Source organism: uncultured Pelagimonas sp., from assembly GCF_947498515.1.
Taxonomy (GTDB): domain Bacteria; phylum Pseudomonadota; class Alphaproteobacteria; order Rhodobacterales; family Rhodobacteraceae; genus Pelagimonas.
In genome coordinates this window covers 1-226,226 of record NZ_CANMKO010000007.1, presented here as the reverse complement: position 1 = coordinate 226,226, position 226,226 = coordinate 1, and the positions used below count along the sequence as shown (strand labels likewise).

Annotated in this window: 214 protein-coding genes, 1 tRNA gene and 1 riboswitch (1 of these 216 running past the window's edge); of the genes, 120 read left to right on the top strand and 95 right to left on the bottom strand. The window is 53.8% G+C overall.

Features of this window, described 5'->3' with window-relative positions; genetic code table 11:
* On the top strand, nucleotides 1–284 hold the 3' portion of the coding sequence (locus Q1A43_RS14765; RefSeq protein WP_299936399.1) for a CAP domain-containing protein. It extends 295 nt beyond the left edge of the window; only the last 284 of its 579 coding nucleotides appear in the window; its start codon lies beyond the left edge, outside the window; its stop codon occupies nucleotides 282–284.
* Nucleotides 285–308: 24 nt separating this feature from the next.
* On the opposite strand, the gene Q1A43_RS14760 is transcribed toward Q1A43_RS14765, so the two are convergent.
* The 9 genes from Q1A43_RS14760 to Q1A43_RS14720 all read right to left on the bottom strand — a co-directional run bounded on the left by Q1A43_RS14760 (nucleotide 309) and on the right by Q1A43_RS14720 (nucleotide 10,040).
* The gene (locus Q1A43_RS14760; protein ID WP_299936396.1) at nucleotides 309–806 is read right to left on the bottom strand and encodes a L,D-transpeptidase family protein; all 498 of its coding nucleotides are present in this window, start codon (nucleotides 804–806) and stop codon (nucleotides 309–311) included.
* 66 nt (nucleotides 807–872) lie between these two features.
* Complete coding sequence (locus tag Q1A43_RS14755; protein WP_299936394.1) at nucleotides 873–1,664, bottom strand: ion transporter; 792 nt, start codon at nucleotides 1,662–1,664, stop codon at nucleotides 873–875.
* Between the two features lie 13 nt (nucleotides 1,665–1,677).
* Nucleotides 1,678–2,910, bottom strand: a complete 1,233-nt coding sequence (locus Q1A43_RS14750) for a class I SAM-dependent RNA methyltransferase (protein ID WP_299921892.1) — start codon at nucleotides 2,908–2,910, stop codon at nucleotides 1,678–1,680.
* Between the two features lie 7 nt (nucleotides 2,911–2,917).
* Entirely contained in the window at nucleotides 2,918–3,445 is a 528-nt protein-coding gene (locus Q1A43_RS14745; protein WP_299936392.1) for an AAA family ATPase, read from the bottom strand.
* Nucleotides 3,442–5,277, bottom strand: coding sequence for an ABC transporter ATP-binding protein (locus tag Q1A43_RS14740; protein WP_299936389.1), 1,836 nt, complete (start codon nucleotides 5,275–5,277; stop codon nucleotides 3,442–3,444). The genes Q1A43_RS14745 and Q1A43_RS14740 overlap by 4 nt, the downstream gene beginning before the upstream one ends.
* Nucleotides 5,274–7,151 carry an ABC transporter ATP-binding protein gene (locus Q1A43_RS14735; RefSeq protein ID WP_299936386.1) on the bottom strand — a complete coding sequence of 626 codons (1,878 nt, stop codon included), beginning with the start codon at nucleotides 7,149–7,151 and terminating at the stop codon, nucleotides 5,274–5,276. Before Q1A43_RS14735 ends, Q1A43_RS14740 begins: the two co-directional genes overlap by 4 nt.
* Before the next feature lie 165 nt (nucleotides 7,152–7,316).
* Nucleotides 7,317–8,480 (bottom strand): CCA tRNA nucleotidyltransferase, encoded by a 1,164-nt coding sequence (locus Q1A43_RS14730; RefSeq protein WP_299936384.1) that lies wholly within the window; start codon nucleotides 8,478–8,480, stop codon nucleotides 7,317–7,319.
* Nucleotides 8,477–9,079 (bottom strand): CoA pyrophosphatase, encoded by a 603-nt coding sequence (locus Q1A43_RS14725; RefSeq protein ID WP_299936382.1) that lies wholly within the window; start codon nucleotides 9,077–9,079, stop codon nucleotides 8,477–8,479. The genes Q1A43_RS14730 and Q1A43_RS14725 overlap by 4 nt, the downstream gene beginning before the upstream one ends.
* On the bottom strand, nucleotides 9,066–10,040 hold the full coding sequence (locus Q1A43_RS14720) for an Hsp33 family molecular chaperone HslO (RefSeq protein ID WP_299936381.1): 975 nt from the start codon (nucleotides 10,038–10,040) through the stop codon (nucleotides 9,066–9,068). Before Q1A43_RS14720 ends, Q1A43_RS14725 begins: the two co-directional genes overlap by 14 nt.
* An 80-nt stretch (nucleotides 10,041–10,120) precedes the next feature.
* On the opposite strand from Q1A43_RS14720, the gene Q1A43_RS14715 reads away from it, so the two are divergent.
* Nucleotides 10,121–10,552, top strand: coding sequence for an NUDIX hydrolase (locus tag Q1A43_RS14715; RefSeq protein WP_299936380.1), 432 nt, complete (start codon nucleotides 10,121–10,123; stop codon nucleotides 10,550–10,552).
* On the opposite strand, the gene Q1A43_RS14710 is transcribed toward Q1A43_RS14715, so the two are convergent.
* Complete coding sequence (locus Q1A43_RS14710) at nucleotides 10,549–11,856, bottom strand: SpoIIE family protein phosphatase (RefSeq protein WP_299936378.1); 1,308 nt, start codon at nucleotides 11,854–11,856, stop codon at nucleotides 10,549–10,551. The two genes, Q1A43_RS14715 and Q1A43_RS14710, sit on opposite strands and share 4 nt — an antisense overlap.
* A gap of 132 nt (nucleotides 11,857–11,988) precedes the next feature.
* On the opposite strand from Q1A43_RS14710, the gene Q1A43_RS14705 reads away from it, so the two are divergent.
* Nucleotides 11,989–12,324, top strand: coding sequence for an Hpt domain-containing protein (locus Q1A43_RS14705; protein WP_299921878.1), 336 nt, complete (start codon nucleotides 11,989–11,991; stop codon nucleotides 12,322–12,324).
* A gap of 24 nt (nucleotides 12,325–12,348) precedes the next feature.
* On the opposite strand, the gene ilvA is transcribed toward Q1A43_RS14705, so the two are convergent.
* On the bottom strand, nucleotides 12,349–13,575 hold the full coding sequence (gene ilvA, locus Q1A43_RS14700) for a threonine ammonia-lyase IlvA (protein ID WP_299936376.1): 1,227 nt from the start codon (nucleotides 13,573–13,575) through the stop codon (nucleotides 12,349–12,351).
* Nucleotides 13,576–13,611: 36 nt separating this feature from the next.
* On the bottom strand, nucleotides 13,612–14,373 hold the full coding sequence (locus Q1A43_RS14695) for a hypothetical protein (RefSeq protein ID WP_299921874.1): 762 nt from the start codon (nucleotides 14,371–14,373) through the stop codon (nucleotides 13,612–13,614).
* 126 nt (nucleotides 14,374–14,499) lie between these two features.
* Between Q1A43_RS14695 and Q1A43_RS14690 the strand changes: the two genes are divergently transcribed.
* Both Q1A43_RS14690 and Q1A43_RS14685 read left to right on the top strand, forming a co-directional pair.
* A complete protein-coding gene (locus Q1A43_RS14690) occupies nucleotides 14,500–15,726 on the top strand; it encodes an argininosuccinate synthase (protein WP_299921872.1) in 1,227 nt (408 codons plus the stop codon).
* A gap of 135 nt (nucleotides 15,727–15,861) precedes the next feature.
* Complete coding sequence (locus tag Q1A43_RS14685) at nucleotides 15,862–16,146, top strand: SCP2 sterol-binding domain-containing protein (protein ID WP_299936375.1); 285 nt, start codon at nucleotides 15,862–15,864, stop codon at nucleotides 16,144–16,146.
* Here Q1A43_RS14685 and Q1A43_RS14680 read toward each other — a convergent pair.
* On the bottom strand, nucleotides 16,136–16,831 hold the full coding sequence (locus Q1A43_RS14680) for an HAD family hydrolase (RefSeq protein WP_299936374.1): 696 nt from the start codon (nucleotides 16,829–16,831) through the stop codon (nucleotides 16,136–16,138). The genes Q1A43_RS14685 and Q1A43_RS14680 overlap by 11 nt on opposite strands.
* A complete protein-coding gene (locus Q1A43_RS14675; protein ID WP_299936372.1) occupies nucleotides 16,828–17,724 on the bottom strand; it encodes a D-amino acid aminotransferase in 897 nt (298 codons plus the stop codon). Before Q1A43_RS14675 ends, Q1A43_RS14680 begins: the two co-directional genes overlap by 4 nt.
* 127 nt (nucleotides 17,725–17,851) lie before the next feature.
* Between Q1A43_RS14675 and msrA the strand changes: the two genes are divergently transcribed.
* On the top strand, nucleotides 17,852–18,502 hold the full coding sequence (msrA, locus tag Q1A43_RS14670) for a peptide-methionine (S)-S-oxide reductase MsrA (protein WP_299921865.1): 651 nt from the start codon (nucleotides 17,852–17,854) through the stop codon (nucleotides 18,500–18,502).
* A 16-nt stretch (nucleotides 18,503–18,518) separates the two neighbouring features.
* Here the strand turns inward: msrA and Q1A43_RS14665 are convergent, their stop codons facing one another.
* A complete protein-coding gene (locus Q1A43_RS14665) occupies nucleotides 18,519–19,382 on the bottom strand; it encodes a ribokinase (RefSeq protein ID WP_299936369.1) in 864 nt (287 codons plus the stop codon).
* A gap of 71 nt (nucleotides 19,383–19,453) precedes the next feature.
* Nucleotides 19,454–21,709 carry an NADP-dependent malic enzyme gene (locus tag Q1A43_RS14660; RefSeq protein WP_299921861.1) on the bottom strand — a complete coding sequence of 752 codons (2,256 nt, stop codon included), beginning with the start codon at nucleotides 21,707–21,709 and terminating at the stop codon, nucleotides 19,454–19,456.
* Nucleotides 21,710–21,831: 122 nt separating this feature from the next.
* On the opposite strand from Q1A43_RS14660, the gene mutS reads away from it, so the two are divergent.
* A complete protein-coding gene (mutS, locus tag Q1A43_RS14655) occupies nucleotides 21,832–24,459 on the top strand; it encodes a DNA mismatch repair protein MutS (protein WP_299936529.1) in 2,628 nt (875 codons plus the stop codon).
* Nucleotides 24,460–24,494: 35 nt separating this feature from the next.
* Here mutS and Q1A43_RS14650 read toward each other — a convergent pair whose 3' ends face one another.
* Nucleotides 24,495–25,058: a nucleotide exchange factor GrpE gene (locus Q1A43_RS14650; protein WP_299921860.1), complete on the bottom strand. Its 564-nt coding sequence runs from the start codon at nucleotides 25,056–25,058 to the stop codon at nucleotides 24,495–24,497.
* Between the two features lie 9 nt (nucleotides 25,059–25,067).
* Entirely contained in the window at nucleotides 25,068–26,132 is a 1,065-nt protein-coding gene (hrcA, locus tag Q1A43_RS14645; protein ID WP_299921858.1) for a heat-inducible transcriptional repressor HrcA, read from the bottom strand.
* Nucleotides 26,133–26,235: 103 nt separating this feature from the next.
* Between hrcA and rph the strand changes: the two genes are divergently transcribed.
* From rph to hemW, 3 genes are read left to right on the top strand one after another with little or no spacing between them, the layout of a single operon-like run.
* Nucleotides 26,236–26,949: a ribonuclease PH gene (gene rph / locus Q1A43_RS14640; RefSeq protein ID WP_299921856.1), complete on the top strand. Its 714-nt coding sequence runs from the start codon at nucleotides 26,236–26,238 to the stop codon at nucleotides 26,947–26,949.
* Nucleotides 26,946–27,557, top strand: coding sequence for an RdgB/HAM1 family non-canonical purine NTP pyrophosphatase (gene rdgB, locus Q1A43_RS14635; RefSeq protein ID WP_299936366.1), 612 nt, complete (start codon nucleotides 26,946–26,948; stop codon nucleotides 27,555–27,557). Before rph ends, rdgB begins: the two co-directional genes overlap by 4 nt.
* Entirely contained in the window at nucleotides 27,550–28,707 is a 1,158-nt protein-coding gene (hemW, locus tag Q1A43_RS14630) for a radical SAM family heme chaperone HemW (RefSeq protein WP_299936365.1), read from the top strand. Before rdgB ends, hemW begins: the two co-directional genes overlap by 8 nt.
* A gap of 18 nt (nucleotides 28,708–28,725) precedes the next feature.
* Here the strand turns inward: hemW and Q1A43_RS14625 are convergent, their stop codons facing one another.
* Genes Q1A43_RS14625 through rho form a run of 6 tightly spaced genes read right to left on the bottom strand, consistent with a single transcriptional unit; the run spans nucleotide 28,726 to nucleotide 35,500 of the window.
* Complete coding sequence (locus Q1A43_RS14625; RefSeq protein WP_299936362.1) at nucleotides 28,726–29,622, bottom strand: ParB/RepB/Spo0J family partition protein; 897 nt, start codon at nucleotides 29,620–29,622, stop codon at nucleotides 28,726–28,728.
* A gap of 21 nt (nucleotides 29,623–29,643) precedes the next feature.
* Nucleotides 29,644–30,453 (bottom strand): AAA family ATPase, encoded by an 810-nt coding sequence (locus Q1A43_RS14620; RefSeq protein ID WP_299936359.1) that lies wholly within the window; start codon nucleotides 30,451–30,453, stop codon nucleotides 29,644–29,646.
* Nucleotides 30,446–31,060, bottom strand: a complete 615-nt coding sequence (gene rsmG, locus Q1A43_RS14615) for a 16S rRNA (guanine(527)-N(7))-methyltransferase RsmG (protein ID WP_299936356.1) — start codon at nucleotides 31,058–31,060, stop codon at nucleotides 30,446–30,448. Before rsmG ends, Q1A43_RS14620 begins: the two co-directional genes overlap by 8 nt.
* Complete coding sequence (gene mnmG / locus Q1A43_RS14610; RefSeq protein ID WP_299936353.1) at nucleotides 31,057–32,934, bottom strand: tRNA uridine-5-carboxymethylaminomethyl(34) synthesis enzyme MnmG; 1,878 nt, start codon at nucleotides 32,932–32,934, stop codon at nucleotides 31,057–31,059. Before mnmG ends, rsmG begins: the two co-directional genes overlap by 4 nt.
* 3 nt (nucleotides 32,935–32,937) lie before the next feature.
* Nucleotides 32,938–34,221, bottom strand: a complete 1,284-nt coding sequence (gene mnmE, locus Q1A43_RS14605) for a tRNA uridine-5-carboxymethylaminomethyl(34) synthesis GTPase MnmE (RefSeq protein WP_299936351.1) — start codon at nucleotides 34,219–34,221, stop codon at nucleotides 32,938–32,940.
* A gap of 7 nt (nucleotides 34,222–34,228) precedes the next feature.
* Nucleotides 34,229–35,500, bottom strand: coding sequence for a transcription termination factor Rho (rho, locus tag Q1A43_RS14600; RefSeq protein ID WP_299921844.1), 1,272 nt, complete (start codon nucleotides 35,498–35,500; stop codon nucleotides 34,229–34,231).
* A gap of 525 nt (nucleotides 35,501–36,025) precedes the next feature.
* Here rho and Q1A43_RS14595 point away from each other — a divergent pair.
* Genes Q1A43_RS14595 through dnaQ form a run of 4 tightly spaced genes read left to right on the top strand, consistent with a single transcriptional unit; the run spans nucleotide 36,026 to nucleotide 38,766 of the window.
* Nucleotides 36,026–36,625: a Maf family protein gene (locus tag Q1A43_RS14595; protein ID WP_299936348.1), complete on the top strand. Its 600-nt coding sequence runs from the start codon at nucleotides 36,026–36,028 to the stop codon at nucleotides 36,623–36,625.
* The gene (locus Q1A43_RS14590) at nucleotides 36,622–37,455 is read left to right on the top strand and encodes a shikimate dehydrogenase (protein WP_299936345.1); all 834 of its coding nucleotides are present in this window, start codon (nucleotides 36,622–36,624) and stop codon (nucleotides 37,453–37,455) included. The genes Q1A43_RS14595 and Q1A43_RS14590 overlap by 4 nt, the downstream gene beginning before the upstream one ends.
* On the top strand, nucleotides 37,452–38,045 hold the full coding sequence (gene coaE, locus Q1A43_RS14585) for a dephospho-CoA kinase (RefSeq protein ID WP_299936343.1): 594 nt from the start codon (nucleotides 37,452–37,454) through the stop codon (nucleotides 38,043–38,045). Before Q1A43_RS14590 ends, coaE begins: the two co-directional genes overlap by 4 nt.
* Complete coding sequence (gene dnaQ / locus Q1A43_RS14580; RefSeq protein WP_299936341.1) at nucleotides 38,038–38,766, top strand: DNA polymerase III subunit epsilon; 729 nt, start codon at nucleotides 38,038–38,040, stop codon at nucleotides 38,764–38,766. Before coaE ends, dnaQ begins: the two co-directional genes overlap by 8 nt.
* A gap of 12 nt (nucleotides 38,767–38,778) precedes the next feature.
* Here dnaQ and secB read toward each other — a convergent pair whose 3' ends face one another.
* Together secB and Q1A43_RS14570 are read right to left on the bottom strand one after the other, a co-directional pair.
* Nucleotides 38,779–39,270: a protein-export chaperone SecB gene (secB, locus tag Q1A43_RS14575; RefSeq protein ID WP_299921839.1), complete on the bottom strand. Its 492-nt coding sequence runs from the start codon at nucleotides 39,268–39,270 to the stop codon at nucleotides 38,779–38,781.
* A 55-nt stretch (nucleotides 39,271–39,325) separates the two neighbouring features.
* Nucleotides 39,326–39,838 carry an FxsA family protein gene (locus Q1A43_RS14570; RefSeq protein WP_299936338.1) on the bottom strand — a complete coding sequence of 171 codons (513 nt, stop codon included), beginning with the start codon at nucleotides 39,836–39,838 and terminating at the stop codon, nucleotides 39,326–39,328.
* A 103-nt stretch (nucleotides 39,839–39,941) separates the two neighbouring features.
* On the opposite strand from Q1A43_RS14570, the gene Q1A43_RS14565 reads away from it, so the two are divergent.
* The 3 genes from Q1A43_RS14565 to Q1A43_RS14555 are packed head-to-tail and all read left to right on the top strand — an operon-like array spanning nucleotide 39,942 to nucleotide 42,219.
* On the top strand, nucleotides 39,942–40,598 hold the full coding sequence (locus Q1A43_RS14565; protein ID WP_299936335.1) for a Tim44/TimA family putative adaptor protein: 657 nt from the start codon (nucleotides 39,942–39,944) through the stop codon (nucleotides 40,596–40,598).
* Nucleotides 40,595–41,635 (top strand): MltA domain-containing protein, encoded by a 1,041-nt coding sequence (locus Q1A43_RS14560; RefSeq protein ID WP_299936332.1) that lies wholly within the window; start codon nucleotides 40,595–40,597, stop codon nucleotides 41,633–41,635. Before Q1A43_RS14565 ends, Q1A43_RS14560 begins: the two co-directional genes overlap by 4 nt.
* A complete protein-coding gene (locus tag Q1A43_RS14555; protein WP_299936329.1) occupies nucleotides 41,632–42,219 on the top strand; it encodes a Smr/MutS family protein in 588 nt (195 codons plus the stop codon). Before Q1A43_RS14560 ends, Q1A43_RS14555 begins: the two co-directional genes overlap by 4 nt.
* On the opposite strand, the gene idi is transcribed toward Q1A43_RS14555, so the two are convergent.
* Nucleotides 42,203–42,727, bottom strand: a complete 525-nt coding sequence (gene idi / locus Q1A43_RS14550; RefSeq protein WP_299922052.1) for an isopentenyl-diphosphate delta-isomerase — start codon at nucleotides 42,725–42,727, stop codon at nucleotides 42,203–42,205. The two genes, Q1A43_RS14555 and idi, sit on opposite strands and share 17 nt — an antisense overlap.
* A 192-nt stretch (nucleotides 42,728–42,919) precedes the next feature.
* On the opposite strand from idi, the gene Q1A43_RS14545 reads away from it, so the two are divergent.
* Nucleotides 42,920–43,357 (top strand): c-type cytochrome, encoded by a 438-nt coding sequence (locus Q1A43_RS14545; RefSeq protein ID WP_299921834.1) that lies wholly within the window; start codon nucleotides 42,920–42,922, stop codon nucleotides 43,355–43,357.
* 54 nt (nucleotides 43,358–43,411) lie between these two features.
* On the opposite strand, the gene Q1A43_RS14540 is transcribed toward Q1A43_RS14545, so the two are convergent.
* A complete protein-coding gene (locus Q1A43_RS14540) occupies nucleotides 43,412–44,491 on the bottom strand; it encodes a polysaccharide biosynthesis/export family protein (RefSeq protein ID WP_299921833.1) in 1,080 nt (359 codons plus the stop codon).
* A gap of 139 nt (nucleotides 44,492–44,630) precedes the next feature.
* Between Q1A43_RS14540 and Q1A43_RS14535 the strand changes: the two genes are divergently transcribed.
* The gene (locus Q1A43_RS14535) at nucleotides 44,631–45,491 is read left to right on the top strand and encodes an NAD(P)-dependent oxidoreductase (protein ID WP_299936327.1); all 861 of its coding nucleotides are present in this window, start codon (nucleotides 44,631–44,633) and stop codon (nucleotides 45,489–45,491) included.
* On the top strand, nucleotides 45,488–46,099 hold the full coding sequence (locus Q1A43_RS14530) for a sugar transferase (protein ID WP_299936324.1): 612 nt from the start codon (nucleotides 45,488–45,490) through the stop codon (nucleotides 46,097–46,099). The genes Q1A43_RS14535 and Q1A43_RS14530 overlap by 4 nt, the downstream gene beginning before the upstream one ends.
* Before the next feature lie 6 nt (nucleotides 46,100–46,105).
* Here the strand turns inward: Q1A43_RS14530 and Q1A43_RS14525 are convergent, their stop codons facing one another.
* Both Q1A43_RS14525 and Q1A43_RS14520 read right to left on the bottom strand, forming a co-directional pair.
* Nucleotides 46,106–46,771, bottom strand: coding sequence for a YjbF family lipoprotein (locus Q1A43_RS14525; protein ID WP_299921831.1), 666 nt, complete (start codon nucleotides 46,769–46,771; stop codon nucleotides 46,106–46,108).
* A 2-nt stretch (nucleotides 46,772–46,773) separates the two neighbouring features.
* A complete protein-coding gene (locus Q1A43_RS14520) occupies nucleotides 46,774–48,915 on the bottom strand; it encodes a YjbH domain-containing protein (protein ID WP_299921830.1) in 2,142 nt (713 codons plus the stop codon).
* A gap of 196 nt (nucleotides 48,916–49,111) precedes the next feature.
* Here Q1A43_RS14520 and Q1A43_RS14515 point away from each other — a divergent pair, with 196 nt between their 5' ends.
* The 11 genes from Q1A43_RS14515 (at nucleotide 49,112) to Q1A43_RS14465 (ending at nucleotide 63,974) form a co-directional block, all read left to right on the top strand.
* Nucleotides 49,112–49,945, top strand: coding sequence for a flagellar motor protein MotB (locus Q1A43_RS14515; RefSeq protein WP_299936321.1), 834 nt, complete (start codon nucleotides 49,112–49,114; stop codon nucleotides 49,943–49,945).
* A gap of 117 nt (nucleotides 49,946–50,062) precedes the next feature.
* Nucleotides 50,063–51,370, top strand: coding sequence for a flagellar hook protein FlgE (locus Q1A43_RS14510; protein ID WP_299921828.1), 1,308 nt, complete (start codon nucleotides 50,063–50,065; stop codon nucleotides 51,368–51,370).
* A gap of 35 nt (nucleotides 51,371–51,405) precedes the next feature.
* A complete protein-coding gene (gene flgK, locus Q1A43_RS14505; protein WP_299936318.1) occupies nucleotides 51,406–52,854 on the top strand; it encodes a flagellar hook-associated protein FlgK in 1,449 nt (482 codons plus the stop codon).
* 10 nt (nucleotides 52,855–52,864) lie between these two features.
* A complete protein-coding gene (locus Q1A43_RS14500) occupies nucleotides 52,865–53,863 on the top strand; it encodes a flagellin (RefSeq protein WP_299936315.1) in 999 nt (332 codons plus the stop codon).
* Nucleotides 53,864–53,865: 2 nt separating this feature from the next.
* Nucleotides 53,866–54,966 carry a flagellar basal body P-ring protein FlgI gene (locus tag Q1A43_RS14495; RefSeq protein WP_299936527.1) on the top strand — a complete coding sequence of 367 codons (1,101 nt, stop codon included), beginning with the start codon at nucleotides 53,866–53,868 and terminating at the stop codon, nucleotides 54,964–54,966.
* Between the two features lie 77 nt (nucleotides 54,967–55,043).
* Entirely contained in the window at nucleotides 55,044–55,913 is an 870-nt protein-coding gene (gene motA, locus Q1A43_RS14490; protein ID WP_299921825.1) for a flagellar motor stator protein MotA, read from the top strand.
* Nucleotides 55,910–58,165 (top strand): hypothetical protein, encoded by a 2,256-nt coding sequence (locus Q1A43_RS14485; protein WP_299936312.1) that lies wholly within the window; start codon nucleotides 55,910–55,912, stop codon nucleotides 58,163–58,165. Before motA ends, Q1A43_RS14485 begins: the two co-directional genes overlap by 4 nt.
* Before the next feature lie 1,458 nt (nucleotides 58,166–59,623).
* Complete coding sequence (gene flhA / locus Q1A43_RS14480; RefSeq protein ID WP_299936310.1) at nucleotides 59,624–61,702, top strand: flagellar biosynthesis protein FlhA; 2,079 nt, start codon at nucleotides 59,624–59,626, stop codon at nucleotides 61,700–61,702.
* On the top strand, nucleotides 61,699–62,466 hold the full coding sequence (locus Q1A43_RS14475) for a flagellar biosynthetic protein FliR (RefSeq protein WP_366944268.1): 768 nt from the start codon (nucleotides 61,699–61,701) through the stop codon (nucleotides 62,464–62,466). Before flhA ends, Q1A43_RS14475 begins: the two co-directional genes overlap by 4 nt.
* A 6-nt stretch (nucleotides 62,467–62,472) precedes the next feature.
* A complete protein-coding gene (locus Q1A43_RS14470; RefSeq protein ID WP_299936307.1) occupies nucleotides 62,473–63,564 on the top strand; it encodes a flagellar biosynthesis protein FlhB in 1,092 nt (363 codons plus the stop codon).
* Nucleotides 63,561–63,974: a hypothetical protein gene (locus tag Q1A43_RS14465; protein ID WP_299936304.1), complete on the top strand. Its 414-nt coding sequence runs from the start codon at nucleotides 63,561–63,563 to the stop codon at nucleotides 63,972–63,974. The genes Q1A43_RS14470 and Q1A43_RS14465 overlap by 4 nt, the downstream gene beginning before the upstream one ends.
* A gap of 189 nt (nucleotides 63,975–64,163) precedes the next feature.
* On the opposite strand, the gene Q1A43_RS14460 is transcribed toward Q1A43_RS14465, so the two are convergent.
* From Q1A43_RS14460 to Q1A43_RS14415, 10 genes are all read right to left on the bottom strand, one after another.
* Nucleotides 64,164–64,240, bottom strand: a tRNA-Arg gene (locus tag Q1A43_RS14460).
* Between the two features lie 648 nt (nucleotides 64,241–64,888).
* Nucleotides 64,889–67,306, bottom strand: coding sequence for a DNA topoisomerase (ATP-hydrolyzing) subunit B (gyrB, locus tag Q1A43_RS14455; RefSeq protein ID WP_299921820.1), 2,418 nt, complete (start codon nucleotides 67,304–67,306; stop codon nucleotides 64,889–64,891).
* Between the two features lie 112 nt (nucleotides 67,307–67,418).
* Nucleotides 67,419–67,913, bottom strand: a complete 495-nt coding sequence (locus Q1A43_RS14450; RefSeq protein WP_299936301.1) for a GNAT family N-acetyltransferase — start codon at nucleotides 67,911–67,913, stop codon at nucleotides 67,419–67,421.
* 19 nt (nucleotides 67,914–67,932) lie between these two features.
* Nucleotides 67,933–69,039, bottom strand: a complete 1,107-nt coding sequence (gene recF, locus Q1A43_RS14445; protein ID WP_299936299.1) for a DNA replication/repair protein RecF — start codon at nucleotides 69,037–69,039, stop codon at nucleotides 67,933–67,935.
* A gap of 68 nt (nucleotides 69,040–69,107) precedes the next feature.
* Nucleotides 69,108–70,226: a DNA polymerase III subunit beta gene (gene dnaN, locus Q1A43_RS14440; protein ID WP_299936296.1), complete on the bottom strand. Its 1,119-nt coding sequence runs from the start codon at nucleotides 70,224–70,226 to the stop codon at nucleotides 69,108–69,110.
* Between the two features lie 167 nt (nucleotides 70,227–70,393).
* Complete coding sequence (gene dnaA, locus Q1A43_RS14435) at nucleotides 70,394–71,752, bottom strand: chromosomal replication initiator protein DnaA (protein WP_299936293.1); 1,359 nt, start codon at nucleotides 71,750–71,752, stop codon at nucleotides 70,394–70,396.
* Between the two features lie 480 nt (nucleotides 71,753–72,232).
* Nucleotides 72,233–72,496 carry a 30S ribosomal protein S20 gene (gene rpsT, locus Q1A43_RS14430; RefSeq protein ID WP_299921815.1) on the bottom strand — a complete coding sequence of 88 codons (264 nt, stop codon included), beginning with the start codon at nucleotides 72,494–72,496 and terminating at the stop codon, nucleotides 72,233–72,235.
* A gap of 224 nt (nucleotides 72,497–72,720) precedes the next feature.
* A complete protein-coding gene (locus tag Q1A43_RS14425; RefSeq protein ID WP_299921814.1) occupies nucleotides 72,721–73,497 on the bottom strand; it encodes an enoyl-CoA hydratase in 777 nt (258 codons plus the stop codon).
* Nucleotides 73,498–73,561: 64 nt separating this feature from the next.
* Nucleotides 73,562–74,413 (bottom strand): bifunctional DNA-formamidopyrimidine glycosylase/DNA-(apurinic or apyrimidinic site) lyase, encoded by an 852-nt coding sequence (gene mutM, locus Q1A43_RS14420; protein WP_299936290.1) that lies wholly within the window; start codon nucleotides 74,411–74,413, stop codon nucleotides 73,562–73,564.
* Between the two features lie 60 nt (nucleotides 74,414–74,473).
* Nucleotides 74,474–75,133 (bottom strand): hypothetical protein, encoded by a 660-nt coding sequence (locus tag Q1A43_RS14415; RefSeq protein WP_299936287.1) that lies wholly within the window; start codon nucleotides 75,131–75,133, stop codon nucleotides 74,474–74,476.
* Nucleotides 75,134–75,230: 97 nt separating this feature from the next.
* On the opposite strand from Q1A43_RS14415, the gene ubiE reads away from it, so the two are divergent.
* Both ubiE and ubiB read left to right on the top strand, forming a co-directional pair.
* On the top strand, nucleotides 75,231–75,983 hold the full coding sequence (gene ubiE, locus Q1A43_RS14410) for a bifunctional demethylmenaquinone methyltransferase/2-methoxy-6-polyprenyl-1,4-benzoquinol methylase UbiE (RefSeq protein WP_299936285.1): 753 nt from the start codon (nucleotides 75,231–75,233) through the stop codon (nucleotides 75,981–75,983).
* Nucleotides 75,984–77,516, top strand: a complete 1,533-nt coding sequence (gene ubiB, locus Q1A43_RS14405) for a 2-polyprenylphenol 6-hydroxylase (RefSeq protein ID WP_299936282.1) — start codon at nucleotides 75,984–75,986, stop codon at nucleotides 77,514–77,516.
* 2 nt (nucleotides 77,517–77,518) lie between these two features.
* Here the strand turns inward: ubiB and Q1A43_RS14400 are convergent, their stop codons facing one another.
* Both Q1A43_RS14400 and Q1A43_RS14395 read right to left on the bottom strand, forming a co-directional pair.
* Complete coding sequence (locus Q1A43_RS14400; RefSeq protein ID WP_299921809.1) at nucleotides 77,519–78,208, bottom strand: flagellar hook capping FlgD N-terminal domain-containing protein; 690 nt, start codon at nucleotides 78,206–78,208, stop codon at nucleotides 77,519–77,521.
* A gap of 9 nt (nucleotides 78,209–78,217) precedes the next feature.
* The gene (locus tag Q1A43_RS14395) at nucleotides 78,218–80,716 is read right to left on the bottom strand and encodes a flagellar hook-length control protein FliK (protein WP_299936280.1); all 2,499 of its coding nucleotides are present in this window, start codon (nucleotides 80,714–80,716) and stop codon (nucleotides 78,218–78,220) included.
* Between the two features lie 111 nt (nucleotides 80,717–80,827).
* Here Q1A43_RS14395 and Q1A43_RS14390 point away from each other — a divergent pair, with 111 nt between their 5' ends.
* From Q1A43_RS14390 to Q1A43_RS14360, 7 genes are all read left to right on the top strand, one after another.
* Entirely contained in the window at nucleotides 80,828–81,097 is a 270-nt protein-coding gene (locus Q1A43_RS14390; RefSeq protein WP_299921807.1) for a rod-binding protein, read from the top strand.
* On the top strand, nucleotides 81,090–81,437 hold the full coding sequence (locus Q1A43_RS14385; RefSeq protein WP_299936277.1) for a flagellar protein FlgN: 348 nt from the start codon (nucleotides 81,090–81,092) through the stop codon (nucleotides 81,435–81,437). The genes Q1A43_RS14390 and Q1A43_RS14385 overlap by 8 nt, the downstream gene beginning before the upstream one ends.
* Before the next feature lie 202 nt (nucleotides 81,438–81,639).
* Nucleotides 81,640–82,863, top strand: coding sequence for a flagellin (locus tag Q1A43_RS14380; RefSeq protein WP_299921805.1), 1,224 nt, complete (start codon nucleotides 81,640–81,642; stop codon nucleotides 82,861–82,863).
* A gap of 177 nt (nucleotides 82,864–83,040) precedes the next feature.
* Nucleotides 83,041–84,336, top strand: a complete 1,296-nt coding sequence (locus tag Q1A43_RS14375) for a flagellin (protein WP_299921804.1) — start codon at nucleotides 83,041–83,043, stop codon at nucleotides 84,334–84,336.
* Nucleotides 84,337–84,415: 79 nt separating this feature from the next.
* Nucleotides 84,416–84,793 (top strand): flagellar biosynthesis regulator FlaF, encoded by a 378-nt coding sequence (flaF, locus tag Q1A43_RS14370; protein ID WP_299921803.1) that lies wholly within the window; start codon nucleotides 84,416–84,418, stop codon nucleotides 84,791–84,793.
* Complete coding sequence (flbT, locus tag Q1A43_RS14365) at nucleotides 84,790–85,194, top strand: flagellar biosynthesis repressor FlbT (RefSeq protein WP_299921802.1); 405 nt, start codon at nucleotides 84,790–84,792, stop codon at nucleotides 85,192–85,194. The genes flaF and flbT overlap by 4 nt, the downstream gene beginning before the upstream one ends.
* A complete protein-coding gene (locus Q1A43_RS14360) occupies nucleotides 85,191–86,003 on the top strand; it encodes a DUF1217 domain-containing protein (RefSeq protein WP_299921801.1) in 813 nt (270 codons plus the stop codon). The genes flbT and Q1A43_RS14360 overlap by 4 nt, the downstream gene beginning before the upstream one ends.
* A gap of 48 nt (nucleotides 86,004–86,051) precedes the next feature.
* Here the strand turns inward: Q1A43_RS14360 and Q1A43_RS14355 are convergent, their stop codons facing one another.
* Nucleotides 86,052–87,416 carry a FliI/YscN family ATPase gene (locus tag Q1A43_RS14355; protein WP_299936275.1) on the bottom strand — a complete coding sequence of 455 codons (1,365 nt, stop codon included), beginning with the start codon at nucleotides 87,414–87,416 and terminating at the stop codon, nucleotides 86,052–86,054.
* Nucleotides 87,417–87,502: 86 nt separating this feature from the next.
* Between Q1A43_RS14355 and Q1A43_RS14350 the strand changes: the two genes are divergently transcribed.
* Genes Q1A43_RS14350 through Q1A43_RS14310 form a run of 9 tightly spaced genes read left to right on the top strand, consistent with a single transcriptional unit; the run spans nucleotide 87,503 to nucleotide 92,052 of the window.
* Nucleotides 87,503–87,877, top strand: coding sequence for a FlgB family protein (locus Q1A43_RS14350; protein ID WP_299936272.1), 375 nt, complete (start codon nucleotides 87,503–87,505; stop codon nucleotides 87,875–87,877).
* Between the two features lie 17 nt (nucleotides 87,878–87,894).
* On the top strand, nucleotides 87,895–88,284 hold the full coding sequence (flgC, locus tag Q1A43_RS14345; RefSeq protein ID WP_299921798.1) for a flagellar basal body rod protein FlgC: 390 nt from the start codon (nucleotides 87,895–87,897) through the stop codon (nucleotides 88,282–88,284).
* Nucleotides 88,285–88,309: 25 nt separating this feature from the next.
* The gene (gene fliE / locus Q1A43_RS14340) at nucleotides 88,310–88,603 is read left to right on the top strand and encodes a flagellar hook-basal body complex protein FliE (protein WP_299921797.1); all 294 of its coding nucleotides are present in this window, start codon (nucleotides 88,310–88,312) and stop codon (nucleotides 88,601–88,603) included.
* A gap of 3 nt (nucleotides 88,604–88,606) precedes the next feature.
* On the top strand, nucleotides 88,607–88,876 hold the full coding sequence (locus tag Q1A43_RS14335) for a flagellar biosynthetic protein FliQ (protein WP_299921796.1): 270 nt from the start codon (nucleotides 88,607–88,609) through the stop codon (nucleotides 88,874–88,876).
* A gap of 1 nt (nucleotide 88,877) precedes the next feature.
* The gene (locus Q1A43_RS14330) at nucleotides 88,878–89,591 is read left to right on the top strand and encodes a flagellar hook-basal body complex protein (protein WP_299921795.1); all 714 of its coding nucleotides are present in this window, start codon (nucleotides 88,878–88,880) and stop codon (nucleotides 89,589–89,591) included.
* A gap of 10 nt (nucleotides 89,592–89,601) precedes the next feature.
* The gene (gene flgG / locus Q1A43_RS14325; protein WP_299921794.1) at nucleotides 89,602–90,387 is read left to right on the top strand and encodes a flagellar basal-body rod protein FlgG; all 786 of its coding nucleotides are present in this window, start codon (nucleotides 89,602–89,604) and stop codon (nucleotides 90,385–90,387) included.
* Nucleotides 90,387–90,803: a flagellar basal body P-ring formation chaperone FlgA gene (gene flgA, locus Q1A43_RS14320; RefSeq protein ID WP_299921793.1), complete on the top strand. Its 417-nt coding sequence runs from the start codon at nucleotides 90,387–90,389 to the stop codon at nucleotides 90,801–90,803. The genes flgG and flgA overlap by 1 nt, the downstream gene beginning before the upstream one ends.
* A gap of 10 nt (nucleotides 90,804–90,813) precedes the next feature.
* The gene (flgH, locus tag Q1A43_RS14315; RefSeq protein ID WP_299921792.1) at nucleotides 90,814–91,539 is read left to right on the top strand and encodes a flagellar basal body L-ring protein FlgH; all 726 of its coding nucleotides are present in this window, start codon (nucleotides 90,814–90,816) and stop codon (nucleotides 91,537–91,539) included.
* A gap of 9 nt (nucleotides 91,540–91,548) precedes the next feature.
* Nucleotides 91,549–92,052, top strand: a complete 504-nt coding sequence (locus Q1A43_RS14310; protein WP_299921791.1) for a flagellar basal body-associated protein FliL — start codon at nucleotides 91,549–91,551, stop codon at nucleotides 92,050–92,052.
* A gap of 100 nt (nucleotides 92,053–92,152) precedes the next feature.
* Here Q1A43_RS14310 and Q1A43_RS14305 read toward each other — a convergent pair whose 3' ends face one another.
* The 3 genes from Q1A43_RS14305 to Q1A43_RS14295 form a co-directional block, all read right to left on the bottom strand.
* Nucleotides 92,153–94,333 carry a thiamine pyrophosphate-dependent enzyme gene (locus tag Q1A43_RS14305; protein ID WP_299936269.1) on the bottom strand — a complete coding sequence of 727 codons (2,181 nt, stop codon included), beginning with the start codon at nucleotides 94,331–94,333 and terminating at the stop codon, nucleotides 92,153–92,155.
* A 100-nt stretch (nucleotides 94,334–94,433) separates the two neighbouring features.
* Nucleotides 94,434–95,321 (bottom strand): LysR substrate-binding domain-containing protein, encoded by an 888-nt coding sequence (locus tag Q1A43_RS14300; protein ID WP_299936266.1) that lies wholly within the window; start codon nucleotides 95,319–95,321, stop codon nucleotides 94,434–94,436.
* Nucleotides 95,318–96,229, bottom strand: coding sequence for a LysR substrate-binding domain-containing protein (locus Q1A43_RS14295; RefSeq protein WP_299936263.1), 912 nt, complete (start codon nucleotides 96,227–96,229; stop codon nucleotides 95,318–95,320). Before Q1A43_RS14295 ends, Q1A43_RS14300 begins: the two co-directional genes overlap by 4 nt.
* A 34-nt stretch (nucleotides 96,230–96,263) precedes the next feature.
* Between Q1A43_RS14295 and Q1A43_RS14290 the strand changes: the two genes are divergently transcribed.
* Complete coding sequence (locus tag Q1A43_RS14290) at nucleotides 96,264–97,601, top strand: FAD-binding oxidoreductase (RefSeq protein ID WP_366944267.1); 1,338 nt, start codon at nucleotides 96,264–96,266, stop codon at nucleotides 97,599–97,601.
* Here Q1A43_RS14290 and Q1A43_RS14285 read toward each other — a convergent pair.
* Nucleotides 97,598–98,305, bottom strand: coding sequence for an SDR family oxidoreductase (locus Q1A43_RS14285; protein WP_299936260.1), 708 nt, complete (start codon nucleotides 98,303–98,305; stop codon nucleotides 97,598–97,600). The genes Q1A43_RS14290 and Q1A43_RS14285 overlap by 4 nt on opposite strands.
* Nucleotides 98,306–98,416: 111 nt before the next feature.
* Between Q1A43_RS14285 and Q1A43_RS14280 the strand changes: the two genes are divergently transcribed.
* The 4 genes from Q1A43_RS14280 to Q1A43_RS14265 all read left to right on the top strand — a co-directional run bounded on the left by Q1A43_RS14280 (nucleotide 98,417) and on the right by Q1A43_RS14265 (nucleotide 103,509).
* Nucleotides 98,417–99,286 (top strand): LysR substrate-binding domain-containing protein, encoded by an 870-nt coding sequence (locus Q1A43_RS14280; RefSeq protein WP_299922040.1) that lies wholly within the window; start codon nucleotides 98,417–98,419, stop codon nucleotides 99,284–99,286.
* Between the two features lie 156 nt (nucleotides 99,287–99,442).
* On the top strand, nucleotides 99,443–101,119 hold the full coding sequence (locus Q1A43_RS14275) for a cytochrome D1 domain-containing protein (protein WP_299921787.1): 1,677 nt from the start codon (nucleotides 99,443–99,445) through the stop codon (nucleotides 101,117–101,119).
* A gap of 111 nt (nucleotides 101,120–101,230) precedes the next feature.
* The gene (locus Q1A43_RS14270) at nucleotides 101,231–103,033 is read left to right on the top strand and encodes a NapC/NirT family cytochrome c (protein WP_299936258.1); all 1,803 of its coding nucleotides are present in this window, start codon (nucleotides 101,231–101,233) and stop codon (nucleotides 103,031–103,033) included.
* Nucleotides 103,034–103,095: 62 nt separating this feature from the next.
* Nucleotides 103,096–103,509 carry a plastocyanin/azurin family copper-binding protein gene (locus tag Q1A43_RS14265; protein ID WP_299936256.1) on the top strand — a complete coding sequence of 138 codons (414 nt, stop codon included), beginning with the start codon at nucleotides 103,096–103,098 and terminating at the stop codon, nucleotides 103,507–103,509.
* A 46-nt stretch (nucleotides 103,510–103,555) separates the two neighbouring features.
* On the opposite strand, the gene Q1A43_RS14260 is transcribed toward Q1A43_RS14265, so the two are convergent.
* On the bottom strand, nucleotides 103,556–104,464 hold the full coding sequence (locus tag Q1A43_RS14260) for an AraC family transcriptional regulator (protein WP_299936253.1): 909 nt from the start codon (nucleotides 104,462–104,464) through the stop codon (nucleotides 103,556–103,558).
* Nucleotides 104,465–104,632: 168 nt separating this feature from the next.
* On the opposite strand from Q1A43_RS14260, the gene Q1A43_RS14255 reads away from it, so the two are divergent.
* From Q1A43_RS14255 to Q1A43_RS14230, 6 genes are all read left to right on the top strand, one after another.
* Nucleotides 104,633–105,580: an SDR family oxidoreductase gene (locus tag Q1A43_RS14255; RefSeq protein WP_299936250.1), complete on the top strand. Its 948-nt coding sequence runs from the start codon at nucleotides 104,633–104,635 to the stop codon at nucleotides 105,578–105,580.
* Between the two features lie 278 nt (nucleotides 105,581–105,858).
* Nucleotides 105,859–106,632 (top strand): uroporphyrinogen-III C-methyltransferase, encoded by a 774-nt coding sequence (gene cobA / locus Q1A43_RS14250; RefSeq protein ID WP_299936248.1) that lies wholly within the window; start codon nucleotides 105,859–105,861, stop codon nucleotides 106,630–106,632.
* Complete coding sequence (locus Q1A43_RS14245) at nucleotides 106,625–106,927, top strand: cytochrome c (protein ID WP_299921781.1); 303 nt, start codon at nucleotides 106,625–106,627, stop codon at nucleotides 106,925–106,927. The genes cobA and Q1A43_RS14245 overlap by 8 nt, the downstream gene beginning before the upstream one ends.
* Nucleotides 106,924–108,072 (top strand): cytochrome D1 domain-containing protein, encoded by a 1,149-nt coding sequence (locus Q1A43_RS14240; RefSeq protein WP_299936245.1) that lies wholly within the window; start codon nucleotides 106,924–106,926, stop codon nucleotides 108,070–108,072. The genes Q1A43_RS14245 and Q1A43_RS14240 overlap by 4 nt, the downstream gene beginning before the upstream one ends.
* 12 nt (nucleotides 108,073–108,084) lie before the next feature.
* Nucleotides 108,085–109,632: a nitrite reductase gene (locus Q1A43_RS14235; protein WP_299936242.1), complete on the top strand. Its 1,548-nt coding sequence runs from the start codon at nucleotides 108,085–108,087 to the stop codon at nucleotides 109,630–109,632.
* Nucleotides 109,633–109,801: 169 nt separating this feature from the next.
* On the top strand, nucleotides 109,802–110,185 hold the full coding sequence (locus Q1A43_RS14230) for a VOC family protein (protein ID WP_299936241.1): 384 nt from the start codon (nucleotides 109,802–109,804) through the stop codon (nucleotides 110,183–110,185).
* Here Q1A43_RS14230 and Q1A43_RS14225 read toward each other — a convergent pair.
* Genes Q1A43_RS14225 through Q1A43_RS14215 form a run of 3 tightly spaced genes read right to left on the bottom strand, consistent with a single transcriptional unit; the run spans nucleotide 110,182 to nucleotide 114,805 of the window.
* A complete protein-coding gene (locus Q1A43_RS14225) occupies nucleotides 110,182–110,577 on the bottom strand; it encodes an acyl-CoA thioesterase (RefSeq protein WP_299936238.1) in 396 nt (131 codons plus the stop codon). The genes Q1A43_RS14230 and Q1A43_RS14225 overlap by 4 nt on opposite strands.
* A 1-nt stretch (nucleotide 110,578) precedes the next feature.
* Entirely contained in the window at nucleotides 110,579–111,364 is a 786-nt protein-coding gene (gene paaG / locus Q1A43_RS14220; RefSeq protein ID WP_299936236.1) for a 2-(1,2-epoxy-1,2-dihydrophenyl)acetyl-CoA isomerase PaaG, read from the bottom strand.
* 9 nt (nucleotides 111,365–111,373) lie between these two features.
* Nucleotides 111,374–114,805 carry an indolepyruvate ferredoxin oxidoreductase family protein gene (locus Q1A43_RS14215; protein WP_299936233.1) on the bottom strand — a complete coding sequence of 1,144 codons (3,432 nt, stop codon included), beginning with the start codon at nucleotides 114,803–114,805 and terminating at the stop codon, nucleotides 111,374–111,376.
* Nucleotides 114,806–114,943: 138 nt separating this feature from the next.
* Between Q1A43_RS14215 and Q1A43_RS14210 the strand changes: the two genes are divergently transcribed.
* The 6 genes from Q1A43_RS14210 to Q1A43_RS14185 all read left to right on the top strand — a co-directional run bounded on the left by Q1A43_RS14210 (nucleotide 114,944) and on the right by Q1A43_RS14185 (nucleotide 120,054).
* Nucleotides 114,944–115,414 carry an Lrp/AsnC family transcriptional regulator gene (locus tag Q1A43_RS14210; protein WP_299936230.1) on the top strand — a complete coding sequence of 157 codons (471 nt, stop codon included), beginning with the start codon at nucleotides 114,944–114,946 and terminating at the stop codon, nucleotides 115,412–115,414.
* A gap of 186 nt (nucleotides 115,415–115,600) precedes the next feature.
* Complete coding sequence (pncB, locus tag Q1A43_RS14205; RefSeq protein WP_299936227.1) at nucleotides 115,601–116,893, top strand: nicotinate phosphoribosyltransferase; 1,293 nt, start codon at nucleotides 115,601–115,603, stop codon at nucleotides 116,891–116,893.
* A 133-nt stretch (nucleotides 116,894–117,026) separates the two neighbouring features.
* The gene (gene hisC, locus Q1A43_RS14200; protein WP_299936224.1) at nucleotides 117,027–118,112 is read left to right on the top strand and encodes a histidinol-phosphate transaminase; all 1,086 of its coding nucleotides are present in this window, start codon (nucleotides 117,027–117,029) and stop codon (nucleotides 118,110–118,112) included.
* A complete protein-coding gene (locus Q1A43_RS14195; RefSeq protein WP_299936221.1) occupies nucleotides 118,109–119,029 on the top strand; it encodes a prephenate/arogenate dehydrogenase family protein in 921 nt (306 codons plus the stop codon). Before hisC ends, Q1A43_RS14195 begins: the two co-directional genes overlap by 4 nt.
* Nucleotides 119,026–119,697, top strand: coding sequence for an extensin family protein (locus tag Q1A43_RS14190; protein WP_299936218.1), 672 nt, complete (start codon nucleotides 119,026–119,028; stop codon nucleotides 119,695–119,697). The genes Q1A43_RS14195 and Q1A43_RS14190 overlap by 4 nt, the downstream gene beginning before the upstream one ends.
* Before the next feature lie 24 nt (nucleotides 119,698–119,721).
* Nucleotides 119,722–120,054: an NIPSNAP family protein gene (locus tag Q1A43_RS14185; protein WP_299936216.1), complete on the top strand. Its 333-nt coding sequence runs from the start codon at nucleotides 119,722–119,724 to the stop codon at nucleotides 120,052–120,054.
* A gap of 13 nt (nucleotides 120,055–120,067) precedes the next feature.
* Here the strand turns inward: Q1A43_RS14185 and Q1A43_RS14180 are convergent, their stop codons facing one another.
* The 7 genes from Q1A43_RS14180 to Q1A43_RS14150 all read right to left on the bottom strand — a co-directional run bounded on the left by Q1A43_RS14180 (nucleotide 120,068) and on the right by Q1A43_RS14150 (nucleotide 126,509).
* Nucleotides 120,068–121,267: a DUF6596 domain-containing protein gene (locus Q1A43_RS14180; protein WP_299936214.1), complete on the bottom strand. Its 1,200-nt coding sequence runs from the start codon at nucleotides 121,265–121,267 to the stop codon at nucleotides 120,068–120,070.
* The gene (locus tag Q1A43_RS14175; protein WP_299936211.1) at nucleotides 121,264–121,617 is read right to left on the bottom strand and encodes a YciI family protein; all 354 of its coding nucleotides are present in this window, start codon (nucleotides 121,615–121,617) and stop codon (nucleotides 121,264–121,266) included. The genes Q1A43_RS14180 and Q1A43_RS14175 overlap by 4 nt, the downstream gene beginning before the upstream one ends.
* Before the next feature lie 23 nt (nucleotides 121,618–121,640).
* On the bottom strand, nucleotides 121,641–122,150 hold the full coding sequence (locus tag Q1A43_RS14170) for an SRPBCC family protein (RefSeq protein WP_299936208.1): 510 nt from the start codon (nucleotides 122,148–122,150) through the stop codon (nucleotides 121,641–121,643).
* 134 nt (nucleotides 122,151–122,284) lie between these two features.
* On the bottom strand, nucleotides 122,285–123,994 hold the full coding sequence (locus tag Q1A43_RS14165; protein ID WP_299936205.1) for a flotillin domain-containing protein: 1,710 nt from the start codon (nucleotides 123,992–123,994) through the stop codon (nucleotides 122,285–122,287).
* 25 nt (nucleotides 123,995–124,019) lie between these two features.
* Entirely contained in the window at nucleotides 124,020–124,775 is a 756-nt protein-coding gene (locus Q1A43_RS14160; protein WP_299936202.1) for an OB-fold-containig protein, read from the bottom strand.
* A 418-nt stretch (nucleotides 124,776–125,193) separates the two neighbouring features.
* A complete protein-coding gene (locus Q1A43_RS14155) occupies nucleotides 125,194–126,120 on the bottom strand; it encodes a sterol desaturase family protein (RefSeq protein ID WP_299936200.1) in 927 nt (308 codons plus the stop codon).
* Nucleotides 126,117–126,509, bottom strand: a complete 393-nt coding sequence (locus Q1A43_RS14150; protein WP_299936198.1) for a hypothetical protein — start codon at nucleotides 126,507–126,509, stop codon at nucleotides 126,117–126,119. The genes Q1A43_RS14155 and Q1A43_RS14150 overlap by 4 nt, the downstream gene beginning before the upstream one ends.
* Nucleotides 126,510–126,676: 167 nt before the next feature.
* Here Q1A43_RS14150 and Q1A43_RS14145 point away from each other — a divergent pair, with 167 nt between their 5' ends.
* The 3 genes from Q1A43_RS14145 to Q1A43_RS14135 all read left to right on the top strand — a co-directional run bounded on the left by Q1A43_RS14145 (nucleotide 126,677) and on the right by Q1A43_RS14135 (nucleotide 128,839).
* Entirely contained in the window at nucleotides 126,677–127,717 is a 1,041-nt protein-coding gene (locus Q1A43_RS14145; protein WP_299936519.1) for a cytochrome-c peroxidase, read from the top strand.
* 244 nt (nucleotides 127,718–127,961) lie between these two features.
* Complete coding sequence (locus Q1A43_RS14140; RefSeq protein WP_299921760.1) at nucleotides 127,962–128,510, top strand: hypothetical protein; 549 nt, start codon at nucleotides 127,962–127,964, stop codon at nucleotides 128,508–128,510.
* Nucleotides 128,511–128,692: 182 nt separating this feature from the next.
* A complete protein-coding gene (locus Q1A43_RS14135) occupies nucleotides 128,693–128,839 on the top strand; it encodes a hypothetical protein (RefSeq protein ID WP_299921759.1) in 147 nt (48 codons plus the stop codon).
* A 127-nt stretch (nucleotides 128,840–128,966) separates the two neighbouring features.
* On the opposite strand, the gene Q1A43_RS14130 is transcribed toward Q1A43_RS14135, so the two are convergent.
* Nucleotides 128,967–129,527, bottom strand: coding sequence for a TlpA disulfide reductase family protein (locus tag Q1A43_RS14130; RefSeq protein WP_299921758.1), 561 nt, complete (start codon nucleotides 129,525–129,527; stop codon nucleotides 128,967–128,969).
* Nucleotides 129,528–129,548: 21 nt separating this feature from the next.
* Here Q1A43_RS14130 and argH point away from each other — a divergent pair, with 21 nt between their 5' ends.
* From argH to Q1A43_RS14115, 3 genes are all read left to right on the top strand, one after another.
* Nucleotides 129,549–130,940 (top strand): argininosuccinate lyase, encoded by a 1,392-nt coding sequence (gene argH / locus Q1A43_RS14125; RefSeq protein WP_299936195.1) that lies wholly within the window; start codon nucleotides 129,549–129,551, stop codon nucleotides 130,938–130,940.
* 266 nt (nucleotides 130,941–131,206) lie between these two features.
* On the top strand, nucleotides 131,207–132,472 hold the full coding sequence (gene lysA, locus Q1A43_RS14120; RefSeq protein WP_299936193.1) for a diaminopimelate decarboxylase: 1,266 nt from the start codon (nucleotides 131,207–131,209) through the stop codon (nucleotides 132,470–132,472).
* A gap of 36 nt (nucleotides 132,473–132,508) precedes the next feature.
* Nucleotides 132,509–135,058, top strand: coding sequence for a TIGR02302 family protein (locus Q1A43_RS14115; RefSeq protein WP_299936191.1), 2,550 nt, complete (start codon nucleotides 132,509–132,511; stop codon nucleotides 135,056–135,058).
* 16 nt (nucleotides 135,059–135,074) lie between these two features.
* On the opposite strand, the gene arfB is transcribed toward Q1A43_RS14115, so the two are convergent.
* The 6 genes from arfB to Q1A43_RS14085 all read right to left on the bottom strand — a co-directional run bounded on the left by arfB (nucleotide 135,075) and on the right by Q1A43_RS14085 (nucleotide 140,330).
* The gene (gene arfB, locus Q1A43_RS14110; protein WP_299936188.1) at nucleotides 135,075–135,497 is read right to left on the bottom strand and encodes an alternative ribosome rescue aminoacyl-tRNA hydrolase ArfB; all 423 of its coding nucleotides are present in this window, start codon (nucleotides 135,495–135,497) and stop codon (nucleotides 135,075–135,077) included.
* A gap of 313 nt (nucleotides 135,498–135,810) precedes the next feature.
* Nucleotides 135,811–136,452 carry a queuosine precursor transporter gene (locus Q1A43_RS14105; protein WP_299936185.1) on the bottom strand — a complete coding sequence of 214 codons (642 nt, stop codon included), beginning with the start codon at nucleotides 136,450–136,452 and terminating at the stop codon, nucleotides 135,811–135,813.
* A gap of 92 nt (nucleotides 136,453–136,544) precedes the next feature.
* Nucleotides 136,545–137,444 (bottom strand): esterase-like activity of phytase family protein, encoded by a 900-nt coding sequence (locus tag Q1A43_RS14100; protein WP_299936183.1) that lies wholly within the window; start codon nucleotides 137,442–137,444, stop codon nucleotides 136,545–136,547.
* On the bottom strand, nucleotides 137,445–138,383 hold the full coding sequence (mepA, locus tag Q1A43_RS14095) for a penicillin-insensitive murein endopeptidase (RefSeq protein WP_299921751.1): 939 nt from the start codon (nucleotides 138,381–138,383) through the stop codon (nucleotides 137,445–137,447).
* 5 nt (nucleotides 138,384–138,388) lie between these two features.
* Entirely contained in the window at nucleotides 138,389–139,717 is a 1,329-nt protein-coding gene (locus tag Q1A43_RS14090; RefSeq protein WP_299936181.1) for an MFS transporter, read from the bottom strand.
* A 67-nt stretch (nucleotides 139,718–139,784) separates the two neighbouring features.
* Nucleotides 139,785–140,330 carry an acyl-CoA thioesterase gene (locus Q1A43_RS14085; protein ID WP_299936179.1) on the bottom strand — a complete coding sequence of 182 codons (546 nt, stop codon included), beginning with the start codon at nucleotides 140,328–140,330 and terminating at the stop codon, nucleotides 139,785–139,787.
* A gap of 130 nt (nucleotides 140,331–140,460) precedes the next feature.
* On the opposite strand from Q1A43_RS14085, the gene Q1A43_RS14080 reads away from it, so the two are divergent.
* Nucleotides 140,461–140,754, top strand: a complete 294-nt coding sequence (locus tag Q1A43_RS14080) for a YggT family protein (RefSeq protein ID WP_299936177.1) — start codon at nucleotides 140,461–140,463, stop codon at nucleotides 140,752–140,754.
* Between the two features lie 157 nt (nucleotides 140,755–140,911).
* Nucleotides 140,912–142,975, top strand: coding sequence for a DNA helicase RecQ (gene recQ, locus Q1A43_RS14075; protein ID WP_299936174.1), 2,064 nt, complete (start codon nucleotides 140,912–140,914; stop codon nucleotides 142,973–142,975).
* A 4-nt stretch (nucleotides 142,976–142,979) separates the two neighbouring features.
* Here the strand turns inward: recQ and Q1A43_RS14070 are convergent, their stop codons facing one another.
* The gene (locus Q1A43_RS14070; protein WP_299936172.1) at nucleotides 142,980–143,231 is read right to left on the bottom strand and encodes a hypothetical protein; all 252 of its coding nucleotides are present in this window, start codon (nucleotides 143,229–143,231) and stop codon (nucleotides 142,980–142,982) included.
* Nucleotides 143,232–143,383: 152 nt separating this feature from the next.
* On the opposite strand from Q1A43_RS14070, the gene yaaA reads away from it, so the two are divergent.
* Nucleotides 143,384–144,157: a peroxide stress protein YaaA gene (gene yaaA, locus Q1A43_RS14065; RefSeq protein ID WP_299921745.1), complete on the top strand. Its 774-nt coding sequence runs from the start codon at nucleotides 143,384–143,386 to the stop codon at nucleotides 144,155–144,157.
* Nucleotides 144,158–144,164: 7 nt separating this feature from the next.
* Here the strand turns inward: yaaA and Q1A43_RS14060 are convergent, their stop codons facing one another.
* Nucleotides 144,165–146,696 carry a response regulator gene (locus Q1A43_RS14060; protein ID WP_299921744.1) on the bottom strand — a complete coding sequence of 844 codons (2,532 nt, stop codon included), beginning with the start codon at nucleotides 146,694–146,696 and terminating at the stop codon, nucleotides 144,165–144,167.
* Between the two features lie 126 nt (nucleotides 146,697–146,822).
* On the opposite strand from Q1A43_RS14060, the gene Q1A43_RS14055 reads away from it, so the two are divergent.
* From Q1A43_RS14055 to Q1A43_RS14045, 3 genes are all read left to right on the top strand, one after another.
* Nucleotides 146,823–152,276, top strand: a complete 5,454-nt coding sequence (locus Q1A43_RS14055) for an alpha-2-macroglobulin family protein (RefSeq protein ID WP_299936169.1) — start codon at nucleotides 146,823–146,825, stop codon at nucleotides 152,274–152,276.
* Nucleotides 152,276–154,291, top strand: a complete 2,016-nt coding sequence (gene pbpC, locus Q1A43_RS14050; RefSeq protein WP_299936168.1) for a penicillin-binding protein 1C — start codon at nucleotides 152,276–152,278, stop codon at nucleotides 154,289–154,291. The genes Q1A43_RS14055 and pbpC overlap by 1 nt, the downstream gene beginning before the upstream one ends.
* Nucleotides 154,292–154,360: 69 nt before the next feature.
* A complete protein-coding gene (locus Q1A43_RS14045) occupies nucleotides 154,361–154,843 on the top strand; it encodes a DUF1203 domain-containing protein (RefSeq protein WP_299936165.1) in 483 nt (160 codons plus the stop codon).
* A gap of 33 nt (nucleotides 154,844–154,876) precedes the next feature.
* Here the strand turns inward: Q1A43_RS14045 and Q1A43_RS14040 are convergent, their stop codons facing one another.
* Nucleotides 154,877–156,055, bottom strand: a complete 1,179-nt coding sequence (locus Q1A43_RS14040; protein ID WP_299936162.1) for an acetyl-CoA C-acyltransferase family protein — start codon at nucleotides 156,053–156,055, stop codon at nucleotides 154,877–154,879.
* 136 nt (nucleotides 156,056–156,191) lie between these two features.
* Here Q1A43_RS14040 and Q1A43_RS14035 point away from each other — a divergent pair, with 136 nt between their 5' ends.
* Nucleotides 156,192–156,500 (top strand): EthD family reductase, encoded by a 309-nt coding sequence (locus Q1A43_RS14035; RefSeq protein WP_299921739.1) that lies wholly within the window; start codon nucleotides 156,192–156,194, stop codon nucleotides 156,498–156,500.
* Nucleotides 156,501–156,510: 10 nt separating this feature from the next.
* Here the strand turns inward: Q1A43_RS14035 and Q1A43_RS14030 are convergent, their stop codons facing one another.
* Complete coding sequence (locus Q1A43_RS14030) at nucleotides 156,511–156,738, bottom strand: hypothetical protein (protein WP_299936159.1); 228 nt, start codon at nucleotides 156,736–156,738, stop codon at nucleotides 156,511–156,513.
* 35 nt (nucleotides 156,739–156,773) lie between these two features.
* Nucleotides 156,774–156,965 carry a hypothetical protein gene (locus Q1A43_RS14025; protein WP_299936156.1) on the bottom strand — a complete coding sequence of 64 codons (192 nt, stop codon included), beginning with the start codon at nucleotides 156,963–156,965 and terminating at the stop codon, nucleotides 156,774–156,776.
* Nucleotides 156,966–157,431: 466 nt separating this feature from the next.
* Between Q1A43_RS14025 and leuC the strand changes: the two genes are divergently transcribed.
* The 4 genes from leuC (at nucleotide 157,432) to Q1A43_RS14005 (ending at nucleotide 161,587) form a co-directional block, all read left to right on the top strand.
* The gene (leuC, locus tag Q1A43_RS14020) at nucleotides 157,432–158,838 is read left to right on the top strand and encodes a 3-isopropylmalate dehydratase large subunit (protein ID WP_299921736.1); all 1,407 of its coding nucleotides are present in this window, start codon (nucleotides 157,432–157,434) and stop codon (nucleotides 158,836–158,838) included.
* Nucleotides 158,838–159,443, top strand: coding sequence for a 3-isopropylmalate dehydratase small subunit (gene leuD, locus Q1A43_RS14015; protein WP_299936153.1), 606 nt, complete (start codon nucleotides 158,838–158,840; stop codon nucleotides 159,441–159,443). The genes leuC and leuD overlap by 1 nt, the downstream gene beginning before the upstream one ends.
* 366 nt (nucleotides 159,444–159,809) lie before the next feature.
* Nucleotides 159,810–160,640 (top strand): hypothetical protein, encoded by an 831-nt coding sequence (locus Q1A43_RS14010; RefSeq protein ID WP_299921734.1) that lies wholly within the window; start codon nucleotides 159,810–159,812, stop codon nucleotides 160,638–160,640.
* A 101-nt stretch (nucleotides 160,641–160,741) separates the two neighbouring features.
* Nucleotides 160,742–161,587 carry an endonuclease/exonuclease/phosphatase family protein gene (locus Q1A43_RS14005; protein ID WP_299936150.1) on the top strand — a complete coding sequence of 282 codons (846 nt, stop codon included), beginning with the start codon at nucleotides 160,742–160,744 and terminating at the stop codon, nucleotides 161,585–161,587.
* On the opposite strand, the gene Q1A43_RS14000 is transcribed toward Q1A43_RS14005, so the two are convergent.
* Nucleotides 161,523–162,440: an epimerase gene (locus Q1A43_RS14000; RefSeq protein WP_299936148.1), complete on the bottom strand. Its 918-nt coding sequence runs from the start codon at nucleotides 162,438–162,440 to the stop codon at nucleotides 161,523–161,525. The two genes, Q1A43_RS14005 and Q1A43_RS14000, sit on opposite strands and share 65 nt — an antisense overlap.
* A 95-nt stretch (nucleotides 162,441–162,535) precedes the next feature.
* Between Q1A43_RS14000 and Q1A43_RS13995 the strand changes: the two genes are divergently transcribed.
* From Q1A43_RS13995 to Q1A43_RS13985, 3 genes are all read left to right on the top strand, one after another.
* The gene (locus Q1A43_RS13995; protein ID WP_299936145.1) at nucleotides 162,536–163,432 is read left to right on the top strand and encodes a LysR family transcriptional regulator; all 897 of its coding nucleotides are present in this window, start codon (nucleotides 162,536–162,538) and stop codon (nucleotides 163,430–163,432) included.
* A gap of 57 nt (nucleotides 163,433–163,489) precedes the next feature.
* Nucleotides 163,490–164,593, top strand: coding sequence for a 3-isopropylmalate dehydrogenase (gene leuB / locus Q1A43_RS13990; RefSeq protein ID WP_299921730.1), 1,104 nt, complete (start codon nucleotides 163,490–163,492; stop codon nucleotides 164,591–164,593).
* Between the two features lie 176 nt (nucleotides 164,594–164,769).
* Complete coding sequence (locus tag Q1A43_RS13985; protein WP_299936143.1) at nucleotides 164,770–165,747, top strand: DMT family transporter; 978 nt, start codon at nucleotides 164,770–164,772, stop codon at nucleotides 165,745–165,747.
* A 145-nt stretch (nucleotides 165,748–165,892) separates the two neighbouring features.
* On the opposite strand, the gene Q1A43_RS13980 is transcribed toward Q1A43_RS13985, so the two are convergent.
* Nucleotides 165,893–166,837, bottom strand: a complete 945-nt coding sequence (locus Q1A43_RS13980) for a 1-phosphofructokinase family hexose kinase (RefSeq protein WP_299936141.1) — start codon at nucleotides 166,835–166,837, stop codon at nucleotides 165,893–165,895.
* Between the two features lie 163 nt (nucleotides 166,838–167,000).
* Between Q1A43_RS13980 and gltX the strand changes: the two genes are divergently transcribed.
* The gene (gltX, locus tag Q1A43_RS13975; protein WP_299936139.1) at nucleotides 167,001–168,335 is read left to right on the top strand and encodes a glutamate--tRNA ligase; all 1,335 of its coding nucleotides are present in this window, start codon (nucleotides 167,001–167,003) and stop codon (nucleotides 168,333–168,335) included.
* 75 nt (nucleotides 168,336–168,410) lie between these two features.
* Here the strand turns inward: gltX and Q1A43_RS13970 are convergent, their stop codons facing one another.
* The gene (locus Q1A43_RS13970; protein WP_299936136.1) at nucleotides 168,411–168,974 is read right to left on the bottom strand and encodes a gamma-glutamylcyclotransferase family protein; all 564 of its coding nucleotides are present in this window, start codon (nucleotides 168,972–168,974) and stop codon (nucleotides 168,411–168,413) included.
* A 94-nt stretch (nucleotides 168,975–169,068) separates the two neighbouring features.
* Here Q1A43_RS13970 and Q1A43_RS13965 point away from each other — a divergent pair, with 94 nt between their 5' ends.
* From Q1A43_RS13965 to gcvP, 4 genes are all read left to right on the top strand, one after another.
* Entirely contained in the window at nucleotides 169,069–169,560 is a 492-nt protein-coding gene (locus tag Q1A43_RS13965) for an Rrf2 family transcriptional regulator (RefSeq protein WP_299921725.1), read from the top strand.
* A gap of 6 nt (nucleotides 169,561–169,566) precedes the next feature.
* Nucleotides 169,567–169,655, top strand: a riboswitch (glycine riboswitch).
* Between the two features lie 158 nt (nucleotides 169,656–169,813).
* The gene (gene gcvT / locus Q1A43_RS13960) at nucleotides 169,814–170,935 is read left to right on the top strand and encodes a glycine cleavage system aminomethyltransferase GcvT (protein WP_299936133.1); all 1,122 of its coding nucleotides are present in this window, start codon (nucleotides 169,814–169,816) and stop codon (nucleotides 170,933–170,935) included.
* A gap of 14 nt (nucleotides 170,936–170,949) precedes the next feature.
* Nucleotides 170,950–171,309 (top strand): glycine cleavage system protein GcvH, encoded by a 360-nt coding sequence (gene gcvH / locus Q1A43_RS13955; RefSeq protein WP_299936130.1) that lies wholly within the window; start codon nucleotides 170,950–170,952, stop codon nucleotides 171,307–171,309.
* Between the two features lie 106 nt (nucleotides 171,310–171,415).
* A complete protein-coding gene (gene gcvP, locus Q1A43_RS13950) occupies nucleotides 171,416–174,253 on the top strand; it encodes an aminomethyl-transferring glycine dehydrogenase (protein ID WP_299921722.1) in 2,838 nt (945 codons plus the stop codon).
* Nucleotides 174,254–174,287: 34 nt separating this feature from the next.
* On the opposite strand, the gene Q1A43_RS13945 is transcribed toward gcvP, so the two are convergent.
* The 3 genes from Q1A43_RS13945 to Q1A43_RS13935 form a co-directional block, all read right to left on the bottom strand.
* On the bottom strand, nucleotides 174,288–175,208 hold the full coding sequence (locus Q1A43_RS13945) for an inositol monophosphatase (protein WP_299936128.1): 921 nt from the start codon (nucleotides 175,206–175,208) through the stop codon (nucleotides 174,288–174,290).
* Nucleotides 175,209–175,274: 66 nt separating this feature from the next.
* Nucleotides 175,275–177,791, bottom strand: coding sequence for an FtsX-like permease family protein (locus Q1A43_RS13940; protein ID WP_299936126.1), 2,517 nt, complete (start codon nucleotides 177,789–177,791; stop codon nucleotides 175,275–175,277).
* Nucleotides 177,788–178,477, bottom strand: a complete 690-nt coding sequence (locus tag Q1A43_RS13935; RefSeq protein ID WP_299921719.1) for an ABC transporter ATP-binding protein — start codon at nucleotides 178,475–178,477, stop codon at nucleotides 177,788–177,790. The genes Q1A43_RS13940 and Q1A43_RS13935 overlap by 4 nt, the downstream gene beginning before the upstream one ends.
* 16 nt (nucleotides 178,478–178,493) lie before the next feature.
* Here Q1A43_RS13935 and Q1A43_RS13930 point away from each other — a divergent pair, with 16 nt between their 5' ends.
* Entirely contained in the window at nucleotides 178,494–179,156 is a 663-nt protein-coding gene (locus Q1A43_RS13930) for an arylesterase (RefSeq protein WP_299921718.1), read from the top strand.
* 392 nt (nucleotides 179,157–179,548) lie between these two features.
* On the opposite strand, the gene Q1A43_RS13925 is transcribed toward Q1A43_RS13930, so the two are convergent.
* The 4 genes from Q1A43_RS13925 to Q1A43_RS13910 form a co-directional block, all read right to left on the bottom strand.
* Complete coding sequence (locus Q1A43_RS13925) at nucleotides 179,549–180,097, bottom strand: L,D-transpeptidase (RefSeq protein ID WP_299921717.1); 549 nt, start codon at nucleotides 180,095–180,097, stop codon at nucleotides 179,549–179,551.
* Nucleotides 180,098–180,231: 134 nt separating this feature from the next.
* A complete protein-coding gene (locus Q1A43_RS13920) occupies nucleotides 180,232–180,867 on the bottom strand; it encodes a hypothetical protein (protein ID WP_299936124.1) in 636 nt (211 codons plus the stop codon).
* Nucleotides 180,868–180,875: 8 nt separating this feature from the next.
* Nucleotides 180,876–181,241 (bottom strand): hypothetical protein, encoded by a 366-nt coding sequence (locus tag Q1A43_RS13915; protein ID WP_299921715.1) that lies wholly within the window; start codon nucleotides 181,239–181,241, stop codon nucleotides 180,876–180,878.
* A 14-nt stretch (nucleotides 181,242–181,255) separates the two neighbouring features.
* Nucleotides 181,256–181,771, bottom strand: coding sequence for a flagellar basal body-associated FliL family protein (locus Q1A43_RS13910; RefSeq protein WP_299921714.1), 516 nt, complete (start codon nucleotides 181,769–181,771; stop codon nucleotides 181,256–181,258).
* 116 nt (nucleotides 181,772–181,887) lie between these two features.
* On the opposite strand from Q1A43_RS13910, the gene fliF reads away from it, so the two are divergent.
* Genes fliF through fliP form a run of 4 tightly spaced genes read left to right on the top strand, consistent with a single transcriptional unit; the run spans nucleotide 181,888 to nucleotide 185,154 of the window.
* Nucleotides 181,888–183,525 carry a flagellar basal-body MS-ring/collar protein FliF gene (gene fliF / locus Q1A43_RS13905; RefSeq protein WP_299936121.1) on the top strand — a complete coding sequence of 546 codons (1,638 nt, stop codon included), beginning with the start codon at nucleotides 181,888–181,890 and terminating at the stop codon, nucleotides 183,523–183,525.
* Nucleotides 183,522–184,130 carry an ABC transporter ATP-binding protein gene (locus tag Q1A43_RS13900; RefSeq protein ID WP_299936119.1) on the top strand — a complete coding sequence of 203 codons (609 nt, stop codon included), beginning with the start codon at nucleotides 183,522–183,524 and terminating at the stop codon, nucleotides 184,128–184,130. The genes fliF and Q1A43_RS13900 overlap by 4 nt, the downstream gene beginning before the upstream one ends.
* Nucleotides 184,123–184,410, top strand: a complete 288-nt coding sequence (locus Q1A43_RS13895) for a FliM/FliN family flagellar motor C-terminal domain-containing protein (protein ID WP_299921711.1) — start codon at nucleotides 184,123–184,125, stop codon at nucleotides 184,408–184,410. Before Q1A43_RS13900 ends, Q1A43_RS13895 begins: the two co-directional genes overlap by 8 nt.
* Before the next feature lie 3 nt (nucleotides 184,411–184,413).
* A complete protein-coding gene (gene fliP, locus Q1A43_RS13890) occupies nucleotides 184,414–185,154 on the top strand; it encodes a flagellar type III secretion system pore protein FliP (protein ID WP_299936116.1) in 741 nt (246 codons plus the stop codon).
* A gap of 486 nt (nucleotides 185,155–185,640) precedes the next feature.
* On the opposite strand, the gene Q1A43_RS13885 is transcribed toward fliP, so the two are convergent.
* The 3 genes from Q1A43_RS13885 to Q1A43_RS13875 form a co-directional block, all read right to left on the bottom strand.
* Nucleotides 185,641–186,597, bottom strand: coding sequence for an aldose epimerase family protein (locus Q1A43_RS13885; protein ID WP_299936114.1), 957 nt, complete (start codon nucleotides 186,595–186,597; stop codon nucleotides 185,641–185,643).
* A gap of 71 nt (nucleotides 186,598–186,668) precedes the next feature.
* Nucleotides 186,669–187,598 (bottom strand): rhodanese-related sulfurtransferase, encoded by a 930-nt coding sequence (locus Q1A43_RS13880; RefSeq protein ID WP_299936111.1) that lies wholly within the window; start codon nucleotides 187,596–187,598, stop codon nucleotides 186,669–186,671.
* Between the two features lie 38 nt (nucleotides 187,599–187,636).
* Nucleotides 187,637–188,854, bottom strand: a complete 1,218-nt coding sequence (locus Q1A43_RS13875) for an Hsp70 family protein (RefSeq protein ID WP_299936108.1) — start codon at nucleotides 188,852–188,854, stop codon at nucleotides 187,637–187,639.
* Between the two features lie 105 nt (nucleotides 188,855–188,959).
* On the opposite strand from Q1A43_RS13875, the gene pncA reads away from it, so the two are divergent.
* Both pncA and Q1A43_RS13865 read left to right on the top strand, forming a co-directional pair.
* Complete coding sequence (pncA, locus tag Q1A43_RS13870) at nucleotides 188,960–189,556, top strand: bifunctional nicotinamidase/pyrazinamidase (RefSeq protein ID WP_299936106.1); 597 nt, start codon at nucleotides 188,960–188,962, stop codon at nucleotides 189,554–189,556.
* A gap of 95 nt (nucleotides 189,557–189,651) precedes the next feature.
* Entirely contained in the window at nucleotides 189,652–190,407 is a 756-nt protein-coding gene (locus Q1A43_RS13865) for a metallophosphoesterase family protein (protein ID WP_299936104.1), read from the top strand.
* A gap of 12 nt (nucleotides 190,408–190,419) precedes the next feature.
* On the opposite strand, the gene Q1A43_RS13860 is transcribed toward Q1A43_RS13865, so the two are convergent.
* The 3 genes from Q1A43_RS13860 to Q1A43_RS13850 form a co-directional block, all read right to left on the bottom strand.
* A complete protein-coding gene (locus Q1A43_RS13860) occupies nucleotides 190,420–191,844 on the bottom strand; it encodes a polysaccharide biosynthesis/export family protein (RefSeq protein ID WP_299936102.1) in 1,425 nt (474 codons plus the stop codon).
* Between the two features lie 239 nt (nucleotides 191,845–192,083).
* Nucleotides 192,084–192,746: a sugar transferase gene (locus tag Q1A43_RS13855; RefSeq protein WP_299936100.1), complete on the bottom strand. Its 663-nt coding sequence runs from the start codon at nucleotides 192,744–192,746 to the stop codon at nucleotides 192,084–192,086.
* 511 nt (nucleotides 192,747–193,257) lie between these two features.
* Nucleotides 193,258–195,591, bottom strand: a complete 2,334-nt coding sequence (locus Q1A43_RS13850) for a Tex family protein (protein WP_299936098.1) — start codon at nucleotides 195,589–195,591, stop codon at nucleotides 193,258–193,260.
* 228 nt (nucleotides 195,592–195,819) lie between these two features.
* On the opposite strand from Q1A43_RS13850, the gene Q1A43_RS13845 reads away from it, so the two are divergent.
* Nucleotides 195,820–197,028 carry a glycine C-acetyltransferase gene (locus tag Q1A43_RS13845; protein WP_299936096.1) on the top strand — a complete coding sequence of 403 codons (1,209 nt, stop codon included), beginning with the start codon at nucleotides 195,820–195,822 and terminating at the stop codon, nucleotides 197,026–197,028.
* Nucleotides 197,029–197,036: 8 nt separating this feature from the next.
* Nucleotides 197,037–198,062 carry an L-threonine 3-dehydrogenase gene (gene tdh, locus Q1A43_RS13840; RefSeq protein ID WP_366944270.1) on the top strand — a complete coding sequence of 342 codons (1,026 nt, stop codon included), beginning with the start codon at nucleotides 197,037–197,039 and terminating at the stop codon, nucleotides 198,060–198,062.
* An 11-nt stretch (nucleotides 198,063–198,073) separates the two neighbouring features.
* On the opposite strand, the gene Q1A43_RS13835 is transcribed toward tdh, so the two are convergent.
* Nucleotides 198,074–198,616 carry a VOC family protein gene (locus Q1A43_RS13835; RefSeq protein ID WP_299936517.1) on the bottom strand — a complete coding sequence of 181 codons (543 nt, stop codon included), beginning with the start codon at nucleotides 198,614–198,616 and terminating at the stop codon, nucleotides 198,074–198,076.
* Between the two features lie 121 nt (nucleotides 198,617–198,737).
* Between Q1A43_RS13835 and Q1A43_RS13830 the strand changes: the two genes are divergently transcribed.
* The gene (locus Q1A43_RS13830) at nucleotides 198,738–199,223 is read left to right on the top strand and encodes a MarR family transcriptional regulator (RefSeq protein ID WP_299936093.1); all 486 of its coding nucleotides are present in this window, start codon (nucleotides 198,738–198,740) and stop codon (nucleotides 199,221–199,223) included.
* A 47-nt stretch (nucleotides 199,224–199,270) separates the two neighbouring features.
* Nucleotides 199,271–200,146: a sulfotransferase domain-containing protein gene (locus tag Q1A43_RS13825; RefSeq protein ID WP_299936091.1), complete on the top strand. Its 876-nt coding sequence runs from the start codon at nucleotides 199,271–199,273 to the stop codon at nucleotides 200,144–200,146.
* Here the strand turns inward: Q1A43_RS13825 and maiA are convergent.
* Complete coding sequence (gene maiA / locus Q1A43_RS13820) at nucleotides 200,143–200,760, bottom strand: maleylacetoacetate isomerase (RefSeq protein WP_299936089.1); 618 nt, start codon at nucleotides 200,758–200,760, stop codon at nucleotides 200,143–200,145. The two genes, Q1A43_RS13825 and maiA, sit on opposite strands and share 4 nt — an antisense overlap.
* Complete coding sequence (locus Q1A43_RS13815; RefSeq protein WP_299936087.1) at nucleotides 200,757–201,200, bottom strand: MarR family transcriptional regulator; 444 nt, start codon at nucleotides 201,198–201,200, stop codon at nucleotides 200,757–200,759. The genes maiA and Q1A43_RS13815 overlap by 4 nt, the downstream gene beginning before the upstream one ends.
* 133 nt (nucleotides 201,201–201,333) lie before the next feature.
* Between Q1A43_RS13815 and hmgA the strand changes: the two genes are divergently transcribed.
* The 7 genes from hmgA (at nucleotide 201,334) to Q1A43_RS13780 (ending at nucleotide 207,523) form a co-directional block, all read left to right on the top strand.
* Complete coding sequence (gene hmgA / locus Q1A43_RS13810; protein WP_299936085.1) at nucleotides 201,334–202,692, top strand: homogentisate 1,2-dioxygenase; 1,359 nt, start codon at nucleotides 201,334–201,336, stop codon at nucleotides 202,690–202,692.
* 87 nt (nucleotides 202,693–202,779) lie between these two features.
* Nucleotides 202,780–204,039 carry a fumarylacetoacetase gene (gene fahA, locus Q1A43_RS13805; protein WP_299936082.1) on the top strand — a complete coding sequence of 420 codons (1,260 nt, stop codon included), beginning with the start codon at nucleotides 202,780–202,782 and terminating at the stop codon, nucleotides 204,037–204,039.
* Between the two features lie 76 nt (nucleotides 204,040–204,115).
* A complete protein-coding gene (locus Q1A43_RS13800) occupies nucleotides 204,116–205,066 on the top strand; it encodes an MBL fold metallo-hydrolase (protein ID WP_299926767.1) in 951 nt (316 codons plus the stop codon).
* The gene (locus tag Q1A43_RS13795) at nucleotides 205,066–205,332 is read left to right on the top strand and encodes a hypothetical protein (protein WP_299936080.1); all 267 of its coding nucleotides are present in this window, start codon (nucleotides 205,066–205,068) and stop codon (nucleotides 205,330–205,332) included. The genes Q1A43_RS13800 and Q1A43_RS13795 overlap by 1 nt, the downstream gene beginning before the upstream one ends.
* Nucleotides 205,333–205,365: 33 nt before the next feature.
* Nucleotides 205,366–205,659 (top strand): hypothetical protein, encoded by a 294-nt coding sequence (locus Q1A43_RS13790; protein ID WP_299926772.1) that lies wholly within the window; start codon nucleotides 205,366–205,368, stop codon nucleotides 205,657–205,659.
* Nucleotides 205,660–205,697: 38 nt separating this feature from the next.
* On the top strand, nucleotides 205,698–207,326 hold the full coding sequence (locus Q1A43_RS13785; protein WP_299936078.1) for an FAD-dependent oxidoreductase: 1,629 nt from the start codon (nucleotides 205,698–205,700) through the stop codon (nucleotides 207,324–207,326).
* A gap of 2 nt (nucleotides 207,327–207,328) precedes the next feature.
* Entirely contained in the window at nucleotides 207,329–207,523 is a 195-nt protein-coding gene (locus tag Q1A43_RS13780) for a DUF2783 domain-containing protein (RefSeq protein ID WP_299936076.1), read from the top strand.
* On the opposite strand, the gene Q1A43_RS13775 is transcribed toward Q1A43_RS13780, so the two are convergent.
* The 4 genes from Q1A43_RS13775 to Q1A43_RS13760 form a co-directional block, all read right to left on the bottom strand.
* Nucleotides 207,520–208,473: a HAMP domain-containing sensor histidine kinase gene (locus Q1A43_RS13775; RefSeq protein ID WP_299936073.1), complete on the bottom strand. Its 954-nt coding sequence runs from the start codon at nucleotides 208,471–208,473 to the stop codon at nucleotides 207,520–207,522. The genes Q1A43_RS13780 and Q1A43_RS13775 overlap by 4 nt on opposite strands.
* On the bottom strand, nucleotides 208,470–209,147 hold the full coding sequence (locus Q1A43_RS13770) for a response regulator transcription factor (protein WP_299936071.1): 678 nt from the start codon (nucleotides 209,145–209,147) through the stop codon (nucleotides 208,470–208,472). The genes Q1A43_RS13775 and Q1A43_RS13770 overlap by 4 nt, the downstream gene beginning before the upstream one ends.
* Nucleotides 209,144–210,619 (bottom strand): DUF4153 domain-containing protein, encoded by a 1,476-nt coding sequence (locus Q1A43_RS13765; RefSeq protein ID WP_299936069.1) that lies wholly within the window; start codon nucleotides 210,617–210,619, stop codon nucleotides 209,144–209,146. The genes Q1A43_RS13770 and Q1A43_RS13765 overlap by 4 nt, the downstream gene beginning before the upstream one ends.
* Nucleotides 210,620–210,775: 156 nt before the next feature.
* Nucleotides 210,776–212,260, bottom strand: coding sequence for an inorganic phosphate transporter (locus Q1A43_RS13760; RefSeq protein WP_299926789.1), 1,485 nt, complete (start codon nucleotides 212,258–212,260; stop codon nucleotides 210,776–210,778).
* A gap of 302 nt (nucleotides 212,261–212,562) precedes the next feature.
* On the opposite strand from Q1A43_RS13760, the gene Q1A43_RS13755 reads away from it, so the two are divergent.
* The 6 genes from Q1A43_RS13755 to Q1A43_RS13730 are packed head-to-tail and all read left to right on the top strand — an operon-like array spanning nucleotide 212,563 to nucleotide 219,161.
* Complete coding sequence (locus Q1A43_RS13755; RefSeq protein ID WP_299936068.1) at nucleotides 212,563–213,507, top strand: ABC transporter permease; 945 nt, start codon at nucleotides 212,563–212,565, stop codon at nucleotides 213,505–213,507.
* Entirely contained in the window at nucleotides 213,504–214,319 is an 816-nt protein-coding gene (locus tag Q1A43_RS13750) for an ABC transporter permease (RefSeq protein WP_299936066.1), read from the top strand. The genes Q1A43_RS13755 and Q1A43_RS13750 overlap by 4 nt, the downstream gene beginning before the upstream one ends.
* A complete protein-coding gene (locus tag Q1A43_RS13745; protein ID WP_299936064.1) occupies nucleotides 214,316–215,941 on the top strand; it encodes a dipeptide ABC transporter ATP-binding protein in 1,626 nt (541 codons plus the stop codon). Before Q1A43_RS13750 ends, Q1A43_RS13745 begins: the two co-directional genes overlap by 4 nt.
* Nucleotides 215,931–217,373 (top strand): aldehyde dehydrogenase family protein, encoded by a 1,443-nt coding sequence (locus tag Q1A43_RS13740; protein ID WP_299936062.1) that lies wholly within the window; start codon nucleotides 215,931–215,933, stop codon nucleotides 217,371–217,373. The genes Q1A43_RS13745 and Q1A43_RS13740 overlap by 11 nt, the downstream gene beginning before the upstream one ends.
* A gap of 9 nt (nucleotides 217,374–217,382) precedes the next feature.
* The gene (locus Q1A43_RS13735; protein WP_299936060.1) at nucleotides 217,383–218,123 is read left to right on the top strand and encodes an SDR family oxidoreductase; all 741 of its coding nucleotides are present in this window, start codon (nucleotides 217,383–217,385) and stop codon (nucleotides 218,121–218,123) included.
* A 33-nt stretch (nucleotides 218,124–218,156) separates the two neighbouring features.
* The gene (locus Q1A43_RS13730; RefSeq protein ID WP_299936515.1) at nucleotides 218,157–219,161 is read left to right on the top strand and encodes a P1 family peptidase; all 1,005 of its coding nucleotides are present in this window, start codon (nucleotides 218,157–218,159) and stop codon (nucleotides 219,159–219,161) included.
* On the opposite strand, the gene Q1A43_RS13725 is transcribed toward Q1A43_RS13730, so the two are convergent.
* Nucleotides 219,154–219,942: an SseB family protein gene (locus Q1A43_RS13725; protein WP_299936057.1), complete on the bottom strand. Its 789-nt coding sequence runs from the start codon at nucleotides 219,940–219,942 to the stop codon at nucleotides 219,154–219,156. The two genes, Q1A43_RS13730 and Q1A43_RS13725, sit on opposite strands and share 8 nt — an antisense overlap.
* The gene (locus tag Q1A43_RS13720; protein WP_299936514.1) at nucleotides 219,935–220,519 is read right to left on the bottom strand and encodes a uracil-DNA glycosylase family protein; all 585 of its coding nucleotides are present in this window, start codon (nucleotides 220,517–220,519) and stop codon (nucleotides 219,935–219,937) included. Before Q1A43_RS13720 ends, Q1A43_RS13725 begins: the two co-directional genes overlap by 8 nt.
* A gap of 100 nt (nucleotides 220,520–220,619) precedes the next feature.
* Between Q1A43_RS13720 and Q1A43_RS13715 the strand changes: the two genes are divergently transcribed.
* The 5 genes from Q1A43_RS13715 to Q1A43_RS13695 all read left to right on the top strand — a co-directional run bounded on the left by Q1A43_RS13715 (nucleotide 220,620) and on the right by Q1A43_RS13695 (nucleotide 225,933).
* Entirely contained in the window at nucleotides 220,620–220,964 is a 345-nt protein-coding gene (locus Q1A43_RS13715) for a metalloregulator ArsR/SmtB family transcription factor (RefSeq protein WP_299926809.1), read from the top strand.
* Nucleotides 220,957–221,982, top strand: coding sequence for a permease (locus Q1A43_RS13710; RefSeq protein WP_299936054.1), 1,026 nt, complete (start codon nucleotides 220,957–220,959; stop codon nucleotides 221,980–221,982). The genes Q1A43_RS13715 and Q1A43_RS13710 overlap by 8 nt, the downstream gene beginning before the upstream one ends.
* Before the next feature lie 161 nt (nucleotides 221,983–222,143).
* Nucleotides 222,144–223,427, top strand: coding sequence for a Na+/H+ antiporter NhaA (locus Q1A43_RS13705; protein ID WP_299926815.1), 1,284 nt, complete (start codon nucleotides 222,144–222,146; stop codon nucleotides 223,425–223,427).
* A 153-nt stretch (nucleotides 223,428–223,580) separates the two neighbouring features.
* Nucleotides 223,581–224,240 (top strand): ATP-binding cassette domain-containing protein, encoded by a 660-nt coding sequence (locus Q1A43_RS13700; protein ID WP_299926817.1) that lies wholly within the window; start codon nucleotides 223,581–223,583, stop codon nucleotides 224,238–224,240.
* Nucleotides 224,218–225,933 carry a capsule biosynthesis protein gene (locus Q1A43_RS13695; RefSeq protein WP_299936051.1) on the top strand — a complete coding sequence of 572 codons (1,716 nt, stop codon included), beginning with the start codon at nucleotides 224,218–224,220 and terminating at the stop codon, nucleotides 225,931–225,933. Before Q1A43_RS13700 ends, Q1A43_RS13695 begins: the two co-directional genes overlap by 23 nt.
* Nucleotides 225,934–226,226: the final 293 nt, after the last annotated feature.

The following is a 226,226-nucleotide window of genomic DNA, read 5'->3' as shown; positions in this document are numbered from 1 at the left end:
CGTCCCCAATCGATCGGGTGCAGCGCGTTGGATACCAAGGTCGTTTGGTTGGCGAAACGATTTCCGAAACCTATGAAACCGAGCTGCAAACACTGTCAGCTTGGATGGAAGAACCTTCGACACGTACGGTTATTCTTGACCCAACGGCCCAAGACCTTGGCTTTGCCTGGCATCAGGAGAGCAATGGCAAAATCTGGTGGACCATGGTTTTAGGCGCGCCCAATTTGGCCCCGATCCCCGGTGTCGCATCGACAACGCCAGACACGAACATCTCGGCAGGGTAAGCCGTTTGGCTAACAAGGTGCCGATTACGGATTAATCCGGATCGGCGTTCCATCTTTGACCATCGCATAGATATCACGCATTTGGCTGTTGGTGACCGTAATACAGCCAGCCGTCCAATCCCGACCGGGTCGCCGTTTGCGATTGTTGGGTCGGCCGTGAATGAAAATATCCCCGCCCGGCGACCGGCCAAGCGCCTTTGCCTCAGCCGCATCCCGTGGGTTGGGATAGGAAATCCCAATGCTGAGGTAGAACTTGCTGTTGGGGTTGCGGCGATCAATGAAGTAATCGCCTTCGGGTGTTTTGCCGTCTCCGCGCACTTTCTTGTCGCCAACGGGGGCAAAGCCTAGTCCAAACCGATAGTCTTTGAGCACTTTATTTTTGTGCATTAAGAACATACGACGCTCGGCCTTGTTGACGATCACATGCGTCACTTCGGGTCCGTTATAGGTTTTGAACTTTGACGCACATCCAGATACGCCCAGCGCCAATATCAGCACCATGAAGAACTTGATAAACCGCATTACACTGCCTCGATTTTTCTTGGCAATGTACAACATTTTGACGTCTTCGAACAGCGCACGATTTCGTTAGCGTTTGGGTTGGTTCTGATCACGTTTGGTCAGCTGGCGTTCGATTGCCGATAGCCGCTCCAAAACCTCGTCGCGGTAGGCGTCGGTTTTCAGAACATCTTCTTCAGCGTGCGCATCCTGCATCGAGTTCACGATCAAACCGACCAACAGGTTCACAACGGCAAAGGTCGTCACAATGATAAACGGGACAAAGAACACCCAAGCGTAGGGGAACACCTCCATCACTGGGCGAACAATGCCCATCGACCAGCTTTCCAAGGTCATGATTTGGAACAAGGAATAGGCGGAGGCACCCAAGGTCCCGAACCACCCGGGGAAAGCTTCACCAAAGAGCCGTGTCGCAATAACAGCGCCGATGTAAAAGATGATCGCCATCAGTAAAAAGACACTGCCCATGCCGGGCAACGCGGTGATGAAGCCTTCGACAACGCGCCGCAAACGCGGGGCGGCGGAAATCACGCGCATCACTCGCAAGATACGCAGCGCCCGCAGTACGGACACGCTTTGCCCAGCCGGAACCAAGGAAATCCCAACGATCACGAAATCAAAGAGGTTCCAGCCATTTAGGAAGAACCGCCAACCGCGCGCGACTAGCTTGATCACAATCTCCGCGACGAAAATCGCAAGGCACAGTTTGTCGATAAAGATAATGATCCCGCCCCAACGCGCCATCAACGTCTCGGATGTTTCCATCCCAAGAACGATCGCATTGAGCAAAATAACCGCAATGATTGCGTATTGCGTCCGAGGTTCATCCAGAAAATCGCCAAGGCGTTTGCGCAGGCCCATCACTTACCTCTTATCACTTACGCGTATATTCAAATTCAGCTGCCAGCTCGACATGGGTAGACCAGCGGAATTGATCAACCACCTGTACCCAGTTCAACCGATACCCATTGGCAACAAGGCGCGCAGCATCACGGGCAAATGTCACCGGATTGCAAGACACAAAAGCGATCCGCGGGATTTTGCAACGTGCTAATTGTTCCACCTGCGCCTCGGCACCGGCACGCGGCGGGTCGATGACGATGCCATCGAACTTGTCCAACTCATCCGGTAACAACGGGTTTCGGAACAGGTCGCGCGCTTCGTGAGTGATTTGCTTTAGCCCCTGCGCATTGCGCCATCCGTGATCAAGCGCAGCAGTCATCGCTTTGTCACCTTCGACCGCATGAACGCGGGAATCTTGGGCCAGAGGAAGGGCAAAGGTGCCGCATCCTGCGAAGAGGTCGGCGACGTATTTCACCGGGCCAAGCGCCTCTCGTACCGATGACAACAGCGCCGCTTCGCCATCTGGCGTGGCCTGCAAAAATGCACCGGGGGGTGGGGTCACATCGGCGGTGCCAAACCGTTGGATTGGAGGCAAACGGGTTAGGGCTTCGTCATCCCATGTCACGCGCGCCAGATTGTATTTGCGCGCCAAACCGCCCAGCGCCTCACGCAGCGGTGTATCAACCGGTTTGCCGCCGGTTACCGAGACATCAAGCCCCGAGAGGCTTTCGGTAACAAGAACCGAAATCTCGCCCTTGCGGCTTGCGCCCAAGACGGCAAGCTCTTCGACCAAAGGCAGGGACGCAGCAATCGCCGGTGACACCAACTGGCAATCGGGCACGGCGATGACAACATCCGACCCCTTTTTGTGGAACCCCGCAAGCGCACCCTTTTTGGTGCGTTTCGCGGAAAACGACGCGCGGCGACGGGTTTGAGGCGCGGATGTGATACATGGGCGAATGTCTGTCTCAAGCCCCTGCGCAACAAGCGCGCGCCGGACCACGTCGGTTTTCCAGTTGCTGGCAAAATCATCATGCGCGTGTTGGAGCTGACACCCGCCGCAGGATTTTGAATGACGGCAGGGCGCTTTGACCCGCTGATCTGATGGCGTGACAATTTTGGGCGCGGCCATGATACCGCCCTCAACAATGCCGTCGACTTCTTCGCCGGGCAAAACGCCGGGGACGAAAATCTGGCCAATGGTAGGGTCTAAAGCGATCCCGTCGCCTTTGTGCCCCAGTCTTTCAATGATCAAACGCTGCATGCGCTGCCTATTGCCCTGAATTGTCGGGCAGGTCGAGGTTTTTTACAAACGACGCCACTTGGTGCCGGTTACACAGGTGAAAAACCGCCACATCCGGCCCTGCTTGTTCAATGAGGGCAAGGTTCTGCGCCCGCCCGGTATGGCGCGTGTCCCAAATCCATTTCCAGAACTCATAGCTAAACCGCTCCGGACAGTTCTCAGGAAGGTCCGCTCGGCTGCGCCCATAGTCTTTGAGCGTGCGGACAAACACCCGCCATGCCCGAAACCTCAGGGGGAAATCCAGAATGATCAGTGTATCAGCCCGCGACAGGCGGTGCTTGTAGGTTGCAGACAAGCCACCTTCGATAATCCAGCTCTCCCGCATTTCAGCCTGATGGATCAGTGTCAGCTTTTCGGTCTTGGGACGTTCCTGCCAACCTGGTTGCCAATGGATCAGATCGATATGCTGAACAGGCAGGCCCGTACGTTCCCCGAGCGTCCGCGCCAGCCAAGACTTTCCGGCTCCCGGCTGGCCCACAATCATGACGCGTTTCATTCGGCCGCTTGTTGCGGATCAAGAAAGCCACCCGATTGACGGGCCCAAAAGCGCGCATAAAGGCCATTTTGCGCCAACAACACATCGTGCGGCCCTTGTTCCACAATGTGACCCTGTTCCAGCACAACAATGCGATCCATCTGCGCGATGGTCGACAATCGGTGGGCGATGGCCAACACGGTTTTGCCCTGCATCACCTCGGTCAAGGCTTCCTGAATTTCGGCTTCGACTTCTGAATCAAGGGCGCTTGTGGCTTCGTCCAGCACCAAGATCGGCGCATCTTTGAGGATGGCACGGGCCAAGGCGATGCGTTGTCGCTGACCACCGGAGAGTTTGACGCCACGCTCGCCGAGACGCGCATCGTAACCGACACGACCCTCGTGATCTTTTAGCTCCAGAATGAACTCATGCGCCGAGGCGCGCCGCGCAGCTTCGAACACCTCTTCGTCTGTGGCTTCTGGGCGGCCATATCGGATGTTTTCCATCGCGGATCGGTTGAACATCGCGGTTTCTTGGGTGACCATTCCAATAGCGTCGCGAAGGCTGTCTTGGCTGATCTCTGCGATGTCTTGCCCGTCAATGGAAATAGAGCCTGTTTCACGGTCAAACAGCCGGAGCAACAATGAAACCAGCGTCGATTTTCCCGCCCCTGATGCACCAACCACAGCCAGCTTTTCGCCGGGTTTCACGGTTAGTTTGATGTCTTTGACACCGCCAGTTTCACCGCCATAGGCAAAGGTCACCTGATCAAAGTCGATCTCACCTTTGGCAACCGCAAGCGCTTGGGCGTTGGGCTGATCCTCGACCCGAATAGCCGGGGCAAGGGTTTTCATGCCGTTTTCAACTTCGCCGACATTGGCATAAAGCCCCATCAAGGTGAAACTGACCCAGCCGGTCATTTGCGACACACGCACCGCGACCGCTGCCGTGGCCACCACATCGCCGGTTGTGGCCAGTCCATTGCGCCACAAAAGCAACGATGCCCCGGCCAAGATCACCGGCAATGCCCCGGCCAAAATCATCAGAAAGAACCGGAAGCTGGCCGACAAAGCCCCAAAGGCCAGCGATTTTTCCCGCAAACCCACCATGGCATCCTGCGCCGCCAGTTCTTCGTGGCGATCAGAGGCAAAGAGTTTCACGGTTTTGATATTGGTGATCGTGTCCACAACCTGACCGCTGACATTGGCCCGCGCCCCAGCCCGCGCCGCCGAACGTGTGCGAATACGCGGTAGATACCACCGGATCAGTGCAAAATAAGCCACCAACCACACCGCAAAAACGACCAAAACGCGGTAGTCGATGGTCGCAAGCAACAGCAATGACCCCACCAAAGACGCAAAAGCAAAGACTATCGCACTAATGGTTTCAGAAACCACCATTGTCAGCGAGGTCGCTGTTTGCATCTGTTTTTGTGCAATGCGACCGGCGAAATCATTGTCAAAGAAGCTAACCGATTGCCCGAGGGTCCAGCGGTTGAGTTTCGACAGCACCAAAGGTGGGATGTTTGGCATCACCACATAATTGTTGGCCACCGAGGATAGCCCGAACGTGATCGGCCGCACGATCAAGAAAAACACGGTAACCGCTAGAACGAATCCAACATTTTCGACGGTGAAAAACGCCTGCGGCCCAAGTTCAACAGCGCGATCAACAACCGACCCCATAAAGTAGGCAGTGACGGCCTCCATTGCGCCGGCAGTCCCGGAGAGGATCGCCGCCACAACAATCATCGGCCAAGCGCCCTTCAACGCCCACCGAATGAACGCCATCAAGGTTGTTGGCGGTGGCGTGTCATCGCGTTGAAACGGCCTGATCAAATCTTTTACGTTCATTCCGCTGCCCTTGTCTTTTTGGTCTTGTCAGACGCATCGACCGGTTCATCCGGGTCCAAAAACCCGCCCGACTGCCGCGCCCAGAAACTGGCATATAATCCACCTTGCGCCAAAAGCACGTCATGGCTGCCTTGCTCGACGATTTTCCCCTGATCCATGACCAGTATGCGATCCATTTGGGCGATTGTGCTTAGGCGATGCGCAATGGCAATGACGGTCTTGCCCTGCATCATCCCATATAGGGTTTCCTGAATGGCGGCCTCGACCTCACTATCAAGCGCGCTCGTGGCCTCGTCCAACATCAGGATCGGAGCGTTTTTCAGAACAACTCGCGCCAGTGTAACCCGCTGACGCTGACCGCCAGACAGTTTCACGCCGCGCTCGCCAACATGGGCGTCATAGCCTTTGCGCCCTTCTGGGTCTTCTAAATCCAGAATGAAGTCATGAGCTTGGGCTTGTTGTGTCGCCTTGAGCATTTCGGCTTCGGTCGCATTGGGGCGGCCATAAAGGATGTTGTCACGCACCGAGCGGTGCAACAACGAACTATCCTGTTGGACCATCCCGATTTGGGCACGCAAGCTATCTTGGGTAACTTCGGAAATATCCTGCCCATCGATCAAGATCGCACCTTTTTCAGCATCGTAGAACCGCAGCAACAGCTTGACCAAAGTTGATTTACCGGCCCCGGACCGCCCAACCAACCCGATCTTTTCCCCTGGATTGATGGTAAGAGACACATCCTCAAGCCCACCGGATTCACGCCCATAATGGTGTGTTAGAGACTGTATTTCGATTTTCCCATTCGTCAGATCAAGAGGCCGCGCATCCGGCGCATCAACAAGATCAATGGGTTGGGCAATCGTTTCCATGCCTTCGGCCACGACACCGAGTTCGCGGAAAAACGTTGTCAGCGCCCACATGATCCAACCGGTCATACCGTTCAAACGCAGCGCCAATGCAGTTGTCGCAGCCACCACGCCAGCAGACACCTCGCCCTGCATCCAAAGCGCAAAAGCCCAGCCGACAACGCCGACAATCAAAAACCCGTTCAGCGTTACCAATGCGACATCCATAAAGGTATAGAGGCGCATTTCATGCATGAAGGTTTGCCGCGATGTTTCGATCGACTCTTTGGCGTAGTCCAGCTCATTCTCGTGATGAGAGAACATCTTGACCGAATGAATATTGGTATAGGCGTCAACGACACGGCCGGTGACCTTGCTACGCGCATCGGATGACGCTTTGGACGCGCTTCCAACGCGGATCACGGTCCAACGCAACAACAGGCCATAAAGCACCAGCCACGCAAGCAAAGGCACCATCAAACGCAGGTCTGCATCGCCCAACATGACCAAGGCACCAACCACATAAGCGATTGAAAAGGTGATGGCATCAAAGACTTGGAACACAGCCTCACCAGCGGCAGGCGGAGTTTGCATAATGCGGTTGGAGATGCGCCCGGCGAAATCATTTTCGAACCAACCCACGGATTGACGCAGAACATGTTTATGCGCCCGCCAGCGGATAAGCGTCCCTAAATTGGGTAGCACCGCGTTGTTGAGCAGCAAGACATCAAGTGCCTGAATGGCGGGGCGTAGCGTCAGCACAAACACCGCCAAAAGCAGCAGGCTTGTTCCGTGTTCTTGCCAAACTTGCGCGGGATCTCCGGACAGGATGTCAACAACCCAACCCATTGCCCAGATCAGGCCGATTTCAACGGCGGCGACGATAACCGACAGGATCGCAGCAGCGACAAACACCCGGTAGAACGGGCGACTATAGGACATGAGGAATGGCACAACGCGACGGGGTGGCGTGTCATCTTGGGGGTAGTCAGAATAGGGATCTACAAGATTTTCGAAATAGCGGAACATTGGGAGGCCCTCGGAAATAGAGCGGTAATCATGATGGTGGTGCGGGTCTGGCTAAGCCGGACCACAAACGCAGACAGGCTCAGCTAAAGCTGGTAAAAATCCTGTCTCGATCCATCATCTATCCTCCTAAGGTTCGCCCTCTGATAGCGCAGAAAGATACATTTGTCACCCCTCGTTGCGCTTCGCCAACAGGGCGTCCTTGTCCAAGGTGAAATCGGACGCGACCCAACGTTCTTCAAGCTGCTTCAGCTTTTGACCTAGAATCGCCCCGGAAAAATCAGTCATCAAATCTTGCGCCTTGATTGGAAAACGTTGCTTTGACGCCGCCTGAAGCGTTTCCAAATCAGGAAGGCTAGCCGGTTGTTCCAAGCTGGCCGCGCGCAACGCAATTGCGTCGAGAGCGACTTCAACACCATACTTGTAGGCCATTTCATTCGGCCCCTCGGAGCTCGACATCAGGCTCTGATATTGCGCAAGTTGCCTTTGCTTGACCTTTGACAACCGCAAGGTCGATCCATCAAAAAACCCCAAAACAGCCAAACGTCGGAGGCCATTGGGCGATAGAGTCATAGCCTCTTCGTTGAATGTCAAAGGACCCAACGGTTTGGAAATGGCACCCGGAAGGACTGCGCTCAACACGCCGGTTTGCTCCATTATCGCCACGGCCATGACCGGGTCCGGCGCTGTCAAAAGTTTAACAAGCTCGGTGCCAACACGCTCACGAGAAAGCGTTGCCAATCCATCAAGGTTAGAGGCTATCGCAGCAAGGGCTTCGGCATCCATCCCCTCAGCCGGATCGCCGTACCATGCGAAAAACCGAAAGAATCGCAGAATACGCAAGTAATCTTCTTTGATGCGGCGCTCTGCATCTTCGATAAATCGCAATCGGCGCGCAGCCAAATCTGGCAATCCACCCAACGGGTCCAGAACAACGCCATTCCGATCCGCATATAACGCATTCATCGTAAAATCACGGCGACGCGCGTCTTCGGTGATGTCATCCGAGAATCGAACAACAGCGCGACGGCCATCGGTTTCGACATCCGCCCTGAACGTGGTGATCTCGTAGCCGACCCCATCGGCAACAACGGTAACCGTCCCATGTTCAATGCCCGTTGGAACAACCTTGAGACCGGCCTTTTTGGCAAGGTTAGAGACTGTTTCAGGGTGGGCATCCGTGGAAATATCAACATCTGCAACAGGTTCATTTAAAAGCGCATTTCGCACACAACCGCCAACGGCATAGGCATGAAAACCAGCGGTTTCGAGCAGCCCCATCACTTTTTGAGCGCCGGGAGCAGAAAGCCATTCACCCGTGACAACCGTCATTCAACGATCCGATCCGCCAAACCACGCAGGATTCGGGCCGTTGCGCCCCAGATATAATAGGGTCCAAATGGCACGGTATAGTAGTGCCGACGCCGCCCTTGCCAACGGCGGTATTGCACCGAAAACAGGTCTGAGTTGGCGATATGTGTGAAAGGCACCGTGAAAACCTCATCAACTTCACCCGGTTCTGGCACCGGGTCAAAATTCGCTTTGACCAAACCAATCACTGGCGTGACGTCAAACCCGGTAACGGTTTCATGGCCCGGCAATTTTCCCAACACCTCAACGTTGTTGGGATGAAGCCCGATTTCTTCATCCGCCTCACGCAAAGCAGCGGCGACAACATCCGCGTCGCCCTCATCCACCTTGCCTCCGGGAAAGGCGATTTGGCCCGGATGATGTTTTAGGCGTGAAGAACGTTTGGTCAGAATTAAATCCAGTCCCTGTGACCCAACCTGAAAGGCCGCCAAAACGCCCGCCGGACGAAGTTTACGACCAGCAGGCAAAACCACGTCCGGGTTCAAATCAAAGTCGGAAGACGGCGCAGAACCTTCGCCCAGCGCCGCCTTCAATATATTTATTTGGTCATGCGCCGTCATTTTTTGCTTCGAACCCAACTGTCTTTGGGTCGAGAACATAATGCTTCGAACAAAACTGGCAATCCGCCGTAACGGTGCCCTCTTCGGTCGTCATCGTCTTGATGTCCTTTGCGGAATAGATCGAAAGGCTTTGACGCACACGATCCTCTGAGCACGTACAGCCGAATTTGACCTGCTGAGCATCAAAAACCCGCGGCTCTTCCTCGTGGAACAACCGAAGGAGCAACTGGGTTGGCGTCACGTTTGGGCCAATCATTTCCAACTCTTCAACCGTATCCAAGTGGAAGTTGACGCGGTTCCAATTCTCTTCGGTCTCAGCGCTTGTCGCTTCGGCCACGGCTTTGACGTTTTCCGCGCCCTTCATCAACGGCGACGCCTTGGGCATATGCTGCAACATAATGCCACCTGCGCGCCAATGCTCGGGAACACCCGGTTCTTGGGATTTGCCAAAGGACAAAGAGAACCGTGTCGGCAATTGTTCCGACTGGTCGAAATAGGCGGTTGCGCATTCGGCCAAACTGTCACCGGTTAGGCCTGTGATACCCTGATAAGGTTTGGTGCCATTGCCCTGATCAATCAGGATCGCAAAATAACCTTCGCCCAACTGTTCGAACGGTGCATCTTTGGTCAAACGATCGGCATCAAAGCTAGCATAGGCCCGAATGCGAGCTGGCTCACCTTCTTTGTCGGCAGCGTAATAATCGGTGGCAATCATACGCACGGCGCCTTTGGTCTGAACCTGAAGGGACAGCTTCCACCGTAGATCAATGGTTTGCCCGATTAGCGCCGTTAGCAACGCCATTTCAGCGACCAGCGCCTCGACCGGTTCCGGGTATTCGTGTTGTTTCAAAACGCCAGATAGCACTCCGTCCAAACGGGCCACGCGGCCACGCATGTCGGTGCGATCAAGCTGAAAGGGCAGGACTGTGTCGTCCCAAGCGATTTTGTTGCCGATGCTCATGGGGTTTCCTTATCTGCCGGAGACTGGCATATCGCAGCCATATAGGGACGATCAAGACAAACGCAAAGGGGCAAGTCGCGATGATGCGCTTTGGAACCCCGCCCAAAGCCGGGCGGCGATACAAAATCCGCCCTGGGGCCTATGCAATATTGCCCAAATCTGGCCGCTTGCTTTTAACGGAACAAGCCCCAGGACCAGAGTTGCAACTACCAGGCGGTGGCATCGACCCCGGTGAACACCCAATTGCGGCGCTACACCGCGAAGTATTCGAAGAAACCGGGTGGCGCATTGGGCGGGTCACACGACTAGGTGCCTACCGCCGGTTTACCTATATGCCGGAATATGACCTTTGGGCTGAAAAGCTATGCACCATTTTTTGCGCCGCACCGATTGTACGATTGGATGACCCTCCAGAAGCCGATCACACCGCGGTTTGGCACGCGACACATGACGCAATATCGCGACTTGAAAACGAAGGTGATGCGTTTTTTGTCCGAAAATTTTGTCTCTAGGTCGGGTTCTCGACAGGTTCATCTAGAATATCAAATTCCAATAGTGCCGCCGAGACATCATCGCCAAGCTTTGTTGAATCTTCCATTTCAGAGGTCAGTCGCCAAAACATATCTTCTACCAAATCCGGCCCTTGGCCACATTTGGACGCTTCTTTAAACAACTGCGCCAGCCCGTCTTCACCCAGCATCTCGCCGTTTTTCATGACAGCTTCGGTAAAGCCGTCAGAGTAGAGAAGCAGCATATCGCCAGAATGCATTTGAAATTCATGTTGATCGTAATCAACATGATCAACAAGGCCAATTGGCAGGCCACCATTCCCGAAGAACTCAACATCGCCATTGGCGCGTAGCACCATTGGTGGTGAGTGACCCGCTTGTACCATACGCACCCGACCTGTCTGGAGATCTGCCGCAATATACGCCATTGTCAGGTATTCTTCGACACCGGGGTCGGCCACCAATCGCTGGTTGAGAAGGCACGCGGTTTCAGCCGGTTCACGCATAGCATAAAATCGGTCAAACCGCTTTTCCAGCGCGACGTTTTGGTCGGGAAAGTTGCTAGAAAGGTAGCCCGCGACCCGAGCCGTCACCATTGCAGAGGTGATGCCGTGGCCAGAAACGTCAATATTATAGAGCCCAAGCCGATCATAGCCCGGACGGAACATCCCAACGAGATCACCACCAACATGTCCACAGGGGCGCAAGAGCAAACTGACCCGTGACGTAGCAATCTCACAGACACGTTCCGGTACTAGAGATTGTTGAATTGTTCGCGCCTGGCGCAAATCTTTGTCGATCGCCTCGTGAATTTCCTGAAGCTCATTTAGCGCCTCAGAAACTTGACGATTTTTATCGGAAAGCTGGCGCTCCATCGAAAGGACCCGTGCACCAGCGTTGATGCGTGCGCGCAGTTCATGAGAATTGACCGGTTTGGTTAGGAAATCATCGGCTCCGGCATCCAACCCTTCGGCGACATCACCCTTTTCACTTTTGGACGTCAGCAAAATAAAATAGCCGTAGCTATCGCTTTGCATCTCTCGAAAACGACGGCAAAGTTCCAGTCCATCCATTTCTGGCATCATCCAGTCCGACAAAACCAAATCAGGCTTTTGCTCGGCACAGATTTCCAGAGCCTTGACGCCAGAGTCGGTTGAAAGGACCTCAAAACCCATGCGGCTAAGCATGGCGGTCATAATTCGTAACTGCAGTCTGCTATCATCAACGATCAGCACGACACGAACGGCACCCGTTTGTGTAGCTGGAATGTTGACAGGGTCAGGTTGCACGGCGATTCCCTTGCGCATGGATTGATCACAGCTAGGTCGTACCGTCAGACCCTTAACGGCGACTGAAATCTAAAATGCAACTTAATGCATTTGTATCAGAAACGTCTTGTTCACTTTCTCGCCTGTAATTTGCCGTACAGGAGGTGCCCTATGATCGATTGGTCACGCGTAGAAGAACTGGTTGAAGAGATCGGAGCTGAGGATTTTGGCGAGGTTGTGGAACTATTCTTGGACGAAGTTGAAAGCGCCATCGCAATTTTTGAAGCTGGCGCAACGGACCCCGTCATTGCAGAAGAGCAGATGCATTTTCTCAAAGGCGCTGCTCTCAATCTTGGATTCGAGAGCCTGGCTCAACTTTGCCTAAAAGGCGAAAAGGCCGCATCCACTGGTCGACCCGAAGTTGTAAGCCCCACAGATGTTCGAGAAACATTTGATTCCTCGCGCATTCAGTTTCAGGCGGACTTGCCAGGACGCTTGGCGGCCTGATTCCAGTCTGGCGAATGCCAGCTATCAGACGACAAATTGAGCCAGAATTTCATCCTCAGTAATGTCCTGGTAGGTGAAGCCATTTGTGTCGAGCCGTTCAAACAGGCGGGTAAATTGTTCTGGCTCGCTGGTTTCGATTCCAATCAAGACGGATCCGAAATTTCGCGCAGATTTTTTTAGATACTCAAAACGCGCGATATCATCATCGGGACCCAGTAGATTAAGGAAATCTTTTAGTGCCCCCGGCCGCTGCGGTAGCCGCAAAATAAAGTATTTTTTGACACCGGAATACCTCTGCGCACGTTCCTTAACCTCAGGCAAACGCTCAAAATCAAAGTTTCCACCGGACACCACACACACAACGCTTCTACCACGAATCGCTTGACCCAAATCTTGCAATGCATCGATCGACAGGGCACCGGCTGGTTCCAAAACAATGCCTTCGACATTGAGCATTTCGATCATTGTTGTGCAAAGGCGGTCTTCTGGAATAGTCAGGCTATTCGCCAGACCGACCCCTTTGAGAATAGCAAAAGTTTTTTCGCCAATCCGGGCCACAGCTGCTCCGTCGGCAAATGTATCTACACGCGGCAGAGCAACAGGTTTCCCCGCCTGCAAAGCCGCCCGCAAACACGCACCACCCGATGGTTCCACAAAAGTATACTGTGTCTGCGTTCCAAAATAGCTCAGCACCCCAGAACTCAAACCACCACCGCCAACCGGAATAACCATATGATCAGGAACACGACCAAGTTGTTGCTCTATTTCTACCGCGACGCTGGCCTGACCTTCGATCACATCTTCATCGTCGAATGGTGATAAAAAATGTCCGCCTTCGGATGCACAAAACGCCTGAGCCGCCGATAGGCAATCATCAAAATAGTCCCCGACTAGGCGAATTTCGACGTTTTCCCCGCCAAACATTCCGGTTTTTTGGATCTTTTGCTGTGGGGTTGTGACAGGCATGAAAATCACACCGCGCACATCAAAATGCTTGCACATATAGGCAACGCCCTGGGCATGATTACCCGCGCTGGCGCAGACAAAAAGCCCTTTGTCTTGTTGCTTGCGCATTGCATTCAACGCGCCGCGCAACTTGTAGCTGCGCACCGGGCTCATATCTTCACGTTTTAACCAAATATCGGCGTCAAAACGTTGAGACAGGTGATCGTTGCGCAATAGCGGCGTTGCGGGAAATACTTCGCGCATCGCTGCTGTGGCTTGGCGGGCTTTGTCCTGAAAATCACTCATTCCTGATGAGTGCAGCAGACGCCGCCCGCGCGCAAGTCAGTCGATAGGACGGCCTTGAATATAGTGACCATAAAACGTTGTCAGTACGCTGACATTGACCAACGCCAAAGCCAAAGACACCGGAATTGAAAGCACCCCACTTAAGATTGGCGAGACCGCTGCAACAGCACCAACGGCCAATTGGAACACGATATTCACCCCGAACGATACCAACATCAGCACAAAAATATCTATGTTCGCGCCTTTGGTCGCCTCAAACGCTCGGCCCAGAGTAATTGGCTCTCCAATCGCCGCGGCGGGCAAAATTGCGATGACCCGATAAATCACAATCGCAACACACAGATAGGCCGCGATCAGAGCAATCCATCCGAGACCGGGTATCGCCATCATCATTCCGGCCACAAGTCCGAGGGGAATCATCATAACCAAGGCCAGAATACCGATGAGAAGCATCCGGCCAAAATACCCCAATACCACACCGGTGCGGAATTTTGGGACCCAGCTTTCGGGGTATTCTTCAAGTAAAACAAAGCGGTGCCAGCTCACAATCACCGTCAGTATCGCAAACATTGCGAACAGCCAAACAGCCGTAAAACCACCGATCAAGCCCGGTTGCGTAAAGACATGCTCCATGTCTTCGGGGTTTGTGCCCTGCATTAATTCGAAGGCCGCACCACGTAACACAAGCATCGCCAAGCCGACGATCATCAACACGGGAAGAAGCCCAATTTTTACCGCTTCTTGCCAATTGCGCAGAACCATCGAAAACGAATGTTTAAATATCAACCAGCCCTTCATGGCACCCTCACGCTTTGAAACATTTGGCAAATGGCTAACACGCCGCAGCATTCTGTCAACCTGTCAGCCTTGCCCCGGAGGCGAAAACCGGATAACCCGCGAAAAATCCCATTAAAGGACAGTTCCATGACCGCGCCCAAGAAAGTTGTGCTGGCCTATTCCGGCGGCCTTGATACCTCGATCATTCTCAAATGGCTGCAGACTGAATATGGCTGCGAAGTTGTGACATTTACCGCCGACCTTGGTCAGGGCGAAGAGCTTGAGCCAGCGCGCGCCAAAGCCGAAATGCTGGGCATCAAGCCTGAGAACATCTTTATCGAAGATGTGCGCGAAGAGTTTGTACGTGATTTCGTTTTCCCGATGTTCCGCGCCAATGCAGTTTACGAAGGCCTGTACTTGTTGGGCACGTCGATTGCCCGCCCGCTGATCTCTAAGCGTTTGGTTGAGATCGCCGAAGAAACCGGTGCTGACGCTGTTGCCCACGGCGCAACCGGTAAGGGTAACGATCAGGTTCGGTTCGAACTGGCCGCCTATGCGCTTAACCCTGACATCAAATGCATTGCGCCATGGCGTGAATGGGATCTGAACTCGCGCACGTCCCTGCTCGACTTTGCCGAGAAGAACCAGATTCCAATTGCTAAAGACAAGCGCGGCGAAGCGCCGTTTTCGGTCGATGCGAACCTGTTGCACACGTCGTCCGAAGGCAAAGTTCTGGAAGACCCGGCCGATCAGGCCCCTGAATATGTGTATCAGCGCACGGTCGCCCCAGAAGATGCGCCAGACACACCAGAAATCATCGAAATTGGTTTCGAAAAAGGCGACGCGGTTAGCATCAATGGCGTGGCCATGTCGCCAGCGACCATTCTGACCCAGCTGAACGACTATGGTCGCAAGCACGGGATCGGGCGTCTTGATTTCGTTGAAAACCGTTTTGTTGGCATGAAATCCCGCGGTATCTATGAAACACCCGGCGGCACGATCCTTCTCGAAGCGCATCGCGGTATCGAACAGATCACATTGGACAGCGGCGCGGGCCATCTCAAGGATAGCCTGATGCCACGCTACGCCGAGCTGATCTACAATGGGTTCTGGTATTCGCCCGAGCGCGAAATGCTTCAGGCCGCGATTGATAAGTCACAAGAACATGTGACCGGGACTGTGACGCTTAAACTGTACAAAGGTTCTGCCTTTACCGTGGCGCGCGCCTCTGATCATTCGCTTTATTCCGAAGAGCACGTGACATTTGAGGATGACGCGGGTGCCTATGATCAAAAAGACGCCGCTGGCTTTATCCAGTTGAACGCCCTGCGTTTGAAACTGCTGGCCGCTCGGAATCGTCGCTTGAAAGGCTAAGGCCCGTTTAACGTGAAACATCGCGCCTCGGGGGAAACCTCGGGGCGTTTTTTTGTGCCGCAGCGTAAGACCTTACGTTACCCTTGATTGGGTCAAGCGCGCCCTCTACCGGTTTGAGAAACCAAGGGGAATAAGATGTTACAAGACCTGCTACCGCGCCTTCAGCAAGGGCTGGAAACCAAGAGCTTTGAAGGTTCGTTGAAGTTTGATTGCGGCGAGGACGGGGTCATCGTTTTGGCAGATGGCACAGCAAGCGATCAGGAACAGGACACAGACTGCACATTGAAACTGTCGTCCGACAATCTGATCAAGCTTTTGTCAGGCAATTTGAACCCGATGACCGCTGTCATGATGGGCAAGATCAAGATCAGCGGCAATCCGGCTGTGGCAATGAAATTGGCCGATTTGCTCAAAGCTTGAGAGCGGCCAGTTTCCTGTAGAATGGCAAGGCAGCGTCGCATAATTCTGCGGCTTGTCCTTCAAGTATCGGCAAAGCCCCTTCGGTTCCGGCAAAACCCGTACTTTGGTGGACAGCCCCGTACCAATGCTTGGCCCAAACGCCATCAAAGGTTCGCGGGCCCGCAGCCCAGATCAGCATCGCGGGATCAAAATCCAAATCGATAGCTTCGCATAGTCTGCGCAACATACGCTCTGGGTTTTCTCGAATATCGGCGCTGTCGATCACCGGACCGGGGAAGCGGTCGAAAATCTCTACCTGCTGGGCAAACCCGATATCGTGCAAAGTCGGGTTTTCACGCTTTGCCGTGTATGACGCAATGACACGAGCAGGATGGCGGATCAGGTGGACATTAACGCACTCCTTGGCCCATTCCAGCGGCGTATCATCCATGTGGATGCCCATATGTTTCATATACCAATGTGGCTTGTCGTCCGGTACGGGACCGGCACATTTGGCCCCAACAGAGACTGGATCGGCGTCATGAGTTGCAACAATCTCGTCCCGCATCGGGTGATCAATGCAAGTGCGTTTCAGATAGGAGGCATAAAAGGGTTCGTCCCAAGCGGCGAAATCCGAGCGATTGCCGAAGGCGTACATCATCGCCGTCGAAAGATTGCGCGGCCCGCTCCACATTGCGATTTTCATGATGCGACGAGGTCCTTGTACAGCGCGCGCAAACGAAGTGTCATTGGCCCGGCCTCGCCCGTACCAATCTGACGACCATCTATTTCCGACACCGGGGTTTGCGCCCCAAATGTTCCGGTCAAAAACGCCTCATCCGCGCCGTAAGTATCGACCAGACTATAGTTGCGTTCGAACACCGGAATGTCGTTGGCGCGACATAGATCAATCACCTTTTGACGTGTGATCCCGTTCATGCAGTAGTCGCCGGTGCTTGTCCAAACCGCGCCTTTGCGCACGATAAAGAAATTGCAAGCGTTTGTGGTGTTCACAAATCCATTGATATCCAACATCAACGCTTCGTCCGCGCCGGCCTTTTCAGCGGCGATACAAGCAAGAATACAGTTCAGTTTCGAATGGGAATTCAGCTTTGGGTCCTGTGTCATCGGCAGGCCGCGAATATGGGGAACCGTGGCGAGCTTCAGTGGGCGCGGGATCGACGGCCGGGAATGCTCCATGATGATGACCACAGTTGGGCCTTGCTGGCTCAGCGACGGGTGTTGGAAGGGCCGCGTTTTCACGCCCCGCGTCACCATTAGCCGCGCATGTGCGTCGCTGGCCATCCCGTTTGCTAGACGCGTTTCTTCTAACGCGTCGATCACAGCCGCACGGTCCATCCCAATATCAAGGTCAATGGCCTTGGCCGCTTCAAACAGCCTATCCAGATGTTCCTCAAGAAACGCCCAGCGCCCGTCATAGAGACGCAACCCCTCCCAAACGCCATCGCCGAGCATAAAGCCGGAATCAAATACGCTAACCGTAGCCTCAGCGCGGGGTTTCAATGTGCCATTCACCCAAATCTGGATGGTGTCATTGCGCGCATCTTCTAGCGCTTGATGTGTCGATACCTCTGTCATGCGCCCACCCTATCGGCGGGATTTGGCTTTGCAAGCTTCACACCCGCTCACCTGTTGGTGAGATCACATGACAGTGCATTGTCTGGTGTCACGCTTTTGGGCAGGCTGTCTTCAAAAGGAGATACACATGCGCTTGTTTAATCGTGCCCGCCCCTTGGCTCTTATGGCTCTCATGTCGCTCGGCTTCGCTGCTCAGGCTGACCGTGCCATGGCGGATGAAATCATTGTCGCCGGAGGGTGCTTTTGGTGCGTTGAATCCGATTTTGAATCAGTCAAAGGCGTCACAAGCGCCGTATCCGGCTATACTGGCGGACATGTCGCCAACCCGACTTATAAACAAGTCACACGCGGCGGGAGCGGACATTACGAAGCCGTTCGGATTAAATTCAACGCTTCTCAGGTGTCACAACGCAAGCTTTACGATCTGTTTTTCCGATCTGTTGATCCAACGGATGCAACGGGCCAATTCTGTGATCGAGGAGAGAGCTACCGAACCGCCATTTTCGTCTCTAATCCTGCTCAAAAAGCCGATGCAGAAGCCGCCAAGGCCGCCGCAGCCAAGGCATTGGGCCGGACAATTGTGACCCCAATTTTGCCCGCCAAGAAGTTCTATGACGCCGAGGGCTATCATCAGGATTACTATAAAGGCACAAAACGGGTTTTAACTCGCTTTGGTCCGATCAAGCAAAAGGATGCTTATAAGAAGTATCGCGATTCCTGTGGCCGCGACCAACGGGTCAAGGACCTTTGGGGTTCGGCCGCACCTTTCGCAGGATAAAAGGTTCTAACCTAGTCTAAAACGCCTCTTGAACCTCTTGGAGCGTCGGAATGACGTCCGCCGTTCCAAGTCGGGTCACCATCAACGCACCGGCTTTACCAGCCAGTTCAATGGCCTGTTCCATCGGCTTCCCTTGATCAAGAGCCGCAATCAAATAGCCGGTGAATGTATCCCCTGCCCCCGTTGTGTCGATTGGGATGACCGAAATCGCTGGAAACGCGCGGGTTTTTTGGCCGGAATGCCAACGACATCCCTTGGCCCCAAGTGTCACCACCACATCCGCAACTGGCAATTCGGCAAGCGTCTGCCCCGTTGCAGATTGCAATTGCTCTGCCTCGACTTCGTTCAGAACCAATAGATCAAGAAACGGAAGTACCGGAACAACGGCTTCGGCCTCAAACGGGGCAGCCGCATGGGCAATACGTAGGCCAAGTTCACGTGCAAGTTTAACCCCGTGCTCTAAACCGTTCGTTTCATTTTGAAAAAGGTACGTATCACCTGAATTTGCCGACGACAGTGCAGAAGCTATGTCAGTCTCTAACAAGGCCTGATTTGCACCGGGATGCAGGATGATTGCGTTTTCACCGGCGTTATCGAGTGCAATAATCGCATGCCCGGTGGCCTCCTCGGACACGAGGATATGGTCATCAATCACGCCGTAGTCATTCAACCGGTCTTTGGCCCAATGACCATCTCCCCCAACTGCACCAATATGCACACATTGGCTTTGGGCGCGTGTGACCGCGACGGACATATTGGCCCCTTTGCCACCCAAACCTTTGGTAAAACCGGTGGACGCCAAAGTTTCACCCGCGCCGGGTAGGTGCGGAACGCGATAGACAAGATCGATGTTGATAGAGCCGAGGTTGTAAATTGTCATGGCGCTGCCCTTTCTTCACAGAAAGGGCATGGTGGAAGAAACCTCCACCATGCGCAATGCACTTTCCTTGCTTAGCCGACCTTACAAGCAGACAAGACCGCCATATTGAGAATGTCATTGGCTGTCATGCTGGTGGAGCAAATCTGGATCGACTTATCCACGCCTGCCAAGATTGGACCGATAACCGTAGCACCCGCCATTTCCTGCATCAATTTCACCGAAATCGACGCCGAGTGCCGGGCCGGAACAACCAGAATATTAGCGGGACCGGTCAGACGTTGGAACGGATAGGCCTCTTGCGCGTTCGGGTTCAGCGCAACATCAACGGTCATTTCACCTTCGTATTCGAAATCAACGCCGCGCTGATCCAAGACTGCCGGAGCAAGGTGCATTTTCTCGGCCCGCTCCGAAACCGGATAGCCAAAGGTTGAGAAGCTCACAAAGGCGACACGAGGCTCTAACCCAAGGTGTTTGGCAACATCAGCCGCGCGTTCCGCGATATTGGCAAGGTCATTTTCATCCGGCCATTCATGCACGAGCGTGTCGGCGATCATGACGATCCGCCCCTTGTGCAAAAGCGCTGTTACACCAGCCGCGCCATGTTCGGCGTCCGCGTCAAACACATGGTTGATCAACTGCATCACATGCGCAGATTTCCGGGTTGCACCGGTAATCAAACCATCGCCATGTCCATGCTCAAGCATCAAGGAGGCAAAAACATGGCGATCACGCGCCGCCATGCGGTGTACGTCCTGACGGTCAAACCCTTTGCGCTGCAAACGATCGTACAAGAAATCCTTGTACGACTGCAGATGCGGGGTATTTCTAGCGTTGACGACTTCGAGTTCGCGAACTGCGTCGCCAAGGCCGGCCGCCTCTAGCTTGTCCTTAACATCACTTTCTCGCCCAACAACCAGGGCTTTGCCAAATCCGGAGCGCTGATACATCACCGCAGCGCGGAGTACGCGCGGATCATCGCCTTCGGCAAAGATCATTCTAGCCTGCGCCGCACGCGCACGTGTGTTGATGGACCGCAAGATTGAAGCAGTCGGATCCATCCGCGACTTCAGCCCTTCTTCATAGGCATCGATGTCGATAATCGGGCGCCGCGCGGCCCCAGTTTCCATACCTGCTCGGGCAACGGCAGGCGGAATGCGGTGGATTAGTCTCGGATCAAAGGGAGTCGGGATGATGTAATCACGACCAAAGGTCAGGCTTTTGCCATACGCCAACGCCACCTCGTCCGGCACATCTTCGCGCGCCAAATCAGCCAAAGCTTGGGCGCAAGCGATCTTCATCTCGTCATTGATGGCGCGGGCGTGAATGTCTAACGCGCCACGGAACAGGTATGGGAAACCAAGAACGTTGTTTACCTGATTGGGGTAATCGCTTCGGCCCGTTGCGACAATCGCATCCACACGCACTTCGTGCGCTTCTTCTGGTGTGATCTCGGGATCAGGGTTTGCCATGGCAAAAATGACCGGATTGTCCCCCATCGCCTTGACCATGTCCTGCGTCACGGCACCTTTGGCTGACACACCAAGGAACACGTCCGCACCAACCATCGCGTCTTCGAGAGTGCGATGTTCAGTTGCAACCGCGTGGGCGGATTTCCACTGGTTCATCCCCTCGGTGCGACCCTGGTAAATTACCCCTTTAGTGTCGCAAACAATACAATTGTCGTGCCGTGCACCCATGGATTTCAACAGTTCGATACAAGCGATGCCCGCCGCGCCCGCGCCGTTAAGAACGATCTTTACGTCTTCGATTTTTTTCCCGGAGATTTTCAGCGCATTCAGCAAACCAGCCGCACAAATAACCGCAGTCCCGTGCTGGTCATCATGAAAGACGGGAATGTCCATTTCCTCTTTCAGACGCTGCTCGATGATGAAGCACTCGGGCGCTTTGATGTCTTCGAGATTGATGCCACCAAAAGTTGGGCCCATAAGGCGCACAGCTTTGCAGAACTCATCCGGGTCTTCGGTGTCCAGCTCAATATCGATGGAATTCACATCGGCAAAGCGTTTGAAGAGAACAGATTTGCCCTCCATCACCGGTTTCGAGCCAAGAGCACCAAGGTTGCCAAGGCCCAAAACGGCCGTGCCGTTTGAAATCACAGCGACAAGGTTACCCTTGTTCGTATAGTCATAGGCAGTTTCAGGGTTGGCGGCGATTTCCTCACAGGGTACGGCAACACCAGGACTATATGCCAAGGACAGGTCGCGCTGAGTTGTCATCGGGACGGTGGCTTGCACCTCCCATTTGCCCGGAGTTGGGTCAATGTGAAATGCCAGCGCTTCTTCGCGGGTAAACTTGGGTTTGGACATGTCTTCCTACCGGTATAAATTTGCGGGTTTTACCCGAGACTCAGCCAGCTTAATGTCACGGCAGAACGACGAGGGAAAGTGCAGTGAGCGCTAACAAAGGAAATAAAAGTACCGTGACGCCCATGATGGCGCAATATTTGGAAATCAAAGCCGGATATCCCGATGCTTTGTTGTTCTATCGCATGGGTGACTTTTACGAATTGTTCTTTGACGATGCTGTCGCTGCATCCGAGGCACTTGATATCGCGCTGACCAAGCGCGGAAAACATAACGGTGAAGAGATACCAATGTGCGGTGTCCCCCACCATGCGGCACAGGGATATTTTCTAACCCTCATCCGCAAAGGGTTTCGCGTTGCCGTTGGCGAGCAGATGGAAACACCCGAACAGGCCAAAAAACGCGGGGCAAAATCCGTTGTCCGGCGTGAAGTTGTGCGATTGGTCACGCCCGGCACCTTGACAGAAGACAATCTTTTGGAAGCGCGCCGTCATAACTTTCTGGCGGCTTTGGGTCGGGTTAGAGACGAATGGGCGTTGTCATGGTCCGATATTTCGACCGGGACGTTTCACGTGATGCCCGTTGGTCAATCACGGATCGGGGCTGAGCTCGCGCGTTTGGCACCGTCCGAATTGTTGACTTCCGAGGCGGTCGAAGAGGACCTGCGCGAGGTTTTCAATGACCTTGGCATCGAAGTCACCGTTTTGGGCAACGCGTCTTTTGATAGCTCAGCAGCCCAAGATCGCCTTTGCTCAGTGTTCAACGTCAAGACTTTGGCCGGATTCGGGTCATTTGCACGCGCGGAACTTAGCGCAATGGGCGCTTTGGCCGACTACCTCGACATCACGCAAAAGGGCCAAATGCCGATGCTGCGCCCGCCGCGGCAAGAGGCGGTGTCGCGCTTGATGTCTATTGATGCAGCAACGCGGCGAAATCTTGAGCTGACCCGAAGCATGCAAGGTGGGCGGGCTGGCTCACTCCTTTCGGTGGTCGATATGACGGTCACATCGGCCGGAGCGAGGTTGCTAGAGCGGCGGCTTTCGTCGCCGTCGCGCGAACTAGATGTCATTCACGCCCGTCTCGAAGCCGTTCGTTGGGGTACTGAATCCGTTGCGGCGGATGCGGTTCGGGACGCTTTGCGTCAGGTTCCGGATTTAGATCGTGCCCTATCGCGCTTGGCGCTTGATCGCGGTGGTCCGCGCGACCTTGCGAGCATCCGCAATGGCATTGGTCAGGCCGAAGCCATTTCTGAACGCTTGGATCAGGCCGATTTGCCGGAATTGCTAAAGCAATCACTTGCCGATCTACGCGGCCACCAAGACTTGCTCACCCTCCTTGATGAGGCTCTTATCGCCGATCCGCCGTTGTTGGCCCGCGACGGTGGGTTCATAGCCGCAGGCTATAATGAGCAACTCGATAGTGAACGCGAGCTTCGTGATAAAGGGCGCGGTGTGATTGCGGGCCTTCAGGCGAAGTATGCAGACGAAAGCGGCATCAACTCCCTAAAAATCAAACACAACAATGTGTTAGGGTATTTTGTTGAGACTACGGCACTTCATGCGCAGAAAATGCTGAATCCTCCGCTGTCTGAGCTGTTCATCCATCGGCAAACCACAGCCAATCAGGTTCGATTTACGACTGTAGAGCTGTCGGAACTGGAAACACGTATCCTCAACGCCGGTGCCGAAGCTTTGGCGATAGAAAAGCGGCTCTATGAAAGCCTGAAAGGTGCTGTAATAGAATCTGCTCCGGCCTTGTCTGACCTTTCTCTAGCCCTTGCAGAGTTCGATTTGTCGCTAGGATTGGCCGAACTGGCGCGCCAACGGGATTGGTGTATGCCTAAGGTCGACGACAGCCGCGCGTTCCACATCGAAGGTGGGCGCCATCCGGTTGTTGAAGCCGCGCTGAAATCCGCCGGAGATGTGTTCATCGCTAATGATTGTGCGCTGTCTGCACCCGGAGAAACAGCCTCTGTAACCCTGCTCACCGGACCGAACATGGCCGGTAAATCAACCTATCTCAGGCAGAATGCCTTGATCGCATTGCTGGCACAAATGGGCAGCTATGTTCCCGCGCGGTCGGCCCATATTGGCATTGTTAGTCAAGTATTCTCGCGCGTGGGGGCAAGCGACGATCTTGCCCGTGGGCGGTCAACCTTTATGGTCGAGATGGTCGAAACCGCGGCGATTTTGAATCAGGCAGATGACCGCGCTCTCGTAATCTTGGACGAAATTGGGCGCGGTACGGCCACTTATGATGGCTTGTCCATCGCATGGGCCACTCTTGAACACTTGCATGAAGTAAACTGCGTAAGGGGTTTGTTCGCCACGCATTATCACGAGATGACCGCCCTTGCCGGGAAATTGCCCGGCGTGAAAAATGCGACGGTTGCCGTCAAGGAATGGGACGGCGAGGTTATCTTTTTGCATGAGGTTCGGGATGGGGCCGCCGATCGGTCTTATGGTGTTCAAGTTGCGCAGCTGGCGGGCCTTCCGCAGCCAGTAATCAAACGCGCCCGTTCTGTCCTCGAGGCATTGGAAGCTGGCGAACGGGATCGCACTTCACCAAAGGCGCTTATCGACGATCTACCTCTGTTTGCTGTTGCCGCAGCTCCGGAGCCTGTGGCAGTGCAAACCGGCCCATCCGAGATCGAAGACAAGGTTGCCGATCTCTTGCCCGACGAGATGACACCGCGCGAGGCGCTTCAGGCAATCTACGATCTCAAGGCGTTGCTTAAAGAAAAGGCGGGGTAAAACCCCGCCCTTCCCTATTCCAAAATGAAGCACGTTTAGCTTGCTGGCATCGAGCTAACACCGACCTGAGCAGCGCGCAGCAAACGGTCATGCAACATGAACCCTTCTGCGGAGACCTGAATGATGTCACCCGCTGTGGTGCCGGGAAGTGGTGCCTCGAACATCGCTTCGTGAAGCTGGGGATCGAAACGGTCACCAACTTCGGGAGATAGGCGTTTCACGCCGTGGCGTTCAAACACGCTCAGCAACTCTTTTAGGGTCAGTTCAACACCTTCAATCAGTGCAGCCGAGGCTTCGCCTTCGGCTTCTTTGGCGGCTGCCAAAGCACGATTCAGGTTGTCATAGACCGGGATCAAATCCCGAGCGATACGCGTGCCACCATACATGTTGGCTTCGCGGCGATCTTTGTCGGCGCGCTTGCGAGCGTTTTCCGCATCGGCCAGAGCCCGCATAAATCGGTCTTTATATTCATCGCGCTCAGCAACCACTTGCTCAACCGCCATTGCGACCTCATCAATCTCTTCGGTCTCAAAAGCCGTTTCTTGCGCTTCTGCCTCGTCAATGTTGTCGAGGAAATCGTCGTTATTCTGATCAGCCATTCTCTACCTCTAACTCCGGTCGGTTATCAGCTTCCCAACCAGTTGCGCCGTGTAGTCCACAATCGGAACAATGCGGCCATAGTTTAGACGCGTTGGGCCGATCACGCCCACAGCGCCAATGATCTTTCGATCAGCGTTCATATAGGGAGACACCACCAAAGAGGAACCCGAAAGTGAGAAAAGTTTGTTCTCTGAGCCAATAAAAATGCGAACGCCTTCGCCCTGTTCGGTCAGTTCAAGAAATTCGGCGATATCCTGCTTGCGTTCCAAGTCATCAAACAGGGATTTGATCAGTTCGAGCTGCTCTTCTGCGGTGTCATCCCCCAAAAGATTCGACCGACCACGTACAATAAGCCGCCCGGTTTTGTCATCCGGGCTTTCCCAAGCTGCGATTCCTGATTCGACAAGCTGCGCGGCTTTGGCATCCAGCTCCTGACGTCGCTTGGTGATTTCCTCTTGCATAATTTTACCCAGCTCGGACAAGGTGCGTCCTTCAATCCAGGAATTGACGAAATTCGCCGCTTCTCGCATCGAACTAGGGGTTTGACCCGGAGGAGGTGCAAAGACGCGGTTTTCGACCTGACCATCCGCAAAGACAATCACCACCAACGCTCGATCCTGCGCGAGGCTAACAAATTCGATATGCTTGAGCGGAGCTTCTTGTTTCGGTGTTAGAACAAGAGAGGCACCATGGGTCACACCTGACAACGCGGCGCCGACTTGATCTAAAAGACCACCTACATCGGACGCATTACTTCCCGCCGTTGCGTCGAGTTTCTCGCGGTCTTGCATGTCGAGATCACGCACTTCAAGCAGGCCATCAACAAACATGCGCAACCCTTGCTGGGTCGGAATACGTCCGGCCGACACATGTGGGCTATCGAGCAGGCCAAGAAACTCCAGATCCTGCATCACATTGCGAATGGTGGCAGCGGATACTTTTTCTGACAAGGCGCGGGTCAATGTCCGCGATCCAACTGGCCCGCCGGTTTCAAGATAGGATTCGACAACCAAACGAAACACCTCGCGAGAGCGTTCATTCATATCAGTCAAAACTTCATTTGGTTCGCTCATACGCGCCTCTTCTTTTGTCTGCACAGCAACCAAAGCCGGATCAGGGTTGCGCCCATGGGGGCTGCACGTCTATCCCTGCCCCAACTTAGCTTAGAGGATCGCCATGAGACCGTCGGGAAGAGAATTAAACGAAATGCGCGCCGTTTCAATCGAAACGGACGTAACAAAGCACGCCGAAGGATCTTGCATGATCCGTATGGGCGATACACATGTGCTCTGCACCGCGTCGCTAGAGGCCCGTGTACCGCCCTTTATCAAGGGCTCAGGCCTTGGTTGGGTAACCGCGGAATACGGCATGTTGCCCCGCTCGACCTCGTCGCGCATGCGTCGCGAGGCCACATCCGGCAAACAAGGTGGCCGCACCGTTGAAATCCAGCGTCTAATTGGCCGCTCGCTGCGCGCTGGTGTTGATCGTGTTGCCCTTGGCGAGCGTCAAATCACCGTTGATTGTGACGTGATCCAAGCGGATGGCGGAACACGTTGTGCATCGATCACCGGCGGTTGGGTTGCCCTGCGTCTTGCGGTTAACAAGCTGATTAAAGCGGGCGACATTGTCACCGATCCCCTGATCTCCCCTGTCGCGGCTGTCTCCTGCGGAATCTATGCCGGTCAGCCGGTACTTGATCTCGACTATCCAGAAGACAGCGAAGCCGGTGTCGATGGCAACTTTATCCTGCGCGAGGACGGTCAGCTGATCGAAATTCAGATGTCTGCCGAAGGCTCGACCTTCTCTCGCGATCAAATGGGTCAGTTGATGGACCTCGCCGAAAAAGGTGTCGGGGAACTTGTTGCTGCTCAGAAAGCTGCCGTGGCATGACCCGCAAGTTTGAGGGCGACCGTCTATTGGTCGCCACCCACAATCAGGGCAAGCTTGATGAGATTACCGAACTGCTGAAGCCCTTTGGGGTTTCAGTAGTTGGGGCCAAAGAAATGGACCTGCCTGAACCGGTCGAAGACGGCACAACCTTTGTCGAAAATGCCCGGATCAAAGCCCACGCTGCCGCCAAGGCGACCGGCCTCCCTGCCCTTTCCGATGATTCCGGTATTGAGATAGATAGCTTGGACAAGCAACCGGGTGTCTACACTGCCGACTGGGCCGAAACCGAAAACGGCCGAGACTTCATCATGGCCATGACCAAAAGCCACACAATGTTGGTCGAGGCTAAGGCACCGCAACCATGGACGGCGCGGTTTTGCTGTACACTTGTTCTGGCGTGGCCCGATGGCAGTGATCAGGTGTTCGCTGGTGTCATGGAAGGCCGCGTTGTTTGGCCGATGCGCGGTGAGAACGGACATGGCTATGATCCGATTTTCGAACCCCAAGGCTATGACATAACCTTTGCCGAAATGGTGTCTGAGAAAAAGAACGAGATCAGCCATCGCGCCGACGCGTTCCGTAAATTCGTGGCCGCTTGCTTTGATTGAAGATTGGCAGTCGGGGGGATTTGGTCTCTATGTGCATTGGCCGTTTTGCGAGGCCAAATGCCCCTACTGCGATTTCAACAGCCATGTTGTAAAACACATTGACCAAACGCGTTGGGCCAAGGCCTTAGCCTCCGAAGTCGAACGCGTTTCGGCCTTAACCCCCGGTCGTGTGCTAAGGTCGATATTCTTCGGCGGTGGTACTCCGTCGCTGATGCTGCCTCAGACTGTTGCGACCATTCTTGAGGCCACGCAAACCCATTGGACCTGGGCCAATGACATCGAAATTACCCTTGAGGCGAACCCTAACTCGGTCGAAGCGGATCGGTTTCGTGGTTTCGCCGATGCCGGGATCAATCGTGTGTCTTTGGGCATCCAATCATTGCGAGACGATGACCTTCGTAAACTTGGTCGTCTACATAATGCTGACGAGGCCAAGCGCGCTTTTGGTATTGCCCGAGACACCTTCAGTCGGGTCAGCTTTGACCTGATATATGCCCGACAAAATCAAACACTTTCCGACTGGGAAACCGAACTTTCCGAAGCCTTGGCCATGGCCGGTGATCACCTGTCACTTTATCAATTGACGGTCGAGCATGGGACGGCGTTTTGGGACCGGCAAAATGCTGGTAAACTACGCGGCCTTCCCGGCGAAGACCTGGCCGCCGACATGTATGACCTTACGCAAGACATCTGTACCGCCGCTGGGATGCCTGCCTATGAAGTGTCTAACCACGCCGCGCCGGGATCAGAATCTCGGCACAATTTGATCTATTGGACATATGGTGATTATGCCGGTGTCGGTCCCGGTGCGCATGGTCGTCTGACGATTTCCGGCCAAAAATTTGCCAACTCAGCTTGGCTCCAACCCGGGGCGTGGTTGAATGCTGTTGAAGCTGGGTCTGGTGATGAGGTTTTGACAAAGTTGTCCGGCAAAGATCAGGCTTCTGAGTACCTGATGATGGGGCTTCGCATAACCGAAGGCGTAGATATTGCGAGAATCCACAATATGTATGAATTCAACGGTCTGGATACCACTGTTGATAGTTTGCATGAACTTGGGTTGATGTGGAAAAGTGACGACCGAATTGGCGTAACGCAGCAAGGTCGGCTTGTTCTCAACTCTGTTATTGCAGAATTGCTTCCCGAATAGCCGACCTCGTACTTTAAGTTAGGCCTTACTCAACACTGAACAGAGCGCGTCCAGCTCGTCCAAGGTATCGTAAGAAATCGTCACACGACCAGTTTCCCCACCGGCCTTATGATCAATCTGAACTTTCATTTTGAGCGCAGCTGACAAATCACCCTCCAACGCCTTGGTATCCGCGTCCTTTACTGGCGCAGATTGGGGCGTGCTTGCGACCTTAGGTTTAGGTGCTGCAACAGTGCCCTTCGCAAGCTTCTCGGTTTCGCGTACCGACAGCCCTTTGGCAACGACTGTTTTGGCCAAATCTTCAGGGTTCGGAGCCGTAATCAATGCCCGCGCATGACCTGCACTCAGATCATTCCTCGAAACCATGTCTTGAATGGAGTCCGGTAAATTGAGTAAACGCATCAAATTGGCAATATGGCTGCGGCTTTTGCCCAGTGCTTCGGCTAGCTTTTCCTGCGTGTGGCCAAATTTAAACATAAGCTGTTTATAGCCAGCCGCCTCTTCGATCGCGTTTAGATCAGCCCGCTGAATGTTTTCAATAATCGCGACTTCTAGAACTTCGGTATCATCAAAATCCCGAACAAGAACCGGCACTTCGTGCAACTGTGCCAATTGAGACGCTCGCCACCGGCGTTCGCCTGCAACAATTTCATATTGTTCCGGATTCTTGGGATTAGGCCGAACGATGAGAGGTTGAAGAACGCCCTTTGTGCGAATGGAATTCGCCAACTCTTCTAGTTGCTCGTCCGTAAAAATCCGCCGAGGCTGATCCGGATTTGGAACCAACCTCTCAATAGGTACAGACAAATCAGACCGTGCTCCGGCTTGCACAGCAGCACTCTCAGGGGCAACATCAGCCATCAAAGCGGACAAGCCACGACCAAGACCTCGGCGTTGTTCTTTTTTTTCTACCATTTTGGTATTCCTTTTTAGGTCCTACGCAGCAACTTGATCGTTTTTGGCAAGCAATTCAGTCGCAAGAGACCGATAGGCTATCGCCCCTTTCGATCCAGAATCATAGCTAAGAACCGGAAGCGCATATGACGGCGCTTCGCTAACCCTAACATTCCTAGGAATCACAGATTCAAAAACCAAATCTCCTAGGTTCGCACGCGCGTCCGCTTCCACCTGCTGTGAGAGGTTGTTGCGCGCATCGTACATTGTCAAAACAATGCCCTCGATCCTAAGTCTCGGATTAGCCGTCTGCCTGACCTCCCGGATCGTCATCATAAGTTGAGACAATCCCTCCAGTGCAAAAAACTCACTTTGCAGCGGTACAATGACAGAATCCGACGCCACCATTGCGTTAACTGTCAAAAGGTTCAGGGATGGAGGGCAATCTATCAAGATATAGTCAAACTTATAGTCTTTCATACCAACCTGCTGGATAGCATCGTGCAAAAGAAAACTACGTTTTTCGTTGTTGTACAGTTCAATGTCAGCTGAGCTGAGGTCTACGGTTGCCGGAATCAATGAAACACTTTCTGTGCTTGTTCCCAAGATAAGCGACGACAAGGCAACATCATCCAACAGGAATTCATATGTAGTGAACTCCCGATCCTCAGTCTCAATCCCCAATCCTGTTGACGCATTGCCTTGCGGATCAAGGTCAATAACGAGGACGTTTAACCCTTGTTCAGCCAGGGCAGCTGACAAATTAATGGTTGTCGTAGTCTTGCCCACTCCGCCTTTTTGATTGGCGACGGCGATGACCTTGGGTCGTTCTGGGTTGATTAAATCAGGCATTAGAGATGTTTCCGATTTCCAGAATTACGGCTTCAGTGTTGGTTTTACTTCTATGACAAGTTAAGGAAAACTGCCATTTTTTTCGAGCCAATTCGACTTCTTCTTCCCAGTTTTGTCCCTTTGGAAACAGGTATTGGCAGTTGTCGCTACCATGTCTTTGAGACAATTGGAGCAAGTTTGGAAGTGCCGATAGTGCACGTGCCGAAATGACATCTGCCTTTTCTATCTGAATATTCTCGATTCGGTCACACAAGACGCGAAGTTTTAGATCAAGCTCTCTGGCGACTGACCTCAAAAACGCACATTTTCGTGTGTCACTTTCAACGAAGGTAAACTCCAGGTCGGGGGCTTTCTCGGACGCTATTGTGGCGCAAACCAAACCAGGAAATCCACCACCACTCCCAAGATCAAGCCACTTTTTGGCATCGGGTCGTCGAAGATCAAAGACCTGAGCAGAATCAACAAAATGCCGGTTCCATGCATCGTTCATTGTGGAGGGAGCTACTATGTTTATCTTCTTTGTCCACTTAAGAAGGTTCTGCTCATATAGCTTTAGCCGATCCAGTGTTTCACGTGAAACATCCAATGTGTTTGAAGTACTATTCACCCAAGGCCTCGCTTTTCTGCTTGCCTGATCTTAGCCAATACCAAAGCAGTCGCAGCTGGTGTAATGCCCTCCAAGCGACTCATCTGAGCAAGGTTTTCAGGCCTTGCTTCCGACAATTTAGCCACGAGTTCATTCGACAACCCAGAAAAATTTGAATAGTCAAAATCCGCAGGAATGGAAACTTCCATATCCTTCTTAATTGCCGCGACATCCCTCTTTTGACGTTCGATATACGACGCATATGTTGCCTGCTTTTTCAGTTGGCCTGAAATCTCCAAATCCACAAGATCAGCCCCAGGAATTGCCGGCTTAATCAAATCAAACTCGATGTCCTTAAACGATAACAACTGCATTCCAGATCGCTTAACGCCATCCAATTTAACATTTACCCCCAAGTCGCAAACTTGATTGGGCGTAAAAACCGTGCCGGACAACAGGTTTTCAGCACTTTCAAGCTTTTCCATTTTTTCATCGAAAGCTTGGAGCCTTTGCTGATTCAAAATGCCTAAATCGCGTCCAATAGGTGTAAGACGTTGATCAGCATTATCGACTCGAATGGCAAGCCGGAATTCCGCCCGAGAAGTGAACATTCTATACGGTTCGGTGACGCCACGAGTGGTCAGATCGTCGATCATCACACCGATGTAGCTATCAACCCGCGAAAACGCGACCGGATCTTTCCCCAAAGCATTGGCAGCGGCATTCAATCCAGCAACCAACCCTTGCGCCCCAGCTTCTTCATACCCAGTTGTTCCATTTATTTGACCTGCAAAGTACAAGCCATCAAAGCCCTTGACGCTTAAGTGGGAAGTCAGCGCCCTAGGGTCGATATAGTCATATTCGATCGCGTACCCGGGCTGAACAATTCTGACGCTCTCGAGACCTCTTAACGTTTTTACATAATCCTCTTGGACTGAAACAGGCAGAGACGTGGAAATTCCATTTGGATAGACTGTGGTCGTATTCAGTCCTTCAGGCTCTAGGAAGACCTGATGGCTGTCTTTGTCAGAAAATCTGACAACTTTGTCTTCTATTGAAGGACAATATCGTGGGCCAACCCCATCAATATGCCCACCGTACATGGCCGACAGAGACAAGTTTTTACCAATAATCTCATGAGTTTTCGGATTTGTATGAGTTATCCCACATGAGATTTGTCGAGCAGTTGGTCGTTTTGACAAGAACGAAAACATTGTCGGATCTTCGTCACCCGGTTGCATCTCCAAAAGACCCCAATCAATCGTTGAGCCGTCCAACCTCGGAGGTGTTCCAGTTTTTAGACGCCCAAACTTCAGGTCCAATTCCCGAATTCTGTCTGCCAATCTATTTGAAGCATCATCACCCATTCGACCGCCGGAATGCGAAACGTCTCCAATATGCACAATGCCGTTCAGGAAAGTCCCACTCGTCAATACAACGGACTTCGCCACTATTCTCGTACCATCTTTCAGAACAACACCTGAAAACACCGATCCGGTTTGAATTAAATCAACAACTTCCGCAGACTTTACATGCAAGTTTCCTATTTCTGAAACCAGCTCTTGTACACTTTGTCGAAAAATTTCCCGATCTGCTTGAGCGCGCGGCCCCTGAACAGCAGGCCCTTTTCGTCTATTTAGCAACCGGAACTGGATGCCAGCACGATCTGCGGCAAGTCCCATTAACCCACCAAGAGCATCTATTTCTCGGACCAAATGCCCTTTGCCCAACCCGCCTATCGCTGGGTTGCATGACATTGTTCCTAAGTCGGTACTCTTAAGTGTGACAAGTGCTGTTTTTGCACCGTACCTTGCCGCGGCACTTGCCGCTTCTGCACCAGCATGGCCAGCGCCAATTACTACTACGTCGAACTCTTGATGTTTCACGTGAAACACTCCCTATTTGCCAACGCAAAAATTTAGGAAAATCTCGTCCAGTAAGTTTTCCACATCAACCCGACCCATAAGTGCTTCCAAATTTCTAGAAGCACTTCTCAATTCCTCCGACACCAAATCATATTCACCCACACCACTTTCAAGTGCCATCAAGGCTTCTCGAAGAAAAGAAAGGCTTTGCCTCAGTGCAATCTTGTGGCGTTCTCGATTTACTAAACTAGAACCACTAACGAGCGTCGAAAGTGTGACCCTTATGTGATCCAGGAGGCTTACAACTCCAAATCCAGTCAAACCGGAAATCCCGTTTTCACACCCCAAATCGTCTTTCGCCGTTAAGATGATATCTGATTCTTCAACATCAATTTCTGGGCTCTCCCCTAAAAGGACAAGATGAATACGTAAATCTGCCAATTTTGCGCGAGATAACGCTCGTTCTACTCCAATTTTCTCAACCTGATCATCGGTCTCACGGACCCCTGCTGTATCAAGTAGCGTCACAGAATATCCACCGATATCCATCTGAACCTCGATAACGTCACGCGTAGTTCCCGCAAACTCAGATGTTATAGCGGCATCGCGGCCAGCAAGATAATTCAACAAGGTTGATTTCCCGGCGTTCGGTGGACCAACGATCGCGACTTCAAATCCAGTTCGAACTCGCTCAGCAGCGTCCAAACCGCACAACTCACTTTCGATAGAGTTGATTACCGCTTGCAACAGTTCTTTAACTTCATCAGTCACATCAACTGGTACATCTTCATCCGCAAAATCAATAGTAGCTTCTAGAAGAGCCGCTGACCGGACGATTTTCGATCTCCAGATATCAACTTTCTGCCCTATAGCACCTGATAGAACACGGAGAGCTTGCTTCCGTTGAGCCTCTGTTTCAGATTCAATTAAATCTGACAGAGCTTCAACTTGCGTTAGATCCATGCATCCGTTTTCAAGTGCTCTTCGAGTGAATTCGCCTGGTTCTGCCATTCTAAGACCGGGAATTTTACTCAGCTCATCCAAAACAGCCGATACCACAGCGACGCTGCCATGTACTTGAAATTCAACAACATCTTCACCAGTAAAGCTGGCTCCTGCGTCAAAAACGAGAACAAGAGCTTGGTCTAAGTGCTCACCTGATTGCCTTTTCAGGATTCTCAAACCGGACTGGCGCGGCTTTGGAAGCTCGCCGCCAGATAAACAAACACCCGCCGTTTTAGCGTCGGTTCCTGAAATTCGAATTACAGAGACACCAGCCTTCCCCGGTGCACTGGCCAGAGCAAAGATCGTGTCCATGAGGCCATTACGTATTCATTGAGTCAAAGAACTCGGAATTCGTCTTTGTTTGTTTTAGCTTTGAAATCAAGAACTCGACCGCATCGGTTGTCCCCATTGGGTTCAGAATACGGCGCAAAACAAATGTCTTTTGAAGGTCGACTTTGTCCACAAGAAGATCTTCTTTCCGTGTACCGGACTTGAGAATATCCAAGGCAGGGAATACGCGTTTATCTGCCACTTTGCGATCTAGAACGATCTCAGAGTTACCGGTCCCTTTAAATTCCTCAAAGATAACTTCATCCATCCGCGAACCCGTATCAATCAGGGCTGTTGCGATGATTGTCAGGGAGCCGCCCTCTTCGATATTCCGCGCAGCACCAAAGAACCGTTTAGGACGTTGCAAAGCATTGGCATCAACACCACCGGTCAAAACCTTACCAGAAGATGGAACAACTGTGTTGAAAGCCCTACCAAGTCTTGTGATGGAGTCCAAAAGAATAACAACATCTCGTTTATGCTCGACCAAACGCTTGGCCTTTTCAATGACCATTTCACTAACAGCGACATGTCGCTGTGCGGGTTCATCAAAGGTCGAAGACACAACCTCACCCTTCACAGACCGCTGCATGTCCGTTACCTCTTCAGGGCGTTCATCGATCAGCAAAACGATCAGATAGCACTCAGGATGGTTCTGTTCGATCGAGTGAGCAATATTCTGTAGAAGTACTGTCTTACCCGTCCGTGGCGGCGCTACAATCAAGCTACGCTGGCCTTTACCAATAGGTGCGACGAGGTCGATAATCCGCGCAGAGCGATCTTTGATTGTCGGATCTTCAATTTCCATCTTCAGCCGTTCGTCTGGATAGAGCGGAGTCAGGTTGTCGAATGCTATCTTGTGACGAGCCTTCTCAGGCTCTTCAAAGTTGATCTTGGTGACATTGACCAGCGCGAAATAACGCTCTTCACCGTCTGGAGCCTTGATCTCTCCGTCAATGGAATCACCAGTCCGCAGTGAATACTTGCGGATCATTTCAGGAGACACATAAATATCGTCCGGGCCCGGTAGGTAGTTCGCTTCCGGTGAACGCAGAAAACCAAATCCGTCCTGCAAAACCTCAAGAACCCCGTCACCGTATATGTCCCATCCGTCATCTGCACGTTCGCGCAGGATCTGGAACATCATTTCACCCTTGCGCATGGTCGAGGCATTCTCGATCTCAAGCTCTTCAGCCATGGCCAAAAGATCTTTAGGGCTCTTTGCCTTTAGATCAGCAAGGTTCAGTTTTTCTTCGGTCATGCCAAACATCCACGGGACCAAACTGGTCCAAACGTCTTCTTTTCTAGGGAAATATACTCCAGAGTAGGAGTGTGCATGGATGTACCTGTCCTTACCAAGCAAGTCAATGAGTAGGAAAACGGAGACTATTCTTTATAAAAATAAAGAAATTAGAAAGGTTTTAGGTTTTATAGTGTGGCAGGTTTTCTGGGGATTATTAGATGATCCCTGCACTTCTCCACATGCCAATCTCTTTGGATAAATGTGGGGATTTTTTCCCGAATTTGAAACACAAAAAATATTTTAGTAACTGTTAACAACAGCTTACTGGAAGTTTTTTGAGTGACGTCCGCAGCTGGAAAACTTTGGGACAAGCAGCATGATCACATCACTTTCACAGGTGTTGAGTTTTCCCCTCCCCAGCCCAAACAACTTGTCTAGAAAGTCGGACAACCAGTTCATTTACCCCCAAGCTTGCAACCCGTTGGTTTTTTCCCCAGAAACATACGTGAAAGCCCACACAGAGTTGCCCGCAGAATTATCCACATGAATCCGCACCTCATCCTCGCTTCTGGCTCTCAAATTCGAGCGGATCTTCTCCGCGCGGCCGGACTTCGAATCGAAATCGAATCGCCTCGGGTTGATGAGGAGATGATAAAATTAGCCCTTCAGGCCGAACAAGCATCACCTCGGGACATTGCAGACACACTGGCGGAGGCTAAGGCCCGAAAGATTGCGTTGAAAAATCCCGATAAACGGGTTTTGGGGTGTGATCAGGTTCTGTCTTTCGAAGGACAGATTTTTTCCAAGCCTGACAGCAGAGATGACGCTCGGGATCAGCTAAAAGCCTTGCGCGGAAAACCACATCAACTGCTTTCGGCAGCTGTTCTTTATAGCGATGCGGAACCGGTTTGGCGCCATGTCGCTACGGCCCGCCTTTTGATGCGTGACTTCTCCGATGCCTACCTTGAGGACTACCTCGACCGGAACTGGCCTGATGTCGGGTTTTCGGTGGGGGGGTACAAGCTCGAAGCAGAAGGTGTTCGTTTGTTTGCCCGTGTGGATGGCAACCACTTTACAGTGCTCGGTTTGCCGCTTTTGGAATTACTCAATCAACTCTCAAACCAAGGAGCCATCCCCGCATGACCCTAGACCGTATTCCCTTGGCCGGTGTCATTGGCTCACCTATTGCGCATTCCCGGTCTCCTCGGCTTTTTGCCCATTGGATGCGAAAATATGGCCTTCCCGGTCACTACATCCCTATGGATATCGCCGCGGACAAGTTGGAAGCAACGCTTAGAATGCTCCCTGATATGGGGTTTGTGGGTGTAAATGTAACCATTCCCCACAAGGAACGGGTTATGGAGATCGCCGATCTTGTGTCTGACCGGGCAACTCTCATTGGTGCCGCGAACACATTGATTTTCCGTAAGGATGGTCGAATCCACGCGGATAACACTGACGGATATGGCTTTGTTGAAAACCTTCGCCAAAACGCCCCTGCTTGGCAGCCAGAGTCAGGCCCTGCGGTGGTTTTAGGGGCGGGCGGCGCGGCACGCGCTGTGATTGCGTCCTTGCTGGATGTTGGCGTTCCCGAAATACGGCTGTCTAACCGAACTAAGGCCAGGGCGGATACGCTTAAGGAAGCGTTCGGAAATCGCGTTCAGGTTTTTGATTGGGTCAAGGCCGGCAACTTGATCGAAGGTGCTGCAACCGTGGTCAACACGACTTCGCTAGGGATGACCGGTAAAAAAGAACTGCGCGTTCCTCTTGATGCGTTAAGCCCGGGCATGTTGGTGACTGACCTTGTCTATACACCGCTCCAAACACGGTTGTTAAAAGAGGCAGAGGAAGCTGGATGTCAGGTCGTTGACGGCTTGGGAATGCTGCTTCATCAAGCGGTTCCCGGGTTTGAACGTTGGTTTGGAACCCGACCTGAAATTGACGAAACAACGCGCGCTGCGGTTTTGCGATGAAATTCAAATTAGGCCTGACGGGGTCTATCGGAATGGGCAAAAGCACGACGGCAAACATCTTTGCCGAGCTTGGCTGCGCTGTTTGGGACGCAGATGCCGCAGTCCATAGGCTCTATGGCGAAAAAGGAGCCGCAGTCGCGCCGATTGCGGCCAAGTTTCCACAAGCGATCAAGGGCGGGTCTGTGTCCCGTGACCGGCTCCGCGTTCTTATCTCAGATAATCCTGCAGTTTTGGTGGAACTGGAGACGATTGTTCATCCTTTGGTGCAACAAGATCGCGAAGCGTTCATTTCAAATAACCCAGACAAGATCGGCGTTTTTGACATTCCATTGCTGTTTGAAACCAATGGCGACAAGGCGATGGATGCGGTTGCATGTGTCTCTATTTCGGCTGAACTTCAACGAGATCGGGTTATGGCGCGGGGTACGATGAGTGCAGAGACGCTTGATCAAATCCTGTCCCGGCAAATGCCAAATAGTGAAAAATGTGCGCGCTCGACCTATGTAATCGAAACCGATACGCTTGAGCATGCCCGCACACAGGTTGAGGCGATTGTGGCAGGGATAGAAAGGCAAATTTCCGATGCGTGAAATCGTTCTGGATACGGAAACCACCGGGTTTGACCCGTTTTCGGGCGATCGCATCGTCGAAATTGGCGCTGTAGAGCTGATGAATCACGTCGCCACCGGCGAGACTTATCACGTCTATATCAATCCCGAACGGGGCATGCCGGACGAAGCTTTTGGGGTGCACGGAATTGGGCCTGATTTGCTTGACTCACCGCGAGCGGCAAACCCAGGTGAAGTGACGTTAAAAGACAAACCTGTATTTAAGAAAGTTGGTCAAAGCTTTCTTGATTTTATTCAGGATTCCAAATTGATCATTCACAACGCTGCTTTTGACATGAAGTTTTTGAACGCGGAACTCAAATGGATGAACTTGCCTGAAATTCCGTTTGATCAAGCGTTCGACACCCTGATGGTGGCTAGAAAACGGTTTCCGGGGTCGCCCGCGTCGTTGGATGCTCTCTGCCGTCGCTTCAATATCGACAACTCCAATCGAACTCTTCACGGTGCCCTGCTTGATAGTGAAATTCTAGCGGAAGTTTACCTTGAGCTGATTGGTGGCAAGCAGCCTGACTTTGGGCTGGCCCCGGTCGAAAAAAGAAAGAATTCCCAAGGGGATGATACGAATTGGCGACCTACGCCGCGCCCGACCGCCCTACCCTCTCGTCTTTCAGACAAAGAAAAGGCGGCTCACGCCGCCTTTGTCGAGAAGTTAGGAGAAGATGCGCTTTGGCTTAAGTCCTAGGCGCAAGTCTCGTTATGCGTTGGCTGTCTGGCCTTCGGCCTCTGCCTGACGACGCTGAAGCTCGGTGCGGTAAAGTGCAACGAAATCAATTGTTTCGAGGTTCAGAGGTGGGAAGCCACCGTCGCGTGTTACGTCCGAAACGATACGACGCACAAATGGGAAAAGCATCCGTGGGCATTCGATCAACAAGAACGGATGCATCTGGTCTTCTGGAATGCCTTCGATGTTGAAGACGCCAGCGTAATCAAGCTCGAGCAAGAAAAGCTGCTCTTTTGCTGCGGCGGACTTGCTGTCCACTTTCAGCTTCATGATCACTTCGTACTGATTTTCAGCAGTGCGCTTTTTGGCGTCGAGGTTCACTTGAACCTGAACTTCTGGCTGAACTTCGCCAGAAACGCCTTTTTGAGCGAGAATGTTTTCGAATGAAAGATCGCGAATGAACTGCGCCAGCACATTCATTTTAGGCGCTTGGGGTGTTTCAGCTGCGCCGTTGGTTTCTGCCATGGACCGGTCTCCAATATAAAATCGGTCCAAGGCATATCAGTCTGCGATCAAAGCCTCAATGCCTAGTCCAACCGGAGCCGGGGTGATTGGGCTCTTTCCCATCTGGAACCTCTGAAAACTCTCCTTCAACCACGTCTTCACTTGGTTTGATGCCGGGGTTGGGGCGCTGAGCCGGTCCGGATTGATAAGTGTGGAACTCGCCACCCATCTCAAACTGGCTAACCTTGACGCGCTTCTTCGCCCAAGCAAAAACTGCCGAACGAACAGGCGGCATCAAGAGCGCAAATCCTACTGCATCGGTAAAAAAGCCAGGGGTGAGCAATAACGCGCCTGAAATCAGGATCATGGCCCCGTGTGCCAAGGGCTCACTTGGGTCTTCGAGGCGCGAAAAACTGTTTTGAAGGTTGTTTATTGCATTGATGCCCTGCGTTCGAACCAAAAACGTGCCCAAAATGGCCGTTAGCACCACGATTGCCAGCGTTGGCCATAGGCCAATCGCACCGCCAACCTGAATGAACAGGCCGATTTCGATCAGAGGGACAGCAAGAAAGGCGATAAACAGCCACATTGTGATGCATTCCTTTTTTCAGCTCAGGTGGACTCACCCGCGTGCCTAACCTACATAGGTATTCAACCAAGAATATTCCATGCCGCCCCGAAATGAGGTGCAAATGAACTCTCCTATCATCGAACTTCTGGTTCTTGCCGGAATTGCAATTTTTTTGTTCCTGCGTTTGCGCAGTGTTTTGGGGACCCGAGAAGGTTTTGAAAAGCCTCCGGTTCCTCAAGCTGAAGCCCGTGACGCGCGCCGTGATTTTGAAGTGATTGATGGCGGACCAGACCGTGACATCATCGACCACGTGCCCGAAGACAGCAGCGCCGCCAAAGCGCTCGCCGCTATGAAGCGTGTTGATCCATCTTTCTCTGTTTCCGAATTTCTCTCAGGGGCGCGTGGCGCTTATGAGATGATCCTGATGGGGTTTGAGCGAGGTGAGGTCGAAGATCTCAAGCCGTTCTTGGCAGATGATGTCTATGAAACCTTTGTGGAAGTTGTGGAAAGCCGCAAAGAGCAAGGTCTCACCATTGAGGCCGAGTTTATCGGGGTGCGTGAACTGTCGATTTCTGATGCAACCTTCGATGAGGCAACAAAAATTGCCGAAGTCACCGTGCGCTACGTTGGTGATCTCACGTCGGTCGTTAAAGATGCCGAAGGTCAGGTGCTTGAAGGGTCGGCCACAGCCGTCAAAAAGCAAAAAGACGTCTGGACCTATTCCCATGATATGGGCAACTCGGACCCGAATTGGCAACTTGTCGCCACGGACGAATGAAGCAATTTTTCCTTGCGGTTTGTACGGCGGTCATTGCCATGACACAGGCAGCTGATGCTGAGAATGAGACGTCTTATGCCATTTTGGGGTTCGAAGACCTCAATGGCTGGGCCGAGGACGATCATGCCGCCGCGCTAAAGGTGTTTCGTAACACCTGTGGGGATTTGAACGATCCCGACTGGGTTTCATTGTGCAATGTTGCGGCCGAGGCCGGGGATGCACAGCAGTTTTTTGAACTGTTTTTTAGGCCTGTGTTGATCACGGATAAGTCCGACGGGTTGTTCACCGGGTATTTTGAGCCTGAACTGGATGGTGCTCCCTACAAAAGTGAGCGTTACAAATATCCGATTTACAAAATGCCAGCTGAGGCCCGAAAACAGCGGCCTTGGCTTACGCGACGCGATATTCTGACGTCAGGTGTGATGGACAATCGCGGTTTGGAAATCACTTGGGTCGACGATCCGGTCGAGCTGTTTTTCCTGCAAGTTCAAGGATCTGGCCGGGTGAAATATTCGGACGGTAGCTTTATTCGCGTCGGATACGGTGGTGCCAATGGTCATCCGTACCGCTCAATTGGTCAGGAATTGGTGCGACGCGGTACCTATTCCGCCCATCAGGTATCTGCGCAAGTGATCAAGAATTGGGTGCGTCGCAATCCCGTTGAGGGGCAGGAACTGCTATTCCACAACCAATCCTACGTGTTTTTCCGCGAAGTCAGCGAAGTGCCGGCGGACCGAGGGCCACTTGGTGCGATGAACCGGTCGATTACTACGATGCGTTCGATTGCAGTTGATCCGGCCTTTACACCTTTGGGCGCGCCAGTTTGGATTGAGAAGGGAGGGCGAAACCCACTTAATCGCTTGATGATCGCCCAGGATACCGGATCTGCGATCAAGGGCGCGCAGCGGGCAGACGTGTTTATCGGGACGGGTGATGAGGCAGGCCAAATCGCCGGTCGGATCAAAGATCCGGGTCGCCTGGTCGTTTTGATGCCCATTCAACGTGCCTACGCCCTTTTACCGGAAGCCGTTCAATGACCAAAAGGCGCCTGCGCCCGGACGAACTAGAGCTTTGGCAACAGGTGGCAACAAGCGCCGATCCGCTTCACAATCGCCCAAAGCCGGTTGAGCCTGAGCTTCCGAAAAAGATCGCGCGACCTAAACCGAAGCAAAAACAGTCTTTGTCGCCCTTTGCCATGGGTGACAAAGCTGTGCGTCAGACGGAAACACATGTGTTTCCCCAAACCACATCTCAACGCGTCAAAGCCGTTCCTTTACAGATGGATAACAAGGCGTATACCCGCATGAAACGCGGAAAACTTGCTCCCGAAGCGCGGATCGATTTACATGGGATGACGCTTGATCAAGCGCATCCAGAGCTTATCCGGTTCATCTTAACGTCCCAAGCACGTGGGTTGCGTTTGGTATTGGTGATTACGGGCAAGGGTAGTCGCGAAGACCCTTATGATCCGATGCCTCGGCGTCGTGGTGTTTTGAAAACTCAAGTGCCGCAATGGATGCGCATGGCTCCGGTATCACAAGCCATTTTGCAAGTTGCCGAAGCCCACCAGCGTCATGGCGGGGCAGGGGCCTACTACGTTTATCTCAAACGGATGCGGTGAAAATCCGGTCTGAATGTTCGGCTAAATAGATTTTCAACCAAGGTGTGAACATCTCAGGCTGCTCTGCGACCTTAACTTTCAGCTGCTCAAGCTCGATCCATTCGAAAGCCATGACTTCATCGGGATTCGGTGTGACGCAAAGAGATTGATCAGCTTGGGCTGTGTAAAGATCAACAACTTCGTGTTCGATTAAATCGTTTCCGACATCAGCCCGATATTCGATCTGGTCGCGATGCTGCGGCGTTAATCCGTAAATCCCCAACTCTTGTTCAAGTCGCCTATTGGCGCAAACCAATGGATCTTCGTCCCAATGCGGATGCGTACAACAGGTGTTCGCCCAAAGACCCGGCGTGTGGTACTTGCTCAATGCGCGTTGTTGGATCAGCGTTCTGGTGCCTGACATCACAAAAACCGACACCGCTTTGTGCCGATACCCCAACTGATGGGCCGCTAGTTTGCCGGTCGGAGTCAGCACCCCATCGACCCAAGCGGGAATCAGTGTTTCCAATTCAGTGTTCTGCATGTCAGTCATTTTGGCTAAGTGGCTGGCAAATTCCCCGGGGTCAAGGGCCAGAAAGCATGGCAGTATGCCGCCAATGGGCGGATGGTCGCAGGGTATTAGCCTTTCGCGCTATTGTTGTAACCCCCAGCGGTTTGATAGGTTCGCCCTAGGACTGCGCGATTATGATGGAGACCCAACATGAAAATGACGATCGCATCGGCTCTGGCCGTCGCAACTATCGCTACCGGAGCTTTTGCCGACTCGCATGCACCAAGCGGTGATGCAGCTGCTGGTGAAAAAGCTTTCAAGAAATGCAAATCCTGCCACATGATTCAGGATGCCGACGGTGAAAACATCGTCAAAGGCGGCAAAACTGGCCCGAACCTTTACGGTGTAGTTGGCCGCACAGCCGGCACCTACGAAGGCTTCAAATACGGCGACGACATTGTCGCAGCTGGTGAAGGTGGCTTGGTATGGGACGAAGAATCCTTCGTGGCATATGTTGTCGACCCCAAAAAATTCCTTCGGGCGCATCTTGGCGATGATAAAGCGAAATCCAAAATGACCTTCCGCCTGAAGAAAGGTGCGGAAGACGTTTACGCATACCTGGCCTCAGTTGGCCCAGCGGCCGAATAAGCCGTTTGCAAAACTAAATTGAAAAGGAGCGTGCCACGTCGGTGCGCTCCTTTTTTATGGGCCTAGGTTTGCGGTTTGAGCTGAAACGCCAACGACCGAACCGACCAGTTCAAGAATGGTTCTAAGATTCGCGACCGGTGACTCTGTTGCCAAAACAGTGTCGTTCGGGTTCAATGGAAATTTGCGCGCTGCGAATAGTCCGTCTGCGTTTGTCATGTCAAAGGTAAAGACAACCTGTTGCAGGTCAGGCCCAGCTTTGCCGGAGTGGATATCGGCGGCACTATATTCACGCAGAACAAGCACCCCTTGAGGATCAGCGCGGGCATCGCGAAGACCACCCATCAAAGAAAGAGCCTCAAGCGCACTTAGATTGTCTTTTGGGAAGTAGATCAGGTCTTCTTTGCCTGACGCGCCGAAAGCAACAAAACTACTATCGTCTTCCTCGACAATCAGTGTGTCACGCGGTTGCATCAATGCGTTTTTTGACCCGTCGGCAAACAGTTTTTCAGAAGAAATTTCGTATGTCTCGGACCCACGCAACAGCCGTACTTTTGGATTGCGCAACTCAGGTGGAATGCCGCCAGCATCGGCAAGCACATTCAAAACCTTGTAGTTTCGCGACGGCATCGGATAGCTGCCAGGGTTCTCGACACCGCCGACTACGTCAACCGAATGATCGCGTCCTTGTTCGAGGCTGACTTGCACTTGCGCAGATGGAACAATCGGCTCAAGGCGCTGCTGAATTTTTGAACGGGCGCGGTCAGATGTGAGACCACGCACGCCGACTTTGTTCACATAAGGCAAGAATATCGACCCATTTGAGTCAACTTCGACGCCTTTGATTTCTGTGAACCGCTGGCCGGGGTTGGTGATCAGCGAGTTTTCCTGACTGTCCCAGATTGTTACGTTCAATCGATCCCCAGTACGGATCGTTGATGAGTTGCTACCAGTTGACGTGTTGGGCCAATGATAGTGTCCGTGCCATCCGGAGGCGGGCCACGTCAGGATATCGGGAATGTTAGATCGCGAAACTTCTACAACCTGAAAACTGGGGTTTTCATTTTCCTGTTCGTCTAGGACTTCAGTTTGGATTGCTGCGCCACGCGGCAAACTGCATGCAGAGACGGCCAGCATTGTGAAAAAAATTGCAATGAGTTTCGCAGTAAAACGCACTTTTTCCCCCTGACCTTTTCGGCCATTTAATAGCTTTGTAGCCGCTTAACTAGTTGATAGACAGAATGTTGATTGTTGGGAAGTGGAATGAGAGCAAACCGTGGCGCCAGAACCGCATAAACGCGTTGTCTTAGTACTTGGAGCCAGCGGAAAAGTTGGTCGTATGTTGCGCTCTATTTGGCGTGAAAAATCACCAGAAGATATTGAATTTATTTACGTCTATAGAAATAACCGCAACGATCAACAAGGGGTTGTATGGCAACCTAGGGACCCGTCCGACCACCTACCTAAGGCGCATGCCATAGTTGCTCTTTGGGGCGCAACACCGCGGTCTGGGCATGCGTTTTCTGAGAATGCGGACCTTGCAAATGTGACGTTGGAACTTGCAAAAGCCTTAGAAGTTGAAAGGGTTCTGCACTTTTCTAGTTCTGCGGTTTATCTTCCGTCGACTAAACCGCTAACCGAGACAATTTCGGACAACGCACCCAATGCCTACGGTCAGTCAAAGTTGGATATGGAGCAGCAGATCACAAGTTGGATGTCAGAGAACGAAGTTACGTTTTCAAATGTTATCCTGCGGTTGGCCAATGTTGCCGGCGCCGATGCGCTTTTCAATAATATGAAGCCGGGTAACACCGTTACACTTGACAGGTTTGCAGATGGTCTTGGACCCCGTCGAAGTTACATAGGGTCCGTTGACTTGGCAAAAGTGATCGAAGCTCTGATAAATGATCAATCCGTCTTGGGTCCTGTAAACGTTGCAGCGCCCAAAGCTACGGAAATGGCGGATTTGGTTAAGGCTGCTGGATGTCGCGTCGAGTGGACATCGGCTCCGGATGGGGCAATAGCTACCGTGGCTCTTGATACGAGAAGGTTGCAATCCATTTTGAAGATAGATGAAGCCGCCGCGGAGGCGCAGCACTTGATAGACTGCGCTAAAAAGGGCGAGGTATGGCCATGACTATTGGCAAACGCCTTGCTGACGTATTCTTTGTTTTGCTGTTTCTAATCCCCTTGGCACCAGTGATTTTTCTGGTGCTATTGGCCGTCCTTGTGTTGGACGGGAAACCCATTTTTTATGTGTCTGAGCGGATGAAAACCCCGGATCAGGGTTTCTATCTTTGGAAATTCAGAACAATGCGTCCTGATAAACATGATTTTGGGGTATCGGGGGGTGATAAAACAACGCGCATCACCAGAACGGGAAATTTCTTGCGTAAATATAGGCTTGATGAGCTGCCGCAACTTTGGAACATCCTCAAAGGGGACATAAGCTTTGTCGGACCCCGTCCACCTTTGCGCCACTATGTTGAAAAGTTTCCGGACCTATACGGGCGTGTTTTGAAGTCTCGGCCGGGTGTTACGGGACTTGCGACCCTCGCGTACCACAAAACGGAAGAAGAGCTTTTGCTGCCTTGCGAAACAGCGGCCGAAACCGAAGACACCTATTGTCGGCGATGTGTTCCACGCAAGGCCAAGCTAGATCTCATCTACGCCGAAAATCGCAATTTATGTTACGATCTCAAGCTTATGACAGCTACAGTATTGCGCAAGATTTCACTGCACTAGCTTTGCTCAGAGCCGTAGCGGTTGCACATTGAAATAGCCGAGCACATCACCGATCCATTGTCGTGCGCTGATAATATTTCCGTAGGAATCAACAACATAGGTGTTTGTGAAGGACCCGGTAGTACCGGAACATGTTGCCGTCATCGCGCGGCCTTTTCTGTTCACTTCACCTAAAACGACAGGAACAGACGGGCCCGTATCAAGTTTGCAGGTAAATGTAGAACTTGTGGTTTGGTTGTCGGAAGTAAGGTGACGCATCACATATGTTGCCGTTCCGACAGACTTTGAGCGAACCAAAGACAACAATGCACCTTCTTCTGAAGACATCAAATCACCGCCAAACCCGCGCGTAGATACAATTGTTCCATTTCGCAGCACAATAGCCTGACGAGACGATGATCCAAAGGTTTGATAGGCACCGTTCCGTTGAATTTCGACCATAATAAACTGGGCCGAGGATGCCTCGATCGCAAAAACTGACGCTGGTTTATCGGTCGCTGAGAGGACTTGAGTTATTTGCTCTCCTGTCACCACAGGAGGCGGGGGCTTTTTGTTGGACAGCATTGCGGGCAATGCTTTGACAGACAAAAGTGGATCTTTGCGATCACTGCTACAGGCCACCAGACCAAGTGAGACAACAAGCGCGATGGCTGCTTTCAAAAACGTCTGCATCATTATCTCCAGAACCTTCCCCACGAGTCCCTGACGACAGGTTCATGATAGCCGCGGACATTCTCATATAGACGATCGCGGACCCTTAGGCGGGCACCCCCATCGCGCGACAAAGATTGAATGACTGTTGGATTCACTTTGCGTGATGGCTTGCCAATAAAGGGTGCCAAAGGAATGTAGAATCGAAGACCCTTGTCAAACGATCCTTCGCCAAATTCATCGGCAGTCACATCTGTGAATGTCGCATAGGCACCAACTTTCCACCCATTCGCAAACTCACGGTCAACGGTGACCGTGCCGCCGTAGTCCCCGGCTAGGTAGCGTCCGACATCTAGCTGGCCGTGGAAACCATTGCCGAAATCATAATAGGCCGAGACGTGGCCATTCACATGTGGAATTTCGTATTCAGCACCGGACACAGGGTCGACGGTGGTCATGTCCTGAAATCCCAAAAGCTGGTCATAATCACGGCGTTGGATGTAGTTAATCTCGGCCCCAATTGCCAAACGACTATCTACCGGTTTCCACAAAAGTTCAGCTGACACGCCGCCGTACATGCGTTCCAAGTAGCCAACCGATACGCGCGAATAAAAATCTTTGGCGGGTCGGTTAAACATCGCAAGCTGTAAATATTCAATCGCGGGGTCACCTTCGGCCGAATATAGTGCGTTGTCGGTCCGAACACGCGGCAATTTGGATTCGTCCTGGCGCGGGTCGTCTTCCAAGTTACCAGCAAACTTTTTGGTTATTGAGCCAGAGAGCACAAAGTTAGGACGAATTTCGTAATCCGCCTTGGCCCGAATACCGACGTCCAGACGCACAGGTTCGTTTGGATCAAAAACAGACAGGTCAACATAGGGCGAAATTCCCCAAGTCAGCTTTGGATAAACCCCATCTTCCGGCGGCGGTGCTAGCTTGTAGCCGTCGATGATGCTTGTCCGTGCAAGCATCGCATCAGCGGATTCGTGCTCCAGACGTTCGAGATCCGAACGCCGCATAACCACAGCCGACATCGGAATTCCCGCGGCGATGGGCACGATGACAAACTCTTCGACTGAAGCTGGCAAGCTTCTGGTCATGGAGCGAGCCAAGCGACCAATGGCTTGGGATGGTACCCCGAAACGTGGATTGGAGACCCGAACAGTCGCCCGATTGCCGTCCAGTTTAACAGCCTCAACAACCAATCCGTCTTTGGCGGCTAGCGAGGTCAAAGATGATTTCGCCTTGTTGATCGCCGCGGCATCCCCTGTCCAGCCGAGATCATGAATATCTTGTGGCGCTCTAGGTTTTATCGGCAAGCCGGCCGTTTCTATGCCACCTGGTACACCTTGAGTCTTTGGGTTCACAGCAAGTGAAATCTGGGCCCCAATCTGGTTTCCATAGGCGTGATAGAGCGACAGCTGGTTGCCATTTCTAAACCGGTAATCAACCCCGAAATTCCAAGGGCTGGTCTTCTCAAATTGCCCAGAATTCTGTTCTTGGTCGTAGTTGTCCGATGAGTATTCGAACTTAAAATTCCAACGGTCATTTGGTGCATAGGAGGCACCTGCAAAGGCGGCAATGTCGCCTCGGAACCATCTATCGTAGGTTGGAATGCCGCCTTGTTCTAGCGTGGTTTCAGACCGATCACCCGTGGACGCAAAGGAGTTGTAGCTACCAAAACGGCCCCATCCGATGCCACCAGTCACCTTGAGTCCCGGTACCAGAGATTTAGTGGCGACAAGGTATTCACCACTATAAAGGCCGGTTCCCATGATGTCCTGGAAACCCAAAGTCAGGGCAGGGCGGTTGGCGGTTTCCTTCATCAAGAGGAAACGCAGATCAAAGCTGCGGTCGAAATATGTTCCATCCCAGCCTTTCGTAAACTCGCTTAAGGCCGAGTACCGAAAGCTCGCAGAAATGCGCGGGGCCAGCTGGAACCCGATCGTTGTTTTGGTCGTTTTGCCAAGTTGGCTGATAGTTGCCGAAAGATTACCTTCGTCAAAGTGATCCGCCGTGGGCATGTCGATCAAGCCTGGTGATCCATAAAGGTTGTAGGTGGGCCCCTGTCGCGGTTCTTCAGCGAGCGAAGGCGCTACAGCCAAAACGGAAAACGAGGCTACAAAAATGCTGCGCGTTGTTCGCTGGGACCGAAAGACCGGCATAACTGCACCCTTCCAAATAACTTTTTTCACTGCATTTGCTACGTGCATTAAAGGAATCTGTCCATTGTGCATAGATGCAACCTCTTGGTCTGTGTGAAATACAGCACGGGGTTTTTAACGGAACATTTTGAAACATTAAGCCGGTGGTAAACCCTTCTAGGTTACACCTTCCTTCGGTGAGAGAAAAGGTGGTGAGATGAGTGGCGACAGCAATGTGCGGCCAGTCATCATCAAACGAAAGAAAGTCGTAAGTGGCGACGGGCACCATGGTGGTGCCTGGAAGGTGGCGTATGCTGACTTCGTAACCGCTATGATGGCTTTCTTTATGTTGATGTGGCTGTTGAATGCGACAACTGAAAAACAACGCAAGGGTATTGCAGACTATTTTAGCCCAACGATTGCGATGGCTCGTGTTTCCGGAGGTGGAAACGGTGCTCTTGGGGGGGATTCCGTCTTTGCGGAGAATACCTTGCCCCGAATGGGTACCGGTGCGACTAGTCTAAAGGCGCAACCGCAAAATGCGGCCAAGGGCAGTTACACTGCCGGTGAAGCTGAAGAAAAAGCGGCTGAAGACGAAGTCTTTGAGATTGTTGAAGAGATGCTCATGGGTCGGGGTGGCGAAAGCATGGTCGCCGATGAGTTGTTGGAACATATTGTAACTCGGGTCACAGACGAAGGTTTGGTGATTGAGCTCTATGAGACTGAGAATGCACGCCTTTTTGAACGGGATTCGAGGCCAACTCAATTGTTGAAAGATCTGTCACGGATTATTGTAGAAGCCTCTTATATGGTGACAAATTCGATTGCAGTTGAAGGGCACACTTCGGCCTATCCTATTGTTATGGCTGAAAACCCATCCTGGGATGTTTCATCCCAGCGGGCGGCAATGTTTCGTGAGCTTGTCATAACGTCGGGGCTAAGTTCAGAGCGGGTGCGCAGAGTAACATCTTACGCAGATCGTGAACCCATTCGGAAAAACCATATGGATATCCGCAACAACCGTATCGAAGTGGTGTTCCTGAGAGAGTAGAGAGCTCTCTTCAAAACGAATAGAGTTTTGATTGGATTTTAGCTGTTAGCTCCGCGTTAAGCTCAGCGCTTTATCTGTTGTCTCGAATACAGAACGAGACAGCAGAAAGGCGTTTCCATGACGATCTCCTCATCGCTAAATGCGGGTGTGGCGGGCCTGGCGGCCAATGCGACACGGTTAGGCACAATTTCAGACAATATCGCGAATTCATCGACCAGCGGTTACAAGCGGGTCGAAACTGATTTTTCTTCAATGGTTATGTCGAATAGTGGCGGCGGTTATACAGCCGGCGGTGTTCGGACAACAACCCAACGGCTTGTTGATCAAAGCGGCGCACTGGTTGGGACAACCAATCCGACGGACTTGGCGGTTCGGGGCAATGGCTTCCTTCCGGTTGCAGAAGCAACCGAAGTCAAAGCTGGCTCTGACAATCCGCAAATGTTCCTGACGACAACGGGTTCTTTTCGGGTCGATTCGAACGGTTACTTAAAAACCGAATCGGGGTTGATGCTGCTAGGTTGGCCGGCAAATGCAGACGGGACCATGCCAACGTTCCCGCGTGACTCTTCAAGTAGTCTTGAGCCAATTCAGATCAATTTGAACCAATTCACGAGCGAGCCGACCACTGAGATTACTTTGGGCGTGAACCTTGCTGCGACTGACACAGATTCAACGGCAGATGGTACCGCGATTGACCAATCTGTTGAGTATTTTGACAATCTCGGTCGCCCTGAAAACCTGACTATCACCTATACGCCGACAATTCCGGCGACAGGGTCATCGAATGAATGGACCGTTTCGATCAGCGACTCCGCGACGGATGCCGCAAGCAACCCGATCGGTGAATATGTTGTTACATTTGACGATACCGCAGGTAGCGGTGGTTCAATTCTGTCGGTCGCAACGACTTCTGGCGGTGCCTACGATCCCCTCACTGGTGCTTTGATCGTTAATGTCAACGGCGGACCAATGGAGATCAACATTGGCGAACCAGGCAGCAGCGCCGGGCTCACACAGGTTGGTGAAAAGTTCCAGCCGCTAAATATTTCCAAAGATGGCTCGCCTGTTGGCAAAATGACCACGGTTGAGGTCGATGAAAATGGCTTCGTTCATGCCTTCTTTGACACCGGTATTTCGCGAACAATCTATCAGGTGCCTTTGGTTGATGTACCAAATCCGAACGGAATGATCGCGATGGACAAGCAAATCTATATGGCATCGCCAGATAGCGGGAGCTTCTTCTTATGGGACGCGGGCGATGGGCCGGTTGGTGATGTTGTTCCTTACGCGCGTGAAGAGAGCGCAACCGATGTTGCCAATGAGTTGACAGCCATGATCCAAACACAACGCGCCTATTCATCGAACGCCAAGGTTATCCAGACCGTCGATGAAATGCTGCAAGAAACCACAAACATCAAACGCTAACGGCCTTCCGTTAGACCTTTGAAGGAGGTCGCAAAATGTCTCTTACGGGTGCTCTCTATAACGCTTTTAGCGGACTACAGGCCAATTCCCGGGCGGCCTCATTGGTTTCAACCAATATTTCCAATGCCACAACCGAAGGGTATGGGCGCCGTGAATTGGCGCTTACACCCGGAGCGGTTGGCACAACTGGCGGTGTACGCATCGCCGGGGTAATTCGCCACTCTGACCCAATAATCATCGCAGATCGCCGGGTCTCAGACGCTTCATTGGCATTTTCTAGCGATATGTATGCGCATTCCAAGCGTTTGGAAAGCTTAGTCGGAGAGACAGGTACGCCTGGATCTTTGGCTGAACGGGTTACAGCATTCGAGAATGCTTTGATTTCAGCGGCAACTAACCCCGCGTCGACGCAACGTTTGGAAAACATTTCAACTGCTGCAACTTCGCTGACCCGAAGTCTCAATGATCTATCCGAGGAAATTCAGTTGTCTCGGCAGGCCGCAGATACTTCCATTGGCAAACAAGTTGCAACTTTAAATGAAGCATTGGGACGGATCGATGATCTGAATGGGAACATAATCAAGGCGAGTGCAACGGGGTCTGATTCCGCAACACTCTTGGATGAGCGCCAGAGGGTATTGGACAGTATTTCTGATATAGTTCCATTGCGAGTTGTTGAACGTGAAAGGGGTGATATTGCTGTTTTCACAACCAACGGTGCCATGCTTTTGGATGGATCTCCGCTTGTAATTGGCTTTGAAACAGTCACTTCCATTGGCGCGGGAATGACTATGGCTGCGGGTAATCTAAATGGCCTGACGGTCAATGGTCTTTCTGTTAACTCGTCTTCAACAGGGATGTTCGCGGGTGGAAGTCTGGCTGCGCAGTTTGCAATTCGAGATGATGCAGCAGTTGACAGCCAAGCTGAGCTCGACGCCATTGCACGTGACCTGATAGAGCGTTTGGGGCCTGGCGGTCCGGATACAACTCTTGGTGTTGCGGATCCCGGCCTGTTTACAGATGGCGGTGCAGCCTTTGATCCGTTGAACGAAGACGGTTTGGCGGCTCGCATTGAACTCAACTCTCTTGTTGCGCCAGATTCTGGGTCAGTTTGGCGTCTACGCGACGGTTTAGGGGCCGCTACACAAGGTGAAGTTGGAGAAGGGCGCTTGCTACAGTCGATCGCGGCGGCCTTGACCACTTCGACAGTACCAAGTTCGTCATCACTTCCATCTGTGTCACGCAGTTTCGTGAATCACATCTCTGAGTTCTCGTCGAGTATTTCAGGGACACGAGTGCGGGCGGAAAATGAACATAGTTTCCTGTCTTCACAAAATACCGCTTTGAGCGAGCTTGAGTTTTCCAAAGGTGTCGATACCGATCAGGAACTTCAGCGCTTAATGCAAATCGAACAACAGTATTCCGCAAACGCCAAAGTCATGTCCGTCGTCGACGACTTGATGGAACGTTTGATGTCCATCTAAGGAGAATAACATGCAATCTGTAGGGGATATGGCGCGGTCATTGGTTCTGAGAACCAATCAAGTCCGGCTGCGGGAAGAAATGGATAAGCTAGCTGTCGAAGTGTCGACAGGATTTGTGACCGATTCTGCCAAGCATTTGAATGGCGACATAACGAGTTTGCAAGAAATTGATCGAACTTTATCTAAACTGAATATGTATCGGGTAAATACGACCGAGGCGACGTATATTACAAGCACCATGCAAACCAGTTTGGATGAGATGCAATCCCGTAGCCAGACATTATCACAGACACTCATATCAGCAGATTTAACACCAACTGACCCGCTATTGGATACGATGTCTGACGACGCCAAAAATGCTCTTGGTCAAATCATGAATGGTCTGAACCGCTCTGTCGCAGGGCGAACCCTCTTTGGTGGCACCGCCACAGATAGGCCCGCGCTGGCAAGTAGCGACGACATGCTGGCCGATCTGCAAGTTGCCTTGGCGGGGCAGACAACACTCGCTGGGATTGAAGCAGAGCTCGACACTTTTTTTGGAGCAGGGGGTGGGTATGAAACGACGACATATGAAGGGTCGTCCACCGGTTTGGCACCGTTTCAGTTGAGCGAGACAGACACTGCCAATGTCGACATCCGCGCGAGTGATACAGTTTTCCGAGAGTTGTTGAAACCTTTGGCAATGGCGGCCCTGGCATCCAATGGGTCACTCGGGTTGGATACAGATGTGAAAGTCGAACTGCTTGCGAAGTCGGGACGCGATTTGTTGTCCGCGCAACAGTCAATTGTTGAGCTTCGCGCAGGGCTTGGCGCTTTGGAGGGCAGAATAGAAGAAACTACGACACGCAACGCAGCCGAAACAGCTTCTGCGAGCTTAGCTCGGTTGGATTTGGTTGGGAGTGATCCATATGAATCCGCGGCACGATATGAAAATATCCGCGGGCAACTAGAGAGTCTCTACGCAATAACCGCGCGCTCTCAACGCCTTTCATTGGCGGAGTACCTATGATGATGCGGTTTTTCGTTTCCTTGCTGTTTTCGATCTTCATAGCCAGCGTCGTAGGTGCCCAATCAGTTCGAATTAAAGACCTTGTTGAGTTTGACGGTGTGCGGTCAAATGATTTGGTAGGGTATGGGTTGGTAGTAGGCTTGAACGGTACTGGAGATGGCCTCAGAAACTCTCCCTTCACCGAAGAAATAATGTCGAACATACTTGAACGTCTCGGGGTTAACGTAACAGGAGAACAATTTCGTCCACGCAACGTCGCAGCGGTGATCGTTACGGCAAGATTACCCGCATTCGCAAGAACTGGAGGGCAAATCGACGTTACCGTTTCTGCCATCGGTGACTCAAAAAGCCTTTTGGGTGGGACGTTGATCATGACCCCACTCAACGCTGCTGATGGGCAAATCTATGCAGTTGCCCAAGGTACCGTAATAGCAGGTGGAGTCGAAGCCGAAGGGGATGCAGCAAGGGTTGTCCAAGGTGTTCCCACCGCAGGGGTAATTCCATCCGGCGCACGCGTTGAAAGAGAAGTTGATTTCGACTTTTCTCAGTTGTCTTCACTGCGACTCGCCCTTCGTGAGCCAGATTTTACGACGGCGGCTAGGATTGAAGATGCGATCAACCGCAAGCTTGGGCGACGAGCTGCAATAATGAATGATGCTGGAACTGTGACCGTAAACTTGGACAACACCGGGGCGAGCTCTCCGGCAAGAGCGGTTGTGGCGCTAGAAAACTTAACGGTCGAACCTCAGAGAAAAGCTCGAGTGGTGGTTGACCAGAGATCTGGAACCATCGTTATGGGTTCCGATGTGCGCGTTTCAACTGTTGCAGTGTCTCAAGGCAACCTTACCTTGCGAATAGAGGAAGCTCCGCTTGCGATTCAACCTAATCCGTTTAGCGACGGTGAAACGGTTATTGTACCAAGAACCGGTGCTGCCATCGAAGAAGAGCCAGGTATCGGGCTTGCTCTGGTTCCTAAAGGCACGTCGTTATCAGAGGTCATAGCCGGTCTAAATGCGCTCGGCGTAAGCCCACGAGACATGATCGATATTCTCAAAAGCATAAAGGCAGCCGGTGCTCTGCATGCTGACTTTGTGGTGATGTAAACGAAAGTGGTTTGCGCAGAGGTTTTCTTAACCGTCGCATGTCAGTTTAAAGATCAATTCGTATTGGGAGATTTGTCATGCTGGGAATCATCGGAATAGTCGTGATTTTCGCTATGGTTTTTGGTGGTTATGTCGCCGCCGGCGGCAAGTTAGGCATCATTATCAAAGCTTTGCCATTTGAAATGATGATGATTGGCGGCGCCGCTGCTGGAGCTTTTATGATCAGCAACGATGGACCGACTGTCAAACACGCGCTCAAGGACATTTCAAAGGTTTTTAAAGGTGCCAAGTGGAAAAATGACGATTACCGTGATCTCCTTTGCCTTCTGTTTGAATTAATTAGGCTTGCACGCCAAAACCCCGTGGCCATTGAAGAGCATATCGAAACACCAAGCGAATCCAACATCTTTGAGAAGTATCCCAAGATTTTGGGAGACAAATATGCATTAGAGTTAATATGTGATACCATGCGCTCGGTTTCAATGAACTATGACGACCCACATCAAGTGGAAGAAGTTCTAGACAAACGATTGGATGGAATGGCTACTCACGCTCAGCATTCCAGTCATGCTTTGCAATCCATGGCCGATGCTTTGCCTGCTCTTGGGATTGTTGCAGCCGTGCTAGGTGTAATCAAAACAATGGCCTCAATCGATCAGCCCCCGGAAGTTTTGGGTAAAATGATTGGCGGGGCCCTAGTCGGAACATTTCTAGGGGTTTTCTTAGCATATGGGCTGGTGGCCCCGTTTGCTTCAAAAGTAAAGGCAGTGGTAGATGATGACCTTCATTTTTACCATTTAATTCGCGAAGTGTTAGTCGCCAACCTTCACAATCATTCAACAAACATTTGTATCGAAGTCGGCCGACAAAACACGCCATCTCACTATCGACCAAGTTTTGAAGATTTAGAAGACGCACTGAAGTCGGTCAAGCAGGAAGCAGCATGATACTTCGTCTTATCGTCGCCTTTTTTGTGGCAATCCCAGGATATACCTGGGCCGAAAACATTACAGTGAGAGGGGGAGAACATGAAGGTTTTACAAGAATTGTATTTGATGTTCCAGAAAACACGAAGTGGACTATGGATCACAATGAAGAGGAAAATGCCTATAAATTAAAATTAGACGCAAATTTCGACAAATTTGACCTTGAAAAAACTTTCGAGAAAATTTCCAAAGAAAGAGTGCTGGCGGTCATCCCCACTGCCGATCTGAAAGGTGTTGATATTGAGTTGGCGTGTAGCTGTACAGCGAAAGCTTTCTTGCTAAGAAATAGAATGCTGGTGGTCGACGTAAGTCAGCGAGAGGTCGCAGGAATTTCCGCTGCAGAGGATGCAGGCGAAAGTGTATCGCACACTGAATTTCCTCCAGTAGTTTCTTCAGAAATGACAAAGCTATGGTTGGGGGAAGTGCCTAGGATTGGCCCTGCGTTGACAAATAGCGCCAACTCTTCTTTTCCCCGGCTTTCTCCGCTTCCTCAGACATCTGCTCAAGTTAGCGAAATTGATCTTAGCGATGAACACTCTCAGAAAGGCAGCGTTCGCCATCAAGTTTTTGGAGACCTGGCGACGGCTGCAACCATTGGCCTACTCGATCCATCTACCTCTTTAGCCAAACCTCCTGTGCGAGAAGAGGCAGAAGTTGATCATTACTTCGAAGGCGGTGGCTGGAGAACAGCCATTGAGTCCGATATTGTAGAAAGATCGAACCCATCGGGGGATAGAGTTTCGATTGGTGGCCAAAACTGTACACCAAATGATCAACTGAATATTTCATCATGGGAACAAAGCAATGCTTCATTCAGCCTATCCTTGTCCACGCGACGTAGGGCAATGTTTGACGAGTTCGATGGAGTCAACAATAAGGCTCAAGTGAACTATCTTAAAACTTTGATCTTTTTCGGATTTGGTGCAGAAGCCCGATCAGTAGCCGATATAGATGAATCCGCCGTTAACCCTATGTATGTAGCGCTAAGTTATTTGATCGATGGTGAAACCGATCCTACGAAGTTCTTCGAAAAGAAGATCGGATGTGAAACGTATGCATCAATGTGGGCGGTTTTGGATGGCGGAAATTTAAAAAAGTCTTCTGATCTAGATGCCGATTCAGTATTGCAAGCCTTTGAAGCGTTACCGAAACATCTTCGACTAAATTTGGGACCAATATTGGCAAAGAATTTGACAGAAGTCGGAAAGATTCAAGTAGCCAAATCCGTTCTCAGAAGGTTAAAAAGAGCAAATGGAGGAGATAATAATGGCATTCTGTATGGCAGTGCATCCATTGATTTGATTGAAGGGGAGGAAGATGATGCCAGTAAGGTATTTCAAGCGCTGAGTGAGGTCAATGGGCCGGAAACTGCTGAATCAATTGCGAGAAATATCGAAATCTCAAGGTTGAATGGCGAGCCCGTATCTGAAAGGTTAGTCTCCTTGTCTGCCGCTTACTCTAGGGAGCTTCGGAACACTGAGATGGGCCCAGAGCTTTGGCAAGCTCACTTGCAATCATTGATACTCAATAATAATTTTTCCGAAGCTTTCATCGTATTAGCTGATGTTAACGGTGTGGATTCAAATTTGTTAAACGTGTCTGTTAATGAAACATTTGACGCGGTTTTCAAAAAATCTGATGACACTACTTTCCTAAAGTCGGTATTCAATGAACTTCCCCAATATGAGGAAACCGTAAGTGAGAACACACTTCTATTTGCGGCTGAGAGGCTCTTAAAACTGGGACTGTCAAACGAAACTCTTGGGGTTCTTGCAAAAATTAAAACAAGTGATGAAACTCGAACTGGCAGAATTTTGAAGGCCAGGGCCTTATTGAGCCAAAACAAACCCCGTGAAGCGGAAATACTACTTATAGGACTTGAAGGGACGGACGTGACAACGTTGCGAGCAATATCTCGCAGTAGAATGGGGGACCATGAGTATTCTAGGGAACTGTATGAAGAAATGGGAGAGAGTGACGATGAAATTGAGCAGGCATGGCTGGCAAGTAACTGGGATCGTTTAGAGACTGAGGGGCCGGAGAATCCTTTTTCGCTCGTTGCACAGTTAATTACAAACGACGATACGCTTGAGCAAGCTGAAACTCTCACCCTTTCCGATATTGCAAAACTCAATACAGAGAGCTCAAGTTTTCGAGAGTCTATTTCGCAGGCGCTGAATTCAACAAGGGTTAGCGGTGATGATGGCCAGTAAGTGAAATTGCCGTATAGGGATGTGCAGTTGGAGTCCTGATGTGTCCCGCCGAGGTTGTCCACCCTATAGTAAGGAAATAGCAGATCAAAGATAAGAAGCAAACTAAATTTGACGGCGTTCGGCCACTGGTCAGAGGAACGCCCAGAGTCCGTTAAAGATTGTCAATAATCTACGGCAGGCCGACCTGCTGTGCCCCCAAGGGTAGCTACGCGTGGACGCAATCTATCAGGTGCAGATTGCAGAAGAGGCGTTATAATTTTGGCGGAGGCAGCATGGTGTATGCATTGCCCGACAGGGTATCGCAAGGCGATGTTTCGATAGGGCAATCAACTATCCGAAGAAACTTAAACGGCTCCATATGGAGAACGATCGGATGAGTTGTGCTGTATCAGACCGCGCCCGTCATATTTCCGATCACATACGGATTTCAGAGGGTCGGGCCTTCCATCTTCAGGGTTGGATCTAATCACATAGAGCTGATTTTCTTTGGGACGCGCTTTCAAAGAACGCCAAAGTACCAATGTGATCGAGCTGACTATAAGGTTGTCGTCGGATTGCCTCTCTGCTCAGGGATGTTGGTTGGCCCAATCTCGGCAAATTGCTTCGTGATCGATTGCCGGGCAAAAGGGCGATCCGAGTGAAACGCAATCTGAGGTCGACGGAATTGGATCACGAAGTGACGATTCTGGTCAAATACGTGGTGTGCCGACCTACATCCGGACAGGCATCGGTCCTAGAACTCATTGCTCAGATCGTCCGACACTTGACTGCAGCGGTTGGTTCTAGGACTGCCTATGTCGAGTCTGGATCACCTTGTGAAAATGGATACTGCGAATACTTGGACCCACAAACAATAGGTGAACTGCTCAACTGACAATTCTTCTACTCACTTCGAGCAGCACAAATCCAGATTAAACGATGTAGGAGTGGCCGCAACACCAAACCCAACCGGGACATTGCAATACAATGCCTTGGTAGGCAGTGCGCCACATCGTGCATTGAGCTATAACCCTGGGGCACCGGAAATCATCATCCCGATGAAATCCAGAAAAATCATACTCTAAGACACAAACTAGGCCACTTACATAGGGCTTACCTTCTACGGCGCTAAGTGCTCGTCACGTAAGTGACTGCTTGCGAAAAGCTAGCAAGACTTCTGTATCCATGGGTGGCAATAGGGCATGCTAGGCTGCGACCTATCACGAGCTTGATACACAGTTGTTAAAAACAAGAGCCATTTGATCAATAGAAAAATTGCAAAAGAATTTACCAAAAAACTTACTAAAAATAAACTGCTGCCTTCTAGCCTAACCCAGCTGAGAGCTGGGAGCGACAATATGGTATCTAAACGCAGAATCTACATGAAGAATGTCAGAGAGATCACTGGCCTCGACCACCTACACCGTGGTGCGCACGCTGATTTAGTTTTGTCGGAAATTTCTCGTCTGAAAGTTGAACATGAAAAGTAAGTCCTCGTCGCTGTTCAACCCAACCATTCTCATGTCGCTGGCCTTGATGGCGGTCATCGTAATGATGATCCTTCCGATGCCTTCATGGGTGTTGGACGTTGGCCTTGCAGCCTCATTTGGCCTTGCCATTCTTATCTTCACCGTCACTCTTTTTATTGAGCGACCTTTGGATTTCTCGGCATTCCCTACCATTCTTCTGACAACCCTAATGTTGCGGCTGTCGCTCAATGTCAGCTCGACTAAACTCATCATCGGCAACGGGCACACGGGAACTCATGCGGCGGGTGAAGTCATCCAGGGTTTCGCCAATTTTGTAATGGGTGGAAGTGTTTTCCTAGGGCTTGTCGTTTTTGGAGTTTTGATGATCGTAAACTTTGCGGTTATCACCAAAGGCTCCGCACGAATGGCAGAAGTATCTGCGAGATTTGCCCTTGATGCGATGCCAGGGAAACAACTTGCGATTGACGCAGACATGTCCGCTGGCGCGATTGATCATGCAGAGGCGAAACAGCGTCGCGATACCGAACAGCAAGAAACAACATTTTTTGGTTCCTTGGATGGCGCCTCAAAATTTGTTAAGGGTGATGCGGTTGCTGGCCTGCTTATCACAGGTCTGAACCTGATCATGGGAATGATCATGGGAGTAGTTGTTCACGGTATGCCGTTGGGCAGCGCCATGGAAACCTATGCCATACTAACAGTCGGCGACGGCCTGGTATCCCAAATTCCTGCGGTCATAATTTCTATTGCTGCCGGCTTGTTGTTGGCGCGAGGTGGATCCAACGTGGCAGCAGATGTTGCGGTTTCGAGCCAACTTGGCCGCCATCCCGAGGCTCTTGCAACAGTAGCGATTTTGATGGCGCTTTTCGCCTTGGTTCCTGGGTTGCCTTTTGTTCCTTTCATGGCCGGGGCCTGTTTGCTCGGCGGGGCGGCTTGGTGGTTTTCGCAAAAGAGCACGGAAGAAGAAGACGCTGAGGTAGAGGAAGCGCCGGTTGAACCTGTTGTTAGACCAATGGGCGACGTCTTGGATTTAGATGACATCCACGTTGAGTTTGCACCAGACCTCGTAAATATGGCGCTAGATCCTGGGACTGGATTAGATGTTCGCATCGCCAATATGCGCAATCACATTGCATCGACCTTTGGTTTGATTTTACCTGAAATACGTCTCACCGATGCATCTGCTTTGCCAACGGGAACCTACGTTATTCGAATCCATGGTGTTGAGATGGCCAGAGGTGAGTTGAACTCCGATTTGGTACTCGCTCTCGTTCCAGAAGGAAGCAATGCATTGCCGAGTGGGGAGGATGTAACAGAGCCGGTCTATGGCGCTCCTGCTCGTTGGATTCGACCTGAAGATCAAGAGCGTGCCGCTATCACCGGTGTTACAATTGTGTCCCCAGCTGAAGTCTTGGCCACTCATTTACTGGAAGTCATTCGGAGGAACTTTGGCCGTTTGCTTACTTTGAAATCCATGAGACGTCTGCTTGATGAAATGGTCAATCTTACGAACGCAAGCCGCGCCGAAGCTAACCGAAAACTGATTGACGAACTAATTCCGGAAAAGGTTCAAATAGACACGCTGCACCAAGTCCTTCGTTTGCTTCTGGATGAGCAAGTTTCCATTCGAAACCTGCCCCTCATACTCGAAGCGATCTCTGAGATGCGCGGCCAGCAAACGAGACCTGATTTGATTTGTGAACACGTTCGTCAAAGAATGGGCTTTCAATTGGTTGCTGGGATGCGGCGCGAAGATGGCTCAATTCCATTGATTCAACTGGCTCCGGAATGGGAAGAAACTTTTACGGCCTATCAAATTGACGGCGGCCAAGGGACACTAGATGTCGCTTTGCCTCCTGACCGGTTCGAAGCTTTGACTAATGGCTTGGCTGAGCAAATCGGAGAGGCGGGAAGTCGAGGGGTATTGCCTGCAGTCGTGACATCCGCTCGCCGCCGTCGTTTTTTACGAACTGTTATGGCAGCCAAAGGTATTACCAGCCCGGTGATGTCATTCGAGGAAATCGGAGTGGAGGCCAAGCCCACCCTCGTTGGGGTCGTCGCAGCGTGACCAACCTGATGCCCCTTATGGAAAACCTATCTCATTCAATGTGGGTGTCACTCATTGTTTTCCTAAGGGTTGCGGCGGCAGTTTCGGTGATGCCAGCGTTTGGAGAGCAAATGATCTCCACTCGCATAAGGCTCATTGTTGCCTTGTTGTTGACCGTTATTGTCGCCCCGGCCGTGACGGCAGATATAAAGATACCTGACCCAAACCTGTTCTACTTTCTAACAAGCTTGGCGACAGAGACACTCTCAGGTCTCTTTTTAGGATTAATACTTCGAACATTCACTCTGGCAATCCAAACCGCTGGCGCTATTGCTGCTCAATCAACTTCATTGTCTCAATTGTTGGGCCAATCTGGGTTAGACCCCTTGCCGGCAGTTGGCAATATTCTTGCCATTGCAGCTCTGGCGCTCTTGATGGCGACTGGCTTCCACGTAAAAGTCGCCGCATTCTTGATGCTTTCATACGAAATTCTCCCAGCTCTACAATTTCCGAATCCGGCCGATGTAGCGGAAGCTGGTAGTGCACAAATCGCCAAATGCTTTGCCCTTGCTTTCACATTAGCGGCTCCGTTCGTCGTACTTTCTGTTTTATATAATTTGACACTAGGGGTTATAAACAGGGCAATGCCACAATTGATGGTCGCTTTTGTTGGTGCCCCAGTAATTACCTTTGGAGCAATAGCCTTTTTACTCGTTTCCGCTCCATTAATGCTGAGCGTTTGGATTCAAGCCATGGACGGTTTTCTAGCCGCGCCCTTTAGGTAGATACCCATGTCAGATCAAGACGAAAGCAGCGAGAAAAGTCACGAACCATCCCAGAAGAAACTAGACGACGCTCGGAAAAAAGGTGAAATACCGCGCGCAACTGACCTCTTGACTGCTATGGGGTACTTGGGTCTGTTGATGGGTGTTGTGTCTTTTGGCGGATACATTCTGACGAATTTTGCCAATGTTTTACTACCATTTTTGGAGCAACCGGAAAGGCTAACTAGTTTGTTCTTTGGTGGTAATGCCAAGCCCGCAACTGCTCAACTTTTGTCAGCGGGTCTTGCACAAGCACTCCCGTTGCTTTTCGCACCGACTGCCTTTGTTCTTTTAACTCTGTTTGCAACTCGCGGATTTGCCTTTTCTGGGGCCAAGCTCAAACCAAAAGGCTCTCGTTTGTCGCCTTTGGAAAATGCAAAAAATAAGTATGGCCGCCGAGGTTTATTTGAGTTTTTCAAAAGTTTCGTGAAATTGTCCATTTACTCTGTTTTGCTCACTCTTTTTATTAAAAACCAACTTGATGAAATTGTTGGTGCTGTCAGAACGTCTCCTGGAGAGGTTTTTTTATTGATTCTATCGCTAGTTACACGCTTCCTATTCATCGTAGTTTTGATTGCGATGACTATTGGTGGCATCGATGCTTTTTGGCAAAAAGCGGAACACGTGCGGAAAAATCGCATGTCCTTCAAGGAGTTGAAGGATGAAATGAAAGAGGCCGAAGGTGACCCCTACCTGAAACAACACAGACGAATGAAGGCTCAAGAGCTCGCTCTGAATCAAATGATGGCCGAAGTGCCTGAAGCGGATGTAGTAATTGTCAACCCGACGCATTATGCAGTTGCTCTGAAGTGGAGTCGAATGGCGGGTACCGCGCCAGAATGTGTGGCAAAAGGAGTGGATGAAGTTGCGCATAGAATTCGGGAAATTGCCAATGAGGCTGGTGTACCAATTCACTCTGACCCGCCAACGGCTCGGGCGCTGTTTGCGACCGTGGATGTAGGCCAAGAAATCGACCCCGATCACTATCAGCCAGTTGCAGCGGCAATTCGATTTGCTCAAAACATGCGGGAAAAAGCACGCGGGAAAGGTTGGTCATGAAATCTGATTTAGATGATTTAATCCAAGTAACGTCGACACTAAAAGAAAAAGCGATGGCCTTGCATCGAAAGAATTTGGAAGATCGCCGCCGGATAGAAAACGAAATTGAGCAAATCGATGTCTTGCGGAACACCGTGCAAGCCGATGATGGCGGACTTATGGCACGACGGGCTGTTGGAGCAGATTCGCTTTGGCAAAGTTGGTTGATCCGCCGAAGAGCAGAATTATTGCGTGAAGCGGCGATGGCTCGCGCTCTCGAAGGGGAAAGCCTTACAAGAGCTCAATTTGCGTTCTCAAGGGTGAAAGCGATTGAAGAGTTGCAGAAAGAGGAAATTCAAAACCGAAGGCAAAAGAAACTGGCGTATTATGCACAGCAGCTAGAAGAACTTAGCGTTTCACAAAAAAAATGAAGTGGCTTTCAGGGTGTTAACTACTGTTGTATCGCGTTGCGTGCCACGTCTTGGTCGAGCATCGGACTGGGGGGGGGGGGGGCGACAGAGACAGACCGCGAAGATCGCTTGAACGCCGCATGATTAAACTGTCTCGGCAGAATGGTCGGGTATCTACGCTCAACGACCTGCGCAACATCTACGCGGTAATGGCGATCCCGGGAGGACTCGAACCCCCAACATCCTGATTAGAAGTCAGGTGCTCTATCCAGTTGAGCTACGGGACCTTGACTCTGCAATAACGGTTCGAAAAACGGTTTGCAAGCCGCCGACGTTTCCTAACTAGCGGCAATTTCCATTCTTCGGACTCCAGACCTCTGGCTAAGAAGCCAATTGTTCACTTCGGTTGAGCTAGGGGGCTGCAAAACAATTATTCTGCCTTCTTAATGCGCTTCTAACGTTTGTTGATCAAGCTTTTTTGGGCCTATTTTGCGAGCGCCAATAAACTTCGAATTGTCTGCGTACAACAAATGGTCGGGCCAAACTTTATAGGCCTGCCATATGTAATGATTTGGGCAAGTTAGGCTTGTTTTTCATTCGAGGAGGTAGCTTTCAAAAGGCTAAGCGTTTGCCTCAAACCTCGAAGGGCAGATTAGTTTCCGATCCAGTTATATAATGGATAGAAACCCTAACACTCGGCTGCTTGAGCACCTCTGTTTGATAGTCTCGGAAGATGGTGTTTCGCAGATTTTCGGTGAGTCCCCCTGGGTGAACTGGTCCACCGCTATGTTTATGAAACGGATGACGGGTTCTATGGGGGAGGCTCAAATGATCCGGCTTCCAAAGCATGCTGAAAACACCTGAAAGAAGACTTTCGGGGTTTTGGCGAAGTATTGTGGGCGGCGCGAAGCACTATGCGCCGCCCTACAAATGGCTTAGAAGTCGAGGTTTTCGACGCTGAGAGCATTCTGCTGGATGAATTCTCGACGTGGCTCCACAACGTCACCCATCAACTTAGTAAACAAGTCGTCAGCGCCAGCCATATCATCCACGGTCACCTTCAACAACGTGCGTGCATCTGGATCCAACGTTGTTTCCCACAACTGACTTGGGTTCATTTCGCCCAGCCCTTTGTAGCGCTGCAAGGACAGGCCTTTTTCGCCCTCTTCCAGAATGGCTTTCAACAGCTCAAGCGGACCGTTTATAACTTGCAGACGGTCCTTGCGCTCCAGAGTCGCCGAGGCTCCATAAACGGATTGCAAGCTTTCGGTAAAGCTACCGGTTTTGCGCGCTTCACCTGAGCGGAGCATCGAACCGTCCATTGTCCGGACCTCTTCCACACCGCGCAAGATGCGCGCCAGTCGAATGCCTTTGTCTTGCGTGATCCGGCCATTCCAACCGCGTTCATATTCTAGTGCAACCATATCTAACCGAGCGGCCACTTTGTCGGCAACGCCTTGCAGATCGCTTTCGACAGCACCGGGAACAAAGGCACCGGCAACGGCGGCCTGCTCCAGGATGTGACGTGGATAGTGGGTTGGGAAGGCATCAATCACGCGACGCAATTGACGGGCTTCGTCAACAACTCGGACCAGATCTTTTCCGACGATAACTTCGCCAGAGCCGAGCTTGAGCTGAGCGCCTTCAATGCCCTGATGAATCAGGTGGTCATCCAATGCCATTTGGTCTTTGAGGTAAACTTCGGACTTGCCACGCGCTACTTTAAAGAGTGGAGGTTGGGCGATGTAAAGAAAGCCACCTTCAATCAACTCGGGCATCTGACGGTAGAAGAAGGTCAACAAAAGGGTCCGAATGTGGGCCCCGTCAACGTCCGCATCGGTCATGATGACAATCTTGTGGTACCGGAGCTTTTCGATATTGAACTCGTCACGACCGATACCGGTACCGAGCGCCATAACGAGGTTGCCGATCTCCTGAGAGCCAAGCATCCGGTCAAAACGCGCGCGCTCGACGTTGAGGATTTTACCACGCAACGGCAAGATCGCTTGGTTTTTCCGATCACGCCCGGTTTGTGCAGATCCTCCAGCCGAGTCACCCTCCACGAGGAAGAGTTCGGTTAGAGATGGGTCTTTTTCCGAGCAATCTTTGAGCTTGGCCGCGTTGAAGCTGACATCCATCGCTGTTTTGCGGCGGGTCAACTCGCGCGCCTTACGGGCCGCTTCACGGGCAAAAGCCGCCTCGATAATCTTGCCAACGATCTGCTTGGCTTGCGCAGGGTTCTCTTCGAACCATTCGGCAAGTTTTTCACCCATCATGCTTTCTACGGCGGGGCGAACTTCGGAGGACACCAGTTTGTCTTTTGTCTGAGAACTAAACTTGGGGTCCGGCACTTTGACCGACAAAACGGCCGTCAGACCTTCACGTGCATCATCCCCAGTGAAAGAAATTTTCTCTTTCTTGGTGATCCCGCTTTCCTGAGCATATTTTTGGATTTGGCGGGTAAGCGCTCCACGGAAACCGGCTAGGTGTGTGCCGCCATCGCGCTGTGGAATGTTGTTGGTAAAGGGCAAGACGTTCTCGTGGTAGCTATCGTTCCACCACATTGCGATTTCCACGCCAATGTCGTCTTTTTCACCGTTAATATAAATCGGATCCGGCATAACGGCTTGTTTGGAGCGGTCGAGGTATTTAACGAATTCCTTAACGCCACCCTCAAAAAACAGCTCGGATTTGAGCGGTTCGGCGGGGCGTTCATCTTCAAGGATGATCCGCACACCAGAGTTCAGGAAAGCCAACTCTCGTAGACGCTTTTCCAAAGTCTCGAAACTGTATTCAAGGTTGGAAAAGGTGTTAGTTGAGGCAAGAAAACGGACTTCCGTACCTGTTTCATCACCAGCATCCCCAATGACCTCAAGGTGCTTGGCGGTCTCACCATGTTCAAACCGCGCCCGGTGGACTTTGCCTTGGCGCCAAATGGTCAACTCAAGCCAGACAGACAGTGCGTTTACAACGGAAACGCCCACGCCATGCAGACCGCCCGACACCTTGTAGGAGTTGCTGTCAAACTTACCGCCCGCATGCAGCTGGGTCATGATGACTTCGGCGGCGGAAACACCTTCCTCCTGGTGAATATCAACCGGGATACCGCGGCCATTATCACGCACAGAGACACTGGAATCCGCGTGGATTTTTACCCGGACATAGTCCGCATGTTTGGCCAAGGCTTCGTCAATGCCGTTATCGACAACTTCGTAGACCATATGATGCAGGCCGGAGCCGTCATCCGTGTCTCCAATGTACATGCCGGGGCGCTTGCGAACCGCCTCCAAACCCTTGAGAACTTTGATGGAATCCGCGCCATATTCTTCAGGATTGCCTGCGGTGTCGGACATGTCCGTTTCCTTTGTTATTTGAACGGAATTTATAGCGGTAGGATATAGGTTTGTCACGCAGATGACACAAGATTTGGTGTTTCTTATACAAGTTACACCCGACACCTATTTCCTAAAACAGCGGTCCCAGAAAATCGATCTGGGCCGTCTCGGGCCAAACCCGGTTTTTCAACGGCCTGACCATTAGGAAATTGGCTTTGCGGGTGCCGATCCCCTGCGTCTTTGCCCCGGTCATATCGACTGAGGTATAGGTGTTTTTGCTTGGCGAGAACCCGGCACGATCATAGAGCGTCCGCGCGCCAAACAGCACGGCAAATTGGGCCTGGCTTTGGGTCGCAAGTGCGAGGCTATGGTCCATGAGTTTGGTAGCGATACCCAGTTCGCGGAAATCAGGGTGGCAGGCGACATCACCAACGCCAGCGATCACCGTCAGATCACCATCAATACGGATCGAGCGATAGAACAGAGCGATATGAGCAAGGATGCGCTCTTTGCGCCAAATCACGCGAAGATGCGGGCGCTGTTGATAAAAGCTGCGCCCCGAGTACTCGGTCGGAAAACTGGCGGCGATCACATCTGCGATCTCGGCCTCGTCAAATGCGGTCAACTGAAGCTCTGGAAGAACCTCAATTGACAAAGGAAACCTCGGAAACACCGTTTTGGTCTGAGACGTCCAAGTGCTGGGCTCTGCTTCCGAGATCGGAAAACAGTTCCGGGCCGGTGCCTGTCATCCAAGCCTGCGCCCCGAGCGTACAGATTTCATCATACAAAGCCGCGCGTCGCCCAGCGTCCAAATGCGCCGCAACCTCGTCAAGCAGCAAGATAGGTGGGGCACCAATGTCCGCCGTCAAAGCCCGCGCATTCGCCAAGATCAGCGAAATCAAAAGGGCCTTTTGCTCCCCTGTTGAACAATCGGACGCCGGAACCCCCTTGGCTGCGTAGCTTCCGTATAGGTCGGTCCGATGTGGCCCAACCAACGTTCGGCCGGCGGCCATGTCGCGAAACCGGCTTTCCTGCAGCGCGCTAAGCAAATCTGCTTCGGATTCGGGCATCGTGCCTTCGCTTTGCACAAGGTCGAGTTCGGCGGCCGGAAACTGTGGGCTGGCGGAACCTTGCGCCTCACGCAATCGGGTTAAAGCTGCGACACGGTTCGCATGGATATCTGCGCCGGTTTTGGCCATCTGAGCTTCAAGCACCGCATACCAATGGGCGTCGCGCACTTGTTCCTTAAGCAGGCGATTGCGTTCGCGCATGGTTTTTTCATAGGTCAGCGACGCTTCGGCATGGGAAGGGAAAAAGCTAAGCACCATGCGATCCAAAAACCGACGACGCCCCTCGGCACCTTCGATCCACAAGCGATCCATCGCCGGGATAAGCCACAGAACGCGCGTCAATTGCGCCAGGGCGGTTTGCGGAACAGATTTACTATCGATCTGCACCTGACGGGCCGCTCCGGCGTCGGAGGTTACTGAAATCTCGTGCTGGCCGCTGGGCGCATTCAAGATCGCGTTGAGCTTCCACCCCAATGCTTCGGGTTTACGGGCCATGTCCTGAGCCGAGGCCCGGCGTAAACCGCGACCCGGCGAAAACAGCGACACCGCTTCGATCAGGTTGGTTTTGCCAGCGCCATTGTTGCCGTGAATGACGACGGGACGCGCATCAAGGTCCAGCCGAACCAAGCGGTGGGACCGGAAATGGGACAAGGTCAGGTGCGAGAGAAACATCTCACCCATCGCCATCCCTTTCATTTTGGGAAAACACCGGTGGCGGCGTTTGAATTCGTGCGTTCAAGCGGAAATCGTCACACGCGCATCGGCATGACGACATAGACGGCGCTTGTGTCATTGCCTTCACGCATCAACGCGGGATCGCCGGATGAGTTAAACAAGAACACAGCGTTTTCGCGATCAACTTGGCTGGCGATTTCCAGCAGGTATTTGGCGTTAAACCCGATTTCCAACCGCTCATCGCCGTAGGCAACGGCAAGTTCCTCTTCGGCGGCACCGCTATCTGGCGCGTTCACCGACAAGATCAGGCGATCTTCGTCGAGTTGCAATTTCACAGCACGCGAGCGTTCCGAGGACACCGTCGCAACACGATCAACCGCCTTGGCGAAATCGTTGGCGTCAACTTCGAGCTTGCGGGTGTTCCCTTGCGGGATTACGCGGGTGTAATCCGGGAAGGTACCGTCGATAACCTTGGAGGTTAGCGTGATATCGGGCGTTGCAAAGCGCACTTTGGTTTCGGAAACCGACACCGCGATGTCCATCTCGTCATCATCCAAAAGTTTGCGCAGCTCTCCGACGGTTTTGCGCGGCACGATGACACCGGCCATATCCGCGGCCCCATCAGGCAGATCCGCGTCAATGCGTGCCAAACGGTGACCATCGGTGGCAACACAGCGCAAAACCTGACCGCCGTCACTATCAGCAATGTGCATATACACACCGTTCAAATAGTAGCGGGTCTCTTCCGTGGAAATCGCAAATTTCGACTTGTCGAACAGGCGACGCAACACATCGGCCTTTGCAGAGAAGTTGGTGTTGTATTCAGACGAGGCCATGATCGGGAAATCTTCGCGTGGCAAGGTCGCCAACGAGAAGGTCGAACGACCCGCTGAGACGGTCAACCGCCCCGCCGCGCTGTCTTCTTCCAGTTCAACCAAGGCGCCATCGGGCAACTTGCGGACGATTTCATGCAAGGTCACCGCCGAAACGGTCGTTCCGCCCGGGCGGCTTACCTTGGCCGGTGCTTTGTCCAGCACCTCAATATCCAAATCCGTGGCGCGGAATGTAGCGTCATCGCCTTCGGCGTCAATCAGCACATTGGCCAAAATCGGAATCGTGTTGCGTCGTTCCACAACCGATTGTGCTTGTGCCACTGCGCGCAACAGCGTGGCGCGTTCAATGCTGATCTTCATCGCCCATCTCTCCGCATAGCCGGATGCGCACACTAGACCGATGGGTCCGGCGCTCCAAGCCCGTTTTTACGATTTGTCCGATTGTTTTACAGGAGCGTCAAGTGCATCTGACCGCCCAAGGGCGGCCAGCGTGCAACTGTTGTGGAAGAGACCCAACGAAAAGGCCGTTAGGCTTCCAATGCGCGACGAAGTAGTTCGACATCTTCGTCGATTTGCCCATCCTGAAGTCGCAGCTCTTCGATGCGACGTACACCATGCATGACGGTGGTATGATCGCGACCACCAAAACGGCGGCCGATTTCGGGCAAAGACCGCGACGTGAGTTGTTTACACAAATACATCGCAACCTGGCGCGGACGGGCAAAAGTACGCACACGCTTGGGGCCAATCATGTCGCTGAGGCGGATATTGTAGTGTTCAGCCACCTTGCGCTGAATCTCATCGATCGAAATTTTGCGTTCAGACGCGCGGAGCACATCAGACAGGCTGTCTTGAACCAAATCCATGTTGATCGGCTTGCCGACAAGCGAGGCAAAGGCGAACAAGCGCGTCAAAGCACCTTCGAGCACGCGCACATTGGTGCTGATCCGATGGGCCAGAAATTCAAGAACGCCGTCATCGATTTCAAGGCTCGGATACATGGCGCGATAGGTTTCGACCTTGGATTGCAAAATACCGAGGCGCAATTCGTAGTCGGTGGGGTGCAGATCAACAACAAGCCCGGATTGCAGGCGGCTGCGGATGCGGTTTTCTAGATCTTTGATCTCATCGGGCGCTCGGTCGGCGGAAATGATGATCTGTTTGTTTTGATCAACAAGGGCGTTGAACGTGTGGAAAAACTCTTCTTGCGTCGAATCTTTTCCAGCGATGAACTGAACATCGTCGACCATAAGAACGTCGACAGAGCGAAACATCTCTTTGAAGTCCATCATCTTACGTTCGCGCAAAGCTTGCACAAAACGGTACATGAACTGTTCTGCTGACAAATACAGAACGGTCAGATGTGGGTTGCGAGTGCTCAACTCATGGGCGATCGCATGCATCAAGTGAGTCTTACCAAGACCAACGCCACCATAAAGGAACAGCGGGTTAAATGTGACAGGACCACCTTCGGCAACGCGCTTAGCGGCGGCATGGGCCAGTTCGTTCGGCTTACCAACCACAAAGGTGTCGAAAGAGAACCTGCTGTCCAATGGAGCACCTGGTAAATCTTTCGGGGCGGATGCTGTTTCCGGCTCTGTTGCTTTTGCCGGTTCTTTGACCTGCCGTGCGGCTTCGTTCGCCTGAGCCACATCATAAGAAATGCGGCGCACGCTTGGTGTAATTGTAGACAGTTGAGCCAACAACATGTCGCCAAAATTCTGAGATACATAAGAGCCGAAAAAGCTTGTCGGCGCGTGAAGGGTAACAACACCCCCGTCACTCATTCCCGCAAAAGAAAGTGGCTTGATCCAGGTTTTGTAGTTGTTTTCCCCAATCGTATTGCAAATCTGCTCTTGCAACGCGCCCCATTGCTCTTTTGTCATTTGTCCCCGTTTCCTTCTTGACTTGCCTTCACCGGTCGTGACTCCGGCGGCGCGTCACAATTCAGAGGGCACACGACAACCAGTCCCATGCCATTGGCATGAGCTGCGAGGAAATCCTCGAAGTCGATGAATCAGCCCCTCGCATCCCCACGAAGGTCGAGCCAGAAAGACCCGTAAACTGTATTGGACATGGCCAGAGGTAACCCCCTGAAACTCTGCAAAACCATAGTGGTTTCGGCTTGAGTGACCTAAAATCCGTGCAACGATCACGGATCCGAAGTCGGCAGCCTGTCCCCCCTGCGAAGTGACTCGCAGGGGGAAATTACCAACCTAAGACGGCTTCGAGCAACCGATCTTACGTCTTGACTCAGGGATTCCTGAAAAAGAATCTCTGCACGTTAAAGATGTTGGCGTTCCAACGAAAAAAGGCACCACATGTAGTGGTGCCTTTAAAATAATCACACAAAATGCGTGATATTTTTATCCCAACGCTTTTACACGCGCAGCGAGACGAGACATCTTGCGAGACGCGGTATTCTTGTGAAAAACGCCCTTGGTGACGCCGCGCATCAGCTCAGGCTGAGCGGCCTGAAGAGCAGCAGAAGCCGAAGCTTTGTCACCGGATTCGATTGCTTCCTCTACAGCGCGCAGAAATGTACGGATGCGCGAACGACGGGCTTTGTTGATCGCCAAACGAGATTCGTTCTGACGGGCGCGTTTTTTAGCTTGGGGCGAATTTGCCATGATGATCGGTCCTTGATCTTTGTATCTATCTATTGCGTGAGCAACACAAAGCCGAATTTTCCCTGAGGAATTCCATCGGTCCGATTCTTGCCTTAGCGGGCATCACGCGCATGTATGGTGGGCGTATAGCCAAACCAATCAGGTTTGGAAAGGCCCATTTTTTCGCTAACTGTGGATAGCAATATGACCGAAACACCCTTGGTTTCGGTCATATTGCATTTCTGCTATCTGTCGCGGAATTGCGGCGTGCGCTTTTCCATGAAGGCGGCCATGCCTTCCTTTTGATCTTCAGTTGCAAACAGCGCGTGGAACAGGCGGCGTTCGTAGAGCAACCCTTCGGACAATGTGGTTTCGTAAGACCGGTTCACGGCCTCTTTAACCGCCATCGCCGAAATCATCGATTTCTCGGCAATTTTTTCCGCGGCTGAGCGCGCCTCTTCCATCAATGTTTTGACTGGAACAACGCGACTTACCAGACCTGAACGCTCCGCCTCTTCGGCATCCATAAAGCGACCGGTCAAGTTCATGTCCATCGCTTTGGATTTGCCAATAAAGCGAGTCAGACGCTGTGAACCACCGATCCCGGCGATCACACCCAGATTGATTTCTGGCTGACCAAATTTGGCGTTGTCGCCCGCAATGATGAAATCGCACATCATGGCAAGTTCACACCCGCCGCCAAGCGCGTATCCGGCCACAGCCGCGATAACAGGCTTGCGTGTGCTGATAACAGCGTTGCCTTCCTTGCCGAAAAAGTCAGACATAAACATGTCGACATAGCTCTTTTCGGACATTTCCTTGATGTCGGCACCGGCAGCAAACGCTTTGGCCGAACCGGTGATGATGATGCAGCGTACCTTGTCGTTACTATCCGCGTCCGCCAAGGCATCGGTCAACTCACCCAACAACTGTGTGTTGAGCGCGTTCAATGCGTCAGGGCGATTCAATTTGATGGTAGCGATGTGGTCTTCTACTTCGACGACGATCGTCTCATAGGCCATGGGGTGCGGGCTCCGTCCGTTTCCTCAGGCCGACAGGCTTACCACTGTTGCGCGCCGGTTCAAGCTATCTTTGACAAATTGGACAAAAGAATGATGACCGGCCCGATTGCACGATTCGTTCAATTTGACCGGAACAATCGGATGCATTGCACGGCTCGCCTTCGCGTCCATAGACGTAAAAGCTATGCTGAAAATATCCAAGTTCTCCATCGGCTTGGCGGAAATCTTTGAGCGATGAACCACCCGCTTGGATCGCCTCGGAAAGCACGTTTCGAATGATTGGAACAAGCTCTCCGACCTCATGTGCCGTCACGTCACAAGCACGCCGGGATGGGTGCATTTTGCCACGGTAAAGCGTTTCGCACACATAAATATTGCCAAGTCCAGAAACGATCTTTTGATCGAGCAAGGCAGATTTCATCGGCAGTTTTCGATTTTTGAGCGCCTCTGCCAGATGGGATTCGTTGAAATCATTGCCGAGCGGTTCGGGCCCCAGCCCAGATAACAATTTGTGCTGATCGGCCGTGGCGGTCTCAAGCAAATCCATCGCCCCAAAACGGCGCGGATCGTTGAATGTCACGCGGGCACCATTGTCGAAATCCAAAACGACATGATCATGTTTTTCAGCCTTGGGATGGTCGTGAGTAAACTGCCCCAACGGATCGCCGGAAACCAACATCCGACCAGACATGCCAAGGTGGATTAACAGGGTCTCGCCGCTAGACAGATCAGCAAGAATGTATTTTGAACGCCGACGCATGCGTTCAACACGGTTACCGGTCAAACGCTCGGCCATGTTCTCTGGAAACGGCCAGCGCAAATCCGGCCTATTTATCAGAGCTTTGACGACAACGGCCCCCTCCATAGACGGAGTCAGCCCGCGCATGACGGTTTCGACTTCGGGTAACTCCGGCATTCTAGACTCCTACGGATTGAGCCGTGAATTTGGTACGGAATCACCTAAAAAGAAAGGTCATTAACGTCCGTTGGTGTTGAGCGCGTGAATAACCAATTCTTTCAACGTGCTGTGACCTTCGACGTAACGCGGTATCGGCACCCGCGCGCCGCAGTCAAAGTGCAAAACATAGCTGTCGCCCAGATCTTGGGCCTCCCGCAATTTTGCAAGGTCGTATGTATTGGAGTTGAAAAACGTCCCCATGCTCCGGAGCTCACTGCCTCGAACTTCGACGCGAAATGCAAAAACGTAGAACGTGATCCATATCGAGAACGATGTCACGGCCATGACAACATACCAGTCGATCGCCGCGAAGTTTCCATCCTCAATGACCATTGAAAAAGTGACCGCCATTAAGAGAGCGATCATTGGGAGAATTCCCAGTCGCCAACCTAGTTTTGTTTTGAAAATAGCAGTTTCATCGCAAAACCTTGGGTCTTTGCGCCCCGTGCTGAAAACCTTGCTCAACGTTGATTGCGGATTGCCAATCGGCGAAATCCAATCAAATCCGACCTCCACCAGCCGTTCTAACAAAGGCTTAGGTGCGCGAATGTCCCGCGGACCACCAATCGAGGTTCCCTCCCGATTAGCCAGTTTGAATGCGAGGATGGAAGCGGCGATAGACGCGACGATAGAAACAAGCACACCACCCCAAACAGCAAAGAGTTCGAAGAAAGCCATTCCGGTGCACCCTTTGCGATGATTTGACTGTTTGTTCTTTCCGCCCCACCTCTGTACGAGAGTTGCGACGATATTGAGGCCAAACCGGACCAGTATGATGACTAAAACTTCTGACAACACCACGCATTTCGGTTTTACCGATGTTCCAGAGAGCGAAAAGGCCGGCAAGGTGCAGGGCGTATTCACCTCGGTGGCCTCAAAATATGACGTGATGAATGACGCCATGTCCTTTGGCATCCATCGCATCTGGAAAGACGCGATGATGGATTGGCTGGCCCCACGTCCGGGTCAAAAACTGCTCGATGTTGCGGGTGGAACTGGGGACATTTCGTTTAAGTTTCTAAAGCGCGCTGGGCATGGGCATTCGACCGTTCTCGACATCACCGAATCCATGTTGATCGAAGGGCGTCAGCGCGCCGAAGCCGGGGCCATGGGGGATAGCCTCGATTGGGTCGTTGGTGATGCGATGGCCTTGCCTTTTGCCGACAACACCTTTGATGTCTATACGATTTCTTTTGGTATTCGGAACGTTGTTCGCCCACAAGAAGCGCTAAACGAGGCTTACCGTGTACTTAAACCCGGCGGCCGTTTGATGGTTTTGGAATTCTCGCAAATTCCAAATGACATGATGCAAAAGGTCTATGACCTCTATTCGTTCAACATTATCCCCAAAATGGGAAAAGCCATCGCCAATGATAGCGATAGCTACCAATATCTTGTTGAGTCTATTAGAAAATTCCCGGACCAAGAGACGTTTTTAAGCATGGTTCGTACGGCTGGGTTTGAAAATGCCAAATACCGCAACCTAACAATGGGCGTAGCGTGCCTGCATTCAGGCTGGAAAGTATAAATGCGTGGTCCTCATAATATTTGGCGTCTGATCCGTACCGGAGCAACGTTTGAGCGAACTGGTGCGATGGGCGTAATTTTGGATGCCTTTGACACGCCCGCCCCGTTGCGGGTCGCCGCGCGCGTTTTGGCTTGGCCCTTCAAGTGGTTGGGCGAAAAGGGCGATCCATCTATGCCGCCAGCTGTTCGGGCTTTGACGGCGCTGGGCCCTGCCTACATCAAGTTCGGTCAAATTCTGTCAACACGTCCCGACGTCGTGGGCGATGACATGGCGCAAGAGCTTCGTGTACTTCAGGACAAGCTACCTGCCTTTTCAATTGAAGAAGCAAAAGAGCAGGTAGAGCAAGAACTTGATCAGCCACTAACGGATGTTTTCACAGAGTTCTCTGAACCGGTCGCCGCAGCTTCAATTGCGCAGGTACACAAAGCGACCCTGGCGGAAACGGGCGAAACTGTTGCTGTCAAGATTCTGCGCCCAGGGATCGAACGCGCTTTTCGCAAGGACATTGACGCGTTCTATTTTGCGGCTGGCTTTATCGAGTTCTTTTCACCGTCATCTCGTCGATTGCGACCAACCGAAGTCATTGAGCATTTCGAAGGTGTTGTTAATGGGGAACTGGACTTACGGCTTGAGGCCTCTGCGGCGAGTGAATTCGCAGCCAATACCTCAGACGATGTCGGTTTTCAGTTGCCAGACGTTAAATGGGGGTATTCCGGTCGGCGTATCATGACGATGAGCTGGGCCGAAGGGGAGCCGCTTGGAGACAATGCTGCTTTGGACACGGCGGGTCATGACCGGGTTCTTTTGTCAGAGCGGGTATTGCAACTATTTCTAAATCACGCACTGCGTGACGGCTACTTCCATGCCGACATGCATCAGGGCAACCTAAAGGTCGCCGCGAATGGTGACATCATAGCCTATGACTTTGGGATCATGGGCCATATCGATGAATATACGCGACGGGTCTATGCCGAAATCCTGTTTGGGTTCATTCGACGTGACTATCACCGAGTTGCACAAGTTCACTTTGAGGCTGGATATGTACCAGCTGACCGGGACGTTGACGAGTTTGCGCGTGCTCTTCGCGCCGTAGGTGAGCCCATTTTCGGAATGGACGCGACACGCATTTCCATGGGGAAACTGTTGTCCTATTTGTTCGAAGTCACCGAACGTTTCGGGATGGAAACGCGTACAGAGCTAATTTTGTTGCAACGCACGATGGTCGTTGTAGAGGGCGTGGCCCGTTCGCTTGATCCAAATATGAATATCTGGACGGTCGCCCAGCCCGTTGTCGAGGATTACATTAAGCAATCTATCGGACCAAAGGCAGTTCTGCGAGATTTCACTCAAACTGCACGTGTTTTAGCTCGATTTGGCCCCCGTTTACCTGATCTCGTAGAAGAAGCGTTGTTACGCCAAACCCAAGACGCTCCGCGCACCTCCAATCGCCCATGGATTGGGCGACTGGGATGGATTGCCTTGGGGGTGGCGATAGGCTTTGGCGCACTAAGAATCGTGCAAGTTTTTGCCTAATCCTACATGCCAGAACGCAGGCCGCTAATTTCTGCGGCGGAGATTTCTGTACCGCCTGACAGCCTAAAGATGACATTTGACCCTTGATTGCGGATCTCTTCAACTGTGTCGTAGGTCGACGCCATTTCAGTGTCGATCAACTCTTCACCTTTGTAACTCTCTACATCAAACCGGTAGCTACCATTCGGGAAAGGTACACCCTGATCATCTACTCCAGCCCAAAGAACTTCTTCTTGTCCAATAGGTAATGCAAGTTTTTGGACTATGTCACCGTCTGCATTTTTAACCACTAGTGTTGCCTCGTCCGCCCCAGCTGCATAGTCGGGCCGTAGAGTTACAGGTTCGCCGGAATAGTGACCAGGTGCGCGGGCTAGGACGTCCTTACCAACCCAGCTACCATATTGTTGGAGCGCATTCCCTCCCAGCATTGCCCCCATTTCTTTGAGCAAATCATTGGTTAGAACCTGTTGCTCGACCGACGAGAACGTCGCAAGTTGTGACGCATATTCGGTTGAATCCATTGGGTTCATAGGATCTTGATTTTGCACCTGCGCCGTCATCATCTTTAGGAACGTCTCAAAATCAGAGCTCAACATATCTGCTGAACTTCCTGGCGAGCTGGTCTTGCTTGCGGCTGCTGCAGCGGTTGCTGCGCTATTGTAGGTCGATTGGATTGCACTGCTATCAGTCATTTCCGGTCCTTATACTCTAATATCCAGACCGTCATGAACGACAGATACTGGTTGATCCGTTTGGGTTTGCTCATCAATTCCCAAGTCACGGCTCTCGGGCCCAAGTTGTTTTTGATTACCTTGAGCACCTTGGTCTCCAAAGGTGAAGCCGGTCGCATCAAAACCACTTTCGGCCAGCTCTTTGGCTAGCTGGTCGATATGCCGGCGGATCAGATCAAGTGTCTCAGTTCTCTCAGCTACAATATGAACGTTTAATCCCTGTTCATTCTGCGTAAACTGCATTCTGACTGATCCAAGCTCTTCTGGGTTTAGGCGCAGTTCAACGCCCCCTTCCGACATTTTTTGGATTCCATCACTAATCTGACGCATTACTTGCGTCGCTTCTTGTCTCGAAGCTTGCCACGGGCTGGAAGCGGGGCTTGGGACGGAGATCTGACGGGTTTCCGAGGAACTAGATAGTACGGCGAGCTCTGGGCTACCTACGTAGTCATCTAAACCCACCAGAGATGGGTGATTTACACCAATAGATTGTTGAATCAAAGGTTTTGGGCCGGTCGCTTCGGAAATTGGGATCGGTGGTCTTTCAATACTTTTTGAATCACTGCTTAGTCGAATGTCGTATTCTGCGGCGTCAGTTTTAGTACGTGAAGGGGCTTCGATTCCATTCTGCACTAGCTTAGGCAATTCTTCTCCGATATCAATAGGGTCAGCACTGACAGGAATCGAGTGTTTCTCTATTATTTCATTCAATGGAATTGTTTGGTGTTTCGGAATGCTATCGTACTTGATGTCTTCTCTATTTCGAGTTCGATCTGGGTTCGCTTGCTTATCTGTTTTCCCAGGAATCAGGTTTCGCAGTGAAATATCCAAACTCTGAACTTCCGACGAAGTTACCAGGCCTTCTAGATTGCGGGTAGATGGGGCCGCACTTTTTTTCGTATCTATAAAATCACTAATAACGGGTTGCTCCGGCATTTGTGTAGAATTCGAAACATCCTTTAAATGTTTCAACTCAATTGGCTGCGAACTGGGACCGTTAATTTGGTGCTCCGCCATATTAATTGAACTACGTATTACTTTTTCTGGAGCCATCTCTGTTTTTTTGGATAATACTGTTTCCAATTGCGGAGCGTTTGTAAGCAAGGGGGCTGGGGTCTGCAGGCGTCTTTCAATCCTGACTTGAGGAAATTCGCTTGGTGTTTCAGCCAGTTGCTTTGTTTGCAAAGGGCTTTCGTTGCGTTGTGCACTTTGCTCGACTTTTACTTCGGGGGTTGCCAGAATTTGCTCTCCTACACGCACATCAGTGTTTAAGACAGGAGATGGAAACTCATTTCTGGAAACCTCAAAGTTTGATGACTTTGAAACATGGAGCGATTCTTGAGGTGCCCTTTGCTCAGAGAAATCCTCGAATTTAGCATGACTAAACTGCGCTGATGCTTTCAAAACTTCCCCAGTGCTGTTTTCCGCTTGATCAATTCGTGGCACGGGAAAGGACGAATCTCGACTTGAATCAGGTAAAGTCGACACAACATGCTTTGTAGCAGTATCTCCTGAAGTGAAATAACTCTCCTGGGCTACCACCAATGGGCGTTTGGATTGAACTGAGTGTTCACTTTCTTCGGGAATTCTGGGTGACGTTTCCGAATGAACATTTTGACGTACAGTCTGAGTTAGCGAAAACCCTTCTTTCGAAACTTTCTCAGCCGAAGGCAGCGCAACATTTGCTTTCACATGCTCCACTGGTCCCACGTTCAAAGGAAGACCTAACGGTCTGTTCCTATTGGTGAAAAATGGTATTGTGGAGGTATTTTTCGCGTCTTCTTCGGTATCTGAAGGTGTCAATTGACTGGGCGAAAAGTTGCCGCCTGGGTTGGGGACGCGGGCTAAGAGCTCCAAGGATCTTTTGCCGTCAGCCTGTGGCTCCAGGGTCTCGGGTGAATAAGTTGGATTTAAGTCGACTCTTTTTAACTGTTTTTCAGACTGCCCTTGTTCTGGATCATTGGGGCTGAAACTTTTTGTTTCTGACAACACGAAGCTGTCGGCGGCTGCTGGGACTGTCGCCGTCTCAAGCTCTGGGAAAGAGCGAGTTCTGCTGTGCGAATCAGACTCTGGGACGGTCGTCGACATTGGAAAAATTTCGACAGGAACTTCGATAGGATCAAGGCTTCGATCCACTTCGGCAGACGTGTCTTGCTCAAAGGAGAAATGGTGCTCGGACTCTTCATGGGCTATCTTCGATTCCATATCGCTTGTTTCGTGATCTTCGATTGGATCGCCGTCAACAGAGGTGGTTTTATCTAAGCCATTATTTTCTATAGAACTTTCGACTAAGCCTTCTTCTGAATCTTCGTCTTTAATCCTGGGAATATCCCCCTCGACAGAAGAGTTGTCGTCTTCAAGCTCCGAAAAAATTTGGGCAAAGTCGATATCTGCAGAGGCGCGTTCTTTGGACTGCGTGCTGTCAGGATTTTGGGTCAGCCCTAGGAGGCTAGTCAATTGAGTAAGCATGTGAGCTCCGGGAATTCTTCCTTGCTCACCTTTTAAACCAAACTTCCTTACTGCTTCTTTACCGAGCTCTGTTCAAAGTCATTCAAGTGAGTCGAATTGGAGTAATTTGCGATGGAAATACAATCCACACTGCCAACTGTATCAACAGGCCAAGATCAAGCCCTGCGAAAAGCTGCACAGGAGCTAGAAGCGAACTTCCTTGCTGAAATGCTAAAATCCGCGGGAATTGGAAAAACACCAGAGGGTTTCGGAGGCGGTGCCGGAGAAGATCAATTCGCCTCATTTATGCGGATGGAACAAGCTCGTGAAATGTCCGCCAACGGCGGCATAGGGTTGGCTGAATCCATATTCGACGCACTGAAGGATAGAATGAATGACTGATGTATCGCTAACTGAACAGCTTGAGGTTCTCCTGCAAGCTGAACGAGAGGCCCTTTTGGCCGGTGATTTCGAGAAAATCGCTGAGCTATTGGAAATAAAAGAGATTATAGCGGAAAAGTTGGGCGATCAAAAAATTTCGACTCAAGAGTTGGCACCACTTCAAGACGGTATGCGCCGTAATCAAGAGTTGTTTGACCAAGCGTTGGCTGGAATTCGAAATGTTGCCTCGCGGTTGGGAGATTTGCAGCGGGTTCGCCGATCGATGGATACCTATGATGCCTATGGCCGACGAATGACAATTGATGCGCCTCAGGAAAAGAAACTTGAGCGCAGAGCGTGAGCATTTACCTCAAATCCTATGGATCTTTGCGAGCGCCCTTAGGCCTCCGTTAGTAATCCCGGGTCAAATTGGCATTGCACCAAATCAAGGTGGCGCAGCTTGGATATGCCCAGAGCTGCAACCGTCAGAAAGACGTCAGAAGTGCCGCTCGCGGCAAATGCAACCGGCGCAAAAGCGCTTTTAAAAACTAGGGACTTTTTAAATGTCTAGCATCCTGACGAACAACGGCGCAATGGTTGCGCTGCAGACTCTCAAGTCGATCAACTCGAATATGGCCGATACCCAGTCGAAGATCTCGACCGGTAAGTCGGTTGCAAACGCCAAGGACAACTCAGCCGTTTGGGCCATCTCGAAAGTGATGGAAGCAGACGTCAAAGGCTTCAAGGGCATTTCCGACAGCCTTAACCTAGGCCAGTCGACCGTTGCAGTTGCTCGCCAAGCGTCTGAAACCGTGACCGACCTGTTGACCGACATCAAAGGCAAGATCGTTGCTGCGCAAGAGGAAAACGTCGATCGCGACAAGATCCAGACCGACATCGACGCGCTGCGCGACCAGATTGGCGCCGTTGTAGGTGCGGCTCAATTCAACGGCCTGAACTTGCTTGAAAATACGGGATCAACCGCTGGTTCTGGATCCATCAATGTCTTGGCATCCCTTGACCGGTCCTCTTCTGGGGTCACCGCATCCGATATCAGTGTCGCGAAACAAGATTTGGGTTCAACTGCTCAAACAGCAGGTACACGTACAACCAACACTGGCGGCTCCAACAGTGCTATCGCTGACGGCGCAACTGCTTTGGCGGTTACCTTCACTGGTACTCCAGAAGCAGGTATGTCTTATGAGGTCGTCGCAGGTGGCTTAACGTTCTCGGACCCAGTTCAGTATGTTGCTCGCGATGGCGATACGCTGGGTGATGTGACCAACAAAATGGTTGACGCTTTGAACGAGCAAGCGGCGATTGATGAAATCGATGTGTCGTTTGCGACCAACGCAACTACTGGCCAGATTGAAATGACCAACAATACCGGGGCGTCTATTACAGTAGCAACTGCGGACGTTTTCCAATCTGCTGCGACCGGTGAGAGTGACGGTACCGTCGGTGGTGGCCTTGCCAATCTGGCCGACATTGATGTCACCAGTCAGGCCGGTGTTGATGAAGCGTTGATCCGTGTCGAAGGTTTGATCCAAACTTCAGTGGATGCAGCTGCCAACTTTGGTTCGGTCCAAGGTCGTATTGAAACCCAGTCTGATTTTATTTCGGGTCTGACCGACGCCCTGAAATCAGGCATTGGGTCACTTGTTGACGCGGATATGGAAGAAACCTCGGCGCGACTGCAAGCGCTTCAGGTTCAGCAACAGCTCGGCGTTCAGGCCCTGTCAATCGCCAACCAGGCACCACAGCAGCTTCTGTCGCTCTTCCGTTAACAAAACTTGATGGGGAAGGGCTGGTTCCAGTTCCTCCCCATCCTTCAATTCCATGCACCAGGCAAGGTGGCGCAGCCTAAATTAACAGGTCTGCATCCGTCAGAAGGACGTTGAAAATGCCGAATTCGGCGCATGCAACTGGCGCAAAAGCGCTGTAAAACCCTAAGGACAAAACACATGTCTAGTATCCTGACAAACAACGGCGCAATGGTTGCGCTGCAGACTCTCAAGTCGATCAACTCGAATATGGCCGATACCCAGTCGAAGATCTCGACCGGTAAGTCGGTTGCAAACGCCAAGGACAACTCTGCCGTTTGGGCCATCTCGAAAGTGATGGAAGCAGACGTCAAAGGCTTCAAGGGCATTTCCGACAGCCTCAACCTAGGCCAGTCGACTGTCGCAGTTGCTCGTCAAGCATCAGAAACCGTGACCGACCTGCTGACCGACATCAAAGGTAAAATTGTTGCGGCGCAGGAAGAAAACGTCGACCGGGACAAAATCCAAACAGATATTTCCGCACTACGAGACCAGATTGGCGCTGTTGTTGGCGCGGCTCAATTCAACGGATTGAATCTGCTTGACAACAAAGACACTACAGCGGGCTCGGATACTATTAACGTACTCGCATCTTTGGACCGTTCTTCTACTGGCGTGTCTGCGTCTGACATCTCGGTTTCAAAGCAAGACTTGGGAACGAGTGCTGCGACAATTACTGGAGCTGCTCAGGCGACAGGTGGTACCCAAATGAGTGGTACAACCGCAGGTGCTACTGACGCTCTGACCGGTGCCGGTACAGCGGATACAACGGACTTTACCATTGTAACGGCCGAAGTTGCCGCCGGGGTTGGCTATTCTATTTCGTTGTCTGCGGGAGCAGGTGATTTTGCTTCAGCCAACACCTCAACGGCAACTGGACGTCCTTCCGAAATTATGTATGTGGCGCGAGAAGGCGACACAGCCCAAGATGTCTTTGACAACTTGAACGACGGATTGAAGTCTCACCTAGCAGGTGCGGGGCTTGATTCAGACGATATGTCCATGTCCTTTAACTCCACAACTGGTGCTGTAACTGTCACAGGTTCGACGACAGTTGGAAACGACATCACTGTCCGTTCTGATACTTATGCGGACACAGGAACGGATATTGGTGGTGGCCTTGGTGAACTAGCCAACATTGACGTAACCACACAAGAAGGCGTCGATTCAGCACTCACAGCAATTGAAGGCTTTATTCAAACGTCTGTTGATGCCGCCGCCAACTTTGGTTCTGTTCAGGGTCGCATTGAAACCCAATCGGATTTCATCTCGGGTCTGACCGATGCTCTGAAATCTGGTATCGGCTCGCTTGTTGACGCTGATATGGAAGAAACTTCTGCCCGTTTGCAGGCGTTGCAGGTTCAACAGCAGCTGGGTGTTCAGGCTTTGTCGATTGCTAACCAGGCACCGCAGCAACTGTTGTCACTCTTCCGTTAACTCGGAGTTCAGGAAGGCCAGAGGAACGCTGGCCTTCCCATTTTAAATTTTCAGAACATGAAAACCAGAAGGTTGTGAAGTGAACGCCCAGTCCCTAGCCCATCGTGGTTACTCCCAAAACGCCCGAACCACTCAAACGCCTCGCGGTACAGAGTATGAACTGATTGCACGGATAACGCATCGAATAAAATCCTCTGCGGAAGCAGGTCCAAGATCTTATCCGAAGTTAGTTGAGGCATTGTCGGACAATCAACGACTTTGGACCACCTTGGCTGTCGATGTCGCTGATACAGACAATGCTCTCCCTCAGGAATTGCGTGCACAAATCTTCTATCTTGCGGAATTCGTTCAGCAGCATACGGGCAAAGTTTTGGCACGAAAAGCACGCCTTGCCCCACTATTGGAAATAAACGCTGCAATCCTCAAGGGGTTGAGCGGTCGGAGGATAAAACGATGAGTGGATTGGTACTGAAACTTGGACCTCGTGAACGTGTCCTTATCAACGGAGCCGTTATTGAAAACGGTGATCGACGTAGTCGTCTGTCGATTGTCACACCAAATGCCAATGTTCTTAGGTTGCGTGATGCAATTCACCCAGATGATGCAAAAACCCCGGTCCGAAGATTGTGTTACTCTGCACAGCTGATTTTGACCGGCGACACAGATATGGTTGACGCTCGTCAACAACTTCTCCCTCGCATTGAAGAGCTAAGTCACATATTGATCGACTCGGATAGCAGGCGCCTTCTGTCGCAAGCCACCGAAGCTTTGTTGAGCGATCAGTTTTATCAGTGCTTGAAAGCTTTGCGTGCATTGATTCCTCGTGAGGACCGGCTTTTGGCCGCTAGACAGCTATGAGCTTTCAGCCTGTAATTGTTGGGTCTGGCTTGGTTGGTTGGCAATTTCTAAAATCAACGGAAGAGTCGCAAAAGCAAGTTTTCAATAGCGGAGCAGAGCTATTACGAGATACAGACTATTTTGAATCCAACATCGCCAGTATCAAGACGGCAGAAGATTTAGTTGCAGATCGGCGGTTGCTTAAAGTTGCTCTTGGTGCGTTCGGCCTACAGGATGACATAGACAATAAGTTTTTTATCAAAAAGATACTGGAGGAGGGTATCTCTGATACGGGTTCGCTTGCGAACCGCATGGCTGATGAACGCTATAAGTCATTGACAAAGGCTTTTGCATTTGATTCGCCGCTCGGATCAAGAACATCACTAAGTAATTTCCCAACAGAGATATTGACAAAATACCGCGCGCAAGAATTTGAGATTTCCGTAGGAAATCAAGATGAAACTTTGCGCTTGTCGATGAATTTTGAACGTAACCTTCCGGAGATAGCTGGATCCGATGGTACAGATGATACTAAATGGTTTCGCGTTATGGGCACAACACCAATTAGAACTGTTTTTGAAACTGCTCTTGGGTTGCCAAGTAGCTTTGCGCAACTGGATTTGGACAAGCAACTGGAAACACTACGAGATAAAACACAGTCTCGTTTTGGAGTAAGTGAAATCGAAGATCTCTCCGATCCAGAGATAATGGGGAAAATCGTGCAAACTTATTTGTTGCAAAGCCAAATCAAAAACTTTGCGGCCACATCTTCTAATCAGGTGGCGGTTACTTTGTTGCAACAAATTCCCCGAACTTCCATTTTCGGGTGAATAGTCAAAAGTTTTACCGGGGGGGGATTACCCCCCCGCCCAGTTTTTTTACCGACTTTGCACCATTGCCTTTTGTTGCGACCGTTTTGAAGGGGCAACATTGGCCCTCCTAAGAATAAGCTGCAGTTTTTGGAAAGATGACTCAGGCCCGTTTGGGGATTTTTCCGCTAGAAACTTGTCTATTTCTGGCCACGCGCGAATGGCTTGGTCTAAGATGGGATCCTCTCCGTCACTATAAAGGCCGGCACGAATCATTGTTTCAGATCTAGCATATGCCCCCAGAAGCTGCCGTACCTGATTGATAATCTCGTTCTCCTTGCTGCTGGCGGCCTCTGGAAGGCTTCTGGAAACCGAACGAAGAAGGTCAATAGCTGGGAAACGACCTCGTTCTGCAATTTGCCTTTCCATAACGACATGCCCGTCTAGCACACCGCGAAGAATGTCTGCGACTGGTTCATCCATATCCGAACCTGCTACCAAAACGCTAAAGATTGCTGTGATGTCTCCAGAATCGGATATTCCAGGTCCTGCGCGTTCGGCCAACCGCATGATTTGGTGTGCAACAGACGGTGGGTGCCCACGCAGGGCCGGCATTTCCCCAGAAGCAATGGCAACCTCGCGATGCGCTTCTGCGAAGCGAGTAATAGAATCAGCCAAATAGAGAACGTGCAATCCTTGATCACGGAAATGTTCGGCAATGGTCATAGCCGCTAGCGGGCAACGGCGTCGTTCAAGTGGCGATCGATCTGATGTTGCGGCGACTACTACGCTACGTGCCATACCTTCGGGTCCAAGAACGTTGCTGACAAAATCTAAGACTTCTCTCCCACGTTCCCCGACCAGTGCTAATACCACAACGTCAGCCTGCACGCCTTGCGCTAGTTGCGCTAGCAGCCGCGATTTGCCGACACCAGATCCGGCAAACAAGCCTACGCGTTGACCTTTAACAATCGGCAAGAGAGTATCGAATATTGATAGACCAGTAGAAAGGCGCTCACCAAGCTGTCTTCTAGCTGCCGCTGGTGGGGGGCTTGCCCTAAAGGGTCTACGACGCGGTCCGGGGCCCAAGGGAGCCCCATCAAGAGGCCGCCCATACGCGTCAACGACACGACCAATCCAACTATCACAAGGTGCCAAAGTCGGCGGGCCAAGAACAGCGACACGATCACCTTTGGATACTCCATCCGCCGCTTCGTCGGGCAACATTGCTACAAGGTCATCCCGAATTCTGATCGCTTCTCCTCCGAGCTCTCCATCTGGCCGAATAAGGCGTAACCGATCACCGATGCATGCATCTTCCGCTAGCCCGCGAACCCAGATTGTTGTTCCATCCACTGCTTGTACACGACCAACGGCTTTGACCGGGTGCATCTGCGCGATTCTAGCCCGAAGGCCAGTAATGTCTTCTTCCATCGGTCACTCCATTCATTTCTCTGCAAACTGTTTCTAAAGGAATCAGGGTTAAGCCTTGGTTGAAACAAATCGAGGGAGAAGCCCCGATGTTCCAAAACTTGGACATCTTCAGAACGGCGATGGCTATGGCAAAGCATGCTGGCAACCAGCAAGCTTTGAGCGCACAAAACATCGCCAATGCGGATACACCCGGATATCGCGCACGTGAAATGCCTAAATTTCAAGACACTTTGCGCAGTTCTTTGATCGACCAAAAAGCAACTCGATCAACCCATTTGCATGGGCAATCGGGCCGCGGTGCTGATGGATCAGTTGTTAAAACTGTGCTCGATCCCAACGGAAACTCCGTCTCTCTCGAAGAAGAGATGGTCAAAGCTGTGGATGCAAAACGCCACCACGATAAGGCGCTGGCGATCTATCGCAGTAGCCTGACAGTCCTGCGAACCAGCCTTGGTCGATAATCAGTAAGGAGCTAAACATGAGTGCTTTTTCAGACGCCCTTTCTGTCACTTCTAGCGGCTTGCGCGCCCAAGCAAATCGCCTGCGAGTGGTGTCAGAAAACATCGCAAATGCTGATACGCCGGGATACCGACGCAAAACAATCCCGTTTGAGATTGAAAGAACTGGGTCGGATTTAGCGCGTGTCCAAGCAGGAAAACCCAATTTGGACAAAACAGAATTGGCGCGAATCCACGATCCATCGCACCCGTTGTCTGATGCAAGTGGCCACTACGAAGGCTCTAACGTCGATCTGATCATCGAAATTGCCGACGCCAGGGAAGCCCAGCGCAGCTACGAAGCCAATCTCAAAATGTTCGACCAAACCCGTCAGATGTCGACGGGACTCATGGATTTATTGCGTCGATAAACTTTAATTCAAACAGGAGGCCAGAATGGACGTCCGATCACTTTTTGCTGCTCAGAAATACGCAGCGTCTATGCCAGCAATGGAGCCGAAGCCCGAAACTCCGGCGCTCGCAGAATCTCAGTTTTCAAAATTTGCTGATGAATTTGCCGGTACTCTGCGCCAAGCAGAAGCCGCCTCGCAAAGTACAATGGTTGGCGATGCCGATCCACATGCATTGGTTGAGGCGCTTGCCCAATCCGAGCTAGCTGTCGAAACCGTTGTTGCGGTACGTGACAAGGTTGTCGAAGCCTATCAAGAAATTCTTCGGATGCCGGTCTAACTGATGCTAACCGAAGCCATTTTCTTTGACACGCTACGCCAGGGCCTTTGGGTGGCGACAATCACCTCTATCCCGATTCTGTCTGCAGCTCTTATTGCAGGGGTCGGCGTAGGATTGTTTCAGGCTCTGACATCCATCCAGGAAATGACGCTGACATTTGTACCAAAGCTTCTGGCTATCGTCGCTGTGTTTTGGATTTCGATGAGCTTCATGACCCGCACGTTGGTGGATTTCTTCCAGAACCAGATCATCCCGATCATCACCGGAGGCTAAAATGGAAACCGCAGGCTATACAACACTATCTCGCCAAACCGGCTTGATGCGTGAATTGCAGGTGATCGCGAACAATATCGCCAACGCCAACACCAGTGGCTTTCGCCAAGAAGGTGTCATCTTTTCAGAATACGTTACAGAAGGTGATGGTGTGTCTGGCGTCGCAATGGCGGCTGCCCGGGTTCGCAACACATCCTACGTTCAAGGGACCCTAGAACAGACTGGCGGCACCTTTGATATGGCGATCGAAGGCGATGGTTTCTTTCTGATCCAAGCACCAGAAGGTCAACGCCTGACACGCGCCGGGGCGTTTTCCCCAAGCGCTGAAGGAACGTTAGTAACTTCAGATGGTTACCCGGTTCTCGACGCCGGTGGGACGCCGGTTTTTGTTCCACCACAATCTGACGATCTTGCTATTGGGCGGGATGGCACCCTCAGCAGTGATGGCCGTGCCATTGGTCAAATCGGCGTGGTGCGCCCGTTGGACGAAAAACAAATGGTGCGCGAGGGCGGGGTCTTGTTCCGGGCGGATGGTGGTTTTGAACCCCTTGAAGATCCGCGTGTTGTGCAAGGTTTCGTCGAAGCGTCCAATGTTGATCCGATCCTACAGGTTGCACGGATGGTCGAAGTCCAGCGCGCCTATGAGTTGGGTCAAAGCTTCATGGAAAGAGAAGATGAGCGGGTCAGATCTGCTCTCAAAGCATTCATCAAATAAGGAGGCTGAAATGCGAGCGTTGAAAATTGCAGCAACGGGCATGAGCGCCCAACAAATGCGGGTTGAGGTTATTTCTAACAACCTCTCAAACATGAGCACGACCGGGTACAATCCACGTCGCGCCGAGTTTGCCGATTTGCACTACCAACAGATGACTCGGGCTGGTACGGTCAATGCCTCCGACGGCACAGTCTTGCCAACTGGTATTCAGCTAGGGCTTGGCGTTCGGCCATCCGCGGTCTCTGTGCAACTCTCTCAAGGGTCATTGTCCGCAACAGGTGGGGACTTGGATGTCGCAATTGAAGGGGCTGGTTACTTAGAAGTGACCCTGCCGTCGGGCCAAACAGCCTATACCCGCGACGGGGGACTAAAACGGACAGGCGAGGGCTTGATCGTCACTTCGGATGGCTTTCCGGTGTCACCGGAAATCGTCATTCCCTCTGATGCGCTAAGCATATCGATCAACCCCGAGGGTGAGGTGTTTGCGTATTTCGCAGAAGACGCGGAAGCCCAGCTATTGGGGCAATTTACCATGTCCGGCTTTACCAACCCCAAGGGTCTCGAAGCGATTGGCTCCAACATGTTCACCGAAACAGAGGCGTCTGGACCAGCTATCCAAACAACCCCTGGTCAAGACGGGTTGGGTTCGCTGAGGCAGGGTTATTTGGAGGACAGTTCCGTTGATGCTGTTCGAGAAATCACTGACCTAATCGAAGCCCAGCGCGGATACGAGCTGAATTCCAAAGTCATTTCGGCGGCCGACCAAATGCTGAGCGCAACCAGTCAGGTGCGCTAATGAAAACGTTGTTCGCCATATTGCCGTTGTTGGCCAGCCAGGTTGCGGCGGACACGATCGTCGCGACAAGGTCAATCCGGCCACAACAACTCATAACCGCCGACGATGTTCGATCGGAACCAGCGGACGTCGAAGGCTCCTATGCCTTTCTCGGAGAGGTCATTGGACAAGAAGCGCGGGTCGCAATTTACCCAGGGCGCGCTGTAATGTTCGGACAAGTTGGACGACCGGCATTGGTTGAACGCAACCAAATGGTGGAGCTCATCTTTTCACTGGGTGGTTTGAGAATAGCCGCAGAGGGCCGAGCCTTGGCACGTGCCGGAGCTGGGGAGCGTATCCGCGTCATGAACACTGATTCCAAGACGGTACTTTTCGGCACTGTTGCTGAAAACGGTTCCGTATTGGTAACCAACTGAGGACAATACTTTGAGATTTATTAGCCTTCTCGCTCTAATTTTGCTTGTTTCGGCCTGCGGACGTATCAATCACATCGGCAAACCACCAGATTTTACCCCGCCGGCGAAAAGCCCAGAGCGTGTTGCCATGATTGCCTCGGGTATTCCCGATGCAGCCCCTTTGGGACGCAGGACAGAAGCCGCGTCTTTGTGGAGCGGTGGGCAGACGTCTTTGTTGGGTGACCGGCGGGCTATCAAGCGCGGTGACATCATGACCGTGGTTATAGAAATCGATGAAAGCGCTGAAATCTCAAATAGCACTGACCGTTCCCGATCTGGGTCTGAAAGTCTTGAAATTCCTCAGCTTTTTGGCATTCCGCAAAGAATCAACCAAGGAATCACAGATGGTGCAAGCCTTGATAATGCCGTTGATTTGGGAAGTTCCAGTAAATCGAACGGCAGCGGATCTGTTAAACGCAGCGAAACCCTTACTCTTCGAATTGCGGCGACGATAACAGATGTTTTGCCCAACGGAATTCTCGCCATTGAAGGTATTCAAGAAGTTCGAGTCAATTTCGAAATGCGTGAACTGTTGGTGTCTGGATATGTCCGCCCAGAAGATATCTCCCGTCAAAACGAAATCACTTACGACAAAATCGCCTCAGCACGTATTTCCTACGGTGGGCGCGGCCAGATTAGTGACATGCAACAACCTCGTATCGGCCAGCAAGTTCTGGACGTCGTTTTACCTTTCTAAGGAGGCATCATGCGGAAGCTTTTACCCATTATTCTTGCTCTGCTCGGAACCGGTGCAGGTGTTGGCGCGGGCCTCTTTTTGATGCCCGAAGCGAGTACAGAAGACATGCATGCAGCCGTCGACTGTGTTGTGCCTGTTGACGAAGTAAAACACGAAAGCCCCGAAGCTGAAAGTGAGGGGCCCGCAGAAGGGCGTGAGTATGTTAAGCTGAACAATCAGTTTGTCATTCCGGTTGTCGGCCCGGATCGCGTGACAGCACTGGTTGTTGCATCATTAAGTGTCGAAGTCGCCTCTGGGACCACCGAAGTCGTGTATGCCCGAGAGCCGAAACTAAGGGACGTCTTCTTGCAGGTTCTTTTTGACCACGCAAATATCGGCGGGTTTGAGGGGACTTTTACAAGCAATGATCGCATGAGCATTTTGCGCTCTGCACTTTTGGAAGCCGCTAAACCTGTTCTTGGCAACGATTTGTCCGACGTTCTGGTTACTGAAATTGCGCGTCAAGATTCATAGATGCCAAACAGAATTGGGTAAAAACAAGGGCACCGTCATGTTTGTCGGTGCCCTATAGTGACCAGACGCCGGCCTTTCTCGATTTGATCAGGCGTGTGCTCTAGGTTTCCAAAAGCTTTTGCGCGGCTGCACTTATGCTTGTGCGAGATGGCAGAGTGGCCGCGTAGGCCGGGCCTGTGGCGATAAAGCTATCTTCGGCGGCGATCCGTGCGTGCGGTAGTTTTGTACGCTCCGCAAGCATGGCCATCAAAGCTTCGGATTGGCTTCCTGTACTGCGACATTCATCAACGATCAGAACCCGCTCAACACCGTGAAGAGCCTCCAGAATCCCTTCAACCGGCAAGGGTGCCAGCCAGCGCATATCAATCACCCGCGTCTCAATGCCTTGATTTTGCAGATCGGCTGCGGCTTGTGTGCTAAGATATCGGCCATTGCCATAGGTCAAAATGGCCAATGGGCCAGTTCCTGATACCCCAACGCTTCCCAATTTGATCTGTTGGTCCGGGGCGGGATAGGGGCGCATCCATTCGCCGTCCTTCTCTGCGATGAGATCCCGCATCGGATAAAGAGCAATTGGTTCGACAAATACCACAACACGGTTTTCTTCGCGGGCCAGCCGAACAGATTCGCGCAGCATCATAGCGGCCTCATCCCCGCGTGAAGGACAAGCGATAATCACCCCGGGAATGTCCCTTAAGACTGCCAAAGAATTGTCGTTGTGAAAATGTCCCCCAAACCCTTTTTGATACCCAAGTCCGGCAATCCGAAGGACCATTGGGTTGCAGAACTGTCCGTTGGAAAAAAACGGAAGAGTTGCGGCCTCGCCTCGCAGCTGATCCTCTGCGTTGTGTAGATAGGCTAGGAATTGGATTTCCGGCATTGGAACAAAGCCGTTGTGTGCCATACCAATCGCCAGCCCAAGAATACTTTGCTCATCCAGCAATGTATCGATCATGCGGCCGGGGCCGAACCGTTCGATGAGCTTTTGTGTGACACCATAAACGCCCCCCTTGCGGCCGATATCCTCGCCCATCATGACGATTTCACCATGCTCAAGCATCAGGTCGGTCAGAGCCCAGTTCAGCAGGCGAGACATGGGTTGAGGGCTATTTAACTGTTTGAAATCAAATCCAAAGGTCGCTTGTCGTGTTTCGCGGGATGGGCTGTTGGAAGCGGAGCAGATGCGTTTTGGAGGAATGATTGAGGCCATCACGTCAGACGCTGAATTCAAGCGAGGTCGCTTGACTACTTCGGCCGCGCCCGTGGCACAGCGATCTTCGGTCTCTTGGTAAATGTCCAAAACATCGTCTGCGGTAAAAATACCGTTTTCGATTAATAGACGGGCAGAATGGAGCAGGGGGTCGTCGCCTTCCCAGCCTTCAAAGATCTCTTTTTTGAGGTATGCCAGCTGCAAGTCCGATCCGGCATGGCCGTAGAGACGAACCAGAGAAACATGCAGAAATGCCGGTTTGCGAAACTTGCGCACATAGTCGGCCGCGTCTTTGGCGGCTCGATACGTGTCGAAAATGTCCAAACCATTGGCATGAAAATACTTCAATCCGGGTTTGGCGTTGTAATTTGCTGCGATCCAACCCGTTGGAGTGCGGGTGGAAATTCCAATTCCGTTGTCTTCGCACACAAACAATAGAGGCATTGGCGCTGATTGATAGGACGTCCAACAGGCCGAGTTTATCGCGCCTTGCGCGGTGGAATGATTGGACGAGGCATCGCCAAACGAGCACATCACAATGCCGTCTTTGGCCAATTCTTGATGCTCGGGCGGGTGCCGTTGCGCCAAGCCAATCGAGTAAGCCGCCCCAACGGCTTTGGGTAAATGGCTGGCGATTGTTGAGGTTTGGGGCGGGATTGCCAAGGCCTTCGATCCCAATACCTTGTGACGTCCGCCGCTTATCGGATCTTCAGATGATGATGCGAAGCTTAGCAACATATCACGGGTCGCGTCTGTGCCGGGTACTTGCGTGGACCGCATGGTTTGAAAGGCTCCATCGCGATAGTGCAAAAACGCCATGTCATTGGGTCGCAAGGCCGCGGCAACGGCTGCCATCCCCTCGTGCCCGGATGATCCGATGGTGTAAAAACCTTGCCCTTCGGCCTGCATCTTGCGAGATCGACGGTCAAGGTTGCGGCTCAAGCACTGGGCCCGAAAGATTTCCTTGGCAACTGACGCATCTAGTGGGCCTTGAGCAGGGTGACCCGACGGGAAATCTCCAGCTGCCAATCTTGTTCGAAAAGCCTTATCAACAATATCTGCGCGGTCCATATCGGCCTCTCGAAAGCTGGTGTTTCACCGAAACCTAACGCTCGTTTCATCGCAGGTTTAGTATTCAATGGTGACTAAAAGCATTCCCAAATAGAATGAGTTAGTTTGCTTCCATCTGTGCCTTTAGCCAAGTTTCAAATTTGTTCACGGCATCGCGGGCTTGGCCTGCTGGTCGCACCAAGTAATAGCCGTTCTCTGTCGCCAACTCTGGACCTGGAATTTGAACGAGGTCCCCGTGGGACAATTCATGTGTCACCATGTTGGACGGAACTATTGCGGCACCTAATCCGGCTTTCGCTGCTGTGATCACCATAGAATGCTGGTCAAAATAGGTGCCGTCGCGCCGTTCGCGTATTCCGATCTTGGATTTTTTTACCCAATCCGGCCAAGCGTTCGCCCGGCTGCTGAGGTGCAAAAGCGGCGCTTTTTCCCAGCGGTCCGGGGCGTCGTTATTATAGCTATCGATGACTCCAGGCGCGCAAACTGGGATCATCTGTTCACCAAATAGAAAAGTCATTTTGGTTCCCGGCCAGTTGTCAGTGCCATAATGCACAGCAAGGTCAAAATCGGTGCGTTCAAACTCAAACGGATCCAGTCGGGTGGCGAGGGTGAGTTCGATATCGGGGCAGGCTTGGCTGAACATTGGCAAGCGCGGAATTAGCCACAAATTTGCAAAGGTGGGCAATGTGGCAATCGATATGTGGTCTTTTCCGGCACCGGCGGACGTTGCTTGGCGAAGGGTATCTTGAATTTGCGTAAGATCGCGTGCCAGTCGCCCTGCCAGATTCCGCCCAGCGATGGTCAGGGCAACACCACGCCCGACGCGTTGGAACAGGTCAAACCCCAAATCGGTTTCAAGCTCTTTGATTTTCTTACTTACGGCGCTTTGCGTCATGCCAAGCTCTTCACCGCATGCGGTAAAACTCTGATGTCGGGCCGCGGCCTCGAAACATCGGAGTTGGGTCAATGATGGAAGGCGGTAAGTCATGAGCTTTGCTCAGGTCGTTGTGATTCTAGCCAGTCTCGAAAGTGCTTTAAGGGGCTATATTGAACATGTGCCTTGGGCCACACTAAATAATACATTCCCAACGCGACCGGTGGACATTCAAAGGCCAAAACCAATCGGCCGCTTTCAACTTCTTCCTGAGCGACAAACGTCGGCAGGAGCGCAACGCCAAGTCCATGCACAGCCGCCTGCGCCATTGTTGAGGATTGATCGAATAGGCTGCCCTTTAGCCCCGATACAGGGTGCTGCATGTGTCCAAACCACTGCTCCCAGGAATCAGGGTGCGTTTCGAGATGCAAAAGAGGATGTGCCAGCAGGCCTTTGGCCGTCTTGACAGGATGTTTCATAGACCCTGGTGCACAAACCGGTATGACGTGGTTTGGCAAAAGCTCCAGATAATTCACGTCCGGCCAGTCGCGTTTACCATAATGGATAGCGGCATGAGATGAGCTATTATCGAATGAAAATGGCAACTTATGTGTCTGAAGGTTTATGGAGACATTCGGGTGGTGGTGGTTGAAATCCTTGAGCCTTGGGGCAAGCCAGTGCAATCCAAATGCGGGCAATATCGATAAGTTGAGGCTGCCACCTGCCGGGTTTGCGCGCAATTTGATTGATGCTTGAGACAGTCGTTCAAGCAATAAGCGGGCCTCTTGAACAAACTCTTGCCCCGCAGGGGTCAAGGTCAGTTTCATCTTGTCGCGCGCGATAAGGTGCACCCCCATCTGAGCCTCAAGCTGTTTCAGCTGATGACTGACGGCGCTTTGTGTCAAAGACAAGTCTTTGGCAGCGGCCGAGGCACTGCCAAGGCGTGATACGGCCTCTAGTGCCAAGAGGGAGGAGATAGAGGGTAAAAAGCGACGCTGTGAAATCATAGAAGTAAAGCTCATACTAAAATGAGTTGGTTTCAATAGGAAAAACCACATGCGTTGGGCAAAACCCTTGGACCAAGGCAAAATGATCGCCTTTCATGGGAGCGGCCAGATGACATCCAACATTTCCGATAGCCTTTGGTTCGATACCTGTGCCGAACGGGTGGTTGCCCCGGCCTTAACGGCAGAGGTTTGCACGGATCTTTTGGTCATTGGTGGCGGATATACTGGCTTATCTGCCGCGCTAAAGGCGGCAGAATCAGGTACATCGGTCCGGGTTATTGAGGCCAAAACCTTTGGATTTGGCGGCTCCGGGCGCAACGTTGGCTTGGCCAATGCCGGGTTGTGGCTCCCACCCAATGACATCAATGCGGTCCTTGGTATCGAAGCGGGCGAGCGGCTTACCCGTATTTTAGGCAAGGCCCCCGCAGATGTATTCGATACAATCAGCCGGTACGATATCGCTTGCGAGCCGGTCCAAAACGGAACTTTGCACTGCGCCCATGCGGCATCGGGCATGGTAGAACTAGAAAATCGCTACCAACAGCTCGCGGCTCGTGGGGCCCCTGTGCAAGTGCTTGATCAGGCGCAAGCACAGGCGCGTGTTGGGTCCGATCAAGTCTTTGGGGCTTTGTTCGATCCGCGCGCCGGAACCATCCAGCCGCTGGCCTATGCGGTTGGTTTGGCGCGCGCGGCTCAAAACGCAGGGGCGATTTTGCATGAACGATCTGCGGCTCTCGATATAGAGAAGATCGGGGGAAAATGGCGGGTCCAAACTCCAAAAGGGCGGATCACAGCAGAGGCCCTTGTTGTTGCGACGAATGGTTACGCGATCCCGATCCAAGGGGTGCAAACCCCCAAAATCATTCCGGTCCACTATTTCCAAGCCGCAACTGACCCGCTTACCCCGGATCAGCGTGCCCAAATCTTGCTAAATCAAGAAGGGTGCTGGGACACGGCTATGGTGATGTCGTCTTGGCGTTTGGATGCGTCCGGGCGCATGATCATTGGCGGCATGGGGCAGTTGGGTCACTTCGGACAAGGTGCACATTTGGGGTGGCTTAAGCGCAAATTGGCAAAGATGTTTCCGCTATTGGCCGGCGCGTCGTTGCAGCATACTTGGTTTGGGCGCATTGCCATGACCGAAGAATATCTGCCGAAAATCATACAGTTAGACGATACTGCATTGATCAGTTTTGGCTATTCCGGACGCGGCATCGGCCCTGGCACAGTGTTTGGAGCCGCAATGGCCAAGGCCCTGCTTTCGGGTGATATGTCGGTTCTTCCCCGTGCGCCGACACGCCATCACAACATTCCACACGCCGGGTTACGCCAAGTCTATTACGAAACCGGCGCAACCCTGACCCATCTGGTCAAAGACCGGGTTTAAACTGCGCGGGTTATGCCGCCATCCACTCGAATGTTTTGCCCGGTGATGTAGGCCCCGCCGTCAGACGCCAGAAACGCTACGGTTGCCGCGATTTCATCATAGGAACTGCCATAGCGCCCCATTGGGATCTGGCTGCGGAACTCTTCTTTTTCAGGAAGACTGTCGATGAAGCCGGGCAAGACATTGTTCATGCGAACATTGGCGGCGGCAAACTCATCGGCAAAAAGCTTGGTATAGCTGGCCAATCCGGCGCGCATGACGGCGGATGTTGGGAAAACTGGGCTGGGCTCAAAGGCGGCAAAGGTCGAAATATTGATAATCGCCCCGGATTTTTGCGCGATCATATGGGGTGCGATGATGCGTGTCGCCCGTACCGCGTTTAGGAAATAGACATCCATACCGGTGTGCCATTGCTCATCGGTGATCTCTAAAATTGGCGCACGCGGACCATGTCCGGCGGAGTTGACCAAGACGTCAATCCGGCCCCATGTCTCCATCACGGCATCCGATAGCCGCTGCAAATCATCATTGGACTGGTTAGACCCTGTAATCCCGATCCCACCCAGTTCCTGCGCCAAGGCTTCGCCCTTTCCAGAGGACGACAGGATCGCCACCTTGAACCCATCCGCCGCCAAACGTTTGGCTGAATCCGCGCCCATGCCGCTGCCGCCGGCGGTGATGATGGCTACTTTTTGATCTGACATGGTTGCTTCCTTACATTGGGGTGCCTCCGAAGATGGTCAGGCAATGTAAATTTGACCAATCAGTAATTCTGCCTTAACCCTGTAGAAAATCTACCGACGTAAAGGTCAGAGATGCGCAATCTTCCGCCCCTAAATGCCCTCAAAGCTTTTGAAGCGGCGGGGCGCCATTTGACGTTTCGCCACGCCGCTGATGAACTCGGCGTGACGCAAGGGGCCGTGGCCCAGCACGTACGCGCGCTAGAGGCGCAGTTGCAAGTCAAACTGTTTGACCGACACGCGCGGGGCCTTGGCCTGACGGATGAGGGGCGGCGGTTCTTGCCCTCTATCCAGCGCGCCTTTGATTTGATGGCCGATGCGACCCAAGACCTTGCCCCGCGAGAAGAAGTCGTGACCATCAGCACGACACCATCCTTTGCCACCCGTTGGTTGGTGCCGCGCTTGGGAGACCTATCTTCGGCGCACCCGGAATTGCGAGTGCGCATCGATGCCTCAAACTCCCCCGCGAACTTCCAATCCGACGGGGTGGATATTGCGGTGCGGCAGGGAAAACCGCCTTTCCCCGGTTTGACGTCAACCTTGCTGTTTTCCTCAGATCTGATCGCCGTCTGCCACCCCGATTTTCTACAGGGTCTAATGCCGATCAAGGCTCCCCATGATCTGGATAGATATGTGCTGTTGCAGGATGCGCATGGGCTTTGGCCTTTGTTCTTGCAAAGCGTCTTCACTGATGGGCCCGTGCCAGACATGAAGATGATGAATTTTAACCAAACCTCTCTTGCAATAGATGCGGCAATTGCCGGACAGGGTGTGGCGTTAACCTCTCGCGCTTTTGTGGAAACGGAATTGCGCCAGAACCGCTTGTGCCAACCATTCCCGGATCATCTTGCCATTGAAGATGGCTTTTATGTTGTTTCCCCTCGCAAGCCGCGTCGCCCCAAAGTTGTACGGCAGTTGCATGATTGGCTGACGGCGCAAACCTAAAGAAACGTCCAAAATACCCTTTTAAATAAGGGGTATGAGAGGTGGATGAAATGACGCGGGCTCGCTTTTTCGTGAGTCCCATTGACAATTGTCAAGACGGGACTCAGCACATGGGCGCATCTTCCGCTTGCCTCACCAAGCAAACGGAGAGTGATTATGTCACTTGGAATCACCCAAAAGAAAGTACGCGGCGCGCTAGGGGCAGGTTTTGCCATGATCCTCGGCAGCGTTGCTATGCCCGCATTCGCCGAAGGTCCAACCCTTAGCGAAGAAGCCTTTGAAGCTTCGAAACAACTTTATTTCGAACAGTGCGCGGGTTGCCACGGTGTTCTGCGCAAAGGCGCCACCGGTAAAAGCCTCGAGCCTGTCGTTAAGAAGAAAGCAGCAGACGGCACAGAAACTGTCAGCGGTACGCTGAAACTCGGCCAGGAGCGTCTTGAAAAGATTATCGCCTGGGGTACCGAAGGCGGCATGAACAACTTCTCGGACATCATGACCGAGCAAGAAATCAAAGACATGGCGACCTATATCCAAATGGACCCGCCAAAGCCGCCAGAAATGTCGCTGGCGCAAATGATGGAAACCCGCAAGGTTTACGTCGAAGAAGCTGACTACCCAACCGAGCCTATGCACGGCCGCAACTGGGAAAACTTCTTTGTCGTCATCGAACGTGATGCCGGGAAAGTTGCTGTTGTAGACGGCGACACCAAAGAAGTTCTGGTCCACATCCCAACTGGGTATGCGGTACACGTTCTCAAAGCGTCTGAGCACCATAAAATCGAAGAGCCCGAAAACCCCGGTCGCTTCTGGTACACAATGGGCCGTGACGGCAAAATGACCAAAATCGACCTCTGGCAGACTCCAGACAAGATGTTGGTTTCCGAAGTTAAAATCGCGTATGACGCACGTGATGTGGCCGTATCCGGCGACGGCAAGTACGTCATCGGTGGCGGCTACTGGCCTCCTCACTTTGCGATTGTTGACGCGGTGACAATGGAACCGGTCAAAGTTGTTTCCACACGCGGCGTAAACGTCGACGGTGAGTATGTAGAAGAAGCACGTGTTGCGGCGATCTACACCACACCGAACGAGCCTACTTGGATCGTTGCTGTGAAAGAACTTGGTCAGTTGTGGCAGGTCGATTACTCCGACCTCGACAACCTGAGCATCGACAAAATCGATAGCGCCAAGTTCCTGCACGATGGTTTCTTTGACCCAACAGGTCGTTACTTCCAGATCGCTGCAAACGCATCGAACAAAATGGTTGTTGTCGACACTGAAACCCACAAGCTCGAAGCTATGATCGACGTTGCTGCTCTGCCGCACCCCGGTCCTGGCGCGAACTGGATTGACCCGAACTGTGGCCCCGTTGCTGGCACCACACACTTGGGCGTTGGTACCGTGACCGTTTGGGGCAATGACCCAGCTGGCCACCCAGACAACGCTTGGAAGGTCTGCTACGAGACCGAAACAGACGGCGCTGGCCTGTTTGTTCGGACTCACCCGAACTCTGACTACATCTGGGCTGACCAAACCAAGCACCCAGAGCCAGAGATTCAGCAGTCTGTTCAGGTTATCTCGAAAGAGACTGGTGAAATCGTCAAGACCATCCAGATCACCGAAGACGAAGGCAGCGCCGCTGTTCACTTCGAATTCAACGCGGACGGTACCGAAGTTTGGGTATCCAAGTGGAACCTGTCTGACTCGCTTGAGCCAAACGGTGAGATCGTGATCTTTGACGCCAAGACATTGGAAGAAATTGGCCGCGTAAAAGGGCTCTATGCTCCGACCGGCAAATTCAACGTCTACAACCGTTCCAACCACGTCACCTAAGTGATGGTTTGAAACGACACATAAGGGGCGGGCCATGCGCCTGCCCCTTTTTGCATCCCTAAGCAAATCTGTCGGGCGACTCCGGCAAACAGCTAAAAACGGAGCCAGGACATGACCGATAACGGTCCCGATGAGAAAAAGCCGATCTGGCAACGGTACTTCCTTTTTGGAATGCCTATTGCCGCTGTCGCCGGCGTTTTTGCCGCCGGTATTATCTTCTGGGGCGGGTTCAACACCGCCATGGAAGCCACAAACACCATGCCATTCTGTGTCTCATGTCACGAAATGGGCGATTACGTTTACACCGAATACGAAGGCACGATTCACGATGTGAACCGGTCCGGGGTTGGGGCCGTGTGTTCCGACTGTCACGTGCCCAAGGACTGGACCCACAAGATCATTCGCAAGATCAAAGCGTCTCGCGAAGTCTGGGGCAAGTTGACCGGGACCATTTCGACCCCAGAAAAGTTTGACGCCAAGCGTTTGCATCTGGCGATGAACGAATGGGAGCGGATGAAAAAGACAGATTCGATTGAATGCCGCAACTGTCACGACTTCCAGTCAATGATGCCGGAGTTCCAAAAACCGCGCGCGCGTCAGCAACACTTGAACGCCATGAAAACAGGTCAGACCTGTATCGATTGCCACAAGGGTATTGCGCACCTCGACCTGCGTGATCGTGCCGATGAAGAATATCTCGCGACGCTCGAAGCGCCAAATCCGAAGTTTATCCGTGAAGTCCCGCAGGCCTATCTAGATAGCCTCGCGCGCGTTGAGGCCAAAGAGGCCGAAGATGCAGCGGCTGCCAAAGCGGCAAAAGAAGCGGATCGTGCCAAACTGCTGGCCGCGGTTGAAGCCGCCCGTGCAGATGAGCGCGCCGTTGTTGAGGCTGAAATGGCCGGCAAGGTGGACGAATCCGCCGCCGCTGGCCCAGGTATCGGTGCTGACCTTGATTGGGGTGCTGCCGGTTCAACCGACATGACTCTGTTCTACCCGGGCCAAGCTTCGTTTGAATGGGTTCAAAACGGCAAAACCCACGGCGGCGCACGTCCGTTGACCAAAGGCGGCGATGCCTGCACCACCTGTCACGCGGCTGAACTGGACGCGATCGGCAACAAAATCGTTGCAGGTGGCGGTGGCAAAAAGGATGAGCTTGAGCCAACCCCGATTCCGGGCAAACGCGGCACCATCCCGGCCACAATCCAAGCCACCCATGATGGCGAAAACGTCTTTTTCCGCTTGCAGTGGGAAGATGGCGGTCACAATCCTGCACCCTTCGTTGAAGGTGGCAAAATGGACCCCGACAACCAGATCAAAGTGGCGATGATGATCACCGGCACAGGTATCGAAATGGGTGAACAAGTGGGCTGCTGGGCGACCTGTCACGCCGACAACACCTATATGCCAACCGATCCGGGTGCCGAGGCGATTGCCGCCAATGCCGACGTCGCTGCTCAGTTGCAGGCCACTGGTACAATCACCAAGTACCTGCCCGAAAGCCGGACAGAGATGGAGATCAAGGGCCGTCGTGGCGCTATTCTTGGTGGTTGGGACAAAATGCAAACCGCCGAGGCGATTGAACAATACCTTAAGGACGGGACGTTCATGGATCTGATGCGTGTCTATGCGGATGGGTCTTCGGCCAACGGTTACCTTCTCGAACGTCGTGTTCAAAACGAAGGTGACATGGCTGCCGAGGCCTCGCTTGGTGCCGACGGCATGTGGACCGTTACCTTCTCTCGGAAACTGGCGTCTGACGCGCCGGGTGATATTCCGCTGGAAGCTGGCAAAACCTATACCGTTGGTTTTGCGATCCACGATGACTTTGCGTCGGCACGTTTCCACCACGTGACGCTGAACACCAGCCTCGCACTGGACAACGCGGATGCGATGATCAACGTTGTAGGTCAATAAAACATCTGCTGCGGCTGGTACCTCCGGCCGCAGCACCCTTTGACTTCGAACCGGGGGCCCTGATGAAACCTTTTGCTATTTCTGTACTTGCTGTGGCTGCGCTGGGCGCGGCCGTTCCTGTTTTTGCACGCGGGTCCAAAGACCCGGCTGTGATCTGTGCCGAAGCCGAGGAACGCTATGTCGACATGTTCGGCGCACCCTCGGCCGAAGCCGACGGGGTGACTGTTGTCACCATGTACAAATACAATTTCTGCCCCGCGCAAATCACTGTGCCGGTTGGCACCACCGTACGATGGGTCAATGTCGACAAACGCACCAGCCATAGCGTTCAGGTCGGAAGCAATCCAGAATCCGACCGCGCCTTTCCCGAAGAACATATCGAGTTCACCTTCCTCGTTCCCGGCGACCAAGACTACCTCTGCGGCCCCCATTGGGAGACGCAAAAGATGATCGGGATGGTAACGGTTGAGGAGTGAAGACAAGAACGTACCGACGGTCTCGACCGCAATCTCGCGAATGATGTCAGCTTTGTAGGCCCTTGGTCACCGCCATGGGAAGGTTCTGAGCCTCGCTCCATTGTCGTGGCGATTGCCCGTACATGCGTTTGAATTCCCTGCTGAACTGAGAGGGGCTGACATATCCAACATCCAGCGCCGCTTCGTTGACCGTCATACCTACGGCGATTTTCATCGCGGCGTTGTTCAGACGCATCGACTTTACGAATTGGATCGGTGCCATCGTGGTCGCTTGCTTGAATTTCCGGTGAAACACGGCCCGGCTCATACCGGCGCGGGATGCCATGTCATCAATTGAAATAGGTGCGTCCAGTTGGGCTGAAATATAAGCGATAGAACGGGCAATGGCGTTGCCAGCGCCGAAGGCCTGACGCGCAAAAATCCCGGCCTCGCCTTTCAAAATTGCATAATACAACTCTCGCAATCGCGCGTCTCCAAGGACGGCGGAATCAGTCGCATTCGACCCAAGGCTTAGCAAACGAAGCAAGGCTTCGGTAAACGTTTCCTCCCACCGGGCCAGCCGAATACCGTGAGCGCGCAGGTCACCCTTGCCCACGGGCAGCACCCCTCCGGCGTTTTCCATATCCATCGCCAGTGCCGTCATCACCTGCTGATCGAGCGAGATGAAAACGCCGTAAAGTGGGTTATCGGGGGATGCAGTCGGCGTGCCCGCCTTGACGGGCATTGACATTGGGCAGCATAGGTATTGGCTGTTGTCATAGACATATCGTTGGCCATCCAAAACGGCTTCTTTGGCCCCGCTGACAATGGCGACAACGCAGGGTTCGTAGACAGCCGGTACGCAGGGTATTGATTGTGTTGCCCGAAATAGACGCACCCCTTTTACACCGGTTTCCGTCAGGCCGTCATTGTCGGTGCGGGCGGCTATTAGTTGCTTGATCTGTTCTTTGCTCATGGGGGCAATCTAGAACGTGCCGCTAAGCTCTCGCAACCTCGTTGAGACAAATAGGCAAGTAAAAGCGAGCATCCGGCCTATTTTGGTGTGGATGTGAGAGTTACGTACATCTCAGCGCCGTAGCGGATTAAGCAAGATTAGAAGACTTGCGACACAAGGGGAACGACAATGTCAGACAAAACTTTTGGCCCATTGGGTTGGACGCCAGAGCGACTTGGCTCACTCAAGGGCAAAACCTTTGTCATCACCGGGGGCAACGCCGGGGCTGGTTTTCAAGCGTCCCGCATTCTTTTGTCCAAAGGGGCGAAAGTGGTGATGTTGAACCGCAGCGCAGAGAAATCTAACGCGGCACTCAAAGACCTGAAGCAAGAGTTCGGCGCTGACGCCGATGTCAGTTTTGTGCGCATGGACCTTTCTGAACTCGCAAGCGTGCGTGCCGCAGCGGATGAGGTGCTGGCAACAACCCCTCGCATCGACGCCTTGGTCTGTAACGCGGCAATCGCTCAGGTGCCGGAACAAAAGCTAACCGTCGATGGCTTTGAAAGCCAACTTGGCACCAACCACTACGGGCACTTCGTTCTTTGTGGGATGCTGTTTAAGCGCATCGAAGAAACGCAAGGCCGGATCGTCGTTGTCGCAAGCCTTGGTTACAACATGGGGATCAAGACGATTCAGTTCGACGATATGAATTGGGACAAAAACTACAGCGCCAACCCGGTTTATAGTCAATCCAAGCTGGCGCAGATGATGTTTGCCTATGAGCTGCAAGATCGCATCAAGGCCGAAGGCAGGACGGTGGAAGTCTATGTGTGCCATCCCGGTTCTTCTGCAACATCGCTGATCAGCACAAGCGGTGGGTTTCTGACCCGTGTTGTGTGGTGGCTGATGACAAAGTCACCGATGGTTCAAACGGCTGAAAAGGGCGCGTACCCGGAAGTTATGTGTGCAACTGAAAGCGGTCTGGAACAGCGGGCGCTCTATGGCCCGACGGGCCGTATGGAGTTTGTCGGGCCCGTTGGTAAGGGTACCTTGCATCCGCATGCCTACGACAAAACTGTTATGTCAAAACTCTGGGATGTGTCTGAAAATGCGACGGGGTTTAGGTGGAGCGTTTGAAATAGGCGCAAAAAGGGCGCGCGCTGCTCTTCGGGATAGGACCAAAGGTAGCTGAGTTTTCTGGCTCTTGTGGCGTACTTCAAAAACCAGCGGACTAAACCTAAACTCCTCCCTGCTTAACTTTTGTCAAGGTAAAGCTGTCTCTGCTGCCCCACTTTAAACCTCATATATCGGACCGAGCTTCACCCGCCGACCGACGTACGAATCGACATGGTCGCCATGTTCGACGGTGGGTGCCGCTTGGCCATTAGCCATCCTTTGGACGAGCGAGACGACATATGACCGGCAAAGTATCCCTGATAGGCGCAGGCCCCGGAGACCCCGAACTGCTGACCCTAAAAGCCGAGCGCCTTTTGCGTGAGGCGACATGCGTTGTTTATGACCGGCTTGTGTCGGATGAAATCATCGCCATGGCCAACCCGGATGCGAAGATGGTGTTTGTCGGTAAGATGCCGCAATGCCACGCCGTTACCCAAGATCGCATCAACGAGATTCTCGTCGAAGAGGCCCAAGCCGGACATCGGGTTGCCCGCCTCAAAGGCGGTGATCCTTTGATCTTTGGCCGTGGATCCGAGGAGGCGGCGATTTTGCAAGCCCAAGGGATTGAGATCGAATACGTGCCGGGGATCACGGCGGCGCAAGGGGCGTCGTCTATCACTGGTGTGCCGCTGACCCATCGCGGGCTGGCCACCGGCGTACAATATGTCACCGGCCATCGTCAGGCGGACAAGCATCTAGACCTCGATTGGAAGCGGCTCGCCAACCCTGATACGACGCTGGTGGTTTACATGGGTGTTGCAAATATTGGTCAGATTGCTGTTGGCCTGATGACCGAAGGCCTACCGGGATCGACCCCGGTTATGGCAATTTCCAAAGCCACAAGCGTTGATGAGCGTCGCATGGTGTCCTCCCTCGCCAATATCGCCGCCGATGCCCGCGATGCCGGGCTGAAACCCCCAACATTGTTTATCATCGGCAAGGTTGTGTCGCTTTATGGCGCGCAAGGGTTGCCGTTGGAAAACGAGGCGGCGGAGGTCGCCGCACATGGCTAAGCTTCTGAGCATACTCATACTTCTGGCAACGCCGGTGTTGGCCGATCCCATTGATCCGGTAGCGCTAGAGCGTTTTGTGATCCAAGACTGCGGTTCGTGTCATGGCCTGACGCTCAAAGGCGGGCTCGGCCCCGACATCCGCCCGCAAACAATAGAACACTACGATATCGACGTTCTCCAAGACGTCATTCTTGACGGCGTTCCTGGCACCCCGATGCCGCCTTGGCGCCCCCTTTTGACCGAGGCCGAAGCGGCCTGGATTGCTGAATATCTTCTCAAAGGAGAAGCCCCGTGAGACTTCTAAACACCGTTTGCGCCCTTGCTTTGGCGCTGGGCACTGCTGTGTCCGCTGAAACAATCGCCACTGGCGATCTTGGCCTGATCATCGAACGCGCCACCGGCTCTGTTTTGTTGGTCGACCAATCCGAACGCGCCTCTTTGGAACGCATCGAGGGGCTTGGCGATCTCTCTCATGCCAGCCTCGTCTACTCCTCTGACGAACGTTTTGCCTATGTCTTTGGCCGTGATGGCGGATTGACCAAGGTCGATATTGTCGAGCGCAAGATCGCAAACCGTGTGGTCCAGGCTGGCAATTCCATCGGCGGCGCGATTTCCGATGACGGGAAGTTGGTCGCCGTCTCCAATTATGAACCCGGCGGCGTGCGCATTTTTGATGCCGACACGCTGGCATTGGTCGCCGATATTCCGACCGATAGTAAAACCATCGGATTGGTTGACGCACCCGGCTCTAAGTTCGTCTTTACCATGTGGGATACCGGCGAAACTTGGATCGCAGACATGTCGTCGGGAACGGCGGACATCACCAAGATCCCCGATATGGGCGATCGCCCTTATGATGCCTTAGTGACCGCTAATGGCCGCACCTACATCACCGGATTGTTTGGCGAAGACGGGCTAACCGCACTGGACCTTTGGGCCGAAAAACCGGAGCCGATCCGGGTGTTGCCCAACTATGGTCGCGGGCAAGAAGAAATGCCGGTCTACAAGATGCCCCATCTCGAAGGTTGGGCGCATACCGGCGGCGAATTTGTCCTGCCTGCGGTGGGTCATCACGAAGTGCTATGGATCGATTCCGACACATTGCAAGAAACCGGGCGCACCAAAACCTATGGCCAACCGGTTTTCGCCATGGCGCGCCCAGATGGGCGGCAGGTTTGGGTCAACTTTGCTCACCCGCATAACGATACCATTCAGGTTATCGACACTGTGACCAAACAGGTCGTGCACGAATTCAAACCCGGTCCGGCGGTTCTCCATATGGAGTTCACCCCGCGTGGTCACGAGGTTTGGCTAAGCGTACGGGATGCCGGAAAAGTGGCGATCTATGACACCCAAAGTTTTGAGAAGATGGGTGAATTTGAAGCTGATAGCCCCTCGGGAATCTTCTTTACCGCGCGTGCGCATCGCACCGGTCTTTAAAGGGATATGACTATGATCCGTTCTCTTACCCTCGTGCTTGCGGCGTCAATGTCGTTTGCCGCAATGGCACAGGCCGATCCGCGTGCCGACTATGTTGAGTTTTGCTCCGACTGCCATGATGCCAACCGTCTTGGCGGTACCGGCCCGGCTTTGATCCCACAAACCTTGAAACGTATGCGCGGCCCCAAGGTCGAAGCAGTTATTCGCGACGGCCGTGTGACCACCCAGATGCCGGGTTTTTCCGAAGACCTGAGCGAAGAGCGTATCGCCGAACTCGCCACCTACCTCAAAACCCCGCTAGAGGCCGTGCCGCCATGGGGCGAAGAGCAGATCATGGCCAGTCGGGTGATGGACGAAGATTACGCGTCAGTCGATGCGCCGGTTTGGTCCTCTGATCCGATGAACATCACGCTGGCCGTCGAAACCGGCGATCACCATGTGTCGGTTTTGGATGGGGATACCTTTGAGGTGCTCGATCGTTTTGCCACGCCCTTTGCGGTGCATGGCGGACCGAAATTTGACCCCAACGGTCGGTTCGTTTTCATCATGTCGCGCGATGGTTGGGTGCAGAAGTACGATATTTGGGCGCTGAAACAGGTGGGCCGTGTCCGCGCCGGTTTGAACAGTCGCAACATCGCGATGAGCGGCGATGGCAAGTGGCTGGCGGTGGCCAACTACCTACCCAACACGCTGACCATCCTATCAACGGATGATCTTTCAGTGGCCGAAGTGCATGACGTCAAAGGCAAAGATGGCACGCCGAGCCGGGTTTCCGCCGTCTATCAAGCTCCCCCACGCGAAAGCTTTGTCCTTGCTCTCAAGGATGTGCCGGAAATTTGGGAAGTCTCCTATAGCAAGCACCCGGACTTGAACTATTTTGCCGGCGGATTGGCGCATGATTGGAAAATCGAAGGGCCGGTTCCGCAGGACACACGCTTTCCGATCCGTAAAATCACCACGCCTGATTACCTCGACGATTTCTTTTTCGATCAGACCTATGAATACGTTATGGGTGCCTCGCGCAAAGGCGAAGACGGCTTGGTGATCGACCTCGTGATCGGTCAAAAAGTTGCCGATCTAGAGTTGGCTGGCATGCCGCATCTTGGCTCCGGCATTACTTGGCAACACGGCGACAGCACCGTGATGGCCACCCCGCACCTCAAAGACGCGACCATTTCGGTGATCGATATGTCGACGTGGAAGACCGTCAAAACCATCCCGACCGAAGGCCCCGGTTTCTTTATGCGTAGCCATAAGAACTCCAAATATGTCTGGGCGGATGTGTTCTTTGGTCCGAACAAGGATGTGATGCACATCATCGACAAAGAAACGCTTGAGATTGTCAAATCCATGCGTCCCGTTCCCGGCGCGACCGTTGCCCATGTGGAATTTACCAAAGATGGTAGCCACGCACTGGTTTCGGTTTGGGAAGACGATGGCGAGGTGTTAGTTTATGACGCGGAAACGCTGGAAATTGTCAAACGCTTGCCGATGCGCAAACCGTCGGGCAAATACAATGTCTGGAACAAGATCACCTTCGAAGAAGGAACAAGTCACTAAGGTTTAGCTTGTGTGAGATTGCGCGCCCTTGAAAGGGGGCGCGGTGAAAGGGGCTAGCCCCTCTTGCCACAAAGCGGCAATTCACTCCGGGATATGTCGGGAAAGAAGAAACATTGGAGGTGGATGTGATTTGTGCCATGCCTGATCCGGGGCGAGGCACAGAGGCGCTATGTTAAGACACATTCATCATGCAGCGATCATTTGCAGCGACTATGGCGTGTCGAAGCATTTCTATTGTGACATTTTGGGGTTGGCTGTGCTGGCCGAAAATCACCGATCCGAGCGGGATAGTTGGAAGCTTGATCTGGCCCTTCCGGATGGAGGTCAGATTGAGCTATTTTCCTTCCCAAACCCGCCTGCTCGCCCGTCGCGACCCGAGGCTCGGGGCCTGCGCCATCTTGCTTTTACTGTCGACGATCTTGATGCTGTCGTCGCGCATTTGACCGACCATGACATCACCGTCGAAGACATCCGCATCGATGAATTCACCGGCGCACGGTTTACGTTTTTCGCCGATCCCGATGGTTTGCCACTTGAACTTTACGAAGTCTAATCCGGCAGGTCGCGCGGTTTTCCCGTCTCATCCAATGCGACAAAGACAAAATCCGCGTCTGTTACGGTTGTTCCGTCTTCTTCGCGCATCGGGCGGGCCCAAGCTTCGACATGGATACGCATGCTGCTGCGCCCGGTTGATCGCAAGGTTGCCGTCAATGTGACTTCATCGCCAACCTGTACGGGCGCGCGAAAATGCATCGCTTCAACCGCAACTGTCGCCACGCGCCCCTTGGCCAAACGCGCCGCGAGGTTCGAGGCCGCGAGGTCCATTTGCGCCATTAGCCAGCCACCAAAGATATCACCGGACGGGTTGGTATCGGCGGGCATTGCAATGGTGCGAATGGCCAAAATGCCACTGCCGTCCGATCCGGTGAAATCCTTGTCCTGCATATCAGCGGCCTTTGAATTCGGGCGCGCGTTTTTGCAAAAACGACGCCACACCTTCGGCGTAGTCATCACTTTCGCCACAGGTTTTCATGGCATCGGCCTCGGTTTCAAGATGGTCCGATAGGCTTGCCGTGGCGGCCTCTTGAATACACATCTTGGTCAACCCCATGCCAAGCGTCGGTCCGTTGGCCAGTTGTGATGTCAACGCGCGCGCTTCCTCCATCAGATCGGCATCGGGATAGGCGTGCCAGATCAGCCCCCACTCGGCCGCTTTTTGCGCGGGTAAAGGCATCGCGGTCAGTGCCAACCCCTTGGCGCGCGCCTCACCGACCAGATGCGGCAAATGCCAGCTGCCGCCGGTATCCGGGATCAACCCAACCTTGGAAAAGCTCTGAATGAACTTGGCACCGTGACCGGCCAAAACGATGTCACAGGCCAAAGCAAGGTTTGCCCCGGCCCCCGCCGCGACACCGTTCACGGCGCAAACCACCGGCAGTTTCATAACCCGGATCAGCCGCACCAAAGGCGCATAGAAATCGCGAACGGTTTTGCTCAGGTCCGGCTTGCCCGTCATTTTGCTTGGGTCACGATCGCCCAAATCCTGCCCGGCGCAAAACCCGCGACCGGCCCCGGTTAGTAACACGGCCCGCGCCCCGCCGTCGCGCGCAGTTTCTAGGGCGGCGCGCAGGGCCAAGTGCATTTCTTCGTTGAAGCTATTGAGCTTGTCCGGGCGGTTCAGGGTGATCTCTACCCAAACGCCATGATTCTTAACCTTGATTGTGTCCGACATGATCCCTCCTCAAAACGCCGTCATTGCGGCGTCGATCTCTGCACGTACCTTGGTGACGGCCTCCTCCTTGACCGGGCCAAAGCCGCGAATATCCATGACCAACCCGGCAATGCGAGCGGCCTCGACATGGTTATCCGCGTTCAACCCCTTTGTCAGGCGCTGCAAAAGGTCGCGATATTCTTCGATCAAGGCGCGTTCCATCCGCCGTTCCGCCGTGCGCCCAAAGACATCAAGCGCCCCGCCGCGCAAGGTTTTCATCCGGGCCAAAGCCTTGAAACCCACCCGAACCCATGGGCCAAAGGCGCGTTTAACTGGCCGTCCACGGGCATCCAATTTTCCGGACAAAAGTGGCGGGGCGAGGTGGTGTTTAACGGTGAAATCCCCCTCAAATCGGTGTTCTAGCCCCTCAAGAAATCCGGTTTCCAGATGCAGCCGCGCAACTTCATACTCGTCCTTGTAGGACATCAGTTTGAACAGACCCTTGGCCGCTGCTTCGGAGAGATCACCGGCACGACCCAACACGCGGGTTTCGGCCTCTTTCACCTGTTCGATCACGCGGCGATACTCATGCGCCCAATCCGCATCCTGATACTCGGTCAAAAACCCGGCCCGGCGCGATATCATTTCGTTCAAGGACAAAACCGGCGTGCTAGGAAGATCGGCGACGCGGGCAACGGCATCGGGCGCGGCGACAAAAATCCGACCCCAGGTAAAGGCGGCTTTGTTTTGGTCTGGTTTAACTCCGTTTAGCTCAATCGCCCGCATCAACGAGGCCTCGCTTAGCGGAACTAGTCCGGCCTGCCACGCCGCACCAAGCATCAGCACATTGGCGTAGACCGTGTCACCCATCAAAGCACCGGACAAGGCATTGGCATCCAAACTGCGTAGGCTTTGCCCGTCGATGCCGGCGGCTATGCGGTTCAACCGGTCGTTTGCGCGCAGATCGGCATTGCGGTTGCGGGTGAAATCGCCGGTCGGCATCAGCGCCGTGTTCACCACGCCCCGCGTATGCCCCTTGCGATAGGTGGCCGAAGCCTTGGGGGATGAACTAACCACAAGATCACAGCCGATCAGAGCATCAGCCGAGCTTGGCTCGGTACGGGCCTGATTGACCTCGGCCTCGGTTTTGCCCATGCGAATATAGCTTAGAACCGGGCCGAATTTCTGGGCAAATCCCATGAAATCCAGAACGCTGGTGCCTTTGCTTTCTAGGTTGGCGGCCATTGCGATCAATTGGCCAACTGTAACAACACCAGTGCCGCCAACGCCGGTGACAAGGATGTCGTAGGGCGTGTCGAGGCTCGGCAATTCCGGGGTGGACAGGCGGGCCTTGAGGGTTTCAAACTCTGCTGTGTGGCCATCTGCGTTGGGCTTCTTCAATGTGCCGCCTTCGACGGTCACAAAACTAGGGCAGAAGCCGTTTACACAGGTGAAATCCTTGTTGCAGGAGTTCAGGTTGATCTGACGCTTGCGGCCAAATTCAGTTTCCAAGGGCTCTACGCTAAGACAATTGGATTCAACACCGCAATCGCCACATCCTTCGCAAACAAGTGGATTGATGACCGCAAATTTCTTGGGGTCCTCCAACTTGCCACGCTTGCGCAAACGGCGTTTCTCGGTGGCGCAGGTTTGCTGATAAATCAGGATCGTGGTGCCGGGAATGTCGCGCAATTCCCGTTGTATGCGATCCATTTCCGAGCGGTGCAAAATCTCGACCCCCGATGGGAAATCGGCGCGGTCAAATTGTTCGGGATGATCCGAGACAACCACAACTTTGACGGCCCCCTCGGCCACCATGGATTTGGCGATCGCTTTGACTTCAATCGGGCCGTCCACGGTTTGGCCGCCGGTCATCGCCACCGCATCGTTGAACAGGATCTTATAGGTGATATTGGTGCCCGCCGCGATGGCCTGACGCACTGCCAATGACCCGGAATGGTAATAGGTGCCTTCACCCAAGTTTTGGAAAACATGCTTGTTTCCATTGAACTTTGATCGTGCAACCCAATTCACCCCTTCGCCGCCCATCTGGATAAGCGATGTGGTGTTTCGATCCATCCAGCTTGCCATGAAGTGGCAGCCAATCCCGGCCATAGCTTGCGACCCATCGGGCACTTTGGTCGATGTATTGTGCGGACAACCCGAACAGAAATACGGCGTGCGCGCCGCCCCGTCGACGGCGATAAGATTTGGCGCAGGCACAATGCTATCGGCCGTGTCAGCGAGCTTGAGATCAAAGTTCAGATCAAGCCGCTCCGCAATGATTTTGGCGAGCATCACCGCACCAAGTTCATGCGTCCACGGGATCAAGCGATTGCCGTTCTCATCCCGTTTGCCAACCATCCGATCGGGTTTTTGACCGGGGAAATCATAGAAGTATTCCTTGAGCTGGCTCTCGATTATGCCGCGCTTTTCTTCGATCACCAGCAATTCTTGTTTGCCAGAGGCGAATTTCAAGGCACCAACGTCTTCAAGCGGCCAAACCATGCCGACCTTGTAGATATCCAAACCCAGATCCGCAGCGCGCGACTCATCAATCCCAAGCAAACGCAGCGCTTCTAGCACGTCGAGGTGGGATTTGCCGGTGGTGACAATGCCAAACCGGGCCTCATCGTGCCCCCACTCAACGCGGTCAATCGGGTTGGCGCGGGCAAAGGCAAGCACGGCGTTCTTTTTGGCCTCCATCCGCTCTTCAATCTGCGGTCCGGGCAGGTCGGGCCAGCGATAGTGCAAACCTTCGGCGGGTGGGGTGAAATCAGGACTCTCAAACACGCGGTCGTCGGGCAATTCAAACGACATACCGCTTTCAACGGTTTCGGAAATCGCCTTGAACCCAACCCACATGCCGGAAAACCGCGACAAGGCGTAACCCCATTCGGCAAAGGGCAGGAACTCGGCCACATTGGCGGGGTTCACGGTTGGCATGAAGAAGTTCATGAAGGCGACATCGGATTGATGCGGCATGGAGGACGAGACGCAACCGTGGTCATCCCCGGCCACAACCAAAACGCCGCCCTTGGGGGACGACCCATAGGCGTTGCCGTGCTTGAGCGCATCCGCAGCGCGATCCACGCCCGGCCCTTTGCCGTACCAGAGGCCAAAGACCGCCTCGACTTGCTTGTCCGGGTCGGTTTCAACCTGTTGGGTGCCGATCATCTGGGTTGCCCCAAATTCTTCGTTCACCGCCGGGAGGAATTCGACCCCGGCCTCGGCGACCAATTTGGCGTTGCGCCCAATTTCCAGATCAATGCCCCCCACAGGCGACCCGCGATAGCCAGACACATAACCGCGTGTGTTCAGCCCATTGGCCTGATCGCGCCGCGCCTGATCTAACGCGATCCGCACAATCGCTTGTGTCCCGGTCAAAAACACCCGGCCTTTGGTTTTGGTGTAGCGATCCGTAAGCTCGTAGTCGGTTAGGATTGGCGTTTGATCTGTCATGCTGGTCCCTTGAGGTCTGTTCAAAAGGGCGAATTGCCCGCGCGTCCGGGAATTTTAACCAGTATAGCAGGTTTGATTGTTCAAAATGGTGCGGAGGATGGTTGAAAGTGAAAGTCATATTTCAGTAATGTGGGTCACATGACTGAACTCAATCACATTACTGATCTCGACAAACGCATCCTTGATTTGTTGCAGCGTGACGCCTCGGCCTCGATGGCGGATTTGGCACGTCAGGCCAACACATCACCGGCAACCTGTTGGCGCAGGATCAAAGCGCTGGAAGAGGCCGGGATTTTGGGTCGGCATGTGCGCCTTGTCGATCCGGCAAGTGTCGGGCGCAAGATGGACGTGTTTTGCCAAGTGCGCATGAAAGCGCAGGACGCGGCATCACGGGCTGAATTCAAACGCGCGATGGAGTTGGAACCAACCATTGTCGAAGTTTACTCGATTTCCGGCGAATGGGATTACCTGTTACATCTTTTGGTTCGGGACATGGCGGATTTTGAACAAATCCTGATGCGTCGGGTTCTGGAACATGACAGCGTGTCCGGCACCAATACGATTTTCGCGCTCAGCCGAGTCAAACACGTGACGGAGGTGCCGGTTTAAGGTGCGGATTGATCTTGCGATCAGCGCCTGCGGCGGGCGGGTGAGGGGCGCTGCCCCGTCACGAGGCAAGCTCGAGACTCCCCAGGATATTTTTGGAAAGAAGAAGCCAACGGTTCGAGGCTGAGCCGGGCTTGCCAAGGGCGCAACCAATTGTTTTAACCAAACGGTGAAATCAGAGGGCCGGGTATGACCGACATTGCCACACGCGTTTGGAACCACAAATGGAAGATTGATCCAATCGTCCGGTCCCTCATTGATACGGATTTTTATAAGCTGTTGATGTGCCAATCTGTGTTTCGCAACAATCGCGACACGCAGGTGACCTTTAGTCTGATCAACCGATCCAAGCATGTGCCGTTGGCCAAACTGATTGATGAAGGTGAGTTGCGCGAGCAGTTGGATCATATCCAATCACTGTCTCTAAGCCGGGGGGAAAGCACCTGGCTGCGCGGCAATACGTTTTATGGCAAGCGCCAGATGTTCCGCCCAGATTTCATGGAGTGGTTCGAGAACATGCGGTTGCCGAACTACAATCTGGAGCGGGTGGGCGACCAATATGAGCTTACCTTTGAGGGCAGTTGGCCCGAGGTGATGCTTTGGGAAATTCCGGCGTTGGCGGTTTTGATGGAACTTCGCGGGCGATCGGTTTTGGACCAGATGGGCCGGTTTGAATTACAGGTGCTTTATGCCCGCGCGATGACCAAACTTTGGGAAAAGGTCGAAAAATTGCGCGCTGTTCCTGAGTTGCGGATCGCCGATTTTGGCACCCGTCGGCGACATAGTTTTTTGTGGCAAGATTGGTGCGTTCAGGCGATGGGCGAGGGGCTTGGCAATAGTTTTGTTGGCACGTCGAATTGTCTTATTGCCAAGAACCGCGACCTTGAAGCGATTGGTACCAATGCCCATGAATTACCTATGGTTTACGCGGCCTTAGCCAAGGATGACGTAGCGTTGGAGAGGGCCCCTTATGATGTTTTGGCCGATTGGCACGAAGAGCATGACGGCAATCTTCGCATCATTTTGCCCGACACCTATGGCACCGAGGGGTTCCTGCGCAATGCGCCGGATTACCTTGCTGGCTGGACCGGTATTCGTATCGACAGCGGAGATCCCGCAACTGGGGCAGAGGTCGCGATTGATTGGTGGAAGTCGCGTGGAGAAGACCCAACCAAAAAGCTGGTGATTTTTTCGGACGGTTTGGATGAGACCAAAATTTTGGAACTGTACCAACAGTTTGCAGGCCGCGTTCGCGTGTCCTTTGGCTGGGGTACATTGCTCACCAATGATTTCCGAGGGCTTGCTCCAGACGACGGTCTTGCGCCGTTCAGTCTGGTTTGCAAGGCGATCAAGGCCGATGGCCATCCAACGGTGAAATTGTCGGACAACCCGAACAAAGCCATGGGCCCAGCTGAGGAAATCGCCCGATACAAGCGGGTCTTTGGCGTTGGGGATCAAACCGCGATGGATGTCGTGGTGTAACCCCTCGATGGGGCAATCGGTACAAAACCCAGTGCAAATAGGACATATTGCCAAGCCGCAATGTCATAGCATGGCTTTGCCGCTTTTCATGTGGCAAGCGCTTGGGTAAGCACGTTTCCAATAGGAGACGGATATGACCAAGATTGAGCCAAAATCAGGTATCATGGACATCGACCTTTATGTCGGGGGCAAGGCGCATCTCGACGGGGTTTCCAATGTGATCAAGCTAAGCTCGAACGAAAACCCGTTCGGGCCAAGCCCAGCCGCGCAAGAGGCGGTGAAACGCTGTGTGCATGAGCTGCATCGCTATCCGTCTTCGGATCATATCGAGCTGCGCAGTGCGCTAGCCGAAGTTCACGGTTTGAAAGCCGACAACATCATTTGTGGGGCTGGTTCGGACGAGATCATCACCTTCCTGTGCCAAGCCTACGGCGGGCCGGGGGCGGAGGTTATTTATACCGAACACGGCTTTGCGATGTATCGGATATGCGCGCTTGCCTCCGGGGCGACGCCGGTTGTTGTCAAAGAGCGCGACCGTGTGACCGATGTGGATGCGATCCTTGAGGGGTGTAACGAAAACACCAAGCTTGTGTTCATCGCCAACCCCAATAACCCGACCGGCACCATGATTGGCATGGCCGAAATTGAACGTCTGGCCGAAGGGATTCCCGACCAAGCGTTGTTGGTTCTCGACGGGGCCTATGCCGAATATGTCGACGGCTATGACGGCGGGGCCAAGCTTGTTGAAATGCGCGACAATGTTGTTATGACCCGGACCTTTTCCAAGCTATATGGCTTGGGTGGCTTGCGGATCGGCTGGGGCTATGCCCCGCGTGAGGTGATTGATGTTTTGAACCGCGTGCGCGGGCCATTTAACGTGTCAAACACGGCGCTTGCCGCGGCCGAGGCATCGGTACGTGACATCGCCTATGCCAACAAATGCCGGGACGAAAATACCCGTTTGCGGGCGTGGTTGTCCGAGGCATTGGCCGAGCATGGGGTGCAATGCGACACCTCGACTGCGAACTTCGTTTTGGCGCGCTTTGGCTCTCCGGAAGAAGCGCAAGCCTGTGACGCTTATCTGCAAACTCAAGGGCTTATCGTGCGTCAGGTCGGGGGCTATGGCCTGCCCAATTGCTTGCGGATCACGGTTGGTGACGAACCGGCCTGTCGTCAGGTCGCCCATGCGGTGGGGCAATTTAAGGCCGGTGCCAGATGAGTGAACCATACAAACGCGTGGCGTTGATCGGGCTTGGCCTGATCGCGTCGTCGATGTTCTGGGCGATGAAACGCGCGGGTAGCACGGCTCATGTCTCAGGCTATGCTAGGTCACAAGAAACCCGCGACACGGCGCGCCGTTTGGACCTATGTCACAGCGTGTGCGACAGCGCCGAAGAGGCTGTGAAAGACGCCGATCTCATTGTTCTTGCCGTTCCAGTTGGGGCGATGGGCCCGGTGATGGAGCAAATCGCGCCGCATCTGAAACCGGGGGCGACGGTGTCCGAAGTCGGCTCGGTCAAGCGCACGGTGATCGAGGCGATCGCTCCGCATCTCCCAAACTATGTGCATTTTGTTCCCACCCACCCGATGGCCGGAACTGAACATTCCGGCCCGGATGCTGGGTTTGCTTCGCTATTTGACAACCGCTGGTGTCTTATTGTTCCGACCGAAGATAGCGATGAAAATGCTATTCAACGTGTTGAAACTTATTGGAAATCTTTGGGGGCCAACACCGAGCGGATGGACCCGGAACATCACGATATGGTTTGCGCCGTGGTAAGCCATATTCCGCACCTCATCGCCTATACGATGGTGGGCGTGGCCGATGATCTCAAACGTGTCACCGACAAAGAAGTCATCAAATTTTCCGCCGCCGGTTTTCGCGATTTCACCCGAATTGCCGCCAGTGACCCGACCATGTGGCGCGATGTGTTTTTGACGAACAAAGACGCAACAATCGAGGTTCTGGGCCGTTTCACCGAAGAGTTGATGGCGCTGCAACGGGCCATTCGCACCGGCAATGGTGAGCAGCTTCATGCCTATTTCACCCATACCCGCGCCATCCGCCGTGGCATTCTTGAGGCCGGACAGGATACAGATGCACCAGATTTTGGCCGAGCAAAGGTGGACCGGTGAAATATTGGGTTGGTGTGACATGTGTTTTTCTGGCGCTAAGCGCCTGTGGTGGACGGGAGAAAGCGCCCGAGCCGGAAAGTGATCTGGATGGGGTGCGCGGATTTCTAAGCAACGCGTTTTCCCAAGATGATCCCGAGGCGACCGGCCCCGGTCTTTGTGGTGATCCCGCCCTTCAGGGTGAGATCGTTGGCAAGGTACCGGGCCGCATTTCGGGCTGTGGATTGGACAATGCAATCCGTTTGCAATCAGTGTCCGGTGTGCCGCTTAGCCAAGCGGCGACGATCAATTGCGAAACGGCCAAGGCATTGAAAACATGGGTGAACAACGGTGTTCGCCCGGCTGTTGGTAAACAGGGTGGCGGGTTGTCTGGACTGCGGGTGGTTGCGCATTATTCCTGTCGGACACGCAACAACCAGCCCGGTGGCAAGATTTCGGAACATGGGCGCGGCAAGGCGATTGATATCGCGGCAGTGCAATTGGCGGATGGGTCTGAAATGTCGGTCCTAAACGATTGGGGCCGCGGCAAAAAAGGCAAAGCCCTACGTAAAATGCATACTGCGGCCTGTGGACCATTTGGAACCGTTTTGGGGCCGAATTCCGACCGTCACCACAAGGATCATTTCCACTTTGACACCGCCAGCTATCGCAGCGGGTCTTATTGTAAATAGACATGAAAAGGCCGGGGGTCGGGCATGATCATCGAAATCCGCCACTATACGCTACATCCCGGCCGTCGTGATGAGTTTGTCGATTACTTTGAACGGGTTAACCGCCCTGCGTTGCGCGATGCCGGGATGTTGGTTTTCGGACCAATGCGAGACTTGGATGACCCGAACAAGGTGCATTGGATGCGGGCCTTTGCGTCACTAGCGGCGCGCGAGGTGATCAAGAATGGCTTTTACGACGGGCCGGTCTGGAACACCAAAATCGAGCACGAGGTTATGCCGATGATTGCCCATTTTGAGGCGGATGTCGTCGAAACAACTGGTGGATTCGAAGGGTTTGACGGGCAGCCCACGCTTTAATTTCAGCGTTTTGTTAACCGTGATGCAAAGCGTCGCGCCTATTGGTCAACAGGGTGATTGTCGCGCTGTCCGTCGCAAGCGAGATGGCTTTTTCAAAGCATGTGATTGCTTCTGCAACCTGACCAAGCTCTGCTAAAATCATGGCCCGCGCCGCCCAATAAGGTTGAAACCCGGTGCCAGCTTGGTCTTGCATCGCGTCCAAAGCATCTAGCCCAGCTTGGGGGCCGTGCAGCCGACCAACAACAGCAGCCTGAGCAACAAGGGCCCCAAGCGACGGGGCGATCTGAAGCAGCGCGTAATAAAGCTTGTTCAAGGCCTCCCAATCGGTACGACCACTGTCCTTTCGCGCGATGTGGACGGCTTCAATGGCCGCTTCAATCTGAAATCGCCCGACGGTGGCCTTGGTGTAGGCACGTGCAAGGGTTTGCCTTCCATAGAAAATCAATCGCTTGTCCCAAAGCGAAGTGTCCTGATCTTCGGTTGGAACAAGGGTTTGGTTTACAATGCGCGCATTGGCGCGGGCATGGCTTAGCGCGATGAGCGCAGCAAGGGCCAAACCTTCGCTATTCTCGGGCATCAATTTTGTCATGAGGTCCGCCAGATACAAGGCCTCGTCGCCCAAATCATCCGCGGGATTGAGCCAATCATAGGCATGCAACCCGTAAATCGCCTCGTGAATGGTCGTGGCGCGGGAAGGGAGAACCGCAGCATCCGGGATATGAAACGGTATTCCGGCGTCACGGATTTTGGCCTTGGCACGCCCCAAACGTTTGGTCAAAGCGGTCGGTGAAACCAGAAACAGGCGGGCGATGGTTTTGGCCTCAAGCCCGAGAACGGTTTGCAGCATCAATGGCACATGAAGGTCGGACGCAATTGAGGGGTGCGCGCAGACCATCAAAAGCGCCAGCCGTTCATCGGGAAACAGTGCGGGCGATGTGTCATCGGCGGGCATATCGGGGATTTCGTCCTTGGTCGGGAATCGAGTTTGATGACGCTGGCGATCGGTGAGCCGATTGCGCGCCGTTGTCAAAAGCCACGCGTCGGGATTGTCGGGAACCCCGCGCGTCGGCCATAGGTCGAGCGCCTGAACAAAGGCATCGGCAAGCGCGTCTTCGGCCAAAGCAATGTCATGGGTTCGAGACGACAAATAGGCCAGCAATCGGCCATAGGAGTCCCGCGCCGCCATGTCAGCAACGCGGGCAGAGGATGTCATTCTGACCCCATGGCCGAGGCGCGGATTTCGACCTTGCCAACCTTGACCGCCGGACATTTTTCGGCCCATGCCATGGCGGCGTCGAGATCGGGCACGTCAATGACGAAGAACCCGCCAAGTGTTTCTTTGGTATCGGCAAAGGGGCCGTCTTGGACCTGTTTTGTGCCGCCTTTGAGCGACAGGGTGGTGGCGGTGTGAACCGGTTGTAGCCAATCGGTATCAACAAAAACGCCAGCCTCGTTGAGGGCACCGATATAGGCCCCGTAGACTTCTTTTTCGGCTTCCCAATCCGCGGGGGTCATATCGGCAAGATCAGCAGGGTCGGTGTAAAGCAAGAAGGTGTAACGCATTGTATTGTCCTCTTTAAAAGAAATCAGGTGGCAGCGGCCAGATTGGCCAACCCTTGGTCGAAAGTTTGACCGAGCATCTTGTCCAAGAAAAGCCCAAACACGCGGGCGACGGGGTTAAACCCGAGATCCATATCCATGCGCCAGGTCACACGGGTTCCATCATTGGTTGGGATGGCGTGGATGGATTGGACCGGTTGCCCCATCGCACCAAGATCGATGTCATAGCGCACATGAGAGGGGCCAATTTCAGAGATCGTCTGGCTGCCCTTGCCGTCTTTGCCGTCAAAGTGAAAGCCTGCGCCGATGCCATTTGTTGGGCCAAATGGGGTGATGGATAGGTTGGGGTCAACGCTTTTGTAGGGGTTAAAGGCTTGGTAACCCTGCGTTGATGTGGCGAGGGCGAGAATCGCATCCGGTGTGGTCGCAAGGGTGCTTTGGCGTTCAATATGGATGTGTCGGGGGAGTAGCATTGTGCCCGCTGCGGAAATGGCAACAACGCCGAGCCCGCCAAGCAAAAGTGTCCAAAGTGTCATGAGTTCCTCTTTCGGTGTAAGCAAAGGCAACAGCGCCTTCACCAACATGACGAACGAGATCGCGGCCAATGGACATCCGCGTGAAGTTTTTTTTGAAAACTGAAAAGGGCGGGATGATCCCGCCCTTTCGGTGTTTAGTCTTCGGCTGGTTTTTCGTCGATGTCCGGTGCCTTTTCGGCAGCTGGCTCTGACGTTGGTGGCGTGTCACCAAGCAGACCCGAGACGGTACCGTCCATCGTCAGACCCAACTCATCCCCGAGCTTTTTCAGCGCCGGCATCTGCACGGCCATGCCCATGATGGAATCGAGCGCTTGGTTAACCGGCGGCTTGTCACCGCCTGCACCGTTTCCCGACGCACCGCCGCTTGAGCCGTTTAAGCCACCGACTTGATGAATGCGGATCGAGTCGATCTTTTCAGCCGGCTTGACCGCTTCGGCCAAGACTTTTGGCATCGCTTCGAGACGGGCCAATTCAACCTTCATTGCGATCAATTCGGTGCTAAGCGCGTTCTCGGCATCGGTAATCGCGCGTTTACCTTCGGCTTCGGCCAGCATGTCTTGCTTTTTGGCTTCGGCACGAATGGTCAGCGCATCCGCATCGGCCTGTGCCTCTTCGCGTCGGGCATCGGCGCGGTCTTGCGCGGCATCCTTCTCAGCGGTTGCAGCAAGACGGATTTTGGTCGCTTCACGTTCCGCTTCGCGAGCGGCTTCGATCAAGGCGATCTGCTTCTTCCGTTCGGCTTCGGCGACCTGCTGAGCGGTGACTACGGCTTCGGTGGCCTTGGTCGCTTCGGCACGTGCAAGGTCGGCGGACGCACGGGCGCGGCTTTCCTCTTCGGACTTTTGCGCGATGATGATCTGGCGTTCCTGATTGGCAACCTCCAGCTCACGCTCTTTGGCGATCTCTGCCTCTTGAACGGCACGTTCCTTGGCGATCTCGGCGTCGCGGATTTTGCGTTCCCGCTCAATATCTGCCGATCGAATAGATTCCTCACGTGCAATCCGAGCGCGTTCAGTTTCGCGGACCGAGTCTTCCATACGGGCAGCAATCTCAGCCTCTTGGGCGGCCTTCATGGTTTCGATCTGCTGCTGCTGCTCGATGCGGGCTTGCTCTTCGTCCTGACGGATCAAAAGGCTTTGGCGTTCCGCTTCCATCTCGGCGCGGCGCACTGCAACCTGAGCATCGGCATCAATCTGAGCACGTTCCTTTTTCGACGTCGCAATCACCTCGGCCAATTTGCGCATACCGACGGCGTTAAAGGCGTTGTTTTCATCAAGCGCTTCGAACGGTGTCTGATCGAGCGCGGTCAAGGACACAGCCTCAAGCGACAGACCGTTTTTGGTCAGGTCTTCGGAAACCGCATTTTGTACTTCTTGTACAAAATCGGCGCGGTTTTCGTGGAGTTCATCCATGGTCATCTGCGCGGCCACGGCCCGCAAACCATCAATGAGTTTGCCTTCGATCATCTCGCGGAGCTGATCAACGTCAAAGGTGCGATCACCCAAGGTTTGCGCAGCACGGGCAACGCCTTCGTCGGTGGGCTGCACCGACACGTAGAACTCGACGCCGACGTCAACGCGCATCCGATCCTTGGTGATCAAGGCGGCTTCTGCCTCGCGGGTCACTTCGAGCCGCAAGGTTTTCATGTTGACCGGGCTGATTTCGTGCAGCAAGGGCACAACAATCGCACCGCCATCCATGATGACCTTTTTGCCGCCAGCCCCGGTTTTAACCAAGCTGACTTCGCGTGTGGCGCGGCGATAGAGACGGCCTAAAACAAGGCCGAGGACGATGAGGAAGGCGAGGACAGCGCCGACCAGAAAGAGAAGCGTAGTTAAATCCATTATGTCTCCTAACTCGTTGAAAAATTCAGGTGGGGAGCGGCACCAATAGGTAGCCGCCCTCAAATCTATGTCGCAGGACCAAGACTTCGGTACCCTGCGGAATCTGCGCCTCGTCCCGAAGCGGTTCGGCACGCAGATAGTGGATGTTGCCGTAACGATCCGTGACACGGACCTCGGCGGGGCGACCGCGGGTGGCGGTGCCTTGGGTGACAACGCCCTGACGACGGCCAAGATGGCGTTCAGAAAGGGCTTGGGTTTCGGTTTTCGGGATCAGACGCGCAAAGAGCGCACCAAAATGCCGGGCGAAAAAGATGGCCACAAAAGCCGCTGGAAGGGCCACGATCCACGCGGGCGCAGTACCTCCAAAGACACCGGCAATGAGGTTCTGCAAAACCACACCGGTGATACCAAAGGCCATCAGGATCGAGGCCAGCCAGATCAGCATTGGCATTTTGCCAAAGCCAAGCCATGCCGCGAGACCGCCGGTATTGCCAATACCATCGGGCGTGTCCGTCTCGATTTCGACATCGGCAAAATTGGGCAATTCCAAATCGGCCGCGTCGATATCCATCCCATCGAGATCAATCTCAATGTCCAGATCGCCAATATCCAAATCTGGCCCGTCAATATCCGGCCCATCAATGTCAGCACCCTCACCACCGGCACCCAATAGCGTGGCACCAAGAAGAGCAAAGACAAGTTCAAGGGCCATCAGGCCAAATAGAATAGCAAGCGAAATGGTGAACGGGATGAACCCGTCCGAAAGCAATTGATCGAACATGGTTTCCTAACGGATAGATTGTGTATTCATTGGTATACAATGCATATGGGGTCCTCACGAACCCGTTACAAGGGCTTGATGCGAATTACTCGCAACAATGGTGCGCAGGGTGAGCCTGCCCCAAAAAGTTAACCTGCGGAAGACAGGAATGCCTTACCGGCGAATAATTTGGGCCTTTTGGGGGGCGTCTGCCTTTTCAAGAGAAGCGGAGTTCGACGCAGTTCAGTTCATAGTAAAAATAGGCCCAACTTGTTGCCAACACGAGAGAGGTGAGAAAGCAGGTGATCGCCAAACCCCTCTTCTCAAATCGCATCAAAAGGACGGAAACTGCGAACCCAGTCAGGACAATAGCCCAACTTTCCAAGTCTAGGAATGTCGAACGCAGACAAAGATCGTAGTCCATTTTACCTTCCCGGTGTCACGAAAACCCTGCCGTTCCGCCGTCTTGAGGGTGTTTTGCCAGATGCTTGGCTTTGATCGCCTCAGATGTGTCGCGCGATCCGTCATGGGACCAGCCGGGGGGCGCGACGCAATACATCCAGCGATCGTGCCATGTGATGCCGGATTGGGTGACGTCTTTCCAAATGCCAACCCATTCGTGAAAGGCCACGCGGATCGGGTTAAAGGTGCCGAGGTTATGCACAAGGCCGTAATCGACCTTTTCACCGTCCTGTTCGGGGACAAAGGTGCCAAACATTTTGTCCCATATAATAAAGACACCGGCATAGTTGCAGTCGAGATAGCGCGGATTGCGACCATGGTGAACGCGGTGATGGCTCGGTGTGTTCATGATGGCTTCGAACCAGCGGGGCATTTTGCCGATCGCTTCGGTGTGAATCCAGAACTGATAAATAAGGTTCAAGCCGCCGCAGAACAGAACCATCGCCGGGTGAAACCCAATTAGGATAAGCGGCGCGCGCACCACCATCATAAAGGTAAAGGTGTAGGTCCAGGTCTGACGAAGCGCCGTGGTGAGGTTGTAGTGCTGGCTTGAATGGTGGTTCACATGGCTGGCCCAGACCCAACGGACGCGGTGGCCAAACCGATGCACCCAATAATAACGTAGATCGTCGAGAACAAAACAAAGCAGGACAACCAAAGCCGACGTTCCAAGGTCAAAGGGGGTGAGTTCCCACAGAAAGGTGAAAAACCCCCAAGCGATAAAACCAAGCGCAATGCCCGAAGCGACATTGCCAGCCCCCATGATCAACGACGTGACGGCGTCGCGGGTTTCATAACGCCCACCGCGTTTTTGCGTATGGATCCACAGCAGCTCGGCCAAAATGGCGGCGATGAAAAACGGCACCGCGAGTTGGACAACATCAGGGTAAGTCAGATCGCTCATGCGGAGGCTCCGATCAGGGCGGACCATTGCGCGGTCTCGGCTTTGGTGAGGGTCAAGGTGACATGCGGGGCACTATAATCGGGTAGATCGATGCGCAGTCCTGTGTCCGTTGCGGTCAAGTTTGCCTTGGACAGCAAACGGGCGGTGCTATCGGCTCCCATCGCCCAAACCAAGCCCGGCCCCAGCGCGGTTGTCACCAATGCGCCATTGCCCGACTGGCAGAGTGTCACGTCACTCACTGGTGTTTCCGGAAACTCCCGCGCCCAAGCGGCGATGACATCCTGTTCAGTTTGAAACCGTTTCGGGCTCGACATGCCAAGCCATTTGGTCAGCACCGCAATACCCGCGATACCGAGAACCACAAGTGTGACGAGAATTGATAACGGCATGGCCCCTCCTGTTGGATTAGTTTCACCAACTCGTATTGCGCTGTCAAAGTGCGCGTTACGTCAGGTGATGTTGACGCAGATCAAGGATGCCGATGTTGGAATGTATAATCATTCTAAACTAGGGGTTTTAGCTCCTTTATCTACACATGGAGACTGACATGAAGCGCATGTCCATACACGGATTCACAGCCGTTGCATTGGTTCTAACGGCCCAAGCCGCCGCGGCCCAAGATCTTCGCACTGATGCTCTGGATTTGTTTTCCGCCCTGCCATCAACAATACCCGCAGTAGCCGACAACCCGATTACCCCCGAAAAAATTTCCTTGGGAAAAGCATTGTTTTTTGACCCGCGCATGTCTGCGTCCGGCGTTTTCTCCTGCAACTCATGCCACAATCTGGCGACAGGCGGGGACGACAATCTTGAGACTTCGATTGGCCATGGTTGGCAAAAGGGGCCGCGCAATGCGCCAACCGTCTTGAATGCGGTTTTTAACGAAGCCCAATTTTGGGATGGCCGCGCGGCGGATTTGGCGGAACAAGCCAAGGGACCGGTGCAGGCAGGTGTGGAAATGGCAAACACGCCCGACAATGTGGTCGCGACGCTTAATTCAATGTCGGATTACAAAACATGGTTCAAAGCCTCGTTCCCTGAGCAGGCCGATCCGGTGACTTTTGACAATTTTGCAAAAGCTATTGAAGCTTACGAGGCGACTTTGCTGACACCGTCGCCCTTTGATGCGTGGCTAAATGGCGATGACGCAGCCCTCAGCGATGAGCAGAAACGAGGTCTTGAGGTGTTTGTCGACTCAGGCTGTGCGTCTTGTCACAACGGCATCAACCTTGGGGGGCATGATTATTATGCCTTTGGCCTGATCGAAAAACCTGGTGCCGATGTTTTGCCCGAAGGTGACAAGGGCCGGTTCGCCGTGACGGAAACCGCCGATGATGCCTATGTTTTCCGCGCGGCGCCTTTGCGCAACATCGCGGTCACTGCGCCATATTTCCATTCTGGAAAAGTGTGGGACCTTAAGACAGCGGTCGAAATTATGGCGGTCTCGCAATTGGGCGAAGAGTTGTCCGGCCCCGATGCCGATGCCGTTGTCGCCTTTTTGAACGCGTTGACCGGCACGTTGCCGACGGTTGAATATCCGGTTTTACCGGCCGAAACCGCCTCGACGCCGCGTCCCACGGGCGAAATTTTGCCATAATTTGGTCGTCAAAGAATCAGGGGCCCTGTTACTGGGGTCCCTTTTTTGCCGAATTCGTTGGAGTTTTGGGGTGCGCAGCAATGATATTGTCGCATCACAGGGATCAATAATTGCGTTGAGTTGTTATTAGCATAATCACTAGAGACAATGGCAGGAATGTGGCAGAAAAACGTTGCGCTGCGCCCTGTTTTCGCCCAATTCTATCAACCATTGGGTGGGGGCCCATGACCTGAGAGTAGCAAGAATGCGCAAGCTGATCATCGCCCTGGCCTTTAGTCTTTCCGCAACATTCACTGCATCTGTCGCAACAGCTGACATCACATGGCGCGCGGGCGACATGGGTGTTGGATCGGTTATGGTGATGAAGGATCGCACCGGGGCAATGACCCATGTAAAACGCGCATCGCTTGGCGGGCGTCATGTGTTTGATCTCTTTGCAGGACAGGGCAAAGGCGCAGAGTTTCTGGGCAGCTACAAGGTAAATGATCGCGGTGAAGTCACCGAGACCGTTGCCATCGACGGGGCGGTAACAACTTACGCGCCGCACCGTTGCAACCGTTCGTTGGGCAAATGCCAATTCACGGTAACCCACTCTGACGGTTACGTCGAAACCCGTACCCGCGTCACCGAAGCCACCCGCGGTGGGTTGCGATATTGGGAGTATGGGGCGGATGGTCTGATGGCCGAAGGCGCAATGCAGTTGGATCAGCTGGGCGCGGCGAAAAGCGGCTGGAAGAAGGGGCGCAGCAAACGCAAAACGCGCACGCGCCGCATCATGATCGCCCTCAAGTAATTCTCTCTCTCTCTCTCTCTCTCTCTCTCTCAGAGAAACGGGGTGGCCATCGGGTCACCCCGTACTATTTTGGGCCATCCAAAAACTGGCTACGTATCCCGTCGACCTTGCTCGCGAAAAGGTTGCTGTATCAATCCTGAGGTGATCCTTCTATGTCAGTGCTGAATTGAAAAGGACGGACAATGCCCAAATCGAAGAAACCCAAGGTAAAACGCGCCGGTGCGAACCCAGCTCAAAAGCCAGCTTGGTACCAAGCGTTCAACAGCTCAGGCGGCAAACACGCCGATCGGCCTGTTCAAGCCGGCAAAAAAGCCAAGAACAAGTCATGATATGTCAAAGCCGTCCCGACACCCGTGCTCAATCGGGTGTTCCGGGACGGATTTGGTGACCAAACGGCGGGAGTTGCGAGCCAAGCCACAGACGCCGACCGAAGTTTCACGGTAGTAGTTTAAAGGCTTAACTCGCCGGGCCCATCAACGCCGTCAATACGGCCTTGGCGCTGTCAGATGACCAATCGGCATCGCCGGTCATGCGGCCGACCTCATTGCCATCAGGGTCAAGGATCACCGTCGCGGGTAGGCCCAAAACACCCATGCCGCGCGACAATTTCGATTTCGGATCGCGGTGCAGCGGCAGGTTGGTAATGCCGATATCATCAAAGAACGCTTTCATCGCCGGGGGCGGATTGCGCGAGGTGGCGATGGTGATGACCTCAAATGTGTCGCTGCCCATCTCGGTTTGAAGCTCGGAGAGCATCGGCATTTCCTTGCGGCAGGGCGCGCACCATGTGGCCCAGAAATTAACCACAAGCCATTTTCCCTGCCAATCGGATAGGTTCAATGGTTCCCCTTCAAAGGTCATAAAGTCGGCCATCTCGCGGGTTTTTGGCTCGGAATGAAGGATTAGTTTCTTCATATCGCCGGTCCGCGCGGCGGTCGCAGCCGCCACATCAGCGAAGCCAGGATTTGCAAGCGCCATCGTCGCAGTATACAGCAACGCAAGACCCAGATTTTTCATATTTCCTCCGAAGGACAGCTCATGTCGGATACTTCCTCAAACCAGATGTGGGGCGGCCGCTTTGCCGCCGGGCCGGATGCGATCATGGAGGCGATCAACGCCTCGATCGGATACGATCAGCGGATGGCGGCACAGGATATCGCCGGTTCAAGGGCCCACGCCGCCATGTTGGCCGCCCAAGGCATTATTAGTGATAGCGATGCAAAGGCCATTCGGGAAGGCTTGCTCACAGTCTTGTCAGAGATTGAGAACGGTGAGTTTGAATTTTCCACGGCGCTAGAAGACATTCATATGAACGTCGAGGCCCGTTTGAAGGCCTTGATTGGCGAACCAGCGGGCCGCTTGCACACGGGCCGGTCGCGTAACGACCAAGTTGCGACGGATTTCCGCCTTTGGGTACGTGATCAGCTGGATGCAGCGGAAAAGGGTCTGCTCGCCCTGATTTCCGCGTTGGTGGATCAGGCCGAGGCGGGGGCCGATTGGGTGATGCCGGGCTTTACCCACCTACAAACCGCGCAGCCGGTGACATGGGGGCATCACATGATGGCCTATGTGGAGATGTTCGCGCGCGATCTTTCTCGCGTTCGCGATGCCCGCGCCCGGATGAACGAATCGCCTTTGGGCGCCGCGGCGCTTGCGGGCACAGGGTTCCCGATTGATAGACATATGACCGCCGAAAGCTTGGGCTTTGACCGCCCAATGGCCAATTCGTTGGACGCCGTTTCGGCGCGGGATTTCGCGATTGAATTTCTATCGGTGGCGTCGATTTCAGCGATGCACCTCAGCCGCTTTGCCGAAGAACTAGTAATTTGGTCAAGCGCGCAGTTCCGCTTTGTCACCCTGTCGGACCGGTTCAGCACCGGGTCGAGCATCATGCCGCAAAAGAAAAACCCTGATGCAGCGGAGCTTATCCGCGCCAAGATCGGGCGGATCTTCGGGGCCAATGTTGCGTTGATGATGGTGATGAAAGGCTTGCCACTGGCCTATTCAAAGGACATGCAAGAAGACAAAGAGCAGGTCTTTGACGCGGCGGACAACTGGATGCTGGCATTGGCGGCGATGGAAGGCATGGTCAAGGATATGACCGGCAATCGTCAGGTGCTGGAAGGCGCTGCGTCAGCTGGTTTTTCAACCGCGACTGATCTTGCCGATTGGCTGGTGCGCGAAACTGGGCTACCCTTTCGGGATGCGCACCATGTGACGGGGGCGCTTGTCGCCTTGGCGGAATCCAAAGGCTGCGACCTGCCGGACCTAAGCCTTGAAGACATGCAGGCAGAGAATTCGGCGATCACCGACGGGATTTTTGACGTTCTGACGGTGCATAAATCGGTCGCCTCACGGATGAGTTACGGTGGCACAGCCCCAGCGCGGGTGCGCGAACAAGTGACCCGCTGGAAGGAGGTGCTTATATGAAGACAGTGATGATTGTGGCGCTGTTGGCCTTGTCGGCTTGCAGCCTCGCCGGATGTGGCGCAGATGGCGCGCCGATACGACCGGGCGAAGAGGCTACCCAGTAAGATTGCCAAAAAAGTGATTAGCCCCGGTTCTCTAAATGAGCCGGGGCTTTTGCGTCGCGGTCGGAGCCTCCGGCGGGGATATTTTCGGAAAGAAGAAAACCAAGGGTTTTTTCGCCTTTTGGGATGCGCTAAGCGGGAACGGCTGCAGGACAGGAGACGGGCGTGGATCATTTTCTTTATCGCGAAGGGGCGTTGTGGGCCGAGGATGTGCCGGTCAAGGAAATTGCCGCGCAAGTGGGCACGCCGTTTTACCTTTACTCCACAGCGACACTAACCCGGCATTTCCATCTCTTTGATGAGGCTTTGGATTGGGGCCCGCATTTGGTATGCTACGCGATGAAAGCCGCCAGCAATCAGGCGATTTTGCGCACTCTGGCCGCCGAAGGCGCGGGGATGGACGTGGTTTCGGGTGGCGAATTGGCCCGTGCTCTGGCCGCTGGTGTTCCGGGGGATAGGATCGTGTTTTCCGGTGTTGGCAAGACCGGTGATGAAATCCGCGCCGCGCTTGAGGCGCAGATTCGCCAATTCAACGTCGAGAGCGAACCTGAGATGGCGGTTATCTCTGAGATCGCGACATCGATGGGGGTTGAGGCCAAGATCGCCGTTCGGGTGAACCCGGATGTTGACGCCAAAACCCACGCCAAAATCGCCACCGGTAAAAGCGAAAACAAATTCGGCATTCCAATTGCCCGCGCCCGTGAGGTTTACGCCCATGCCGCCGCTTTGCCGGGTATCAAAGTTGTTGGCATTGACGTGCATATCGGCAGCCAGCTGACACAGCTTGAGCCGTTTGAGCTTGCTTATACCAAGGTTGCGGAATTGACCGAAGCTTTGCGCGCCGATGGGCATGAGATCAGCCGATTGGATTTGGGTGGCGGCCTTGGCATCCCCTATGCCCGCAGCAACGAAGCACCGCCCTTGCCGACCGATTATGGCAAGCTGATCCAGCGCACTGTTGGTCATTTGGGCTGTGAGATCGAGATTGAGCCGGGGCGTTTGATCGCAGGCAACGCCGGGATTTTGGTGTCCAAGGTGATTTACCTGAAAAACGGCGAAGGCCGCGATTTCCTGATTTTGGATGGCGCGATGAATGATTTGATCCGCCCGGCGATGTATGAAGCCCATCACGACATTGTCCCCTTGGTTGAGCCGCAGGTTGGGGTCGAGCCGCAACCCTATGATATTGTTGGACCTGTTTGCGAATCCGGCGATACATTTGCCAAACAACGCCTGATGCCGCCGCTTGCCGCCGGTGATTTGGTCGCATTCCGCAGTGCCGGTGCCTATGGCGCGGTGATGGCGAGCGAGTACAACACCCGCCCGCTTATTCCCGAGGTTTTGGTGAACGGCGATCAATTCGCGGTTATCCGCCCAAGGCCAACCTTTGACGAAATGATAAATCGCGATACCATTCCTGAATGGTTGTGAGGCACTTTCCTCGCAAGACGTCGCGCGAGGAATGGTATGGCCCGTCAAAATGACCCGGAACTAAGCCGCACAATCCGCTGGCCTTTGGCGCTAACCCATGCGGGTTTGGTGGCCGAACGGGTGGTGCGGGCGTGGTGGCCGCTTTGGTCGGTGGTTTTTGTGGCGCTGGCGATATTGATGCTTGGCCTACAGGATTTGGTCGCGGTTGAATGGGTTTGGGCGGTTGGTGCCGGTTTGACGGCGCTGTTTATTTGGGCGTTGTGGCGTGGAATGCGCGTTTTTCAGTGGCCTAGCCGGGACGAGGCGTTGCTGCGATTGGACGGATCGCTCAAAGGCAACCCAATTCAGGCGGCGTTAGACAGCCCGGCGATTGGCACCGGCGATGCGGCATCAATGGCGGTTTGGAACGCGCATCAGGCCCGGATGCGGGCGCGTTTGAAGGAAGCAAAACCAGTCGAACCGGATTTGCGGGTTTCCAACGCCGACCCTTATGCCTTGCGGTTTGTCGCGCTTTTGGCGTTGTCTGTGGCTTTTTTGTTTGGCTCTTTTGTGCGGGTGCAATCGGTCACGAACATGGGGGTTGGCGGCCCGGAATTGGCGCAGGGTCCAAGCTGGGAAGGTTGGATGTCACCGCCCGGTTACACACGTCTTCCAACCGTTTATCTAAATGATATCACAGCCGAAAACTTGGACGTGCCCGAAGGCGCGTTGATAACCTTACGCATGTACGGTGAGGTCGGCGCGCTGTCTTTGGATGAAAGCGTGTCGGGGTTGTCCCGAACGCCCGAACAGGCGCAGGACACCGCGCAGGATTTCGAAGTTGCCCAAGCCGGACGCTTGGCGATTGATGGCCCAAACGGACGGGCGTGGCAGATCGCCATGATCCCAGATGCCGCACCGCGGATTGAGCGCGATGGCGAGATTGAGGTCGCCTATGACGGTGCGGCCCAGATCCCCTTTAAGGCGCAAGATGATTTTGGCATCGAGGCCGGGCAAGCGCGGCTTGTTCTGGCATTGGGCGAGGTTGATCGGCGCTATGGCCGCGCGCTGGAACCTGAGTTTCAAGAAGTGATCAATGTCCCGCTGCCGATGCCGCTTGCTGGGAGCCGCGCCGATTTCAAAGAAGCGCTGGGCGGAAATTTTTCATTGCATCCATGGGCCAACCTGCCGGTTCGCCTAGAGATGAGCGTCACGGATGGGCGCGGCCAAACGGCACGCACCGAACCTGAGCTGATTACGCTACCCGGTCGTCGGTTCTTTGATCCGATGGCCAAGGCGGTGATCGAACAACGCCAAGCGTTACTGTGGAACCGGGACAATGTTGATACGATTTCGCAATTGCTGCGCGCCATGTCCAACCGCCCAGATGAGATTTTCCGCAAACCGGAGCCCCGCAAGACCTTGAGCGAAATTTTGGCGAAACTTGAGGCCTTGGACGGCATAAGCGATGAACAGCAAGGCGAACTGGCACAGGCGCTTTGGGATCTTGCGGTTGAGTTGGAAGAGGGCGATCTTCAGGACGCTTTGGAGCGGTTACAGCGCGCGCAAGAGCGGCTTGAAGAGGCGATGAAAAATGGCGCTTCGGACCAAGAAATCGCGGAGCTGATGCAGGAATTGCGCGAGGCGACACAGGATTATATGCGCGAATTGGCGCGCCAGAACCGGCAAAATGAGGAGCCGGGCGAGCCTGCGGACCCCGAGAATACCATCGAAATGTCGCAAGATGATTTGCAACGCATGATGGATCGTATTCAAGAGTTGATGGAACAAGGTCGGATGGCGGAAGCCATGGAGGCCTTGCAGCAGCTTCAAGAAATGATGGAAAACATGCAGGTCACCCAAGGGGAAGGCGGTCAATCGCCGGGTGAACAGGCGATGGATCAACTGTCGGATACGCTGCGTGAGCAACAAGAGTTGTCGGACGAGGCATTCCGCGACTTGCAGGAGCAATTTAACCCGTCGCAACGCCAAGATGGCCAGCAACCCAGCCAGCAAGAGGGTGATCCGGGCGGGGAGCCGGGGGATCAGCAACCGGGGCAGGGTGAGGCGCGGGAACGCGGCGATGGTCAAGGCCAAGGCGAACAGGGTTTGGAGCAAAGCCTTGCCGATCGCCAACAAGCCTTGCGTGATGAATTAAACCGCCAGCGCCGCAATTTGCCCGGTCAGGGGACGGAGGCGGGTGAACGCTCGGCCCAGTCGCTTGAGGATGCGGACAACGCCATGGACGGGGCCGAAGAGGCCTTGCGGGATGGTGACTTGGCCGAGGCAATCGACCAGCAATCAGAAGCGATGGAAGCCCTTCGTGATGGGATGCGCGCGCTGGGCGAAGCGATGGCGCAGCAACGTGCACAGCAGCAGGGCCAACAGGGGTTCGCCGAAGGTGGTGAGCCGGGAGAGCAACGCGATCCACTTGGGCGTAGTCAGGGCAATTCCGGTCGGTCCGATACGGATGAAGGGCTTTTGCAGGGTGAAGATGTTTATCGCCGGGCCGAAGAGCTTTTGGATGAAATCCGCCGTCGGTCAAGCGAGGCAGATCGCCCCGAGATCGAAAAGAACTATTTGGATCGTTTGTTAGAGCGGTTTTAGTGGCTTTTGCTAAAACCTAGTCGGTGGGGTCGACTTTGCCACGCAGTGTTTTAACCTCACCACGGGCTTTTTTGCCCGCCAGCCGACGCTTTTTTGACCCGAGTGTTGGGCGCGTTGGAATGCGTCGTTTGGGTTTTTGAAGCGCTTTCTGGATCAATTCGACAAGCCGTTGGCGGGCGATTTCACGGTTACGCGCCTGAGATCGGGTTTCCTCAACCTGAAGGATCAACGCTCCTTCGTTTGTCCAACGGCGACCGGCCAATTTGCGCAATCGTGTTTTCACTGGAGCAGGCAAATTGGGCGAGCGTTCCGCCTCAAAACGGAGCTCGACAGCGGTGGAGACCTTGTTGACATTCTGCCCGCCGGGGCCGCTTGAACGAACAAATTGTTCGGTCAGTTCCCAATCTTCGATGGCGATGTCGTCGTTCACTTGCAGCATCAGATCCCCCGATATTGGCTGCGGTTTTTATTAGAAAGCTAAAAGGGCCGCCCGTGGGACGACCCTTCGAGAATACGGAGGCGGGGCCGGTTAGGCTGCTCGCCAATTTGATAGGCAGTTGCCCGGAGTTACCCTAGAGCTCAGCCTCTCGAATTGTCCCTACACCCTTCTCCAATGGTTCTCTAATCACTGGATCACCTCCTTTCAGCTGTTAAAACGCGATGAGGTCAGCCTATCTGAAACGTGTTTCAAATTTGTTGCCTCAACATGATGTTGCCATGACATGGCAAAACCACAAAGTGTTTTCTTTGCTTCAAGCGGTAGTATTTACGGCCCCTGCCCGCGAAACGATCATTCGGAACGGAATGAGTGCGATCAGGGCAAGGCTCAGTTTGACCATCCAATCGGCCACCGCCAGCGACACCCAAAGTGGCGCAACCGGACCCGCACCCAACATTGGGATCGCTTCGTTGGCCCAGCTGACGTCATTGCCGGGTTCCAAAAACACCAATTGAGACGAGAATGCGATAGTGAAGAAAATCGCCGTATCAAGCGACGAGCCGACCAAAGTTGAGGCCAGCGGCGCACGCCACCACGCGCCACTACGCAGACGATCAAATATCGCAACGTCCATCAATTGAGCAGTCAAGAAGGCAAGACCAGAGCCAAGAGCGATGCGCAATGTCACGGCGGGGAAGGTGTAGCCATCACCCTGCAACATGATCTGGGTGCCGATTAGCGAACAGATGACGCCGACAATAAAACCAACAAAGACAACTTTGCGGGCGGCTTGGGCACCATAGATGCGGTTCATCAGGTCAGTGACCAAAAAGGCGAGCGGATAGGTAAAAGCGCCCCAAGTCAGCCATTGGCCGAACAGGAATTGGACGAGAATGTTGGAAGCCAGAACAATGGCTGCCATGGCAAGGATGCCAGGAATATGCGTGCGTGTCATGTATGGACCCGTTTTTGCAAGGTTGCGGGGACTTGGCCCGAGTCATTTCGGACAGGCGGCGTTTAACGACTGCGGCGCATTGGCGCAAGTGTTTAGTTTTTGAGCACCCGGTATTCGACGAATTCGGTGCGTTGCAGTTTGCGGAAGTTATCATCCGAAACCATGGTCAAGCGAATATGGCCAGACGCGTCGCGCCAAACCGACAAGCCTTCGAGATTGTCGTGACGCCAAACATTTGTTTCTAAGAGTGTTTCTTCGGATTTGACTTGGGTATTGGACAGGGAAAAGCGGCGCACACGGGACCGAAACCCAAAGCCGGTAAATTCGCGTTCTAAAAGGTAGAGCTTTCCATCGGGTCCAAAATCGGCCCCAACCGGTAGGAACCCACCGTCGCGACGAAGTGAAAAAGGGGTGGTCCATCGTTTGCCGCTGTAGCGCCAAACCGGGAAGGGGCGGGTGAGTTTGCCGGATCGCTCGGGAATCGCGAAAAGCTGTCCTTTCGCGTCGATCGCCAGTGCTTCCAGCCCGGAGTTGCCTTGAAAAGCTTCAAAGGCTTTGTCGCTTGGGACACGGGCGGCCCGTTTGTGATTGGTGTAAGACCAGACACGATGGTCGCCTTCAAAGGATACAAATACCCGTCCGTCCGGGCCAATGGCCAAGCCTTCGGAATCCGCACGCCAGCCTTTGAGCGCACGGCCTTTTGGGTCCCTTAGACGAATGGGCCCGCCAGTTGAAACGCCAGTGATGCGCAAGCCGTTTCGTTTGAAAGATCCGGTGAACAGGCCGGCGCGGTCGCTGATCACAGTGAAATCGCGGCCATTGTCCGAGAGTTCTAGGCCGGAGAAGCCACCCAGATTGTGGGCAGAGCTCGGCCACGTGTAGCTTCCGACAAACTGAACCTTGCGCGGCGATGCCGCCGGGGCGGCGAGGGCCCACAGGGTAAGTATCGCCACGGCAAATGCGGCGATGCTGCTCAATGATGTGGGTTTCATCTATTTTGCCGCCAAAACACCGACACAGGCGTTGGGCAAGTCACCCATCGTCAATTCGCGGCGCGGTTTTGGTTTTGGGGCGTTTGGATCGCGCGGTTTAGGTGGGGGCGGATTCAGAATGCGGTCAACCCAGCCCTGCGCCTCGGCACAGCCATCACCCTTGGGGATCGGGTTTTGGTCCACACAACCTTTCATCCCTTTTGGGCAGTTCAAACGCACATGGAAATGGTAGTGATGCCCCCACCATGGTCGAACTTTGCGGAGCCAAGCGCGATCGCCCTTTTCGTCATTGCACATTTTGACTTTTGCACCGGGGAAAATGAAAATGCGCGCCACACGTGGGTCGCTTGCGGCGGCCTTGAGGATTTCGTGATGCGAGCGGGTCCAATTGTTGTTCGTATAGGCCCCGGACGAGCGGCGCATAGAGATCGACGAGATGTTTTCACGATCTTTCACGGATAGGTTCAAGTTATCCGCAGGACGGAGCCAAATATCGGCGTCTAGCCCGATCTGGTGGCTGCGGTGACCGGTGAGCATGGGTCCGCCGCGCGGCTGGCTAAAGTCACCGAAATAGAGACCATCCCACCCCGGTTGCTTGGCGGCTTTTCGGCTCAGGTCTTTGGCATAGTCAAGTAAAACGGGATGGCCCCAATTGCGGTTTCGCGATAGGCGCATGGCCTGCCACGTCGGGCCGGTTTCCGCCAATTGTTCTCCGCCTGCCAAACAGCCTTTGGCATAGCTCCCGAAGGGGGCCGAGGATTGATCGCTGGCGGTTGCTTTGGCCCCAAACAGCTGTTTGGCCTGTTTGGTTGATAGGATTGGGTCAATGCTGCGTTCGACCGGGGTTGTCCGTGCAGAGTTTTTCCGGCTTTTGCCGCGCTCGCCCCCACAGGCCGAGAGGCTCGCTATTAAGGTCACCAAAATCAATGCTCGAAACATACCAATCAATCTCCGTCCGCGTTAACCCAGCGTAGCAGAACCAACCCGATTACGAAAAGCCCGATAAGCGGAGTGATGCCGAGAGATTGGGAGCCAGTCAGGGAGGTGACGATGGCAATCGACAGAGGCGCAAGGAACGAGGTTGCCTTGCCCGACAAAGCATAGAGACCAAAGGCTTCGGTCATGCGCTCAGGGTCTGCTTGGCGAACCATCATGGTGCGGGACGCCGATTGGATCACACCGCCGGCGGCCCCAATACAAGCGCCAAAGATATAAAACGCGATATTGGGGAGGTTTGATCCTTCTGGGAGCGCGACGCCAAACAGGCTATCGGGGCGGATCATCACGATGCCAATACCAACCCCCATGAGAATCCAAACACAGGTTGTTATGACAGGTTTCGGGCCGAAACGGTCATCCAAATGGCCACCGATTTTGGCAAAAATCGCCCCGGCCAGGATCGCCAAGATGCCAAAGACACCGACGTCAACAACAGACCAGCCCAAGACCCCCGCAGCATAGATACCGCCAAAGGTGTACATGCCATTGAGAGCATCGCGATAAAACATCGATGAGCCAAGGTAGGCAAAGCGTGACGGGTGGTTGGGCAGGGAAGTGACGGTTTTCCAAAGCTGACGCAGGGCCTTGCCGACGGCGCCCTTGGGCGCGGCGTGCTGGCGCGGATCGCGCACCCACAGGAAAAACGGCACCATGAAAATGATGTACCAGATGGCTGTTAATGGGCCAACGGCACGGGTGCCTTCGCGATTTTTGGGATCGAGACCAAAGAGAGGGTCAAGACCGATCAGGGTTTTTCCGGTGGTTTTGCTTTCGGCAAAGAACACGAGCATGGTCACCAAGGCAATCAACCCACCTACATAGCCAAACGCCCAGCCATTGCCGGAAATGCGACCGATTTCTTCTTTTGGGCCAAGATCGGGAAGCATCGAGTTGGTGAAAATCGTGGCAAATTCCATGCCGATCAGGCCGATGGCAAAGAAGAACAGGGTGCCATACAGGTTGAAATCATTCGGATCGGCGAACCAAAGCATCGAAGAGCCAAGCACATACAGAACAGAAAAGCCCCAGATAAACCGCAGCCGGTTGCCGCCGGTATCCGCAATCGCTCCAAGGATCGGCGCGAGAAGGGCAATGACGATACCCGCAGCGGCGATGCCATATCCCCACGCGGCTTGGGCGGCGGTTCCATCGCCCATCAAATCTTTGACATAGGGGCCAAAAATGAAGGTCAGCAGTAAGGTGTTATAGGGTTGAGAGGCCCAATCGAAAAAGAACCAGCCCCATATACGCTTGCGTAGTGATGTGTCTTCCATGTGGTCTAGATGCCCCCGCCCGTTTGCGGGCATAGAATCCTGTTCGGGGGGCAGTAGCAAGGATTACCTAGGTCGCGTCGGTTTTTACCGGCGGCCACGGGCGCATACCCTCGGCCTCTTTCCACTTTTGCACCCATTCCGGAAGATCGGGCGACGTCGCGCCCGGTTTGAGCAGATCCATCATGTTTTGCGGGTCCACAATGCCGGTTTTTCCGGTGAGCGCCATGCGCAACACCACGTGGCTTGAACATTCCCCGTCGGTCTTCCAACTGCTTTGATCCATGTAGAAAAACCGCTTGTCCCATCCCAACATCCGGGTGCGCATTTCGAATTTCTCAAACATGCGAACGCGGCGACGATAGCGGATCACCGATCCGGCAACGGTCATGCCCCATTTGTTGTCTTTCATCGGCCCATACATGCCGGCGCGATCCCCGGCGGGCAGGCGGCCCAAATCGTAAAGGGTCAGCGTCCGGCCATTGTTCAGCTCCATCCACAGATCAATATCCCAAGGCCAGCACATGTGGTGAGACACATGCGTATCGAGAAGGTCCATCTTGGGGGCCTTGCGACTAAGAAGAAGGCCTTTGGTCATTCGAATAAAGGGATACATTGCGCGCTCCTGAACTATTCGGTTCAGGTGGCGCAGCTTTCATCGAACGTCAACCACAACCTCGCGGCAAACTTGCGCTTTTGTGTTCGGGTGCTTAGGTGTTGGTCGATCCATTCAACGAGGCCCCCTGATGCAGTCGCTATATCAAATTCTGATGCTTTTACTGGACATCGCTTGGTTCTTTATCATCGCGCATGTGATCATGAGCTGGCTGATAAATTTCCAGGTGCTAAATCTGCGTCAACCACTGGTTTCCCAGATTTGGGACGGACTAAACCGTATCCTTGAACCTCTATACTCCAAATTGCGCCAAATTCTGCCGCCAATGGGTGGTTTGGACCTTGCCCCACTGGTGGCGCTTATTGGCTTGATGATCATTCGGATTGTTTTGGCGAACAACGCTGGGCTGTTTTTCGGATACTAAACCGGAGCGTTGGGGCGGATCGCCGCCTATTCGCATCGAATTGATGACGCCACGGGGTAATCCCGTGGTGTTTGTGCCATTGGGGCTTGATTCACCGAATCTTAGTATGAGAATGTCGGGATAAGAGCAGATATAGTATAATCCCGCAGGATCACCCATGCCACGTGACGACACCGTGCCCAGCGAGGCACTGTTGAAAGATGTCTTTGGCTTTGACGCCTTTCGCCCCGGTCAGGGCGAGATTGTAGAGGCCGTGGCGCGGGGTGAAAACGTGTTGGCGATCATGCCAACCGGTGGCGGAAAATCCCTCTGTTTCCAACTGCCTGCCTTGATGCGCCACGGTGTAACCGTGGTGATTTCCCCATTGATTGCCCTGATGCGCGATCAGGTCCGCGGTTTGAGAGAGGCCGGAGTGGCCGCCGGGGCGCTAACCTCGGGCAATACCCAAGAAGAGACCGACGCGGTTTGGGACATGCTGCACAGCGGCGAGTTGAAATTGCTCTATCTCGCACCTGAGCGATTGGCCAACTCGGGCACGCAACGGATGTTGGCCCAAGCGGGCATTTCATTGATCGCCGTAGACGAGGCCCATTGCGTGAGCCAATGGGGCCATGATTTTCGACCTGATTACCTGCGCATTGGAGAATTGCGCCGGGCGCTAGACGTGCCACTGGCGGCCTTTACCGCCACCGCCGATAGCGAAACCCAACAAGAAATTGTGACCCGGCTATTCGACGGAAACGCGCCGCAAAGTTTCTTGCGTGGGTTTGATCGGCCCAATATCCATCTGGCGTTTCAGCCCAAAGACAGCCCACGCAAACAGATTTTGAACTTTGCTGCCGCCCGCAAAGGGCAATCCGGCATTGTGTATTGTGGCACGCGGGCACGGACCGAAACGCTTTCCCGCGCCTTGGCGGAACAGGGGCACAGCACGTGTTTTTACCATGGCGGGATGGAGGCCGAGGACCGGCGTACCGTTGAAACACGTTTTGCACGCGAAGACGGGTTGATCGTTGTTGCGACCGTGGCCTTTGGCATGGGGGTCGACAAACCGGATATCCGCTGGGTGGCGCATTCCGATCTGCCCAAAAGCATCGAGGCCTACTATCAAGAAATTGGCCGCGCCGGGCGAGACGGCGCACCGGCGGAAACATTGACCTTGTTTGGGCCTGATGACATTCGCCTGCGCCGCAGCCAGATCGACGAAGGTTTGGCCCCACCTGAACGGCGCGACGCGGATCACGGGCGGTTAAACGCCTTGCTAGGTTTGGCCGAGGCGCAGGGATGTCGGCGTCGGGTTTTGCTGGGCTATTTCGGAGAAGAGGCGGACCCCTGTGGCAATTGCGATCTATGCGATACCCCGCCAGAGGTGTTTGATGGAACCGAAGCCGTTCGCAAGGCGTTGTCGGCGGCCCTGCGGACCGGAGAAAGCTTTGGAGCCGGTCATCTGATCGATATTTTGCTTGGAAATTTAACCGATAAAGTTCTGTCGCGCGGCCATGAAACTTTGCCGACCTTTGGTGTGGGCAAAGATTTGACCAAAGGCCAATGGCAGGCAGTGTTTCGCCAAATGATGGGTCATGATCTTATGCGCCCCGATGCAGAACGCCATGGTGCTTTGGTCATGACAGAAGCGGCGCGCCCGATTTTGCGGGGTGAAGAAAACATTCAGCTGCGCAAGGATATGATCCGAAAAGCCTCGGAACGTCGCCCTGCTGTCAAAACTCTGGTCAGCGATGAGGATGCGCCGCTTTTGTCGGCGCTCAAAGCTAAGCGCCGCGCATTGGCCGAAGCCGCCCGCGCGCCCGCCTATGTTATTTTCCCCGACCGTACTTTGATCGAAATAGCTGAAAACCGGCCTTCGACACTGGATCAGATGGCGCGGATTAGCGGCGTCGGCGCGAAAAAGCTTGAACGCTATGGCGCGGCTTTTCTGGAAGTTGTGACCGGTGCCGTGGAAACGCTTCACCCAACTCGCCGCAAATTGGCCGGAAGCAACGCGGGTTCGGTTTACGACGCATTGATGGAAGCGCAGGTGCAATTGGCGCGGGGCGAAGACGGGACCGGAAAATACCTGTCCTGTACCAACGCCACATTGGCCAAAATCGCGAAGATGCGTCCAAACAGCCTCTCTGCGATTGAGGCGATGCCGGGTATGGGTGAGCAAAAGGCAGAACGCTTTGGCCCCGCCTTTCTCGACGTTTTGAATACTGCCGATTAGGCGCTTAGTTCGACGCGCCCAACCGCGGCACACAGGCCAGTTTCCCGCTGACATAGGTCAGGTATTTATACGGGTCTTTGCATTTCAAATACGAATAATGCCCATGCTGATAGGCGGTATAGGGTTCAAAGCAGTTGTCCTTGTCGCAATCACGATCCCAAGGGTAGGGATGGGATGTGTCCTGCCAAGCAGACGCGGATGAAGTTGCTGCAACAATTGCAAAAGGGGCCAGCGCGGCCAGTCGTAAAATCGACATGGGTTTTCTCCAAAAAGGCTTCAAAAAGTGCCCCCAGGGTAACGCAACATCGCGATTCGGAGAACTCTGGCAAAAATGCCCGCACTTTTTCGCGGCGCTGGACCTTTGGTTAGTGGTGGACTAAATCAAGAACAAAGCAAGGGAGTGCGCGCATGTTGGTGGTGATTTCACCGGCCAAACGGCTGGATTGGACAGAGCGTCAGGTCGACATGACCGAACCGGTTATGACCGCAGATGCCAATCGATTGGCCAAAACAATGCGCAATCAAACTTTGGGGGACCTCAAAGGGTTGATGGATTTGAGTGACGATTTGGCGCGATTAAACCGCGACCGGTTCCGTGCCTTTTCTGAAGCACCAGGTGTTGAAGATATCCGGCCTGCGGCCTTGGCTTTTGCCGGGGATACATACTTAGGTCTTGAAGCTGCGTCATTGGACAATGCGGAAATGGCTTGGGCACAAGATCATTTGCGCATTTTGTCGGGTCTTTATGGGGTGTTACGCCCGTTGGACGCAATGCAGGCCTATCGATTGGAAATGGGCTCTCGGCTGAAAACGCGACGGGGTAAGACCCTTTACGATTATTGGCGGGATCAGATCTCCAAAGAACTGCGCGCGCAGGCAGACAAGATCGGAACGGATGTTTTGGTCAATTGCGCGAGCCAGGAATACTTTGGCGCAGTTCCGCTTAAGACGTTGAAATTGCGCGTAGTCACTCCGCAGTTCATGGAAGACAAAAACGGCACGCCAAAGATCGTCAGTTTTTTCGCCAAACGTGCACGCGGGGCTATGGCGCGGTTTATTGTTCAAAACCGCTTGGTCGATGCCGATGCGATTACCGGATTTGATGTCGGCGGTTATGAGCATCGCCCGGAAATGTCAGAACCAGACAAACCGGTTTTTGTCCGGCCTGCGGATGCAGGTTAGCCGCGTGTCAATTATCGCGCTGGGCTAGAATAATCTTGGTGTAATAGGCGATTTTTTCGGCCAAATGCGCCTTGCGCAGCGGTTTGGTCAGATAATCGTCAAGCCCGGCTTCTAGAATACTTTCCTTGTCGCCGCTCATGGCATGGGCGGTGACGGCAACAATTGGTACCGGGTCATCTTCAGCTTCGAGGCGGCGGATTTCACGAGTGGCTTGTTTGCCGTCCATCTGGGGCATTGAGATGTCCATGAAAATCAAATCGGGCCGCTGTTTTTGGAATTCCTCGACCGCCTCAAGGCCGTTATTGGCAAAGCGCAATTCGACATTGAACGCTGCAGCCATCTTCTTGAAAACAAGCTGATTGGTTTTGTTGTCTTCGGCAACAATGACATCAAGGATAATTTCGGGTTCACTTGCCTCAGCTGGTTTTTGTTTGGGCTTATCAGATTCAGGTACTTTTTCGGCACGTTGGGCCGGCCCAACCTTTTCCAAGGTCCCAAAGAGCATTCGACGCGGCACAGGTTTTTGCAAAACCGCATGGATCCCCTTGGCCTCATCTGCTTTGACCTGACCAGGGTTGTCAGTAAGGACAACGGCGGGAATTCGATGCCCGGCCCTTTTTAGATGAGCGACAAGTTCTTCTGCATCCATGTCGGGCAGCTCTTGCTCCAAGATCATCAAATCGGGTGGATCGACCATTTTGTCGATCACTTCAGAGCCAGTTTTGCAATATTCGGTCTTGAGTCCCAGAACCTCGAGCTGCTTGGCCATAATTGTTCGGTTGGCGCTATGATCATCAACGACCAACACGCGTTTTAAGTAGTCCGGTAATTTCGCCGTCTCAAACACAACGGGTTCTTCCGCCGGGAGCACCACTCGCAAGCCGAAACAGCTGCCTTTGCCAAGCTCGGATTCGGCCCAAACCTCACCGCCCATCAACTCAACCAACCGACGTGTAATTGCGAGGCCAAGGCCGGTGCCTTCGAACTTGCGATTGCGTTCATCTTCGACCTGATTGAACTCTCCAAAGACGTGGTCGACTTTGTCAGGTGGAATGCCGATTCCAGTGTCTTCAATCGTGAGGTGAATGGCGGTTTCGCCTTCTTCATCGCCAACGCCAACCACGCGGACAAGCACATGGCCCTCGACCGTGAATTTCACCGCATTACCAAGCAAATTGGTCAAGATCTGACGGAATCGGCCGACATCACCAATAAACCGCGTCGATAGGAACATGTCATAATCGACCAAAAGGGCGATATCCTTGTCACGGGCTGTTGGCTGCAACAGCATCACAACCTCATGAATTGCGCGTTCCAAATCAAAGGGTTCGGGATGTAGAACAAGTTTTTCGGCTTCGATCTTTGAGTAGTCAAGAATATCGTTGATGATAACCAGCAGCGCTTCTCCGGAGCTGCGGATCGTATCAACGTAAAGCTTTTGTTCCTCACAAAGCTCAGTATCCATCATCAGATCAGCCATTCCGACAACACCATTCATCGGTGTTCGAATTTCATGACTCATGTTGGCAAGGAAAGCCGACTTGGCGCGGTTCGCAGCCTCAGCCCGGTTCATCGCCTCTTTTAAGCGCTGCTGATCTTCTTTGATTTGGGTGACATCAATGCGCAATCCGACGCGGCCACCATCACTGGTTTCGCTTTCATAGACACGAATCCAACGCCCGTCTTCGAGACGTTGCTCAATTTGAGACCGTGCAGCGCGGTGGGTTTTGAGGCGTTCTTCTATCCATTCTTCCTCACGACCCAAGGCTTCGGTGTATTGGCCTCGGACCAACCCATAGCGGAGAATGTCTTCGAACGGGGTGCCTGGCTCCATCGCCGGAGCAGAGGCGCTGTAAATCTGTTTGTAAGGCTCATTGCACATAAGTAGCCGGTCTTCGGCGTCGTACATGACAAACCCATCCGGAAGTTCTTCGACGGCTGACCACATGCGGGCCAATTCGGTGATGTCGATAGCCAAACTAACAACACCGCCGTCTGGCAATCTTTTATCTTGGATTTTAATGAAACGGCCATTCCATAGGCGAATTGTTTGCGGCGGAATGGGGTGTTCTTCCCAACGGGCCAACATGCGATCCCGCCATCCAACGGCCGATTCGCCTTGAAGGTCGACAATCCCCTCTTGGGACAATACTTCTAGGACCTGAAGATAACTGGCCCCGATGCCAATGTCCTCGATCTCGTCAAAGACCGACAGGTAAGCTTGATTGGCCAACTCAATACGACCATTGGGATCAAAGAGCGCAAAGCCATCCTGAATGGACTTCAGAGCCTTCCATAACTGGTCGGTTACAACCTCAATACGCTGTGTGGCTTCGCCCAATTCATGCACGACACGCTGGTGGCGTTGCCGGACTTGAGCCACCTCAGTCCGGGTTTCTTTGATCTCATTGCTCAGCTGTCTGGCGTGCTTCCCTAAACGGCGGTTCGCCTCAAACAGCTCAGCTTGTTTGAGGTCTAGCAGGCGTTCTGCTGCCAACCGCGCGCGTCGTTCCTCGGCCAGACGTGAGGCCAAACTCATTCCATATCCTCCTGCGTGCAGGGCACTGTTGCGCGCAGGGGGTGAAGATCAGTTTAAAATGCCAGCCTTGTCCGAATCCAAGGGGCGTGGCAGCATGAAGGTATTGACCGAAAAGGAGCATTTTTCATGCGACGTTTTATGCTGGCCTTGATTGTGGCTGTTCTCGGTTCTCCGATGGCTCATTCTGCATTTGCCCAAAGTGGTGACGATGGGGCCATGCCCGAGCGGCGGCTGATTGTAACCCGCGATGTGGATTTCTTTGGATCTGACCTACAATCGCTTTTTGATACGACGTTGGATGCCTGCCAAAAGCTGTGTTTGGACAACCCTGATTGCCAGGCTTTTACGTTTAACTCCCGGTCAAATTCCTGTTTTCCCAAAACCGAGGTGACAGACCGTCAAGCCTACGAAGGGGCTGTGTCGGCTTTGGTTCGTAACACGACGCCCGATATTTTGGCCCGCGCGGCTGAGCGCCGCTTGGATTTGGGGTTCTTGAACGACATTGATCTAGAACGTGCCAAATCCGAAGCGGCGGCATTGGGTTCGCGTCATTCCGGCGGCCAATGGAGCCCGCGCGCCCTTTTGGATGCGGCGGAAAACAGCGCAAATTCCGGCAAGTTGCGAGATGCTGTTCATTGGGCGGCGGCGGCGGTGGCGCAAACCGATACGGCGCAAGATTGGCTGCACTACGGCCAACTTTCGGCGCGATACGCCACTGAGATCAAAGGATCGGATCAGCGTAAATACAATCAGCGCGCCTATTTTGCAGCGATCAACGCCTATTTGCGCGGCGAAAACGCCACAGAGTTGATGGATGCGCTTCATGATATGGCTGTGGTGTTAGAGACGATGGGACGCGGGCGCGACATGATCCCGGCGCTACGTTTGGCCGAATTCTATGGCGCGCGGTATGATGTGACCGCATTGTTGGACAAAGCGATTGGCAAATATGGGTTCCGAATTCAGGAACACACCGTCGAAGCCGATAGTGCCGACCCGCGTATTTGCGTTGAGTTCTCGGAAAAACTGGTTCGGGCGGGGGTTGATTATAGCCCCTATGTCCGTCTTCCTGATCCGCGGATGGCGGTGACGGCGGATGATCAACGTATTTGCGTTTCCGGGCTGCAACACGGTGGGCGCTATACGCTGACCTTCCGATCTGGTTTGCCAGCAGACAATGGCGAAAGCCTCATCCGCAACACCGATATAACCGCCTATGTCCGGGATCGCACCCCAAAGGTTGGCTTTCCGGGGCGGGCCTATGTATTGCCGCGTTCTGCTGATGCTGGCCTACCGATTGAAACCGTCAATATTGCCGAAGTTGATCTTGTCTTGCGACGCGTGTCGGATCGCAATTTGCTACGCGCTATTCAAGACAGCTATTTCGGTAAACCCCTGTCGAAATGGGAAGAACAGCATTTCAGTCGTGACATTGCCGAAGAAATTTGGCGCGGCAAAGGTGAGGTTGAAAACCAGCTGAACACCGATATCACCACCCGCCTTCCGATGGGTGATGTGGTTGGCGATTTGCCTGCGGGGGTCTATGCCCTGACCGCTGCGGTTCCCGGCAAGGATGAGTTCGCCGACGGCCGTGCGACGCAATGGTTTTTGCTTTCGGATATTGGCCTGACCACTCTGCAAGGCAACGATGGCCTGACTGTATTTGCCCGAGGTCTAGGCGACGCAAGCCCGCTTGAAGGGGTCGAGGTGGCGCTCATGTCTTCAGCCAACCGCGTTTTGGCGACGGTTTTGTCGGATGCGAACGGTATGGCGCATTTTGCTCCGGGTCTGTTGCGCGGCAAGGGCGGCACCAAAGCCGCTTTGGTGACTGCCAAGCGCGGTGATGAGGATTTGGCGTTTTTATCCCTGACCGACCCGGCGTTTGACCTGTCAGATCGAGGTGTCGAAGGGCGGGACCCTTCCGGCCCCATCGATGCGTTTATGACCACGGATCGCGGGGCTTATCGCGCCGGTGAGGTGATTTATGTCACCACATTGCTGCGTGATGACAAGGCGGCGGCGATTGAAAACCTGCCGCTGACGGCGGTTTTGACACGGCCTGATGGTGTCGAGTATTCGCGCCACATTTCCGATGGTGGGACCGGTGGGGGGCATGTCTATACGCTGCCGCTTGCCCCATCTGTTCCACGCGGCACATGGCAAATTGCGGTTTATTCGGACCCGGACGCCAGCGCCGTAGCCAAAACCAGTGTCTTGGTTGAGGATTTTGTACCCGAGCGGATCGATTTCGATCTGACTCTGCCGGATGGGGCGATCAATCCGCTTGATCCGCCGAAACTTGCGGTCGACGCACGGTATTTGTTCGGGGCCGTTGGGGCAGATTTACCAATCGAAGGTGAGTTGCAGCTATCAAGCCAGACGACCCTCAAGGATTACCCGCGTTATCGGTTTGGTCGTCACGACGACGGGCGTATTGTGCGCACCAACAGTTTTGCCGCCAATTTGGTTACCGATGCGGCGGGCAAGGCGTCTTTGGACCTGCCATTGCCCGATGTTGATGCAAAAGGGCGGCCAATGACGGCACGGGCAACTCTGCGACTCTCCGAAGCCTCGGGGCGCCCGGTTGAGCGCGAGATTTCGCGCGCCGTGCTGCCGACTACACCTATGATCGGCATCCGCCCGGCCTTTGACGATGAGTTGCCCGAAGGGGCCAAGGCCATGTTTGACGTTGTTGCGCTTGGCCCGGATTTGACCCCGCAGGTGATGGAAGTCAGCTGGCAGGTCAACCGGGTGCGCACCCGCTACCAATGGTATCAACAATACGGAAATTGGCATTGGGAGCCGATCACCACGCGCAAAACGGTTGCACGCGGCACGGGCCTTTTGGGGCAAGAGCCGATGCAGCTAAGCGCCGATGTCGAATGGGGCCAATATGAGGTTGTGGTCGAACGTACAGACGGCAGCTATGTCGCGGCCTCGATGGATTTCTATGCCGGTTGGTATGGGGCGGCGGACACGACCGATACGCCCGACATGCTAGAGCTATCGCTCGACAAACCTGCGTATAGGTCCGGTGAAACAGCGCGTCTTCGCATGGCTCCCCGCTATGCTGGCAAGGCTTTGGTCACTGTTTTGTCAGATCGGGTGATTTCCATGCAGGCGGTTGATGTGTCCGAAGGCGAGACAACATTGGACCTAGCGGTCACCGACGATTGGGGCGCGGGCGTTTATGTCACCGCTCAGGTCATTCGCCCGATGGATGTTGTCGCCGGTCAAAATCCGGCGCGCGCGTTGGGCCTTGCCCATGCCTCGGTTGATCCGGGGGCGCGCAAGTTGGATGTCTCCTTTGACGTGGCAGAAGAAGTTACCCCGCGCGGGCCTTTGTCGGCGATAGTTCAAATCGATGGGTTGAATGACGGCGATACAGCGCATGTCACTGTCGCGGCGGTTGATCTCGGCATTCTCAACCTGACGGGATTTCAATCGCCCGATCCGGCGGGCCACTATTTCGGCCAACGTCGCTTGGGTGTTGAAATTCGCGACATTTACGGACGTCTGATTGACGGGATGAACGGCGCGATGGGGGCGGTGCGATCGGGGGGGGATTATGCCGCCGGGATGCGGATGCAAAGCCCGCCACCAACCGAAGACCTCGTCGCCTTTTTCACCGGTCCAGTACGCGTTGACGCCCAAGGCAAAGCCGAGATCAGTTTTGACATGCCGGATTTCAACGGCACTGTACGTTTGATGGCGGTGGCGTGGTCCGACAAAGGCGTTGGGCAGGCCGAAGCCGATGTTTTGGTGCGTGATCCGGTGGTGATGAGCGCGTCTCTGCCGCGCTTCCTTGCCCCCGGCGACACATCGCGTCTGCATCTTGAACTTACGCATATCAAAGGCGCTACGGGTGAGATGCCGCTTGCCTTTTCGGCGACGGGTGTTGCGCTGGACACGGCGATCATCCCTGCAAATGTCGTGCTAGAGGAAGGCGGCAAGCTGGCCTTTGACCTGCCCATTCGGGCGGATTTGGTTGGGGATCACAAGATCGATATCGCTTTGACGACCCCTGATGGCGCGACGTTGACCAAATCTCTGACCTTGGGCGTACGCTCAAATGATCCGGCTATCGGTGCGACCCGGCGTTTGTCATTGGCATCCGGTCAAACCTTTACGTTGAACCGCGATGTGTTTGCTGGCTTGCGCTTGGAAAGCGCCTCGGCGCTGGTTTCGGCCGGGCCTTTGGCGCGTTTTGATGCGCCCGGTTTGCTGGCCTCGTTGGATCGCTACCCTTATGGCTGTACGGAGCAGGTGACATCACAAGCGCTGCCCTTGCTCTATATGAGTTCCATTGCCGAACCGCTTGGCCTAGGCGACACGGATCGCATTTCGCTACGGATCAAACAATCGATCACTCGGGTTCTGACACGGCAGGCACCCAATGGAGCCTTTGGGCTTTGGGGCGCGTATTCCGGTGATTTTTGGCTGGATGCCTATGTAACCGACTTCCTTGGTCGTGCACGTGCCGCTGGCTATGATGTGCCTGCGCTGGCATGGCGCAACGCCTTGGATAACCTGCGCAATCGTATTGCTTATGCTCCTGATTTCGACAAAGGCGGAGAAGATATCGCCTATGCCTTGATGGTTCTCGCCCGCGAGGGCGAGGCCGCAATGGGAGACCTACGCTATTACGCGGATGAACGTGCAACCGCTTTTGCCACGCCGTTGGCCCGTGCCCAACTTGGCGCTGCCTTGGCGTCTTATGGGGATCAAAAGCGTGCTGACCTGATGTTTGCCAGTGCGGCGGGGCTAATCCCGGAGCAGGTCTGGGGCAAAGCGCGGATTTATCGCGCCGACTATGGCAGCGCGGTGCGCGATGCGGCTGGGGTATTGTCGCTTGCAGTCGAAGCCCGCAGCGATGCCGTTGATCGCAATGCATTGACCGGGCGGATTGCCGATGTGAACCGTCCGCTTTCAACACAAGAGCAGAGTTGGACGCTGCTTGCTGCGCATGCGATGGTTCAGGACCCAACGGTTTCCGGTCTAAACGTCGATGGTGCCCCCCTGTCTGGTCCCTTTGTGCGCCGGATTGATGGGGCGCATTTGGACCCGATGGAGATCACCAACACTTCTGATCGTCCAACCGACATTACGTTAACAACGCTTGGTGTCCCGGAGGGTTCGGTTGATGCGACGGGCTACGGCTATGGCATCACGCGTGAGTATTACTCGATGGAGGGTGATAGGATTGACGGCGATATCCATGCCGGTGACCGCTTGGTCGCGGTTCTGACGGTGCGCCCCGCCGACAAAACCAATGCCCGGTTGATGATCAATGATCCGCTGCCCGCCGGGTTTGAAATCGACAATCCCAATCTTTTGCGAGCCGGAGATTTGCGTGGCCTGGACTGGCTAAAGCCATCCCAAACCGAGCATTCCGAGTTCCGGTCGGATCGGTTCTTGGCGGCTGTTACCCAGTCTGGCGACAATACGATCCAATTGGCCTATATTCTCAGGGCCGTCTCACCGGGTGAATTCCATCATCCCGCGGCCTTGGTCGAGGATATGTATCGCCCGGATTACCGTGCCAACACTGCGTCTGCTCGGGTAGTGATATTACCCTGATGCGCTGGCTGGTATCACTGGTTGTCTTGTTTTGGAGCGTCGCCTTGGCGCGCGACCAACTAGATGCCTATGTCGACGCGACTGAATTGCCGGTGTTGGTGCATGCAACTTCGCCCGAAGTCCGTGACCGCAATGGCGTATTGCTGCGGGCCTATATGGTTGATGGCGGGTTGTGGCGGATGGAGCTTTCGCCGGATCAGGTTGATCCGCTGTTTTACAAGATGCTGGTCGCCTATGAGGACAAACGGTTTTACCGGCATAGCGGGGTCGACTTGGTGGCCACGGCTCGGGCCTTTGGTCAAGCAGTGCGTCATGGCCGTATTGTGTCGGGGGCGTCGACCTTGACAATGCAGGTTGCGCGTCTGCTTGAGGATGGATCGACCGGAAAATGGGCCGGGAAGCTCCGACAGATGCGCTTGGCACTGGCGCTTGAGCGGCGGTTAAGCAAACAGGAGATTTTGGCGCTTTACCTGCGAATTGCGCCTTATGGTGGGAATATCGAAGGGCTGCGCGCCGCGTCTTTGGCGTGGTTGGGCAAGGAGCCAACGCGCCTTACCCCGGCCGAGGCCGCTCTTCTTGTTTCACTGCCGCAAGCCCCCGAAAGCCGCCGGCCGGATCGTCACCCCGAGGCGGCGAAATTTGCACGGGACCGGGTTTTGATGAGGATGCAGGGCGCTGGGGTGATCGATATGGAGGCCGCCTTGGCAGGCCAACGTGATCCAGCCCCCAAAGGGCGCCAACCGGTTCCGCAGATTGCCCCGCATTTGGCGGATCGTGCCGTCGCGCTTGGGCCCGGGCGGCATGACTTAACCCTCGATGCAGAGGTGCAGCACGGCCTTGAAACATTGGTGGCCCAGCACATGTCCGGGCGTGATCCGCGTCTGTCGATGGCAATTGTTCTGGCTAATCACCAAACGGGTGAGATTTTGGCCTCGGTCGGATCGCCTCATTATGCGGATACGCAAGGTCAGGGGTTCGTCGACATGACCCAAGCGATCCGTTCTCCCGGTTCGACATTGAAACCATTAGTGTACGGGTTGGCATTTGATCGCGGGTTGGCGCATCCAGAAACCTTGATATTGGACACACCGGTGCAATTCGGACGCTATGCCCCGCAAAACTTTGACGGCCTTTTTCGCGGTGAAATATCGGTGCGCAAGGCGTTGCAACTGTCGCTGAATATCCCGGTTATCCGTCTGACCGACGCCTTGGGACCCGCACATGTTATGGCCGGGTTAAAGCGTGCAAGTGTTGATGCGCAGCTTCAGGGAGGCGCACCGGGGCTGGCGCTTAGCCTTGGCGGTGTGGGCGTGACCTTGCAAGACATGGTGCAGCTTTATGCGGCGGTGGCGCGCGGTGGGGTTGCGGTGCCCTTGCGATGGACTCGTGCCAACCCGAAACACCCGACACAGCGGGTTTTATCCGATGCGGCAGCTTGGCAGGTTGGCAATATTTTGGCGGGGTTAAGCCCGCCGCCTACCGCGGGGCCCGCTGGACGTGTCGCCTATAAAACCGGAACATCTTACGGCCATCGGGATGCTTGGGCGCTGGGCTGGGATGGGCAGTTTGTGGCCGGCGTCTGGATCGGTCGGCCTGATGGTACTCCGGTTCCGGGGGCCTTTGGCGGATCAGACGCCGCGCCAGTTTTGTTCCAGACTTTGGAGCGTGCACGAATTTCTCCGGTGCCTTTGCCGCCGCCGCCGCCTGAAACGCTGCTGATCTCTCGGGCGCAATTGCCCACGGCGTTGCAGAGCTTTGGCCCGCGTGAAAAGGCCCCTGCTTTGCAGGTAACATTTCCACCCGATGGTGCGCGCTTGGCACTGGAAGCTGGTGGCATACCCGTCAAAATACGCGGCGGTGTTCCCCCTTATTCCTTGTTGGTCGACGGAGCCGTGATGGCATCGGATTTGCGCCGCGCGGAGTTCTTTGCCCCGGTTCAGGGGCGCGGATTTTCGACGCTTTCGGTCATTGATGCGCTTGGAAGTTCAGGTCGGGTCTCGATCGAGCTGCGTTGAAACAGCAAGCTTCGGGTCGCTCTGAAAAGCGACAATGACTTACTCCCTAGGTCCAAAGGGAGACATGAGATGACAATCTACAATGGGTTAACAACAGATCAAGCGCGCCACTATCAACGGGGCGGGGCAGATGCCTATGGGTTGAAACCGGAACACGTGATTGCAGTAGGGAGCTGCAATCCATGCCGCCACTGCTTGAAACCGGTTTGCGAAGGGCAAGGCATGTTGATCTTGGCCCACCGCCCGTTTGGCGCATTGCAACCCTACGCCGAGACAGGTCCGATATTTTTGTGCGCCGAGGCATGTGAGGGTTATTCGGGTAATGGGGTGCCTGAGGTTTTGACCTTGTCGCCGCAGTATTTGATCAAAGCCTATACGTCAGATGAGCGGATTTTGTATGGAACGGGCGAGGTTGTTGCGCAAGCAGAGGTGGAGATTGCGATTTTCGCGCGTCTAAACAGGGCAGATGTGGCGTTTGTCGATGTACGTTCGGCCCGCAACAATTGTTGGTTGGCACGGGCCTATAGGGACGGGGGTGTCGCTGGCTCGTAACCGAGCCTCGCCCCACCCACCGTCCCGCCGATGTTACGTGCGTTCAATCGCCAAGGCGATGCCCTGACCGCCGCCGATGCACATAGTGACCAAAGCTTTGGAACCACCAATCCGCTCCAGTTCATACAACGCCTTGACAGTGATGATGGCACCGGTCGCCCCGACAGGGTGACCCAACGCGATGGCCCCACCATTTGGGTTAACCTTTGACGGATCAAGCCCAAGGCCCTTGTTCACTGCAAGCGCTTGGCTGGCAAAGGCTTCGTTGCTTTCGATCACATCGAAATCGGACGCAGTTAGCCCAGTGCGCTTGAACAGGTTTTCCACAGCTGGGATCGGGCCAATGCCCATGACTTCTGGGCGCACACCGGCGTGTGCATAGCCGATAATACGGGCTCGGGGTTTCAGGCCGGCGGCATCCGCCGCACTTGCCCGCGCCAACACCAGTGCCGCAGCCCCATCGTTGATGCCGGAGGCGTTCCCAGCGGTGACAGTGCCATCTTTTTGGAAAACGGTGCGAAGCCCGGCCAGAACATCAAGCGTCGTAGCCTTGGGGTGTTCATCGGTGTCAAAGGCAACCATCTCACGCTTGCGTTTGACCTCAATCGGAACGATCTGGTCTTTGAAATACCCGGCCTCTATGGCCGCCGCAGCGCGGTTCTGGCTTTCCAGTGCAAAGGCGTCTTGCTGATCTCGGGTGATGTCATGTTCGGCCGCAACGTTTTCCGCCGTCACACCCATGTGACCAGTGCCAAAGGGACAATTCAAAGCACCAAGCATCATGTCGAGTGTTTTGATATCGCCCATTTTGGCACCCCAGCGTTGGCTAGGTACAATGTAGGGGCTGCGCGACATGTTTTCCGCGCCACCAACCAAGGCGAAATCCGCGTCACCCAGCATCAAAGATTGAGCGCCAGAAATGATCGCCTGAACGCCCGATCCGCAAAGACGGTTTACATTCATCGCAGGAACAACGTCTGGCACGCCAGCCTGCATTGCCGCAACGCGCGACAGATACATGTCGCGGGGTTCGGTGTTGATGATATGTCCAAAAACGGTTTGTCCGATCTGAGCGGCGTCGACTCCCGCGCGTTCAATCGCCTCTTTGGCAACCGTTGCTCCGAGATCAATCGGCGTCGTGTTTGCCAAGCTGCCGCCAAATGTCCCGATTGCGGTGCGCACACCGCTTAGAATGACGATATCGTCGCTCATGTCTGTCCTCCTCACAGGTTTGAACCAATTATGCGTGCTGCGTCGCGGCATGTCAGCCACAACGTCCCGTCACAAATCCTTTGGGGCAAATGGAAATTTGAAGTAGGCTGGCGCTCTATTCAAAAAGGATACTGAGATGAGCGTTTCTCTTCAGGTGCTGTACCCCATCGGTGACGGCACAACATTCGATTACGAGTATTATTTTTCAAAGCATATGGAATTAGTTGGCGAGCATATGGGCCCGCATATTGGCAGCACCCTTGTCACGAAAGGGATTGCAGGGGGGCCAGATACTGCGGCGGGATATTACGCGATTGCGTCAATCGTCTTTGCCGATCAGGAAAAGATGGATGCGGCGATGCAAGCGGCAGGTCCGGTGATGGAAGACATCCCGAAATTTACCAATGTTCAGCCTAACATCCTAATAGGGGAGGTCGCAGGTTAACGAGTTTTCGCTAGTATCGGGCGCTATGGTATTTGTCGCGGTTAGATGCGGTTTTCACCGAGTGAGATTTGGTTTCAACAGATGGTATTATAAGCTGCAACAAGCCGCGCCACACCGATGGTTTTCCAGTAGCGCGTGCGCCGCGTTGTGGAACATGTGGCCCCGGCGACACGTCATAGGGGCGGCGTGCCACATCATGCCAAGTATCGCGTGAAGAGTTGTTTTCGGTCTGCGTCATGGTCAAAATATGCCATGACGCAGATTACAAAAGGGTTAATCCCAGATGTGGTATTGGTTAAAGATAGTTGGCAGCACAACATCCGTCTGAACATCATGTGTCGGAGTCATGCCACGCGCGTGCACAGACATAGCAGCCACCAAAAGCACTGCCATTAAGCCCAAGTTCAACATGTTGAGACCGCTACGCATCATCTTACCTTCGTCACCCAAGTCGGGTTGTTGCAAAGCCCTTATCAAGGCGCTCGGCCTCTTTCCTACAATGCGACAAAAGGGCAAATTTCTGAATTCGGTCTATTCTTGCGTTTCGGGACAAGGAAAAGCAACAAAATGATGCATTTTGAATGTTCTTTATCCAGAAATGGATTGTTCGGAGAAAGGCGTTCTTTCGTGGTTCCAAAGACGCACACTAGCTTGGTTTGATATTGCCTTGAGTTGTGGGCAGTTGATGGCGAGGCCTGAATGGCGTGATCTTTAGGTCATATACATGGTCCTCTCGACTCACTTGATTTCAAGGCCTGCTGCCGGTACACGCATCCCATGTTTCCGCTTTTCGACTTCGGCGACCGCGCGCGCCTTCGTGAACGCTTTTACGGTGCCACCTTCACGGTTCTGGCCCGACTATAATTGTACGGCGTGAAAACGCCTCCCGAAACAGCCATACCTTATAGCAAACAATACGGGAGTGGACCGAATGTCCCCCAAAACGCTCTATGACAAGATCTGGGATGCCCATGTCGTGCACGAAGATGCCGACGGCACCAGCCTTCTTTATATCGACCGTCACCTCGTTCACGAAGTGACGTCGCCGCAGGCCTTTGAAGGTCTGCGCATGGCGGGCCGCAAAGTGCGCGCGCCGGAAAAAACCATCGCAGTGCCGGATCACAACGTTCCGACAACGGCTGGACGTGAAGACCCGACCCAAATGACCGAAGAGTCACGCATTCAGGTTGATGCGCTCGACAAAAACGCCAAAGAATTTGGTGTGCACTACTACCCTGTGTCCGATGTACGCCAGGGGATCGTCCACATTGTTGGTCCAGAGCAAGGGTGGACCCTTCCGGGCATGACCGTTGTTTGTGGTGATAGCCACACCGCGACCCACGGTGCCTTTGGTGCGCTGGCCCATGGGATTGGCACGTCTGAGGTTGAGCACGTTCTGGCCACCCAGACGCTGATCCAGCAAAAGTCCAAGAACATGAAGGTTGAGATCACCGGCAAGTTGAAGCCCGGCGTCACGGCCAAGGACATCACGCTCGCCGTGATCGGTGAAACCGGAACCGGCGGCGGCACTGGCTACGTCATCGAGTATTGCGGCGAGGCAATCCGCGATCTGACGATGGAAGGTCGCATGACTGTCTGCAACATGGCTATCGAAGGCGGTGCCCGCGCCGGTTTGATTGCACCTGATGAGAAGACTTTTGAGTACGTCAAAGGCCGTCCTCACGCCCCCAAAGGTGCCCAGTTTGAGGCCGCCTTGGACTGGTGGAAAACACTCTTCACCGACGAAGGTGCGCATTTCGACAAGGTCGTCACCCTGAAAGGTGAAGACATTCAGCCGGTTGTTACCTGGGGCACTTCGCCCGAGGACGTGCTGCCAATCACAGGTGTTGTCCCCAACCCCGAAGACTTTGAAGGCGGCAAAGTCGAAGCGGCGCGCCGTTCGATCGAATATATGGGCCTGACACCTGGTCAGAAACTGACCGACATTGAAATCGACACGGTGTTTATCGGGTCGTGCACCAACGGTCGTATCGAAGATTTCCGGGCCGTGGCCGAAGTAGTCAAAGGCAAGAAGATCAAAGAAGGTATGCGGGCGATGATCGTTCCGGGGTCGGGCCTTGTCCGCGCACAGGCTGAAGAAGAAGGCCTTGCCGATATCTTCCGCGAAGCCGGTTTCGAATGGCGCCTTGCAGGCTGTTCAATGTGCCTTGCGATGAACCCAGATCAGTTGGCTGAGAACGAGCGCTGTGCCTCGACCTCGAACCGTAACTTTGAAGGGCGTCAGGGCTACAAAGGCCGGACCCATCTTGTTTCTCCGGGCATGGCCGCGGCCGCGGCGCTCACCGGTAAACTCACCGACGTTCGGGAGATGATCTAATGGAAAAGTTTGAAACCATCACCGGTGTTGCGGCCCCTATGCCGCTTGTTAATATCGACACCGATATGATCATCCCCAAGATTTTCCTAAAGTCGATCCAGCGGACCGGCTTTGGCGTTAATCTGTTTGATGAGATGCGCTACAACCGTGACGGCACTGAGATCGCGGATTTCGTTCTGAACAAGCCGCAATATCGCGAAGCCGAGATTTTGGTTGCTGGCGATAACTTTGGCTGTGGATCGTCGCGTGAACACGCACCATGGGCCATCAAAGATTTTGGCATCAAATGCGTTATCTCCACGTCGTTTGCCGACATCTTTTTCAACAACTGTTTCAAAAATGGCATCCTGCCGATAGTCTTGCCGCAGGAGCAAGTCGATGTGTTGATGAAAGACGCGGAAAAAGGCCAAAACGCCCGTATGACCGTGGATCTCGCAGCGCAAACTGTGACCACCTCTGATGGCGAAGCGATCCCGTTTGAAGTGGATGCGTTCAAGAAGCATTGCCTACTGAACGGTCTTGATGACATTGGTTTGTCGCTCGAAAAGGTCGCCTCGATCGACAGCTTCGAAGAGAAAGCAGCACAGGCGCGCCCTTGGGTTTAACTCGACCGATTTGGTAATCTCAGAAACCCGGTCCAATTTGGGCCGGGTTTTTTGATGTCCAGCCCAAGTCGTTAGTTTGGGGCACCGATTTCCGACCCGCTTGTGCCGCGCATGCCGACCTCCCCAAGATATTGCGATTTTCCAGTAGGTTGTAAGCATCTCTTAATAAAGATGATGCATTCTCGCACCAGTTGCTTTGCGAAGTTGCCGCAAAATCGGGCTCAAACCCATCGGCAGGTTGTCGCCGAATCCGAACTGGGGCAAAACTAAGGCAACAATGAGGCAGACCGTCACAAACGACGGCATCGGGATGGAACAAGGAAACGGCATCGTATCGTTTTCGTCCGGACTGAAAGGGCAGATTAAGTGATCAAACGTATGTTCGGCGCAGCCGTTCGGGCGACTTTTGTGGCATCGGTGTTTTCGTTGCCCGCAATTTTATTGCCCGACACATCGGCCGACACGGTCCAAATGGTCGTGTTGCTGTCGCTGGTTGCGGCCTTGTTGGTCTTTGTCGAATATAGTTCGGAATACCCGAGCCTGATCGAGTTCAGAGATGCCCCGCCTTTTAACCGCATTCGCTTTCTGGCTTTATTCCTGACGGTTCTCATGCTGTCACTGATTGCTCGCGGGCAGGTGGTGCCAACGACCTTAAGTGTATCTTTGACTGCTTTGGGTGATGCCGTCGGCCATGCTATGGATTTCCCGTTTTCACCGGTTCGGCTGATGCTGCTTTTGGCGCCAGACGGGGCGACGCCACCTGAACTAGATCAAATTCGCATGCATGCTGGGTTTTCCTATTTGACTTCGTTGCTGATGCTTTTGGTTTTTGTGGCTCTGGTCCGGGTGATGGACTGGCCTCTCGGCCATGGGGCCTTTAATTTCTGGGTAAATCTCCCGTTGTTTGACCCAACAGCGGGTGGCGATGTGCTCCGCAGGTTAAAAAGAGATAGTCACGTTAACGTGGCTTTAGGCTTTCTGCTGCCATTCCTAATACCAGCGGTCCTCAAAGCCGCTTCGGTCTTTGCTGTGTCATTGTCTTTGACCGATCCGCAAACGTTGATCTGGACAATGAGCGCATGGGCCTTCTTGCCGGTAAGTTTGATCATGCGGGGTGTCGCCTTGATGCGCATCGCCGATCTGATCGAAGAAAAGCGCAGGCGCGCTTATGCGCAGGCCGAATTGCAGGTGGCCTAATCCTGCTTGCCAGCTACTTGTTGGTTGCCGCCGCCGCCGTCGCAGACCCAATTCGAATAGCAACTTGGCATGGGGATTTTAGCCGCAAGGGGCCGGGTCTCATGCTTCGGGAACTGGTTGGCGATGAACCGGTGGCAGGAATAGAAACGATTGTTCAGGCACAACCCGACATTCTGCATCTCACCAACATTGATTTTGATGCCGGGCTTGTGACGCTCAAGGCGCTACAAATGCAGTTGGCAGACAGAGGGTTGTCGCTAGACCATAGTTTTGCCCGCAAACCAAACACTGGTATGTCAACAGGTTTAGACATCGATGGCGACGGCCGTCGGGGCGGTCCGCGCGACGCACAAGGATTCGGGTATTTTTCCGGTCAGGGTGGGCAGGCGGTTTTGTCTCGCTTTCCGCTGGAGCTAACCGCTGACAAGTCCGATGTAACTTGGAGCGATCTGTCTCATAGTTTGATTGCACCAGACGATCCCGCTGGCAAAGTTCAACGCGTGTCATCTTCCGCTCACTGGGCTGTGACGGTGAAAGTGAATGAAAGGGCGGTCACCTTGCTGACACTTGCGGCTACTCCTCCGGTTTTCGACGGCCCTGAAGATCGAAATGGACGACGGAACCACGATGAGGTTCTGCTTTGGACATATTCCCTGGCTCAAGAGCCGGGTTTGTATAAGGCCCCGGTGGTTCTGATTGGGAACTTCAATCTAGATCCCATTCGGGGAGAAGGGATTCATGCTGCCGCAAAACAGGTCCTTTCACATCCGCGGTTGCAGGATCCCTTGCCGGATTTGCCGACCGTTGAATGGGAACGGGTTGGAGAAATGAGAGTGTCTTATGTTCTTCCAGACAAAGTTCTGGATGTCGTAGACGCCAAGGTCATGCCGTTGGAACCGACCGCAGGGCCCCACCGTCTTGTTTGGGTGGACGTGACCTTGAACTGAAAGGCGCAATGGCGTTTTGCACAGCAATGTCAGGAGCGGTTGCCACAAAATCTGGTAGCAATTTTTCAAACTCTGTTCCGTCGAGTTGATGGGGCATATCCCACAAATACCTCATCTCCAGAATGTGTTTTGCCATCGGCCAGAACGGGCGCGCAATTTGGAGCGGCAGCCAATTCATCTTTTGAGCGGATACTTTTGAATCCGTACTCAAGGAACACAAACGTGCAAGGTCATGGCCGGTAAACGTATATCCCGGAAAAGGAAGATCTAAGAATGTTGGTAGTTCGGCGCGCTTATTGCAGATTCCAACAGCGGCGCGCACCATATCGGGCAAATACGCCCACGCGTGAGGAACATCCAATGCGCCGGGGTAAGTTAGGACACCCTTGTGTAGTGAACGGGCCATCACCTTGTCGAACCAGTTTCCTGAGGCTTCTGTGTCCAGAAAGTCCCCGGCCCTTAGGATGATAGTTTGGACACCTGATTCTTTATAAGCGTCTTCTATTCTACGGCGTAACAGGCCGAGTGGATTGGTCGCCTCATGAGGAGAGCGCGCCTTCATTATTTCGGAACGTCCCTCGCCGAAAACATAAACATTCCCGGGAACAAGTACCGTTGCACCATTGGTCTTGGCGGCGGAAATCACCTGTTTCCTCAAGTTTGGCAACTGCATAGCCCAGTCCGTATAGGAGGGGTTCCATGCATTGATGATGACATCCACGCCCGTTGCGGCCAGCGCTAGGTCGTCCCTTGCACGGTCAAAAAGATGAACACGCCAGCCTGCGTTCCAAAATGCTTCGGCGGCGTGTCGACCAAATCGGCCATTGGCCCCCAAAATTAAAACCGTTCCCATTGTTATGACCTCATTTTCCTGTCGCTGCCCAAGGGTGACCCATTCATTTTAAATAGGGAATTGCCAATTTTTGCATTGCATGTATTCATCACTGAATGGATGCGGCGCTTTCAAACCTAGATTGGTCATTGATCCAATCCTTTCTCGCGGTGGCGGAAACCGGTTCTCTGTCTCAAGCGGCGCGTCGACTTGGAGTGTCCCAACCCACGGTCGGCCGCCAGATAAAACAGATCGAAGCCGATCTCGAGGTTTCCCTTTTTACGAGGCAGGCTAGGGGGTTGTCGCCTACAGATACCGGCTTGGCGCTACTGCCGCATGCACAGGCTATGGCAGATGGGTTACGTGCGCTAAGTCTCACCGCTGCGGGTCGTTCAGACAAACTGTCCGGACCTGTTCGAATAACGGCCAGTGTGTTCACCGCTCAGTATCAATTACCACCGATTTTAGCCCGATTACGCGCCGAAGAGCCGGATATTACGGTTGATCTTGTTGCTTCGGATCGAACTGAAAACCTTTTGTACAGAGAGGCAGACATTGCCGTTCGAATGTACGAACCCACTCAGCTCGACATCGTGACACGGCATTTGGGTGAACTTGAGCTTGGCATTTACGCGGCTACGACATTTCTGGATCGCGTTGGCCGCCCGCAAAGCTTTGATGAAATGCTTCAATGCGATTTGGTCGGGTATGACCAAAACGATGATATTTTGCGTGGAATGCGCGATATTGGGATAGAGGCGCAGCGAGACTGGTTCACAACACGTTGTGATCACCACACGGCCTACTGGGAGTTAATCCGAGCTGGCTGTGGTATTGGGTTTGCGCAAGTTTGTATCGGAGACGCCCATCCAGATGTAGAGCGCTTGTTTCCCGAGCTTCCTTTACCGACTTTGCCGCTATGGTTGGCGGCGCATGAGGCCGTTCGTTCTACCCCGCGAATAAAGCGTGTCTGGGATGCCCTTGCTTCCGGCCTTTTGCCCAGCGTTTCTTGACCCTGCGGGCGCTGCGGGCTAGGCCCATGGCAACTCAAAGGACAAAGGACAGCTCTCATGACCAACCCCTCGCTTCTTATCCTCCCCGGTGACGGGATTGGCCCCGAAGTTATGGCCGAAGTGCGCAAGATCATCACATGGTTTGGCGACAAGCGTGATCTGGCTTTTGACGTGAGCGAAGATCTTGTCGGCGGTGCTGCCTATGACGCGCATGGTGTGCCATTGCATGATGACACTATGGCCAAGGCGCAAGAAGCCGACGCGGTTTTGTTGGGCGCTGTTGGTGGCCCGAAATATGATGACTTGGATTTTAGCGTCAAACCAGAGCGCGGCCTTCTTCGCCTGCGCAAGGAAATGGACCTGTATTCTAATTTGCGCCCGGCCCAATGCTTTGATGCCTTGGCTGATTTTTCGTCTCTAAAGCGCGATATTGTTGCCGGTCTTGACATCATGATCGTCCGCGAACTGACCTCGGGTGTGTATTTCGGCGAACCGCGCGGTATCTTTGAAGAAGGTAACGAGCGCGTCGGTATCAACACCCAACGCTATACCGAATCCGAAATCGAACGCGCCGCCCGCAGTGCCTTTGAACTGGCCATGCGCCGCAACAAAAAGTTGTGTTCGATGGAAAAAGCCAACGTTATGGAATCGGGTATCTTGTGGCGCGAAGTGGTTAGCCGCGTTGCCGCTGACTACCCTGAGGTTGAGCTGAGCCATATGTACGCCGACAACGGTGCGATGCAGCTGGTTCGTGCGCCCAAGCAGTTTGACGTTATCCTGACTGACAACCTGTTTGGTGACATCCTGTCTGATTGCGCAGCAATGCTAACCGGATCTTTGGGCATGTTGCCGTCGGCCTCGCTCGGCGCGCCGATGGCCAATGGTCGCCCCAAAGCCATGTACGAACCGGTTCATGGTTCCGCGCCTGACATCACCGGTCAGGGCAAAGCCAACCCAATCGCTTGTATCCTCAGCTTTGCCATGGCGTTGCGCTATAGCTTTGACCAAGGGGCCGAGGCAGATCGCCTCGAAGCTGCGATCGAAAAAGTCCTGTCCGATGGCGTTCGCACCGCAGATTTGTTGGGCGAAGAGGGTGTAACCCCTGTTTCCACAAGCGAAATGGGTGACATCATCATCGCAGCATTGGATGCGAGCCTGTAAATCAGGTTTTACACAATATGATTTTTGCGGGTGCCTGTCATGGGCACCCGTTTTTTTGTGTGCGACTGGCCTTGGACCAGACAAGCAATTGAATGCCTTCGTCTCGTAATTCTCTTGCGGGGAGTAACGAGATAGCTGTAACACGTTTGCGGTAACGGTCTTGTCTAAGGTCTACCATGACTCAACAAACTGCCTCATCAAATTCGTCGCTGCATGCCGCCCTTTTGGGGTTGGCTGCCTTTGCCGTGTTTGCCACGCATGATGTGATCATCAAGCTTTTGGGAAGCAGTTATTCGGCCATTCAAATCCTGTTCTTCGGTGCTCTTTTCAGCTTTCCGATCATCAGCGTGATCATGATGCGCGATGTGCAACCGGGTACGTTGCGCCCCAACCACCCGGGCTGGATTGCTTTGCGCAGTGTGTCCGGATCGTTCGCGGCCCTTGGGGCGTTTTACGCGTTTTCGGTCCTTCCCCTTGCCCAAGTTTATGCAATTTTATTTGCGGCCCCGTTGCTGATCACGGTTCTTGCAATCCCGATTCTCGGCGAAAAGGTGCGTTTGCGCCGTGGGTTGGCTGTTTTGGCTGGGCTATGCGGGGTTATGGTTGTGCTGCGACCAGGAGGGGCGGAGTTTGGCCTTGGCCATGCTGCGGCGTTGATGTCTGCGATCACAGGTGCGCTGAACTCGATTGTTGTGCGTAAAGTTGGTGCCAGCGAGCGTACCGTTGTCATGATCCTTTATCCGATGATGACCAACTTTGTGCTGATGGCAATTGCCCTACCCTTCGTGTATCGCCCTGTTCCCATTGGTGATTTGGGTTTGCTGGCTGTTGTATCAGCGATGGTTTTAGTCGCGATGTTTCTGCTCATCATGGCGTATCAGCGTGGCGAAGCGGTTATGGTCGCGCCGATGCAGTACTCCCAAATCCTGTGGGCAGCTCTGTTTGGCGCATTGTTTTTTGACGAAGTTCCCGACACGGCCACCTTTATTGGTGCCGGAATTATTATTCTGAGCGGGCTCTACATTTTGCGCAGAGAATCCGACAGCGACGTCTCCTCCAACAAGCCAGTGCTAAGGACGCGGACCCGGATTGGATTGCCCGCCGGACCGAGGGTCGGAAGTCTGATGGATCCTTCCACGAAAGACCCAAAATAGTTCTGTAATTTCAAAGGGAAATGTCTATCCAGCAACCGGATTCGGAGTATAGCTCGGCCTGATAGAGCTCTGTCTTCGGGAGGCAGGGGCCGGGCGTTCGAAATCTCTCACTCCAACCGATTACACTTTCTGACATTAGAGCACGTCAGAGTTTGGTGATTTCGGTAAGCGGCAATAGGCGGTCCCAATCGCTGCGGTGGCAAAGCTGCGTGCCTTCGCTAATAACGGCGGCCGATGCGGCGGCGGCACCGAAACGTAGGGCTTCAGGGGGCGTTTCGCCCTGCGCCAGACCCATGACAAAACCCCCAACAAAACTATCACCGGCACCAATGGCGCTCACAACTGTTTCGTTTGATGCATTCACATGCCAAAGCCCGGTGCCGTCCGCCATCACAGACCCATCCTTGCCGCGCGCAATAATCACCAATCGTCCGGCACCACGTTGTCGCAGTTCTTCGGCGAAAGCGGCGCTTTCGGCTTGGGTTTCGAGGGCAAGGCCAGACAAGGTTTCAGCCTCATGGCTATCCATGCGCAACACAAAGGGCGCGGGTTTTGGCCCCTTTGCTTGTGCTTCCAGGTGCGCACCGGATGTATCAACCACCAGTTTGCGACCCGAGCCAAGCCGAGCACAGGCATGAGGGATGAAACCGGGTTTTGCACCGGGAGGCATGCTTCCTGACAAAACGACAAAGGCGTCTTGTGGCGCAACAGAGTCGAGTTGATCGAGCATCTGGTCCAGCTGAGCATCGGTCCAAGTTGGCCCTGCCAAAACAAACCGGTATTGTTCGCCGCTGCTCTGGTCAGTGACGGCAAAGCTGTGCCGGGTTTCGGCGGGTGCTTCGATGCGAATGGTGGCAAGCCTTTGATCCGCAAGCAATGTTTCCAATGCTTTGCCGGTATGGCCGCCCAACGCGACCAAGGCCTGTGACTGTCCACCCAATTGCATGATGGCCCGGGCCACATTGACACCACCACCACCCGGTTCCGCCGTTTCCGGACCGCAGCGCAGCTTGAGATTTGGCACCACCTGACCAACAGACGTGGCAAGATCAAGGGCAGGGTTGAGCGTAACGGTAAGAATCGCTGACATGGTAACCTCTTTGTTAACGCCAACATGCCAAGACAACCGTGCACTGGAAAGGCCAGAATCGCGCCATAGGTGTCAGGCAGAACTGGACAAACCCGTGCACGTATGAAAACACACGCGCCTGAAACATTGCCCCTGAAACCACGCCCCTGACAGGAGGCCGCCCATGACCGTTACACGATTTGCACCCTCGCCCACCGGCTATATCCACGTGGGCAATTTGCGCACCGCTCTGTTCAACTATTTGATTGCCCGCAAATCCGGCGGTCAATTCATTCTGCGTATCGACGACACCGATCCCGAACGCTCGAAAGAAGAATATGTGGATGCGATCAAGCAAGACCTAGAATGGCTGGGCCTAACATGGGATCGGATTGAGCGCCAATCGGACCGGTTAGATCGTTACGCCGATGCCGCCGACAAGCTGCGTGAGATGAGCCGGTTTTATGAGGCATTTGAGACACCGACTGAGTTGGACTTAAAGCGCAAAAAGCTTTTGAATATGCACAAGCCACCGGTCTATGACCGATCGGCTTTGGACCTGACGGATGAAGAAAAAGACGCTCTGCGCACCGAGCGTGGCAATGGCGTTTGGCGGTTCAAACTCGACCACGAGCGGATCGAATGGAACGATGGTATTCTGGGCGATGTGTCGATCGATGCGGCATCGGTGTCTGATCCGGTTCTGATCCGCGCCGATGGGCAGGTCCTTTATACCATTGCGTCTGTTTGTGACGATATGGACATGGGCGTGACCAATGTGGTGCGCGGCAATGACCACGTGACCAACACCGCGACGCAGATTCAGATGATCCGCGCGCTGGGCGGCACCCCGCCGGAATTTGCACACCACTCGTTGCTGACCGGCCCTCAGGGCGAATCGCTGTCCAAGCGGTTGGGCACGCTTGCGTTGCGCGATCTGCGTGAGCAAGGCGTCGAACCAGAGGCCCTGCTGAGCCTGATGGCACGTCTGGGGTCAAGCCAGCCGGTCGAATTGCGCATGTCACTAGAAGAGATTGCAGATGGGTTTGAAACCAAACAGTTCGGCTCGGCTCCGACCAAGTTTGATGTTCAAGACCTGTTTCCGCTGACGGCGCGCAAGCTTCATGGCTTGTCTTTGGCAGATGTCGCCGATGATGTTGCGGCGGCGGGCGTTCCGGCGGACAAAGCCGAGCTGTTCTGGAAAGTATGTCGCGAAAACATCACCGTACGCGGTGATCTTGCGGGATGGTGGAAACTCTTCAGCGAAGGGGCCGAGCCATTGGTCGCCGATGAGGACAAAGAGTTTATCGCGCAGGCAATGGCCTTGTTGCCTGAAGGTCCGTTTGACGCTGACACCTGGGGCAATTGGACCAAAACGGTCAAAGAAGCCACGGGACGTAAGGGCAAAGGTCTTTTCATGCCGCTGCGCAAAGCGATGACCGGTCAGGAACGTGGGCCGGAAATGGCCGATGTGATGCAGCTTTTGCAAAAGGTCCCTGCGCGCGCATTGGCGAGCTGAGACTCAAAGCTTCTTGGGGCTTAGCTTGGCTGAGCCCCGCTGATTTTGGGACCAAAGAAAGACAAGAGGGCGGTTCTAGGCGTCGATGATGGTGCTGCCGAATCTCGCTAGTGCACTGTCGACGGTTTGGCGCGTGGCGTCACCCAAGGTTTGCGATCTGGGGTAAATCGGTTCGCTTCGATCATTGAGGATAGGGGCTTCCCAGCCTTGGGTTGTGGAAAAGAAATGTGCCGCCCCGTCCGCGCCGAACTCTTGCAAATAGCCGTGAATGACAACGTCTAAGTAAGACAATAGGATTGGGTTCTTGGCGGTCGGAATAGACCTGCGGTGGTCGGACACCGAATAGATCGCAATCGATGATCCGGGCGCGGAATGGTCAATGTCGGAACTGGCCTCATGGCGTTCATAGGCCCGTTCCCGTTCATCTAAAACGCTCCAATCTTGACTTGGAACTGGTGCCAGCAACCCCAAAATCGCACAGTTGGCATCGCGAATCGCCGTTAGAAAACACAGATTCCGGTCGGGTGTGGCACACCAAGCTCGCGCCCAACCCGAAGCTTTGGCGGGTTGGGTCGGGGCGTATGCATGGGTGCGTTGATCAACTAAACTCCCATAACCAAAGAAATATGCATGTGTCATATCGCAAATATTTTCATTGATTGACGTAAGTCAAACCCATCTTTTCACGAGAATGTCATAACGTCGCCAACCGAAGCAGCCCGGAGTATCCGTTGTGCGCGTTACCAAAAGAACCAATATAGCTATGCGTGTGCTGATGTATTGCGCCGCAAACACTGATCGTCTTGTGACCAAATCCGAGATCGCAGCCCGTTGCAATGCATCTGAAAACCACCTCGCCCAAGTGATCAATCAGTTGGCCCAAATGGGATATTTGCATACCCAGCGCGGTCGCAACGGTGGTTTGGAACTGGGTCGCCCGGCGACTGACATCGTGATCGGTGATATTTTCCGCGCGCTTGAGGCTCCGGTGCCGATTGCTGAATGCTTTGCCGATGTTGATAACACCTGCCCTTTGACAGAGTCGTGCCGGCTGCGCAGCGCGCTGCACGATGCGTCCAACGCCTTCTATGAAACGTTGGATCCGATCACGTTGGACGCATTGGTTTGCGACAATGTCGGCCTGTTAGAGATCATGGCGCCGGAAATTCGGTGCAATGTGACGCATTCTGACGATTCTGTTGCGAAGGCTCAGGCAATCCTCTAAGAGATACCCACCATGACGGGAGAACTGGCCGAAAGGTCAGTGCCGAAGGAGCAACCGCCCCGGAAACTCTCAGGCTTCAGGACCGCCATGGGGTACACACTCTGGAGAGAGGCGCGCAAGCGTCCGCCGAAGGGATAGCGATCTCAGGCGTCAGGACAGAGGGGGCATGAGCGGCACGGATGACCCGTGTCGGTGATGCCTGACCACGCGCGCGTTGGTTCGGGGAACCAATGGGGGGCGCTTGGGCGACGTTATGGGCGACGATTTAAAAACAACCGTGCTGAATGATTTGCATGTTGGCCTTGGTGCCAAGATGGTGCCGTTTGCTGGCTATTCGATGCCGGTTCAGTACAAGGCAGGGGTCCTAAAGGAGCACCTGCACACCCGCGCGGCGGCGGGCCTTTTTGATGTCAGCCATATGGGGCAAGTGATTCTGCGCGGGCCGGATGTGGCCTTGGCGCTAGAAACCTTGGTTCCTGTCAGCGTTGCTGGCTTGGCTGAAAACCGTCAGCGATATGGCTTTTTCACAAATGATGCCGGTGGGATCGAAGACGATCTGATGATTGCCAATCGCGGTGACCACTTGTTTGTTGTGGTCAATGCGGCATGCAAAGACGCCGATATTGCGCATATGCGTGCGACGTTGGAGCCACGTGGCATCACCGTCGACCAAATCAATGATCGCTCCTTGCTTGCTTTGCAGGGGCCACAATCCGAAGCGGCTCTGGCGGCGCTGGACCCAGCGGTTGCGGGCATGAAATTCATGGATGTCGCGACGGTCGACTTGCTGGGGGCCGCCTGTTGGGTGTCGCGCTCTGGCTATACCGGCGAAGACGGATACGAAATTTCGGTGCCTAACGAGACGGCTGTGGCCTTGGCCGAGGCGTTGCTGGCCGATGAGCGTGTTGAGGCAATTGGTCTTGGTGCGCGCGATAGCCTTCGGCTTGAAGGCGGGCTTTGCCTTTATGGTCATGACATTGATACCACAACGACCCCTGTGGCGGCGCGTCTGCAATGGGCCATTCAAAAGATTCGTCGCACCGGCGGAGACCGAGAAGGCGGATTTCCCGGAGCCGATATCATCCTAAAGGAACTCGCAGAGGGCGCTGCAAACGCCCGAGTTGGATTGCGCCCCGAAGGTCGCGCCCCGATGCGCGAAGGCGTGGAATTATTTGCCGAGGCCGAGGGCGGAGATCCGATCGGCAAGGTCACATCGGGTGGCTTTGGCCCAACAGTTGGTGGCCCAGTGGCGATGGGCTATGTGCCCACAGAAAAATCAGAACCGGGAACGGTTGTGTACGGAGAATTACGTGGCAAGCGCCAACCGGTTCAGGTTGCAGCATTGCCGTTTGTTAAACCAGGCTTCAAACGCTGAATAGGGAGAGCGTGATGAAATATACCGAAGAGCATGAATGGTTGCGGGTAGAAGGTGATGTTGTTGTGGTTGGGATCACCAACCACGCGGCGGAACAGTTGGGGGATGTGGTCTTTGTGGAGCTTCCCGAGGCCGGTACCGAAGTCAGCCAAGACGAAGAGGTCGTGGTGATCGAATCGGTCAAGGCGGCGTCTGATATTCTTGCCCCGCTTGATGGCGAAATCGTCGAAGTGAACTCTCCTATCGTGGATGAGCCGAGCAAGGTGAACGAAGATCCCGAAGGCGAAGCGTGGTTCTTTAAGATGAAGCTGGAAGACATGAGCGCGCTCGACGAGCTCATGGATGAAGCGGCCTATAAGAACTTTATCGGTTGACGTAACGCGGAACTGGGGGCGCTGCCCCCACACCCATTCGGGTGTTCCCCCGGGATATTTTGGGAAAGAAGAAACCAGGGGTGTAAGCCCACTGGAGGAGGACGCTATGACCTACGATCCGATTGACTATCTGCCCTATGACTTTGCCAACCGGCGTCATATTGGCCCGTCTCCTGTTGAAATGGAGGCAATGTTTGACGAATTAGGTGTTCGTGATTTGGACGAGCTGATTGGGCAAACTGTGCCTGAAAACATTCGCCAAACCGAGCCTCTGGACTTTGGCCGCCCGTTGTCCGAACGGGAGTTGATCCACCGGATGCGGGTCACTGCCTCGAAAAACAAGGTTCTGACGTCGCTGATTGGTCAAGGCTATCACGGCACAGTGACCCCTCCGGCGATTCAGCGGAATATTCTGGAAAATCCGGCGTGGTATACGGCCTATACGCCCTACCAGCCCGAGATTTCACAAGGGCGCCTAGAGGCGTTGTTGAACTATCAAACCATGGTCAGCGACTTGACCGGTTTGGAAATTGCCAACGCGTCGTTGTTGGATGAGGCCACAGCCTGTGCCGAAGCGATGACCATGTCGCAGCGCGTGGCCAAGTCGAAAGCCAAGGCGTTTTTTGTTGACGAAAACTGCCACCCGCAAAACATCGCCGTGATGAAAACGCGGGCCGAACCCCTAGGCATTGAGGTGATTGTTGGATCGCCTGATGACCTTGAGGCCGATAAGGTTTTCGCCGCGATCTTCCAATATCCGGGTACCCATGGTCAGGTCCGTGATTTCACGGCCGAAATGGAGGCTTTGCATGCCAACAAGGCCATTGGGATTGTCACTGCTGATCCGCTGGCCCTGTGTCTGTTGAAAGAACCGGGTGCAATGGGCGCGGATATCGCCGTTGGATCGACTCAGCGATTTGGTGTTCCAGTTGGTTATGGTGGCCCGCACGCGGCCTATATGTCCTGTCGCGATGCCTTTAAACGCGCCATGCCGGGGCGGATTGTTGGGGTGTCGATTGATAGCCATGGCAACCGGGCCTATCGCCTATCGCTTCAGACCCGCGAACAACACATCCGCCGCGAAAAAGCGACCTCGAATGTCTGTACCGCACAGGCGTTGTTGGCTGTTATGGCCGGATTTTACGCGGTGTTTCATGGGCCCCAAGGGCTTCGTGCCATCGCGCAGCGTATTCATCGCAAAACGGTTCGGCTGGCCAAAGGGCTTGAGGCCGCAGGTTTCGCCGTGGAACCCAAAGCGTTCTTTGACACGATCACCGTTGATGTGGGCTTGCTCCAGCGCGGCGTTCTTCAAGCTGCAGTTCGCGAAGGCATTAACTTGCGTCGTGTCGGCAAAACCAAAGTGGGCATCACTTTGGACGAACGGACCCGCCCCGAAACCATCGAAGCAGTTTGGCGGGCCTTTGGCCTTGTGCGCAAGGACGACGATTACACCGCCGAATATATGCTTCCCGAAGGGCTGATCCGCGAAACGGATTACCTTCAGCACGATGTGTTCCACATGAACCGTGCTGAAACCGAGATGATGCGCTATATGCGTCGCCTCGCCGACCGCGATTTGGCGTTGGATCGGGCAATGATCCCACTTGGGTCTTGCACGATGAAGCTCAACTCGGCGGCGGAAATGATGCCAGTGAGCTGGCGTGAATTTTCGATGATCCACCCTTATGTTCCACTGGATCAGGCGCAGGGCTATGCCGAGTTGATTGGCGATCTAAGCGATAAGCTATGCCAGATTACCGGTTATGATGACTTTTCCATGCAGCCGAATTCTGGTGCGCAGGGAGAATATGCCGGGTTGCTGACCATTCGTGATTGGCAAACCGCACGCGGCGAAGGGCATCGCAATGTTTGTTTGATCCCGACAAACGCCCACGGCACCAACCCGGCAAGCGCGCATATGGTTGGCTGGAAAGTTGTGGCGGTGAAATGTGACGACAACGGCTCCATTGATGTTGCCGATTTCCGCGCCAAGGCGGAAAAGCACTCGGAAAACCTTGCCGCTTGCATGATCACCTATCCCAGCACGCATGGTGTGTTTGAGGAAACCGTCACCGAAGTGTGTGAGATTACCCACGAGCATGGCGGTCAGGTCTATATCGATGGCGCGAATATGAACGCCATGGTCGGGCTGTCCCGTCCCGGTGATCTGGGGGGCGATGTGAGTCACCTGAACCTGCACAAGACGTTCTGCATTCCGCATGGCGGCGGGGGTCCCGGCATGGGACCAATCGGGGTCAAGGCGCATTTGGTGCCGCATCTTCCGGGTGATCCGCAAACCGAAAACGGCGCAGTGAGCGCGGCTCCGTTTGGGTCGCCGTCCTTGTTACCAATCTCATGGGCCTATGTGCTCATGATGGGGGGTGAAGGCCTTACTCAGGCGACGCGGGTCGCGATTTTGAATGCCAATTACATCGCGAAACGGCTCGAAGGGGCCTATGACGTGTTGTATCGCGGCACGGACGGGCGCGTGGCGCATGAGTGTATTCTTGACGTGCGCCCCTTTGCCGATAGTGCCGGTGTGACCGTTGAAGACATTGCAAAGCGTCTAATCGATTGCGGATTCCACGCACCAACCATGAGCTGGCCAGTGGCGGGCACCTTGATGGTTGAGCCGACAGAATCCGAAACCAAGGCCGAGCTGGACCGGTTCTGTGATGCGATGCTGGCGATCCGCGAAGAAATTCGCGCCATCGAAGACAAGCAGATTGATCAAGAGGCCAACCCTCTCAAATTTGCTCCGCATACAATGGAAGACTTGGTTCGCGATTGGGACCGTCCCTATTCTCGAGAACAAGGGTGTTTCCCACCCGGTGCCTTCCGAGTCGACAAATACTGGCCACCCGTGAACCGGGTCGACAATGCCTATGGAGACAGGAACCTGATCTGTACCTGTCCGCCGATGTCGGATTTCGAAGACGACTAAAAAGAAAGCCCCGGAGAATTCCGGGGCTTTTGCTTTAACTATCGGCGCTGTCGCCGTCTGGGTCCTGATCCGCATCAGGTTCTTGGGCGGGTTTGTCGATCAGGAAATCAAACATGTCGCGAACCCGGCCCCATGTTTCGACATTACATGCCGACAACAGGTACCCCTCGCGGGTGTCGCCACGATATTCGGAGCCATCCAGCATTGCCACATGCGCCCCGGCCTGACGCGCCGCAACGACGCCAGCGGGTTGATCCCAAGGGGTCAGCTTGGCGGATAGGATGAAGTCAACATTGCCCTGCGCCAGCATGCGGAACTCGTGGAGCGAGCAGCGCAACGTGTTCACGCGCGAAAACCGGGGGTAGGTTGCCGCCATGTCGGCTTGTTTGTCCTCTGGTAGCAGAGATAGCGGGACGTAGCCCTTGAGCGTTTCAATGGGACCACCGTCAGACGTTTTGACCTTGCGGCGCATGCCGCGCGGGCCGACGAGAATTGTAGGTGTCTCTTCGTCCGCGATGATCACATCGTTCATGACCGGATCGTAAAGCAGACCCATAACAGGCTTGCCAAACCGCAAAATAGAAACGAACACGCCAAAACACGTCAGCCCATTTGCATAATTCCAAGTGCCGTCAACGGGATCAATGGTAAAGCAAAGTTCCGCCTCGGCGATTTTGTCGATGATTTTGGGGTTGTCGGATGCGTGTTCTTCGCCAACCACCAAAGCGTGCGGGAACATGCCCAAGACGCCGCGGGTGATCATCGCCTCAGCGGCTTTGTCGGCATCAGTCACCAAATCCTGAGGGCCGGATTTGGTATCGATTTGATGCGCACCCAATTGGCGAAAGCGCGGCATGATTTCGGCTTTGGCCGCGCGGCGCACCAAGTTCAACAACTGAGTGCGCTGGGCTTTGGTCAGCGGGGCGGTAATCGGCATAGGCAGGGAATCGGTCATGGGTCCGTCCGGTAATTGCTGCAATTGCAAAGTGATTGCCAGCCTCCGCCAGCTGATTCAAGGTGACTATTCGCGCGTTCGAAGCACTGATGCAGGCCTTTGCGCCAATGGTCGCCAGGCAAATCCAAGGCCAGCAAGCAAAGTTGCGAAAATGCCGCCCACGATCACACCAAAGGCAGAGCCCCAAATCACCGTGAATTCGGTTTCCATCACAAATGTTAAAACGGCCCAACCGCCTGCAATGCCCGCCCCAAGGGAAACCAACCCAGCGGAGGCACCCAACAAGGCCGATCGCAAGGTAAAGCTTGCCAAAATGCGCGGGCGCGACGCCCCCAAGGTTTTCAGAACTGCGGCTTCGTAAGTGCGGGCCCCTTCTCCGGCGGCAGCGGCCCCAATCAAAACAAGGAAACCGGTCAAAAGGCTTGCCCCGGCCCCCCAGCGCACAGCGTCGGAAATCCCGGCCAGCATTTCGGAAACCCGATCAATGGCATCGCGTACACGGATCGCCGTGATGTTTGGATAGGTATTGGCCAGATCGCGCAAAATCTGCGCTTCGGCCTCTTCTTCGGCGTAGACCGTGGAAATGAAGGAGTGCGGCGCACCTTGCAGCGCCGAGGGGTTCAACGTCATGACAAAGCCAATACCGGCAGTCGAGAAATCGACCTCTCGGAAACTGGTGATCGTGGCGGTGATGTCGCGCCCTAGAATATTGAGCGTTAGGGTATCACCCAGTTCCAAGCCAAGCTCTTCACCTTCTTCGGCGGCAAAGCTAATCTGTGGCGGGCCGCTATAGTCCTTGGGCCACCATTCGCCTTGTGTGATTGTGAACCGTTCATCCGGTTCAGCGGCGTAGGTGATGCCGCGATCACCGCGCACAACCCAATGTTCACCTGCCACATCCCTAGCATTCTGCCCGCTAATTCTTGTGATGATCCCGCGTAGCATTGGTGCACTGTCGATCCGCGACACCGCCGGGTCATTTTCAAGTCGCTCAAGGTAACCGGACATCTGTTCTTTTTGAATGTCGACAAAGAAGTAGGAGGGCGCAACATCCGGCAAATCGCGGGCAATTGCGCTACGCAGATTGCCGTCAATCTGACCGACTGCGGCTAGAACGGACAGGCCAAGACCCAAAGAGATAACAACCGCACCGGCGCTTTCCCCCGGTCCTCCAATCGCGGCCAAAGCCCATCGCCAAATCGGGCGCCCGCGCACCCGGCGGGCCGACCGGCGGGCGATTGCGCGGATCAACTGTGCCGCTAGCGTCAGGATGAGAAGTGCAGCAAGAATGCCGCCTGCGGTCCAAATTGTCAAAAAGGCGTTGCCGGAGAAGAGCATTGCCGAGCCAACCAAAAGCCCAAGGAGGATCAGCGTCGCGATGATGTATCTTGCGGCAGGGAGGCGGTTAGCACCTTCCAAGGCGTCACGCATCAGTGTCGCAGCACGCACTTCCTCGGCGCGGGCCAAGGGCCACAAGGTGAACACCAAAGCGGTGAGCACGCCATACAGAGCGGCCTCGGCCAAAGGGCCGGGATGAAGGGTGAAAACAGCTGGAATAGGAAGCGCCGCGCCGATCAACGGGCCTAACAGAATGGGTACAAGCCCACCAAGGAGCAGACCAATGGCGATGCCAACCAAGCTTAGGGCACCAATTTGTAGGAAATAGGTTTGAAAAATCACGGCTCGGGTCGCGCCCAATGTGCGTAAAGTCGCAATGACAGATGTCTTGCGGGCCAAATACGCGCGTACCGCCGCCGAGACACCAACGCCGCCCACGGCAAGGCCAGACAGGCCGATCAGAACAAGAAAGCTGCCAAGTCTGTCAACAAAACGAGCAACCCCCGGGGCCCCATTTCGCGCGTCGCGCCATTTTAACCCGGTACGTTCGAACTCGGCCTTGGCTTTGTCAGCAAGGGCATCAAGGTTGGTGCCCACGGGAAGCGTCATGCGGTATTCTGTGTCGAATAGCGAACCGGGGGCCAAAAGCCCGGACCCTTCTAAGGCCTTTGTCTTAACGATGGTTCGGGGCCCAAGGCCAAACCCATCCCCGGCATCATCGGGTTCGCGCACAAGAATTGCGCTAAGGGTGAAATCTTGGGTGCCCAATCGAAAAGCGTCGCCGGGAGTCAAACCTAGGCGATCTGCCAAAGCCGGAGCCATGAGCGCACCTTGGCCTGACAAAGCATCTGAGATTGCCATCGGTGGGTCCAGAACGACGTCCCCCAATAGCGGGTAATTGTCGTCCACAGATTTCACCTGTGTGAGCGCCCGTTCGTCGGTGCCGTCATGGTCAACAACCGCCATCGATCTGAAATCTGTCACTTCAGAGATCGAGTTTGAGATGCTTTCCAACCACGCTCGCTCGGTTTCATCTGCAAAGCGGTAGGTGAACTCTGCCTTGGCATCGCCACCTAGCAACACAGCCCCTTGTTCGGTCAAGCCGAGCTGAATAGCAGATCTGACCGATCCGACCCCGGCAATCGCGGCCACCCCGAGGGCAAGGCAAGCAATGAAAATCCTGAAGCCATGCAAGCCACCACGCAATTCCCGTCGGGCGAAGCGGGTTGAAATACGCCAACTCATTCTGCAGCTTTCTGTGCAGGGTCGATCAGCCCATCATTCAAGCGAATGGTTCTGTCACACCTCGCGGCAAGTTCAGGCGCGTGTGTGACAAGCACAAGCGTCGCGCCGTGCCGTTCGGATAGGCCGAAAATCAAATCCATAATGGCTTGGCCGTTCTGACCATCAAGGTTACCGGTTGGCTCGTCCGCCAACAAAATGTCAGGGCGCGGCGCAAGCGCACGCGCGAGTGCGACACGTTGTTGTTCACCACCCGACATTTGAGCCGGGTAATGATCGGCCCGATGTCCAAGTCCGACAGCGTCAAGCTCAGCTGCGGCTCGTTCAAAAGCATCTTTTTTTCCGGCCAGTTCCAGAGGTGTTGCCACATTTTCAAGGGCAGTCATGGTCGGGATCAAATGAAAGGATTGGAAAACAACGCCCATGTGGTCGCGCCTAAATCGCGCTAGTTGATCTTCATCTAAGGCGGTTAAGTCCTGGCCCAGTGCTGTGACCGTCCCGCCGGAGGCCTTTTCCAACCCGCCCATAACCATCAAAAGAGACGATTTCCCGGAACCAGAAGGGCCAATAAGTCCCAAACTTTCGCCTTTTGCGACGTCTAGGCTAATTCCATGCAAGATTTCTACCTCTCCGGCATTGCCTCGCAGGCGCAAAGTGACATCTTGGAGAGAGAGTACAGGATCAGGCATGGGGAAAGGTCCGACGATGAAGCGTTTTTTCAGATATGGGTTGCTAAGTACGGGCTGCAAGGCCGCGGTAGTAGGAGTTTTTCTATCGGCGACCGCCGCAGTTGCGGAAACCATAGACATTTTAGCGTTAGGAGACAGTTTAACGCAGGGCTACGGCCTATTTGAGCAAGACGGATTTGTCCCACAGTTGAGAATTTGGTTGGCTGAACGTGGCCATGATGTAACGATTGTAAATGGCGGTGTCTCTGGCGATACGTCGGCAGGCGGATTGGCGCGGGTTGAATGGTCACTGACTTCGAATATTGATGCAATGATTGTCACCTTGGGCGGCAATGACTTGCTGCGCGGAGTTGCCCCAGACGAGGCGCGCCGCAACATTGAGGGCATTCTACAAGTCGCGCAAAAGCATGAGATGGAAGTTCTGCTGATAGGAATGGAAGCGCCGGGAAATTTTGGGGCAGATTACAAAACTCAGTTCGACGCAATTTATCCTGAGCTTGCGGCCAAGTACGATGCTGTCTTTCTCGACAGCTTCTTTGCCGGTTTAGGAGAGAAGCGAACACCAACTGCGGTGGCGAAGTATATGCAGCACGACGGAATTCACCCCAATCCAGAAGGTGTAAAGAAGATTGTTGATGTCGTAGGGCCTAAAGTCGAAACTCTGTTGTCGCGACTTTAGTCATCCCGTTGTCACACCGGAGAAAGTTGCGACTTTGGCGACAGTAGGCAGGCAACTACGGTGCAAAGAGTTGTGAGTGTCCCCATCCCGATCCCACACATGAGGTAAAGAGCAAAAGCAGAGGCGAGAGACATGCCAAAAAACAAGAAACCGACCAACCCGGCAAAAAGTCCTAAAACACTTCCAACTAAAATTGCCACAACAGCCATTTCCTCGCCTCCATCCTGTGCAACGATAGTGCCTCAGGTCTTTCGAATTGATTAAAGCACTTTGAACATGGCGGGATTGTGGCATAGCACCGGCGAAAATGGGCCGCACAGAGAAAATCCGAAACAAAAAGCCGGACCGCAACGCGACCCGGCCTCCTATCAAATTTCTTTCATGACCCTTGGTTAGAGTACAGTTACTTTGGAGCCAATCGGCACACGTTCGTACAGGTCTTCGACATGTTCATTGAGCATGCGGATACATCCATTGGAAACAGAACGCCCAATCGATTTTGGTGCCGTGGTTCCATGGATACGGAAAAAAGTGTCGCGACCGTTTTGGAAAAGGTAAAGGGCACGGGCACCTAGGGGATTGCTTGGGCCGCCCGGTTGAACGTAGTCGGTGCCCGCAAATTTACCGTACAAATGCGGGTCGCGCTCAATCATTTCATCGGTTGGTCGCCAAGTTGGCCACTCTTTTTTGGCACCAATTTTTGCGGTTCCTGTGAATTCCAACCCAGCCTTGCCAACACCTACCCCATAGCGGCGTGCCTGGCCTTGATCGGTCACAAAGTACAAGAAATGGGCGCGTGGAAGAATCAAGATTTGACCCGGCTCGAGGTCTTTTTTGATTCCTACCGTTTGCGGGCGGAATACCGGATCAACTTCGAAAGCGAGAGCGGGCAACGCAAGGGATGACGTTGCGGCGGCGACGAAAGTTCGACGAGTGATCATGGCAGCACTATTCCTAAATTGGTAAACGGCGATCATCTTGCGCAAAATGGCTTGAAAATCAATCCCAGGATCGAGACAAGATGTGTCACGTTGCTGTGTTCAAGCAAAGCTTTGCCAATTGCCAAATGATTCTTCTATTCTTTGGGCACCTGGGCATTGCGACCGGCCAACACAACGCTGATCGTATATGCCGCCGAAGGGCTTAGCCCGGCCATTATGCCGGCTGCCGTGTCTGGCCGCATCCGAGCCAAGAAGCCGGCCGAAAACTCAGGGTCCATTTCTTCAAACAATGCAGCGGCTTGTTTCGGTTTCATATTGGCATAAACATCCGTCAAGCGTGTAATGTCGTCTTCGGCAGCGTTTTGAGCGAGAGACATTGTGGCACGCAACCGCTCTTCAGCATTTATCAAAGCACTGAGCTTTCGTTCAATTTCCTGCTCGGCAACAGAAAGTGTTTTCATTCTCATAGCGATTTCATGTTCGCGCTTTTCTACCTGCGCTTCTCGCTCATTGAGTGCTTTCAGCAATGGAGAAATGTCTTCGTCGGCAATTTCATTTGGGGTAATTTGTTCTGCTTCGTGTTTTTCAGCTACTTCTGTCAAAGCAGCAGTTGGAGCCCCATCGCCGCCTTCACGAGCAAAGGCTTCCCCTGCTCCAACGCCAATTCTAAGAGCAGCAGAGGCGAGCAGCAGGGCTCCAATCGCAGAGAGTGCACCTTTTGCTTTGCGACGGGATCGTTTCTTGTTTCCAGATGATTTTGTCTTAAACATTTTTCACCTCAGTTGCGCTGATGGCGCACAAACACAGGGTCAGCTTTTTCCGGTGTTGTTGCAGGGGGGGCGCTGTGAGTGGTACCGGTTTGCGGTAAATCGTGCATAGACGCCACAAGCAATTCAAGCCTACGGGCCACATCTTCCGCCCGTTCTGTAAGTTCTCCCAACGACTTCGACGAATCCCCCGCACTTTTCTGTGCGCTTGCCAATGTTTTGCTTAGATCGTCAACTTGTGCAGACAAGACAGCAACTGCACCACCGACACCGTTCTCCAAATCGGTAAAACGTGTCAGCCGCTTGGCAAGAATAAAACAGTAGAATCCAGCACCCAAAGCGCCCGCGACAAGCAGAATATCTGCGATCATTTCCATTCCTGTCCCCTTTGTTAGTTTAGTACAAATTCAAGCACCAAAAGGTCGCGAACGCGCCCTTCTCCGGCAACCAGTCTGACTCTACGTAGCATTTGACCACGCAGTTTGATGAGAGCACCTGGAGCTTCAAGATCCCTAGGTTCCAAAGCGCGAAGGTAGCTGTTCAGTACGTCTTGAACTCGGGGCAAAATACCTTCGACTTCAACGGCGTGTTTTTTCGGCACTTCCAAGCTTGCTCTAAATCGCAAGTGATTGGCTTGCGCCCGAGGGCCTAGGGAAATCACCAATTGCGGCACCTCTATAAAGGAGACATCCGGTAATGGCGCAGTTTCGACGGCGTCGTCTTGAGCGTGGTCTTCCGAACCCGAATCATGTGCCGCAGCTTCTTGTCCACCGCCGAGCAGGCCCGATTGCACCGCAAAGAAACCTCCGCCGCCACCGGCCAATGCCAGCACAATCCCAATGATCATTGGAAGTTTAGATGGTTTCTTCTCTTCGACGTCTGCGTCGTCAACGGTAGCATCAGACATATTAAACCTCTTTTCTGTCCGTGAAACCGTTTTGACAGAAATGGGCTAACTGATTGTTAAGCTGAATGCGCCAAAGTCAGAACAACCGAACAGAATGTTTGGAGCGGAGGTTAGTCTTGCAGCAGGTTTTTTCAGTCTGGGGTGCCTTAGGCATTCGTCAAAGAATAGTAGTCATCGGGGCTACATTTGCGATGATTATAGCCGTATTGGGGCTGACTCGTTTGGCATCGGCACCAAACATGTCACTATTATATGCCGGTCTGGAAAACGGGGCGGCAGGTGACGTTGTCAAAGCTTTGGAGGGGCATGGAGTTGAGTTTGATGTTCGCGGTGGAGCGATTTTTGTCCCTGATTCGGAGCGCGACGCACTGCGTTTGACGCTCGCAAGCGAAGGGCTGCCTGCAAATAGCGGTCAAGGCTATGAGCTTCTAGATGGATTGTCAGGTTTTGGCACAACATCCCAGATGTTTGATGCAGCGTATTGGCGAGCAAAAGAGGGAGAACTGGCTCGGACTATTGTAGCCAATCCTGCAATCGCCAACGCACGGGTTCATATTGCAAACAGTAGCGCAAACCCATTTCAGAGAGATGTTACGCCCTCGGCCTCTATATCGGTAACGCCAAGTGGGGGTGCGATTTCTCCACAACAAGCAAGAGCCTTGAAATACCTTGTGTCGTCGGCTGTTCCTGGCTTGGTTCCGGAGAATGTGGCGGTTATCGACGGCAAAGGAGGCCTAATTGGTGCTGATGCTGATAGCCCGACAGGTCCGACGGCGGATGATAAGGCATTGCAACTTCGCGACCGTGTTCAACGACTGATGGAAGCACGCGTAGGTGTCGGAAACGCGGTTGTAGAAGTTAGTGTAGATACTGTCACAGAAAGCGAACTGATCCGCGAGCGTAGCTTTGACCCAGAAGGGCGAGTCGTTGTGTCGACTGACACGGAAGAGCGCAATGACAAAGCGGATAGTAATGGCGGCGGAGATGTAACTGTGGCGTCTAATTTACCTGAAGGAAACGGCGGGAATGCCGATGCGTCTTCGTCCTCCAAGGCAGAGACACGCGAACGGGTGAATTATGAAGTGTCTGAAACTACGAGAGAAATTACGCGTGTCCCAGGTGCTATCCGACGTCTTACAGTTGCGGTATTGGTTAATGGAACATACGAAACCGCGGACGACGGCTCTCAGACATTTATTCCATTGCCGGATCCGGAAATTGAAGCGCTGGGGGATTTGGTTTCTTCAGCCGTCGGTTTTGAAGAAGAGCGCGGCGATCAGATCACTATTAGGTCTTTGCCGTTTGAACGTCCTGAAGGATTGGGAACCGGTCCAATCGAACCCAGTATGTTTGTTGGAAACATCGATACCATGCGCCTATTGCAGATGGGTGTTCTGGCTGTTGTCGCATTGATCCTCGGGTTGTTTGTTGTACGTCCGGTTTTGGCCTCTTCAGGTAGCGGGACGACCGCCTTGCCAGAAAACGCCGTTGGCGCACTGCCATCGACCTTGGATCATTCTTCGCCTGTTTTGGAAGGGGAAATCGAACCTGCTGGTGGCTTTGAGGATTTGCCCATGGTTGCTGATGGCGGTGGTTTCGGCGGCATGGGCATGGTCGATTTTGACATGCCGGATGGTAGCGGTGGAAGTGAAGATCCAGTCGACCGACTTAGAAACCTCATTGAAGAGCGCAAAACTGAAACAGTGGAAATTCTGCGTAGCTGGCTCGAAGAAGACAAAGAGGAAACGTCATGACTTCGCTACACCAGTTATTGGATGACTTTTCCAAAGTCTCAGTTCAAACGCCTGAAATCGCTGCAGTGACATTCAATGAAGCGGATCTCGAGGGCCAGAAACTCGAAGCGTTTGAAAATGGATACCGTGCCGGTTGGGATGACGCTGTCAAAGCGCAATCAGATGACCGAAGCCGTATTTCCAGCGCGTTTGGCCAGCATTTGCAGGATTTGTCGTTTACCTATCACGAAGCTTACAGCCAAGTGATGAATGCGATGGCTCCCTTGCTGGATGAAATGGTCGCGGCTCTGCTGCCGCAAATGGCGCGCGAAACCTTGGGACACCATATAGTAGAGCAATTGCGAAGTATGGCTCAGGAGATTGGGGCACTAAAGGTTGTCGTCGCCGTCGCACCATCAAACACTGAATCCGTCGCCCCGTTGCTAGAGGGGGAGTTTAGCTTCCCTATCCAACTGATTGAGGATGATACGCTTGCGGATGAACAGGCGGACATCCGTTTGGGACAAACTGAAAAACAAATCGATCTTGGAGATCTGATCGCGTCGGTATCCGAAGCGGTCGATGGTTTCTCCCATGACAACCGGAGGAAATTGGCAAATGGATAACCCGCAAACGACCACTAGAACGGAAACGGCGACAGCTTTTACATCCGTTCCGATAGAGATTACCGTTTCGGTAGGTAAAGCGCGTCCACTTGTGCGAGATTTGCTGCAACTTGCGGCTGGTTCAGTGCTGAGCTTGGACAAACAGTTGGATGATCCGGTGGAACTCTATGTTGGTGAAAAACTGATTGGTATTGGTGTCTTGGAGGTGATGGAAGGAGACGGACAAGGTCAGCTCGCCGTTCGCCTGACAGAGGTTTCAGAACTCAACAACTCGGCCTAACCCATGAAGATCTGGACGGTTACATGTGCGGTTTTTTTGACCGTCTTTGCTGTTGCGTTTGGTACAGAAGCAGCGGCGCAATCGCTTGAATTCAATTTGGGTGAGGGTGGGTCTGTATCAGGAACCAGCATACAGCTAATCATCTTGATTACGTTGCTGAGCATTGCGCCTGGCATTGCTATCATGATCACCTGTTTTCCGTTTATGGTTACTGTGTTGGCAATTCTACGCCAAGCGGTTGGATTGCAACAATCACCGCCTAATATGCTTATCGTCAGCTTGGCTTTGTTCTTAACCTATTTTGTCATGGAGCCGGTGTTCACCGAGGCATGGACTCTGGGTGTTGAGCCGCTGATCAACGAGCAAGTCGAAGTCGATGTCGCTGCCATTGAAATATTGAAACCGTTCCGAGTGTTCATGGCGTCGCGTGCCGATCCGGAAACCTACCGTGCCATGGCTGACTTGCGTCCGGATGCCGCTCAAACCATTTTGGAACCAGAGGCACCGCTTTCAGTTTTGATACCCAGCTTCATGCTGTCCGAAGTGGCGAGAGCATTTCAAGTTGGGTTTTTGATCTTTCTCCCTTTTCTTATTATCGACCTCGTCGTAGCGGCCGTTTTAATGTCAATGGGCATGATGATGGTTCCACCGGCCATTGTGTCGTTGCCATTCAAGCTAGCCTTTTTCGTGATAGCGGATGGCTGGGCGCTGATAGCTGGCAGCTTGGTTCGGGGTTATTTCTAGCCGGATCTCTCCCATGAATTGACTGCCCCTATGATCAGACAATCGGTGGATTTAGCTGCTATCTGTGGTCGGACTATCCACTTGGAAATTCCTTCGGCACAGGGTGTTCGTGCAATTTTGAATATGAAGGCCGTCTCTTGGTTTTCCTCAGCGCAGGAGGCCGAGGCCATGCTCAGTCTGAACGCCCATGGACCCAGATCACAAGACCTAGACTCCGATCTTTAATTAACGTTGATGTATTTGGCTCTCTGACTAAGCCGCAGACGCGCTCACCTGTCCGAACAACATAACATGTATTAGGCGGGGCTCATGTTGATATTCCAAGCGGTTCGTCAATCACCAACCAAATCGCCGTTTCGGAAAGGGTTTTAGTTTTCGATTGGCAACGTTTCCGTAGAATCGATTTTGCTTTTTGTCTCGGGGCCAAGGTGGACAAAAGCACGGCCCAAAGATCGATCAGAGGTCGGGCAAGTTGTTTGGCAGAAGTTAGTCCGTTGGAGCAATTTCTATTGTGGTCCTTTGACGATAAGGATTGTCAGGCGAGTAAACAATTGAACCAAATCCGGGCTGGTTAATACTGTTGGGGAAGCTCTGGGCTTCAAGGCAAAACCCGCAGTCAGGGTCGTGGTTCGCCCCTTGTATAGGCACGCCGCGACGCGAAAGATGCTTGGCCGTATAAAACTGCAGGCCGGGCTGATCTGTCCATAATTTCAATGTCATACCGTCCGGAGAAGAAACTTGAGCACTTGGGCTATTTGACTTGTCCAAGACGAAATTCAAATCATACCCCAAGTTTTCCGGATCGGCCTCGGAGAGGGTTTGCACGTGGCGAAAGTCAAACCGGCTATTGCCGACCTGTAGTTTCTCGCCTGTGGGAATGAGCGCTTGATCAGTCGATGTAACATAATTGGCTCCGATCTGAACCTTGTGATCAAGAACGTTGCCCGTCCCGGCCAGATTGAAATACACATGTTGCGCAAGGTTGATGGGCGTTTCACGATCCGGCTTTCCCGTCATCACCCAAGTCAAAGCCGTGCCATCTAGCGTCAATTGAACTTCGAAATCCACGCAACCCGGATACCCTTGATCCAGATGCTCGGACCTTAGCGTCAATGCGACTGACGTTGCGCTGTTCTGATGCAAGGTCCAGTTCTGCCAAGCCAAACCTCCCGGCCCGCCGTGAATGTGGTTTGGCCCATCATTGGCGGGAAGCGGCCAGCGTTTCCCGTCCAACTCAAACGACGCCCCCGCCGTGCGATTGGCTATCCGACCAACGATACTTCCCATGACACAAGGGTTAGTTCGATAGGCTTCGACGTCCGCATAACCCAAAACAACCGGACGGCCATGAACGCGCCAGTCTTGGATGCTACAGCCGATCGACAAAACCGTGATCCGGGCAATTTCGTTTTCAAGCACGGCAGTTTGGATTTTATCGGTCATGGCGTCTCTCTCAAGGCTTTGCCCGAGGCTTAACAGACCAAAACGCAAACACCCAGAGTTACCGCTAACGGCTATTTGCTTTCGGGTTCTTCCGTGACATCCGCGTGCAGGTGCCGTTCTCCTCGGGCGGATGCGAGGGCAATTTGCTTTTGCCGTTCGCGAAAACGCGTTTTGTCGTCCTCAGACGTGTCGTGAACGCAAAGATGGCAGGAGACGCCATGTTCATATTCGGGCCGATTTTTGTCTTCTGGTAAAATCGGTTTGCGGCAGGCATGGCACAACAGATGTGGGCCTTCTTGCAACCCATGCCCGACAGAAACCCGCCCATCAAAGACAAAGCATTCGCCATTCCATGTGCTCTCTTCGGAAGGAATGTCTTCGAGGTATTTTAGGATGCCGCCCTTAAGATGATAGACATCTTCAACACCTTGCTGTTTCAACCAGTTGGTCGACTTTTCGCAACGGATGCCGCCGGTGCAAAACATTGCAATACGTTTGTTGTGAAAGCGATCTTTGTTTCGCTCCCACCATTCTGGAAAGTCACGGAAAGTCGCCGTTTTCGGGTCAATCGCACCGTCAAACGTTCCGATTGACACTTCGTAGTCGTTTCTCGTGTCGATAACCGCGACGTCTGGACTTGAGATGAGATCGTTCCAATCGGCGGGATCGACATAGTTTCCCACGTCAGATGTGGGGTCTACATTGGGCTGCCCCATGGTCACGATTTCTCGCTTTAGCCGAACTTTCATTCTGGCAAAGGGGCGATCTTGGGCGGACGACAGTTTCCATTCGAGGGTGTCACAACCGGGTAGCGATCTGATATGCGCCAGAGTTGCTTCGATCCCGCTTGCCGGGCCAGCGATCGTTCCGTTTATACCCTCTTGGGCCAAAAGAAGCGTGCCGGTGATGCTTTGGGCACGGCATATGTCTAAAAGCGGTTCGCGCAATGCGTCCGGGTTATCAAATCGGGTGAAGTGGTAGAGGGCGCAGACAGTAAACATAAAACCCGGATACGCATTTGTGAGCCAACGGGCAAGCGCTACGCGGCGGCGATCGCCAACCCGTGCACAACTGCGGTGAAAACTTCGGCGTCTTCGTGCCGGGCATTGGGCAGCGCGGTAGCCAATTGTTCGCGAATGATGGCCATCAAACTGGACCCACCAACAAAGACCACCTGATCGACGCTATCTGGGGCGCACCCTGCATCGGCGAGGGTCCCCAATGCATTTGTTCCGATCTCGGTCGCAAAGTCGGACAAAGCCATTTGCATGGCGTCACGTTGTAAATCGACTGAGAGGCCACGTTCAATAATATCGAGAAGGATTTCGCCGGAGTCTGCGCCGTTGGCAGCGATCTTTCCTGCCTCAACCGCATAGGCAATATCGTGTCCCAAATGGGCTTCGAGGACCTCACCAAGACGTTCAAACAAAAGCGGTTCTTGGGCAACGCGTTCCCAGCGCCGCACTTCGCGCAGCAACGCCGGATCATACACGAATGCGATCTTTTCCCAACTGGCCAGATCATGAAACAACGCTTTGGGTGCAGAGTGTGTTTTGGAGCTTAGTTCAGCCCCGATCTGGGCACCATACCCAAGCAAAGGCATGGCATGGCGTAAACTGAGAACACGGTCAAAATCGGTGCCACCAATGCGGACACCTCGGCTTGCCAAAACCTCGGTTTTGTCACCTTTGCGATCACATAGGGTAAAGTCGGACGTGCCGCCGCCAATATCGACGATAAGCATGCGCCCCTGACCCGCAACGGCAAGTGCGGCCGCTTCTGGCTCAGCAAGGAAACTCACGTCCTTGAACCCCGCCAGCAAGTAGGCGTCGCGCAAATCCATTTCCGCTTGGGCGTCTCGTTCGGATGAGGCGGAGTGGAAATGCACCGGACGACCAGAAAGGGCCGTTTCAAATGTCATACCAGTGAAGGTTTCGGACCGGGTTTTGATTTCTGACAAGAACCGCGCGATGATCTCAATGAGCGTGATCCGCTCATTGAGAAAGGACCGGGATTCCCGAGCCAAAGGCGTGCCAAGAATACTCTTCAAAGCGCGCAAAAAACGCCCTTCGGCCCCGTCCATCATCGCACGAGCGGCTGCTGAGCCATAGACATAGTGCTTGTCTGCATAGTCGATAAAGACCGCCGTCGGCAGAGTTTGATGATCTGGTTCAAGCGGAATCGCAAATGGGTTGCTTCCGGCAAGAACACCGGCAGCTGTGTTAGACGTTCCGAAATCCAATCCCAATCTGGCCATATGCGCCCCCTTTGAAAGGGGCTCAAATAGCCAAGCTGTGGCGACATGGCAATTCCTTTTCCATCGGCATAGAGTGAGCGCAACTACGATTTGGGAGTGCGCGCGATGCAAGGTTTGATAATCATTGATGTCCAAAACGATTTTTGTCCGGGTGGATCGCTGGCGGTTCCGGGAGGGGACGAAATTGTCGCGCCTATTAATGCCCTCATGGCTGGGTTCGATGCGGTGGTTTTAACGCAAGATTGGCACCCGGCTGGCCATAGCTCATTCGCGTCTTCGCATGACGGCAAGGCCGCCTTTGACCTTGTTGAAATGCCTTATGGTCCCCAAGTTCTTTGGCCGGATCACTGTGTCCAAGGCACCGGCGGGGCGTCGTTCCATGATGATCTGAATGCCAACGCATCGGACCTTATCATTCGCAAAGGGTTTCGCCCCCAAGTCGATAGCTATTCAGCGTTTTTTGAGAATGATCACAAAACCTCGACCGGCTTGGAGGGGTATCTGCGAACGCGCGGGATCACCCAACTTACCCTTGTCGGCTTGGCCTTGGATTTCTGTGTGAATTATTCGGCCATTGATGCGGCGAAATTGGGTTTTGACGTCACGGTCAGGACGGGGTTGTGCCGTGCAATTGATCTCGACGGTTCATTGGTCACAGCCCTTTCTGATATGAAAGACGCGGGTGTTCAGCTCGTGGAATAAACGGTAGCGAATGGCGTGGCTCATGTTTGCCGAAACTATTCAAAATGAGAGATTTTCTCCTTGGAGACTGTGCTTGGTCAGCCTAGATAGTTTGCATGAGGTTTTTTAGAAAACGCAAGGTTGAACGGCCTAAATTCTCGGCGGAACTCGCACCTGAGGTGCCATTCTTTGCCATTGGTGACATTCATGGAAGTGACCACCTTTTAGAAGCGCTCTTGGGCAAGCTGTCGGATGTTGGTCATCCCGATGCCGTTCTAATCTGTGTCGGAGACTACGTCGATCGCGGAGAGCAAAGTGAGCAGGTGCTTCGCCGATTGTTTGAAATGCAATCCGAAGCTGGTCCGTTGATGACCTGTTTGATGGGCAATCACGAAGACATGATGCTCAGTTTCTTGGATGATCCTGTCGCAAATGGTGCGCGTTGGCTCCGTTATGGCGGATTGCAGACGCTCGCCAGTTTCAAGATATCTTCCCTGCCAGGGGCCGCCGCATCGGACACGCAATGGCATAGCCTGCGGGACCGATTTAAGGATGCGCTAGGGGAAGATTTGGAAGCGTGGCTGCGAGAGCTGCCTTCACACTGGGCGACCGGAAATGTTGCCGTTGTACACGCCGGTGCTGATCCTAAACAACCGATTGATCGGCAGGATCGGTCGCGGTTGCTTTGGGGGCATCCCGAGTTTGACAATCAGCTTCGGCAGGATGGCGTTTGGGTTGTCCATGGTCACACAATTGTCGACGCTGCCGAGGCAAAAGACGGGCGTATCGCCGTAGATACAGGGGCTTACGCAACTGGAAAGCTGACTGCTGCCCTCGTTGAAAAGGGCAACGTTAGCTTTGTTTCAACCTGAGACGGCAGGCGTCTAAGGGATAAGGGCGCCTTCGACGGTTCTGATCAATGATGGGAACAGCTGCTGTAATGCGCGGCTCCACTTTGTAATCTCTTGCTCTTCGATAAAGACCACGTCGTTTGGGCGCATTTCTAGCCGTGTTGCGATGATTATGTCGGCCGCATTCTTAGCGTTAAGGTGGTAGGCCGTGATTTGACCCATCTCCTCGCCACTACCCTGTGCTCGGAGGACATAGATTTGGCTAGGATCACCGGTTGTCGTGTCAAACCCGCCATCAGAATAAAGCACATCGGCAAGCGTTGCGTGTTGCTGGTATGGCAGAACAAACCGGCTTTGGTTTTTGACCTCGCCGGTGAGGTAAACATAGTCACGTTTTTCAGCACCCAGTTTTTCGCGAAGGTCGAATAACTGTCGCCGTTCATTGAGGGCGTCGCGTTGCAGCGAGACTTCAGTTTCCAGCGCCATGAGCGCAGCGCTTCTTGCGGAGGTGCGTAGAGAAATCACATCGATCTGAGCTTTGTAAAACTCCATTGCGCGATCCAAGTCGTAACTTGTGTCAACAAAGACCGCGTCACCGTTCAGCAAGACCTTCTTTTGCAGATCTTGGCGTTCAAGGTACAACGACAAGGGAATTTGATAGAGGTTTCCGTCTCTGTAAATCCGTATCGACCCGAATTCTTTGTCACGAATTGTCGAGCCACCTGCCGCTGTCAATGCCTCCGACAACGTGAGTTTGCTAAGCGTGATCGGAACCAATGTCGGCTTTTTGACGGCCCCGCCAATGGCAACTCGTTTAGAATGAAATTCCGCAACCTCAAGGCTAAACGAAGGGTCGATCTGTTGTTCAACCAGAACTTGGAAGAGGCGATCTTCGGCCTCTTGAACGGTTAAGCCAGACAATTGGACAGGCCCGATTTCGGGTATCGCAATCGATCCGTCGTCACGGACGGTGTAACCTTGGCGCTGGTTCTGAGCCGCGAGCAATCCGGACAATTGTTCGACGGTAGACCCCGAGCCGCGGGTGGCCAAAAGCAAAACGTCTCCTACACCGATGCGGTAAGCCTCAGGTGAGACATCTGGCAAAGGGCGGAAGTCTTGTTGTTTTGGGCTGGTAGATGGCAAATACGGTGATGACGGAACGGCCCCAAGTCCGGTCGTCGAACTTCCGGTTCCCGCAGCAGCATAGAAAACGGCCGGCAATGCGCGCGGCGTATAGGCGGTCGCGTTCGCACGAGACACAGTTTCAGCAGAAAGCGGCACAACGTTCACAGGGGAGCCATCTTCCCGCTCTGTCACTTTAGGGCTTTGATAGCTGATACCACAACCGGCAGTCGCACAAAGTGCAACCAAAGCAAAGCTACGGATCGATTTGTTTTTAAACCAGTCCACAGCGCTGGCCAGCTTGGTGGCCCTTGCATCCTTTGGTCGTGTAAACACTGTGACCTCCCCCGAAATCGTTCGCATGTTCAAAGAGACCTAAGCGGTCCGCCGACGCTCGTAAATGACTATATGTCTACATCGTCGCGGTGCTGGCCACGACATTATGTATAAGAGTTCACTGAGGTTTGCTTGAGCTTGAGCTAAAACTGCAACAGGTCACAGAAAACACCTGTGCGGTCAAAGCCGAACGACAACACCTATTCAGGTACCTGATTGTCGAAAACGAGTCTGGATTATTATGCGCCGGCGCGACGCGCAACGACAGACAAAGTCCGCCAAAATATCCAAGTTTCAAGAGCATAGCTGCGGTGTGTGATATAATACAAATCCGCTTTGACTTTTCTCTTGGTAGCGTCTGTGCCTTCAATGTAACCCAACTCGGTTTGCGCGAGACCGCTGATACCCGGGCGCACGATGTGACGTTCGCGGTAACCGGGGATGGTATTCAGGTACTCTATTGCATGATCGTAGTAGTCGGGACGTGGGCCGATCAGACTCATGTCCCCAAGCAATACATTGAGGATTTGCGGTAGTTCATCCAGTCGGCTTTTTCTCAGGAAATGGCCGAGCGGGGTAATGCGGTCTATTTCGAGGGGGTCATCAGCGGACCGCGTGATATTTTCCGACGCGGTCATTGAGCGGAACTTGATCGCTTTGAAGCTCTTGCAATTGCGGCCCATGCGGTTTTGGACGTAAAAAATTGGTCCTCTGTTTAGAAACGGGTTGAGAAACAGCAGAACGATAATTGCGCCAACAAGACCAGGAAGCAGAGCAAGGCTCACCAAAGTATCAAAAATACGCTTGGACAGCCCGAAAATCCCATCACTTATAAAGTTTTCGGTTTTGGAACTTAACGTTGTCGCGTTCACAGAGGTTTCAAGCGATGAAACGTCGAACATAGTGGGTGCCCCCAGAAAGACTTTTTTTAAAAATATTCACCAGACAAACCAAAACTGGTTACATGCAAGGGATAGAGGTTGGGCGCCTCTTAAGTCAATTAATAATGCGTTAACCAATAACCTCGCGAGGACCCCTTCAAATGGCTATTTGGAGGAGGGCTAAGTTGCGTTTTAAACTACAGGTTGTGCGTCGAGCCGGATACGAGCGCTCGATACAAAGCGATGTTTCTGTATAACTTTATGAATTTAAAGTATTTTTGCTAAAATTTCCGGTGTGAGCGATTTGGAGTGAAGGACATGAAGTAAAGTGTTAGCGCAAAAAGTTTGCACCGTATGATTGGCAAGAAATTTTCTCGTATGATGAAAAAATAGGCTAACGCCTTGTGCTGAGCGAGCAGGTTACACCCTGACTTTCTCCGAATCTCTCCAAACAGATTCGGAATTGCGATTGAATGAGCGGATTGCACGATGGGTCGGTATTAGTCCGGGGTTTACCTTGCAAATAGCCGACCTAGGTTTTGCTTTGCTTCATGGCGTTTTTCAAAGCAGCACCAAGGGCATTGTTTTGAGGGCCTTCAGAGTTTTTTGTACGTCGGTCTTGATTGAGTTTGCCAGAATGAGACTTTTGCGACGGCTTTGTGTTGGGTCTATCTGGCGTCTTGCTACGGCTTGTTTGACCGCCAGATGACCGCATGGTCAGTCCAATACGTTTGCGCGGAACATCAACCTCGGTCACGCGTACTTTGACGACATCCCCGGCCTTGACGATGTCGTGCGGGTCTTTGACAAACTTGTCTGCCAATTGGCTGACATGGACCAACCCGTCTTGATGGACCCCGATGTCAACAAACGCGCCAAAGGCCGCAACATTCGTCACGGTGCCTTCCAACGACATTCCGGGCCGCAGGTCCTTGATGTCTTCGATCCCGTCGGCAAAGCTGGCGGTTTTGAAGCTCGGCCTTGGGTCCCGTCCTGGTTTCTCAAGTTCTTGGAAAATATCTCGAACTGTGGGCAAGCCGAATTTGTCATCGACGAACTGTTCCGCCCTAAGGTTGGTCAGGGCTTTGGAATCCCCGGCGATTGACCGCAAATCCCGGCCACAGGCAGCAACGATTTTCCTGGCAACATCATAGGCTTCTGGGTGAACAGAGGAGCTATCGAGCGGTTCTGATCCTTCGCGAATTCGCAAGAATCCGGCGCATTGTTCAAATGCCTTCGGCCCCAAGCCGGCCACTTTGAGCAACGCCTTGCGCGAGGCAAAGGCCCCGTTTCCATCCCGATGATCGACAATGGATTGCGCAAGCGACGGGCCAAGCCCGGCGATATGCGCCAACAACGGGGCGGAGGCGGTGTTGAGATCAACACCCACAGCGTTCACCGCATCTTCGACAACGGCTTCAAGTGACTTGGCCAAGCGGCGTTGATCAACATCGTGCTGATACTGGCCTACCCCAATCGATTGCGGCTCGATTTTCACCAGTTCGGCAAGCGGGTCTTGTAAACGTCGCGCAATCGAGACCGCGCCACGCAAAGATACGTCAAGATCGGGGAACTCGCGCGCTGCCAATTCCGAGGCCGAATAGACCGAGGCACCGGCTTCGGATACCACAACCTTTGTAGGTTTCTTCACCGCCGGTGGTAGCAATTTCATAGTATCGCCAACCAGCTTTTCGGTCTCGCGGCTGGCCGTTCCATTTCCGATCGCGACCAAATCAATGTTGTGGCGTTGAATAAGCTCGATAATCTTGGCCTCAGAGCCGCGTACATCCATTCTAGGTTGGAACGGGTAGATCGTGGCGGTGTCTAAAACTTTGCCGGTGGCATCGACCACAGCCACTTTGACGCCGGTTCGAATGCCGGGATCAAGGCCAAGTGTCGCGCGCGGTCCGGCGGGGGCGGCCAGAAGCAAATCTTTGAGGTTGCGGGCGAACACCGTGATCGCCTCTTCATGAGACCGTTGACGCAAGTCGGTCAAAAGATCCATGTACATCGACAGGCTCAATTTGATCCGCCATGTCCAACTTGCGGCTTTGCGAAGCCAAGCGTCACCGGGACCATCGCCACGCATACCAATGGCCGATCCGATGATAGCCTCGGCCCGCTCTGACCCTGTTTCGGCGGGCGGGGCGATGTCGATTGTAACAATTTCCTCTTTGGAGGCGCGCAAAATTGCCAAAGCGCGGTGCGGCGCGATGTTGGCCCATTTTTCGGAGTGGTCGAAATAGTCGCTAAATTTGGCCCCGGCTTGTTCTTTACCCTCAACGATGCGCGATGAGATCACCGCGTCTTGCTTCATGTAATCTCGCAAACGGCCCAAAAGTTCGGCATTCTCAGACAACTGTTCGGCCAAAATATCCCGCGCGCCATTGAGAGCAGTTTTCACATCGACAACCGCGTCTGACAGGTAGCCTTGCGCCAAAACCTCGGGGTCTGCTTGCCGGTCGCTCAAAATCGCTTGCAATAACGGTTCTAACCCATTTTCACGGGCGATCATCGCCTTGGTGCGTCGCTTGGGTTTGTAGGGGAGGTAAATGTCTTCCAACGCTGATTTTGTGTCGGCTCCGACAATTGCGCGGGTCAATTCGTCGGTGAGTTTATCTTGATCCTTGATCGATTGCAGGATCGTCTTCCGCCGCGCTTCCATATCACGAAGATAGGCCAACCGGTCAGACAGCGTTCTAAGCTGTGTATCGTCCAAGCCTCCGGTCACCTCTTTGCGATAGCGCGCAACAAAGGGCACAGTCGCCCCGCCATCCAGCAGTTCAACCGCTGCGTTGACCTGATTTGCTGCCGCTCCGATTTCGGTGGCGATGGTGCGGGCGATACGGGTGGCGGTCTGATCCAAAACTCATTCTCCAACTTGGTCGGATGGTTTTGATACCCCTGCTTGCCCGCCGCTCCAAGGGGGAAAGCGCTTATCGAAGCGATCACAGAAATTCATCGGTTTTGGGTGCCCAATGCCGATTTCACTCTTGCCTAAATTTTGAGCAGAGGACATGACGCAGTTGACCTGCGGTCAGGATGTCGCAGGCTGTATCAACAATGCTTTTTTAACACACGCGGAGAGACGACGATGACCAAAGACTTCATTGACCATATGACCCGTGAGCTAGACATGTTGATGCAAAGCGGGCTGTACAAAAGCGAACGTGTGATCACGTCAAAACAGGCGGGAACCGTTGCATTGGACACTGGCAAAGAGGTGATCAACCTGTGCGCCAACAACTACCTTGGGCTGTCCGATCATCCCGACCTTATCGAGGCGGGCCGCGACGCGCTAAGCCGATATGGGTATGGGATGTCGTCCGTCCGCTTTATTTGCGGCACCCAAGAAGAGCACAAAAAGTTGGAGGCGCGCCTATCCTCCTTTTTGGGTTTCGAGGATACGATCCTCTATTCTAGCTGTTTTGACGCCAATACCGGGCTATTTGAAACGCTTCTGGGGCCAGAGGACGCTATCATTTCGGATGCGTTGAACCATGCGTCGATTATCGACGGGGTGCGTTTGTGCAAGGCCAAGCGGTTTCGATATGCGAATTCCGATATGGCCGATCTTGAGGCTCAACTACAGGCTGCCGAGGCCGCTGGAGCGCGGTTTAAAATGATCGCCACCGACGGTGTATTTTCGATGGACGGCTATATCGCCAAGCTCGAACAGGTTTGCGATCTGGCTGATAAGTACGGTGCGATGGTTATGGTGGATGACAGCCATGCGGTTGGTTTTGTCGGCGAAACCGGGCGTGGATCGATCGAACATTGCAACGTGATGGGGCGTGTGGACATCGTCACCGGGACCCTTGGCAAGGCCCTTGGCGGTGCGTCGGGTGGCTATACCTGTGCGAAACGCGAGGTTGTGGATTGGCTGCGCCAGCGGTCGCGCCCCTATCTGTTTTCAAACACGCTTGCCCCGGTTATCGCGCAGACCTCGATCAAAGTTCTGGATATGCTTGAGGCCTCGACCGAGCGCCGGGATCGGCTAATGGAACACGCCGCGCATTTTCGGGCGCGTATGTCTGAGGCGGGTTTTGATCTTTTGCCCGGTGAACACCCGATCATTCCCGTGATGCTGCGTGATCCGAAACTGGCTCAAGACATGGCGAAACGGCTCGATGCCAAGGGGGTATATGTCGCGCCGTTTAGTTTCCCGGTGGTGCCCAAGGGGCAAGATCGCATTCGTACCCAAATGTCCGCCGCCCTAAGCCGCGAAGAATTAGACCGCGCCATTGATGCGTTTATCGAGGTTGGCCATGACATGAACATTCTTACGGAGGCGGCACAATGAGCAATGAAATGAAAGCATTGGTCAAAGCCAAATCCGAGCCGGGCCTTTGGATGGAACGCGTTCCGGTGCCCGAGCCCGGCCCGGATGAAGTTCTGATCAAGGTGAAGAAATCCGCGATTTGTGGGACCGATGTCCATATCTGGAAGTGGGATGAATGGTCGGCGAAAACTGTGCCGGTTCCGATGGTTGTTGGGCATGAGTTCTGTGGTGAAATCGTCGATACCGGTGCCGCGGCGGTGAAATATGCCATCGGTCAACGTGTGTCCGGCGAAGGGCACGTGGTTTGTGGGACGTGTCGCAATTGTCGGGCAGGTCGTGGTCAGCTGTGCCGCAATACGTTAGGTGTCGGGGTCAATCGGCCCGGATCATTCGCCGAATACCTCTGTATTCCCGAAAGCAACGTTGTCCCCATTCCCGACGATATTCCAGATGAAATTGCCGCGATTTTTGACCCGTTTGGTAACGCAGTTCACACCGCTTTGTCGTTTGATCTGGTTGGCGAAGATGTCTTGGTCACCGGGGCAGGTCCGATTGGAATCATGGGGGCCTTGGTGGCGCAAAAGGTCGGTGCACGCAAAGTTGTGATCACCGATATTGCACCCTATCGCCTTGATCTTGCCCGTCGTTTGGGGGTCCAACATGTGGTGGATGTCAGCAATGAAACGCTGGCCGACCTGATGCCTCAGATCGGCATGACCGAGGGCTTTGATGTCGGGTTGGAAATGTCCGGCGCCGCGCCAGCGATGCGCCAGATGATCAACCGGATGAACAATGGCGGCAAGATCGCCTTGCTTGGCATTGCACCAACCGAATTTGCGGTCGATTGGAACGAAATCATCTTTAAGATGCTGACGGTCAAGGGGATCTACGGGCGCGAAATGTACGAAACTTGGTACAAAATGATCGCTTTGGTCCAATCCGGGCTCGACCTGACCGACCTCATCACACACCGTATTTCGATTGATGAGTTCGAAGACGGGTTTGCTGCGATGATGTCGGGCGAGGCCGGCAAGGTGGTGATGGATTGGGGCTAAAGCCCCCCCCATCAATCTTTTTCAAGCTCCTTGGCATGCAGCCACGCCGCGTGCTGAGGGGCTTTTTTCGTTTTAGACCATTCTTCGAGCATGTCCCATTTGACCGCGTCCAATTTGGCGAGCATGGCCTCTTCTTCGGGATCGGGGCAGGCAAGTTCGACCCGGTGGCCATTGGGATCAAAGAAATAGATCGAGTGGAAAATAGAATGGTCTGTGACGCCCAAAACGTCCACTCCATTTGCCTCTAGGTGATCCTTGAACGCAATCAATGTGTCGCGGTCTTTGACTTTAAATGCAATGTGTTGCACCCAAATAGGCGTGTTCGGGTCGCGGCCCATTTCCGGCTTGGTTGGTAGTTCAAAGAACGCCAGAACATTGCCATTCCCGGCATCAAGAAACAGATGCATGTAAGGGTCGGGTTCGTGGGTCGACGGGACGTGATCTTCGGCAATTGCCAAAACGAAATCCATGTTCAGCATCTTGGTGTAGAACGCGACGGTTTCCTTGGCATCCTTGCAGCGATAAGCTACGTGATGAATTTGATCGACCTTCAATTGCACTGTCATTTTTCCCTCCAAAAAATATCGTTGCATTTGCAATGATTGACGATCCGGGTCATTGTGTATTTGACTTAGGTCAAGTTGTTGCAGATGAAACGATGTCATGGATCGCAAAATGACAGACGCCTTGAGCCAGATAGAAGCCTTTTTTCCTTACCGTTTTGCCGTGGCTGCAGAACGGTTTTCGCGCAACCTTATGGATGTGTATGGCAAGGCCTATGGCCTTAGCCGAGAAGAATGGCGGCTGTTGTTTCTTCTGTCCCAAGCCGAGGAAATTGCGTCCAACGAGCTGGTTCAACGGACAACATTGGACAAGGTACAACTATCCCGCGCCTCCCAAAGGCTTGAGGACAAGGGTCTGATAACACGTAGGGTTTCGCCCGCCGACCGCCGTATCAAACTATTCCGGAGCACGGATGAAGGGCGTCGTTTGTTTGATGAAATCAAGCCACAGGTCGATGCGCGCGCCATGGAAATTCTTGGTGCGATGGACGATGCTGCCCGTCAATCGCTGCAAGATGGCATGACCGCATTGCTCAAAGCGCTGGATGCGCCCGAACAAGTGTTGGGTGCGGAACAATCAAAGTCAGTTGTAGATTGATCGAAGTAGGTTCGGCATGATCACGGCATTCAAGATAGGATTCTTCCATGCCGCCCGCCGCCGAGACGCCGACACATAGACATCAAGATTTCATCTCTGACTCAGCCAGATGGCAGGCGATCACCGCCCGCGACGACGATATTATCGTCACAACACCGCCGAAATCCGGGACCACTTGGGTGCAGGGAATTCTTGCGCTTTTGTTGTCGGGGGATCCAAAAGTTGATGCTAATGTTTCGGTAAACTCACCTTGGGTCGACATGGCATTTCGACCTTTGGAAGAGCTTTTGTCGAATATCGAGACGCAGGTAAAACGAAGGCATCTCAAAAGCCACTCACCCTTGAATTGCCTGCCTTATTGGCAAGACGTACGCTATATCACTGTGTATCGGCATCCGATTGATGTCCATTTTTCGTTTAGAAGCCATGAAAACAACATTCAGGTCGATATTGAAAAGACGTCTGTGCAAGGAACTGCGCGGGAGAGTTTTCACAGGTTTCTGGATGTAGAAGAAGGTCATGTGACGCTGACTTCGGTAGTTGACCATTACAATTCGTCCATGAACCGCGGGGATCGAAGCAACCTCTTGCAGCTGCATTATAGAGATATGCAGCGTGACCTTGCGGCGGTTTTTGCCATGATTGCGGCTCATATCGGCGTGCAGCACCCACCACATGTGATGGACTCGCTGGTGGATGCCGCGCGCTTCGAAAAGATGCGTGCCAATGCAGACCGGTTTGTCCCGTCTGCGGGGCAGGGGTTCTGGAAAAGCGATACCGGATTTTTTAACAACGCCAGCTCGAACAAATGGGAAGGCGTTTTAAACGCCGAGGATTTGGCGGCTTATGACGCGAAGATTTCGCAGCTTTTAACCCCGTCGGATCGTCATTGGTTAGAATGGGGCGACGGGCCAGCCGGTTAATGCGGGGTTTTGTCGGGGTGTGCGGCGGCAAAGGCAGGAATTTCTGTAAGAAACGCCCCAATACGACGCAGTTTCGGCATCTTTGTTAGGTCAATCTCCCAGCGCTGGGCATTGTAGAGCTGTGGCAACAAACAGATGTCAGCCAAAGTGACGTTGTCACCAAAGCAAAAATCACCGTCATCAACCATCTGTTCAACCGCGAGAAGGCCGGGCGTGATAAAGTGCTTCATCCAACCGGCCATTGTAATGGTGCCTTCCGATTGCGTGGTGGCATATTTCGCGACACCTAAATTGCAAACGGGGTGAATTTCCATTGCGATCGCATCGGAAGTGGCGCGAACTTTGGCGCGTTCCAGGGGGCTTTCGGGCAAAAGCCCGAGCGCCCGAGTTTCATCTAGGTATTCGAGAATAGCGACCGATTGAGTTAGCATCTGACCATCAATCTTTAACGCGGGCACCAACCCCTGAGGATTGCGCGCCAAATGGTCAACGCCCTTGTGCTCTGCGTCGAGCAGGTTAACCGGAATGCTCTGCCAAGCTTCACCGGTCAGGCCCAGTGCGATGCGAAGCCGGTAGCTGGCCGACGAGCGCCAGTAATCATAGAGGGTGATCATATATCGGTGTCCTTCATAAGCTCGTCCAGCGCGGCCTGAAGTCCCGGAACCTTGGCGTGAAGCTTTGCCTCTAACTCGTCCTGATAGGCTTGGGCCAGTGGGATAAGATCGCGCACGAGGCCGGTGCCGCTTTCGGTCAACTCAAGCTGCAACAACCGTCGGTCGTTGTCGTCAATGGCCTTGGTCAGATAACCGGCGTCTTCTAGGCGGCTGACGGCGCGGCTCACTTTGGATTTCTCCATGCTGACGCGTTTTTCAATATCGCGCACCGATGTGCTGTCGGAATAGGCGAGGTTCACCAAGACACGCCATTCGGCAATCGAAATGCCGTATTTTTCACGGTACTGTGCCGCGAGCTCGGTACTGAGTCGCGTTGCGATCACGGCAAAACGATACGGAAGATAGCGATCCAAGTCGAATTCGGGCAGGGGGCGGGACATAGGTGGGCCTTCAAACGCGTGTGTTTCCCGAAGTTTGTGCCGATACTCGTTTCATTTGCAACAATTTTGTTGACATCGTTGCATTCGCAACGAAAAATGGTGCTAATTGTTACGCTCATGGGGGAGGATGACCATGACCCGCCACGACCTACCAGCCGGTATGACCCGCGCCACTGATACGACCGGAACTACAGACGGGTATATGCCCGGTTTCGGCAATGATTTCGAGACCGAAGCGCTTCCCGGTGCTTTGCCGCAAGGGATGAATTCGCCCCAGCGCTGTAACTACGGCCTCTATGGCGAGCAATTGTCCGGCACGGCCTTCACCGCCCCTAGTCATCAAAACGAGCGCACATGGTGTTACCGTATCCGCCCGTCGGTTAAGCATAGTTCGCGCTATACCAAGATCGATATGCCCTATTGGAAATCCGCACCCTGTGTGGACCCGGACGTGATTTCGCTCGGGCAATACCGCTGGGATCCGGTGCCTCATGGCGAAGGTCTGACATGGCTGACCGGCATGCGCACCATGACAACGGCGGGGGATGTGAATACCCAAGTTGGCATGGCAACGCATATCTATTTGGTCAACGAAAGCATGGTCGACAGCTATTTCTTTTCAGCTGACTCCGAACTTTTGGTCGTTCCCCAAGAAGGCAAGCTGCGCTTTTGCACGGAATTGGGAGTGATCGACGTTGCGCCGCAGGAAATCGCGATAATTCCACGGGGCTTGGTTTACCGGGTTGAGGTTCTAGAGGGGCCGTGCCGTGGGTTTGTTTGCGAAAACTATGGTCAAAAGTTCGACCTCCCGGGTCGTGGGCCGATTGGGGCCAATTGCATGGCCAACCGCCGCGATTTCAAAACGCCGGTTGCGGCCTATGAAGATCGCGAAGTGCCGTCAACCATGACAATCAAGTGGGCCGGTCAATTCCACAGCTGCGAGATTGATCAATCGCCTTTGGACGTGGTGGCATGGCACGGCAATTATTGCCCGGTGAAATACGATCTCAAAACCTATTGCCCGGTTGGGTCGATCCTGTTTGACCACCCTGATCCGTCGATTTTCACCGTTCTGACGGCCCCATCTGGGGTCGAAGGCACCGCCAATATCGACTTTGTCCTGTTCCGCGAACGTTGGATGGTGATGGAAGATACCTTCCGACCACCGTGGTATCACAAGAACATTATGTCGGAATTGATGGGCAATATTTACGGCCAATATGATGCCAAGCCGCAGGGGTTCATTCCCGGTGGTGTGAGCCTTCACAACATGATGCTCCCGCATGGGCCGGATCGTGATGCTTTTGATAAGGCATCCTATTCCGAGCTGGGGCCAGAGAAGCTCGACAACACCATGTCCTTTATGTTCGAAACTCGGTTCCCGCAGCATCTGACGGCTTTTGCCGCCAATGAGGCACCGTTGCAGGATGAATATATTGATTGCTGGTCCACCATCGAAAAGAAATTCGACGGCACCCCCGGCAAGAAGTAAGCACATATGGGGGCGCAGCCCCCAAACCCCCGGGGTATTTCTGGAAAGAAGAAGCCGGGATGTTCCACGTTATTCGAAAGGTCGATCATGCCTCTTCTCAAATCATGGGTCGAAAGCGCCAACACGCCCGACACCGATTTCCCGCTTAACAACCTGCCTTACGGCGCGTTCATAACAGACGAAGGTGAAACGCATTGTGGGGTCGCCATCGGTGACATGATACTTGATGTCACCGCTTTGGAAGAAGCCGGTATTTTGATGGCGTCGGATGAAGAGGACGAAGTGTTCTTTTTCGGCGATTGGACCGAGTTCATGGCGATGGGCCCTGCGGTTTGGGACGCTTATCGCAAAGGTCTGACTGGGCTTCTCTCAGAAGACAATGGCGATGCGCCCGAGTTGGTGCCGTTCCTTGTCCCGCAAGTCGGCACAAAACTGGTGATGCCATTTGCCGTGAGCGAGTACACTGATTTTTATGCGGGCAAACATCACGCTACGAACGTGGGAACAATGTTCCGCGGGGCCGAAAACGCCCTTCCGCCGAATTGGCTGTCGATCCCGATTGGGTACAATGGCCGCGCGTCGTCGGTTGTTGTGTCGGGCACCGATGTGCGTCGCCCTTGGGGGCAGCTTAAGGGGCCAAATGACGACATGCCGCGCTTTGCCCCCTGTGCTCGCTTTGACCTTGAGCTTGAGATGGGTGCGATTGTTGGCACCTCCTCCGAAGGCATGGTCAGTGTTCAGCAAGCGGATGACATGATCTTTGGCTATGTACTTCTTAACGATTGGTCGGCGCGTGATATCCAAGCTTGGGAATATCAGCCGCTTGGCCCGTTTCAGGCCAAAGCCACCGCGACATCGGTTAGCCCATGGATCGTGACCAAAGCCGCCTTGGAATCGTTCCGCACATCGACGCCAGAACGTGAACGTGATTTGTTGCCATATCTGCAAGAACCCGGCCCGATGCTCTATGATGTCGAGCTGGAAGTCACCCTTGCCCCTGAGGGCAAAGACGCGACAACTATCGCACGCACCAATTATAACGAGATGTACTACTCTGCCGCGCAGCAGTTGTGCCATCACAGCACCTCGGGCTGCCCGATGAACACCGGTGATCTGCTGGGGTCCGGTACAATTTCTGGCCCTGAGAAAGAAAACCGTGGTTCTTTGCTTGAACTCAGCTGGGGCGGCAAAGAGCCCCTGACGCTCGACACCGGCGAAACCCGCAATTTCCTCGAAGATGGTGATACGCTGACCCTCAAGGGCCATGCCCAAGGGGATGGTTTCCGCATCGGGTTTGGCAGCTGCGAGGGTAAAATCCTCCCTGCTAACGAAAAACCACACGCCTGATTTTCATCTCGCCAAATAAACTCCCGCCGGAGGCTCCCACCATTGCCTCCGGACCCGACACTCGAAAGGACATCCCATGGCCAAGGCCTTTGCCTCCGCAGGCGATATGGAAGAAAAGAAAACCTCCTTTACCAAAATCGGTGACGGCCTCTATGCTTTCACCGCCGAGGGGGATCCAAACACCGGAGTGATCATCGGCGACGACAGCGTCATGATCATCGAAGCCCAAGCCACCCCGCGCCTTGCCCGCAAGGTTTTGGAATGTGTCCGTGAAGTCACCGACAAACCGATTAGCCACTTGGTTTTGACCCATTACCACGCTGTGCGCGTGCTTGGGGCCAGCGCATATGGGGCCAAAGAAATCATCATGTCCGACACCGCGCGCTCGATGGTGGCTGAGCGTGGGCAAGAGGACTGGGATAGCGAATTTGACCGCTTTCCACGTCTGTTCCAAGGGCACGAAGAAATCCCCGGTCTGACATGGCCAACCACCACCTTCAGCGACAGCATGACCGTTTACCTTGGCAACCGCCGCGTTGACATCATGCATCTGGGTCGCGCCCACACTGCTGGTGACGCCGTGGTTTGGGTGCCTGATCAAGAAGTCATGTTCACCGGTGACATCGTCGAATACCACTCGGCCTGCTATTGCGGCGACGGGCATTTTGGAGATTGGGAAGACACCCTGATGAACATCGCAGATTTCGAACCCAAGAGCATTGCACCGGGTCGTGGCGACGCGCTTGTTGGTGAAGATATGGTTGAAAAAGCCATCGCGGCGACGGCGGATTTTGTGCGCTCAACCTACAAGCCGGTCGCCAAAGTTGTGGCGCGTGGCGGATCGCTCAAAGAGGCATGGGATGCGTGCCGCGCCGAATGCGACCCCAAGTTCAAAGACTACGCGATCTACGAACACTGCCTGCCTTTCAACGTCGCCCGCGCCTATGACGAAGCCCGCGGCATCGACACCCCCCGCGTTTGGACCGCACAGCGAGACAAAGACATGTGGGATTCGTTGCAGGATTGATGTCTTGGATCGAGATACAAAATAAGCTGGTCCAAGGGGTTCTGTGGGCCAGCGGGATAGAGGCGCTTAGCGCGCGGCTTGCCTATCATAAGAAACTAGAAGCGGCCCAAACTGGCTGGCGAAACCTGCCAAAGGCCCAACGCCACCTGGTGATTGGTTTGGATCCGGAGTTGCAGCGGCTCAAAAAACGAGCGGACAAGGCCAGCTGGGTCGCGGGGATCGTCAGTTTCGTTGTGATCGTGGGGGTCACTTTCGCAACGCGCTAGGTGCCGAAGAGAAAACCGTGACGGGGGGAAGACATGGAGGACACAATGCAGAGTGCGAGCTTTATCGGAACCATCGGTTTTGCGACGTTCGGCGTGGGTTCGCTTGGCTTTTTTCTGTTTCTGATCAAAGCGGTGCCAACCGCCTTCGCCTCTGGATTAGATGGTTCAGAGACTAGGCCAATCCATGATCGTGGGTTGGTAGGAAATGCTGCAATCAAAGAGCTGTTTGGTTGGCTCAAATCTAGCAAAGTCGGACTCTTGAGTGCCATCCTGATGGGCTTTGGGTACGGGACATTCTTAGGGTTGGTGTTTTTTCTGAGAAACTAGGAAAACCGCTGCCGCGATATTGAACAAGGGAGGACACCATGTTTGAGGACCGCTATTCACTAGCCTTCAAGCTTTACCCATATGAACGCAGCGTCGATCAGGATGCCGACAGCCCGGTGCGCCATCCCGTGGTCATCATGGGTGGCGGGCCAATTGGTGTTGCCACGGCGCTTGATCTTGGCCTTCAGGGCATTCCCGTTGTTGTGCTTGATGATCACGAGGGCATCGGCATGGGGTCGCGCGCGATTTGCTTTGCCAAACGCTGTTTGGAAGTCGCCGATCGTTATGGTTGTGGTGAGCCGATGTTGGACAAGGGTGTGGTCTGGAATGTCGGCAAGGTGTTCCACAAAGAGGGGCAGGTTTACGAGTTTAACCTGCTACCGGAAGAGGGCCACAAATACCCCGCCTTCATCAACCTCCAACAGCCCTATTTCGAAAAGTTCATCGTGGATCGCGTCCGCGAAGCGCAAGCCAAGGGTGCGCCAATTGAATTGCGTGGGAAAAACCGCGTGGATTCCATCACCGAGTTTGACGACTACGTAGAGTTGGAAATCACGACCCCCGACGGCGGTTACAAAATACAAGCCGACTGGTTGATTGGTGCCGATGGGGCGTCTAGCCCGTTGCGCGGCATGATGGGCCTCGATTTCGAGGGCCGGGTGTTCCAAGACAGCTTCCTGATCGCTGACATCAAGATGAAAGGTGAGCTGGAATTCCCAACCGAACGCTGGTTCTGGTTTGAGCCGTCGCACGGCTCAGGCGCGTCGACCTTGCTGCACAAGCAGCCCGATGACACATGGCGGATCGATTTCCAGATCGGCTGGGATGTCGATCGCAAGGAAGAGATGAAAGAGGAAAACATCCGCCGCCGTCTCGATGCGTTTTTGGGCGATGTCGAGTATGAGATGGTTTGGTCATCGATCTATACGTTCCAATGCAAACGCATGGACCAGTTCCGCCATGGCCGCGTGATGTTTGCCGGTGACGCCGCGCATCAGGTATCGCCGTTCGGGGCACGCGGGGCCAATTCCGGCATGCAGGATGTCGATAACCTCGGGTGGAAATTGGGTATGGTGATCCGGGGTGACGCCCCTGAAACCTTGCTTGATACCTATTCCGAAGAGCGGGTGCACGGGGCCGATGAAAACATCCTCAACTCGACCCGTGCGACAGACTTCATTACTCCAAAATCCAAAGCCAGCCATATTTTCCGCAACGCGGTTTTGTCACTGGCCGGGGACCATGAGTTTGCACGCCCTCTAGTCAATTCGGGCCGTTTGTCAGTGCCTTGCACCTATGATGGATTGTCGCTGAATGGGCCGGATGAGTTGGTGGGTGGCCCAAATCGGACCCGCGTCGGCAGCTCCTGCCCCGACGCGCCACTTGGGGACGGCTACTTGCTGTCGAGCCTTGGCAATGGGTTTCAAATCTTGACGATTGATACTGATGCACCGGATGAGGTGACCGAAGACCGCGTGACCGCCAAGCGTGTGGCGGTTTCTGCCAAAGACGACCCAAGCGGCGCTTTGTCGGAACGCTACCTTGGCAAGGCGTCATCGGCTGTCTATTTGATCCGCCCGGATCAACACGTCGCGGCGCGCTGGGATCACTTTGACGAAGATGCCATCCGCGCGGCGATTCGAACCGCTTGTGGCAAGGGGGCCTAAACATGAGCACAGTCACAACCACGCCGAATATCACCGACCCGGATGGGTTTTACGCCAAACTCATCGACATGCATGATGGGTTGTCGGACGACGACAGCGCGGCACTAAACGCGCGTTTGATCTTGGTCTTGGCCAATCATATCGGCGATAGATCGGTCTTGGACGAAGCCATGGAAATCGCTCAGAAAACTGGCTAGCCACCAAATGTAATCTTGAACCGGGCGCCGTTGGGGTTTGGTTCAAGATGTAAATCGCCACGATGGGCCTGCAAAATGTTGCGGGCCACCGAAAGGCCCATGCCGGTGCCGCCGCTGTCCCTTTTGGTGGTAAAGAACGGCTCAAATATCCGCGACGCGTTGCCTTTCGACACGCCTTGGCCGTTGTCCTCTACCAATACATAGTTTCGATCTGCGACGAGGGTAACTTTGTCGGCACCATGCTCTTGTGCATTGCCGAGCAGCTGGGTCAGAACGATGTGCAAACCTTCGGGTGCTATGGGCAAGGCGGTATCCCCGCCGGTTATCTTTATCGCCATTTTCGGGTTTTGTGCATGCAAATCCTCGGCCAGATCCTCTAGGGTGCAGTGACCCAAATAGCGTGTTTCGCGTGCTTGGGCGGCGTTTCGTAGGGCGGAGAGTTGCAATTCCAACTGTCGTCGAGCGCCATCAATTTGCGCCACCAACACCCGGTCCTCGCTGCTTAGATTAGGGTTGTCTTCTAGCAACTCCGTCGCCGCACGAATGGCCGAAACGGGTGTTTTTAACTCATGCGTGACGTGATCGGTATAGGCGCGAATGGTGGTCTCACGGTCGCGCAGGGCCTCGGCCATGGTGATAACGCCACGCGCCGTTGCATCAATTTCCTTGGTGCCAAAATGCTGGGGCGCGGGAGGGTTTTGCCCGGCTTCCTGCCCTTTGGCGTATGATTCTAGCTCATAAATCGGGCGCACCAAGAGGCGTACCAAAAGCCATCCGGGCACGGCGGTGATGATGGCGATCAGGATGGCTAAAACCACGGCAGCCTGACGAAAGCCGATTTCTGGCCCAAGGTAGCGTAGGGCCACCAGCCCGATCAGCGACAAAACAAGCGTTCCCGTCAACGCTCCGCCGATCACAAAGCCAAGGCTTGGCCGCCACTTGCCGGTCATGAACACGCCCCAAGGCGAATGCCCTGCCCATGCACGGTTTCCAGTGCATTTTGGCAGCCTGCATCGCTTAGCTTGCGCCGCAGATTGCGGAGGTGACTGTCGAGGGTCCGGTCCGAAACATCGCTTCTTGCGCCCCAGATTGCGGTGATCAGCTGATTGCGCGACATGAGTTGCGCCGGGGCCCGCAAGAATTGATCCAGTAGCGAAAACTCGGTGGCGGTTAAAGCGACCTCTTGAGTGCCGACGGCACAATGACGGGCGGCGCGGTCCAATGTGATGAGCCCATGTTTAGACGTCGTCAAAGGCACACCGGCACCATTGCTGCGCTTTAGAATGGCACGGACGCGGGCGACCAATTCGCGGGGGCTAAAGGGTTTAGTGACATAGTCATCAGCCCCAAGCTCCAAACCCAAAATCCGGTCAATTTCGTCATCCCGCGCGGTTAGAAACAGGATCGGAACTTGGGACGTGGCACGGATTTTGCGACAGACCTCAAACCCGTCCAATTCTGGCAGTCCGATATCAAGTACGATCAGGTCGGGGTTTTCACGGGCCACGTGGGTGAGCGCCGATCGCCCATCAGAGGCGGTCAAAACCTGGTACCCAGCGCGTTCCAACGCGATACGCACCAAATCGCGCAACCGGGCATCATCATCCACCACAAGGATGTTCATTTCAATTTCTCCGCCAAGACCTGATTGCTGTTATCATAGAGACCAGAGCGCCAATTGCGAAAGCCCCATTCCTGCCAGTTGTCCAGTGTGTTCAAGCGGTTGATCGGGCAATAGCTGGGTAAACCATTCGCGTCCGGATGCCCCAAGGCCCCGCGGGCAGTTGGGTTCAAGGTACAGATGTAGTCGAAGTCGGGCTTTGCCATTGTCAGGTTCTGATGAACGATATGATCGGCAAAGTTAACGAAACAGCATGTGAATAAGACAGCAGTTGCCAGACCACCCCAGCGGGTGAAAAGCCAAACATTGGTTTTGTCGCAGCGGGCTTGCCACGCAACCAAAGTGAGGCCAACAGCAACCAATCCGATCCAAATCATTGCATAGATGCGCAGGTACGTCAGGCCATAGGCCCCGACATAGAGATCAAGGCGCAGCATCGCAGACAGGCACAGCAGGATATTTTGTGCCAACCACAGATACATGAGCGGTTTCAATGCGCGATGTTCGCCTAAAAAGGGCCGCGCCAAAAGGGCGAAGCCACCCGCAAGCAGGGCGGTGGCCAATAACGGATAAGATCCGCGATGCGCATAGCTTGCATAACTCATGCTATCGGGAAGCGACGCGCCACCGACAAAAATGCCAAGGTCCATGGCGGTTTGAACGCCAATGACGGTGTTGAACATCCAAAGTGCCCGAAGACAGGAGGTTTTGGTCAGGCCAAATAGATTTGCCTCCCGGATTTCGGCGGATACGCGCACATTAGGCATGGGAACAATAGTGGTGTCAGCAACTAAAAAGGGGGCAAATAGAACCGCAACGCCCAACCAGAACATGCCCCGGGCCATCAAATCGCCGAACTGAATGTCGATGGATATAGCCTGAAGCAGGATTGGATTTGCCATCAAAAGAAGCCCGCCAAACACCAACGCCCCACCAACCGGAAACCCCCAAGAGCGCAGTATTTGAGCCAAATTCGGGGTGGGAGACAGGGTTTTAAGCTGGACGGCATACACCAATGAGCGGGCGACTTTTTCAAAGTAGCTGGCAAACAGTGTCCAAACCCCCTCAATCATATCAAGCGAGGAGGGAGTTTCGCTGCGTGCCCACACCAAGGCCAGAGCAAAGCTGAGCACCAAAAAGAGGCATGAGAGTAGCTGGACATATTCGATGATTGGCAAGCTGCCGATCAGCAACAAAATTGCTGGGCGAACAAGGCGTGATCGTGGGCGGATGTCGGCAGTCGCGACAAAAAACAAAGCTATGGTGAACAATGCGAGGGATATGCCGACCTCGACCTCCCAAAACAATCTGTCCGCAAGCGCGACGACCAGCAAAAGGGCAAGCGATTTGGGCAAAGCAGTGTCGCGGCGTTCGTGGTCGGTATCTGGGGGCGGCGGGGTTTGGTCGTCGCTGAACCACCAGGCATCTCTGGCAAGTGCATTGGGCAAGCCGCGGCGTTCGAATGTTGGTGTCATTGATTTGTCCCTCTTTTGTTAAGAGGGGTTGTGCGGGATTGAGCGTGCAGTTCCGGATGGGGAGTTGTGCAGGTTTTGTGCAGACAGCTAATTTTGCCAAAGAAAAGCGCCGCTTGGAGGGTCCAAACGGCGCTTGTTCATTTTGTTAAAGGCTGTTTAGCCGGAAAAGGCTTGTATCGTCAAAAAGATCACAGCCGAAAGCAGAGCCGCAGCAGGCACGGTGATGATCCAGGCGGCGATGATTGTCATGAAGTGCGAGCGGCGCACCAGTTTGCGACGACGGCGTTCTTGCGACGTCAGGGCCGGGCGATCCGGCACAGCCAGACGAGCCTTGCGCAAACGACGCTCGGAATCCCATTCGCGGAAGAACCCGACACCGAACACACCGCCAACGGCGATATGGGTCGAGCTAACCGGTAGGCCCAGCCAGCTGGCGACGATTACAGTGATCGCAGCGGACAAAGCCACGCAATAGGCGCGCATTGGATTCAGCTTGGTGATTTGGCTGCCGACCATTCGGATCAACTTGGGGCCGAACAGGAACAACCCGAACGAGATACCAAAGGCGCCGATAATCATAACCCAGCTTGGGATCGAAATCGCGGCGGTGAAATCACCGGTGCCCGAGGCCTGAACAATCGCGGCCAATGGGCCAACGGCGTTTGCAACGTCATTGGCACCATGTGCAAAGCTTAGCAACGCGGCGGAAACCACCAGCGGGATGCCAAACAGAACCTTGAGCGATTTGTTGCGGTTTTCAAGGCCAACAGATTGCTTGCGGATGATCGGGATCATCGCCAGCCAGATGCCAACACCCACCGCGCCGCCAATCATGATGGCAGTCGGGAGATCAATCTTGATGATTTTTTTCAGGCCTTTGAGCGCAAGGTATGATGCAAACGCACCGGCCATAATACCAACCAAAACCGGCACCCATTTGCGGGCTTGGGCAATTTTGTCGTCCTGGTAAACGATCTTTGCTTTGATGAACCAAAGGAACCCGGCGGCAATCAGTCCGCCCAAAGCGGGGGAGATCACCCAACTTGCGGCGATCTTGCCCATGGTGGCCCACTCAACAGATCCAAATCCGGCAGCCGCAATCCCGGCCCCCATAACACCACCAACCACCGAATGGGTTGTTGATACTGGTGCGCCGACCCAAGTGGCTAAGTTCACCCAAAGCGCCGAGGACAGCAGAGCCGCAAGCATTGCCCAGATGAAGACCTCAGATGTTTGCATGCTTTCCGGGGCGATGATGCCCTTGGCGATGGTTTTCACCACGTCTCCACCGGCCAAAAGCGCACCGGCGCTTTCGAAAATTGCCGCAATTGCGATGGCACCACCCAAGGTCAGAGCATTCGCGCCAACCGCCGGACCCATGTTATTGGCCACGTCGTTTGCACCAATGTTTAGCGCCATATAGGCCCCAAACCCGGCGGCGATCACCACAACCATTGTGTTATCGGATTCACCGAAAAGCAGCATGGCAAGGAAGCCAGCAATCACGATAAAGATTGCTGCAATGCCAGGGCCAACCATAGGGCGACCGACATAAGCCGTGGCCTTTTCCATGGTGGAAAACCGGCCAAGATCGCGATCAAGCGTATCGAGATGGTCCGGGTCGAAGTTGTTCTGTGTCATGGCACCCCACCGTCACAAATCAGTTACGTGTTTGTTACGTTCGGTAGTCTGCTTGGACCTTCAAATCAACAGTTGACACGTGTGTCGCGGAACTTGTTGGCAGGCAAAATGTCACTGTCAATTTATTGCAACAATCATAGATCAATCGGAGCGGGATTGAGGCGGATCATGGCGCGACCTGAGAGTGCGTCGCGATAGCCAGCGCGTCTGCTTTGGCGAATCGATCTAAGCGCGCATGACCCTCTTTCCAATTGGTCAAACAAGCGCTGGACCAACGAGGATTGCATGCCTAACGTGCGCCTATGTTTGCCTATTTGACCAAACGCCTGATTGCACTCTGCCTCAGCCTTGCTATCGCATCTTTGGTGATTTTTCTGGTCGTCGAAGTCGCACCGGGCGATCCCGCGAGCTATATGTTAGGGATAAACGCCCAACCCGATACTATCGCGGCGTTGCGCTCCGAGCTTGGGCTCGATGTTCCAAAACACCAACGTTATCTGAACTGGGTCGGCGGAATGTTGGTTGGTGATTTTGGCACCTCCTACACTTACCGCAGCCCCGTGTCCGATATGGTGGCGGATCGCTTATGGATTTCCTTGCCGCTCGCAATCATGGCGTTGTGCCTTTCCACGATCATTGCGATTCCGGCCGGGGTTCTTGCCGCATCTCGCCGCGGCAAGATGGCGGATGCCGGGGTCATGACGGCCACACAGCTTGGCGTCGCCATCCCGAATTTCTGGTTTGCGATGCTGCTTGTCGCCTTGTTTGCCATCAAATTGCGCTGGTTTCCGTCGGGCGGGTTTCCCGGTTGGGATAATCCGGTCAAAGCGCTCATTGCGCTGACCTTGCCCGCCGTCGCCTTGGCCTTGCCCCAGGCCGCGATCCTAACCCGAGTGATGCGGTCGTCTTTGATCGATATTCTGGGCGAAGATTTTATGCGCACCGCCCGTGCCAAAGGACTTACACGCCGTCAGGCGCTTTGGCGGCACGGGTTGCGAAATGCGCTAATTCCGGTTCTGACCATCATTGGCCTACAGTTTTCGTTCCTTTTGGCCGGTGCGATTATTATTGAACAGGTGTTCTATCTGCCCGGCCTCGGGCGTCTGGTGTTCCAAAGCATCTCGCAGCGTGATTTGATCGTCGTAGAAAGCGTCGTCATGTTGTTGGTCTTTGCCGTGATCACTGTCAATTTTATTGTCGACCTAACTTACGCGCTGGCTGACCCAAGGTTGAGGCGATCGGCATGAATAGAAACCTGATTGTCGGTCTCGTCCTCACGTGCCTCTTTATCGCAGCGGCCTGCGTGTCCTTTGTCTGGACACCGGAAAACACGGAATCGATGAATATTTCGGCGCGGCTGCAGCCCCCAGACGCGGTGAATTGGCTTGGGACAGACCACTTTGGGCGTGATCTTTTGTCGATGGTCATGGTCGGCGCGCGCACGTCAATAGCTGTTGCCTTGGTTGCGGTTGGTATCGGCATGGGCTTTGGCGTACCGCTAGGGTTGGCCGCAGCGGCGGCGCAGGGTGGAATGTTGGACGAGTTGATTTCGCGCCTCAACGATTTGATTTTTGCCTTTCCATCGCTGGTCATAGCCATCCTGATTACGGCGGTTTTCGGGGCCGGTGCGATAAACGCAATCATCGCCATTGGGGTTTTTAACATCCCGGTTTTTGCGCGCTTGTCGCGTGGGGCGGCGCTTAGCCTCTGGCAGCGCGAGTTTATTCTAGCAGCGCGCACGGCGGGCAAATCTGCGACCCGAATTAGTGTCGAACACATCCTCCCAAACATTGCGAACCTGTTGATTGTGCAAGGTACGATCCAGTTTTCGCTCGGCATCTTGGCCGAAGCGGGCCTGTCTTATGTCGGCCTCGGGGCGCAACCGCCCTTGCCGTCTTGGGGGCGGATGTTGGCGGATGCGCAAACTATGGTTTCACTCGCTCCGCATGTGGCCATTGTCCCGGGTATGGCAATTGTTCTGATGGTTTTGGGCCTGAACCTTTTGGGTGACGGGCTGCGTGACGCGCTTGACCCCCGTTTGCAAGTGAGGCGGGCGTGAAACGTACAACAACCGAAACTCAGCCATTGCTAGAGATCGATACTCTGTCGGCTTCGATCCACAGCAAAACTCTTCTGGATCAGATTTCAATACAGATTTCCGCAGGAGAGATTGTCGCCCTAACCGGCGAATCTGGCTCTGGAAAATCCATGACAGCCTTGGCTGTCATGGGGTTGTTGCCCAACCAAGTAGACGTGGATGGCGGCATTCGGATGGACGGGCAAGACCTGTTGACCCTGAGCGAAACCGAAATGTGCGACATTCGTGGTCGCGACATTGGCATGGTGTTTCAAGAACCAATGACCGCCTTGAACCCGGTGCGCACCATCGGGGATCAGGTGGCTGAAACGATCCGTGTCCACACCAAAGCCTCGCGGTCCGATGCATTGGCGCGCGCGGCCGAGGTGCTAACCCGCGTTGGTTTGCCCCAAGACCGGTTCCCGCTTGGCCGCTATCCGCACGAATTGTCGGGCGGTCAGCGTCAGCGGGTCGTGATCGCCATGGCAATCGCCCTACGTCCCCGACTTTTGATTGCTGATGAACCGACCACCGCGCTTGATGTCACAACTCAGGCGCAAATCCTTGATCTGTTGCGTGATCTTAGCCAGACCGAGGGCATGGCCGTGATGATGATTACCCATGACCTTGCCGTTGTGTCCGACATGGCAGACAAAATCGCCGTTATGAAATCGGGTGAAATTGTCGAACAGGCCCCGACGCGGCAATTGTTCGCCAATATGACCCACCCCTACACACGCGACCTGTTCGAGGCCTCGCGCCATCAGGCCAATATGCCCGATCCGATCAAGGCCCCAGCGTTGTTGCAGGTTCAATCGGTGTCTTGTGACTATCCGCTGCCCCGGCCGCATCCCTTTGCCAAACGTCCGGCTTTTCGGGCCGTTCGGGATGTGAGTTTCGAGCTCCAAGAAGGGGAGCGTGTTGGCCTTGTCGGTGAATCGGGATGTGGGAAATCGACCCTAACACGGGCGATACTGGGGCTAAGCGAAACGACAACCGGGACAATCCTTTTCGACGGAACACCAGTTTTTTCGCATGGCCACCCCAATCCGGATGTTCAACGTCAGGTGCAGGTGGTGTTTCAAGACCCCTACGGAAGCTTCAACCCCCGCCATCGGGTGCGTCGCCTAATCACCGAACCCTTTCACCTATTGCCAAACCCGCCAACCGGCGCGGCGCGGGATAGTGCCATCGCCAAAGCGTTAAGTGACGTCGGCCTGTCGCCGGAGGATGCCGACAAGTTCCCGCACGCCTTTTCTGGCGGCCAGCGCCAGCGACTCGCGATTGCCCGCGCTCTTATCATTCGGCCAAAGCTTATCGTTTTTGACGAAGCGGTTTCGGCGTTGGATGTGCGGGTACGGGCGCAAATCCTTGATTTGATGGCGGGCCTGTGCCGCCAATATGGCTTGGCCTATCTGTTCATTTCGCATGACCTTAGCGTGGTGCGCTCAATCACCGATCGGGTTTTGGTGATGCAGCGAGGCGAGATCGTTGAACAGGGCGCAACCGAACAGATTTTCCAATCGCCGACCCACACCTACACCCAATCCCTGATTGCCGCCGCACCGCAATTGCCTGAGCTAGGAGACCCAAATGCTGCCTGACATTCCCTTTGATCCAAGCCAGTTGTTGATAGGTGGGCAATGGCGAGACCCGTCTGACACTCTCGCGCTGACAAACCCGTCTGACGGCTCCGATTTGGCGCGTATTGCCAAAGGCACTGCGGCGGAAGTTGATTTGGCGGTGCAAGCGGCACAGGACGCATTGGACGGCGACTGGGGGGACTTTACTGCCGCAGAGCGGGGGCGTGTCTTGACACGTTTGGGGCAGTTGGTTTTAGAAAACGTCGAGCTCTTGACGACACTGGAATCGCTGGATGTCGGCAAGCCTACCACCCAAGCGCGTGCCGATGCCGTGGCCCTTGCGCGTTATTGCGAGTTTTATGGCGGTGCGGTGGACAAATTGCATGGCCAAACCATTCCCTATCTCAATGGCTATACCGTCTACACCCTGCGCGAACCGCATGGGGTGACGGGGCATATCGTGCCGTGGAACTACCCGATGCAGATCATTGGCCGCTCGGTAGGGGCGGCTCTGGCGATGGGAAATGCCTGTGTTTTGAAACCGGCCGAAGATGCCTGTTTGACCGCTTTGATGTTTGCCTATCTGGCAGAACAAGCCGGGCTTCCGGCAGGGGCGTTGAACGTTGTGCCGGGCCTTGGCCGCGAGGCGGGGGCGGCCCTTGCCGGTCATCCGGGAGTACAACATCTAAGCTTTACCGGGTCGGTTGCAACGGGGGCCATGGTGCAACAAGCGGCGGGGGCCAATGTGGTTCCGGTCACACTGGAACTTGGGGGGAAATCACCGCAAATCGTGTTTGAAGATGCTGATCTTGAAGCGGCCTTGCCGTTTCTCGTGAACGCGGGGCTCCAGAACGCCGGGCAAACCTGTTCGGCCTCCGCGCGCATTCTGGTGCATAGTTCGCGATTTGATGAGGTGGCAACACGTATGGGGGACGCCTATCGCGCCAAGCGAATTGGGCCGGCGAACACGGACCCAGACATCGGCCCGCTGATCAACGCCACGCAGCGCGACCGCGTGATGGCGTTCTTGGACGGCGCATCGGATTTGCCGGTTTTGGCCGAGGCAAGTATTTCGCCCGATCTGCCGCCGGGGCACTATGTTCCGGCCCGCCTGTTTGGCCCCGTCAAACCGGACCACCGATTGGCGCAACAGGAAATCTTTGGCCCGGTGCAGGTGATCATTCCGTTTGAAACCGAAGACGAGGCCGTCGCCATCGCCAATGGCACCGATTATGGCCTTGTTGCCAGCATCTGGACCAAAGACGGCGCACGCCAAATGCGGTTGGCGAAACGGCTTAAGTCGGGTCAGGTGTTCATCAACAATTATGGGGCCGGTGGCGGGGTCGAATTGCCCTTTGGCGGGATTGGGAAATCCGGTCATGGGCGCGAAAAGGGATTTGAAGCGCTGTATGGGTTTTCGACTTTGAAAACCGTTGCAGCGTTCCATGGGTAGGAGAGAGCGATGAGACTTGAGGGGAAACGCGCCATTGTCACAGGGGCGGCGTCGGGGTTTGGTGCCGGGATTGCAAAACGGTTTTTGGCCGAGGGCGCACAGGTTGTTGTGGCCGATATCAACGGGGCTGCGGCCCAAGGTTTTGTGGCCGACAATGATGGTATTGCGTGTACCGTCGACGTCGCCAGCGGCACGAGTGTCAAAGACATGGTGTCCTTGGCGAACGCCGAAATGGGCGGGGTTGATATCTTGGTCAACAATGCCGGAATCACACATTTGCCGACGCCATTGGAGGACGTGTCTGAAGACGATTTTGACAGGGTTTTTGCAGTGAATTGCAAATCGGTTTACCTCACCGCCAAGGCGCTTATTCCGCAATTCAAAGCCCAAGGAGGCGGTGTGGTTTTGAACGTTGCCTCGACCGCGGGCGTGTCACCGCGGCCCCGGCTCAATTGGTACAACGCGTCAAAGGGGTGGATGATCACCGCGACCCGCACAATGGCCGTTGAATTGGCCCCCGAAGGCATTCGCGTCAACGCTTTGAACCCGGTTGCGGGCGAAACGCCGTTGCTCAAAAGTTTCATGGGAGAGGACACGCCCGAAATACGGGAGAAGTTCCTGTCGACAATTCCGTTGGGCCGGTTTTCGACCCCAGAAGACCTTGCCAGCGCCGCGCTTTACCTGTGTTCGGACGAGGCAAGCATGGTCACCGGTGTTTGTATGGAAGTAGACGGCGGACGCTGCATTTAACAACATTTCGAACGCCCCGATGAAAGGCATATGATGACCCCCGGCCAACGCAATTTGATCACCGATATTCCTGGCCTCAAGGTTGGAAACGCCCAAGACCCAGACCTCAAGAGCGGCACAACTGTTTTGCTGTCAGGCGCGCCGTTTACCACCTCGGTCGCGGTGCATGGTGGTGCGCCGGGCACCCGTGAAACCGATCTTTTGGCCCCTGATAAATCTGCGCCCGGTGTGGATGCCTTGGTTCTATCGGGGGGGAGCGCCTTTGGCCTTGCCTCGGCTCAGGGGGTGATGGATGCGTTGCATGAACAGGGACGTGGATTTCCGGTTTTGTCGGCGCGAGTGCCCATTGTCCCGGCGGCGATCATTTTCGACCTGCTGAATGGCGGTGACAAAGATTGGGGCGAAAACCCTTATCCTGCGCTGGGTCGGGCCGCTTTGGTTGATGCCAAAACGGATTTTGAGATTGGAACATTTGGGGCCGGGGCCGGAGCGCAAACGGCGATGCACAAAGGGGGTCTTGGCTCGGCCAGCCTTGTCTTGCCAAGTGGCGTGACAGTTGGGGCCTTGGTTGCGGTTAACCCGATGGGAAGTGTGACCACGCCGTCCGGGCGTCATTTCTGGGCCGCGGCTTTCGAGGTGGATGGCGAATTCGGTGGGCTGGGCGTGGACCCAAAACCTGAGCTCACCCTGCCGCCAAGTCGCAAGGTTCCGGCGATGGCCAGCCTCGGCAACACAACTATCGCGATTGTTGCCACCGATGCCGCGCTGGACAAGGCGCAATGTCACCGCATGGCGGTTGCGGCCCATGACGGAATGGCGCGGGCCATTGTTCCCGCGCATACTCCAATGGATGGAGATTTGGTTTTTGCCGCGTCAACCGGAGCCCGCCAACTGGATGATCCGGGCATTGAGCTTGCCGCGATTGGTCATGCCGCCAGCCTATGTTTGGCGCGCGCCATTTCCCGCGCAGTTTGGGAGGCACAGCCCGAATCCGGTGATACCTTGCCGACCTTGAAACAGGATCTTGGCCTTATTTAAGGATTGGAGGGCTATCTGGGTCCGAACCGGGGGTGACGTGTTCAACCTTTTTCGGCTGCGGCGGTTCAGGAAGGTCAAAGCGCAAGGCGACTCGCGCCAATTCAGCGGCCAAAATATCGCTGTCATCGACAAAGGTGACATCTAGCACACCCGCCTCAAGCCCGGAAAACACCAGCGCCTCGTTCACGGCCCCGGCAAGGGCGCGCTGGGCCTCGGGGACCGAGCCGGTTACGCCCAACAAATGCCCTTGGGAGCCATCGTCATAAGTCACAGCGGCTAAATAGGCCGTGCGGGCCAGCCCCGCCGCGCTTGCCAGTTTTGCGTCTAGTGCGGTGATCAACGAGTCGGGCAAGCCACGTGGCGCGGATAGGCGTTCGGGGCGTGCTTCGCGCTCTTCTGGTCCATGATCCAAAGTGCCGGATAGCCATTCCAAGGCCTCGGGCGGCATTAGAAATTCGGAAGGGGCGACTTCGGGGTTCAGTGCCAAGCCGATGTTTTGACCGCTTAGCATTTGCGCCAACGCCCGGCCGGGGAGGGCGGCATAAGGAACCGCTCGACCAGCAAATTGTGAAATCCGGTCTTCGCGATCAAAGACCAAGACAAAAGATGCATCCTGAAGCTCGAACACTTCGGGTGAAATGCTATCGCCCTCTGGTTCTTGGGTGAGCATCAAGAACAGTTCAGCACTTGCCAAAGCATCGTAGAACCGCAACCGCGCGGTATCGTCTTGCGGGGCCGCGTCCATCGCCGCGTAGGCGGTATCGATCACAGTTTCAGTCATCCAGAACCTCTTGGATGCGGGCGCGAAGAACCGGCAAAAGCTCTGCCTCGAACCACGGATTGCGTTTGAGCCAAGCGGTATTGCGCCAGGACGGATGGGGCAAGGGGATCGCGTTGGGCAGAAAGTCGCGCCAGCGCTCGACGGTGGCATTTACGCCCTGCGTACCCGGCAAGTGCCATTTCTGTGCATAGCCTCCGATCAGCAACGTCAATTGAACGTTTGGCATGGCCTCGAGTACCTGCGGCCGCCATGTTCTGGCGCATATCGCCGGAGGCGGTAGGTCCGATCCTTTTCGGTAACCGGGAAAGCAAAATCCCATCGGCAAGATGGCAATTTCCAACGCATCATAAAACCGCGCTTCATGGATCCCCATCCAATCGCGCAGCCGATCACCCGACGGGTCGGTGAATGGTCGCCCGGATAGATGCACCTTCATTCCCGGTGCTTGCCCGGCAACAAGTATCTTGGCGTGGCTGGATACTTGCAAAACCGGGCGTGGAGAATGGCCTGTTTCGGTCAATGCAAACCGATCAGCACAGAGTGAACAGGCGCGAATATCGTTCAAGAGGTCATCCATTTCCCTGAAATAGCTGGAAAACCGCGTCTGTGCACCCGTCATTTCGAGGTTTATCGAAATAACTCTTGCGCCATTCTGTCATTTCGATAAAACTAGAAATATGAAAATGATCGACTCACCCACACTCACCCTCGAAACCGCAGCGTCCAAATTTGCGGCCCTTGGATCGGAACAACGCCTGCAAGTGTTGCACACAATGGTGCGCGCCGGACCGGATGGGTTGTCGATCGGCGAATTGGGCGAACGGACCGGGATCACCGGGTCGACCTTGACCCACCATTTGAAAATTTTGTCAGCCGCCGGGCTGGTAAAACAAGAGAAAAAGGGCCGCAGCACAATATGCGCCGGGGCCGATTACGCCGAGGTCGAAGCGCTCTCGGAATACTTGTTGCGCCAGTGCTGCGCTGATTGCGACCAACCTGACAAGGATCATCGTCATGGCTGATATCACTCAATCTCAGGGGCCACGTTGGCCGAAACTGTCCAAGGCTTGGCTGGCAACGGCTGTTATTTTGCTGGCAGTTGCCCTGTTTGAATCGCATGAATTCTGGCCAACTGTTGAGTTCACGGCCAAGGCGCTTTTGAACACCGCGCCGTTTATTTTGTTTGCGGTTCTGGCCGTCGCTTATCTCAAGGCGACCGGGGCGGAAAACCTCTTGGCCAAGGCCTTTGAGGGGCGCGAAACCCGCATGATCTTTCTTGCAGCGCTTTTGGGGGGGCTGTCTCCCTTCTGCTCATGCGAAGTCATTCCCTTCATCGCGGCGCTATTGGCTGTCGGAGCCCCGCTGAGCGCGGTCATGGCGTTCTGGATTTCATCCCCCTTGATGGACCCAGCGATGTTCTCAATTACCGCAGGTGGCCTCGGCTTTGAGTTTGCGACCGCCAAAATGTTTGCCGCCGTTGGTATCGGACTGCTTGGTGGGATGGGGACCATGATGTTGAAAAACACGGCCGTCTTTACCGACCCCTTGCGCGAGAAACCGCAAGTTGGGGGATGTTGCGGGGTCAAAAAACCATTCTCCGGCAAGCCACAATGGAAGTTTTGGACAGAGTTGGCTCGGATCGAAACCTTTCGTAGCACGGCCCTAACCAATGCGCTGTTCTTGTTTAAATGGCTAACTTTGGCCTACCTGATCGAGGCGATCATGATCCGCCATGTCCCGGCGTCTCTGGTTGCTCAGACCTTGGGTGGTGATGGTATCCAGCCAATCTTGCTAGGAGCTTTCGTTGGAATGCCGGCCTATTTGAACGGATACGCAGCCGTTCCCTTGGTTAAAGAGCTGCTGGCCATGGGTATGGCACCCGGTGCGGCGATGAGCTTTATGCTCGCTGGTGGGGTTAGCTGCATTCCGGCTGCTATCGCGGTCTGGGCGTTGGTCAAGCCCAAGGTGTTTGCCGCCTATCTTGGATTTGCACTTGTTGGGTCGGTTATTGCAGGTTTGGCTTGGGGCGCAATCGCATAACCTAACTGCCCAAAATCTATCCAAGACATCCAATGCCGCCGCTCAGAATGCCTGAACGGCGGCATTAATGTTGTGCCAAAGACTCTGTTCGCGTTGCCCTGAGGGCAAGATTCCGTTAAATCCGTTTGAAATCCACGGTATTCGGCCTTTGAGGAGACCTCATGTATCGCGTCTGGAACTTCCTGACTAACTACTCACTGCTCTTGATTTTCGGGGCGCTGATTGCCCTTGTTTGGGCGAACCTTGATGCTTTGGCACCGGTAGCGGGGCAACCCCATTACTGGGCCGATACCTACCACCACTTTGTGGAATTTGTGATTTGGGATCATGCACCTATCGGGCATATGCACGACGGGCATCGTACGCTGACCCTGCATTATCTGGTGAACGACGTCCTGATGGCGCTTTTCTTTGCCATTGCAGCAAAAGAAGTCTGGGAGGCCGTGATCCTCGAAAACGGCAGCTTGCGCGGCAAGAGAGCGGCAACGCCTCTGTTTGCCACGGCGGGCGGCATGTTTGGCCCGATTGGTGTATATCTTGGTCTCGCGGCAATCATGGGGTCAGACACGTATGACGCTGTTGCCAATGGCTGGGCGATCCCAACCGCCACAGACATCGCATTTAGCTATCTGGTTGGCCGACTGGTGTTTGGTGCGGGCCACCCCGCGGTTCGCTTTTTGCTGTTGCTGGCGATTGCGGATGACGCGGCTGGCTTGATCATTCTGGCGATTTTCTACCCGTCTGGCGATTTGGCCCCCGAATGGCTGGGCCTGTCGTTGTTTGCTGCGGTGGGCGTATTCATTTTGGCCAACTGGCTGCCGCGTCGTCTTGACCGGGGCAATCAGGATCGCCCAAAATCTACGTGGGTGCGCAAAAACCTTTCATTCTGGCCATACCTACTTGCCGCTTGCGCGAGCTGGTACGGCTTTATGATGTCCGGCTTGCATCCTGCATTGGGCCTACTGCCGATTGTCCCAACGTTGCCACATGCCGACCGCGCCTTTGGCATGTTTGCCGCCGCCGAAGAGCATCTCACCGACCTCTTGAACATGGTTGAACACGCGCTCAAACACCCGGTTGAGATCATCTTGTTCTTCTTCGGCCTGTTGAACGCCGGTGTTGAGTTGTCGTCGATGGGCGATGCGACTTGGTTGGTTTTGGCCGGTCTCCTGATCGGTAAACCCGTGGGTATCCTGCTGTTTGGTTGGTTTGCTGCTGTGCCGCTCAAGCTTGGCATCCCACAAGGTATGCGCATTATTGACCTAGTTGTTATCGGCTGTGTGGCCGCGATCGGTTTCACCGTCTCGCTCTTTGTGGCCACGGTCGCATTCGATGCCGGACCGGTTCAGGATGCTGCGAAAATGGGTGCGCTGTTTAGCTTTGCGGCTGCGATTGTTTCTATTATCGCGGGCAAAGTGACCCGCGTGCAAAAGCAAGACATCTAAAAAACCACGTAGAATTGTTGCGCAAGCAGGCCCCGATTTGGGGCCTGCGTTGTTTTTGTTTCCAATTCTGGTCATAATATGGCCCTAGTCTGCACCTAGACCTAAGGAAAGCCCGCTAAAAGGGTGGTAACGAGCAGAGCCGGGGCAACCCAAATGTTGGAATTTGACATGGTAAGCAAGTCCTTTTGGACTGGTACGCAGCGCAAGGTTATCCTTGATCGCGCGTCTTTCCGTGTGAACCTCGGCGAATCTCTTGGTATTCTGGCACCAAACGGCACCGGCAAAACCACATTGATCAAAATGATGGCTGGCCTTGAAAAACCTGACGAAGGCGAAGTGCGTCGGAATTGCCGTGTATCCTTCCCATTGGGGTTTATGGGCGGCGTTGTGTCCAAAATTTCCGCACGCGAAAACGCCCGGTTTATCGCCCGTATGTATGGGCTTGACCCTGACTATGTTGAATCCTTCTGCCGGTGGCTTTGTGGGCTCAAGGAATACTTTGACCAACCAATAGGCACCTACTCCTCAGGCATGCGGTCTCGGTTTACCTTCTCTTTGATGTTGGCGCTGGATTTCGACATCTATCTGATCGACGAAGGCATGCCGAATTCCACGGATGTGGAGTTCAATCAAAAGGCTGGGGATATCCTGGCAGAACGGTTGCGTACGACGACGATCATCATCGTATCGCACCAACCGAAGATTTTGGAAAAATTCGCCCGCAAGGCCGCCGTTTTGATGGACGGCAAATTGCATATGTTTGACACCTTGGAAGAAGCGAAACAGCTCTATGACTACGAAACCCAAGGCTAAGAAGTTCCGTATCCGCCGTTCACCGGCGGCCGAAACTCCGGCAGCAGAGGCCGCTCCGCAGGCTGCGCCGCAGCGGGCTCAGGCCCAGCCACGTGCCGTTAGCCAACGGGTTGGAGCCGCTCAGGCGATTGCTGAACAAGTCACTGTTCAACCGCCACGCCCGACCCAGCCACAAGTTCAGCCCCAGGCACAAGCACAGGCTCAAGCCCCGCAGCCCAACCTGGCAGGCCAAGTTGCGTCAGCAGCTCAGGTTGCGTCCGAAACGGATATAGACGCCATTCGACGCGAAGGGTTGACCGGACGCCAATTGCGGATGGCCCGCCGGGTTGCACAAAAACACGGTTTGGCCCCGACGTCTGATTTCGATGCTGTTCGGTTGCTACGCGTCAAAGGGATCGACCCGTTCCAACGCACAAATATGCTTGAGCTGGTCAAACCGGAAGACGCCGAACAAGCCCCCCAAAAACCCGATGCAAAAGTTCAGTTGCCGCAAACGGTTCAGTTGGAAAAACAACAATTGCCGTCGACTGAAATGGCAAATCCGGCCGAGCGTCGCGCCATCGAGATCATGAAGATCCAAAAAGAACTTGCTGCACGTCGCCGCAAAAAGCAGTTGCTTTTGCTGACACGGCTGACGGCCTTTGTTTTGCTGCCGACATTGTTGGCCGGATACTATTTTTACGCTGTGGCGACACCGATGTATTCGACCAAATCTGAGTTTTTGATCCTGAAAAACGACGGTGGCGGAGCTCAACCTAGCTTCCTTGCCGGATCGCCCTTTGCGACGGCACAGGACGCTATTGCGGTGCAAAGTTACCTGCAATCCAAGGATGCAATGTTGCGTTTGGATGCGGATGTGGGGTTCAAATCGCATTTCACCGACGAAGTCATTGATCCAATCCAACGTCTCGAAGAAAATCCTTCCAACGAAGAAGCTTACAAACTTTACAAGCGACACGTGGAGATTGGGTTTGATCCGACCGAAGGAGTGATCCGGATGGAAATCATGGCAGCCGACCCTCAGGTTGCAACAGATTTCAGTCAAGCCCTAATTGGTTATGCTGAGGAACGGGTGGACAACCTATCGCTGCGAAAACGGTCGAATGCGGTTCAGGATGCGGAACAGGGTCTTTTGGATGCGGACAATTCGCGCCGCGATGCACAAGAAAAGCTGGTGCGTTTACAGCAAGATTCCAATGCTGTTGACCCCGAGGCGCAAATTGCCGCCCTGCGGTCGCAAATCAATACCTACGAATTGCAGTTGCAAGAGAAAAGCCTTCAACTTCAGGCGCTTCTGGACAATGCTCGTCCAAACCGCGCCAAGGTAGATGGCGCCCGGGGGGATGTTCGCCGATTGGAAGCCTTGTTGGCAGAGTTGAATGCCAGAATGGTTTCCGCAACAACCGGCGAAAACTCCTTGGCTGAAAAAGCGGCACAAATCCAACTGGCGCAAGCGGATTTGGCAACTCGGGATCTCATGTTGCAAACAGCCCTCCAAACTTTGGAGCAAGCGCGGCGTGAAGCATCGACACAGGCGCGTTACTTGACAACGTCGGTCGAACCGGTCGCCTCTGAAGACCCGGCCTACCCTCGAAAGTTCGAAAACACCGCTCTCGCATTTCTGATTTTCGGTGGCATCTATCTGATGATTTCGTTGACCGCGTCTATCTTGCGGGAACAGGTGTCGAGCTAAGCTGTTGGCCACCTAGTCAATAAACAAACAGCCGCTACACCAGTTATTGGTGTGGCGGCTTAGGCTTACCTCGCCACCCCCCTTCGTTGCTTCAGGGGTTGGTATGGGTTTTTCTTTCGCGTCGATAAGCCTTTTGAATTATGCCTCTGCAACGTTGACAAATTGGGTTCCAGCGGGCCATTTGAGCCCAAACAATCTGGGCAAAGGGCAGCTCTCATGAAAATCGCAATGATCGGCACGGGCTATGTGGGTCTGGTTTCTGGCGTCTGTTTTTCGGATTTTGGGCACGAAGT

What these genes read in the sequence shown, in the direction of transcription:
- mutS (WP_299936529.1), top strand. Translation starts at nt 21,832, where the DNA reads ATGATGGCGCAATATTTGGAAATCAAAGCCGGATATCCCGATGCTTTG.
- Q1A43_RS13750 (WP_299936066.1), top strand. Translation starts at nt 213,504, where the DNA reads ATGAATAGAAACCTGATTGTCGGTCTCGTCCTCACGTGCCTCTTTATC.
- Q1A43_RS13920 (WP_299936124.1), bottom strand. Translation starts at nt 180,867, where the DNA reads ATGTTTAAGACAAAATCATCTGGAAACAAGAAACGATCCCGTCGCAAA.
- Q1A43_RS14720 (WP_299936381.1), bottom strand. Translation starts at nt 10,040, where the DNA reads ATGAGCATCGGCAACAAAATCGCTTGGGACGACACAGTCCTGCCCTTT.
- Q1A43_RS14045 (WP_299936165.1), top strand. Translation starts at nt 154,361, where the DNA reads ATGACAATCTACAATGGGTTAACAACAGATCAAGCGCGCCACTATCAA.
- Q1A43_RS14150 (WP_299936198.1), bottom strand. Translation starts at nt 126,509, where the DNA reads ATGCCGTTATCAATTCTCGTCACACTTGTGGTTCTCGGTATCGCGGGT.
- Q1A43_RS14355 (WP_299936275.1), bottom strand. Translation starts at nt 87,416, where the DNA reads ATGGAAGAAGACATTACTGGCCTTCGGGCTAGAATCGCGCAGATGCAC.
- Q1A43_RS13945 (WP_299936128.1), bottom strand. Translation starts at nt 175,208, where the DNA reads ATGACCGATTCCCTGCCTATGCCGATTACCGCCCCGCTGACCAAAGCC.
- Q1A43_RS14145 (WP_299936519.1), top strand. Translation starts at nt 126,677, where the DNA reads ATGTCCATACACGGATTCACAGCCGTTGCATTGGTTCTAACGGCCCAA.
- Q1A43_RS14665 (WP_299936369.1), bottom strand. Translation starts at nt 19,382, where the DNA reads ATGACAATTTACAACCTCGGCTCTATCAACATCGATCTTGTCTATCGC.
- Q1A43_RS13785 (WP_299936078.1), top strand. Translation starts at nt 205,698, where the DNA reads ATGTTTGAGGACCGCTATTCACTAGCCTTCAAGCTTTACCCATATGAA.
- Q1A43_RS14375 (WP_299921804.1), top strand. Translation starts at nt 83,041, where the DNA reads ATGTCTAGTATCCTGACAAACAACGGCGCAATGGTTGCGCTGCAGACT.
- Q1A43_RS13735 (WP_299936060.1), top strand. Translation starts at nt 217,383, where the DNA reads ATGAGACTTGAGGGGAAACGCGCCATTGTCACAGGGGCGGCGTCGGGG.
- Q1A43_RS14285 (WP_299936260.1), bottom strand. Translation starts at nt 98,305, where the DNA reads ATGTCAGATCAAAAAGTAGCCATCATCACCGCCGGCGGCAGCGGCATG.
- flgC (WP_299921798.1), top strand. Translation starts at nt 87,895, where the DNA reads ATGAGTGCTTTTTCAGACGCCCTTTCTGTCACTTCTAGCGGCTTGCGC.
- Q1A43_RS14245 (WP_299921781.1), top strand. Translation starts at nt 106,625, where the DNA reads ATGGCTAAGCTTCTGAGCATACTCATACTTCTGGCAACGCCGGTGTTG.
- Q1A43_RS14590 (WP_299936345.1), top strand. Translation starts at nt 36,622, where the DNA reads ATGACCCTAGACCGTATTCCCTTGGCCGGTGTCATTGGCTCACCTATT.
- Q1A43_RS14520 (WP_299921830.1), bottom strand. Translation starts at nt 48,915, where the DNA reads ATGCCGGTCTTTCGGTCCCAGCGAACAACGCGCAGCATTTTTGTAGCC.
- Q1A43_RS13910 (WP_299921714.1), bottom strand. Translation starts at nt 181,771, where the DNA reads ATGTCTGATGCTACCGTTGACGACGCAGACGTCGAAGAGAAGAAACCA.
- Q1A43_RS13995 (WP_299936145.1), top strand. Translation starts at nt 162,536, where the DNA reads ATGGATGCGGCGCTTTCAAACCTAGATTGGTCATTGATCCAATCCTTT.
- Q1A43_RS14175 (WP_299936211.1), bottom strand. Translation starts at nt 121,617, where the DNA reads ATGCGTTACACCTTCTTGCTTTACACCGACCCTGCTGATCTTGCCGAT.
- ubiE (WP_299936285.1), top strand. Translation starts at nt 75,231, where the DNA reads ATGACTAAAACTTCTGACAACACCACGCATTTCGGTTTTACCGATGTT.
- flgA (WP_299921793.1), top strand. Translation starts at nt 90,387, where the DNA reads ATGAAAACGTTGTTCGCCATATTGCCGTTGTTGGCCAGCCAGGTTGCG.
- Q1A43_RS14695 (WP_299921874.1), bottom strand. Translation starts at nt 14,373, where the DNA reads ATGAAGGGCTGGTTGATATTTAAACATTCGTTTTCGATGGTTCTGCGC.
- Q1A43_RS13930 (WP_299921718.1), top strand. Translation starts at nt 178,494, where the DNA reads ATGAAGCGTTTTTTCAGATATGGGTTGCTAAGTACGGGCTGCAAGGCC.
- Q1A43_RS13730 (WP_299936515.1), top strand. Translation starts at nt 218,157, where the DNA reads ATGACCCCCGGCCAACGCAATTTGATCACCGATATTCCTGGCCTCAAG.
- Q1A43_RS14470 (WP_299936307.1), top strand. Translation starts at nt 62,473, where the DNA reads ATGTCAGATCAAGACGAAAGCAGCGAGAAAAGTCACGAACCATCCCAG.
- Q1A43_RS14140 (WP_299921760.1), top strand. Translation starts at nt 127,962, where the DNA reads ATGCGCAAGCTGATCATCGCCCTGGCCTTTAGTCTTTCCGCAACATTC.
- Q1A43_RS14710 (WP_299936378.1), bottom strand. Translation starts at nt 11,856, where the DNA reads ATGCGCAAGGGAATCGCCGTGCAACCTGACCCTGTCAACATTCCAGCT.
- Q1A43_RS14270 (WP_299936258.1), top strand. Translation starts at nt 101,231, where the DNA reads ATGACCGATAACGGTCCCGATGAGAAAAAGCCGATCTGGCAACGGTAC.
- Q1A43_RS13800 (WP_299926767.1), top strand. Translation starts at nt 204,116, where the DNA reads ATGGCCAAGGCCTTTGCCTCCGCAGGCGATATGGAAGAAAAGAAAACC.
- Q1A43_RS14300 (WP_299936266.1), bottom strand. Translation starts at nt 95,321, where the DNA reads ATGACTTACCGCCTTCCATCATTGACCCAACTCCGATGTTTCGAGGCC.
- gltX (WP_299936139.1), top strand. Translation starts at nt 167,001, where the DNA reads ATGACCGTTACACGATTTGCACCCTCGCCCACCGGCTATATCCACGTG.
- hrcA (WP_299921858.1), bottom strand. Translation starts at nt 26,132, where the DNA reads ATGAGCGAACCAAATGAAGTTTTGACTGATATGAATGAACGCTCTCGC.
- Q1A43_RS13775 (WP_299936073.1), bottom strand. Translation starts at nt 208,473, where the DNA reads ATGACCGGCAAGTGGCGGCCAAGCCTTGGCTTTGTGATCGGCGGAGCG.
- Q1A43_RS13845 (WP_299936096.1), top strand. Translation starts at nt 195,820, where the DNA reads ATGACCAAAGACTTCATTGACCATATGACCCGTGAGCTAGACATGTTG.
- Q1A43_RS14080 (WP_299936177.1), top strand. Translation starts at nt 140,461, where the DNA reads ATGCAGTCGCTATATCAAATTCTGATGCTTTTACTGGACATCGCTTGG.
- Q1A43_RS13915 (WP_299921715.1), bottom strand. Translation starts at nt 181,241, where the DNA reads ATGGAAATGATCGCAGATATTCTGCTTGTCGCGGGCGCTTTGGGTGCT.
- Q1A43_RS13695 (WP_299936051.1), top strand. Translation starts at nt 224,218, where the DNA reads ATGACTACGAAACCCAAGGCTAAGAAGTTCCGTATCCGCCGTTCACCG.
- Q1A43_RS14395 (WP_299936280.1), bottom strand. Translation starts at nt 80,716, where the DNA reads ATGCTTACTCAATTGACTAGCCTCCTAGGGCTGACCCAAAATCCTGAC.
- Q1A43_RS14165 (WP_299936205.1), bottom strand. Translation starts at nt 123,994, where the DNA reads ATGGATTTAACTACGCTTCTCTTTCTGGTCGGCGCTGTCCTCGCCTTC.
- Q1A43_RS14740 (WP_299936389.1), bottom strand. Translation starts at nt 5,277, where the DNA reads ATGAACGTAAAAGATTTGATCAGGCCGTTTCAACGCGATGACACGCCA.
- mnmE (WP_299936351.1), bottom strand. Translation starts at nt 34,221, where the DNA reads ATGGACACGATCTTTGCTCTGGCCAGTGCACCGGGGAAGGCTGGTGTC.
- Q1A43_RS14160 (WP_299936202.1), bottom strand. Translation starts at nt 124,775, where the DNA reads ATGTTCGATCAATTGCTTTCGGACGGGTTCATCCCGTTCACCATTTCG.
- msrA (WP_299921865.1), top strand. Translation starts at nt 17,852, where the DNA reads ATGCGCTTGTTTAATCGTGCCCGCCCCTTGGCTCTTATGGCTCTCATG.
- Q1A43_RS14540 (WP_299921833.1), bottom strand. Translation starts at nt 44,491, where the DNA reads ATGCTGGCCGTCTCTGCATGCAGTTTGCCGCGTGGCGCAGCAATCCAA.
- Q1A43_RS13780 (WP_299936076.1), top strand. Translation starts at nt 207,329, where the DNA reads ATGAGCACAGTCACAACCACGCCGAATATCACCGACCCGGATGGGTTT.
- dnaN (WP_299936296.1), bottom strand. Translation starts at nt 70,226, where the DNA reads ATGAAGATCAGCATTGAACGCGCCACGCTGTTGCGCGCAGTGGCACAA.
- recQ (WP_299936174.1), top strand. Translation starts at nt 140,912, where the DNA reads ATGCCACGTGACGACACCGTGCCCAGCGAGGCACTGTTGAAAGATGTC.
- Q1A43_RS14295 (WP_299936263.1), bottom strand. Translation starts at nt 96,229, where the DNA reads ATGAGCTTTACTTCTATGATTTCACAGCGTCGCTTTTTACCCTCTATC.
- Q1A43_RS13825 (WP_299936091.1), top strand. Translation starts at nt 199,271, where the DNA reads ATGCCGCCCGCCGCCGAGACGCCGACACATAGACATCAAGATTTCATC.
- motA (WP_299921825.1), top strand. Translation starts at nt 55,044, where the DNA reads ATGCTGGGAATCATCGGAATAGTCGTGATTTTCGCTATGGTTTTTGGT.
- Q1A43_RS13865 (WP_299936104.1), top strand. Translation starts at nt 189,652, where the DNA reads ATGAGGTTTTTTAGAAAACGCAAGGTTGAACGGCCTAAATTCTCGGCG.
- Q1A43_RS13985 (WP_299936143.1), top strand. Translation starts at nt 164,770, where the DNA reads ATGACTCAACAAACTGCCTCATCAAATTCGTCGCTGCATGCCGCCCTT.
- Q1A43_RS13900 (WP_299936119.1), top strand. Translation starts at nt 183,522, where the DNA reads ATGACTTCGCTACACCAGTTATTGGATGACTTTTCCAAAGTCTCAGTT.
- Q1A43_RS13790 (WP_299926772.1), top strand. Translation starts at nt 205,366, where the DNA reads ATGGAGGACACAATGCAGAGTGCGAGCTTTATCGGAACCATCGGTTTT.
- Q1A43_RS14055 (WP_299936169.1), top strand. Translation starts at nt 146,823, where the DNA reads ATGCGACGTTTTATGCTGGCCTTGATTGTGGCTGTTCTCGGTTCTCCG.
- paaG (WP_299936236.1), bottom strand. Translation starts at nt 111,364, where the DNA reads ATGTCGGACACAATCAAGGTTAAGAATCATGGCGTTTGGGTAGAGATC.
- Q1A43_RS14230 (WP_299936241.1), top strand. Translation starts at nt 109,802, where the DNA reads ATGTTAAGACACATTCATCATGCAGCGATCATTTGCAGCGACTATGGC.
- maiA (WP_299936089.1), bottom strand. Translation starts at nt 200,760, where the DNA reads ATGATCACCCTCTATGATTACTGGCGCTCGTCGGCCAGCTACCGGCTT.
- Q1A43_RS14035 (WP_299921739.1), top strand. Translation starts at nt 156,192, where the DNA reads ATGAGCGTTTCTCTTCAGGTGCTGTACCCCATCGGTGACGGCACAACA.
- dnaA (WP_299936293.1), bottom strand. Translation starts at nt 71,752, where the DNA reads ATGACAAAAGAGCAATGGGGCGCGTTGCAAGAGCAGATTTGCAATACG.
- dnaQ (WP_299936341.1), top strand. Translation starts at nt 38,038, where the DNA reads ATGCGTGAAATCGTTCTGGATACGGAAACCACCGGGTTTGACCCGTTT.
- Q1A43_RS14725 (WP_299936382.1), bottom strand. Translation starts at nt 9,079, where the DNA reads ATGACGGCGCATGACCAAATAAATATATTGAAGGCGGCGCTGGGCGAA.
- Q1A43_RS14760 (WP_299936396.1), bottom strand. Translation starts at nt 806, where the DNA reads ATGCGGTTTATCAAGTTCTTCATGGTGCTGATATTGGCGCTGGGCGTA.
- Q1A43_RS14515 (WP_299936321.1), top strand. Translation starts at nt 49,112, where the DNA reads ATGAGTGGCGACAGCAATGTGCGGCCAGTCATCATCAAACGAAAGAAA.
- Q1A43_RS14595 (WP_299936348.1), top strand. Translation starts at nt 36,026, where the DNA reads ATGAATCCGCACCTCATCCTCGCTTCTGGCTCTCAAATTCGAGCGGAT.
- Q1A43_RS14360 (WP_299921801.1), top strand. Translation starts at nt 85,191, where the DNA reads ATGAGCTTTCAGCCTGTAATTGTTGGGTCTGGCTTGGTTGGTTGGCAA.
- secB (WP_299921839.1), bottom strand. Translation starts at nt 39,270, where the DNA reads ATGGCAGAAACCAACGGCGCAGCTGAAACACCCCAAGCGCCTAAAATG.
- Q1A43_RS14335 (WP_299921796.1), top strand. Translation starts at nt 88,607, where the DNA reads ATGCTAACCGAAGCCATTTTCTTTGACACGCTACGCCAGGGCCTTTGG.
- Q1A43_RS14495 (WP_299936527.1), top strand. Translation starts at nt 53,866, where the DNA reads ATGCGGTTTTTCGTTTCCTTGCTGTTTTCGATCTTCATAGCCAGCGTC.
- yaaA (WP_299921745.1), top strand. Translation starts at nt 143,384, where the DNA reads ATGTTGGTGGTGATTTCACCGGCCAAACGGCTGGATTGGACAGAGCGT.
- Q1A43_RS14225 (WP_299936238.1), bottom strand. Translation starts at nt 110,577, where the DNA reads ATGCAGGACAAGGATTTCACCGGATCGGACGGCAGTGGCATTTTGGCC.
- rph (WP_299921856.1), top strand. Translation starts at nt 26,236, where the DNA reads ATGAGACCGTCGGGAAGAGAATTAAACGAAATGCGCGCCGTTTCAATC.
- Q1A43_RS14280 (WP_299922040.1), top strand. Translation starts at nt 98,417, where the DNA reads ATGCGCAATCTTCCGCCCCTAAATGCCCTCAAAGCTTTTGAAGCGGCG.
- hisC (WP_299936224.1), top strand. Translation starts at nt 117,027, where the DNA reads ATGACCAAGATTGAGCCAAAATCAGGTATCATGGACATCGACCTTTAT.
- Q1A43_RS13980 (WP_299936141.1), bottom strand. Translation starts at nt 166,837, where the DNA reads ATGTCAGCGATTCTTACCGTTACGCTCAACCCTGCCCTTGATCTTGCC.
- gcvT (WP_299936133.1), top strand. Translation starts at nt 169,814, where the DNA reads ATGGGCGACGATTTAAAAACAACCGTGCTGAATGATTTGCATGTTGGC.
- cobA (WP_299936248.1), top strand. Translation starts at nt 105,859, where the DNA reads ATGACCGGCAAAGTATCCCTGATAGGCGCAGGCCCCGGAGACCCCGAA.
- rpsT (WP_299921815.1), bottom strand. Translation starts at nt 72,496, where the DNA reads ATGGCAAATTCGCCCCAAGCTAAAAAACGCGCCCGTCAGAACGAATCT.
- Q1A43_RS14385 (WP_299936277.1), top strand. Translation starts at nt 81,090, where the DNA reads ATGACTGATGTATCGCTAACTGAACAGCTTGAGGTTCTCCTGCAAGCT.
- Q1A43_RS14485 (WP_299936312.1), top strand. Translation starts at nt 55,910, where the DNA reads ATGATACTTCGTCTTATCGTCGCCTTTTTTGTGGCAATCCCAGGATAT.
- Q1A43_RS13795 (WP_299936080.1), top strand. Translation starts at nt 205,066, where the DNA reads ATGTCTTGGATCGAGATACAAAATAAGCTGGTCCAAGGGGTTCTGTGG.
- Q1A43_RS14255 (WP_299936250.1), top strand. Translation starts at nt 104,633, where the DNA reads ATGTCAGACAAAACTTTTGGCCCATTGGGTTGGACGCCAGAGCGACTT.
- Q1A43_RS13755 (WP_299936068.1), top strand. Translation starts at nt 212,563, where the DNA reads ATGTTTGCCTATTTGACCAAACGCCTGATTGCACTCTGCCTCAGCCTT.
- Q1A43_RS13885 (WP_299936114.1), bottom strand. Translation starts at nt 186,597, where the DNA reads ATGACCGATAAAATCCAAACTGCCGTGCTTGAAAACGAAATTGCCCGG.
- Q1A43_RS14105 (WP_299936185.1), bottom strand. Translation starts at nt 136,452, where the DNA reads ATGACACGCACGCATATTCCTGGCATCCTTGCCATGGCAGCCATTGTT.
- Q1A43_RS14170 (WP_299936208.1), bottom strand. Translation starts at nt 122,150, where the DNA reads ATGACACTTTGGACACTTTTGCTTGGCGGGCTCGGCGTTGTTGCCATT.
- Q1A43_RS13740 (WP_299936062.1), top strand. Translation starts at nt 215,931, where the DNA reads ATGCTGCCTGACATTCCCTTTGATCCAAGCCAGTTGTTGATAGGTGGG.
- Q1A43_RS13880 (WP_299936111.1), bottom strand. Translation starts at nt 187,598, where the DNA reads ATGTTTACTGTCTGCGCCCTCTACCACTTCACCCGATTTGATAACCCG.
- Q1A43_RS14260 (WP_299936253.1), bottom strand. Translation starts at nt 104,464, where the DNA reads ATGAGCAAAGAACAGATCAAGCAACTAATAGCCGCCCGCACCGACAAT.
- tdh (WP_366944270.1), top strand. Translation starts at nt 197,037, where the DNA reads ATGAAAGCATTGGTCAAAGCCAAATCCGAGCCGGGCCTTTGGATGGAA.
- argH (WP_299936195.1), top strand. Translation starts at nt 129,549, where the DNA reads ATGTCGGATACTTCCTCAAACCAGATGTGGGGCGGCCGCTTTGCCGCC.
- Q1A43_RS14275 (WP_299921787.1), top strand. Translation starts at nt 99,443, where the DNA reads ATGTCACTTGGAATCACCCAAAAGAAAGTACGCGGCGCGCTAGGGGCA.
- fahA (WP_299936082.1), top strand. Translation starts at nt 202,780, where the DNA reads ATGCCTCTTCTCAAATCATGGGTCGAAAGCGCCAACACGCCCGACACC.
- hmgA (WP_299936085.1), top strand. Translation starts at nt 201,334, where the DNA reads ATGACCCGCCACGACCTACCAGCCGGTATGACCCGCGCCACTGATACG.
- Q1A43_RS13720 (WP_299936514.1), bottom strand. Translation starts at nt 220,519, where the DNA reads ATGGATGACCTCTTGAACGATATTCGCGCCTGTTCACTCTGTGCTGAT.
- Q1A43_RS13715 (WP_299926809.1), top strand. Translation starts at nt 220,620, where the DNA reads ATGAAAATGATCGACTCACCCACACTCACCCTCGAAACCGCAGCGTCC.
- Q1A43_RS14210 (WP_299936230.1), top strand. Translation starts at nt 114,944, where the DNA reads ATGACTGAACTCAATCACATTACTGATCTCGACAAACGCATCCTTGAT.
- gyrB (WP_299921820.1), bottom strand. Translation starts at nt 67,306, where the DNA reads ATGTCCGACACCGCAGGCAATCCTGAAGAATATGGCGCGGATTCCATC.
- Q1A43_RS14555 (WP_299936329.1), top strand. Translation starts at nt 41,632, where the DNA reads ATGACCAAAAGGCGCCTGCGCCCGGACGAACTAGAGCTTTGGCAACAG.
- leuC (WP_299921736.1), top strand. Translation starts at nt 157,432, where the DNA reads ATGTCCCCCAAAACGCTCTATGACAAGATCTGGGATGCCCATGTCGTG.
- Q1A43_RS14530 (WP_299936324.1), top strand. Translation starts at nt 45,488, where the DNA reads ATGACTATTGGCAAACGCCTTGCTGACGTATTCTTTGTTTTGCTGTTT.
- gcvP (WP_299921722.1), top strand. Translation starts at nt 171,416, where the DNA reads ATGACCTACGATCCGATTGACTATCTGCCCTATGACTTTGCCAACCGG.
- Q1A43_RS14675 (WP_299936372.1), bottom strand. Translation starts at nt 17,724, where the DNA reads ATGACAGAGGTATCGACACATCAAGCGCTAGAAGATGCGCGCAATGAC.
- Q1A43_RS14425 (WP_299921814.1), bottom strand. Translation starts at nt 73,497, where the DNA reads ATGGCCTATGAGACGATCGTCGTCGAAGTAGAAGACCACATCGCTACC.
- rho (WP_299921844.1), bottom strand. Translation starts at nt 35,500, where the DNA reads ATGACCGAAGAAAAACTGAACCTTGCTGATCTAAAGGCAAAGAGCCCT.
- Q1A43_RS14070 (WP_299936172.1), bottom strand. Translation starts at nt 143,231, where the DNA reads ATGTCGATTTTACGACTGGCCGCGCTGGCCCCTTTTGCAATTGTTGCA.
- pncA (WP_299936106.1), top strand. Translation starts at nt 188,960, where the DNA reads ATGCAAGGTTTGATAATCATTGATGTCCAAAACGATTTTTGTCCGGGT.
- Q1A43_RS14465 (WP_299936304.1), top strand. Translation starts at nt 63,561, where the DNA reads ATGAAATCTGATTTAGATGATTTAATCCAAGTAACGTCGACACTAAAA.
- Q1A43_RS14115 (WP_299936191.1), top strand. Translation starts at nt 132,509, where the DNA reads ATGGCCCGTCAAAATGACCCGGAACTAAGCCGCACAATCCGCTGGCCT.
- Q1A43_RS14215 (WP_299936233.1), bottom strand. Translation starts at nt 114,805, where the DNA reads ATGACAGATCAAACGCCAATCCTAACCGACTACGAGCTTACGGATCGC.
- Q1A43_RS14545 (WP_299921834.1), top strand. Translation starts at nt 42,920, where the DNA reads ATGAAAATGACGATCGCATCGGCTCTGGCCGTCGCAACTATCGCTACC.
- flgG (WP_299921794.1), top strand. Translation starts at nt 89,602, where the DNA reads ATGCGAGCGTTGAAAATTGCAGCAACGGGCATGAGCGCCCAACAAATG.
- Q1A43_RS13875 (WP_299936108.1), bottom strand. Translation starts at nt 188,854, where the DNA reads ATGGCCAGATTGGGATTGGATTTCGGAACGTCTAACACAGCTGCCGGT.
- Q1A43_RS14525 (WP_299921831.1), bottom strand. Translation starts at nt 46,771, where the DNA reads ATGCAGACGTTTTTGAAAGCAGCCATCGCGCTTGTTGTCTCACTTGGT.
- Q1A43_RS14650 (WP_299921860.1), bottom strand. Translation starts at nt 25,058, where the DNA reads ATGGCTGATCAGAATAACGACGATTTCCTCGACAACATTGACGAGGCA.
- Q1A43_RS14265 (WP_299936256.1), top strand. Translation starts at nt 103,096, where the DNA reads ATGAAACCTTTTGCTATTTCTGTACTTGCTGTGGCTGCGCTGGGCGCG.
- Q1A43_RS14680 (WP_299936374.1), bottom strand. Translation starts at nt 16,831, where the DNA reads ATGAAAATCGCAATGTGGAGCGGGCCGCGCAATCTTTCGACGGCGATG.
- Q1A43_RS14415 (WP_299936287.1), bottom strand. Translation starts at nt 75,133, where the DNA reads ATGGCTTTCTTCGAACTCTTTGCTGTTTGGGGTGGTGTGCTTGTTTCT.
- Q1A43_RS13855 (WP_299936100.1), bottom strand. Translation starts at nt 192,746, where the DNA reads ATGTTCGACGTTTCATCGCTTGAAACCTCTGTGAACGCGACAACGTTA.
- gcvH (WP_299936130.1), top strand. Translation starts at nt 170,950, where the DNA reads ATGAAATATACCGAAGAGCATGAATGGTTGCGGGTAGAAGGTGATGTT.
- Q1A43_RS14235 (WP_299936242.1), top strand. Translation starts at nt 108,085, where the DNA reads ATGATCCGTTCTCTTACCCTCGTGCTTGCGGCGTCAATGTCGTTTGCC.
- Q1A43_RS14705 (WP_299921878.1), top strand. Translation starts at nt 11,989, where the DNA reads ATGATCGATTGGTCACGCGTAGAAGAACTGGTTGAAGAGATCGGAGCT.
- Q1A43_RS14130 (WP_299921758.1), bottom strand. Translation starts at nt 129,527, where the DNA reads ATGAAAAATCTGGGTCTTGCGTTGCTGTATACTGCGACGATGGCGCTT.
- Q1A43_RS14625 (WP_299936362.1), bottom strand. Translation starts at nt 29,622, where the DNA reads ATGGTAGAAAAAAAAGAACAACGCCGAGGTCTTGGTCGTGGCTTGTCC.
- Q1A43_RS14180 (WP_299936214.1), bottom strand. Translation starts at nt 121,267, where the DNA reads ATGACATCCTCTGCCCGCGTTGCTGACATGGCGGCGCGGGACTCCTAT.
- rdgB (WP_299936366.1), top strand. Translation starts at nt 26,946, where the DNA reads ATGACCCGCAAGTTTGAGGGCGACCGTCTATTGGTCGCCACCCACAAT.
- Q1A43_RS13725 (WP_299936057.1), bottom strand. Translation starts at nt 219,942, where the DNA reads ATGACTGAAACTGTGATCGATACCGCCTACGCGGCGATGGACGCGGCC.
- Q1A43_RS14750 (WP_299921892.1), bottom strand. Translation starts at nt 2,910, where the DNA reads ATGCAGCGTTTGATCATTGAAAGACTGGGGCACAAAGGCGACGGGATC.
- Q1A43_RS14685 (WP_299936375.1), top strand. Translation starts at nt 15,862, where the DNA reads ATGTTACAAGACCTGCTACCGCGCCTTCAGCAAGGGCTGGAAACCAAG.
- Q1A43_RS14620 (WP_299936359.1), bottom strand. Translation starts at nt 30,453, where the DNA reads ATGCCTGATTTAATCAACCCAGAACGACCCAAGGTCATCGCCGTCGCC.
- Q1A43_RS14735 (WP_299936386.1), bottom strand. Translation starts at nt 7,151, where the DNA reads ATGTTCCGCTATTTCGAAAATCTTGTAGATCCCTATTCTGACTACCCC.
- Q1A43_RS14040 (WP_299936162.1), bottom strand. Translation starts at nt 156,055, where the DNA reads ATGAGCGACGATATCGTCATTCTAAGCGGTGTGCGCACCGCAATCGGG.
- Q1A43_RS14330 (WP_299921795.1), top strand. Translation starts at nt 88,878, where the DNA reads ATGGAAACCGCAGGCTATACAACACTATCTCGCCAAACCGGCTTGATG.
- Q1A43_RS14350 (WP_299936272.1), top strand. Translation starts at nt 87,503, where the DNA reads ATGTTCCAAAACTTGGACATCTTCAGAACGGCGATGGCTATGGCAAAG.
- Q1A43_RS13925 (WP_299921717.1), bottom strand. Translation starts at nt 180,097, where the DNA reads ATGATCACTCGTCGAACTTTCGTCGCCGCCGCAACGTCATCCCTTGCG.
- pbpC (WP_299936168.1), top strand. Translation starts at nt 152,276, where the DNA reads ATGCGCTGGCTGGTATCACTGGTTGTCTTGTTTTGGAGCGTCGCCTTG.
- Q1A43_RS14290 (WP_366944267.1), top strand. Translation starts at nt 96,264, where the DNA reads ATGCGTTGGGCAAAACCCTTGGACCAAGGCAAAATGATCGCCTTTCAT.
- Q1A43_RS13710 (WP_299936054.1), top strand. Translation starts at nt 220,957, where the DNA reads ATGGCTGATATCACTCAATCTCAGGGGCCACGTTGGCCGAAACTGTCC.
- Q1A43_RS13815 (WP_299936087.1), bottom strand. Translation starts at nt 201,200, where the DNA reads ATGTCCCGCCCCCTGCCCGAATTCGACTTGGATCGCTATCTTCCGTAT.
- Q1A43_RS13700 (WP_299926817.1), top strand. Translation starts at nt 223,581, where the DNA reads ATGTTGGAATTTGACATGGTAAGCAAGTCCTTTTGGACTGGTACGCAG.
- Q1A43_RS14715 (WP_299936380.1), top strand. Translation starts at nt 10,121, where the DNA reads ATGATGCGCTTTGGAACCCCGCCCAAAGCCGGGCGGCGATACAAAATC.
- Q1A43_RS14660 (WP_299921861.1), bottom strand. Translation starts at nt 21,709, where the DNA reads ATGTCCAAACCCAAGTTTACCCGCGAAGAAGCGCTGGCATTTCACATT.
- Q1A43_RS13895 (WP_299921711.1), top strand. Translation starts at nt 184,123, where the DNA reads ATGGATAACCCGCAAACGACCACTAGAACGGAAACGGCGACAGCTTTT.
- Q1A43_RS14565 (WP_299936335.1), top strand. Translation starts at nt 39,942, where the DNA reads ATGAACTCTCCTATCATCGAACTTCTGGTTCTTGCCGGAATTGCAATT.
- Q1A43_RS14305 (WP_299936269.1), bottom strand. Translation starts at nt 94,333, where the DNA reads ATGGACCGCGCAGATATTGTTGATAAGGCTTTTCGAACAAGATTGGCA.
- arfB (WP_299936188.1), bottom strand. Translation starts at nt 135,497, where the DNA reads ATGCTGCAAGTGAACGACGACATCGCCATCGAAGATTGGGAACTGACC.
- leuB (WP_299921730.1), top strand. Translation starts at nt 163,490, where the DNA reads ATGACCAACCCCTCGCTTCTTATCCTCCCCGGTGACGGGATTGGCCCC.
- Q1A43_RS14570 (WP_299936338.1), bottom strand. Translation starts at nt 39,838, where the DNA reads ATGTGGCTGTTTATCGCCTTTCTTGCTGTCCCTCTGATCGAAATCGGC.
- Q1A43_RS14755 (WP_299936394.1), bottom strand. Translation starts at nt 1,664, where the DNA reads ATGGGCCTGCGCAAACGCCTTGGCGATTTTCTGGATGAACCTCGGACG.
- Q1A43_RS14195 (WP_299936221.1), top strand. Translation starts at nt 118,109, where the DNA reads ATGAGTGAACCATACAAACGCGTGGCGTTGATCGGGCTTGGCCTGATC.
- Q1A43_RS14500 (WP_299936315.1), top strand. Translation starts at nt 52,865, where the DNA reads ATGCAATCTGTAGGGGATATGGCGCGGTCATTGGTTCTGAGAACCAAT.
- ilvA (WP_299936376.1), bottom strand. Translation starts at nt 13,575, where the DNA reads ATGAGTGATTTTCAGGACAAAGCCCGCCAAGCCACAGCAGCGATGCGC.
- Q1A43_RS14560 (WP_299936332.1), top strand. Translation starts at nt 40,595, where the DNA reads ATGAAGCAATTTTTCCTTGCGGTTTGTACGGCGGTCATTGCCATGACA.
- mepA (WP_299921751.1), bottom strand. Translation starts at nt 138,383, where the DNA reads ATGTTTCGAGCATTGATTTTGGTGACCTTAATAGCGAGCCTCTCGGCC.
- Q1A43_RS13760 (WP_299926789.1), bottom strand. Translation starts at nt 212,260, where the DNA reads ATGACACAGAACAACTTCGACCCGGACCATCTCGATACGCTTGATCGC.
- ubiB (WP_299936282.1), top strand. Translation starts at nt 75,984, where the DNA reads ATGCGTGGTCCTCATAATATTTGGCGTCTGATCCGTACCGGAGCAACG.
- Q1A43_RS14185 (WP_299936216.1), top strand. Translation starts at nt 119,722, where the DNA reads ATGATCATCGAAATCCGCCACTATACGCTACATCCCGGCCGTCGTGAT.
- Q1A43_RS14380 (WP_299921805.1), top strand. Translation starts at nt 81,640, where the DNA reads ATGTCTAGCATCCTGACGAACAACGGCGCAATGGTTGCGCTGCAGACT.
- Q1A43_RS13765 (WP_299936069.1), bottom strand. Translation starts at nt 210,619, where the DNA reads ATGACACCAACATTCGAACGCCGCGGCTTGCCCAATGCACTTGCCAGA.
- Q1A43_RS14060 (WP_299921744.1), bottom strand. Translation starts at nt 146,696, where the DNA reads ATGAGTTTGGCCTCACGTCTGGCCGAGGAACGACGCGCGCGGTTGGCA.
- Q1A43_RS14135 (WP_299921759.1), top strand. Translation starts at nt 128,693, where the DNA reads ATGCCCAAATCGAAGAAACCCAAGGTAAAACGCGCCGGTGCGAACCCA.
- flbT (WP_299921802.1), top strand. Translation starts at nt 84,790, where the DNA reads ATGAGTGGATTGGTACTGAAACTTGGACCTCGTGAACGTGTCCTTATC.
- Q1A43_RS14030 (WP_299936159.1), bottom strand. Translation starts at nt 156,738, where the DNA reads ATGACGCAGACCGAAAACAACTCTTCACGCGATACTTGGCATGATGTG.
- Q1A43_RS14390 (WP_299921807.1), top strand. Translation starts at nt 80,828, where the DNA reads ATGGAAATACAATCCACACTGCCAACTGTATCAACAGGCCAAGATCAA.
- Q1A43_RS14090 (WP_299936181.1), bottom strand. Translation starts at nt 139,717, where the DNA reads ATGGAAGACACATCACTACGCAAGCGTATATGGGGCTGGTTCTTTTTC.
- Q1A43_RS14690 (WP_299921872.1), top strand. Translation starts at nt 14,500, where the DNA reads ATGACCGCGCCCAAGAAAGTTGTGCTGGCCTATTCCGGCGGCCTTGAT.
- Q1A43_RS14155 (WP_299936200.1), bottom strand. Translation starts at nt 126,120, where the DNA reads ATGAGCGATCTGACTTACCCTGATGTTGTCCAACTCGCGGTGCCGTTT.
- Q1A43_RS14510 (WP_299921828.1), top strand. Translation starts at nt 50,063, where the DNA reads ATGACGATCTCCTCATCGCTAAATGCGGGTGTGGCGGGCCTGGCGGCC.
- Q1A43_RS14100 (WP_299936183.1), bottom strand. Translation starts at nt 137,444, where the DNA reads ATGAAACCCACATCATTGAGCAGCATCGCCGCATTTGCCGTGGCGATA.
- Q1A43_RS14400 (WP_299921809.1), bottom strand. Translation starts at nt 78,208, where the DNA reads ATGACTGATAGCAGTGCAATCCAATCGACCTACAATAGCGCAGCAACC.
- Q1A43_RS14310 (WP_299921791.1), top strand. Translation starts at nt 91,549, where the DNA reads ATGCGGAAGCTTTTACCCATTATTCTTGCTCTGCTCGGAACCGGTGCA.
- fliE (WP_299921797.1), top strand. Translation starts at nt 88,310, where the DNA reads ATGGACGTCCGATCACTTTTTGCTGCTCAGAAATACGCAGCGTCTATG.
- Q1A43_RS14085 (WP_299936179.1), bottom strand. Translation starts at nt 140,330, where the DNA reads ATGTATCCCTTTATTCGAATGACCAAAGGCCTTCTTCTTAGTCGCAAG.
- Q1A43_RS13705 (WP_299926815.1), top strand. Translation starts at nt 222,144, where the DNA reads ATGTATCGCGTCTGGAACTTCCTGACTAACTACTCACTGCTCTTGATT.
- recF (WP_299936299.1), bottom strand. Translation starts at nt 69,039, where the DNA reads ATGGGTGAGATGTTTCTCTCGCACCTGACCTTGTCCCATTTCCGGTCC.
- flhA (WP_299936310.1), top strand. Translation starts at nt 59,624, where the DNA reads ATGAAAAGTAAGTCCTCGTCGCTGTTCAACCCAACCATTCTCATGTCG.
- Q1A43_RS14730 (WP_299936384.1), bottom strand. Translation starts at nt 8,480, where the DNA reads ATGACGGTTGTCACGGGTGAATGGCTTTCTGCTCCCGGCGCTCAAAAA.
- leuD (WP_299936153.1), top strand. Translation starts at nt 158,838, where the DNA reads ATGGAAAAGTTTGAAACCATCACCGGTGTTGCGGCCCCTATGCCGCTT.
- mutM (WP_299936290.1), bottom strand. Translation starts at nt 74,413, where the DNA reads ATGCCGGAGTTACCCGAAGTCGAAACCGTCATGCGCGGGCTGACTCCG.
- Q1A43_RS13935 (WP_299921719.1), bottom strand. Translation starts at nt 178,477, where the DNA reads ATGCCTGATCCTGTACTCTCTCTCCAAGATGTCACTTTGCGCCTGCGA.
- fliP (WP_299936116.1), top strand. Translation starts at nt 184,414, where the DNA reads ATGAAGATCTGGACGGTTACATGTGCGGTTTTTTTGACCGTCTTTGCT.
- Q1A43_RS13940 (WP_299936126.1), bottom strand. Translation starts at nt 177,791, where the DNA reads ATGAGTTGGCGTATTTCAACCCGCTTCGCCCGACGGGAATTGCGTGGT.
- Q1A43_RS14000 (WP_299936148.1), bottom strand. Translation starts at nt 162,440, where the DNA reads ATGGGAACGGTTTTAATTTTGGGGGCCAATGGCCGATTTGGTCGACAC.
- Q1A43_RS14005 (WP_299936150.1), top strand. Translation starts at nt 160,742, where the DNA reads ATGCTTCGGGAACTGGTTGGCGATGAACCGGTGGCAGGAATAGAAACG.
- flgK (WP_299936318.1), top strand. Translation starts at nt 51,406, where the DNA reads ATGTCTCTTACGGGTGCTCTCTATAACGCTTTTAGCGGACTACAGGCC.
- Q1A43_RS13830 (WP_299936093.1), top strand. Translation starts at nt 198,738, where the DNA reads ATGACAGACGCCTTGAGCCAGATAGAAGCCTTTTTTCCTTACCGTTTT.
- Q1A43_RS13970 (WP_299936136.1), bottom strand. Translation starts at nt 168,974, where the DNA reads ATGACACATGCATATTTCTTTGGTTATGGGAGTTTAGTTGATCAACGC.
- coaE (WP_299936343.1), top strand. Translation starts at nt 37,452, where the DNA reads ATGAAATTCAAATTAGGCCTGACGGGGTCTATCGGAATGGGCAAAAGC.
- Q1A43_RS13770 (WP_299936071.1), bottom strand. Translation starts at nt 209,147, where the DNA reads ATGAACATCCTTGTGGTGGATGATGATGCCCGGTTGCGCGATTTGGTG.
- Q1A43_RS14745 (WP_299936392.1), bottom strand. Translation starts at nt 3,445, where the DNA reads ATGAAACGCGTCATGATTGTGGGCCAGCCGGGAGCCGGAAAGTCTTGG.
- pncB (WP_299936227.1), top strand. Translation starts at nt 115,601, where the DNA reads ATGACCGACATTGCCACACGCGTTTGGAACCACAAATGGAAGATTGAT.